Here is a 211,917-nt window from a genome sequence, read left to right as displayed (position 1 = left end):
GCGCAATTAAAAACAGACATTTACGCTAATTGGGATTGGGTGTACGGCAAATCACCCGAGTTTACCGTGAAGAATCGCCAACACTTTGAGATGGGGACCATTGATGCACGGTTTGTCATTGAGCAAGGCAAGATTAGTCAAGCTAAGTTTTACGGTGATTTCTTTGGTACACAAGATGTTGAACAATTAGAACAACAACTTCAAGGTGTGACTTATGATTATGATCATCTTGCTCAAAAATTACAAACGATTGATTTAGACCAGTATTTTACCGGTATTAAAGCAGATGATTTGATCAAGCTAGTGACACCTTAAAAATCTTTCCAAAGGAGTGCAGGACCGTGTATTATTTTTGCATGCCAGCACAAGATATTCGTGAAAATCTGGCAACCGAACAATATTTAATGAACAATAAGGACTTTGATGAACCATTGGTTTTGTTCTATATTCAAAAACCGTGTATTATTGTGGGACGCAATCAAAATACTTTGGAAGAATTAAACTTAGATTACGTGAAAGCACACCAAATTACGGTTACCCGACGGCTTTCGGGTGGTGGCGCCGTGTATGATGACTTAGGTAACGTCTCTTTTAGTTTTGTGATTAATGCGCAAGATGAGCGGTTTGGCGATTTTCAAAAAATGACCCAACCGATTGTGGCAGCTTTACAGCGGATGGGAGCCACGGGGGTAGAAGTTTCCGGGCGCAATGATTTATTAATTGCTGGTAAAAAGTTTTCCGGCAATGCCATGTATACTAAAAATGGCAAAACTTTCTCGCACGGGACGTTGACTTATGATGTGGACTTAGATGTTTTGAGCCAAGCACTCAAGGTGGCGCCTGATAAAATTGCGTCTAAGGGTATTAAGTCAGTCCGCAGTCGCGTGACGAATTTGAAACCTTATTTGGCACCTGAATATCAAAACTTAACCATTGAACAGTTTCGCGATGCTTTATTGTTGAGTCTGTTTGAAGCACGAGACTTAGCAGACATCAAGGATAAAGAGTATCACTTGAACGCTCAAGATCAGGCGGGGATTGCCCAACTAAACCAAGAATTATATTCCAATTGGGATTGGGTTTATGGACAATCGCCACAATTTACCATTCAAAAGCGTCAGCATTTTAATGCGGGGACCATTGATGCGCGGTTATTGATTGACCATGGGAAAATTGCTCAAATTAAGTTTTATGGAGATTTCTTTGGCCAACAAGATGTTAGTGAATTACCAGCATATTTAGTTGGCATTGACTATACGGAATCAGCGTTAACGCAGGCCTTAGATCAGGTTGATGTGGATCAATATTTTACCAATTTTACGGCACAGCAATTAGTTGATTTGTTAAAGCCATGAAAGATTAGAACAAAAGTCGTTGCAATTCCCGCAGCATTCTTTGGGTTCCAGTTTCTAACAATTAAAAAACAGCTAGCAATAGTTTGGACTAAGGCTAGCTGTTTTTTCTGCTTAGAATTTAATTCTTGGAGTCAGTTCGATGCGTTAATTTAAATTTTGTCCACGGTTTGATGAAGTCCAACAAGAATAGTTCTTCCGGTTTTAATTGTCCGACTTTATTTTTACGTGAATCTTGATGAGGCTCTAAAGCAATTTGCAGTTCATTTTTATAAACGCCAAAGTTATCATTGCCGATTAAAACATCGCCACGTTGGAAAACTTGGTCATTATCATGCGGTGGATTGGCCACAGCGTGATAGGTAACGCGCGGCATAGTGGAACGAATGACTAATTGATTAATATCACCGCGCCGAAAATGTTGTGGCTTGAACATGATGTCTGCTTCAACCGGATTAACAGTATCATTTAACTCCAAGTCAAATTCTAATTGATAGCGATCAGTTTGGGCTAAGGCTCGCAACTCACTTTCACTAGCGTAAGCATTGCCGATAATCACGTCGTCAATCATTTGAGAGGCAAATAAGTGCTTGGCTTGCACAGCAATAGGTAATTTTCGATCCATTTCTAAAGTTGGTAAGCCATCGTTGACATTCCACGGCCCTTGGTCGCCCACATGACTCGCTACAAAGGCGGCAGTATGAATCCCAGCTTTTTTGAAGCGCTGATTACACTCCATAAAATAATCATAGGGTAAACCAGTTCCTATTTGCGGATAAAAATTGTGACAGCCATAGATAAAGGGCGTATTGGCTTGAAAACTTAAAATATTATTTAAGTAATCAACATTATTACTAAGGTTCAGTTCAATAATTAAGCCGTAAGGGTGCATGAGTCAAAATAGCCTGTAAAACTAATAATTCCTCTGCCGAAAATTGTGTAAAATCACTAATAAAATAATGTAACTGCTGTTGTTGGGGATCAGCCCGTAAAAACTGGGTTAACAATGTTAATAACTGGTGCTCATCATTATAATTTGTCGTGATCTTTTGCCAGTATTGTTCGTAAATTAAACTTAAATCTAATAGCTTTAAATGCAAATCACCAGTTTGTGAGATATCTTGTGCCATGATCTGTAAGCGTTGCGGCGTAATATGATTTTTGATTAAATTATCTAGTTGTTGTTGTAAATTTTGAATAAAACCAATGTGTTTAACCTCACCGCCGTATAAATGTAATTGTTCAGCTTGTTGTTGCACAATATCAGCTAATAACATCACTTTCGTTGTCTGGGTTAACTGTGGACTTTGATAAATGGGATCGTTGCGTAAAAAATACCACGCCAAGCGAGAAAAAGAAAAAACTTGTAGCCGATTGGTTGCAATAATCTGTTGGGGAGCGGATTTTAATTGCGTTAAAATCTGCACTTCCCGTTCAAACTTCACATGATCTGGCACTAACCAAATAAAATTATCTTGCGGATACTGTTTTAGTTGCTGCTTTAAGTCTTTTAACATTAAAGCGTGCTTGTCTTTTTGCATCGTACCCAAAACTAATTTTAATGACATGAAAACCTCCTGGATAAACTTTTAACGATGAAAAGGTGCGTTTTAAGTCTAAATTGTGTAAAATAAAAGACTATGAGAAAGGTGATTTTATGACGAATTGTGGTCAAGCCCACGGTAAAATAATTTTAATCGGTGAACACGCGGTGGTCTACGGCCAACCAGCCATCACTATTCCGCTCTTGGATATTCCCACCACGGTAACGGTTCAACCCACAACAACTGAAACAACTATTGCTTCTCAATATTATCACGGTTCATTAACCAATGTTTTACCAGAATTACAAGGAATTGCGACCTTAATTAAATTATTAATGCGCGATTTACCCATTACCCAGCACCTGCAAATAACCATTGCTAGTCAGTTGCCCATTGAACGTGGAATGGGCTCCTCCGCCGCCACTGGAGCGGCCATTACTAAGGCACTCTTTAATTATACACATACGCCTTTAGAACAGGCTACATTACTTCATTATACTAATTTTTCTGAGAAAATTATCCATGGTACTCCGAGTGGTGTCGATGCCGTCACCGTCAACTCCAAGCAACCGATCTATTTTATTAAAGATCAATTAATTCAGCCGTTTACCATGAATCTCTGTGCCTACTTAGTTATTATTGACTCTGGAATTACCGGGAACACGGGCCAAGCGGTGCATGACTTACGCGTGTTGAAACAGCAACAACCACAATTGGTCAATCAAAGATTAGCTACATTAGGACAATTGACTAAGCAAGCACAAACCTGTTTACAGCAACAACAAGTCACGCAACTCGGCCACATTTTTACACAAGCCCAAACGATTTTACATGACTTAAAAATCAGTTTGCCTTTTCTCGATCAATTAATTCAAGTTGCTAATCAAGCAGGCGCGCTCGGCACTAAAATCACTGGCGGTGGTCGTGGCGGTTGTTTGATTGCCCTAGCTTCAGATCAAACTAGTGCTCAAACTATCAGCCAGGCTGTCATGAATGCCGGTGCTCACCAAACTTGGATTCAATCACTTCAACAAAGATAGGAATTAATCAATGTCCACAACTACCACAGCTCATACCAATATCGCCCTCATCAAGTATTGGGGCAAAAAAGACCAGCAATTACGCTTACCATATACTGATAGTTTATCGTTAACTTTAGATGGCTATTATACGACGACGACAACTGAATTTATTGATGGTCCTCAAGATCAAATTTGGCTCAATCAAGAAATTGCGCCGGCCAAATTTTTCCAACGCACGCATCAATTCTTAGATTATGTTCGACATTTAAATCACTCCCACCGCGCCATTTGTGTGCAAACTGATAATCATGTGCCCACTGCTGCTGGCTTAGCCTCCTCAGCTTCGGGTTTTGCTGCTTTGGCTGGTTCTCTTAATCACTTATTTCAAATGAATTTAGATAAAACCGCGCTCTCACGCTTAGCCCGTATGGGCTCGGGTTCTGCTACGCGGTCAATCTTCGGGGGCTTTGTCCAATGGCATCATGGCACAGACGATCAAAGTTCTTTTTCTGAACCTATCCAACCACCTAACCAAATTCCTATTCGCATCGTGAGCGTGGTTTTTAATCAACAACCTAAAAAAATTTCCTCAACTCAAGGCATGCAACACGCGGTGCAAACCTCACCTTTTTACAAAGCTTGGCCCCAAATTGTCCAAACAGATCTGAATGCTATGCTTAATGCCATTGCCAACCAAGATTTGGAACAAATTGGCCTGATCTCGCAAAATAATGCTTTAGCAATGCATGCTTTAAATTGGACGGCTCGTCCTGGTTTTTCTTATTTTTCGGCAGATACCATAAGCCTCATCAATTTTTTGGCAAAATTAAGACAGCAAGGTTGCTTGGCCTATGCCACCATTGATGCCGGTCCGAATGTCAAAGTCATTACTTCTAATAATGATGTGGTAACGGTACAACAACAAATTCAAACCAATTTTCCGCAAGCCACTACGACAATTCTCAAACCGGGACCGGGAATTCAATAAAATTATGCTATAATATTTTTTTGGTGTTTTACAACACAGACAGATAGTACAAACAATGAAAGGGTTTGATGAATTGATAACTGTGAAAGCTCCAGGTAAATTATATATTGCGGGGGAGTATGCCGTAGTAGAGCCTGGGTATCCAGCAATTGTGGTGTCTTTGGATCAATTCGTGACGGTCTCCATTAATCGTGCGCACGATCATGGTACAATTAATTCGAAACAATATGAAGAAATGCCCGTCATTTGGCAAAGAGAAGGCAATCAATTAGTTATTGATAATCGTGATAATCCATTTGAATACATTTTATCCTCCATCAAATATACAGAGTTATATGCGTTGGAACAAAATCATTCATTAGAATTATTTGATGTCAATGTGAATAGTCAGTTAGATGCTGACGATGGAAAAAAGTACGGTTTGGGCTCTTCAGCAGCGGTAACTGTAGCAACAGTCAGCGCTTTAGCACAATTTTACCAACTAAACTTATCTAAAGAAGAAATTTTTAAATTAGCAGCTATTTCTCATTTTATGGTTCAAAATAATGGTTCTTTCGGCGACATTGCCGCCAGTGTCTATGGTGGTTGGATTGCTTATCAATCACCGGATCGTCAATGGCTCACCCAGCAACTAAAAACCAACTCCTTAGTTCAAGTCATTCAACAGCCATGGCCGCAACTCAAAATTGAATCATTAACTTGTCCGCCCAATCTCAAATTATTAATCGGTTGGAGTGGTAGTCCTGCTTCAACGCCGGTATTAGTCGATAAAATTGCCGCCGCTCGGGCACACCAAAAGCAAAATTACCAAAAGTTTTTAACTGCTTCCAAGCAGTGTTTAAAAACCATGATTCAAGGTTTTAAAGAAAACAACGCGCAACTGATTTTACAGCAGTTAACAATTAATCGCCGCATTCTACAAAAATTAGCCGACTTTAGTGGTGTGATTATTGAAACAGCTCGCTTAGATAAGCTTTGTGAATTAGCACAACAATTTCATGCAGCTGCTAAAAGTTCGGGCGCCGGTGGTGGTGATTGTGGTATTGCCATGATTCAAGACGATCAACAAACTAAGCAACTGTTAAAAGCTTGGCAGGAAAACGGTATTCAGCCGTTGAACTTTAATGTCTATACCCCTTTTAATTAATCTGGGAGGTCTTTATGCCCAAACAACCTTATGATCTACAACGTAAGAATGAACACATTTTTTTATCCGAAAAATTTTATCAGTCTGCCAATGCTGACTTTCAACAATTCCGGGTCGTTGCCCCAATCATCCCAGATATAACCAGCCAACAAATTGATTCTACTTTTACTTGGCCTTCTACTAAAAAAGTGACAGCAGCACCATTGTATATTAATGCAATGACGGGTGGCGCTCCGCAAGTAACCCAATTAAATCGGCAATTGGCGCAAGTCGCGAACCAATTAAATTTGGCCATGGCTGTCGGTTCGATGAGTAATTATTTACGCTATCCTGATAATGCCGCTGTCCGCCAATCGTACCAAATTGTTCGGCAAACCAATCCCGAAGGTGTCATTTTGGCTAACGTTTCCGCTGCTACTACTTGTCAGGATGCCCAAAAGTGCATTGACTTAATTCAAGCTGATTATTTACAGGTTCACGTTAATGCCGCTCAAGAAGTGGTCATGCCTGAAGGCCAAACTAATTTTTGTTGGAGTCAAAACTTAAAAGACCTTATCACACAAGTGAGTGTGCCTGTTATTATTAAAGAGGTCGGTTGTGGCATGAGTGTGTCTGGCATTCAGCAGTTGCAGCAATTGGGCGTGCAAAACATTGATATTGGTGGTCGTGGAGGCACTAATTTTGTCCAAATTGAAAATGAACGTAATCATCAGACTGATTATCAGTTCTTACAAAATTGGGGGCTGACCACTTTAGAATCTTTATTAGCGATCAATCAAGCTAAATTAACAGATTTGAATTTCTGGGCTTCCGGTGGTGTTCGTAATCCCTTAGATGCTGTCAAATGTTTAATTTTGGGTGCAAAAGCTGTGGGCATAGCAGCCCCCGTTTTGCATAGTTTAAAGCATTCAGGCTTAGAACAGACCATCCATGCTGGACAAGAATTCATTCAACAATTACAACAAATCATGCTATTGTTAGGGTGTCAGAACATCACAGAATTAACCCAGGTGCACTATGTTTTAAGTTCCGAATTAGTCAACTTCTTACAACAAATTTAATACAGAAGATTAACCTCCAAGTCCAAAGTTAAATACCAACTTTGGAAGTTTCATAACAAAAAACGCAGGACAATCAAAAAATTCAAGATTGTCTTGCGTTTTTGTTATGAGCCGAAATTTTGCCCCAGTTTCTTTTATATCTATAAAAAAAACTAAGTTGGCAGCTTTCAGGCTAGTCCGCAGTTAAACCTAAAAACATTATGATAAAAACCTCAGTTAAGGTTCAAGCCCTTCTAACTTCTCTCAAATATCCGATTTGTGATTGATTTTAGACTGTAATTCATCCTGTTCTGCCAAAGCATTATTCCTGACTGATCTATAATCTTGAATCTTGCCTCACCATTGTCCGTGAATAGTCCGTTCCCCAAGTTTCCAGAGCTTCAATCACAAAAGAGAGGGTTTGTCCAAATTCTGAAACTCGATATTCAGTCTTCACCGGGACAACCGGGTAAATTGTTTTATCAATGATCCCATCACTTTCTAGTTCATTTAACTGCTTAATCAACATTCTTTTAGATACATAAGGCAGCTTTCTCTCTAATTCAGAAAAGCGCAAGACACTATTTTTAAATAAGTGATATAAAATCACACATTTCCATTTACCCGATATGAATTGCAAGGTATTTTGTACCGGACATCCTAAGTCGCAATTATAATTCTTTCGCATTTTAAAATTCACCTGTTGTTAATTAAAAATTCTCTGTAAAACACTCAACTCAGCCACTTTAAATTTTTTCACTTTCATTAATCAATAAAATATATTATACATTTTAAGTGAAATGATACTAGAGGTGAATTTAAATTCACCTAATGCTTTTAAATTCACTTCTTCCAATATTTTGAAATTGTATTAGTATCTTCATTACTGAGAGGTAATAAAGATGACTAAAAAAATTCACGCTGTCGGTTTTTATCAACACCTACCAATTTCTGACGCGAACAGTTTCGAAGACTTAACCATTCTAGAACCTACTATTAGAGCTCATGACTTACTAGTTAAGGTGGAGGGCGTTTCTGTTAACCCAGTGGATATTGGTGTTCGCAAATCAGGAAGTACTACTAAATTAACAGTTCCGCAAATCATTGGTTGGGATGCTGTCGGAACAGTTATCAAAACCGGTCCTCAAGTCTCCTTATTTGCTACTGGTGATCGGGTTTGGTATGCCGGCGATTTCACTAGATCTGGTAGTAATTCCCAATACCAAGCAGTTGACGAGCGAATTGTCGGATGGGCCCCAACTAATTTAAAAAACGAAGCCGCCGCCGCAGTTCCTTTAGTAGGCTTAACCGCATACGAAGCTTTATTTGAGAAGTTAAAGATTGACCCTACCATTAAGAGCCACCAAACTATATTAATTATCAATGGTGCTGGCGGTGTGGGATCTATCGCTATCCAACTGGCCAAACTAGCTAATCTTACAGTGATCGCAACCGCAGCTCAAGACAGTGCGATTCAATGGGTTAAACAATTAGGGGCCGATTATGTAGTCGATCATCACCAAAATTTAATTAAGCAAATCCGTCAGTTAAACTTTCAATACGTAGATTATATTTTAAATCTCAACAATCTGGACGCTCATTGGGATGAAATTGCGGAAATCATCAAACCTGACGGTCAAGTAGTCGCAACTACCGAAAATCAGCGTTTAATTGACCTCCAAAAACTGACCAAAAAACGCATCACTTTTTCGTGGGAATGGATGTACAGCAAATCATATTATCAAACTAAAGACATGATTTCCCAACACAAAATTTTAAATACAATCGCGCAATTATATGAAGAAAACAAACTGCAACCAATTAACAAAATTAATTACGCCCCCATCAACGCTGCAAACATGAAAAAAGCGCACGCTGATGTGGAAACGGGACATATGAAGGGCAAAGTTGTCCTAACAGGATGGCAACCTTAACTAGCTGATAAATATCTGCAAAATCTTGCAGTAGCTGGCAATTGATTAAGGATCAGCCAACACTTCAAAAAATCTCCGACATCACGCTGTTAATTAGCAAGTGGCGCAATCATTTCAACACGTGATAATCAATTGCTCTGGAAATTTACAAGCTTTTGTAACCATTACACCCAAACTTCTGCTTTGGAGCAGTACTAAAAAATGTTCGTATCCATAATTGATGTAAACCCCAAAATAAAAAAAACTTTGGAAGTTTCATCATCAATCAAATACGAACATTTTTTGTGTTTCACCTTAGGTTATCATTTCGCTACTAATTGCGATTGACATATTCTTTAAACGATAAACACGGTTAATTTTTGAATTTACCGACTAAGCTTACTGTCTTAAACCCTTCGGATAAAAATTTTTCAATTGTTGCTGAACCAATTTGCCCCATGAAAAAATCTTATGTTCAAAACTAACTGCCACAAATCCTTGATAGTCATAACGTTGTTGCAAAGTTAAAGCCTCACCATGCACAAAATGCTGGAATTGCTCCGCAGTTAACTCAATGACTTGTTGAAATTGCTCCGGTGCTAACGCCAATACTAAGGCATGATTGGGTTCAAAGCGATTTTTCTTAAACGTGCCCAATTTCAAACCATTACGTAAAACGTGCAGTGTTGGTACCGCCTGACCATCAATCACACTACTATATAATTCAGTACCTTGTACCAGCGGTTTAATGTCCAAGGACTGCGTCAATGTTTGCTGGACAAACTGTTGCCAAGTCGTTAAGTCTAAGGAAGTCCGTTTTTTGGTTTTCGAATGTTTTAAAACAGCAGCTGGAGCCGATAAATCGGCAGCTTGGGTTCCATTTTTGTGCAGCGCACAAATAAAATGCCCCTCACCTGCATAATGCTGGGGAAACAAGCGTACAGCCTTGGTTAAATCAGCATGACCATTGCCCCATTCAGGATAGCCATGATCCATCTGCGCGGTAGTTGGTAAATCAATAATTTTCACCGGATAATGCTCAACTAACCAGGCAATGTTTTGCTCATCTTCTTCCGGAGCAAATGTGCAAGTTGAATAAATCAAACGGCCTCCTGGCTTTAACATTGTCACGGCTGAATCTAGAATCTGACGTTGTAATTTGGCACATTGCAAGACATAATCCAAAGACCAATACTTCATGGCTTCTGGGTCTTTACGAAACAAACCTTCCCCTGAACAAGGTGCATCCACTACAATACAGTCGAAATATTGCGGCCAAACCTTGGCCAATTGCGCTGGTGAATTATTGGTCACTATTGCATTAGTAATCCCCCAACGTTCAATATTTGAGGATAAAGTCCTCGCTCTCGCTGAATTTATCTCGTTAGCTACTAGTAAGCCCTTCCCCTGTAAAAAAGCTGCTAATTGCGTACTTTTGCCTCCAGGAGCTGCGCATAAATCTAAAACTCGCTCCCCCGGTTGCGGCTGAGCAAATTGGGCCACATTCATGGCACTCGGATCTTGCGAATAAACCCACCCCGCTAAATGATCAATCGCTTTACCACTAACTTGACCGTAATAACCATTATCCACGCCAAAGACCGGTTGACTTAAGTCCTCATTGACTAAGGCAGTTGAACTTTTAGCAGGATTTAAACGAAAGCCGTGCGTTGCGGGTCGTTGAAAACTAGCTAAGAAAGGCGCCGCTTGAGTGCCCAATAACTGTTGATACTTTGCGACAAATGTTGCCGGTAACTCATTTTTCATGAAGAGCCTCATTTTTATTCTTATGATTAATTAATAATTGAAACGCTGCTAATAAAATGACTGCAATAAATAAAAAGATTAAGTACAGCATAAAGTATTTCCAACTAACAATTTGAATTTTAGCAAAAATAATGATTAACGCGACACCAAAAGTCACCATTTCGGTAATCACAAATTTCAACCAATTGCCAAATTGAAAGTCTAAAAGTAAATCACCATTGAGTAAGGAGCGTTTCAATAACTGTACCGCAGGAATTTGCACAAAAAAGCTTAAAAATAGAACTAACAACGCAATTCCTGACAAAATCAGCAACGTCCACCCCCAACGTAGCCACCAGCTTTGCTTAATATTATTAATTTGATTTGCTGAACGATAAGGATAACTAGCATGCAAGATAGTTTGAACTCTTTTAAGTTTTTGCGGATGATTTAATAATTGTCCATCAATCACAATTTGATAATGTCGAATCTGAGTATGATTATGTTGTTTGGGCGAAGTTGAAATAAAGATATGTTGATTGAGTTTCGAGGTATTGCTCAAGCCAGTATAACCAATCACAGAATAGTAGTTATGGTTTAATTGATAATAAGCTTGATACTGAGGTTTATACGTCTTTTGACCAAGATCACGACCTAAAACCACAAACGGGATTGGCGATTGAAAATCACTTGGTGAAAAAAAGCGACCATTGGTCATGGGTAAAGCTTTGACATTATGTGACATATACACATAACTTAAGTTGGGGTTCTTTTTTTGAATAAAATTAATTTGATAATGTTTCACATTGTTTCGTTCAAACTTTCGTAAAACCGTTGGAATTGATTGGCGTGAACGTGACGGAAAAATTAGTGCATTTTCTCGAATATTCCCCCGATCCATCAGTGTTTGGTAATTGCGTAAATCATTTTTGGAAACCACAACTCCTGCTAACACTAATAAGCATATCATTAAAATATTTAAAACAATTGTTCTTTTCATAATTCACCTGACTACAAATAAATGATCTTTAACTAAATCAAAGGTTGGGTAAAATTGATTAATCTTAGCAATTCTGGCATCGTAATGTAAATGGGCCCCTTGCCAAAAGCGTAAACTATTCGTAGCCCCACGATATTCACCAATGACCCATAATTGTGGACGAGTTGTCCAAGAGCGTAACTCTTTTAAAATTTGCCAATCAATTTCCTCGCGGTCAGGACTCCAAGCAAGTAAAATTACATCAACTTGCGAGCCGTAACGCTGCAAGGCCGTTAGTGCATCAGCTTGCTGAACTGGTAACCACGGCTGATGTCCGGTGCGACTTTGCTTAGACCAAGACAAATCATCAGTCGCAATAACTGATTGTTTTCTTTGTTGTAGTCCCCAACTCAAACTGGCATTGCCTGCCATTAATTCTAAGTACGACTGTTGTGGGAAACATTGTACCCAACAATTTAACATTGCTTGATTGAGTAAGGCCCAAACACCATACTGCTGTTGCAGAAACTGACGAAAATCATCAATAAATCGTGCTAAATTTTCTAAATACTTAACTTTTTGTTGCCATGTCAAACTAGGCATAACTTGAGTATTAAGTAATAATCTTTGCAAATCTTGGGCATCCAAAATCAAAGGTGGTAAACTTTGAAAGGGCAAGGTTTGTTTTTGATAAGCTTGTAGTGTTAATTGCATTTGCTGTAAACGATAGCTAAGTTCTTTATCGGCTTGCAATTGTGCTTGATATCGTTGTAATTGTTGGGGATATGATAGATTTTGCATAGTTGACCTTAAATTATTGTTATTTAAAAAGTTTATCATAATTAAGAAGTCGAGACAAAATTGAATCTTAACAAAGTTTTTAAAGATATCAATTCCATAAAAGTGTATCATATTAATTAATAGAGTTATTAATCATTGGTAAGTGAGGTTTAAGTATGAGTAAAGAAAGCAACTCTAACGAAACTAGTAGCTTAAAGGATTGGGGCATTTGGCTGTTACAAACCCTTTTATTAGCTGCTGTTTTATTTGGCATTATCACGTTATTAAATCGTTTTGTCTTTGATAATGCCCGGGTTTCTGGTACATCAATGCAGCCAACGTTTGAAGACGGTGATCGCTTAATTGCTTATCGTCATAGTCAATTAAAGCGTGGTGAAGTGGTCGTCATTGATGCTCCCGACGAGCCAGGACAGTTCTATATCAAACGAATTATTGCCACACCAGGAGAAAAGGTCGTCGCTAAAAATAATGAAATTTATATTAACGGCAAAAAAATATCCCAGAATTATTTGAAGCCAGGTTTCAAATTAGTTGATGATGGCAGCAATGGTGTTTATGGAACACGCTATGCTGATACGGGTAATTTTTCGATTAGTTCGTTAGCTAAAACATCAAACTATATGCAGATTTATTCTAAAAAACAGTTACAGCAAATGAAAAAGACCAATCGGGTGCCCAAAGATTCGTACTTTGTAATGGGTGATCATCGCAGTGTCTCTAAGGACAGCCGCTATATCGGTTTTATTAAAAAGAATAAAGTGGTCGGCGTTGTTAAATGGCGTTACTGGCCATTAAATCATATGAAAACATTTTAATCGAGGAGAGGATTGATTAGTATGCAGTACAATTTATCGGAATTAATTATCGAATATCAAAAGAAAGCTCACAAAAATGATGCACAATTTGCATTTGAAAGCCATTTTTCGGTAGAAAAAATCCACGCTATCAAGGCTGGTAAAGCGGATTATACTCCAGAAGATGAGCAACGCATTATGCAATACATCAGTGATCATTCTTAATTTGAGATTATCAAAAAGACTGGGATTTTAAGCTAGTTTGAAGTTAACAGTATAATCATTGTCAACTTTAACTAGCTTGATAGTCCCAGTCTTTTTATTTAATTTATTTTCAATTATTTACTTTTTACGCAAAAAATAGGTTAACAAACCGATGATCACCCAAGCTCCTAAAATGACGTATTCATAAGGCCAAACCAAGGAAACCGGTGTTCCTGGAATAATCGTTCCTAAAGTAATCAAAATAGCCGCTACGCCACCTAAAATTGGCCAAAATAGCGATTTGTTATAAAAGCCACCCCGCAAATCTGGATTCTTACGCCGAATTTTCAGTAAATTTAACGTATTAAAACTCCAGGCTAGTGCCGTCAATAATCCGCCCGTATCCAAAAAATACGTCAAGGCCCCTTTACCTAACCAACCAATCGCTAAAACCAAAACTAAAGTCAAGGTTAAGGCCCTATAAGGCGTACCAAACCGCGGATGTACCTTCGCAAAATAACGCGGTAAAATATCCTTTTCTGCTAGCGAAAACAGCAATCGGGGTGCGGCTGAAAACAACGTCAGAAAACTAGTTCCTAACCCTAAAAAAGAAATGAGATACGCTAATGCACTCAAGAGCGGATAACCAGCTTTTTTAAAAGCATCAATCGTTCCCATTGAAAGATGAGCCGTCTTTTGCCACGGATAAATCCAAGCCGAAGATAACAATACTGCAATATAGTATCCTGCCGCCAAGCTAATCGCTCCAATGACAATCCAACCAATTTTTTTGGGCGGTGTTTGAGACTCACCGGCTAAAATTCCAATTGATTCCCAGCCCGTTAAAAAAGTCATTGCGGGTAAAATAAAGCGAAAAACTTCCGGTAATGGGTGTTGTTTCGGATAAAAAGCTGGCCAAAAATTAGTAACTTTACCTTGACTAAAGCCAACGACTACTAAAACTGCCCCCAAAATTAATAGCAAAAAAAAGAGGGTTGCTTGTACATGACTCGTTAATTTGGCCCCCAAATAATTCAAACCATAAACAACCAAAGTTATCCCAATTCCCAAAATCAATTCGCGATAATGGACTGCTACTCCGGCAAAATGGTAACTGGGACCACTCGCCACCTGTGGAAAAATACGTGCAATCAATAAACTAGAGGCTGTTACAAAAAAGCCTAAAATACTTAAGTACGCACCTAACAGTGCCCAACCAGCAAATAAAGCACCTTTCTTACCAAAAGCTTGATAACCATAAATTACCTCACCACCAGCTTCTGGATAAATAGTTGACAGTTCTGCAAACGACAATGAAATTAAAATTGCCAAACCAGCGGCAACAATTAATCCAAAAATCTCGCCGCCAGCGCCATATTGGTGAAAAAATTGGCTGTTGGTATAGATCCAACTACTACCTATTACTCCTCCAGCACCTAATGATAATAAACCGACGGTACTAATTTTCGGTTTCAGTTGTTGGTCCATGAACCTTCCTCATGCTTTCTTATTTGATAATGTTTCACATAAATAAAAAAAGTAGGACAAAGATTAATTAGTAAGGATTTCTGAACAACATTCCAAATTCCCGTCATTACTATCCCTTTGTCCTGCCCTAAAAAGAAATTTTTCGCTTAAATTGACGAAAAATTTTTTTGGTTTCAATCTCTATTCAGCATACCCGTCTGACTTATTTTTGTTCCGATCTTAAAACGCCACCGACACTATAATGATCCGGTTGCATCTCATCTAAAATAATATGAATATGTTCCGCAGGTGCGCCCGTATTTTTACTAATGGCGGCAGTAACATCTTGACATAATTGTTTTAATTGTTCTGGTGTACGACCAGCGACTAACTCAATATGAACTAATGGCATAACTATTCTCCTTGACTATTTAAACGAATAATTTCTAAAATGACGTCTACTGCTTGGCTCATCACTTGTTGTGACACATACTCAAAGCGACCATGCATGTTTTCCGGACCCGCAAAGATATTGGGGGTCGGTAATCCCATAAATGAAATAATAGAGCCATCAGTTCCCCCACGAACGGCGGTTTCATCCGGTTCAATCTGTAAATTATGCATCGCCTGCTCGGCCAAATGTACCACTTCCAGATGGTCTTGCATAACTTCAATCATATTATAATACTGATCGTAGATTTTTGCTTCCACCGTCTGCGCACCGTACTGATCATTTAACTGATCCACAATTGTTTGCAGTAATTGCTTCCGTTGTTCTAATTGGGTGCGATCAAAATCTCGAATAATATAAGATAATTGTGCTTGATCAATCGTTCCTTGAATATCCGTTAATAAAAAGAACCCTGCGCGTCCGGAAGTTTTTTCTGGTACTTGTTCACTAGGTAAAGCAGCTTGCAGTTGTAAGGCAATCAGATTAGCATTAACCATAACATCTTTAGCAACACTTGGATGCACATTTTTACCATGAATCGTAATTTGTGCAGCGGCAGCATTGAAAGTTTCGTATTCCAATTGACCTAACGATCCGCCATCAATTGTATACGCAAAATCAGCGGCAAAGTCTTGAACATCAAAGTGGCGCGCACCCTTACCAGTTTCTTCATCGGGACTAAAACCTAACCGAATCTTCCCATGAGCGATCTCAGGATGCTCCAGCAAATATTCCATTGCCGTCACAATTTCACTGACACCAGCTTTATCATCAGCTCCTAATAAAGTCGTTCCATCTGTCGTAATTAAATCATGCCCTGCATACTGCTTCAAATTAGGAAAAACCTTTGGATCTAATTGATATTGTCCTTGCGCATCCAAGTTCACTACACTGTGTCCATCATAATTAGCCACGACTTGAGGGTTAACGTGCTCTGAATTAAAGTCAGCCGTATCAACATGTGCTAGTAAACCCATCGTGGGCACTTCATAGTCCAAATTACTGGGTAACGTGGCCGTTAAATACGAATTGTCTACGTGATAAACAACTTCACTTAAACCCAAATCTTGTAACTCTTGTTTTAATTTTAACAAAAAATCAGCTTGCCGCTTAGTTGTGGGGATCGTATCGGCCGATTCATCTGAGCGCGTATTTTGTTTGACATATCGTAAAAATCGGGGTATCAAGCTAGTATATTGCATCTTTTAGACCTCTCTTATAAAAATTGAAATGGTTCCGTATTAGTCGTCGAAGCTAAAATTTCTAATTGCCAGCAAGAATACTGTTGATTCCAATGCTGTAACAACTTCTGGGCCATCTGACTAAAAATAACTTCAATATGGTGCCCCGGATCTAAAACGGGTAAATGCGCCGCCAATAAATCGTGTCCGGTATGATAACTAACATCACCAGTAATCAATAAATCCACCGGTGCAGTTAACGCTGCTTGATAAAACGAACTACCACTGCCGCCAATAATGCCAATTGTTTGCACGCTCTGCTGTAAGTCACTGGCAATCGCCCGTAAACCAGTTAACTGCCATTTTTCTTTTAACAATTGCCCTAATTCGGCAATAGATAGTGGTTGTTTTAATTTGCCATAGCGCCCTAAAGCAATATGTTGTTCATCATAATTAAATGGCTGGATGTCCGTTAAACCTAAAGATTCCGCTAACCAATCATTCATTCCACGAGGCGCCCGATCCAAATTAGTATGTGCCGCATAAACTGTAATTTGATTGCTTAACAAATCAGCATACATCCGGTTTTGTGGTAAAGAAGTATCCAAATTAGTCGCTGGATGAAACATTACGGGATGATGCGCAAAGATAAAATCAACTTGTTTTTCTAGCGCTTCTTGAACCACTGCTGGTCGAACGTCTAATGTTGTTAAAACGCGATGCACTGGCTGCTGTAAACTACCAATCTGCAAACCAGTCGGATCATTACCCATCTTTAACGCTAATGGTGCAAATTCTTCAATTTTTTGTACTAATTGCTCTCCTGTAATCATCTCAAGATTTCCTCAATTCGTTGAATTCTTTGCTGTGCCCATACCAATTTCTGTTCTTGGGGCTGTTTTGCATTTTTGAGATTACAATACATCATTTTACTCCGCTTTAATTGCTGTTGCCATTTATTTTTAAAAGTGCCACTTTTTTCCTGTAGTAAAATGGGGCCAAACATCAGTTGCTCTGGCGTTAACTGCGGTTGACTGCCACTAAATTGAGCTTTCATAATCTCATAAGTATGGCGCCCTTCTTGCACGATTGTTTCGGCAGTAATGGCAAATTGATGCTGATCTAGCCATTGACGTACTTGAAATTCATCATTATTAGGTTCTAACACAAGATACTTAATCGTTGCCAACTGCGATTGACCTTGCTCTAAAATCTGCCGAATTAATTGCCCCCCCATGCCGGCAATCACTGCAGTTTGGACTAAATCAGTATCTTTAAGTGCCTGCAAACCATTACCAAAACGCGGCTTAATTTTGGTAGTTAGTGCAGCTTGTTGAATATCTTTTTTGGAAATTGCTAATGGCCCAAGTGCTACTTCAGTAGCAAACGCAGTTTGGACAATTTGTTGCTGTACCAAATAAATCGGTAAATAAGCATGATCAGAACCAATATCGGCCATTGCTGCAGTCACGGGCACCAAATCAGCAATTGCTTGTAAACGACGTGATAACTTCAAAGATGACTCCTCCTACTTTCCTACATTAAAATTAAACTCTCAAATTACTGAGCAGCTAAACATCAGCGCCACTTCCACCCAGAAGATTTTAATAATTGCTCTTTTTATCTCAACTTCTTAAAAGAAAAAGGCCGCTTAAGCGGTCTTTTTTTAATCTTTAATCTAGTCCAAAAAATCTTTTAACTGATTTGATCTTGAGGGATGTCTCAGTTTGCGCAAGGCTTTCGCTTCAATTTGTCGAATCCGCTCACGAGTTACGCCAAACACTTTACCCACTTCTTCCAAAGTTCTCGTGCGGCCATCATCTAACCCAAAGCGTAAACGCAAAACATTTTCCTCGCGATCGGTCAACGTATCTAACACATTTTCCAATTGTTCTTTGAGTAATTCATAAGAAGCATGATCTTCAGGACTCGTTGCTTCGTCATCTTCAATAAAATCACCCAAATGCGAATCATCTTCTTCACCAATGGGCGTTTCTAAGGACACCGGTTCTTGCGCAATTTTGAGAATATCACGCACTTTTTGCGTAGGAATATCCATTTCTGCACCAATTTCCTCCGGTGTTGGTTCCCGTCCTAGATCCTGTAGTAATTGCCGTTGAATCCGAATGAGTTTGTTAATAGTTTCCACCATATGAACCGGAATCCGAATTGTCCGAGCTTGATCTGCAATGGCACGGGTAATTGCCTGGCGAATCCACCAAGTAGCATAAGTCGAAAACTTAAAGCCTTTACGGTAATCGAATTTTTCCACGGCCTTCATTAACCCCATATTACCTTCTTGGATTAAATCTAAGAAGTGCATGCCTCGGCCCACATAACGTTTAGCAATCGAAACAACCAAACGCAAATTAGCTTCTGCCAACTGTTGTTTAGCTTCATTATCACCTTTTTCGATACGTTGAGCTAATTCGACTTCTTCCTGTGCATTTAATAGCGGAACCCGCCCAATTTCTTTGAGGTACATCCGCACTGGATCGTTCATTTTGACCCCTGTTGGCGCCGACATATCACTTAATTCATGATGATTGACTTCTTTTTGACTCTTGAGAGCTAACTGACTAGGATCACCGTGGTCATCCACAATGCTGACCCCTTTATCAGTAAAATGATTAACCAATTCACCGATCGAATCGCCTTTTAAGGCAAAAGGCTTGATTAATTGTTCATTTAATATTTGTTCAGAGATTTTTCCGTCTTTTTTATATTTTTTGATCAAATCATTCGTTGCACGTTCTAATTCTTTGCTTGATTTGATGACACTTTTTTTCTTCTTACTTTCAGCCACGAAAAATCCTCCTCTATTACACTTTACTTCTCAGCCGCTACTTTAAGTTGTTCTAATTCCTGACGCAAAGTAACTAATTGAACCGTTAATTGCAATTCTTGCTGTGCATCGCCAATTTGGGCCGCCTGTTTAATTTGCATTTGGTACTCTGATAATTGCTGCTGTTTATGATCATACATAATATTATTAATATAATCATCAACTTCCTCTGTTGAATAATCAGCAGGACGGGGCAGCATTTCAATCGTACTGACCAAATTCCGCAAATTATCTGGAATCTGATCCATAAATTGTGCGATTAACGGTTGAGAAACCGTCAGACAATATCGTACCCAATAATCAAAAATATCTTGATATTGGACGTGAACAAAACTAAAATCCACATGCTTATCCAGTATACCAATTACTTGTGGAAAATGGAAAACAATATTTAATAAATTTCGTTCGGATTTTTCCGTTTTACTTAAGGTACTAGGAGTTACTTCTTTCACCGCCATGGCGGCATCTTGTTGTTGATTTTGCCCGTAATCAGCAGCGGGTTTTAATAAGTCCTGTGCTCGTTGTTTATCCAACAATTCTTGCTGAATAGCTTGTTTTGAAACACCTAACCTTTGCGCCAATTGTTGCACATATAATTCTTGTTCCACTGGTGAATTATCACCGACAACATAATCTAAGGCCGCGTTTAAATAATCTACTTTAGCACTATCGTTGGTCAAATCATATTGCTGACTTAAATATTCCAACATAAAAGCACTCGGTGTTAACGCTTTTTTGCGCACTAGCGTTTGAAAAGCACTAGCGCCTTGACTTTTAATAAATTCATCTGGATCTTGCTGATTAGGAATGACTACTACGCTAATCTCAAAGTTCGAATCCTTCAATAAATTTAAAGCACGGTGTGCCGCTTTAATTCCCGGTGCATCGCCATCATAACAAATCACCAATTTGTTAGTAATTCGATGTAACATATATAGCTGTTGTTGCGTTAGACTAGTTCCCATCGAAGCAACACCATTTTCGACACCGGCTTGATAAGCACTAATCACATCCATAAAGCCTTCAAACAAGATGGCAGCTCCAAACTGACGGATGGCACTTTTAGCAGCTGCCAGATTAAATAAAGTTTGACTCTTATTAAAAATCGGTGTTTCAGGACTATTTAAATATTTGGCAGTCGGCTGCTGCTCATTTTGTTCATGCCAAACACGTCCGGAAAAAGCAATCGTAGAACCGCTTTGATCAGTAATAGGAAACATAACCCGATCTCGAAAACGATCATATAACTGACCTTGTTGCGATTGTACAAACAAACCTGAATTTTGTAATTGTTCTGGTTTGTGATCTTGCAAAAGTTCTGTCAAAGTATTATCAGCTGTTGGGGCATAACCAATTTGAAAGTGCTCAATCGTCTCGTCTTGCAATTGCCGCTGGTGGAGATAATTCAGCGCCGGCTCACCTAGTTCTGTTTTACATAAAATATAATGATATAGTTCTTGAACTGTCTGATAATCTTTCTTTAAAGTCGTTTGAGGGGAATTAACTTCTTTATTAGCTGTTGAACTATATTGTTCTGGTAAAGTAATACCACTAAACTTTGCCACTTTCACTACAGCTTCTGGAAAAGTCAAACTTTCAATTTCCATCAAAAACTTAAAAACATTGCCACCACGACCACAACTAAAGCAGTGAAAAATTTGCTTCTCTTCTGAAACTGAAAACGAAGGAGTTCGCTCTTCGTGAAACGGACAGAGACCAAATAAATTGCGACCCGATTTCTTTAATTGAACATAGGGTTCAATAACGTCAACAATATTCGTTTTTTGCCGGACTTCTTCAATAAAAGCTTCCGGAATTTTCGTTACCATCTGCTTTCACTCCATTTTAAAAAATCAGCCTTTTTTAGAAAAATAAGTAGTCATATAAAAATATGACTACTTGACCTAATGTTAATTTTATTGTAATTGTTTAACTGGTAAAATGCAAAGTTTTAGTTTTTCAGTAATTTGTCTATATACCAAAAAAGATATATAATTAATATATCTTTTTTGGTATATAGGAGGTTAATTAATGAATTGGTGGATAATTGGTTTAACTTTTGTCGGCATTAATTTAGATTTCTTTGTTATTTTATTACTGTTGCTGCAACGCTTTCGCTTGCTACCCGTCATTAGTGGTTATTGCTTAGGATTAATTGTTTTATTAGGATTAAGTTTTGGCTTAGGTAAAATTTTACAAACTTTTTTGCCCGAATGGTTACTCGGTATTTTAGGAATTTTTCCCATCTACTTAGCTTTTCACGATGATGATGACGTTAACCAAAATAATACCCAAACTCATCCCATAAAGACCACTTTTTTGACCTATCTTAGTGTTTGTTCCGGTTGTAACCTGTCTTTGTTCTTGCCAATTTTGACTAATTTGAATAGCAAACAATTTATAGAAGCTACCTTATTTATTTTACTGCTTTCTATAATATTTACTGTTATGATTAAAATAATTGGTGATTTCAAAACTATCCAAAAATTCATTCATCAATATAGTGAACCCTTAACCAAGATCATCTACGTGGCAGTTGGTTGTTATGTTTTTTGGGATAGTGGACTAATTACGCATTTAATTCAATTATTTTAAAGGTAGTGTTGATTATTAATCCCCTTGATGAACAAGTTTTAACTGAAGTAGCTAAAATTTATAAAATATTAGGTAACCAAACGCGCTTAAAAATTCTTTATTTTTTAAAACAGCAAACACACCCCGTTACGGTCACCAAGATTGTCCAAAATTTGCAGCTCGAACAACCGATTATTTCCAAACAGCTAGGCATTTTATATCGTTATCAATTAGTTCGTAAACAACGCCAGGGGATCAAGATTTTTTATCAAGTCGATGATCCCCACATTGTCGAATTATTAGACGATATGTTTCAACACGTGCAGCACGAAATCAAAGGTCAACCACATCCTTATCACTAGTAAATTAAAATGCCGGATATTTTTTTAATTAGGGCGTTGCTTTTAAATCGATCTGTAGTCGTTTTAAAAGCTTTTTCTGATTAACCACCTGTTTTAAATTTAAGCCTTGACTTAACTTCTTCCAGACTGGATAAGCTACAGGAATTACTTGACTTTTAGGCTTAACAAAAAACACTTGAAAATTGTGATCTTGACTATTATTATTGGTCCAAATAAAATCCACATCAGCATAATCTAATACATAAGTTTGGGCTGAATTTTGTTTTCTTTGATAAAGGGCTAAATCTCGAGCCGCCACAAACGTCTGGTGATAATTCTCAGCAAAAAAGACTCCCGTTAAGCCGGCAATGAGCAAACCACAACTCAGTAAGCCAATTGTGAAATGCGCGGTGTCATTCAGCCAAGGCACAATATTGATAATTACTGCCAACCAACTGAACAATACCCAACTAAAAGCACATCGTGGACCATAAGGTGAAATAACTAGAAAGGGTAATTGACTAATGATTGCTTCCACAATTAACAAAGCTGTCACCGTCAGCAACTGCTGATTATGTAACTGATGATAATTATCAGCACATAGTAAACCAAAAACTATTATCCCAACTAAATATAGCAACACTCGGTGCGGATGTTGCTCAAACATCAATTTATAATAATTAATTAACGTATTAGACTGTTGATGATTAATACTGCGATAAGAATCCCGTCCTAGTAAAATCCGCAGATATGCACCATTGACAAACATTAAAATTGCACCTAAAAAAGTTCCTCCTGCAATCGGGCGGATATAATTATGCATAAAAGCTGTCGTTAGAACTTTGCGCATTAATAAATAAATTAAAAGAACATTACAACAATTGAGTAATGTTATATGTTCTGCTAAGAATTGGCTCAGCAGTGCTCCGAAAAATAATAAAATTTGATTTTTTTTAGCTAAAGTTAAAGGTAAATGTCGTCGATTTAAAATTAAAGTGAGCTCAAACAAGGGAAAAATCATGGACGGAACGTAATTGGCAAAACCAGCCCGCCACCCCCAAATTTGTTGCCACACCGTTGGCGGTAAGAACAAGAGCGCTAAAGAACATAATAACATTATTAAAGTACTATCCACCGCCGGCCACACAACCTGCGTAATAGTTTTCAATAAAATAACCAAACTAACCGCGCATATTCCGTAAAGTAAGAAGCTGATTATCGGCAGATGACTCATCAAAATAATAAATAAATCGCCCAAATAACGACCATCATACGTTAAAAATGTACCACTAGTAAAGTAATGAGTGCCCCAACTACTCCACCAATTAAGATCATCCCCCACTAAGGGGATTAAATAACCTATTATGCCAAAAACAAGAAAATCAATTACTACAATGGTTGTTTGTAATTTAGTTAAGGCTAATTTTTTTTGCATTTCACACACCATTTCAATTTTTTAGATCAGCTGTTTATTATTAAGTCCGAACAGCTTTGGTTTCCAATATTTAACTAGTAAAAAATAATTTAAGTTCATTTAATCTTCATTATTTTATTATATTTTATCAATAAACACCAGCTCTCAAGTTAAAAAAACTTCATATACAGTAATTACTCCCCTTATTCTTTCAAAAATTATAATAAAAAAGATTGGAACTATTAATCAACCATTACTAGTTGCTTTGTTCCAATCTTTTAAAAACTACACTATTTAATTACTAATTGATTCAAGTCACCCAACTGCCAAATTAATTGGGCCAATTGGTGCAGCTGATTTAAACGATTTTGCTGCACAGCTGCATTTTTATCCATAATCAAGTTCTCTTCGAAATATTGACTAATGAGCGGCTGTAATTTTTGTAAAGCTTGATAGCTTGCTTGCGTCGTTAACGATGCAAAGCGCTCCTTCAAGTCATTAACTGCTTGAAATAACTGTTGCTCAGATGGATTTTGGAATAAAGTTGTGTCAATTTCTTGTTCAGCAATTGCTTGCTTAGCCACAATCCGTAATACTCGCGTCAGAGCTTCCATGTTCTCCTTATAATCAGAGTCTGCTTGATGCTGATTTAATACTTGAGCAGTGGCTATCATCTGAGTTGGATCAATTTTTGTCATTGCTGTCACCGCCATGACGACGTCATGTGGCACTTGTGCTTGCGTTAATAATTGCTGAACTCGTTCTACAATAAATTCTTCTAATTCCGCTTGATGCTTCAGATAATCAAACTTAACTGAACCTAACTTTTGGTTATAACACTGAACAATCTGAGGTAATAATTGAGCAAAATCAAGATGCCATTGTTGCTGCTGTAAAATCCGCACAATTCCAATGGCTTGCCGTCTTAAACCATACGGATCATTAGAACCATTAGGAATTAAATCTACCGCAAAAAAGCTGAGTAAACTTTCAATTTTGTCAGCTAAAGATAAGACTTGCCCGACTTTAGATTGCGGCAACTGGCCTTCTGAAGAAGTAGGTTGATAGTGTTCGCGAATCGCTTGCGCAACTGCTGGCCGTTCGCCAAAAATCAGCGCATACTTTTCGCCCATCACTCCCTGCAATTCCGAAAATTCGCCGACCATTTCCGTTACCAAATCAAATTTATAAATGGCACTCGCCCGTAAAACATCTTGGTGTTCCTGCGGGGACAAATTAAATTTTTGCGCTAATAAATCGGCAATAATCTGTGTACGTTGCATTTTTTCAGACATGGAACCAATTTTATCATGAAACGTAACTTGTTGAAGACGCGAAACGTACTCTGACAAAGTATGCTTTTGATCTTCCGCAAAGAAGAAGGCGGCATCTTCCAGCCGTGCGACCAGCACTTTTTCGTTTCCAGCAATCACGTTATCTAAATGTGTTTGGTTCCCATTACGTACCCCAATAAAGTAAGGTGCTAATTGGCCTTGTTCATCGCGCACATAAAAATAACGTTGATTATCTTTCATTGAAGTAATGAGCACTTCTTCTGGTATTTTTAAATACTTGGCGGCAAATTTGCCAGCAAATGCTGTGGGGTACTCAACTAAGTTAGTAACTTCCTCTAACAAGTCTTCATCTAAATCAACGACCCAATGATTCTGCTTCGCCAAAGCTTGAATCTGTTCTTGAATTAAAGCTTTACGCTGGGCTGCATCAACAATGACAAAGTCATCAGCCAGAGCTTGTTGGTAATCACTGGCTTTTTCTAAAGTAATCGTCGTTCCTAAAAAGCGATGGCCCTGAGTTTGATTACCAGCATGAATATTTAATAATTGCATGGGAATAACTTCTTGATCCAACAGCGCAACTAACCAATGGATCGGCCGAATATATTCAAAATCAAATTTATTCCAGCGCATGCGTGTCGGAAAAGTTAATTCGGATAAGGGCTTAATTAAACCAGCCAAAATTTCCGCGGCCGGTTTGCCGAAAATTTGCTTTTTGACGTAAACATAGGGCGTACCTTTTAATTCTTTAAAATAAATATCGTCGGTGCTTAATTGTTGACCGCGAACAAAACCTTGGGCCGCTTTACTCCAATTACCTTGTTCATCTTGTGCAATCTTTTTGGCAGGACCTTTGACCTCAAGTTCTTGATCGGGTTGCTGTTCGGCCACATCATGAATTAAAAGTGCTAAGCGCCGTGGTGTGGAAAATTGTTCAATTGACCCGTGAGCCAGATTGGCCTCCTGTAAATAAGCGGCCACCTTTTGGGCTAATTGCTGCTCTGTACTAGTTACCACATGGGCAGGCATTTCTTCTAAACCTAATTCTAATAAAAAATCTTTAGTCATTAGTTTGCTCCTTTAATAATTTTTGACGTGTGGCTTCATCTAATAATGGAAAACCTAATTTTTGCCGTTCGGCCACAAAAGCTTTGGCGACTCGATGGGCCATCGACCGAATGCGGTGCATAAAGCCAGCCCGTTCAGTGACAGAAACCGCACCGCGTGCATCTAACAAATTAAACGTATGACTACACTTTAGAATATAGTCGTATGCTGGATGTACTAAGCCCAAATCAATTAAACGTTGCGCTTCTTTTTCATAGTCATTGAAGAATTGTAAGAGCATGGTCTGATCACTTTCTTCAAAGGCATATTTGGAATGTTCATATTCCGGTTCTTTAAAGATATCACCATACCGGACGCCATTGCCCCATTCCAAATCGAACACCGAATCAACATCTTGAATATAAGAAGCCAAGCGCTCGACGCCATAAGTAATTTCACTCGTCACTGGATCAGCGCTTAATCCACCCACTTGCTGGAAATAAGTAAACTGGGAAACTTCCATCCCGTCAAGCCAAACTTCCCAACCAACACCAGCACAACCCATTGATGGGTTCTCCCAGTTATCTTCCACAAAACGGATATCATGTTCTAAGGGATCAATCCCTAAGGCCTTTAAACTGTCTAAATAGTATTCTTGAATATTTAACGGTGATGGTTTCATAACCACTTGAAATTGGTGATGTTGATATAGGCGGTTGGGATTATCGCCATAACGACCATCAGCTGGGCGCCGGGATGGCTCAACATAAGCGGCATTCCACGGCTCAGGACCAATAGCCCGCAAAAAAGTATACGGACTCATAGTCCCCGCGCCTTTTTCTGTATCATAAGCTTGCATCAACATACAGCCTTTTTCACTCCAAAATTGCTGTAAGGTTAAAATCATGTTTTGTACATTCAATTTTTTTTCCAATTTTCTACCTCATTTCACAAAAAAAGCCCTATGCAATCTCAAAAAATTGCATAGGGACGAATAACTTCGCGGTTCCACCCTATTTCAGGCCTCACAGCCTGCTCTTCATTATTAATTAAATCAATTCGCCATTTTAATCTACATGTGCTCTCACTAACCACACTCGCTGTACAAACATCTTAATTTTAGCAGTCTTTAGAAGACTGTCAACTCTTCTTTATCCAATTACAACACAAAGCCTTGCTGGCGCACAAATTTCGCCACTTCCGGCCGCCGGATTTCTTTGAAAAAAGCTCGATTTTTTTGTAGCCAATCACTTTGCTGAGCATTTTGCGCGCGCTTTTGATAATAAGCTGCAGTTTGAGCTTGATATGCTGTTAAATCCGCAAACTGTTGGCGCGGATAAGTATCAACGTTCACCTGATTAGCCACTGGTAAGCGCGGTTTGACTTGATTTTTAGTCTGAGGATAACCAATAGTTAGACCAAATAATGGCACGGTCAATGACGGCAAATTTAACCACTCGGCCACTTTGAAAAGATCATTGCGAATCCCACCAATGTAACAAATGCCTAACCCCAACTGTTCAGCAGCGATAACCATACTCTGGGCACTAATAGTTGTATCGACGACACTGACCAACAATGATTCTAAATTAGTTAAACTCGCAATATTTTGCCGATTTTGCTCCAATAAAACTTTTTGCCGATACAAATCCGCAATAAACACATAAAAGACACCACTGTGTACGACGTAAGGTTCACAATTCGCCAATTGTCCCAAATTGCGGCGCAATGTTGCATCATGAATTTCTAAAATAGAAAATGCTTGCACAAAATTAGACGAGGCATTACTTCGTGCCGCCGTAATTAATTTTTGTTTCGTTACTTCATCAAGAGCCCGATCTTGAAAATCGCGCACTGAAGTATGTTGTTGCATAACTTGTAAAAAATCTTCCATTTAAATTGCTCAACCTCTAATTAATTCAAAGTTCTATAATTGCCAGCGAAACATTTGTTCCAAAAATTTTTTACTTTTTGGATAAACGCCCACATTATCTTGATAAATTAAGTCCAAAGTTTTTCGCAACTGAGCCTTAATCGAATCAGAAACTTGTATTTTACCCACTTTTTGTAAATCTAACTGCGCCAAAAAACGCAAATAAGCCACTACTTTGGGGGCTAAATGCAAACGATGTTGATCTCTCGTCCAATGGCGACTACATAAAATACCACCGAAACTTAAAGAATAATCAAAAGTTCCTTGGCGTTCGCCACCAACCACACAACTAGTCAAATTAGGAGCTACACCAAACGGCTTGAGCAGTTGTAGTTCCAAAACATTAGTAATAATTTCTGGATCCAATTGCCGATCAATTAATTTTTGGGCTGCTAAAATTTGTCGGTACCAGGCCAAAGAAACTTTTTGACCACTAAAAGCGCGTAAAATCAAATCATTTTGATAAGTGACATAAGCATTCAGCTCAATGTCCTGCGCCACAGTTTGCAACTGGTGCAAATTTAAAGCATCACTTAAATAAGAAAATCCCGACGTATTAATCGTCCCTTGATACTGACCATACGTAAAAGGCAAAACTAAGCCGCGTTGTTTCGATTGTGCTTTTTTAACCCCACGAGCCAAAAAAGTCACAATGCCAAATTGATCAGTTAACAACCACACCAGTTGATCGTTTTCATGATAATCCTGATTGCGTAAGACCAAACCTTGAAAATTTTGATTACGCTGAACCATCATTACTGCAAATCTTTCAGTGAATAACCAATTCGTGCTAAAAATAGCGGATCTTCGCGCCAATTTTTTTGGACTTTGATCCATAATTTCAAATTGATTTTCTCACCCAGCAAGTCTTCCAATTTTCGACGCGAACGAATCCCAATTTGTTTGAGTAAAGAACCCTTACTACCAATGATAATCTTCTTTTGACTATCGCGTTCCACATAAATAGTAGCATCAATTTGCAATTTATTATTTAAATGTTGATTCATTTGTTCCACCACGACTGCTACTGAATGTGGAACCTCTTGCCGCGTTAATTCTAGAATTTTCTCCCGAATAATTTCTGCAACGACAAAATATTCGGGATGATCGCTAATTTGATCAGCCGGATAATATTGCGGTCCAACAGGCAATTGCTGCCCAATAGCAGTCAATAACTCCGCCACATTATTGCCTTGAGTCGCCGAGACGGGAAACACTTCTTGAAAATGTAATAAGTTACTATATTGTTCAATCAGCGGCAACAAGATGTCTGGATGAACCAAATCAATTTTATTAATTACCAAAAAAACTGGTACTTGGACTGTCTGTAATTTGGCAATAATATTTTGTAAAGTTTTCGTGACAGATTTTTGAGCGCTAACCATTAATAAAATTAAATCGACTTCAGTTAAAGCTGAAAAAGCTGCTTTATCCATATACTGATCCAGATTATTCTTCGGTGTATGGACGCCAGGGGTATCTACAAAAATGATTTGCTGTTGCTCATCTGTATAAATACCTTGAATTTTATTACGTGTGGTTTGTGCTTTGGGAGAAATAATCGAAATTTCACTCCCCAAAATACGATTCATTAAAGTGGACTTCCCGACATTCGGTTCACCAATAATTGCCACAAAACCCGAACGAAAATTATCTACCATGTTCTAAATCTCCTGTTGTAAAAGCTCCTGGCAACAATTGTTCCACACTGACTTGTTGGATTGCTCCTGTTTGATTTGTCAAAAAAACGGGCATTTGCGGATCACAAAATTCACTAATCACTTGCCGACAAGCACCACATGGGGCAATCGGACCGGGAGTATTGCCAGTAATTAATAAAGCTTGAAATTGCCGTTGACCATGCGCAACTGCCTGAAAAATAGCGGTTCTTTCAGCACAATTAGTCAAACCATAAGAAGCATTTTCAATATTACAACCACCAAATAATTGACCATCCTGGGTTAAAAGTGCAGCACCAACTTGAAAATGCGAATACGGTGTATAAGCTTTATCCAACATTTTTGTTGCTAAATCCATTAACTGCTTAGTTTCCATTATTCTGCCAACCCCTTTTTCAATTGAATTACCGCTTCAAACCAAAATCTGCTAAAATTTCCCGCTGCAAACTGAACATTTGCTCAGCTTCCTTTGGTTTAATATGATCCCAACCAGATAGATGCAACAAGCCATGAACGACAGTATAACCTAGTTCTCGCTCAAAAGAATGTCCATATTCTTGTGCTTGTTTAGTGACCACTTCCGGACAAATAAACAAGTCACCAATGTTGCGTGGAATACCAAATTCTGCTGCTAAAGCCTGTGAACTAATGCCATCGTCATCACCATCCTCTAAAGCAAAACTAATGACATCCGTTGGTCGATCTGTTTGTCGATATTTGAGATTAATTTGATGAATTTGCTCGGAAGTACAAAAAGTAATTGAGGCTTCTGTGTTTTCAGGTAAGGCAATTTTTTTTGCCCCTGCCTCAAATAAGCGCTGGACTAAATCTAAATGTTTGTTATCAAGTAAGTGTTGTTCGTCATAAATTTCTAAGTTCATTCTTTACTCCTATTAACTTTAGCATAAGCTTCGATCACTTCCGCTACCACTGGATGACGAACTACGTCGCCGGACTGGAAATCTACAAAACCAATATGTGCTAAGTTACGTAAAATTTGTTGTGCTTGTAACAACCCACTGGGTGAACGCCGAGGCAAATCAATCTGTGTGGGATCGCCATTGACTACCATTTTGGAATCAAAGCCTAAGCGCGTCAAAAACATCTTCATTTGTTCATGCGTCGTATTTTGTGCTTCATCTAACAACACAAAGGCTTCATCTAGTGTCCGACCACGCATGTACGCTAAAGGAGCTACTTCAATGATTTCTCGTTCCAAATAACGATTAGTTTGTTCGGTTCCTAAAATTGAATACAACGCATCATAAATGGGACGTAAATATGGATCCACTTTTTCTTTTAAATCTCCTGGCAAAAAGCCTAAATTTTCGCCGGCTTCCACTGCTGGTCGGGTCAAAATCAATTTTTTAACGCGACCTTTTTTTAACGCTGCTACAGCCATCACCACTGCTAAATAAGTTTTACCAGTTCCCGCGGGCCCAATGCCAAAAGTAATATCATTTTTTTGAATAGTTTTAATATAATTACGTTGTCCGAGGTTACGTACACGAATTGGTTTTCCCTTCGCATCCCGCAATAAAATTTCATTATAAAGATCTTCAAAGTATTCTAAGGTGCCGGCTTGTGCCATTTGTACAGCACTAACTACATCTGCTTGACCAATCTGAATACCCGAGTGTTGCAAACGACTGAGAACTTTGAGAATTTGTAAAGCTAGATTAACGGCATCATTTGCTCCACTTAAGTCGACACGATTACCAAAAGGATGAATTTTCAGTAACAATTTTTCTGCCAAAATAGTCAAATTAGCATCATTACTGCCAAATAGCACCGCATCATCATTACTTTGTAAATAAAACGATTTAGTTATTTCAACTGTCAAATAAAATTTCTCCTGTCCTTCGTTCAGAACTTATTTTATAAAATTAAATTAATCCCAATTATGAACCAATTTCTGAGCACAATTTTATTTCTAAAATTAGTAGCTAGACCTAAAAAATTAAATCTTTAAAATCCCATTTAGATTGGAACTTTTATATTTGTGCTCATAGCCTCTAACTTGGATCTATCTCTTATTTTATTACAAATTGAAGCTAAAGAAAAAGGCTAAAGCAAAATCACTTTAACCTTAGTACGTTATTGCAGTACTTCTTTGACAATTTTATTAACCAATGAACCATCTGCCTGTCCCTTAACTTGGGCCATCACAGCTTTCATTAATTTACCAAAATCAGCTTTTGATTCTGCGCCTATGTCAGTGGCAGTTTGTTGAATCAGTTGACGAACTTCAGCTTCTGATAGTTGTTGCGGCATGTAATTTTGTAAAATAGCCATTTGAGACTTAGTTTCTGCAACTAAATCGTCCCGATGACCTTTTTCAAATTCTGCTAAAGAATCTTTTTGTTGCTTCATTTGCGAAACAACTACTTGATTTTCTTCATCCGCAGTCAAATCATGACCGACTTCGATCTTCTTGTTCATCAAAGCTGATTTAAGCATTCTGATAACTGACAAACCGGTCTTGTCATGACTTTTCATGGCAACTTTCATGTCAGTCATTAATTGATCAGTGAGGGACATTCCCTATCACACCCCGAATTCTTAACGTCTTCTTCTCTTCTTATTACGCTTACGTGCAGCTTCAGATTTCAGCTTACGTTTTACACTAGGTTTCTCGTAAAACTCACGTTTACGGTATTCTTGAAGAGTACCACTCTTAGAAACAGAACGTTTAAACCGACGAAGAGCATCATCAAGAGACTCGTTCTCACGAACAACGGTCTTAGCCATATGATATCCCTCCTTCCGCTTCATTACGTAACCGTTTATTACAACAGTTCTTAACTAGTATAACAAACAATTCGATAAGTTGAAACCATAATTTACCGACTTTGACTAGCTTTTTTAAAATAAAAATGCTAATTTGAAAGAAAAACAGTAGGTGATTATGTTGAAACAAATAGTTTATACGATTTCCGATTCTTCTGGTGAAACCACAACTAATTTTTCTCGCTCCATGTTAGCCCAATTTCCTCAAATTCAAATGACGCAAAAAAGATACTCATTTGTTAATGACGTCCCTAAATTAACCGCAATCTTAAAACGTGCTCAAGCAGAACAAGCGATTGTTTTTTACACACTGAGTAGTCCGCAATTAGATCAGATCGTGAAAGACTTTAAGCATGATCAAAACATGTTGTGTTTTGATATTTTGAACCCTTACTTGTCAACCATTGAAGCTTTTACCGGCAAAACGGCTTCGCACGAAATCGGTGCCGCCCGAAAATTAAGTTCCCAATATTTTAAGCGCATTGAAGCTATTGACTTTGCCGCGGAAAATGATGATGGAAAAAATCCGCACAGCATGTTAGAAGCTGATGTTGTTTTACTCGGTATTTCTCGAACTTCTAAAACACCACTAACTTTTTATTTAGCTAATCAGCAAATCAAAGCGATGAATTTGCCCTTAGTACCGCAGGTTCAATTACCGCCTGAACTGTGGCAAGTTGATCCTCATAAAATCATTGGTTTAACCAATGATGAGGAAGTACTTCAAAAGATTCGTGAACAGCGAATGCTCTCATATGGTTTACCTGCTCAAAATAATTATTCCAGTAGTGATAAAATCAAACAAGAATTAAACTATGCTACACAACTTTATGAAAAGTTAGGTTGCCTAGTTATTAACGTGGCTAACAAATCTATCGAAGAAGTAGCAGCCATTATTGAAGATAATTTACATTTGAACAGCTTTACTACTAATTAAAAAATTAAACAAAGGCAAATAAAAAAGACCTAACTAATCAGATGGTCCCGACGACCAAAATCTTGATGTTAGGTCTTTTATACGTTAATAAATGTGTTCTTGATAAAACCGCCCCATAATCATTTTGGCTTCAGTGATGCTCACAAAAGCATAGGGATCGGATTGATGCATAGCTTGACGAAACAAGGGTAATTCATACTGTGAAATAACCGTAAACAACATCGTCTTTTTAGTATGCCGATAAGCGCCTTCCACATCGTTCACAATCGTAATGCCCCGTCGCATTTCGTCTTGAATTTGGTGAATCACTTGCTGCGCGTGTGATGTCACAATAATGACTTGTAATTTTTGATCACGAGTATATAAAGCATCAATTAAACGACTATTGATAAATATGCTCAAAATTGTGTATAACGCATGAACCCAACCAAAAAGAAAACCAGAGCCAATGACAATAATCAAGTTAAAGGACAAATTAATTGTGCCGACACTTTTACCGACTTTTTTGCGTAACACAATCCCGATAATATCTAAGCCACCAGTCGACAACTCATTTTTGAGCGCGAGCCCCGTGCCAAAGCCATTAAACACTCCCCCAAAAATTGCACAAATAATAGGATCAAATTGTACCTTAACTGGTGGTAATAACCGCATGAGAATCGTAGATAAAGCAACCGCGATGACCGTAAAGATCGTAAAATTGTGTCCGATTTTTTTCCAGGATAAAACTAACAAAGGTAAATTGAACAAAGCGTATAAAAATGCCACTGGTACTGATATTGCTAACCAACGATTTAGTAAAGTGGCAATCAATTGGGCAAAACCAGTAATACCGGAACCATAGATATGACCTGGTGTCCAAAAGATATTCACCGCAATTGAGACACAGACAGCATAAACCACTGCGACTGATAATTTAGTCAAAGTACGATATCGTTTTAAAACTTGTTCTATTTCCTTCATCAATGTGTAAAGTCCTTTATAGATTTACTTGCATTAAATACTTTAACACATTATTTCTAGAAAAAAAGTTTATTTAGAGGTCGTTTTTACTAGATCAATATATTTACCATAACCAGCAGCTTCCATTTGTGCTAAAGGGATAAACTTCAAAGCCGCCGAATTAATACAGTAACGTAACCCCCCATCTTCCTGTGGTCCGTCGGTAAAGACATGTCCCAAATGGGAATTGGCTTGTTTACTGCGAACTTCCACACGCTCCATATGGTGACTAGAATCTCTTCTTTGCGTCAACGGAGCAATTGGTTGACTGAATGCGGGCCAACCACAACCCGATTGATATTTTTTAGCTGAAGAAAATAGTGGTTCTCCACTCACAATATCCACATAAATCCCCGGTTCAAAAAAGTCATCATATTGATTATCAAATGCGCGCTCTGTACCTTGCTCTTGTGTTACTTGATATTGTAAAGGTGTTAATTGTTGTTTTTGTTTTTCATACATAAAAAATTACCTCCTAAGCCATTATTTTAAAGGATTAGGAGGTAATCTTCATTAGATATGCTACTTTTTAATTTCTAAATCTAAATCTGTTAACTGGGTTGTCGCTACGGGTGCTGGTGCTTGCATCATAGGTTCAGACGCTTTCGAATTCTTTGGAAAGGCAATGACATCGCGAATATTATCCCGGTGCGCTAAGAGCATGGCGAAACGATCCAGGCCAATTGCTAGGCCGCCATGTGGTGGAAAACCATAATCTAAGGCATCTAGCAAAAAGCCAAATTGTTCTTGTGCTCGTTCTTTCGTGAAGTCTAACGCTTTAAACATTTTTTCTTGAATATCACGTGTATGAATCCGAATCGAGCCCCCGCCCAACTCATAACCATTCAAGACAATATCGTAACTTTGCGCGTGAGCTTTATGCGGATCTGTCTCCAATAAAGCCACATCTTCTTCGTTAGGCATCGTGAATGGATGATGTGCCGCCGTCCAGCGCTCAATGCCTTCATCATATTCAAACAACGGCCAATCAACGACCCATAGGAAATTAAATTGATCTTCATCATAGAGTTTTAACTCTTTAGCAAAGTGTTTCCGTAAATAACCTAAGGAATCAGCACAGACTTTGCGACTATCTGCAACAAATAAAACTAAATCATTATTAGCTAAAGCTAAACGTGCTTTTAAAGCTGCAGCTTGATCTTGTACAAATTTTGCGACAGGACCCGTTAATTGATCATCATTAACTTTGAGCCAGGCCAAACCTTTGGCACCAAAACGTTTAATATATTCTTGCTGAGCTTCAATTTTTTTACGCGAGTATTGATCAGCAGCATTTTTAACAACAATCGCTTTGACTTGTCCTTGATTAGCTAGTGCACTTTGAAAGACTTTAAAAGTTGAGTCCTTAAATAAATCACTGAGATCTTGTAACTCCATGCCAAACCGGGTGTCAGGTTTATCTGACCCAAACCGATCCATGGCTTCATTCCAAGTCAACCGCGGAAATGGTAACTGAACATCAATCCCCTTGACATCATGCATGACTTGAGCAATTAAGCCCTCAGTCAAATCTTGGATTTGTTGCGCACTCAAGAAACTAGTTTCCATATCAATTTGCGTAAATTCCGGCTGACGATCGCCGCGCAAATCTTCATCCCGAAAACAACGTGCTACTTGATAATACCGATCAAACCCAGCGCCCATTAATAATTGCTTAAACAATTGCGGTGATTGTGGTAAAGCATAAAAGCTACCTGGATAAACTCGTGAGGGTACCAAATAATCACGCGCACCTTCAGGCGTCGACTTGGCCAAATCGGGCGTTTCAATGTTGATAAAGCCGTGCTGGTCAAAGTATTGGTGCACCGTGGCCATAATTTGGGATCGAATGCGTAACCCCGCTTGCATCTCAGGCCGCCGTAAGTCTAAATACCGATATTTTAATTTAGTTTCTTCACTCGCATCAACATCATCTTCAATATTAAACGGTACCGTCTTGGCACGATTCAAAATTTCTAAGGTGCTGACTTTAACTTCGACTTTACCAGTCTTCATCTCAGCATTAATAGCCTCTTGGGAGCGAGCCACAACTGTCCCTTGAACACTAATCACGTATTCCGAATGCAGTTGATCTGCTTGCTTTAAAATTTCTGAGCCATTTTCTTGATTAAATACTAACTGAACAATCCCCTCACGGTCACGTAAATCCACAAAAATTAAATTACCTAAATTTCTTTTCTTTTGAACCCAACCAGCTAAGGTTACTTCTTGATTCAGATATTTTTCATCAATCAAGCCGCAATAATTTGTTCGTTCCATCGTTTTACCCCTTTTTAATTTTAGCCAATAAACCAGCTTGATCATCTAAGTTAACAGCAATTTCTTGACCATCAGCTAATCGTTTTAACTTAGCTTGGCGCGTCTGCAATTCGCTATCACCAATGGTCAAAGTAAATTTCGCCTGCAGGCGGTCCGCTTGCTTAAACTGGCCTTTAACTTTTTTATCCAAATAATCTCGTTCAGCACTGATGCCGGCTTGGCGTAATTGAGCTAATAACTGTGACACAGCTAAAGAATCCGCACTATCAACGCTCACTAAATAAACATCAGGTCCCACCATTTTCGGTAAATGCTGGTTTTCAGCTTCTAATAATAACATTAAGCGCTCAATACCGAGGCCAAAGCCAACTCCTGACACGTCTGGCCCACCTAATTGCTGCACCAAACCATTGTAACGTCCTCCAGCAATCACCGTCATTTCTTGGTTATTAAAGGCGGCACTTTGAACCATGATTTCATAAATTGTATGATTATAATAATCCAAACCGCGCACCATATTGGAATCAATCGTATATGGAACTTTCAACGCATCCAATAGCGCCGTTACTTGTTGAAAATGTTCTTGGGCTGCAGGCGTTAAATAATCTAAAATCGACGGTGCACCTGCGACAATCTCTTGATCATGAGCATCTTTACTGTCCAAAATTCGTAATGGATTCTTCTGCAAACGAACTTGCGAGTCAGCACTCAATTGCTCTGCCAACGGCGTCAAATAAGCTAATAATGCTTGATGATAAGCTTGCCGAGTTTCTTGATCACCTAAAGTATTGAGCGCAACCGTATAATTATTAATTCCTAATTCATCTAAGAAACTGACCGCCATGAGAATTGTTTCAACATCTAGTTGTGGACTATCACTGCCTAATGCTTCTACGCCAATTTGGTGAAACTGACGTTGACGACCGGATTGTGGTCGCTCATAACGAAACATCGGACCTTTATACCAAACTTTATAAGGGCGCACATACTCGGGCGCAAATAACTTATTTTCTACATAAGCACGTACCACACCAGCTGTGCCTTCAGGCCGTAAAGCTAAGTGCCGGCCACCTTTATCTTCAAAATCATACATTTCCTTGGAAACAATATCAGAAGTATCACCAGACGAACGCGCAAATACATCATATTGTTCAAACATTGGGGTTCTGATTTCATGATATTGATAATTTTTAAAAATTTGTTGGGCTGTGGCTTCAATAAATTGCCATTTTTCAGATTCTCCAGGTAATATATCAACTGTACCTTTAGGTTTTTGATACCGCATCTTTAATCCTCCTTCATCTTCAGACAAGATCGCAATAATTCATTGAGCATTGTTCCAAACTGTGATACTGCCAGCACCAAGTATAAAATTCAACTATAATTTTCATAACCGCACTGGACAACAATCTTTTCAAGTCGCAGGTCTTAATTTGCCAATGATGTGACCGCTTCACTAAAAAACACCCTTGCTCAAGAACAAGGGTGTAAATTAATTACACGGTACCACCTTAATTATCGCTACAGTTAACGCCTGCCAGACGAATTAATTTATTCTCGTCACTGTTACTTTAAGTGAATACTCTCACCGTCATATTCTCTCTGTTAATTTAAAGTAATACTACATTACTACTCTCTTACTAAATTACCATCATCAAAGAGAAAGTCAAGTCTGAACCAGCCAGTTTTTCAATTTGGTGATTTATTTTCAAGCAACCTTAATTTTCAAGAGGATTGCTCTCAAAAACCATTAGATCATTCAAACTTTAAGTTCGACTAAGTCGTAAAATTTCCAAACTCCAGTTCAAATATAATGGCTATTTGCTTTTTAATATTATAATATAGTATTAATCAATATTACAGGATGTCAAATTCATGTTTAAACGCGTAAAACAAATTTTTTCAAAAAATAATTATCATTTGATGAGCTTCTTTTTAATTATTGGATTATTATGCTTAGCTAGTTATTCAACTTTAACTTTGGCTCAATCTAATCAAATTACGGTACAGGCTAATTTCTTAAACGTCCGGTTGGGACCTAGTCTGTCTTACGATACAATTACTCAAGTTAAACGTGGCGAACATTTAACAATCCTCAGTGAAAAAAATGATTGGTATCAAGTGCGGATTGATAGTGACAAGATTGGCTGGGTTGCCAGTTGGCTAATTGCTAATAATGACGCTAACACTTCCAGTAATACCTTTGGTGTGATCAAAGCCCCTAATACTAATGTGCAAAAATATCCGCAAAAATCATCACCTGTTTTAGGAACTTTAATGCAGTCCGATAAAGTCAATATTGTTTACTCTCAAAATAATTGGAGTCAAATCCTATTCGACAAGACAGTAGGCTGGATTCCTAATTCTGAACTGATCATTACTGATAAAGTTCCGGAAAAAATTCAACAAGGATCCCAAAATTCCGGAACTTCCAAAACTGCTAACATCCAATCAGTAACTACCTTACAAAACAATACCCAAATTTATCAACAACCTAACCTGAATTCAAAAATTGTCGCACATATCACCGATCAAACGACTCTACCTTATCTTGGTCGTAGTGGTAAATTTTATAAAATTCGGCTCAATTCGGGAGAAGAAGGCTATATTGCTAGTGGATTAGTGTCAATTTCGGACACTCGCCATGCACTACCTACTGCAGCCACCAAATTACCTGAAGCGACAATCGTTTTAGATCCGGGACACGGTGGTAGCGATCCAGGAGCCTTATCGGCTAATCAAAAGCACTATGAAAAAACATATACTTTAAAAATTATGCAAATGTTACAAGCCAAATTAGAACAAACAGGAGCGAATGTTATTTTGACGCGACATTCTGATACTAATATTGCTCTCGCCGACCGGGCCCGAACTGCAAACAAACTCAACGCAGACGTTTTTATTAGTCTACACTTCGATGCCAGTGACAATGGTCATGCTAGTGGTATTACTACTTACTACTATTCTGCCAAAAAAGATCGGCGATTAGCACAGCATATTAACCAAAATCTAAAACACACAGCTTTACCAAATCGCGGACTAAAATTTGGCAATTTTGAAGTTTTACGAGAAAACGAACAACCTGCCATCTTAATCGAAGGCGGTTATATCAATAATAAAAAGGATTACCGAAAAATCAGTAATCCTACTTATCAAAAACAATTAGCCGATGCCATTTATCAAGGACTGGTGCAAAATTTCCAGTGAATTAATAATTGATAGCTACTTTTGAAACATATTAACTAATTAATGCACAAACAGTGGCTGCATATCGTTCAACTGTTGGACACTATATTCGGCTGTGGCACGATCATGAAAACCATCGACATCAAAATAAATACTGGCAATCTCAGCATTATGTCCGGCTAACACATCTAACGAACGATCGCCGATCATCACCGTTTGCTCTTTGGATAGTTGATATTTTTTTATCAAGTAATTCAAAGCTTGGGGATTAGGTTTCCGGGCAAAGGTTAAACTAGATGTAATAACTTCTGTAAATAACTGTGCAATTCCTTGCTGCTGCAACAAATCTCTCACTTGATTATCGCGATGCGTCAATAAAAAGTTTTGACCACCAGCTGCTATAACAGTTCGTAAAATTTCTTGTGCTTGTGGATAAAGCTGAACTTTCAGTTGTGCCTGATGATCCAAATTTTGATAATATTTTTGCATAGTCACAAAATCCAGCTGTAGCCTTTGTGCAGCCATTTGTAATTCCTTCGTGACTGAACCCAGCTTGATTTTTCGGTACAACTGCTGATCTGAGATTGCTACATCGTCATTAAAATGTTGCAACGTTTGCTTGAGACTTTTTAAAATTCCCGGATACGTATCTGCTAAAGTACCATCATAATCCCAAATTGCATATTTAAACATTGATCAATTACCTCTCATAAATGATTGTCATTGGACCATCATTAGTTAATTGCACTTGCATGTCGGCGCCAAACCGTCCTGTTTGCACTACCAAATTGCTACTCCGCAATTGCTGATTGAATTGCTCGTATAAATCTTTGGCCAAAGCTGGTGCCAGTGCTTCTGTAAAACTCGGACGGTTACCCTTTTTAGTATTAGCGTACAGAGTAAATTGTGAAATTGATAAAATGGCTCCTTGTACATCCAAAATAGATAAATTGGTTTTACCTGCCTGATCAGCAAAAATCCGACTATGCAAAATTTTAGGTACTAAATAATTGACTTGCTCAATTGTGTCGTCGTGCCCAAATCCGACCAATAACATTAAACCGGGCCCAATTTGACCAACCACTGCTTGATTAATACTAACTTGTGCTTGTAAAACTCGCTGTGCTACTACCTTCATTCAAATCAATCCTTAATTAATCACTCGTTGCACGTCGTAAACATCCTGAACATTATTGATCTTATTCATAATATCTTTTAAGTGTTCCAAATTTCTAACTTTTACTGACAAAGTGATATGCGCCATCCGATCTTGATCAACATGACCATTGACACCAGACAACAAATCACTCCGTTTATTGACAACTTGCAATACATCAGTCAATAAACCATTGCGATTATAACCAAACACCTCTAATTTGACATTATAATGATGGTCATGAACATTCCCCCAACTTGCCTCAATCAAGCGGTTATTAGTGCTCTCTAAATCAATATTGGGACAAGCTGCGCGGTGAATAGTTACGCCTCGACCTTTAGTAATATAACCCACAATTTGATCGCCTGGAATCGGGGTACAACATTTGCCCATGTGAATCAATAAGTTATCTGCACCTTGAATATTTACTTCTCGATCCTGAGTTTCATTGGCCACAATTTTTTCTTCTGGCGGCACTTCCGTTTCGGGCGGGGTGTCCTGTAAAATCTTTTGTTCTAATTCAGCTTGCTTTTGTTGTTCCAACTTTTTACGATCCGCTTCTGTCAAACGGTTAACAACCCCAATAGCAGAAATTTCACCATAACCCACGGCTGCCAATAATTCTTCAATAGTTTCAAAATTATAACGTTGACAGACATTACTTAACATTTTTTTACTCAAGTAAGTTTTAGGAGCAAAATTGCGGTCCAGTAATTCACGTTCTAGCTTATTGCGACCTTCTTCGATATTATCTTGCCGATCAACACTTTTAAAGTAGCGTTTAATCTTATTCCGCGCTCTTGAAGTATAGACTAGATTTTCCCAATCGCGACTGGGTGCGGCATTACTTTGGGTTAATAATTCTACAATATCGCCGTTACGCAGCTTATAATTAAGCGGAACCATTTTTCCATTCACTTTGACACCCGTCGTATGATTACCAACTTCAGTGTGCACTTGATAAGCAAAATCTAAGGGAATAGAGCCCTTCGGCAATTCTAAGACTTCGCCTTTAGGGGTAAATACATAAACCCGATCACTAAAAATGTCGCCCTTCACACTTTGCATAAAATCTGCATCATTGGTCGTTTCTTCTTGGATCTCCATAATTTCACGAAAGACATCAATCTGATGGTCGTTTTGATCCAAAGTAATGGCGGACTTTTTGCCTTCTTTATAAGCCCAATGGGCAGCCACCCCAAATTCCGCTACTTCATGCATTTGATAGGTACGAATTTGCACTTCTAAAGGTCGCCCTTGGGGACCAATGACGGTCGTGTGTAAAGATTGATACCCGTTAACTTTCGGCACTGCAATATAATCTTTAAAGCGTCCAGGCATCGGCTTCCACTTCGCATGAATATTACCTAAAACACTATAACAATCTCGCACTGAATTAACCATAATGCGAATTGCTAACAAATCATATAATTCTTCAAAACGTTTGTGTTTTTCTTGCATCTTTTTATAGATAGAGTAAATATGCTTTGCCCGACCACTAATGTCATAATGAATGTTTAATTGATCAATATTTGCCTGAACTTCCTGAACTGCTTGTTTAATATAAGCTTCACGCTGTGTGCGTTTGGAATTCATGAGATGAACAATCCGATAATACTGTTGTGGATTAAGGTAACGCAAGGATAAATCTTCCAATTCCCATTTAATTGTACTGATTCCCAAACGATCTGCCAACGGCGCATAAATTTCTAAAGTTTCATTGGCAATCCGCCGCTGCTTATCCGGCCGCAAATAATTTAACGTCCGCATATTATGCAAACGATCCGCTAATTTCACCATGATAACGCGCATATCCTTAGCCGTTGCAAGTAACATTTTGCGATGATTAGCAGCTAATAATTCTTGATGAGATTTGTACTTATATTTGGAAATTTTAGTTACGCCTTCCACAATATTAGCCACATCATCACCAAATAATTCTCGAATATCACCAGAAACAATCTTGGTGTCTTCCACTACATCGTGTAAAAAACCTGCCGAAACAGTATCCGGATCCATTTTTAAATTAGCTAAGATAGCCGCCACTTGAATGGGATGAACAATATAAAGCTCCCCCGAAGCTCGCCTTTGATCTTGATGCACATAAGCCGCCATCTGATAAGCTTTTTTAATATAACTAACATGACGTTCGTTCATATAAGTAGCACATAACGCAAAAACTTCATCAGCCGTATAAACTTTTTCTTTCGACAAAACCGACTGCACCTACCTTTCAGTATAATCTTTCATTAGAGCTTGCTGGAACCACCAGTTCTCTGGTACAGTTCTACAATTCATTACTTAGACATGAGACTAACTGCAGATTGATCATTAATAGTAATTATTTAGAAGTACTCAACAAAAAGGCTAAATACTCCACTAACAAATATAAAATTACCAACAAATATGCATAGATACTCGTCAAATAATGCAATAAAACTAGAAGCAAAAAGAAACCTGGAAAAATTCCAAACGTCCATTTAGGTTGGCGTGTTCTTTTAATCCATCGACCATACAAAACCGCCAAAATTAAATTTAATACTAAAAAGATCAAACCAACTCGCCAAGATTTACCGAGTTTAAAGGTCCCCGCAATTAAAGGGAGGGTAATCGTTAAAACAATTGTTAATAAACAGATTTGACAATAATTCGATTGCCAACATTTTAAAATAAATTTTTTCACGTTAATATTCCTTGTTCAATTCAATTTGGTAAGACAAAGTACTTAAAAAGTACAGCGGTGCCGTTTCTGCCCGCAAAATACGCGGACCTAGGCCACAACTAATATAGTTATTGTGCAACAATTGAGTAATTTCTTCAATATGAAAACCACCCTCGGGGCCAAATAAACAAATAATTGACTGCTGGGCTTGCAAAGTCTGCAAAGTTTGTACCAATTGGGCTGTTTCACCTTGTTTAGCGGCTTCTTCGTAAGCAATCAAGCGATGATCTGCTGGAAAATCTAATAATTCGGTCACATTATTTAAATAGCTAATTTTAGGAATGACCAAACGTTGTGACTGGGCCGCTGCTGCTTGCGCAATTTCTTGTAAGCGGGCCATTTTTTTAATTCTAACCGCCGGTTTCCATTTCATAATCGAATAACGGGCTTCAAAAAAAATCAACTGGTGCACACCTAATTCAGTTGCTTTTTGAGTAATTAATTCCAGCTTGTCTTTTTTCGATAAAGCACAAGCTAAAGTAACTTGCACCGGCAGTTCCGTTATCTGGCGTGCTTGGGGTTTGAGAGTCACTTCAAAACTAGTTGCTAAAATATTACTGATTGTTGCCACAAAAGTCGCCTGGCTCTGATCAACCAACCAAAATTGTTTACCTACGGGATAGTGCAACACCTTAATTAAATGTTGGTAATGTGGATTGCCCAACTCTAAACTTGAGGTGTTGGGGGCAAGCGTTTCTGACCAAAAAACTTGTTGCATTAACTTTGCTCCTTTTGAGCTACCAAACAAGACCAGCCCGAACTAATCAATTCTTGTTGAATAACTAAATATTGCTGTTGTAATAATTTTTTCATAGTTTCTGCTTGTTCCACCAAAAATCCGGACACAATCACTAAGCCTGCAGTATTAAGATGGTCATTGATTTGTGGCATTAAGGCAGTTAGTGGATCCAATAGCATATTCGCCACAACCATGTCGGCTGTCTGTTGAACACCCGTTAATAGTGAATTTTGACAGACTTGAAACTGACTAGTGAGCTGATTGAGTGCAAAATTTTCTTGAGCAACAGTCACAGCTTCTGCCGATAAATCATAACCATAGAGCTGATTAACACCAAGCTTGGCCGCAGCAATAGCTAAAATCCCCGTGCCCGTTCCAACATCAATTAACGATTCCTGTCCATGAATAAACAGTTCCAATGCTTGCAAACAAAGCTTAGTCGTAGGATGTTCACCCGTGCCAAAAGCTTCTTGTGGCCGCAGCAAAATTTCTGTGGTAGCCGGTTGAGCATCTTTTTGCCAAGCGGGAACAATCTTTAAAAAATGACTAACAGTTACTGGTTGATAGTATTTTTGCCAATACTTACCCCAATGCACATCAACATTTTCATGTAGGTGTAATTCATACTGATCTGCAGTAATCCCCCATTGCTTTAACTCTTGTTGTAATTGTTGGCACCACTGTTGATTCAATGTCTTTGCCGGCAAATAAATTGCCAAACCTTGATCATCTGGCAAGGTTTCAATCCCTTGAATTTGTTGTTGAATTAATACTGCACTAATTAAATCTAAATTCTGAGTAGCAGTTGTAATGATTAGTTGATTAAAAACTGGTTGACTCATTTAATTATTTTCCTTTACTTTTTTTGAAGTGGCATACTTTTTAGTCAAATGTTCAAACTGTTGTTGAACAGTGACCAAGCGTTCATCATCTTGACGGACTTGCTTCAAGATTTGCGCAAAGTCTTGTTTTTGTAAATTAACTTTAGTAGTTTTACGACGTTTAAACATGAAATTCTCACCTATTAGCTCTAAAAATCTAAATCATGTTAATATTATAAATGAAATTCAAAAAGGAGACACGACTTTATGTCCAAAAAAAAGCATTTATCGAAAACCTTGGTGGAGAAAATTTTAGACAAGCAAAAAATCACTTACCAACCCGTGGATTTTGCCACCCAGCAAGTTGGTGATGTTCAGCAAATTAAAGATGATCCAACCAAAGAATTACACGTTTATAAAACATTAGTACTCAATGGTTCTCAAAGTGGTCCTTTAGTGGGCGTTATTCCATTAAATCAACATTTAAGCTATAAATTATTAGCCAAAGCCTCCCACAATAAAAAAGTAGCCATGGTTCCCTTAAAAATGCTCAAACAAACTTCTGGATTTGAACACGGCGCTAACAGTCCCGTTGGTATTCGTGAACAGCATAATTATCCTATTTATTTTGACCAACAAGCACTTACTGATCAAAAAATCACTTTTTCAGCTGGTAAAATTGGTCGCTCCGTAACCGTGAATATTCAAGATGTTTTGCCTTTAGTTGACGGACAGATCGCTAACATTGCCGTGGCTAAGCCAGAACAATAATTCTCTTACTTATTGGACAGTAGCTCATGTTGACCAAAGGCGCCAATGAACACATAAAATGGTAGGAACTGAATCAAATAACGACTCATTCCTGATTCAAAAAGCATTAAATAGAGTAAGCCACCGATAATCGTCAAATATAAGCAAACTTGTAAAAAGTGTGGTTGTTGCCGCCGCTGTTGCCATAAAGTAAGGACTGCTCCCACTAGAATCGCAATCCACCAAACCTGTGCCAACACATAATAAATTGACACATAATGGCCTAAAGGATAAAACAAACTGCGTAAGAAGCCACCCAAAGTGGCTGTTTGGGGGCGATTTTGAATCAGAAAACCCCGCGGTGTGGAATTTTCACCCCAGCCAAATGATCCGTCGCGCACAGTATAGTAAAATTTTTTCATTAAAAATAGCGGATAGCGCCAGCCCATTTTTAAAACCCGCTGTTGATACGTTTGCCAGCCTAATTGTGTTTTATTTTTTTCACCTTTAGTAGCTACAATGCGATTGAAATCTGTCACGTTCCAAGCTCCATGTCCCTTAGAACCTAACATCATATAGTACGTAGCTGGGTGCTTTAACTCAGACTTAATCGGATATAGTTGTTGATGCTGATTAATTGTACTGATTGTCACGAAAGTTAAACCAAAACCAACCAAACTAGTAATTAATAAGAAGCAGCTACTTTTTTTCCAAGGTGTTTTAAAAATTACAAGTACTAATATCAATGCCAGCGCAAAAATGATACTGGAAGCTTTCATATACCAACCTAAGGCAAGCATAATCCCCGCCACAGCACTCCACCCGTAACGCTTCATGGAAGTCTGTGTCATTTTAATATTGACCAAACTATAAATTGCTAATGCGGTGGTTAATAACGATAAGGTATCAGTATAAGTAATAATAACCCACGGACTAAATACTAAAGTAATTGTTAATACTACTAATGCAGTGTGCGCTACCTTTTTAGCAGTAATTTTTTTCAAAGTTAGATAAAACAAGACTACTGCTAAATCAATAGCTACGGCATTAAAACAATTAATGAAGGTCCAAGTTAAACTTAAATGTAACAATTGACTCAGCATTAGTAAACCAGCATAACAATAGAACAGTAACAAATTATTTGAACAATAAGATAAGTAGTTATATAGTACATAATTATTTTTATACATAGTGCGCTGAGTTAACGAAATCAATACTTTCTGTGGATCCCAATCATTACTCGTACTTAAAGCCATGATTAAAATAATTTGCCAAATTAGTCCTGCTGCAAATAAACACCAACTAATTATTCTCTGTTGCTGATTTGTCAGCTGTCGCCAGAAATAAATTCCAAGCGCTAATAAGGCCACAGCCCCGATGATTAAACCTCCTAGCCAGAGGCGATGGTTGCTTAAGCGTTGTGGTCCATAAAAGATTGCTGAAACTAACATCCCTAGCATTAATAACCATGTTAGCCACTGCAATAATTTAGCTAATTTTTGTCGCACAAGTGCCATAATCTTCTCCTTTAAGATATTTGAATGTCTGATTTAGCAGCAAGCAACTGTAAAAAAGGATTCAAAACCCCATTGTGAGTTTTGAATCCTTGAGTAATGCCCCTGCCAAGGAACTATATTATACACCTAATTATTGTCTTCCGGATAGTCGGAGTCATTAACTTGGAAAATTATCCTATCTCATTAATGCTGGGACCTTTATAATAAAGCTAGAACTTGAAAAAAGTTCTCTATAACTACTAATCACAGCAAGAAAAACTTTTATGATTCAGTTTAAGAACAAAGGAGGATTTACCATGCATTTACCAATTTATCGTTCCCGCTCTAATAAAGTTTTGACTGGTGTTTTGGGCGGAATAGCAGAATATTTCGACTGGAATGCTAATGTCCTGAGGATTTGTTGGGTTGTACTGACCGTTACACCTTTTCCCGGAGTGATACTGTATTTATTATTGTGGTTATTAATGAAATAACAATTAACACCCTATTCTTAGGCTCTCTGAATTAGTATTTTATAGCCAATTAGAGTCGTTCATCGCAGTTGGAACAAAAGTTGCTTAAAAGTGAGTACTATAAAAGGCCGATGTTCATTTAAATTACGAATTTTTTGTCCCCCCACCTCAATATTTTAAGATAAGAAGGAAAGCTTTGACTCAATTTGCATAATTTTTAGACATTTTCCTTTTGTGTGATCTACTTCTAATTATATGTAACACCAGAATTTAATCTTCATAAAATAATTGTTCAATGGTCATTTCAAAATACTGAGCAATGATTAACATTTCATAATCATGAAAGGGCGCCTTACCGCGTTCTTTTTGCTCATATTGGCGGCGGTTTTTTAAACCAATTAATTGTGCCATTTGCGTGGTAGTTAATCCCCGATTTTGCCGTGCGGTTCTTAAATGAAATTTAGGTTTTAAATAAGCTGCTTTCAAGACTTTCTTATCCAAAGTTTTTTGATCTAATTTCTTCATGATAATTTTACTCCTCTTTGCTAATATCTCATATTGCAATATTTACGTCAAGCTTTTCAGATTTAAATTCAAAAGTTGCTTAATATTTATTGGCTGTGATATATTTATCGCAAGGAGTGATTTTATGCCCAAAAATATCTTAGGACCTATTATTAAACAATTACGTTTAAAACAACATTTAACTCAAAAGGAACTGAGTCAACTAACCGGCTTCAATCAAAATACTATTTCCAATCATGAAAATCAAAAGCGCTCACTACGCGAAGAAGAGATTCTGATCTATGCTAAAGCATTAAATGTAACACCACAAGAATTATTTGATAATTATCGTCAAGCTACAAAAACTCCAGAACTAGTGCGTAAGTATAATTATTTTCCCGAAGGAATTTCTGCTGGTTTACCCCAAGAAGTTGATCCATTTACTGATCAACAAATGCAAACCATTAGTTTACCCAGCCAAATTTTAGGTAAATATTCAGATGTCAGAGATATTATATTTCTCCCAGTTAATGGGGAATCCATGAACCGCGTGCTACCTGATGGCTCCTTAATCGGCTTACAAAAAATCAATCAACTCTCCGAATTACACAATGACGATTTAGTTGTCTTTCAAGTTAATCAGGCAGTAGCCGTTAAACGTTTTTACTATGATGCCCAAAGACGGTTTGTACAATTTATTCCAGATTCTAATAATCCTGATTTTCCAACTTTAACCTATCAGATTGATGACTTTAATGAAACTTGTATTATTGGTAAAGTCATCATTTGTATCACTAATTTTTAGACAAAAAAGCTTCGAACAACCTGCGCAAGCGGTTTTCGAAGCTTCTTTAAATTAAATAACGTGTCGTTCAAAGGGTTGATCACTGATACCTTCACTTAAGATTTGCTTACACCATTCTTTAGCAGAAAATAAGGAATGATCGCGATAATTACCACAACTATAAATATCAGTTCCTTGTACGTCATCCCAAGTAATTGTTTCAGCAATTTCCGTTAAGGATGATTTTAAAGCTTGAGCAACTTCCGTCGTGGAATGTTGACCCCAAACAATTAAATGAAAACCCGTCCGACAGCCAAACGGTGAACAATCAATCACGCCGTCCAAACGATCACGTAACAGTCCTGCTAGTAAATGCTCAATCGTGTGTAAGCCTGCTGTTGGAATTGCATTTTGGTTAGGTTGCACTAAGCGCAAATCATAATTACTAATTAGATCACCCTTAGGTCCGTGCTCTTCACTAATCAACCGCACATAAGGTGCCTTCACTTTCGTATGATCTAAAGTAAAACTTTCAACTTTTGCCATATTAACGCCTCTTTCATTCAGTTCTAAAGTTATTTTACTACTGAAAGGCTTTTTTGGCGAAACGTAACTTGCTTTTAAAATATAACTTGCATATAATTCTTGCAATTAGATAATTAATTTATAAGGAGAGCCAATAATGTTTACAATCTTATTCTTATTAATCTTATTTTTGATTGGTGGTCTCAGTTGGAAATTACTCAAATTTTCTGTCAAATTATTTTTTCTACCATTACTTTTAATTAGCGCAATTATTATTTTGTTTTTCCACTTAATTTGGCTGATCATTCCAATTTTAATAATCTGGGCCATTTTAAATTTAGTCCAACATTAACTTTTGCCAAAAGATTTCCATAAAAGTAAAAATCAACTCATACGTTGACTTTTACTTTATTTTTTTGTCAAGCTACTATTTTGATATAATAGATCTAGTTTTAATTGAAAGGATCAAATTCAGATGAAAAAGTTAATTATTTTAATCAGCACATTATTTATGACAACCCTTGTTTTTAGTGGCTGTGCTTCTAAGACCACTGCTCCTAAAAGTGTCCCCACTACCCTGAGTAACCAAAAATTAACAACCATTTATAACAGCACCAATAATCAGTACGCTAATGTTATTAATAGCTACGCTGACAGTATTCGGGATAATAAACTTGAAACTAAAGCAACTACTCAAACGGCACAACAAGAGTTTCAGCATAGCCAAAGAACATTGCAAAAAAAAGCTTTCAATCAAGCTGCTAAAGACAATCTTTTGCAAATGATTCAAAGCCTTCAAAAAATGAATACTTGTTATCAACAGAATAATTTCACTAAAATTAAAACCTATCAAGCTCAATATCAAGCAGCCGATCATAAGGTGCGCCAAGCACTAAATATCTCTACTGAAAATACTAAGTTAACCAAAGCTCAACAACACTTACAAACAGTTGCTAAATTGCACCAACAGACCAACTAAGTCCAATTAATATTTTGCTGATTTAATCAGCAAAATCAGTTATGCCTTTTGAAGAAGATTGCAAAATTTCAGTTTGATAAGGAATTGAGGGTTGTGCCCCATAACGTTGGACTGTTAAAGCTGAGGCCTGGTTACCAAACAAGACTGCGGCTGATAAATTGGAAAAGTCCGGCTTCAAGACACTGCTGAAGGCGCCAATAAAAGTATCACCAGCTGCTGTAGTATCTACTGCATGAACTTTAAATGCCGGAATTAATTTCGCAGATTGGCCATCATCCAAGAAAGCTCCTTGACTACCTAAAGTAATAATGACAATGGGCACACCCAATTGGTGTAGCTTCTTTGCAGCAGCACGCGCTGAAGTTAAGTCAATCACTGGAATTTGGGTTAAAGTTTGCGCCTCAGTTTCGTTAGGAATGATGACGTCGCACAACTGTAACAATTCCGGAGCTAAGTTATCAATAGCTGGCGCTGGATTTAAAATCGTTTTGACATGATGATCATGAGCCAATTGAAATGCCGTTTGAGTAGCACTTAAAGGTGTTTCTAATTGTGCAATCACAAAATCACTATTTATAATTAATTGTTGATTAGTCTTTACCTCCGCAGTGTCAAAAGAAAAATTGGCGCCGGAATAAATAGTAATACTATTCTCACCATTATCATCGACAGTGACAAAGGCTTGTCCTGTTGATTCGTTGGCAATCGTCTTCACGCCCGCTATATTAATTCCTTCTGTTTGCAACTGTTTTAATAAGGATTCCCCCATCGAATCAGCGCCCACTGCGCCAATAAAAGAAGTTGCACTGCCGGCGCGTTGGGCGGCTACTGCCTGATTGGCTCCTTTACCACCACCGGCACTATAATGCTCTTTGGCATGAATTGTTTCGCCAGGGCGAACCAAATGTGGTACTCGTAAATTAGTGTCCCAATTAATACTACCAACGATCGTTATTTTATTCATTTTCTCATCTCGCCATCACAATTAATTAGATTCTTCTCCCTGTTAAAGTAACACGTACTATTAATCTTTGCAATATAGTAATTAAGTAGCTACTTTCAGTCTTAAACATCAAAGAATATATGATCTTTTTAATATAAATTATTATTTATCAAGAAATGTGATAAAGATATTTTTTAATAATTATGATATAATACTGATATTCTAAAAAAAGAAGGTGAAACTTATGTCATGGATGGATATTGTTCAAAGTGCATTACAAATGAGCTCTGGAATTTTGCAAGATGTTAGTGGTTTCTTTGACATTTTTAGATAAAGTTTATCATAACTAGCAATTTTCTTTTTTAACTGTCATTAATTCAGTTAATGGTGACTAAATAATTTAATCAAATTATTTAGTCACCATTTTTTGATTTAAAATATTTAATTATAGAGATACTACTTAGCTTGAAAATAACTGTCAATTGGTTAATTTTTAATAATTAGAATTTATTATTTTCTTTTTACAAGATTATATTCCATAAAAAACACTTATGCTGGAGTACTAAACTTTATTTACGCGAATACTTAATGCCAGTAGTAGCCTTCCATATCTTCAGTAATAACTAACCGCGCTTTTACAAACTTTCTAATAGAACCTGGTGGAAACTTCCCTGGATTCTGCTTATACATTATACGAATATAAGATTCATTTTTCCCCACAAAAGGAAGCAGTTTTTGCATTCATAATATCATCATTATTCAAGTCAATATCCATCCTTAACATCAACATCGCCGTCTTAAAATTAAACTTGAAACAACAACTGAAGTGCAACACCTAAAACCAAGGCAATAACCGCAGAAGCTGTATATCTATGCATTTTTTCTTCATAAGTTCTGTCTTTACGTTTTCTTTTTTTCATCATAATATGCTAAGCTTCCTACTCTAATTTAAATTTTAGGTGTATAGAAACAAGGACTCATTTGAGTTCTTGTTTCTTTCAAGATTGCTCGTTCCATAACTGGTTTCAATTATTTTGAGCGTACTGGAACAAAAGTCGTAACTTTCGTTTTAGGATTATACATTTTTCCTTATTACAAATACTTTTATACACAATAATGTGCATAAAAACAAGAAGATTATTATTTTTCATGTACAAAAAAGCACTCGGCTGAGTGCTAATCAACATTAATTAACTTCTAACTTCTATTTTAAAGCATCAGTTGCTCATCTTGAAAAATTAATCTTTTGTTGTTTCGCCATCTCGTTTAAATACTCTAAAACTGTAATTGTTCGTCTAACAGTCTTAGTATTCTTTTTCAAATACTTTTCCATATCTACCATTACATAAACTACCTTATCGTTATCATCTAAACGCCAATGATTAGGATCTTGTACTTTAGGATATTTAGACTCTCCTTCTAACATCGTAGCAATAGCATCTTCTGCCCAATATGCCGCATCAGAGAATGTGTCTCCCTGCGTGTTACCATTCCTGGAATATTGGGAGAAGTTACAACAAAGTAATTGCCGTCATCGTTGTGTTCAGTAATAATCACTGGATATACTAATTTTTTCACAAATTGTTAGGATATGCCGAACAAGGCTCATTTAAGCCCTGCTTGCTTTTTACTGTCTTTAACGTATTGGCACCTTCTACATTTACACCATTATATACTTTATGCATATTAATCAATATAAAATTGCATTAAAATAGACAATCTGCCTTAAAGATCTCAAAAGTGTCAAAAAACATCTTTCACAAAACTTGATACAGCAATTTAAATTTAATTTACGTCAGTACTCTATATTCAGAATAGTTAAAATATCTGTATAAGCCGTTATTAGCCAAATAAGCTAACTTGCTATTTTGACGACTATTTTTATCTCATTTAAAGTATTTAATTAGACATTAGCCATAACAGATAGCAAGAGAGCTGAACCGACATGTAGGAATATTTCATTTAATCACTGAGGTTTTAAATTTCGAAAAAGGAATTGTAAATCATGACTCAACCGTTCCTGCCATAATATAGCCTTTCGGTTATAATATATAAAACACGTAAAACAAGGAGATCAAAATGATAATTTCGTTTTTCAATAAACAACAAATAAAAAATTTATCACAAATAATCTGGAAAAATTATGGAATCAAACAATTAAGAAACATATTCATCACAAACTGTATTGCCGACATTATTGTAATAACAATAATATGGTTATGGGCATTCTCAATGGTAAAAATAATAATTATCGCAGCCATAATCATTAACATACTTCAATTTTTTGCTATGAAATATAAATTCCAAAAAAAGTATATATTAAAATACAAAGACAGATACACTTTTTATTTTGTTGTTAATGACAAAGAAACGCAGCTACAATATATTGATATATACTCCAAATCTGATATTTTACAAAATGCTTACAGAAGAAAGAATATTCTATCTCCAAATTCTCCTAATTATCAAATAAACGAAGATCCCTTGTTTAAAAAATTATATGAACAATTAAATATCCAACACATCAGTAACCAAAAGTACACACTTATAGAAACTGAAGATTATTTACTATTTCTATCAGACGATACACAAAACTCTAAAAAACAAACTCTAGTTCACACCATCCATAAAAGCAAAAATAATTTAAACATACTAAATAATTCTAAATTCTCAATCAATATCCTGAAGAAAAAAGCAAACAATTATTTATTCGTAGATCAATCAAGCTAAAGCAGTTACTAACGATCCTACTACTTCTCCTAAGGTTCCAAGTCCTCCTATACCCATCTTAGGATCAATATTATGGAAATCATTGATTTTAACCTTTCCTTCAAACTCAACGGATAAAGTATTTTCATAATATCCAAAGCAATTGAAACGGAATAACTCTTATCGATATTGACAGAAGACTAAATTGTTAAATTATCCTCTTTAATATTGGTAAATGCGGATGCTAAACCTTATTTATTAATCAAAATATCTACCGAACTCTTTGGCAAATCTGTATTAGAACTAATCCAATCACCTAAATCAGCCGAAGAAATGCCATCTTTAGTAATAGCAATTGCACCTGATCCGCCAGCAATTTGTGTCCCTGGGGAAGCAGTTGCTGTTAATTCCAAAACAGACGAGTCATAAATTGTCACTGTATGATCTAAGGTTAAATTGAAAATTGTAAGATTATTGATTAAACTTAAGTAAATCTGATAATTTAGTTTTTGAAATCAAGGCAGATATCTGCAATGCGAATTAAGTAGAATTTTTATTTAAATTATCTTTTACCGCTTTTCGAATACTAACAAATATATTTATGGAAGTGATTTTTCAAATGAAAGAATCAATATTTTACTTACTTGATAAGTACCAAAGTATATTTGGAGAGAGTTTTCCTACATTCAATATTGGAAATGACAAAAATAGAATTATTGAAATAATCAATAATTGCTTGAAAGAAAATAAACCATATAGAGATAATTTACCTGATGATGTATGGATTTGATTTACAAATAATTATTTGTAATGCGCTTTTCTTTGATGCCACGTTATGATAAACGAAATGTTGCCCAATAAATTTAAAATTCATATTTTTTATTCTCGATACTAAAAACAAACTGCAATAATAATTATCTCAGAGGGTAGATTATCCAATTGGTGTTGAACCTTTTAATAAATCATCTTTAACTTGGCCCGACAATCGTTCGACCATGCCTTTAATGACTTCAATATTCTGATTAGTCGTGTCTTCATCTTTACCAACCACTAGCTCTAATTCATCAGCTGTTAAATCAATGTTGGACTCTTTCAAAGTCGAACGCGCGCTATCTAATAAATTGATATGAGCGAGCTTACTTTCAGCTTCATTCTTAGCATCAGTTAGTTTTTTTAACTCAGCGTCCCGCTTTTGGTCCGCAGTCATATTAGCTTCTTTTTTAACCTGTTCTAAAGCGTCTTGCTTAGCTTTCTCAATCTCTGCTACCTGTTCTTCCTTTTCACGGGCCAAACGTGTTTTAACAATCTGATCAACTTCAGAATCAGAATATTTTTTCTCTGGTTCATTCGGTTTTGTGTCGTCTTTTGGTTCATTAGGTTCTGCAAAATACTGCAAATTCATTTTTAAATCTTTATCCATTACTAAAAACTCCTTTCCATTGCTTTTTAAGTGGCTCAATGCTTGATCATTAAATCATTCATCAATGCATATCTAGCTATTTATTTTAAATCAAATTTAGCTTTACGCTTTGTGTTTCCTGATTTACAAAAGTACAAAAAGATTAAACTATCAACATCAGAAAAATCAGTAACTTGGTAAAATTTTGCTATTTTACCATTAAGAAACCAAATTATTAAAACATTAATTTTATCCGTTGTAATTTCTATCATTTTATTTTCTTCGCTGTTTTTACGCATAATAAAAACGCCTTAATTTGCGTTTTAAGACGTTTTAGTTAGATTAATATAATTTTATAGTTATTAAAATTAAATCTACCTATCAGAAATATATTCCTAGATATACTTTTAATTAGATTTATTAGAATCAATAATTTTTTTAGCCTCTTTCAAAAATTTATCCCGTTTTTTCTTTTCAGCATCGCTCAATATTCTAGGCTCTCCTACACGGTGAAAATCGTTGGCATTTCCTTCCAAACTTTTATTAGGATATGATTTTTTATTAGCCATTAAATTTCCTCCATTACTAAAAACATTCGATCCTTTGTTGCATTTAAGTAATTTAAATTAGGTATTACATTTACATAATACTTCTTTTTCATTATCATTATAATCTTTTAAATCTCTTCCGCTAATGGTCACGTGAGCCTTGACCCTTGCGCGCACCATAAATGTTCAATCCTAAGCCACGATATTCGGCAATTGTACCAGGAGAAGCAGAATCAGCAGTCACGGGCTCATTTAATGGGTTAAGTCGTTTAATCTGGTTTACAGCATCACGATTCTTTAAACCCACTTGGTAGATTTCGTTGTAAATAAAAATCAGCCGTCTGGCGGAATCCCAATAAATATTTACATATGCCGTTGGATCGTGTGCAAAATCAAAGCCCAAGCCGTGATAAATCTTATCAAAACTATTGATTTCTTCATCAGTAACCTCACGAGTAGTAATTCAGTAACCTCACGAGTAGTAATATTGTTAAATAATTCCGCACCTGTACCAGTGACTTCACCAAGATATTCATGGTGGCAAGCTTTCTCATTGTCCGTTTTCAAAGGTAATAATACCTGAACCACCACGACCAAGTAATTGATTAATCGACCAAATTTCTTCCATACCTTTAAATTCGGTAACCTCTTCAAAATGCTTAAACTTGGTATAGCCCTGCGATTTAATTTTGCGTGGATCATCATCGCCCTTGAACCTCATTTGCTGGCCAGTTGGACGAAACGTTAACTGCATTGGACTAACCTATGATTGCCAATAGTCATACTTTCAGGAGGTCAATTGCCCACAAATATTACTCAAAAACCGAATCACGCAACGTATTGGCAACTTTCCGAAGCACAATCGCATTGGCATCTTTGTCCCGCATAATGCCAAGTACAATCATAATATTAATAAAAGAGGATTTGGTACTACCACGTCCTCCTTTAAGCCAGTAATTTGAATGTTTACGATTGTGAATATCCCAAAACATACTGTAAAACGCTGGTGAAACATTATCTTTTAAACTTACTTCAACCATCCGTTCCCTCCTTTGATGGAATATTAAAGTTAATATCAATTGCAGCATCATTAGAATCATCCGATTCCAATTGATCAGCTTGATGCTCAGAAATACGTGCCTCGGCTTCAATCTTGCATAATTGTGCTTTAGAAATAGGATCAATTGGATGACGCTTTAAAATTTCTTTGGCAGCCGTAATCCTATCTTTAGCAGAAACTGGTACATTATCAAACACGCCCTTAGCAGTAGTTACAGACTCTGTTTGTTCGCCACGGGCAACTGAACTCAAATACTCTAACACTTCCTTGGCACTCATTATTTTTTGCGATTCAAGTTATTGTAACTTATCTTAAATGTATTTTTGAAGTTCAGGTTTTTTCAAGTTTTCATTACCAATAGAATAAGCTGTCCGTTTGCTGTAACCAGCTTTTAATGCAGCATCTGCCGCATTACCTGATTTAATGTACTCATCACAAAATTTCTATTGTTTAATTGTTAATTTATGTTTCACGTCATCTCACCGCACCTCCTAATTTTTAGTACAAAAATAGCACTCGGTTAAGTGCTTAAAAATAAAATCTATTTTTTAGAACTATGATTTTTCAACCAATTGGCAGTTGCAAGCATAACTTGTTCATCATCCGGTTCATTGGCTACCGTTAAAATGAATAGCTTTCCAGATTCTAAATCAAATTCTAAGTGATAACCATTCATATTCAAAAAAAATGCAGTTGCTATCAAGGCGGTCTTTTTATTACCATCTTGAAAAATATGCTTCTTGGTTATTTTCTGTACAATGAACGCCGCTTTCAGCCAAATAGTCGGATATAATTCCCGACCGAACAAAACCTGTTGTGGCTGTTGTACGATTATATCTAGTCCTTCACTGTACTGAATCCCAAAATCTCCATTGACGGAACGCTCAATTACAGATTGATTAATCGCCACCAGCAGCTCTTTGCTTAAATATTCCATATCATAAATTCTCTAACTCAGTCATTAATTCACCATTATTTTGATAAAAATCATCCATAAATTGATCTAATTCTTTTGGAACAGCTTCTTTCTTTTTAAAAGTGATAGACTTTCCATCTGGTGATACCACTTTTTCAAACATGGTATCTTCAGTTAATCCCAGTAATTCACTATCCTTCTTAGTTATTCTAAACGCAAGCGAATTACCTGATTTGAATGGTTTAACACTACTATTTGTCATCATCAAGCCTCCTCTATTTCGTATATACATTATACTATATAGTCATCACAAAATAAAAAGATAATCTTTATTAAAGTATTCGCTGCCAAATTATTTACACTACCATAATATCCCTTAAATCCAGCTTTTTGCCCATAACATTTTCTCCAGATTACAAAATTTTATATAGCAACTCGCCCCAAGAGGAGGTGCTGAAATGTTATCACAACTTATCTCATTGGTAGTAGCACCTATTCTTGTAAATACAGTTAACACGCTGTTATCTCACTGGTTAGAAGAGAAAGACAAGAAGAATAAGAAATAAAGAGTTATCATCTAATCGCATAACTCATTCGTAATCGCAACGAATGCAAAAAAAAGACCAACCTACTCGCAATAGGTTGGTCTTTGTGCTGAAAAGCTAAACAGCTTATCTCATCTCACGTATTAATTATATCATATTAGTACCACAAAGCCATCCCTACCGCAAATAGGAGTGGCTTTTGTGTTTGTATGCTAAGATTTCCTAACATCTCGTAAAGTCATTATAACACGATTATTTAAAAACTAACAACCTGCCATTCTGGTAAACTTCACAGAATCCAATTAACGCCCGATCACGCCGATTTTGCATCATCCGTACCGAAAAAATCCGTTCGGAAATGACTAAATCTTTCAGCTTTTCAGGCACTAAATAAGTGTAATACAAACTCAAACATTCTTCTCGGTCCAATTTCAAAATAGCCGTGGTCATCTCATCAATATCCATCTGTGCTTCATGATTACGGTCCAATTTAGTGAGCAACGTTATCATCTGCCCATCGTGGTCACCACTGGTAGCTTTCAATAATTGGCGACTTGAGGGTATCAAGTGATAATCTGCTATTCGTGCCCACATTCTAAATTTACTTAAAACATTCCGCGCGTTTGCTCTACTTTGCTTGTTGTACAGTTTACATAATTTTTAATAAATCAATTAAATATGTTATGGTTAAGACTTTTTTAACAGTTATCAATATTAATTTTATAATCATTTGAATATTTTGCTTAATTGACTAAATTTTGCATAAAATTGAAAATAAACTATTTTTTATATATTTAATTTCAATTTTTAGGATATAATTAAATTGTTAAACAATTGTCAATAAGGTAGTCGAAGAGGATAAAAAATAAGTTAATAATGAGACTGTTGGTTTCAGGGATGTTGCTTTTATATCATTCCCAGTATTTGAATGTGTACTCTCAAACATTAACTCAATTTTAGAAGATGTTTCTAAACAAGGCTCTAGTTCCTTGATAGGATCTTATAGAATAATATCTGAACTTTTTATTGAGCTAGTAAATAGGTAGAAGTAATGGTAGAAATATTATTAATAACATTGATGTTATTAATAGATGGATACAACATTTCAAGTAATTACATTTATGTTACTGATTATTGATTTACTTTTTAAATCAAAAGATATTAAATCATCAAAGAATAGTAATAATTAAGAAAAGTAAAAATTTATTTGATGATGGTGCAATGCTTCAAGAAAAATTTAATCAAAAGAAAAACAAATTTATACTTGTAACTCAATATGTCCAATAAACTGATTGACTCTAAAAGCTGAAAAATTAAGGAGGAGATTTTAACAATGGCTAGAAAGGAAATACAAGATAAGGATGGGAATATTTACGTTCAAAAGAAACCGTTTTACAAAAAATGGTGGTTCTGGATTATTATTGTTGTAGTTGCATTTTTATTAATCGCAATGTTTACTGGCGGAAATGATGATTCATCTGATTCATCAAATTCAGATAGTAATAAAACTGCAGAAAGCATCCATCATAAAGCTAAAAGTAATAAATCATCAAATAAGGCTACAAACACTAATAACAGCGAACAAGCTTCTGACAGTAAAGATGACAATCAAAGTAGTACCTCTCAAAAATCAAATAATAGCGTACCCAGAGAGTATCAAAATGCTCTGAAAACTGCTCAAGATTATCAGGAAACTGAAGGTGACATGAGTTATAAGGGATTATATGAACAACTAACAAGTAGTTCTGGTGAAGGATTCACTCCTGAAGCAGCTAATTATGCTATGCAAAATATCAAAATTGACTATAATCAAAATGCTTTAAAGTGTGCCAAAAATTATGAAGACACCGAACATATGAGTACCGCTGAATTACAAGATCAATTAACCAGTGATGCAGGTGAAGGATTTACTCCTGAACAAGCCCAATACGCTATTAATCATTTAGACAATTAGCACAACTGGACGTCCGTCAACACATCAAGCTTTCTAGTCTTTTAGAAAGCTTTTTTGTAACCTGAATTATACAGTACATCTCATTTCATCAAATTGAAAATCGATTTATACAAAACCACTATATCAAATGATACGCCTTGATTGGAGTGATAAAAATCAAACGCTAAAAATAAAATGCGAACAACTTAACTAGTGATTATTCCCAACATAAAGTTAATAGTTTGATTGATCAACAAAATCATGTGACCATGGATAAAGATAGTAATAATAATCAAAACAACATCAAACAGAAAAATCAAATATAAAAGGTTCAACACTATATCCTAGTCATCCTTATTGTTACAATAATTCTTATTGCTGGAGTAAATAGCTTTGAAGAATATGCAGAACAAAGCCATAACAACAATTTGATAATGAAAGCAAAAATTTTAGATACTATTAAGGAAATTGTTGAACTTTACCTTTAACCATTAACATTAACATTGGCTAAATTTCATACAGCCATTCTGAAATACTAATCAGGTAGGTTGTATTCAATTCACCTCCTTTCCGTTTTTCTATTACTTAATCTTTATACTTAATCTTTAAGGGTACATCTCCCCTTTTCAAGGGGTAGTAAATATTCAGTTTTAAAAGGACGACACGCAGTCCGTTTTGGACTTATGTAGTGCTAATTAGATAGCAACTTTTTCTAAAAATCATTGACAAGTGTATACAAATATTCTGCAATCAAAGCATAGTTAAATAAGGCTTGCAAAACTATTATTACGTTGGGGAACGGTAAATAGTTATCCTTTTTTGTATGACTTACTAGCTATCAAATTAGTTTATAAAACACATTTTCTACAAAGCCAACTATTTTTATAGAATATTTGTATAAATATGTTGTACGCTCAAAGGTGGTATATGATGCTTTTTGAAAGAATTAAACAATTAGCTGATCAAAAGAAGTTATCAATTAGACAGTTAGAAGAAAACTTAGGATATGGAAACGGCACAATCAATCGATGGAAAAAAACAAAGCCTGGGATTGACAAGCTAGAAAAAGTAGCGGATTACTTCAACGTCTCAACTGACTACCTTTTAGGTAGAACTGATGACAAATACGCCTTATCTAATGCTGAAAAGATTGATGTGGGTAAAAAAGTTGAAGAACTTTTAAATGGTATGGACACTGATGATTCTATTAATTTCTTTGGAGAACCAATGGATGACGAAGATAAGCTATCCATCAAAGCAGCTTTAGAAGTGGCAGTAGAGATGAATAAAAAACGTGCTAAGCAGCGTAAAGCTGGAGATATTAAATAATAACTAATGTAGATTGTTAAAATAGAAAAACTAAATATAAAGGTGTGAAGACTTTGAACAAAGTCGATGAACTTATTAAAACATTTAAAACTAATAATCCATTTGAATTGATTACTGATTTAGGCTTTCAAGTAAAAGAACAATTTCTTGGTAAAACAACTTTGGGTATGACGATATCCACTGATGGTGAAAAATCCGTGATCATTAATAATGCGATTATAAATAATCAAAAATTATTTGTAGCAGCACATGAATTAGGTCATGCAGTTAATGATGAAATTTATTCCACTACATTTTTAAGAAAACAAAGCTTCGTTTTTCATATTCCTGAGATAGAGGCTAATGCCAACCGTTTTGCTTTTCAATTGCTTATGTATAATATGGAACCTAATGAGTGCATTACCACTTATCGTATTTTGGATTATTTCCATTTACCATACTCAATGGAACGTTTTATTAACCCTAAAAAGATTCATTTTGCTTCATAATTTTTTGTAAACGCTATATGAAATTGTATTAATTGTTGAATTAAAGTATCATTTATAGTTTTTCATCGAGGGGGATGTGATGAATGAAAATAAAAAAGCCTAAGCCGCTAACTTTAATTACCTTAGGCACTGCATTTTTACTATTATTAATATCTGCTATTTGTTGTTTTAGAACATATAACAATATAAAACAGTATTCCATACCCTATTATTATCTTCATGAAGATAAAGTATTACTGAGCGATGCTGAAGATCATCTGAATGACCAGCAAAAAAATGTATTTATTCGCATGAGTGAAAATGTTATTGATGACCAAGAGGGCGAACGAAACTGGGATAACTTTAAAGTTACCACATTATATGTAGAAAAATGTGCCAAACCAGGGCAATTTTTAATAATCACAACAACTAAACCTACTTTCACCAAGTTGTTTAGATTATCTTTTAAAACTCAAGCAACCGTAAAACTTTATGGATCTGATAGTAGACATTATAGTTACCGGACGTTAAATTACAAATCAGACTTTTCAAAATACAAGCATTGATACTTATGAGGGGGAATTATAAGTGCCAAATCATAGATTTAATACAAATCAACAAGATAATAACCGGCAGTATTACCAGAATCCAAAGCAGCAAAACTATCAGCAACCTAACCAATATTCGCAACAACCTAATTATCAACAAACCCAACCTAATTGCCCAAGCCAAACTGCTAATAATTTTTCTCAAGTTACTAACTATAATCAATTAGCTGCAAATAATATAATCTTTGAACAAGATAAAAAGCCGTTTTATTTTAGTTTGATTTGGTCATGGATATTATGGTTTATACCATCTATTCCATTTTTAGTTAAAGCATTAACCACACACAACAATGGATTCAAATATGATAACCCAAGAAAGTGGCTGGTTAAATAAAAAATATATTACAGTAGATTTATATCGTGTAATGAATATTAGTGCTGATGATACTTTAATAAATGGTGGATCCTTAATTTTTCAAATGGGTAATGGTCAAATTATTACATTGCGCTTAATAAAAAATCTAGGAGAAAAATTATCAATTTTAAGAAACATAGTTTTTGGCGCTAGACAACAACAAGGTGTTAATGTTCATGAAATTATGTAGTATTTATACGGGGGATAAAATGAATAATCAATACAATTCATATCAACAGCCACAATATCCTAATCAACAAAATAATGGTTATTATCAACAGAATAACCAGCAGTATCAGAATAACTATCAGCAAGTTCCAATTCAACAAAATTACAACAATTATCAAGGAACAAACGCAGGACAATCTTATTTTGATGGCGGTTTGGCCCAACAAGTTGGATATAGTATTTTAGGATTTCTTATAACAGTATTTACTCTTGGCATTTGTTTTCCCTGGGCATGTACAATGAAATATAATTGGGAAACTAAACATACTGTTGTTAATGGATATCGACTGCATTTTAACGGTACAGCAATGCAACTTTTTGGAAATTGGATAAAATGGTGGTTATTGACTATTTGTACATTGGGTATCTATAGTTTCTGGCTAAAAATAAAACTAAAACAATGGATTACAAAACATACTTATTTTTAAACACACAGAAAAAGCCATATCTCCTAACTTTGGCGGGTCGAAGATATGACTAACGTGAAAAACATACATATGGTATGCGCTTTTCGTGTACCATTTTAACAAATAATTGGAGGTAAATTCAATGTTTGAATACAAAAAGAACCCCGCTATTAAAGAATACGTCACTAAAAATGGCGAAAAAAAGTATTGGTTTCAAATTTATTTAGGTACTGATTCAACTACCGGTAAGAAGAAAAGAACTTCACGGCGTGGTTTTAAGACCCCTGCTTTAGCCAATAAAGAATATTTAAAATTATCAGCTCAGCTGAATAATGATTATTTTCAGTCAAATACTACATCAGATTTAACGTTTGCAGAGGTTTATCAGCAATGGTTTGACAACTCTTACAAAGATACCGTCCAATCTAGCACTCTATATAAAACTAAACAGATCTTTGATTGCCATATTTTACCAGAAATTGGTAACATGAAGATTAATCAAATTACCTCTGAATTTTTACAGCCAATTGTTGACCAGTGGGCAAATAAATACACTAAGCTAAACATTATTAGTCGATATGCCGATCGTGTATTTAAATATGCCTATACAATCAAAATTATTAGCACCGATCCTTTTGACCACATTCTCTTACCTAAGAGAAATAAGCACCAAGCAATTAATCGCAAACCTAAAAATAACTTTTTTTCCACGACTGAACTGGAAAAGTTCACCAAATATTTAATTAACAATACTACAAGCGATAACAGTGGAAATATTGGATTCACACAAGCTGTGTTCTTTATAATCATGGCTTACACAGGAATGCGTAAAGGTGAATTATTAGCCCTAGAATGGTCGGATATTAATTTTGATCAACAGACAATTGATATTAATAAAACCGTGGTTACTGATGAAAATGGTAAGCAGCGGACTCAGCCACCAAAATGGAACTCATTTCGCGTAATTTCCTACAATTCATTAATTGCTAAATATTTGAATGAATATCGTAAATATCAAAGCAACACTACTTTACTATTTCCTAATCAAGTTGGTACTTGGCGTAATCTGGGGAAACCTAATGTTTGGTTACGTTCAATTATTAATCAAGGAACTACCGACTTTCAAAAGATTTATCAAATGACCAAAGAGGATTACTATAAAGAGTTCGTTCACCAAATTACACCCCACGGCTTACGTCATACACATGCTACATGGATATTTGAGAAGAATAATAGAATTACACCTAAGGCTGTACAACAACGCCTAGGTCACAAAAATATCTCTGTCACATTGGATATTTATACGCACGTAACTTCTGATCAAGACAAACTCTTAAGTGACACTTTAGATATTGACTTCTAAGTGTCTTTTTTGACTACCCTTTGATTCTTAAAAGTGCCTATAAGCATTGATATATCAACAACTCCAAAAAAGTTTTTGACTCACTTTTAACTCACTAAACGAGCTATTTTCACTGATTTTTAACTCGTTCTTTAAATTTGACTACACTTTTGACTCACTTTGAATAGCAAAAATAGGCAAATATAGACCAAACAAAAATTCCAAATTGCCGTTAAATCAACAATCTGGAACATATGAACAAGTATAAAAAGTATTCTAAGGAGAGTACAGGATTTGAACCTGCGCGCCGATATCGAATCGGTTCGCCGGATTTCGAGTCCGGTGCATTACCACTCTGCCAACTCTCCATAAAAAGCAGTTAACCTGCTTTAATATTGCATTAAAGTAAACATATCATAGTTTTTAATTTTATCACGACCATGAAGCTCTGTCAATTCGATCAAGAATGCAGTTCCAACCACAATTCCCCCTAATTCTTCAACCAATTTAATGGTTGCAGCTAAGGTTCCACCTGTGGCCATTAAATCATCAACCACTAAAACTCGTTGTCCTGGTTGCACAGCATCTTTTTGCATATACAACGACGCTTGACCGTATTCCAAATCATAAGAAACAGAAACTGTCTCACGAGGAAGTTTTCCCTTTTTACGTGCTGGCGCAAAACCTACCCCTAATTTATAAGCTACTGGGCAACCCACAATGAATCCCCGCGCTTCCGGACCAACAATCATTTCTGTTTGCTGTTTTTTAGCATATGCGGCAATTTCATCAGTTGCCTGCGCATAAACGGCACCATTATGCATTAATGGCGAAATATCACGGAACAAGATTCCTGGTTCAGGAAAATTAGGAACATCTGCTACATACTTCTTAAAATCCATATAACTCTCCTTCGATAGTTCTAACTTTGTAATTTAATAACATATTGCACTAATTGTTGAAAATCTGATTCAATTAAAGTCTGAACAATCTTTAGCTGGGCTTGATTTTGCTGATACAACGGTGATTCGTTCAGTTGTCGTGCCGGTATCGTAGCCGGCAATTTTAACAAGCCACTGTCTATTGTAACAAACTTCAACTCAGAAAACACTTTAATTATTAATTTAATTTGTGAATTATTTAGTTTCAAGTACCGCGCTACTACTGGTAAATCTTGTACTTGTAACTGCTGATGCGTCACTAAATATTTTAAAGCTAAGTGCCATTGCTGTGGCGTAATCATCAATGGTTGCAAGCGATTTTTAAAAATAAAAATCAATTTTGATAATTGTGGCAACTTAACAATTAAATTTTCAAAATCCTGAATATGTTGTGGGCAATCCATTAAAACTGCCGTTTTTAATTGTTGTACTTCTGCCGAAGCTAAATAAGTCAAATAACCGGGCATTTGCTGTACAAAATGCTGGCGATTTTTGTCCTGAAAAAAGAGCAGCGGCGTGGCATTAGTTATTTGGCTTAACGAACTAATCCCGCGCGCATCAATAAATTGCTGTTGTTGTACCACCAGCTGTTCCAATTCATTGGCTAGTTTGACATCGACTACTTTTAATTGCACTGTGGGTTGGCGATGCCAATTGTTAATCATGACCGTGCCATATAAAACTTGAATGGAACTCGCAGCTAATTGCTCCTTATACTGACCCCAATTGAACGCCAAACATTCGAGTTGTTGATCTACCAGAAATTTCAAATGCGTTTGCGTTTTTTTACCCAAAAATTCTACTTGAGCATGCTGAAAATTAATAATCTTGAACATGGGCTGAGAATTGCCCTGACCAAAAGGCGCTAACCGCCGCAGTTGTTTGTAAAAATCTAATGACAAATCCGTCGCTGCTACTGTTAAATCATACGTTTGTTGGGACTTTTGCGTTAAATTTAATTGTAAAGCTTGCGGTAATTGATTTAACCGTTGTTTGAGTTGCTCTAACAAAGCTGCATCTAACGTTAAACCACAAGCCTGCGCATGACCACCAAATTTTTGATATAAATCGGCTTGACTTGCTAGCGCCGTATATAAATCAAACTGCCCATTACTGCGCCCAGAACCAGTGGCCACCTGGTGTTCATCAATATGAAACACTAAGGTGGGACAACCACTTTGTTGTAAAACTTTACCAGCTACAACTCCTAAAATTCCTTGATGCCAATCTTCAGCAGCCAAAACTAAGACGTGTTGTCCCGCCGCCAATTGCTCTTGTGCCTGTTGCCAAGCAGCTGTAAATACTTCCTGTGTTAAATCTTTACGTTGCTGATTAAACTGATCAATTGTTTTCGCCAAACTTTGCGCTTGCTCTTCATCGAAAGTTAACAATAAGTCGACCCCTTTTTGAGCCTGGTCCAGCCGGCCTAACGCATTTAACCGCGGAGCAATTTGAAAAGCGACATCATCTTCATTTAAAGTAGACCAGTTCAAATGGGCCACTTTCGCTAATGCCGCTAAGCCGCTGCGTTCTTGAGTCTGCATTTGTTGTAACCCAAAAGTAACAATAATGCGATTCTCACCTACCAGTTCCATCACATCAGCTATCGTCCCGATTGCTGCCAAGTCTAATAAATCAACGGGTACTTCGTCTAACAAAGCACTCGCGACTTTAAAAGCTACTCCCGCACCCGATAAGTATGGACAAGGATATGCCGCTTGTTGATTGGTAGCTAAGGCTGGATGCACAATCGCTAACGCTGCTGGCAATTGTTTTGGCAGTGTATGATGGTCCGTAATAATGACATCAACTCCGTGCGCGTTCGCATATGCCACCTCTTGCACACCAGTAATGCCATTATCGACAGTAATGATTAATTGGACTCCTTGAGCAATAAACTGTTGGTAACGTTTCAGGTTTGGACCATAACCATCTTGAAAGCGATCCGGAATAAAGTAATCCACTTGACCACCCAAATTAGTAATGGCTTCTGTCAAAATAGTCGTACTAGTAATTCCATCAGCATCATAATCCCCATAAATTAAAATTTGCTCTCCAGCAACAATTGCTTGAGTAATCCTATCTATTGCTGGCTGCATATCATGCAAAAGGTATGGGTCTGCTAACTGTTTCAGATCTGGTTGTAAAAATTGTTGAATTTCTTGACTAGTTTTGATCCCACGTTGATTCAGTAGTTGCACCACAAATAACGGCAACTGCAGTTTTTGAGCCAATTGCTTTAATTGAGCTGTTTGGTTCAAATCGGCTTTTTGCCATTGATATAGTAAACTCAAATTTTTTAACCTCTAATCAAAAATTGCTAAAGTTGCGCGATTAGCCACGCGGGCTTTAACCAAATTGCCTTGAACAATCCACCGATTCGCACCGCCATCGGCACAGGTAATCAAACTAATCATTTTCTGCTTACCTTGGTCATCAATCCGCCAAGTGGCTTTGGGTGAAATAACTTGCTTTAAAGTAATTTTATACGTATAAACGCTGGATAAGTCGGTTATATAAATTAAATCCCCAATTTGCGTATTAGAAATTGGCGAAAATAAGGCGCCCTTTTGGGTCATATAATGACCAGCTAAAGCATAATTACCCTGCCCCATTTTTTCATCAGGTTTCATAGTGCCCGCTCCGGTCGCTAAAGCATTATCGTCAATTCCCTTAACAATCGGCAACTGCAAATTAACGGACGGAATAGCAATTTTGCCAATCATGGGGGCATTTTTTTGTACACTGGCTTTCGCCACTTGTTGCACACTAATAGATTTAACTTTAGAAAAATCAAAGGAAGCTGATTTTAAATTATTCTGATGAACCTGTTTAGCTGTCAAAGATGACAAACTTTGCTGTGATAATTGACGAACCATAAAAGACTTAATTTGCCCATTAAAAATTAATGCTAATGCTACTACCAAAATAATGAATGTTCCGCAATATTTTACAATTTTTTTCATGGCTTACCCCTGGACCTGCCTTTGAAGAATCAAATTAACTTTGCCAAAACAACTGAACTATTTTTGTAAATCATCATCATCCATTTGTAAAACTGCCATAAAGGCTGCTTGGGGAACAGTCACACTCCCCACTTCTTTCATGCGTTTCTTACCCCGCTTTTGTTTATCTAATAGTTTATTTTTCCGGGTTTGATCCCCACCATATAGTGGTCCGGTCACATCTTTACGATAAGCTTTCACAGTAGAACGCGCCACAATCTTATTACCAATCGCCGCTTGAATAGCCACTTCAAATTGCTGCCGGGGAATAATTCCCTTTAACTTTTGGACAATTTGCCGTCCCCGCCGATAAGCAAAATCTTCATGGACGATAAAACTTAACGCATCAACGGGTTGTGAATTCAATAAAATATCCATCTTAACCATTTTCGAAGGTTGATAGCCAATAATTTGATAATCTAAGGAAGCAAAACCACGCGTATTAGACTTTAAAGTATCAAAGAAATCATAGATAATTTCGGCTAATGGTAAACGATAAACTACATTAACGTGGTAATCATCCAAATAATCCATCGTATCAAATTGGCCCCGCTTGCGTTGAGCCAATTCCATCACTGCGCCGACATAATCTTTCGGAACCATAATTTCAGCTTTAACCATCGGCTCTTGAATCTCCTGAATTTCCGAAGGATCCGGCATTTGTGATGGGTTATCAATAATCTTCGTCGTTTGGTCCGTCAAAATTACTTTATAGTTAACGGACGGAGCTGTCATGATCAAGTCCAAGTTAAATTCCCGTTCAAGCCGCTCTTGAATGACATCCATATGCAATAAACCTAAAAAACCGACCCGAAAACCAAACCCTAAGGCTTGGGAAGTTTCAGGTACAAATTCCAGGGAAGCATCATTCAATTGTAATTTCTCTAATGACTCACGTAAATCGCCGTATTTGGCATTATCTACCGGATACATACCAGAATAGACCATTGGGGTAATTTGCCGATAGCCGGCCAAAGCTTGGGCGGTCGGCTGCTCAGCTAAAGTAATCGTATCACCCACTCGCGTATCTTGAACACTTTTAATACTAGCAGTAATATAACCGACATCACCAACACTCAAGAATTCCCGTGGAACAGCTTTGGGAGACATGACACCCACTTCTGTGACTTCAAAAACTTTGCCATTACTCATTAATTTAATGTGATCACCAACTTTGACTTGGCCATCGAAAATCCGCACGCTTAATACCACACCACGATAACTATCGTAAACAGAGTCAAAAATTAAGGCCTTTAACGGAGCCGTCAAATCGCCTGTCGGTGCTGGCACATCTTGCACGATCCGTTCCAATAAATCAGCAATGCCTAAGCCACTTTTGGCACTCGTTAATACAGCATTCTCGGCATCAATGCCAATCATATCTGTAATTTCTAATTTAACACGTTCCGCATCCGCCGATGGTAAATCAATTTTATTAATCACTGGCACAATCTCTAAATCATTATCAACCGCTAAATACGCATTCGCCATTGTTTGTGCTTGCACACCCTGCGCAGCATCCACTACTAATAAGGCACCTTCGCAAGCCGCTAAACTCCGCGATACTTCATAAGAAAAATCGACATGTCCGGGGGTATCGATTAAATGAAACGTGTAAGTATGCCCATCTTTAGCTTGATACTTCAATTCAACTGCGTTTAACTTAATCGTTATCCCCCGTTCACGTTCAATATCCATGTCATCCAAAACTTGATTTTCCATATCTCGTTGTGAGACAGTATCTGTTAATTCTAAGATTCGGTCGGCAATCGTCGATTTACCATGGTCAATATGAGCAACAATGGAAAAATTACGAATATATTTTTGTTTATTTTCTAAATCAGATTGTGGCATATTATTAATCCTCATTCCAAATTCACATTTATAGCTCTCTTGGTTTACTATATCAAAAATTTCCCGCTGACAAAAGACCATTCCCCGGCTAATCTCCAGCTCGTGAACACGATAATTGTAAACTAATTTTTTCTGCGACGCACTGACGTCTTAATTACAAACAAGGACCTAAAGCCATCAACAGCTTTAAGTCCTGCAATTAATTTGCAACTGGTTACTTGAGTAATCAATTTAATTTTTGATAAATTGTCACTAAAAATTGGGACGACAGTCGCACAACTCGCTTGAATGAACTAGTCTGCGCCTCAATTAAACAATTTACTTTTTGAAACACAATAATTAATTTTTTGAGCAAAATCGCTAACCTGATTGACTAATCGTGTAAACAGGTCACTTATTTAAACTTATCTTTCATATTGTCACGCATCCGCTCAAAGAAATTTCGGTCTTGTTCTTTGACCTTAGCACCACCTAATTGTGCAAAAGTCTGTAAGGCTTCTTTTTGTTTTTCATTTAAGTGCTTGGGGGTCACGATCTCTACGCGAACCTGTTGATCACCGACACCACCATGCAAACCGGGTACTCCTTGCCCTTTAAGTTTAAAGACCGTTCCTGACTGTGTGCCAGCTGGAATTCGCAATTCCACTTGTCCACGCACCGTTTTGACTTTAATCTCATCACCTAAAGCGGCTTGTGGGAACGAAATTGTTTCATGCGAGTAAATAGTCGTATCATGCCGTTCAAAATGCTTGCTGGCTTCAACTTCAAACGTGACAAACAAATCACCATAAGGACCTTTATTATCACCAGCAGCCCCCTGACCATCTAAGCGCATCCGCTGCAAATTATCAATTCCTGCAGGAATATCAATTTCGACTGCATGACTTTTGGTAATCTTGCCCCGTCCATGGCAAGTAGGACACTTTTCTTCAATTTCTTGACCAGTTCCACCACAGACGTCACAGACTTGTTGACTCTGCATCATCCCTAATGGAGTCCGCTGGTTAACGGTAATATGTCCGCTTCCCTGACATTTATGACAAGTTTTGGGGCTTGTCCCAGCCTTGGCCCCTGAGCCCTGACAATCTGGACATTGTTCACTGCGATTGTAGCGAATCGTCTTTTTACCACCGAAAATAGCTTCTTCAAAAGAAATTTTCATCCGGTATTCCAAATCTTGGCCCTTCCGTGGAGCAGTAGGATCAGCTTGACGCCGACTGCCGCCACCAAAAAACGAGTCAAAAATATCGCCAAAATCGCCGAAGCCATTCGTATCAAAACCACCGAAGCCTTGACCACCGAAACCTTGGCCGCCAGCTTGCTGATCGGTGGAACCGTATTGATCAAACTGGGCTTTTCTTTGCGGATCTTTCAAGATTTCGTAGGCTTCATTAACTTCTTTAAACTTTTGTTCCGCATCAGGTGCTTTATTCAGGTCGGGATGATACTTTTTAGATAATTTACGGTAAGCCCGCTTAATCTCGTCTTCTGAAGCATTGCGGTCCAGACCTAAAGTTTCATAAGGATCCATATCTGACTTAACCTTTCTTTCAATAACTAAAATTTTCCCAAAATCACAAACTAGCACTTTTAAACACTAAAATAGTCAAATTCTAACGTCCAAACCTGGATTTAGTAATTTGACTTTTTTAGATACAAACTTTGAACTTTTAATCTAGGCCGTTAATTCTAACAAGTAGCTACACCCCAAATAATGGTTCCAAGTTAATTCGCACTCTTATTTGTTTTTATCAGGGTCAACTTCCTTAAAATCGCCATCCACGGTACTATCGCCATCATTCTTAGCATCAGAATTATTAGCGTTCGCATCACCTTGGGCTTGTTGCGCATCTTGAGCTTGTTGATACAACTTCACTGATAAATCTTGAACAATTTTATTCAAATCGTCCTTCTTAGCTTTCATTTCTTCCAAATTATTGTCAGCTTGGGCTTTCTTCAAAGCTTCTTTTGCATCTGTAGCCTTCTTAATTTCATCTTCAGAAACTTTACCTTCTAAGTCTTTCAAAGTCTTATCAGTTGTAAAGATCAATTGATCAACTTCGTTACGCAGATCGGCTTCCTCTTTGCGCTTCTTATCAGACTCTTCATTTTCTTGAGCTTCTTTTTTCATCCGCTCAATTTCTTCATCGGATAAACCAGATGAACTCTTAATTGTAATCTTCTGTGATTTACCAGTGCCTAAATCTTTTGCAGAAACATTAACAATTCCGTTTTTATCAATATCAAACTTAACTTCAATTTGTGGGACGCCTCGCGGAGCAGCAGGAATATCTGTTAACTGGAACCGACCTAAAGTCTTGTTATCAGCGGCCATCGAACGTTCACCTTGTAAAACATGAATGTCTACTGCTGGTTGGTTGTCCGCAGCTGTTGAAAAGACTTGTGACTTGCTGGTTGGAATTGTCGTATTCCGATCAATTAACTTAGTGGAAACACCACCCATTGTTTCAATTCCTAAGGATAGTGGCGTAACATCTAACAAGACCACATCTTTCACATCACCAGTAATCACACCACCTTGAATGGCTGCTCCTAAAGCAACAGCTTCATCAGGGTTAATCGAATGATCGGGTTCTTTACCAGTCCATTGTTTAACTGCTTCTTGTACCGCAGGAATACGCGTTGAACCACCGTTTAAAATAACTTTATCAATATCAGAACTGCTTAAATCGGCATCTTTTAAAGCATTTTGTACCGGAATCTTTGTCCGGTCAACTAAATCAGCTGTTAATTCATTAAATTTAGCGCGAGATAAAGTAGTCTGTAAATGCAACGGGCCAGCAGGGCCAGCAGAAATAAATGGCAAACTGATTTCCGTTTCACTCACACCAGATAAATCTTTTTTCGCTTTTTCAGCAGCATCTTTCAACCGTTGTAAAGCCATCTTATCTTGTGATAAGTCAATTTGATTTTGCGCTTTAAAGTCAGCGACTAACCAATCCATAATAGCATTATCAAAGTCATCGCCACCTAAATGGGTATCACCATTAGTTGACAATACTTGGAAAACGCCATCGCCTAATTCCAAAACGGAAACATCAAAAGTCCCACCACCTAAATCGTAAACTAAGACTTTTTCATCGGCATCACTTTTATCTAAACCATAAGCTAAAGCAGAAGCCGTTGGTTCATTAATAATCCGTTTAACATCTAAACCAGCAATTTTACCAGCATCTTTGGTAGCTTGCCGTTGTGAGTCATTGAAGTAAGCTGGCACGGTAATTACCGCTTCAGTCACTTCTTCACCCAAATATTTTTCTGCAAAGTTTTTAATGTATTGCAAAATCATGGCCGAAATTTCTTGTGGTGTATATTCTTTGCCATCAACATTGACTTTATAGCCAGCTTCACCAATGTGGCGTTTGATAGAAGAAATCGTATTCGGGTTGGTAATTGCTTGCCGCTTAGCCACTTCACCAACTTGTGTTTCACCATCTTTAAAAGCAACTACTGATGGTGTAGTCCGGCCGCCTTCTGGATTAGCAATAATCTTCGGGTCGCCACCTTCTAAAACAGCAACTGCTGAATTAGTTGTTCCTAAATCAATTCCGATAATTTTTGACATTAATTAAACCTTCTCCATTAAATTAATTTATTGTGCCACAACAACCATACTTGGCCGCAAAACGCGATCTTTTAATTGATAACCGGCCTGTAATACTTGTACCACCGTGTCTGCTGGATGCTCATCATCACTTGCTACTGTTTGCACCGCCTGATGAATCGTCGGATCAAATTTTTCGTTCAAAGCTTTAATTTCAGTAATATCATTTTCCGCTAATGCTTGCTTCAAATGTTTTAAAACCATCTGCACACCAGTAATTAGGCCGTCATTAGTTTGATCGGCACTACTTGCTTGTAGTGCACGTTCTAAATTGTCAATTGATGGTAAAATAGCTGTCGCTAACTTTTGTCCATCATACTTAATTAAACTAGCCTGTTCTTGTTGATTATGCTTTTTAATATTTTGAATTTCCGCTTGTAAGCGTAACTCCTGATCTTGACTAGCTTTTAAATCTTTTTCTAATTTTTGATTAGCATTTAATAGTTTGTCTACCACTTCATCAGCAGCTGGCTTGGCTGTGGCTGGTTCATCCTGATCTTTGCTGGATACCACTTTTTCTTGATCATTAGCAGCTGCTTTTTTTGTTGAAGCTTTTTCTGAAGGAAACTCTTCCGGATCTATTTCAGGTTTCGTCATAAACACGCCTCCTAACTTGAATTACCATTTAGTTCTTGAAAATAATCAATTAACCGCTTTGCCAATTCATAACGTAAAGAGGTAATTAAACCAATCACTTGTGAATAAGGCATATTAGTGGGCCCTAAGAGGGCAATTAAGCCATCACCGTGAACGCCCACACTATATTTGGCGGTAATCAAACTATAATTATTCAATATTTGCGGCGCTAATTCAGCACCCAAATGGACCTTAATTCCTTGATTATTAGAATCATCATCACTGAGATTCTGATCCATTCCCAAAAGCTTGGCTAAATTATGGTCACTGTCAAACAATGAATACAAACTCTTTAAACTGTCACTATTACGGGTATCAACGTAGTTAAATAAATTAGATTTACCGTCCACAAAGAAATGATCGGCGGCAACTTTATCTAAGATATCATCAAAAATTGACAAAAAACCATCTGGAGTCTGTAAATATTGTGCCACCAGTTTAGGAAAATCAGTCTTTAATCGCTTGGAAACCTCATTCAAAGTCTGACCTACTAATTGATCATTGATAATGCGTACGACCGCTTCTAAACGATCAGCCGCAATATCCGTTTCTAAGCGATACACTTGATTATAAACAGCTCCATCACTAGTTACCATAATAGCCATGACTTGACTGTTACCCAAGTCTACAATTCGAAAACCAGTTAAAACAGTATTATCACTCTCAGGTCCTAAAGCAATGGCCGTATAACTTGTCAAAGTTGAGAGAATTTTAGCGGATTGCGCAACAATCTCATCAATTTTGGTAAAGCGTTGTTTGGCAAAATCAGAATGAATGATTTCTGAAGTTTGCTCCGAAACATCTATCGGCGTTAACAGGTGATCCAAATAGTACCGATAACCACTATCTGAAGGCACCCGTCCTGATGACAAATGAATCTTTTCAATCAGACCCAAACTCTCTAAATTTGCCATGTCATTGCGAATAGTTGCCGAACTCACATGAATTGGTAACCGATCCATTAAAGCCTTCGAGCCAATAGGTTGCCCCGTTTCAATATATTGTTGAACAATTGCCTTTAAAATTGCAGCTTGACGATCAGTTATCAAACCAAATCACCTCGCTTTTAGCACTCTTGATATATCAGTGCTAACAATGTTAAATATAGCAAGCTATTAGCACTATGTCAAGTTAGTTGCTATTATTTTCTGAAATAATTTTCGGTAGCTTGCTGATCTTGTCGTAATTGCTGCACCAATGCCGGGGCGTCAGCAAATTTAATTTCAGGACGTAAATATTTTAACCACTGAATTTGGACTTCCTGACCATAGAGATCTTGATCAAAGTCTAAGAGATTAGCCTCTACTGTGACCGGATTATTGCCCCTTTTAAAAGTCACATTTCGGCCAACGGAAGTCATCGCTGGGAACCAGTCATCACCAACTTTGACTCGTGTGACGTAAACACCCAAGCTAGGAACTAATTGCTCTGCGCTTAAAGCTAAATTAGCTGTGGGAAAACCCAACTGCCGCCCCATTTGATAACCGTGAACCACTGGACCTTGGTTTTGGTAATTATAACCCAATAATAAATTAGCGTGTTGAATCTGATCCGTCTGTAACGCTGTGCGAATATTAGTAGAAGAAATTTTTTCATGATCGAAATTTAAAGAAGGAATCTCTACAATTTCAAAGCGTTGTTGGACTAACTGGCGTAAATACGTCATGGTCGCAATCTCTTTGGGGCCAAAGGTCCAATCAAAGCCGGCCACTAAAGTTGTAATATGCAAGCGCAACAAAAAATCTTCGACAAATTTTTGAGGTGCTAAATGCGCCAAAATGGGATTAAACTCTACTACATAGACAATATCTACTTGTAATTCTTGAAACAATTCTAGTTTGCGTTGAAATGGCGTCAGATACTGGAACGTTCCCGTCACTTTTTGCGGTTGATAAACTTCAATAGGATGGCGGTCAAACGTCAAAACTGCCGCTGGTTGTTGCCGCGTATGCGCCAGCCGTACTGCCGTTTTAATCACATTTTGATGACCGAGGTGCACGCCATCAAAAAAACCCGCCGCCAAAACTTGCCGTGCCGGAATTTTCAACTGCTGCTGAAAGGGATATTTTAAAATTTGAACTTCCACGATTTACTCACCTATCATTTTTTAAAAGCATAATTTGCGGAACATAGTTCTGATTTTGTAAATGATACAATGCTTTGACTTGATGCTGCCAAGTCAGTAAGACCTGTTCCTCAGTTGAAGGCAACTGAATAGCACCGCCGTTTTGCACCACTTGCCATTGCGCAGCAGTCAATTCATACAGTGGCATTTGGTCTGTAAAAGCTGCATTCAACGGCAAACAAAAATCCATTTGGTCTTGAGCCAACTGCAATTTGATTTGTTCTAAAGTCCATGTCTCCTGTAGTTTAAAACCACCACCATAAGTTCTCGTTAAACGACTCATGTGCGCCGGCAAATGAAGATATTGCCCTAATTGCACGGCCAAAGTCCGAATATAGGTGCCTTTACTGCACCGCACTAAAAATTCACAAGTTTGTTGCTGTTGCACTTCATCAAATTGACTGGCCGCCAATAAATCAAATTGTTTAATCGTTACTTGCCGAATCGGACGCTCCACTTCCTGATGAGCTCGGGCATATTCATACAGCCGTTTACCGTTAACTTTCACCGCCGAATACATTGGCGGTTGTTGCTGGATTAAACCCGTTAAACTTTGCATTCCTAATTTAATTTTCTCATCGGCAATTGGTGCTCGTAATTTTGTCTGCGCAATGACTTCACCACTGGCATCTTCAGTTGTCGTCGCACTACCAAAAGTGATTTGACCTTGATAAACTTTATCCGAATTTAAGAGCCAATTAACTAACTTCGTGGCTTGACCAACACAAACGACCAAGACACCATCGACATCGGGATCCAAGGTACCAGTATGACCAACCTTTTTTTCATGTAATAACTTCCGCAATTGGTACACGCAATCCGCACTAGTCACACCGCGTGGTTTATACAGGGGAATAATACCATTCATTATCATAACCTCATTAATAATTTAATTAACTAATTTAGTATAGCATTGCCTTAACTAGAAAGATTTCCCGCAATACAATTATATGTAACAAAAAAGCCGCTAAGCGACTATTTGTCTGATTCATTTAAATGGCGTAACAATTCATCAATATGCTCACCATACCGAATGGAATCATCTTGTTTAAAGATTAAATCTGGAGTTTTATAAATTGATAAACGGTGTCCTAATTCGCGCCGAATCAAGCCTTTGGCCTTATTCAAACCAGCAGTAGCTTTTTGCGCCGCACTAGCGGTCTCTGCCAAAACACTGAAGTAAATTGTAGCTTGCTGTAAATCGCCAGTTACCTCGACTCCCGTAATAGTTACTTCCTTGACACGCGGATCACGCACCCGTTTTAACAAAATATCATTAACTTCTCGTTGGATTTCTTGTTCAACTCGACCAACACGATATTTCATTACAACACCTCCTACTTGACAGGAACTTCTTGCATGACATAAGTTTCAATCTGATCATCAATCTTAATATCATTATAATTTTCGATCATCAAACCACATTCAAAGCCTTGCTTAACTTCCTTAACATCATCTTTAAAGCGTTTCAAAGAGGCCAGTTTTCCTTCATAAACGACAATTCCGTTACGGATTAAACGAACTCCGCTATCACGTTGAATCAAACCGGTATCCACAATGCACCCAGCAATCGTTCCTAATTTAGAAACTTTATAAGTTTCCCGTACGGTCAAATTACCAGTTACCTTTTCTTCATAAACAGGCTCTAGCATACCCTTCATAGCTGACTCAATTTCATCAATTGCGTTATAAATAACATTATGCAACCGAATATCAACACTTTCACTATCAGCTTGAATTTTAGCTTGCACGGTTGGCCGCACATTAAAACCGATAATAATGGCATTACTTGCCGAAGCTAAAGTAACATCACTTTCATTAATTGCCCCTACGGCAGCATGGATAATATTGACCCGCACACCTTCGACTTCAATTTTTTCCAAACTATTGCGCAAAGCTTCCACAGAGCCTTGGACATCAGCTTTAATCACGACGTCGACTTTCTTCATATCATTTTGTTTCATGGTATCAAACAAGTTATCCAAGGTGACCGCGTTAGTCCGCTTGCGTTCTTCCATTTGTGCTCGTTCAGCACGTTCTTCACCAGCAGCCCGGGCTGTCTTTTCATCTTCAAAGACCACAAACTTATCGGCTGACTGTGGTACGTCATTTAAGCCAGTAATCATCACTGGTTGTGATGGTAAAGCAGACTCAATTTGCCGACCACGATCATCCGTCATCACCCGAACGCGACCAAAGGTATTCCCCACGACAATTGGATCACCCTTGTGTAAGGTTCCTTGTTGCACTAATAAACTAGCAACTGGACCGCGGCCTTTATCTAAGCGGGCTTCAATCACGGTACCCACGGCTTTTTGCTGTGCGTTAGCTTTTAACTCTAACACGTCAGCTTCTAATAAGACCATTTGTAATAACTCATCAATGCCCGTGCCTTGTTTAGCGGAAATATTAGCAAAGATGGTATCACCACCATAGCTTTCAGGAATCAAACCATAATTCATTAATTTTTCCGTCACATGTTGGGGATTAGCATCTGGTTTATCAATCTTATTAATAGCGACAATAATTGGATCATTAGCTGCCTTGGCATGATTAATCGCCTCAATTGTCTGGGGCATTACACCATCATCGGCCGCTACTACTAAAATAACAATATCGGTAATATCAGCACCACGCGCCCGCATGTTAGAGAAGGCTGCGTGTCCTGGGGTATCTAAGAAGGTAATTAAGCGACCATCTAATTGAACTTGATAAGCACCAATATGCTGGGTAATACCGCCAGCTTCACCTGCCGTGACATGACTATGCCGTAAATTATCTAATAAAGTAGTTTTACCATGATCAACGTGACCCATGATCGTAACTACTGGTGGCCGATTAGTCAAATTATCAGTATTATTGACTTCATCTTCAAAGAAGGTATCCAAATCAGTAATATCCTCTTCAACCTTTTCTTGCGCATCAATGCCATAATCGGCGGCCAAAATTTCAATTGTATCTTTATCTAAGGATTGGTTTTGATTAACCATCACACCCAACATAAATAACTTTTTAACAATTTCAGCTGGTTCCCGATGTAAAATTTTACCTAAGTCTTGCGCATTCATGCCGACTGAGTATTCCAAAACCTCTGGTAACGGCCGTTCTTTCCGTTGTGGCATTGGCTTTTTCGGTTGACTAGCTTGTTGCTTGCGTAATTTACGCTTGTTTTTATGCTTGGGCCGATTGCGATAATCAATATGCTCATTTTTGCGACGATTGTTCGTAAACTCATGTTGTCGCTTATTATTATTATCCGAAGTAGTTTTTTCAGCAGTCGGTTGCGTTGTTGGGCGATTAACCGTTGGCTTTTGCGTCGTAGTTGGCTTACGCGTAACTTGTTGATTACTACTATTATTCCGATTACGGTTAGCACTTTGACTGGAATGATTAGTAGTTGGTCTTTGTGAGCGTTGTTGAGTTGCACGCTCATTAGCACGCTTTGCTCTTTGCTCTTTTTGTCGCTGTTCATGATGCCGTGCTTGTTCGATTGATTCCACGGAAGCTTGCGCATTTTGCTTATATTGCGCTAAATGTTTCCGCCCCGCACTAGCCCGATTCATCATGGATGAACGCCGGTCATTATTTAAATTACGATTGCGATTATTAGTGCGCGAATTATTTGGTCGCGCATTCGTGTTATTACGATTTTGATTAGTACGACCTTGATTATTATTAGTCGTCACTGGACCACGACTGTGTTCATTATTTTGATGTGTACGGTGCTCATTACCATTATTATTGTGGTTATTATTAGAATGCTGGTGGTTCTTCTTAGCATCATTAGGTTTAGGCGCATGCCGGATAGCTGTAACTTTAATTTTTGTTTTTCCTTTACTTTTAGCATTAGTCGTATCTTTCGATACTGGTGATTGAGTTTTTGGAGACTGATTAGTTGAACGTACAATCTTAGTTAAATCATTTAATTGTGCATCATCTAAAACTGCCATATGGGACGAGATTTCCATATGATGCTTGCGGGCTATATCCACCAAATCTTTACTTGGAACATGGAGCTCTTTTGCTAATTCATAAACTCGTTTCTTTCCCATAAATTCACGCTCCTTAATTATTTGTTATTAATTCTTGAAATCGTTGAGCAAATCCCCGATCGGTAATGGCAATGGCTTTAGTTGCCTGACCAATTGCCTGACTGAGTTGAATTTGATTAAAGGTCTGATCAAATGGGATTTGCTGTCGCTTGAGGGTTGTTTGAAATGATTTTTGAGCCACAGCCCCAGTATCTGTTGCCAAAAAGACAAAATAGACCTGACCATTTTTCATGGCTTTTAAAACTAATTCTTGGCCAGTAACAATTTTACGGGCTCGTTTCGCCAGACCCAAGAAATTCAAAATACGTTGTTGTGTCAATGTTTTTTACCTAGTTCACCAAACAAATCTAACCGCGCTTTTTGATGATCGACATAATTATATAGCTCTTCATAAAACTCAGCTGTCAACTTCGTTTTTAAAATTTCGTCTAACTTATGATCTTTTTGTGCCTGCTTAACTGCTGCGGGGTCTAACCCCACATAAGCTCCGCGCCCTGGCTTTTTGCCCGTTTCGTCAACGCTAACTTCACCGTCTTTGTTCCGAACAATCCGGACTAACAAACGTTTGGGGGCCATTTCATTAGTTAAGACATCTTTACGCATCGGTACTTTTCTTGTTTTCAAACAACCACCACCTTAATTCATTTAATCAAGATCCTCTTCATCGACTTCATCGCCTGCTTCATCAACAAATTCCACTTCTGATTCAGGCTTAATATCAATCTTAAAACCAGTTAATTTCGCAGCCAAACGTGCATTTTGACCGCGTTTACCAATGGCTAAAGAGAGATGATAGTCGGGGACAATGACAATACAAGACTTGGGATTCGTCTCATCATCAAATTGAACGGCAATCACTTCCGCAGGGTTTAAAGCATTGGCAATAAAATCAGAAGGATTGGGCTCCCATTTAACAACATCAATATTCTCGCCGTTTAATTCATCAACAATTGCTTGTACTCGCTGGCCTCGTGGTCCCACAGTCGTACCGACAGGATCAATATTTTCATCAGTTGACCGTACCGCAATTTTGGTACGATCGCCCGCTTCACGTGCAATCGAAACAATTTCCACGGTTCCATCATAGATTTCCGGAACTTCTTGTTCAAACAAGCGTTTCACTAGGCCGGGGTGCGACCGAGAAACGAAAATTTGTGGTCCCTTAGTAGTATTGTCAACTTTAGAAACATAAACTTTAATCCGATCTTGAGGTTGGTATGATTCATTCGGAATTTGATCTTTTCGTTCCATCACCGCCTCAACGCGTCCAAAGTTAATGTAGACAAAGCGATTATCGCGCCGCTGAATCACACCTTGAATAATTTCATCTTGGTACTGACTATATTCATTATAAATGTTATTCCGTTCTGCTTCACGAACGCGTTGCATCACCACTTGTTTGGCCGTTTGGGCGGCAATACGGCCAAAGTTTTTCGGAGTGACTTCTTCGTTAAGATGATCGCCTAATTCATAGCCACGATTCACCTGTTGAGCATCAGTTAAGCTGATTTCCAAACGTTGATCTGCTACTTGCTCCACCACTTCTTTGACTGTGTAAATATGAAAATCGCCTTTTTTATCGTCAAATATTACTTCGACATTTTGGGCTTGACCATAATTTCTTTTATAAGCTGATTTTAAAGCATCTTCCATTGCATCAATAATTAATTCTTTAGAAATACCTTTTTCTTTTTCTAAGGCATCTAGTGCTCCCACTAATTCTTTACTCATAACGTGATCTCCTTACAGTTAAAACTCAATTGCTAAACGCATTGATGCTATTTGTTGACGTGGGATAGCTATTACTTTGCGTTGCGCTTTAATCTTAACTTCCAACTTTAATTGTTGCTCGTCAAATTCTTTTAAAGTACCTTCAAAAACTTTTTGACCATTGAGCTTTTGATATAAACTAACATGAATGTATTGGTCCAGTGCATTTGTTAAATCTTGCTGCGTCTTAATGGGACGTTCAGCACCAGGTGAAGATACTTCCAAAAAGTAAGCATTAGGAATCAGTTCTGGGTCTTGAGCATCTAATTGTTCGCTTAATTCTTGATTAACCACAGCGCATTCTTCAATATCAATGCCCCCGTCTTTATCAATATACAGCCGTAAATACCAGCTACCTGCTTCTTTGACATACTCTAAATCAACTAAATAAAAACCATGATCAGCTAAAATTGGTTGGACTAAACTTTTAACTTGGTCAATAACAGAATTCAAATCAACACCCCTTTCTATCGTGCTTATTCAGCTAGTTTCATGCAGCCTGCAATAAAAAGAGTGAGCATTCCTGCTCACTCGTCATGTGAAATCAACTTAGTTAAAGTATATAACTACCAGCTGGTTTTTTCAAGTTTTAGACTGGAACTCTTAGAACAACGACAACTGATTCTCATCAGGCATGCCGTCTAAAACGTGGTTCTGGGTTAAATAATCAATAATTGATTGGGAGACATGGCCCCGTTTCGATAAATCTTCTTTCGATAAAAAGGGCTGTTCTTCACGGGCGGCCACAATTTGTTTAGCCACATTTAAGCCTAAACTGGGGACTGCCACAAATGGGGCTAACAATGTATGATCATCCAAAATTTTAAAATTCATCGCATCCGAATGGTCTAAATCAACCATTTTAATCTGAATACCGCGTTCCAAACATTCATTGACAATTTCTAAAACCGTCAACAAGCTCTTATCTTTAGCGCTCGCATCATTGCCCTGCTCATTAATAGACTTCATCTCCGCCTTCACGGCTTGTTTACCACTGGCCATCGCAACCAAGTCAAAGACATCTGCACGGACAGACAAATAAGCGCAGTAATAAATAAGCGGCATATGCACTTTAAAGTAGGCAATTCGTAACGCCATCATAATATATGCTGTCGCATGCGCCTTCGGGAACATATACTTGATTTTCAAACAAGATTCAATATACCAATCAGGAACATTTTTGTTGGCGCGCATCACTTCTTGCCATTCATCCGGGATTCCTTTACCCTTACGAACATGTTCCATAATTTGAAAAGACATGCCCGGCTCTAAGCCCCAATGAATTAAGTCCATCATAATATTATCACGACAACCAATCACATCTTTTAACGTGACGATGCCTTGCTGAATATATTCTTCCGCGTTACCTAACCACACATCCGTACCGTGGGATAACCCTGAAATTTGTAATAATTCAGAAAAAGTGGTCGGATGCGTTTCTTCCAGCATACCCCGGACAAATTTAGTTCCAAATTCCGGTACCCCTAATGTTCCCATTTTGGAATCAATCTGCTCCGGCGTCACGCCTAATGATTCAGTTCCGGAAAATAACGCCATAACCCCAGGATCATCAGTGGGAATTGTCTGCGGGTCAATGCCTGACAAGTCTTGCAACATCCGAATCATCGTGGGATCATCATGGCCCAAAATATCCAGTTTCAAAATATTATCGTGAATGGAATGAAAATCAAAATGCGTCGTTTTCCAAGCAGCACTTTGATCATCAGCTGGATACTGAATGGGCGTGAAATCGTAAATATCCATATAATCTGGTACAACAATAATGCCCGCCGGATGTTGACCGGTGGTTCGCTTAACCCCAGTTGCTCCCGCTGCTAAACGATCCTTTTCCGCACCACGAAATTTTTGATCCGTTAATTCTTCATAGTTGCTCACGTAACCATAAGCTGTCCGGTCAGCCACCGTACCAATCGTTCCCGCCCGAAAAACATGGTCTTCACCAAATAAGACCTTTGTATAATTATGGGCAATTGGTTGGTAATCACCTGAAAAGTTCAAATCAATATCCGGAACTTTGTCACCATTAAAACCTAAAAAGGTTTCAAACGGAATATCATGGCCATCTTTCGCCAACTCTTGACCACATTGTGGACACACTTTATCAGGCAAATCAAAACCAGAGCCCACTTCACCCTTCGTGAAGAACTCACTATATTGACAATGAGGACACCGATAATGGGGCGGTAATGGATTAACTTCGGTAATTCCGGTCATCGTGGCCACTAAACTAGAGCCGACGGAACCTCTTGAACCAACTAAATAACCATCTTTATTACTCTTATAAACTAAGCGCTGTGAAATTAAATAAATGACCGAAAAGCCGTTACCAATAATACTCTTCAACTCCCGGTCCAAGCGTTTTTGCACAATTTCTGGCAACGGATCACCGTACAACTCATGCGCTTTATTGTAAGTTAAATCTTGAATCTCTTGTTCCGCCCCCGGCATCTTAGGCGTATACAACTTATTTTTTACAGGTGTAATTTCACCATCTACCCAATCAGCAACAATCTGTGGATTATCAATGACCACTTGGTGCGCAGTTTGCTCACCCAAGAATTGAAATTCTTGCAACATTTCCGTGGTTGTTTTAAAGTCCGCTAGCGGTAATTTTTGTCGTGCCAGTGGGTTACTCTTTACTGCCTTGACAATAATATCACGATAAATCGCATCTTTCGGATCTAAATAATGTACATCACCACTCGCCACGACTGGCTTATCTAACGTTTGACCCAGCTTCACAATATTACCCAAGATTTCTTCTAACGCACTTTGATCTTGAATCAAACCAGAATCAAGTAAGGGCTGGTAAATCGCATGAGGCATGACTTCTAGATAATCATAAAACTGCGCTTTTTGGTAAGCTTCATCGTAGCCCTTTTGCATCATCGCTGTAAACACTTCACCGGAACTGCAAGCAGAACCGACCACTATTCCAGCGCGATATTCATTCAAAATTCGGCGCGGTACCCGTGGTGTGCGGAAATAATATTCCGTCATCGAACTGGAAATAATCTTAAATAGATTTTTAAGTCCAGCCTGGGTGGTGGCTAATAAAGTTGCATGATACGGCCGCGCTTGTTTGTATGCTTCGCGTCCACCTAAATGATCATTTAATTGCAAAATGTTCGTCGTTTCAAATTGCTCTAACATTTCTTTAAACAAAGCATACAATAAATAACCCGTGGTAGCGGCATCCGAATTAGCTCGATGATGGTGCTCTAACTTAATATCATACCGTTTAGCTAAGCTATCTAACTTATGATTACGATATTCTGAATGTAAAGTCCGCGACATTTCTAGGGTATCAATGATCGGTACCGTAACGGGTTGATAGCCGCAACGCCTGCGCGCTGCATTTAAAAAGCCAATATCAAACGTAACATTATGACCAACTAAGACGGCATCACCAACAAAGTCATTAAACTTATCCATCACTTCTTGTTCAGAATTACTGTTATGCACCATTTCATCAGTAATTGAAGTTAAATTAATTGTCGTTTGTGATAAAGGATGTCCCGGATCAATAAATTCATCAAATTCCGCAACGATTTTGCCAGCTTGCATTTTGACAGCTGCCAATTCAATGATGGAATCATAAACAGCCGACAAACCAGTCGTTTCCACATCAAAGACTACATATTCTGCAGTTGCCAAAGCTTCATCACGTAAGTTGTAGGCAATGGGTTCTCCTTCATCGACTAAATTAATTTCCACTCCATAAATAATTTTGACACCGTATTTTTGACCAGCACTATAAGCATCCGGAAATGATTGGGCTGTCGAGTGATCTGTAATCGCAATTGCTGGTTGCTGCCAGTCCGCTGCCCGTTTCACCAAGTCAGTCGTCGAACTGACCGCATCCATTTGGCTCATATTAGTATGCACATGCAGTTCAATCCGTTTTTCTTCAGCTTGATCCTGCCGCCCAATTTTTTTAATTACATTTAAGTCATAAGCATTAATCGTTAATTCCCGGGAATAGTTATCTTCTTGTACCGAGCCGCGCGCTTTCAGCCAAGTCCCCTTCGTAAAATCAGCGAACACAGCGTCACTATCACCATTTTTGGAAAACTTTTTAATAACAAAGGAAGACGTATAATCAGTGGCTTCTAAAATCAACAATTGCCGTCCTGAACGTAATTGGCGTACTTCGGAACTAAAAATATAACCTTCCACTACGACTGATTGCTGTTCTTCCACAATATCTTTCATTGCTACCACGGGGGTGTCACTAGCAATTTTTTTGCCAATAATGGAACTGGCTTTTCCCGAACTAGTCGGGTTAGCTTGGGCCTTTTTGACATTTGCCACTAATTGTTGTTGCTGCTGTTGTTGCTGTTGTTTTAATTGTTCAATTCGAGCCTGCGTTTGTGATTGATCAACTAAAACTTTAATCCGCATTTTTGGAAAACCCATCTGTTGCAATGTAGTTTCCATCTCTTGCAAATACTTACTTGTTAAATAATCTTTTAAAACTTCATTATTAACTGTTAGTAACAACTCTTGCTCCAGCAACTGAGGCGGGGCTTGTTGTTGTAATTCTCGATAAATGGCCGCATTTAGTTGTTGGCGTTCCACCACTATTGGCCAATAAGCATTGAGCAATTGTTGATCGAACTGTGGATTGCTTGTTTGAATAACTAAGTCCACCAGCTTCACGCCCTCAAAAGCGGTCTGTAAATGTTGGTAAAAAATTTGGTACGTTTTGGCAGGTAAAATTTGTTCAAATTCTAAAACAAAAGTCCATTGCTGAGATTCAGTATGGACTTTAACTTTTTGAATTTGAGCTGATTGAAAAATCGCAGTCTGTCGAATATCTTCCGGTAACTGCATTTGATCCAAGAGATTCTGAAACATTGCTCGTGAATCAGTCATATCATCACCTCAAATTATTTAATTATTGTGTAATAAGATCTTAATGGTCTCTTTAATATCGCCCACGGCAACTTCCACGGATTCTTGTTGCTGCCGCAATTTAACTTCTACGATTTGATCGCTGGCTTTCTTACCAACGGTAATCCGTACGGGCAAACCGATTAAATCAGCTTCCGCAAATTTAACCCCTGGCCGTTCCTTACGATCATCGACTAAAACACTTAAACCACTAGCGGTCAAATCAGTTTCAATCTGCTCAGCGAGTAACATTTGTTCTTCTTTTTTAGCATTCATGACAACTACATGAACCTGATAAGGTGCTAGTTCCCAGGGCCAAATCATCCCCGCATCATCATGATGTTGTTCTACAATGGCAGACAATAAGCGACTAATACCAATGCCATAGCAGCCCATAATGATGGGTTGTTGTTTACCATTTTCATCCAAGAAGTTTGCATTTAAACTTTCAGAGTATTTCGTACCCAACTTGAAGATATGGCCAATTTCAATGCCCCGTGTAAAATGTAAAACTCCCTTATTGTCTGGTGAGAGCTCACCTTCTTTGACAGTCCGAATATCGGCATATTGTTCAACCTGATAATCTCGAGGGGCATTCACGTTTTGATAATGTAATCCTTTTTGATTAGCACCGGTTACAGCATTAGTCAAATCCTGAATGGACAAATCACCAATCACTTGAATTTCCGACGCTAAATTCATGGGACCAATAAAACCGGGCACACTATGAAAAATTTCGGCGACTTGTTGATCTGAAGCGGGAGTTAATTCGTTCACCCCTAATAAGTTCTTTAACTTCGTTTCATTCACCGCAAAATCACCACGGATCAAAGCCAATACCGGCTTCTTATCAGCCAAATAGGCCACACACTTAATAATTTGCGCAGCAGTGACATCAATATCCTGTGCTAAATCGGCCACCGACTTCACTTGCGGATTAACTTTGATTTCTGATAATGGCAACATTTCAGCTTGCGGGTTAGGAGTTAAAACGCTCGTAGCCATTTCTAAGTTGGCAGCATAATCACTCACATCCGAATACACAATCGTATCTTCGCCAATCGGGGCCACAGCGTGAAATTCTTTCGAACCACTACCGCCCATATCACCAGAATCCGCCAAAATTGCCCGAAAATCTAAACCACTACGTTCAAAGATTTTGCGATAAGCTTGTTCAATTTGATCAAAAATTGTATCCAAATCATCTGTATTAGCAGTAAAAGAATAAGCATCCATCATCAAAAATTCACGACCCCGCAATAAACCGTAACGCGGACGATCTTCATCACGAAACTTCGTTTGAATTTGATATAACACTTGCGGCATTTTCTTGTAAGAGTTCAAAACGTTGCTAACTAACGAAGTCATCGTCTCTTCATGCGTAGGCCCTAAAATAAAGTCACGTTGGTGGCGATCCTTAAACTTAAATAAGTTATCACCATAGGTGTCATAACGGCCACTTTGTTGCCATAATTCAGCCGGCAAAACGGCCGGAGCCAACATTTCTACACAGCCAACTTGTTCCAATTCTTCACGAACAATTCGTTCAATGTTCCTTAAAACCCGATAGGCCAAAGGCAAATAAGCATAGACTCCAGCTGATATTTGACGAATAAAACCTGCTCTCAACATCAATTGATGACTAACTGCCTCAGCATCACTAGGGGTTTCCTTTAATGTTGGTATAAATACCCGTGATTGTTTCATAAATTATTTTCTCCCTTACTCCTAAAGATTATTTCACAAAGAAGCGCGTAATATCATTCCAAGTCACTGCGACCATTAAGATCAGTAACAAGCCCACACCAATCAAATTAACCACAACTTCTGTCTTTTGAGAAACGGGCTTACGGCGAATGGCTTCAATAATATTTAACAATAACTTTCCACCGTCTAAAGCCGGAATGGGTAGTAGATTCATAATACCTAAATTAATTGACAGCCAACCAATAAACAGTAACACTTGTTGCCAACCCATGGCTGCTACCTGACTAGTTTCGGAATAGATTGCTACGGGACCACCCAGTTGGTTAATGTTAAAACCACCAGTAACCATTTTCTTGAGCGCATTCACAATTGTTGCCACCGCACCAACGGCTGATTGAACGCCATATTTTAAGGTGGGACCTAGGCGGTGATCACGTGCTTGCATAATCCCGATTTGACCAATAGTTTGCTTACCTTCTTTAACAGCCCGCGGTTTAATAGTCACATGCTTAATGCGCTTTTGCGGCGTTTTAACCGTTAATTGAGTCGTTTGCTTAGGCCTTTGACTAATCGCTTGAACTAATTGAGTCCAATTATGAATGGGTTTGCTAGCAACTTTCACTATTTGATCGCCCGTCTGTAATTGTGCTTGCGCAGCTGGCGAATGGGATTGAATTGTCCCCAACTGAGCTGAATTGCTCGGTGCTCCGCCCAAAATAAACGCACATAAAATGTAGACTATCATGCCAAAAATAATGTTATTAAACGGACCAGCTAAGTTCGTTAAAAACCGGTGCCACAAACTAGCTGAATTAAATTGCACATCCAGTGGTGCAATCTGCATAGCATTATTACTTTGATCAATTAAAACCGCATCATGATCAACTGAAAACCGTTTTAAATGTTCATCATCACCAGCTTCATAACCCTCAATAAACAACTCCCGTTCCAAATCACTTTGGACAACTTGAAAAGGGATTAAAGTAGAATTATTAGTATTTTGTGAATTATCAATTTCCACAACTTGCTCTTGCTCATTGAGTTTCAGACCGACTAAAGTACCGGGTTTCAGCTGTTCGTCATCATCTTCGGCCCCCGCTAGCATCACATACCCGCCCAACGGCAAGAGTCGAATGACGTATAAGGTATGGTTGCGTGTATAAGAAATCAATTTTGGTCCCATCCCAATGGAAAATTGGCGCACCAAAATGCCGGATTTTTTAGCAAAATAATAATGTCCAAATTCGTGAACAAACACAATAAGTCCAAAAACAATGATAAAAGTTAATATTGCAACCAAATAACTTCCTCCTGATTACATGAAGCCCAACGAATGAATTAACGGTAAGACAAATAACATACTATCAAAGCGGTCTAAAATGCCACCATGACCAGGTAAAATTTTGCCCGAATCCTTAACGCCATAATACCGCTTATAAGCTGATTCGACCAAGTCGCCCACTTGCCCAATAATTGATAGAAAAATCGTAATTAAAATTAATAACCAGATATTATGTGGAACATTGTCCATATAATTCCATTGGTTAAAACCTAGCATATAAATCAAGGCAAAAATCACGGCACAGATAACCCCACCGATCGAACCTTCCCAGGTTTTATTAGGACTGATGGCTGGATACAACTTATGTTTACCAATAGCGCGACCAATAAAATAAGCACCACTATCTGTTACCCACACAATAATCATTCCAAATAAGAGCAATGACAAACCACCAGCATCCGAATTACGAATCGCAGCTAGATAGTGAAAACCATTTCCAATATAAAACATGGATAAAATTGTTGTCCCAGCATCTTCAAAATTATAACTATTTTTGGTGAAAACCGTCAAAATTAATAACAAGGCGACAAACACGTATGCCAAATCAAATCGTGAAAAGGCATCAGGTAACCAAGTTAACGCTTTTTCGGGCAAAGATAGTAGTAACACGCCGATGGCCCCAATTAAAAAGTCAGGGGACACAATAATGCGTTTACGCATAATGTAAACTTCAGATAAACCAATCACTGCCAGGACAGAAGCCGCTACATCAATCCAAACTCCACCTGCTACTAAAATTGGAATAAAAATAAGTAAAGCAATTACTGCTGTAATAATTCTTGTTTTCAAAATAAACTCCTAATCTATTGTTTTATGCCGCCATACCGCCGATCTCTTTGTCCAAAACTTAAGACATCACGCCGTAGATTTTGTGCACTATAATCAGGCCAATATTCATCCACGAAAGCCAGTTCCGAATATGCTAATTCCCATAAATAGAAATTAGATAACCGCTGTTCTCCACTGGTGCGAATCAACAGATCAGGTTCTTGCAAATCGGCTAATTGCGCAGTCATCAAATACTGACCAAACATTTTTTCATCTAGTTGATCTAATAACTCAGGATGTCCTTGAGCTTGGCGGCCAAATAATTTAACAGCATTAACAATATCACTTCTAGCGCCATAGTTAAATGCAAAATTCAAAATCATGCCCGTATTATTTTTGGTTTGGTCAATGGCTTTTAAGCAAACTTCGCGCGTTTTGGCAGGTAACTGTTCCACAAAACCTGTGATAAGCACTTTAACATTATTCTTCATCAAATCTGGCATGAATTTTCCAAAAAAATCAATTGGTAAATTCATTAAAAAGCGTACTTCCTTGGAAGGACGTTTCCAATTCTCAGTCGAAAAAGCGTAAACTGTCAAAGCAGAAATGCCCATTTGACTAGCAGCACTCGCTACTACTTGTAAATTATTCATTCCGGCACGATGTCCCGCAATTCTTGGCAAGCCGCGTTTTTGTGCCCAACGCCCATTGCCATCCATAATAATTGCTACATGACGTGGTAGAACTTGATTAACCATTTTGAAAACTCCTAATAAAGTTTAAAGAGACTGGGGTAAATGATCATTATACAGCTAATTAAACTAGGTTAAGATAGTTCAACGAAAAACCACTTAACCTATTGTATACCTCAAAGTCAATCCGGTTACTTTACTGACCAACCTTGGTTTCAGCCACCTAAGATCATTAATACCTTAAATAGTTAACAACTCCAACAAGAAGCGAGAACGCAATAAGTTTTCGTCATTCCAGACGAGGCTTTACTTATTATAATACGCAAAACTCATGCAACTGCTAACCAATTCTTCCAGTCTCTTAATGTTCTAAACGAAGATATCTGATATCTTCCTCTATCGGTTAAAGAACTACTAATTCTTTGGATTTATCATCAGTAATCTGCTCAATTTTTTTGATATTTTGATCAGTTACCTTTTGCACTTGATTTTCTAAATCATGCATTTCGTCATCAGTAATCTCATGATTTTTTTGTTGCTTTTTCAAAGAATCCATGGCTTCACGGCGAATATTGCGAACAGCCACTTTCGCATTTTCGGAAATTTTGCCAACTTCTTTGACTAATTCCTTGCGCCGTTCACCAGTTAATTGTGGAATTACCAAGCGAATCACATTGCCATCATTGGCTGGATTAATGCCAATATCAGAAGCTAACAAAGACTTTTCAATATCTTTTAACGCAGACTTATCAAACGGCGTAATCAAAATCACCCGAGCCTCTGGAATACTGATGGAAGCCACTTGGTTAATTGGCACTTCAGCGCCATAATATTCCACATTAATACCATTTAAAATACTAGCATTCGCCCGACCTGCGCGAATTTGACCGAGTTCGCGTTGCAAGGCATCGGCACTTTTTTGCATATGAGCTTGTGTTTGTTCAATAATTGTTTGGGTCATTAATTTTTGCCTCCTTGAATAGTTGTTCCAATACTTTCGCCTTGAACAACTCGTAAAATATTATCCGGTTCATTTAAGTTAAAGACCACTAACGGAATATCATTATCCATTGATAATGAGCTAGCCGTCGAATCCATCACGCCAAGTTTTTTATTAATCACATCAAGTTGGGTCAATTCATTATATTTAACTGCTGAAGGATCTTTTTGCGGATCAGCGGAATAAACACCATCCACCCCGTTTTTCGCCATTAAAATCACATCAGCACCAATTTCGGCTGCCCGTAAAACTGAAGTCGTATCAGTCGAGAAATAAGGACTACCAGTTCCTGCTGAAAAGATGACCACGCGTTGCTTTTCTAAATGGCGAATGGCTTTGCGCCGGATATACGGCTCAGCAATTTGCCGCATTTCAATGGAAGTTTGAACCCGTGTGGGAACGCCGACTTTTTCTAAGCCATCTTGCAAAGCCAAACCATTCATCACGGTGGCTAACATTCCCATATAATCAGCTTGGGCGCGTTCCATTCCTAATTCAGCACCAGTTTCTCCACGCCAAATATTACCGCCACCACACACAATAGCAATTTGCACTCCGAGTGCATGAACTTTTTTAATTTGTTGAGCAATATTTGCAATTACCGGCGGATTAATGCCAAAACCATTTTGACCTGCTAAAGCTTCACCGCTTAATTTCAATACAATTCGTTGATATTTAACAGTCATCGTTAACTCCTTACAATTTTCTTCTAGGGTTCATTTTACCATAACCAGTAATCAATACTGAATTTTACCTAAAATTAGCCAAAAAAAAAGCGCTGCGCGCTTTTATTTAATCTGACCCATAACTTCATCAACAAAGTTATTCTCTTGCTTTTCAATTCCTTCGCCAACTTCATAACGAACAAATGAAACTAACTTGCCGCCCTTAGAAGCAACAAACTTAGCAACAGTTTGGTCAGGATCTTTGACAAAATCTTGATCAGCTAAACTAATTTCTGACAAGTACTTGTTCAAGCGACCTTCAACGATCTTTGGCACAATCTTTTCTGGTTTGCCTTCATTGATCGTTTCTTCAGTGTAAACTTGGCGTTCATGGTCAATGACATCAGCTGGCACTTGCGAACGATCCAAATATTCTGGATTAATCGCTGCTACGTGCATAGCAACATCATGCGCTGTTGCTTCATCAGCATCAGCAATCACTGTCAAAGCAGCTACTTGACCACCATTGTGCAAATAAGAACCAAAGCTTTCATTATCTTGTTTAGTAACCACTGTAAACCGGCGTAAAGTAATCTTTTCGCCAATCACGGCTGTTAAATTCGTAATGGCATCAGCAATACTGTTACCATCAGCCAACTTAATTTGAGTTGCGGCTGCTAAATCAGCAGGCTTTTGTTCCGCAATTGCACTCGCAATTTGGGAAACTAGGCCGGTAAATTTGTCATTGGAAGCCACAAAATCAGTTTCGGAATTAACTTCAATAATGGCAGCTGTATTGCCTTGAATTTCAATCGCAGCTAAACCTTCGGCAGCAATCCGGTCACTCTTCTTGGCAGCCTTGGCAACACCTTTTTCACGTAATTCGTCAATCGCCTTTTGCATATCGCCATCAGCGGCAACTAAGGCTTTCTTAGCGTCCATCATACCAACACTTGTTCTATCACGTAATTCTTTAACTTGCGCAGCTGTAATTTTAGCCATCTCTAGTCCTCCTAACATTATACACACCAAAAGAAGCTGAATCGCAAAGTTTCATTAACGAAACACTTTCACGGTTATCTTACCAAAGTCTCACAGTTTTCAAACGGTTAAACTTCAGTTACAGCTTCTTAAAATTACTTTATTCAATAAAATTTACTTATTTATCAGAATCTTCGACAACTTCTTCAATGGATTGTTCGCCATCATTGTCTTCACTTGCAGCGGCTTGCGCCATTTGTTCTTCTGGTAAATCAACGTTTTCTTCGCCTTGACGACCTTCAATAATCGCATCAGCCATCTTGGAAGTAATTAAACGAACGGCCCGAATAGCATCATCGTTAGATGGAATAATCACGTCAATGTCATCTGGATCCGTGTTCGTATCAACCATCGCAACAACTGGAATGTTCAACTTTTGAGCTTCCCGAACGGCAATGATTTCTTTATGAGGATCAACCACAAACATTACATCAGGAATCCGTGGCATATCTTCAATACCACCCAAGAATTTTTCTAATTTTTGTTCTTGTTTAACTAATAAAGCAGCTTCTTTTTTAGGTAAACGTTCGAATGTGCCATCTTCAGACATCTTCTTGATTTCTTTCAAACGCTTAATCCGACTTTGGATCGTATCCCAGTTAGTTAAAGTTCCGCCTAACCAACGATGGTTCACATAAAATTGACCAGCACGAGTTGCTTCTTCAGCAATAGAGTCTTGAGCTTGCTTCTTGGTACCAACGAACAAGAAGACACCATCATCAGCAGCAACATCTTTCATAAAGTTGTAAGCATCATCAATCATATGCACAGTCTTTTGCAGATCAATAATGTAGATACCATTTCTTTGTGTAAAGATATACGGCTTCATCTTTGGGTTCCAACGCCGTGTTTGGTGTCCAAAATGAACACCAGCTTCTAATAATTGTTTCATTGATAAAACAGACATAATTCCATAACCTCCATGGTTTTTCCGCCGTCAACTTTAACTGATTTGTCACACCTTCGTGCACCAACAAATCAAAAATCAACGTGAGTATTTGATACAATCACTTATTATACTAAAGAACTAAGTCACACGCAACTAATAAATTGAACGCTAGCCATTACAAAGCAAATCACTGTAAAGAATTCTCTAATGACCACGTAACTGTGGCATTATAATTAGCAGCATGCACGGGATTAGCAGGATTACGTAAATCTAATTGGGGCCCCGCAATTTGTTGTTGACCCATATTCCACCAGCGATCTGAAATATTCGTCACAGCGTTGCCCGAGCTATCAACGGTTGTGTTGTAATGAGCATAACTATCAATCAGTGTTGGCACTTTGGTAATGGCTAAACTACTATGATTAGGAGCTAAATACTGCAAAATATTCGTAAGTGCCGTCGCGGAAGAACCGCCAGAATAATTAAAATCATCTTTCATAGCTAATGATAACTGCCAACTCGGATCTCCGGTATCATCAGTAACCGCCAATTTTTGATCCAAAGCACTAGCTTTCAATGCATAAACTTGTCGAGAAGTCTGGACAATCTTCTTACCAAAATCTAAATCATTAGGAACCTTCATGGTCATCGTCCCCGAACGATATTGCAAATTCATTTGATACGGCTGGAGTAACGGATTATCAGAGGTTACAATGGAAGGAAAAGTTGTGATCGGTGTCGACTGCAAAGTATAACGGTGATACTTAGTCTTAATTACTGGTGGGACATCAGCCGTAGGAATATCTGAGCAAACGGTTCCAACAACCGTTTGCGCTGGTTTAGAATGCCCTGCTTCATTAGTATCCAGAACGGGCGTCCCCGTACTTTGGTCTAAATAATTGATTTGCACCAAACTATTCTCCGCTACCTTCACGGTTGCCGCCGGAGAAACTTGCGGATTTTCTGTCGTAAACTGCGCCCCACTATCAACTGCATAAAACTGGATTTGGTGACCACCAGCTTTCGGGGTAGCTAACGTTTTTAAATCTGTCGGGTCAGTCAACGCTAGTTGCCAAGCAGCCCCAGAAGCTAAATCATCACCCGTTGCAGTTAGAGCCGAACCCACCGGTTGACAATTATTAGTGACCTCAGCAATGTTGGTAATTGGTGTCGTTGGATCAATTGCATAATATAATTGCACATTATTACTATCTGAATCCGCAACGGTTCCAGAAATGTCTAATTCAGGTAGTGGTGTAGTTTGTCGATAATCATGACAATAGTTCATACTTATCGAAGTAGTCGCACCAGCACCCAGTTTAATTGAAGGTCGTTGATTAATTAACTGGCTACGCCAAACTAGAGTTGTCTTAGCAGGACGAGCAGTACCTAAAAAGTTAGTGAGATCATCTCGGTCATAAATTGCCCCATTAGGATGGAAGTCATCACTGCCAGTACCCACTTCTTGCCAACCACCTAAAGTCTGATAAGTCTTACCCGTCGTATCATCAGTGAAGTAAATTCCACTGTATGGTGAAATTAGATTTGATGAATAAACAAAGCTTTGATCTAATTGCGTTTTAAAAATCGTATCTGACCCTAACACTAACTTACGCAGCGAATTATCCCTATCTAAAATAAGTCGCGTTTCATACGCGGTTAAATTTTTAGTTTGAAAGTTACTCAAGTCCAAACTTGTTAATTTTGTACAACCAGCAAACATATCGTTCATGTCTTCAACGACACTAGTATCAAAATTTGCCACATCTAAATCTTTTAAGCCATTGCAACCATCAAACATCCCAGACATTTTGGTCACTTTATCTGTTACAAAGTTCGTCACATCTAAATCTGTTAAATCATAGCAATTCCAAAACATGTTAGACATATTAGTTACTTGATTTGTCACAAAGTGCGTCACGTCTAAATCTTTTAAGCTGCTACAATAAGAAAACATATAAGACATATCAATTACTTGTTTTGTATCAAATTTGGTCACATCTAAATTCTTTAAATCGCTGCAACCAGAAAACATATAAGACATATTAGTTACTTGTTTTGTATCAAAGTTAGTCACATCTAAATCTTTTAAGCTACTACAATAAGAAAACATATAAGACATATTAATCACTTTAGCTGTCACAAAGTTCGAGCTAGTCACATCTAAATCCGTTAAGCCACTACAACCATCAAACATCCCAGACATATCAATTACTTGTTTTGTATCAAATTCGGTCACATCTAAATTCTTTAAACCTCTACAGCCATAAAACATGTGATACATACTATCTACTTTACCCGTTTTAAATTGGGTCACATCTAAATCTTTTAAACCGCTACAGTCAGAAAACATCGAAGACATACTAGTTACTTGATCTGTTACAAGGTGCGTTACATCTAAGTCCGTTAACCCACTACAACCAGAAAACATCGAAGACATATTAGTTACTTGTTTTGTATCAAAGTTAGTCAAATCTAAATCTGTTAAGCTACTACAATTAGCAAACATCGAAGACATACCGCAGTCCGAATCAAAACCGCCATAAACTATATTATTCACTTGACTAGTGTCAAATTTGGTTACATCTAAATTTGTTAAGCTGCTACATCCCTGAAACATCTCAAACATATTATGAACACTCGCTGTATCAAAGCTGGTCACATTCAAACTTGTTAAGCCGCTGCAGCCTTCAAACATTTTTGACATATCTAACACCTTGGCAGTACTAAAATTAGGATCTTGCGTAAAATCTAGCTTAGTCAAACTGCTGCAATAAGCAAACATAGCTCTCATCGTTGTTACCTTAGTAGTGTTCAGCTTAGTTAAATTTAAGTTTTTTAATTGGGAACAGGAATGAAACATGTCAGACATATTTTGTACATTAGACGTATCAAAGGCCGTCAGATCAAGGCTAGTTAAATTTGAACAATAATAAAACATTTTACTCATATCAACAACATGACTTGTATCCCAATCAGTTAGTTTTAAATCAGTTAAACTTTCACAAAACAAAAACATAGAACTCATATCAGTTATGGAAGAGGTGTTAAAGTGGCTTACATCTAAACTGGTAACATCTGTCGCGTATCCAAACATCTGATTCATATTAATAACTGAATCAGTATTAAAACTACTTACATCAATAATCTTAGCACGACACTGGTAAAACATTTGCGACATATCAGTAACCTTATTCGTTACAAAATTGCTCAACTTTAAATCCGTCAACTGATAAGTATCATAAAACATTTTCGACATGTTCTCGACATTAGCAGTATCAAAAGCAGTCACATTTAAACTTGTTAAATTGCTGCATTCCCGAAACATCGCAGACATATTAATTACCTGACTCGTGTTAAAGCCGGTCATATCTAAATCTGTTAAAGAATAGTCATTATAAAACAATAAACTCATATCTGTCGCATTACTGGTATCCAAATTATTCAAGCCGGTAATTGTCTTGCAAGCAGTTAAATTAGCAAATACATAACTACTATCTGTCGGCAATGCTACTCCTGGTTCAATATCCACTTCTTTAATATTATAACAATAAGATACCCAGTTCTCACCTTCATACCTCATATAACCATAATCCACATTAGAATAACGACTGTAAGTTGCTAAGGTCCCTGGATGAACTGTTAAAGTACCATTCGTATCAAGTGTCCACGAACAGGTACCCGCTGTACCATTTACTGGAGCAGTTAAGGTAATAAAATTACCGATGACTGGCTTGACTTTTTTAGATGGTGTATCTGGCTTTGGATCATTTGGCGTTGTCTTTTGCGCTAATGAACTAAAGTTTTGCGGATGAACTAACAGATCATCACTTTTATGTATGACCGCAATCGGCTTCGTCGTCGATTGGACAGAATGAACCGTGTGTCGCGCGCCCCCACCCGCAAATAACAAGGCTATTAGTAACATTAGCAATTTAAATTGTTTATTCATCGTAATCTCCATTGCTTAAACTATCTATGCAGAATTTGCCGTGAGCCCTTCAACCACCCTGAATTACTTCCGATAACAGCGAATAATTAATAGCGTTTTCATTAAAGCTAGCAGCAAGATCTACTTGACATCTTAATCAGTTAATTTCCAATAAATTATAGCATATTAATTAAATGATAATTAGAATGGATTTTTTACTATTAATTTCATGTTTAACTAATTAAAAAGATCGTTTTGCTTTTTTGTTGGTTAATGATGAACTCCTGCCGATTTTTGCGAAATAATGTTTTTTTAAGTAAATTATTTTTTAATTTTTATTAAAAATATTTTACCCAAAATTAAAGCTAGCCGCTGAACTTTTGCTCACTGTTCAACGACTAGCCGTTTTGACTTGTCGATTTGGTTTGAATTAACTGCCATTTTTGTTGGCGTGTTAATTGTTTAATTTGCCATTCGCGCTTGGAAGCTTGGGAGCGATTGCCCACAACTTCTTGATACTTTAACTGAACAGGTCGGCGCGCTTTGGTATACTTCGCCCCTTTCCCCGCATTATGCATTTGAATGCGGTGAGTGACATCATTCGAGATGCCCGTATATAATGTACCATCAGCACATTGAACAATGTAGACACTATATTCATTCATGAACAAACTCCCGTAATTGTTGGGTGTAACTCCCATCTGAATTATACAAAACTAATCCCGGCCAAACTTTCAAACCGTTCGTCCGCCGCGTTTTACGACATTTGATTAACACTAAGTTAGCCAAATCCCCTTGGTGCGGATAAACAAACAGTAATTCTTTCACAGGCAAGTGGTATTGCTGTAAGACTTGCTGCAATTCTAATAACCGATCTGGCCGATAAACAATATACAAACTGCCGTTATCTTTTAAAAGTTGACTGGCAACTTGTGCCAATAACTCTTGCGAAAAGAATAATTCGTGCCGCGCAATATTGTGCGAGCGCGATTTACCTAAAGTTGGCGTATCCTTCTTAGCAAAATACGGCGGATTGCAACTAATAACATCACAACTATCATGTTCCACATAATCTAAAGCGGCAGCAATATCTGTGTTAAATAAGTGTACGTTTTCTTGCAACTGATTTTTTTGAATCGACTGTTGCGCCAACTGCGCCAATGCTGTTTGCAATTCTAATAAATAAGTCGTTACTTGGTATTTCTTAGCTAGACACAAGCCAATAATGCCACTGCCACTACATAAATCCGCAACTACAACATGGGCATTGCGTATAGTAATCCAATTAGCTAATAAAACCGAGTCAATGGAACTGCGGTATAATTGGGTGTCTTGGATTAAATCTAAGTCAAATCCGGGAATTCGTTCGAAGGTTTTTGTCATCACATGTTTCCTTTTGCTATAATAAATTTGAAAATTAATATTTGAGGTAAAATTATGTTTTATAAATTTATGGTTCCAATTGTTCGCTTTATTGTCTGGTTGCTGAATGGTCACGTACGCTATGAAGGCCGGGAAAATTTACCGACCAATGAATCTTACATTATGGTGGCCCCACATCGTACCTGGTGGGAACCGCTCCTGTTTGCCTTAGCTGTTAGCCCTACTCCCTGTGCTTTTATGGCCAAAAAAGAATTATTTAAAAACTCGTTTTTAGCCTTTATTCTCAAGCACGCCAATGCGTTTCCGGTTGACCGCAAGCACCCGGGACCATCAACTATTAAAACACCTGTCAAAGATCTGAACAAGCGCAATCTCAGTTTGATTATGTTTCCCTCTGGCACCCGTTACTCCAGCCAATTAAAAGGCGGTGCGGTCTTAATTGCCAAATTGTCTAAGAAGCCACTAGTGCCAGTTGTCTACCAAGGTCCAGTCAAATTCACGGGCTTTTTAAAACGACAACGTTGTGTTATCAAATTTGGGGAACCTATCACTATCCCACGGACTCTCAAAGTTAACGAAGAAAATACTGAACTCGTTAACCAACAAATGAGTCAAGCGTGGCAACAAATTGATCATTCTATCGATCCTCATTTTCAATACGTGCCCCCAGTTAAAAAGCAATAATTCTTGCAAAAAAATCTGTCAGCCTAATCAACCTGCTGGCAGATTTTTTATTATGACAAACTTTCACTCTCTTGTAATTGATACAACTCATAATAAGAACCGTGTTGTTTTAATAATTGCTCATGATTACCTCGTTCGACAATCCGCCCATGATCCAACACAATAATTTGCGTCGACTCTTTAATCGTTGACAGGCGGTGAGCAATCGCAATACTCGTGCGCCCCGCACGCAAATTCTTTAAGCCAGCTTGAATCTGCTCTTCCGTTTCCGTATCAATATTAGCAGTTGCTTCATCTAAAACTAAAATTGTCGGATCCGTCACTAATGTTCTGGCAAAGGACAATAATTGCCGCTGCCCAGCCGAGAGACTACTGGTCCCCGGCGTCACTTGAGTTTGATACTTTTGGGGCAATTGTTCAATAAATTCATCAGCATGAACTAATTGAGCGGCTTGTTTAATTTGTTGATCCGTAATTGCTTGATCAAATAAGCGAATATTCGAATTAATCGTCCCATAAAATAAATACGAGTCTTGTAAGACTAAGCCTATCTGGCGCCGAATTTGCTTTAGTGGTAAATGCCTCAGATCATAACCATCAATCAAGATTTGCCCCGAACCATATTCATAAAAGCGTAATAAAATATTGATCATCGTACTTTTACCGCTACCTGTTTGGCCTACAATTCCCAAACTCTCACCCGGCTGTAGTTTAAACGATACATCATGCAGAACTTCTGGCCCATTGGGATAAGCAAAACTCACGTGACGAAATTCCACCGCTCCTTGCGTAATAGTGCCACGATGAGGTAATAACTGTTGGGGACCATATTCTTGACTATCTAAGATTTTGAAGGCGCGCTTACCAGCAACTACTCCATCTTGGAAAAAGGATAAATTATCCATAAAATTAGTAATAGGATTGAAAAACTGACTCACATAAGTGGTAAACGCATATACTACACCAGCCTGCAAAATCCCAATATGATCTTTGAAACCTAGAAGCCCTAAAGCTGCAACTAATGCCAGTGTGTAGAGTAAATTGACAATTGGTGACAATAATAAGGAATTAATGCGGATCATGGATTGGCGCGCTTTCAAATATTGACTATTTGTCGTTTCAAATTCTTGTTGCGTCCGCTTTTGTTGGCGAAAATTTTGAATAATTTGAATGCCCTGAATAGTTTCACTGATTCGCGTATTAATTTCACTTAGTTTATTACGCATATACCGATAAGCCGCCAAACTATACTTATTATAAAGTTTAATCGTCAATAACAATAGCGGTACAAACGCTAAGACGACTAATGCGGTTACCCAATCAGTGACCCACATGGCAATAAAGGCCGCAATAATGGAGAAAACTCCGATCATCCCTGATAAAAAGACCTGCATAAAATCCGAAATGGACATTGTATCATTATTAACGCGCGACACAATCGCCCCGGGAACCACCCGATCAAAATAACTCATCCCTAGTTGGTGTAATTTAGCAAACAACGCCCGCCGCAAGTCTTCTAGCATATACTCACTGCCCATATTAAAGGCAAACGTCGTAACTAATTGCCCAATGGAGCGCAGAATTACCCCTAACAGGTAAAGTAAAGCACAACCAATAATGATAGTTTGCGTCAGAGTAGCCCGAGTCAAATAATGATCCATATAATATTGTAAGAATTTGGGCAACAAAATATTCATCGTTGATTGTAATGTCACTGCTAAGGCCGCAATGATAAACGAACAATAATGCTTGCCAGCAAATTTTAATAATCGCCATACAATCTGATGTTGTTCTTTGGCAGATATGACTTGTTTTTGTTTCACTTCAGACATTAATCTTAGCTCCTAATAATTCATTTGCTGCCGTCGCCACATGACTTGATACCAACCCGGTTGGTGTATGAGTTGTTGGTGCGTACCGCGTTGTTGGATTTGCCCCTGTTGTAAAACTAAAATTTCATCAGCGTCCATCACGCTCCGCAGACGCTGGGAAATAATAATTAACGATTGCTGCTGTGTCCGTAACTGTCGTAAATTGTGATTAATTTGCACCTCAGTTTTAGCATCCAGTGCGGAAGTAGCATCATCAAACACCAGAATCCGTGGCTGTCCTATCACCGCCCGAGCAATCGCTAAACGTTGTTGTTGACCACCAGACAGGTTAACACCCTTTTCACCAATTAAAGTTTGATAACCCGCACTTAGTTCTTGGATATCCGCATCAATCGCGCCGGCCAGTGCCGCTTTTTTGACTGCAGTTTGAGGACTGTGATTATTGCCAAAACGAATATTATCTTGCACTGTAGCTGAAAATAAGAAGCTCGTCTGGGGTACATAACCGATATTTTTTAATAAAGTATCTAAACTGTACTGGCGAATATCCACACCGCCCAAAGTAATTTGCCCTTGGTACTGATCAAACCGGCGTAACAAAAGTTTAATCAAAGTACTTTTACCGGAGCCAACCCGCCCCACAATGCCTAACGTCTGTCCAGGTAACAAGTCAAACTTAATTTTTTGTAATGAAGGAACAGACCCGTCGGGATAAGTAAAACTCTGTAAATCAACTTGCAGTTGGCCACCAGTTACTTGAGTCTGGCCTACATTGGAATCAATAATGGCTGATTTTTCGTTTAAGATCGCTTGAATGCGATCAAAACTCGCATTACCGCGTTCCAAAATATTGAACAAGCGCCCAATCGCAAACATCGGCCACACTAACGCATTGATATAACCCACAAAAGTGATTAATTGACCAATTGTAATCACCTGATTAAGGACTAAGTGTGAACCATAAATAATCGTAATCACATACGTCAAGCCCATGATTAAACCTGTTAAGGGATCAAACAAAGCATCAATAAAGTTCACCCGTCGATTAATCTGAATCGTCTGCTCAACCTTTTGGTCAAAATCGGCAATATCTTCGTGTTCTTGACCAAAAGTTTTAATGACTTTAATTCCGGTCATACTTTCCTGTGTTTTATTACTCAATTGTGAAAAAGCTGCTTGCGACTGAGCAAAGTGATAATGTAACTTGCTTCCTAAAACGCGCGCCATCATGGCTAACAACGGTAACGGCAAAACGGCAATTAACGTCAAACGCCAATCAACCAACCAAACCATCGCTACAATCGTTAAACCACCAGTAATGATCGAATCAGCTAAAGTTAAAATCCCTGAACCAGCAACATTTTGTACAGCCGAAATATCATTAGTCGCATGTGCCATCAGATCGCCAATGCGATGCCGCTTAAAAAAAGGGTCATCCATGTTCAAATAATGCCAGAATAAACGACTACGTAATTGGCGCTCTAATTGTGCCGCACCACTCCAAATTTCGCGGCGCCAACCAAACCGAAACAGATATTGCAAAAGCCCCGCACCTGCTACAATGAGTAACAACCAAATGGTTTTGGTCCAAGTCAACTGGTGTTGATTCACCCAATCTGAAAAGCGTCCAATCGCTTGGGGAATAATTAGATTCGTAATGGCTGTTAAAATCAGAAACATAATACCAATTAAATAATGCTTTTTTTGTTCTTTAAAAAACCAATTCAATTTTTTGAATATTGTCACAATAAAACCTCACGTTTGCACTTTATTAATTTATTTTAACTTTAACAAATATTTTTAATATTTCAACACAAAGAAAGCACTCATTCTAACTAGTAATAGTTAAAATCAGCGCTTTAGCTGTAATCATTGCTGTGATTATTTAGCAGAGCATTTGAAGTTTTAAATTAGTTGACTTCATTATGCTTTTTTGGATTGGTTTTTCATCATTTGCATCATTTGGTTTAATTTCTTTTGTGATGGTTTTTGACCCATTTGTGCCATCATTTGCCGCATCATATCTGGTGAAATAGGTGGGTTGTCTTGCAGATACTTCTTCATATAAGCACGTGCTCCGAAAAAGCCACCAACTAATCCGACAATCAACATTACTATTCCCACTAGAACTGTCACTAACATTATTCATCCACCCTTGACTTATCTTTTAAGATTTAACTAGCAATACTACAATAACAATAAATTTTTTAATATTTTGGAGCCGAGATCAAAATAAGTTTTCGTCAATTTAGACGAATATTTTATTCTGATCATGCTCTCTTAACTTCTTTATTAATACTGTAGCCACTTTTTTAATTATAGCATAGTCATTCCCACTAATTGTGGTTAAATTACAATTTAATCTTCACGCCAGCCTTGTTCGCGCTGAATCTGACGCACTTTTTTCGACGTAACTTCTTTACCAGCCTTATCGTATAACTTCGTATGCTCAATCCGATCTCTTAAGCCGGAACGAAAATTAGCCAAATATTCTTGTCTCAAAGCTGCTTGTTCCCGTTTTTCCTCTGGATCTAAACCCTCATTTTTTTGTTTGTGTGCTAAAGTGTTAATCCGTTGAATTAATTCCGTTTGTTTTTTATTCTCATTAATTTCAGCCATCAAATTCTCCTTTCAACCAATGTCAATTTGAAACTACTACAAACTTATGCTAATCTTAGTTTAAACTTACTAGGAGTGGCGTTATGAGTCAACCAATCAGTGCTAAACAACTGGAAATTTTACAATTTATCTATGATCAACAACAAGAACACGGGTATCCGCCCACTGTTCGCGAAATCGGTCAAGCTGTGAACCTATCCTCAACTTCTACCGTTCACGGTCACTTAGAACGCTTGGAGACTCGGGGCTTTTTAGAACGCGACCCCACTAAGCCCCGCGCCTTGATGTTAACGACTGCTGGTTTAGACAAACTAGATATTCCTAACACGCGCATTCCTATTTTAGGAACCGTTACTGCGGGCCAACCAGCGCTGGCAATCCAAGAAGCTGATGCTGAATACTTTCCGTTACCACCTGATCTGGCGAACGAAAATCAACCACTCTTTATGTTAACCATCCACGGCAGTAGCATGCAAGATGCTGGTATTTTAGATGGTGATCAAGTTATTGTTCGTCAACAAAACACCGCGCAAAATGGTGAAATTGTCATTGCCATGAATGATGATAATGAGGCCACTTGCAAGAGATTTTATAAAGAAACCCATCAATTCCGTTTACAACCGGAAAACGAAGATTTTGCTCCTATTTATTTGACTAATGTTACTATTTTAGGCAAGGTAGTCGGTTTATACCGGTCAGATATTTTTTAAGATTAAACTTAAGAAACTAGTACTGAAAAATTATTTTTTCGATACTAGTTTTTTTATGGTTATCAAAAAGCACAATCAAGAGAGATTGTGCTTTGATAGTTAATCTTTAATTTATTAACGACGCTTTTCAGCAATTCTAGCAGCCTTACCACGACGGTTACGTAGGTAATACAACTTAGCACGCCGAACGCGACCTTGGCGAATTACTTCAATTTTAGCAACTCGTGGTGAGTGTAATGGGAATGTCCGTTCAACACCAACACCACTACTCATTTTACGAACAGTATAAGTTGCGCTAATGCCACTACCGCGACGCTTGATTACAACACCTTCAAATAACTGAATCCGTTCCCGAGAACCTTCGACAACTTTAACAGAAACCCGCACAGTATCTCCTGCGCGAAAATCAGGAATATCATCACGTAATTGGGACTTCGTTACAACATCAATTAAGGGACTCTTCATACCCATATAAATCTCTCCTTTATACTAATACTCTTAAACTTAATAACAGTTCAGCGGAATATTGTTGTCGTGTAATCACACAAATTAGATTATAACACAAAATTTTATTTTTGAAACTTTTAATCATCAGCTGCTTTTAATTGTTGCAAAAAAGCCTGATCTTCCGGACTCAATTGTGCTTTGGCTAATAAATCTGGTCGCATTTGATAAGTCTTCTTTAAGGCTTGTTGATGCCGCCAAGTGGCAATCTTTTGATGATTACCACTTAACAAAATGTCAGGAACTTTCATCCCGCGGTACTCTGCTGGCCGTGTATACTGGGGATATTCCAACAATTCATCGGTAAACGAATCACTATATGCCGACTGGCCATTCCCCAAAACTCCTGGTACAAAGCGCGCAGTAGCATCAATCATTAACATGGCTGCCATTTCACCACCAGTAATGACAAAATCACCAATCGAAAATTTATCCGTCGCCAGCTTTTCAATGCGATGGTCAAAGCCTTCATAATGACCGCACAAAAAAACCAAATGCTGTTCTTGGGCCAACTCTTGGGCCGCCGTTTGATCAAACTTGCGCCCCGCGGGATCTAATAAAATGACCCGTTTGGGAGCAGGATCTGCTTGATTAATTTCATCCATGGCCCGATAAAAAGGCTGAGGCTGCAGTAACATTCCGGCACCACCACCATAGGGGGTATCATCAACATGATGGTGTTTATCTTCAGAGTATTGCCGAAAGTCGCAAATATTTATGTCAATTAATCCCTTTTCTTGAGCCTTACCTAAAAGTGACTCATCCAGTGCCGCAAACATTTTAGGAAACAACGTTAAAATATCAATCTTCATCAATTAATCCTTCTGGTAAATTGACTTGCACTTGTTGCGCTGACAAATCAACCGTCACCAACACATCTTTGAGAATGGGTAACAAAATTTCGCCGTATTTCGCACCTTGAATAACCCAGATATCATTCGGACCTAAATTCCAAATATCCACTACTGATCCCAGTAACCCCCGCTTTTGATCATAAACTGTAATGCCCATAATATCTTTATAATAATATTGACCATCGGGTAATGGTTGCAATTGTTGCGCATCAATCCACAATTCATGCGTTTGAACTTTTTGTGCACTCTCAATGTCCTTAATTTCCGCAAATTGAATGAGCCAAAAGTTCTTCTGAATCCGCGCACTAGTCACCTGAACCGATTGATAATGATCAGGTGCAGTTTCAATGAATAAAGTTTGACCAGGTTGGAAGCGTTCGTCCGCAAAGTCCGTTAAAGCTTGCACTTTAACTTCGCCTTTTAAACCGTGGGTATTTATGATTTTACCAACACGTAAATAGTCTGTTTGGGTCATTAATAACTCCTTTACTTCATGACAAGTGCTAAATTGCCGGCACTTTTAAACCTTAATTTGAAAAATGGCTGCAACTTTTAGCTGCAGCCACCCACCATATTAATCAGTAGTAATTGGTACAATATTTAGTTTAACTCGTTTTGAATTCTGATCATTTTCTAAATAAACAATCGTTCTAATTGCTTGTGCTACGCGACCTTGTTTACCAATGACCCGTCCAGCATCTGCTGTACTCAAAGATAATTCATAAACCAAACAATCTGCTTCATCTTCAACGCGAACTTGAACTTGATCCTTATCATTCGCTAGTGGTAAAACAATTGCTTTAATTAAGGTTACAATGTCAGTTTCCATCTTTGTTAAAACTACTTAGCTTTCTTATTAGCTAATTTCAATTCATGATATTGCTTCATAATGCCTTGTTTTTGTAACAAGTTACGTACTGTATCTGAAGGTTGGGCACCTTTTTGTAACCAATCCAAAATCAAATCAGCATCTAATTTTAAATCTTCTTTGTGTAATGGGTTATAATGACCAACTTGTTGAATAAAACGACCATCACGTGGTGCTCTTGAGTCAGCTACCACAATTCGATAGAAAGGACGACGTTTACTTCCCATACGATGCATCCGAATTTTAACTGCCATAATTAAATTCCTCCATAAATTTAGCTTCTTAACTTAACGTTCAATAGTATACTCGTTTTCTATAATAGTGTAAAGCTTTTTTTCTTTACAAGTAGCAACTTTTAAGATTTGAATCGTTTAACTTTTTTTAGACGCTTTTTCTTACGTTTTTTATTATGGCGCACCATGGAACCCATGGCCATTTTGCCCAGCTTGCCTTGTAAACCGCCGCCCATTAGTTGATCCATGCCGGCAAAATTACCCTTGGACATTTTTTGCATCATGGTTTGCATCTGTTTGAATTGCTTAATCATGCGGTTAACTTCAACAATTGGTCGCCCAGAGCCTGCTGCTAAGCGGCGGCGGCGTGATGGATTTAATAATTCGGGATCTTGGCGTTCAGCAGGCGTCATAGAATAAACAATTGCTTTTAAATGATCCATATCTTTCGGGTCAAGATTCACATTTTGTAAAGCCGGATTGTTCGCCATGCCAGGAATCATCTTCATCAATTCATCCATTGGACCCATTTTTTGCACTTGATCCATTTGATCAATAAAATCATTAAAGTCAAACGAATTCTCCTGCATTTTGCGTGTTAACTCAACCGCTTGTTTATCATCGTATTCTTGTTGGGCTTTCTCGATTAACGTCATCATATCGCCCATGCCCAAGATACGATCAGCCATTCGATCCGGATGGAAAACCTCTAGTGCATCTAATTTTTCACCAGAACCAATAAATTTAATGGGCTTACCGGTGACTGAACGAATGGACAAAGCCGCCCCACCACGAGTATCACCGTCTAACTTAGTCAAAATCACACCGGTAATATCAAGCTGTTCATTAAATCCTTCGGCCACATGCGTTGCCGCCTGTCCAGTCATTGAGTCCACAACTAACAATATTTCATTGGGTTGCGCAACTGCCTTAATCTGACTCAATTCATCCATTAATTGGTCATCAATTTCTAAGCGCCCAGCAGTATCAATTAAGACATAATCATTCTTTTGCTCACGAGCTTGTTGGAGACCGTGTTCCACAATTGACACCGGATTTTGGTCTGTACCTTCATCATAAACCGGAACTGTCAATTGTTGACCGATAGTTTTCAACTGTTCAATCGCAGCAGGGCGATAGACATCAGCGGCAATTAACAAGGGGCGGGCATGATTATTTTCTTGTAGATACTTAACCAATTTACCAGCCGAAGTCGTTTTACCAGCACCTTGCAGCCCAACCATCATAATTACTGTCGGAATTTTGGCTGCTTTATTTAAAGCAACCGCTTCGGTACCCATAATTTTAGTTAACTCTTCATTAACAATTTTAATGATTTGTTGTGCAGGAGTTAAGCTCTCCAAGACTTCACTACCGATGGCTCGTTGGCGCACCGTTTGAATAAAAGTCTTTGTGACATCAAAATTAACATCGGCTTCTAACAATGCCAAACGCACTTCACGCATCATTTCTTTGACATCATTTTCAGTTATTTTACCTTTGCCGCGTAATTTGGCAAACGTCTTTTGGAGCCGCTCACTTAATCCTTCAAAAGCCATATTTATCTCCTCTACCAGTTCCTTGTTTTTTTATCAAACATCTAACTGCTGCAATTTATGAAAAATTGTTTTTAAAGCTTGATCCTGTGGATAATCAGTTTGAATAATTTGCTCTAATTGTGCTAATAAGGTTTCCCGTTTTTGAAATTCTTGACACAAGTGTAACTTCTGCTCATATTTTTCTAAAATTTTAACTGTTCGTTTTAAATTATCATAAACAGCCTGTCGACTGACATGATAATTCTGAGCAATTTCCCCTAACGAAAAATCATCACCATAATATAGTTGCATATACTGATCTTGTTTAGCCGTTAGCAATGGTTGGTAAAAACTATACAAGACATTAACATAATTTTTTTGCGCTAAATTATCATTCATCAGCTTCATCCAATAAGCGGCTAAACAAACCTTGTGCGAATTGCTCTGGGTCAAAGTCCCGCAAATCACTCACTTTTTCACCTAAGCCCACTAATTTAACCGGTATCTGTAACTCATCATTAATTGCCAGAACAATGCCACCTTGCGATGAACCATCTAATTTGGTTAAGACCAACCCGCTTACTTGCGTCACCTTTTGAAACTGCTTAGCCTGGCTCAGCGCATTTTGACCTGTGGTTGCATCAACGACTAATAAAACTTCATGTGGTGCATCTGGCAATTCACGCGTAATAATCCGTTTGATTTTTTCTAGTTCTTTCATCAAATTAGCATTATTCTGTAACCGACCGGCAGTATCTACCAGTAGCACATCATAGTTTTCCATTTGTGCTTTTTGCAAAGCTTCATAAACTACCGCGGCAGGATCACTGCCCGCTTTTTTAGCAACGGTAGTAACCCCTGTCGCTTGGCCCCAGGCTTGTAATTGTTCAATCGCCCCGGCGCGAAAAGTGTCACCGGCAGCTAATAATACCTTGTGTCCTTGCTGTTTCAACCGTGCAGCTAACTTACCGATTGTCGTCGTTTTACCAGCACCATTAACTCCCACAAATAAGATAACATTTAATGGGCGCTGAAAGTCCAAATTCAGTTGATAATCATATTTATGATTATCTGCCCGATATAATTCAACCATTTTTTGAATAATAACGCGCGAAACTTCCGCTTTCGATTTAGCATTCTGTAATTTAACTTCTTCGCGTAAGGCATCAGAAATCTTTAACGACATTTCATAACCAACGTCGGATTGAATTAACAAATCTTCTAAATCATCAAAAAAGTCTTCATCAACTGACCGGAAATTGGCCATAAATGCATTAAATTTATCCCGAAAAGTATGCCGAGTTTTTTGCAGACCTTGACTATATTCTTCTTCCTGAGAATCTGTCTCCTCATCAGTTGCGGGCGCTAACTCTGCATTAGAAGACGCTGCGGTTGTTTCTGAAGTAATGGAATCAGCAGTTTCAGAAACAGCAGAAGTAGCAGCAACTTCGGGCTGCTCGCTATCAGACTCTGCAGTATCGTTTTCAATCTGAGCTTTCTTGTCCTCTGGTTCAGCATTTTCCGTTGTTTGATTTTCCACAGTTTGACTTGTTACTTCTGGTGCATCACTAGCGTCAGTTACAGCTGATTGCTCTGCAGCAGCTGGTTTTAGATTGTCAGCAGTTGGCGCCACTTCTTTGGCATCATCTAATGGTTGTTCAGCTTCGGCTTTTTCGGCTTTTTCGGCTTTTTCATCATCTACAGCTTTTTTATTTCTCTTAAATAAATCAAACAATCCCATGAATGTTTTCAACTCCATTCTGTTCTAATTTAACGGTTAATATCGTAGAAACTCCGGATTCTTGCATCGTTACTCCGTATAAGCGATCTACCTTGAGCATTGTTCCTTTACGGTGTGTAATCACGATAAACTGTGTTGCTTGATCATATTGCTGTAAAAAATTAGCAAAGCGCAACACGTTAGCATCATCCAAGGATGCTTCCACTTCGTCCAAAACACAAAACGGCACGGGCTTAACCTGCAAAATAGCAAATAGCAAAGTGATAGCAGTTAATGCTCGTTCACCACCAGACAGCAAACTCATTCGTTGCAACTTTTTTCCCGGCGGTTGTGCAATAATTTCAATACCACTAGATAAATAATCATCTGGCTCAGTTAACACTAGTTTGGCATGTCCACCACCAAACATCCGCGGAAAAATTTGTTCAAAAGCCGCCGCAACTTGCTGAAACATGGCTGCAAAGCGTTGACTGACTTCGTGATCCATCTCACCCATTGTGGTTGTTAACTGCTGACGTGCGGCCCTTAAGTCTGCACGTTGCTGTGTTAAAAATTCGTACCGGTCTTTAACCTGATCGTATTCGGCAATGGCTGCTAAATTAACTGTCCCTAAATCCGTTAATCCTTGTTGTAGGAGTCGCATTTGATCTTGTGCTTGAGTTAAATCAAAATTAGCTGGCACTTTTGCCATGGCTGCCTCAAAACTGAGGTGGTAATCTTGCTCCAAATGTTTCAAACGCTGCTGTAATTGTTGTTTTATTTCAGCTTGTTGCACCGACAACTGACTTTGCTCATCCATTGCCTGCTGTTGCAAGCCAACTAGGCGCTGATTCAAGGGATTTAACTCTTGAGAAGTTTGTTGAAGCTGTTCGCGTTGCTGCTGGCATTGCGTAATTTGTTGTTGTAATTGCTGCACTTTTTGCGTTAACTGCGTAACTTGCTGATGTAAATCTTGCTTGGTCTGAGCAAAATCATCCTGTGTAACTTGTAGTTGCTGCTGTTCTTGTTGCAGTTGCTGAAGTTTTGTTTGTAAGTCTGCTTGCAACTGCTGTTTTTGCTGCAATTCTTTCTGCTGATTCTGCAAATCATTTTTTGTGACAATGATTTGTGTTTTCGTCGTTTGCAATGTTTGCGCTAAAGAACTCTTTTGTTGGTCCAAATTTTGAATTAAAGCTTGCTGGTGTTGACTGTTTTGCTCAATTTGTTGCAACGTTTGCGCTAAGTCCTGTAATTGTTGACGACTAGCAGCTACTTGTTGTTGAAACTGCTGAATTTGCTGTGCTAAAGCTTGTTGTTGTTGCTTAAAGTCCGCTAATTGGCCTTGGTGTTGTTGGAATTGCTGCTGGTGTAATCGGTAATCACTTTCTAATCGTTGTTGTTTAGGCAACAACTGCTGTAACTGTTGTTCTTGTGTCTTTTTTTGATCACTGACCAATTGCACTTCTTGCTGCAAAGTTTGCACTTGCTGTTGTCTTTTATCTAATTGTTTTTGTGAACTTTGAACAGATTGTGCGAGATGTTTGATTTGCTCTTTTTGCCCCAAAATAGCTAAATTGGCGCGGACTTGCCCGCCAGTCATTGATCCGCCTGGATTAATCAAATCACCTTTTAACGTCACTACCCGGTAACGATGTTGCAATAGGTTACTAACTTTCGTTGCTGTATTAAGCTGATCTACAATAATTAAATTACCAAAAAGGTAATCCACGATATTTTGTAAATCAGGATTAATCTGTACCACATCACTCGCTAGCTGCCAATTAGTTAACGCTTGTAAAGCTGACAACTGTTCAGGCCAGATCTTCCGACTTTTCATCACCGTCTGCGGTAAAAAAGTAGCCCGTCCTTGCCGATGTTGCCGTAAATAGTCAATCGCAGCCCTCGCACTAGCTTGATTGGTCGTAACAATCGACTGCAAAGCTGAACTAGCAGCACTTTGAATGGCCACTTGATAAGTTTCTGGAACATTGATTAACTCTGCTACAACTCCAATGACACCACTTAATTGGGCTGCCAAAATTGCCCGTACACCTTGATAAAAACCTTGGTGTTGTTGTTGAATTTTTTGTAGCGATTTTAACTCAGCTTGAACTTGTTGCACCGTTCGTAATTGTTGATAATACTGATTTTGAGCTGCTTGTAATTGCTGCTGCGTTTGCTGGTACTTTAACGTCACTTGCTGAACACTTTGCTGTTGTGTTTTTAACTGTTGGTGCTGTTGTTGAACTTGCGCATTTAATTGCGTTAAGTGTTGTTGTTGGGTTTGACCAGCAGCTTGTTGTTCAGCTACTGTTTTAGTGACAACCTGGAGCTGTTGTTGACTTTTCTGCAATTGTTCTGTTTGAAACTGCAACTGCTTAGTCAATGCTGCTTGCTGTTGCAAGTTCGTAACACGTTGCTGTTGTAAGTCGGTCACAGTTTGTTGAATTTGTTGGGGATCCGTTTTTAAATCGGACTGTTTTTGTTGCAAAGTAGCTTGCAAAGCAGCCAATTTAGTTTGCAGGTTTTGCTCAGCAGTGGTTAAATTGGCGATTTGGGTTTGCGCAAGCTGCTGTTGTTGCTGTAAATCTTCTTGTTGCTGCTGCAATGTTTGATACTGAGCATCACTATTATTCCAGCGCTCGGCGTGGAGGGTAGCTTGGCCTTTAGTTTCCGTCAGTTTTTGACTTAATTGCGTCAATTGCACCTGTTTTTGGTCCAATTTCAAAGCTAATTGTTCTTGAGCTTGATTATTTTCACTAACTTGTTGATTAGTGGTCGTCAAGCGTTGACTAATATCAGCCAAGCGTTGTTTGATAGATCGTCTTTTTTGTAATAATGTGGTTTGCTTTTGATTCAAATCGGCAATCTCAATTGCTAAGACCTGTTGTTCCAGGTGACTAAACTTGGCTTGCTGCTCTTGATAATCACGAGCCAGACTGGCTTGTTCTTTGAGTGGTTCCACCTGTCTTGCTAACTCAGTAACAATGTCATTAACTCGCTGTAAATTGTCATCAGTCTGCTCTAATTGTTGCTGCGCCTGCTTTTTCTTTAGTTTAAAACTAGCGACACCAGCTGCTTCTTCAATAATAAACCGACGATCTTGTGGCTTATTATTAAAAATAGCTTCGACATTACCTTGCGACATGATAGCCATAGAGTGTTTACCCAAGCCGGAACTTAAGAATAAATTCGTAATTTCTTTGAGTCGAACTTTACGGTTATTGATCAAAAAATCACTCTCACCATTGCGAAATAGTCGCCGAGTAACTTGTACTTCATCATGGTCAAATTGCAATTGCCGATCACGATTATCAAACTTGAGCACCACTTCTGCCCGATTTAACGGCGCTCGTGTGGCGCTGCCCGCAAAAATAACATCTTGCATATTATCGCCACGTAAACTTTTGGGTGATTGTTCACCCATTACCCAACGAATAGCTTCGGTGAGATTGCTCTTACCACTACCATTGGGACCGATAATCCCCGTAATGCCTTCATCAAAATGAAGCGTTGTTTTGTCTGCAAAAGACTTAAAACCCATCATTTGTAGTGCCTTTAAGACCAAACAAAACTCCTCCTATTTTTGATGCAATTTCTGTAATTGCCGGTGAGCTGCCTGTTGTTCTGCATCTTTTTTACTGTGACCCACGCCCATTGTTAAGGGTTGTTGATTAACTACCAACTGAACTGTAAAGACCGTCTGATCATCAGAGCCTTCCGTCTTCAAAACTTGATAATCAATTTGCACATCACCGTTTTGTTGCAATTCTTCTTGTAACTCTGTTTTAAAGTCATTATCATCACTAAATTCGCCCGCATCAATATGCCGATAAACCACTGCTTGCAAAAAAGTGACCACTTTGTCATTGCCTTGGTCTAAATACAAAGCTCCCACAAAAGCTTCAAAGACGTCTTCTAGTAACGTATCACGGTTACGTGAACCAGCTTTTTCCTCACCATTACCTAAGCGAATAAACTGTGGCAAGCCTACTTCGCGACAAAAGCGCGAAAAACTGGCTGTACAAACAATATCTGCTCGTAATTTGGTTAGTTGTCCTTCAGGTAATTGTGGAAATTTTTTAAAAATATATTCTGACACATTTAACTCTAAAACCGCATCACCTAAAAATTCTAAGCGTTCATAATCTTTAACCGCTAACTCGCGGTGTTCATTTGCAAACGAAGAATGTGTCAAAGCTGAATGCAATAAATCCATATTGTGAAATTTAATTTGATAATGATCAGCTAATAGCTGTACTAATTGGTGATCATCCATTGTTTTATTTTTAGTCAAAGGTCAAATAACCCCCATTTATTATTGTTGTGAAACAATATAATCAACTGCCGCCCCAACAGTTTGGATTTTAGCAGCTTCCTCATCAGGAATTTCGGCACCAAAATCATCTTCTAATTCCAACTCAAATTCCACCATATCAATGGAATCAGCTTTTAAATCTTCTTGAAAATTAGTTGCATCCGTAATTTTATCGACTGCAACACCAAAGCGTTCGCTTAACATTTGAGCAATTTTTTGAAAAATATCTTCTCTATTCATAATTAACTGATCTCCTAATTATTAGTTTTTTGTTCTTGATTAAAGTAAGCCATTACTTTATCAAGCATTCCCTTATTATACATCATTCTCAATTGCGCTAAGGCATAATAGACCGTACGTGCATCTGAAGACCCGTGTGATTTAACAATTGGGGCTTTAGCACCCATCAAAACTGCACCACCGTATGTGGAAACGTCAAATAAAGATTTAATCGACTTGAGCGCTGGTTTAGCTAACAGTGCTCCCGTTTTCGCCCGCAAACCATTATTGAGTAATGCCGCTTTTAATTCTTTAATGACTAATGAAGCGGTCCCTTCAATCGCTTTTAAGACCGCGTTACCAGTAAAACCATCAGTCACTACTACATCGGCAGCACCAACTAATAAATTATCAGCTTCCACATTACCAACAAAATTAATTCCTGGTAACTCTTTTAATGCTTGATAAGCTTGCTGGTGTAACTTATCACCCTTATCATATTCACTACCATTGTTCAATAAACCAACTCGTGGCTGAGCAGTATTTAAAACTTCACTGGCATAAAACGAGCCCATCACAGCCCATTGTGTCAAATAAGGAACTTTAACCTCCGCATTGGCCCCCGCGTCCAAAAAGACAAAAGCATTGTTTTGACCAATCATGGGCATCGTGGGCATTAAGGCCGGGCGAGAAATATTTTTCAAACGTCCCACAATAAAAATTCCCGCAGCTAACAATGCCCCGGAATTTCCTAACGAAATCATTGCATCGGCTTGACCAGCTTTCACTGCTTGCGCAGCTAGAACCATTGATGAATCCTTTTTTTGCCGAATAGCTTTCATGGGCTCATCCGTGCCTAAAATTTGGGTCGTAGTATGCACAATTTCAATTCTCTTAGAATCTTGTAAATATTGTTTAATTGCCGTTTGATCGCCAAATAGACTAAATTCTAAATCTGCAAATTCATTCCGGGCTCGCTCTACTCCTTGTACGACCACTTCTGGTGCGTGATCGCCACCCATGACATCAACTGCAATTTTCATTCAAATAACCTCACTAATCTAAATTATCATGTATTACTGTTTGTAAATATTGCTTTAATTGGGGAAATTGAGTCAAATTAGGATCCGTTTGCATCAATTTTCGTGCTTCTTGGTAAGCAATATCAAGCATTTTAACATCACTCACTGGATCTGCCAATTCAAACTGTGGCAAACCCGATTGTTGATCACCAAAGAAGTCCCCGCTACCACGTAATTCTAAATCTTTTTGTGCTAACTTAAAACCATCATTGGTTTGTGTCATAATTTTTAAACGTTGAATTGCCGTTTGGTTCGCAGGGTCTCCCACTAAAATACAGTAGGCTGCTTGTTGGCCACGACCAACCCGCCCCCGTAATTGATGTAACTGCGATAAACCAAAGCGTTCAGCATTTAAAATAATCATGACCGTCGCATCTGGCACATCCACGCCAACTTCAATGACCGTTGTAGCGATTAAAATATCCAATTGGTGTTGTTTAAACTGTTCCATTGTCTGCGCTTTATCGGCCGCTGTTAATTGTCCGTGCACTAGTCCAATTCGTGCTTGGGGAAACTGTTGTTGCAATTCTTGATAGAGGGTTTTGGCACTAGTTAAAGTCATCTTATCGGAGTCCTCGACCAGTGCGGTAACGATAAAAATTTGAGCTTGTTGCTGAAGCTGCACCGTCATAAAATGACGGACTTGCTCTAACTTATTGGAGCGCAACCAGTAAGTTTTAACTGCTTGGCGCCCCGCGGGTAATTCATCAATAATTGATAAATCCATTTCACCATAATAAGTAATTGCTAAGGTCCGCGGAATCGGCGTGGCTGTCATTAACAAGACATCGGGATTGCCTCCCTTTTGGCGTAAGGCCTTCCGCTGGCGAACACCAAAACGATGTTGCTCATCAATCACTACTAATCCCAAACGTTGATACTGGACCGCCGTTTGAAAAACTGCTTGCGTTCCAATAATAATGTTCGTATGACCTTGTTGAATATTATTCAAGATCAACTTTTTTTGTGGCGCCTTTAGCGAGCTGGTTAGCAAACTAGTTGTCATTTGAAATTGCTCAAATAACGGCGCCAGTTTTTGATAATGCTGCTGTGCCAAAATTTCGGTGGGGGCCATTAAAACCGTCTGGTAACCCGCCGTTACTGAGGCAAACATCGCCGTGGCCGCAACGGCAGTTTTACCACTGCCTACATCACCTTGTAATAGGCGATTCATCGGTTGGGGCGCTTTTAAATCAGTTAAAATTTCCGTTAAAACTTTTGTTTGTGCTGCTGTTAATTGAAACGAAAAATCACTCACAAATTGCTGCACATATTGTTCGTCATAATGTTGTGCCAAACCTGCTGTCTGCTTTTGCGTAGTTACTTTTAAATCACATAGCCGTAAACTGTACAAAAATAATTCCCGAAATTTAGCACTTCTGCGAGCCAAATGGGCTTGTTGTTTGGACTTTGGAAAATGCATCCCCACAATAATTTGTTGATCAGTTAATAAGTGATAGGTTTGCCGCAGAGCAAGCGGAACAAGATTGGGAACTTGGGGCAAATATTGGTCGACGGCTTGGTGAATCAGCTTAATTAAACTTTTTTGCGAGACTTGCCGATTAGTGGGGTAAATGGCCGCCAGTTGATTAGTTGCTTGATCATCACTGAGAACTTTCATCCCCGTCAAAGATCGTTTAGCCGCATCAAAACGCCCATAAATCAAAACTTCTTGACCAACTGTAAACTGGCGCTTTAACCACGGTTGATTAAAAAAAGTCACTGGGATCGTTTCATTGTCAACCAATAAACGAACAATGACTAAATTTCTTTTACCACCTAAACGTTTAAGTAAAGCGGGACTACCCACAACTCCTTTTAAAACTACTTTTTCCTGATCACTAATTTCAGCAAGTGTCTTAACAATAAGATCGTTATAGCGTTTAGGAAAAAAATAAAGTAGGTCACGTACCGTAGTAATTCCTAAAGTTCCTAATGCAGCTTGAACTTTAGGACCAACACCCTTTAAATAACTAACCGATTGTAATAATTCTTGCATACTGGCTCCTTAGTGCACCAATTATTCACAGCCTCAATGATCTCTTTATTCAACAGCAATCAAATACGGATACACGGGTTGATCGCCCTCATGAATTTCAACTTCTAATTCACTAAAATCATTCGTAATAGCTTCCGCAATTTGTTGGGCACTGTCATTATTTCCTTGTGCGCCCACTAAAATAGTCACTACTTCACTATCTTCATCCACCATTTTAGCCACCATCTGGCGGGCTACTGTAAGTGAATCAGTGCCACTAACGACAATATCGCCATCAACCAGTCCGATCAAATCTGCTTTTTTAATTGTTAAGTCACCAATGACACTATCGCGCACAGCTGTTGTAATCTGACCACTCTTAACTGTAGTTAACACTTCAGTCATGTTAGCTTCGTTGTCTGTTAAATCTGCGGTTGGATCAAAAGCTAACATGGCCGTCATTCCTTGAGCAATTGATTTACTGGCCACAATTGCCGTTGGTAAATTAACTTCTTGGCAAGCTTGTTGGGCAGCCATGACGATATTACCATTATTTGGTAAAACAATAACTTGTTTGGCATTACTATTCTCAATAGCCTGAATAATATCTTGCGTTGAAGGATTCATCGTTTGACCACCGCTAATAACAGTAGTCACGCCTAAACTGCGAAACAGTTTTTGTAGACCATTACCGGAAGCCACAGCAATAACTGCATAATCGACTGGCTCGGTCGCTACCGGAGTTTGTGCAGTGTCATTTTCAATAATGGTTTCGTGTTGAATCCGCATATTGTCGATTTTAACTTTAGCTAACGCGCCAAATTGCCGACCATAGGTAAAGACTTTTTGGGGATGCTGTGTGTGCACATGAACTTTCACCACTTCATCATCGGCAACCACTAATAGTGAATCGCCAATTTCGCCTAATGTATTGCGAAATTGTTCGTAATCAAATTGTTGGTCAGTAGTTGGTTGAACCCCTAATTGAACCATCATTTCGGTACAAAAACCGTTCACAATATCTTCATTATTAAACTGCGTTTGCACTGATTGATGATGGGCTGCATTTAACATTTCATCCATTTCAGTAGCATCAGGTTGGTGAATATTACTATCATTAACTTCGCCACCTAAAGCTTGTAAAAAGCCTTCATAGATAAAGACCAAGCCTTGGCCTCCCGAATCGACTACGCCAACTTCTTTTAATACTGGCAATAAATCCGGCGTTTTAGCCAGCGCCTTTTTAGCTCCTTGTAAGGCTGCAGCCATCACTGTTTCCACATCGCTTGCTGTTGCACTCACCTGTTGGGCCTGTTCACTAGCTCCTCTAGCAACTGTCAAAATCGTGCCTTCGACTGGTTTCATCACGGCTTTATAAGCCGTCTGCACACCATCAGCGAACGCTTGGGCTAAATCTTGGGGCGTTAAAACTGGCTTCGCCTCAATGCTTTTACTAAAACCACGGAAAATTTGGGATGTAATCACTCCCGAATTGCCCCGTGCGCCCATCAACAATCCTTTGGCTAAGACTTGACCTAATTCACCAACGTGCTTCGTATCGGCTTCATTAACTGCTTTATAGCCTGATTTAAATGTTAAGTCCATATTGGTTCCGGTATCGCCATCAGGTACCGGAAAAACATTTAAAGAATTCACAAATTGAGCATTCTGACCTAAACGGTGTGCTCCCATGCGAATCATATCGACAAATTCTTGTGCCGTAATTCTTTCAACAGACAATGAATTTTTCCTCCAATTAATCCTCTTCTAAAATCTTAATTCCTTGCACGTAAACATTAACTTGCGCTGTCGGTGCACCTAACATTGTTTCTAAATTGTATTTAACTTTGCTCTGGACATTACGACAAACTTCAGAAATTTTCACGCCGTAACCAACAATTATATATACATCAACTACGGTTTGATTTTCCTGTTGGCGCACAACTACCCCACGTGTGTAATTTTCGCGATTTAAAATCTCATTGACGCCATCACGTAACTGATTTTTACTAGCCATCCCGACGATACCGTAAATATCAGTCGCAGCACAGCCGACAATCGAAGCAATGACTTCATTAGAGACATCTACTTGTCCATATTTTGTTTGAATAGTTACTGCCAAAGTCTAACACCCCGCTTTATAATCTCTTTTAACAATTAAATTTTATCATAGCAAAGCTATAAAAAACAGCTATCTACAAAACTGTCAAGTATTTTTCCTTGAATTAGAACTTGCTTTCTCAATAGGTAAATGATAACATGTTTAAAGTATTCTGTTATAGAAAGTATATAGGACAAGGAGGTTTGTCCCATGGCTAAAGATATTATTACTGGACGCAAGACCAGTTTTGGCAACAAACGTTCTCATGCTTTGAATTCATCACGACGTGCATGGAAAGCTAATTTGCAAAAAGTCCGGATTTTAGTTGATGGTAAACCCAAACGTGTTTGGGTTTCAACTCGCGCTTTGAAGTCTGGTAAAGTGACTCGTGTCTAATAATTAAAATAAAAAAGCTGTCCAACTTGGGCAGTTTTTTTATTTTAGTTTTATTCGGACAATTCAAATCCGGCACGTGATTACCAGACAGCAACTATTAATTAATCGTGGCACTGGATCACAGCCATCAAACCACTGGTAAAGCCAAATTCCACTACCACCCCCACAAATTCATTACTGGACAACGAAACGGGGCGCGTTAAATTAGTTGGTTTTAAGGGATACTTGGCATCTTTAATCCAAAAATGTTTGACAGGTACTAAATTATAGAAACCTAGATACTTATCTTGTGTCCAATTTTGAATTTGATAAGTTCCGGGAGCAAAATAGGTGATAACATTTTGGTTATCAATCAGCCGTAATTTTTGGGCATCTTGTGGTTGAAAATCTAACGGTAAACAAAGATTAACCAGCTCATGATCGATGCGCCCACCAGTCGCACCGTAAATATCTACTTGACGCGCATGTAAATCTCGCAAAGCGATTTTCACCGCTGCTTGAGAATCCGTAAAATCTTTTTCGGGTTTAGCATATCTTAAATCAGCAACTTGCGCTTCTAGCCAATTTCTTTCCACTCTCGTTAAAGAGTCATAATCACCCACGCCAATTTGGGGAACAATATTATTGGCTAATAACGTAATATTTCCATGATCGGCGCCCACCCAAGGACCAGTAATCTCTGACAAATTCAGTGGTAAATTATAGGAACTGCCTAACATTACATTAACTTTATTCATTTAACTAATGCCTGTCGTAGATTTTGCATTTGTTGCTCAATATTGTGATCAAACACGTATGAGCCGGCTACGAACGTATCGGCTCCTGCTTGCTGACACAATTGAATAGTGTGATCATTAATTCCACCATCCACTTCAAGGGTATAAGTATAATCCGCATTTTGGTGCCGTAATGTCTGTAATTGCTGTAACTTATTAGTCATGGCAGTTAAAAATTTTTGGCCACCAAATCCTGGATTAACAGTCATCACCAAGACATTATCTACTAAAGAAAGTAATGGCGTCACACTTGCCACAGCAGTGCCAGGATTTAACACAATGCCCGCCTTTAAACCTGCTGCTTTGACCTGCTGCACTAAACTATAAATATGAACCGTACTCTCCACGTGAATATTTAACAAACAATTAGGAATTTGGAGTAACTGGTCAAAATAATTACCAGGGTACTGCACCATCAAATGCACATCTAATGGTAAATCAGTCATGGTCCGAATAGCTTGCACCATATCGGGACCAAACGTCAAATGTGGAACAAAGGCACCATCCATTAAATCAATATGAAACATATCTGCTCCAGCCGCAATCGCCTGGTTTAAATCCGTTTGTAAAGCTAACAAATTGGCACTTAAAATCGAAGGTGCAATTACATAATTAGTCATTGGACTACCTCTTTTTTTTAGGAGTTTTTTGATAAACTGGTCGGCGTTGTGCTAACTCTGCTTGAAATTGACAATAATTTTGATACCGACTGTGCAAAATTTCACCTGTCGCCACGGCTTGTTGTACAGCGCAACCAGGTTCTTTTAGATGAAGACAACTGCGATACTTGCAATTACCTTGAAAATGTTGAAAATCAACAAACAATTGGGGAAGTTGCTCTTTAGTCAAGTCTTGAAATTGTAGTGCAGAAAAACCGGGTGTATCGGCAACTAATCCTCCCGCAAATGGATATAAAGTTACTAAGCGGGTTGTATGTTTCCCCCGATTCAAACTATTAGAAATTGCGGCCGTTTTTAATTTTAATTGCGGCAGCATTTGATTCAATAACGTAGATTTTCCCACACCCGTTTGGCCCGTTAAGACCGTTTCACAATTGGTTAACGCGGTATTTAACTGCGGCAAAGTGTCGTGCGTAAAGATTGGATAATGCCAACTTTGATAATAATCAATAATCGGTTGTAAAGCAATTAATTGCTTTTTAGTCGCCAAATCGGTCTTACTGAGATAAATTAAAGGTTTAATTTTTTGTAACTGCAAGTTAACTAAGAAGCGATCTAATAAATTAGTCGAAAAATCTGGCTGAACAACCGACATGACAATCAAAGCTTGATCAATATTGGCAATGAGTGGACGCACGATTTCATTTTTTCGCGGATGAATTTTTAGTAAATACTGTTCTTCAAAATCAACAACATCACCCACAATCGGTTTGATCTTTTGTTGGCGAAAATTGCCGCGAGCACGAGTGGTAACTACTTGACCGGTTGGTAATTGTACTTCATAAAAGCCGCTATTAGATTTAATAATTTTTCCTGTTTGCATATTAATTGCCTGTTACTGTCTGTGAATCAATCGTTTGACCGTCACGTTCAATACTATATTGTCCACTTTGTCCTTTATTCAGTTGTAAATTGATTGTTACGGGAGTATCAGCAGTAATATTCAATGTTTGATAAACATCATTAATATTATGATTGAGATCTTGAACATGAATTTTTACCACATTAGTACCATTATTAGTTTGTGCATTAAACGGCACCGTCACGGTCCGGGAAACATTTTGAACATTATCCGTTGGTGTCGCATCATCATTGGCAGTCGATCGAGCTTGTGGCGGATTATTGACGACATTATTACCACCACTAGACACGCTGATAATTAAATCACTCCCCCGCATCACTCGCGTACCCGCGACGGGACTTTGCGAAATAACTAAGCCCTTGTCCACGCTCTCTGAAGCAACTGTCTTCACCACTAAGTGTAACCCGGACTCATTAGCGTAATCTTGCGCTCCCCGCAAATTATAACCTGTCAAATCTTTCACAGTAACCCCAGTATTTTTAATTCCTAAAGAAATTGTTAAGTGAATGACCCGATTTTGTGCGGTTTTGCGTTTAGTAGCTCTGGGAGTTTGCTTAATGACCTTACCCGCAGGCACTGTCTTGGAATAACGATTTTTCCGCTGAACTTTAAATCCTGCTTGGTGTAATCTTTTTTTAGCCGCATAATAATTCCAGCCTTGCACATTAGGTAAGCTTTTTTTGACGGGACCGGTACTTTGAATTAATTTAACTTTCGTTCCGGTTTTGAGATGGCTACCCTGCGGAGGAATGGAGCTAATGACATTTTGAGTACGAATCGTGTTACTCGTTTTCTTAGTGATCGTCCCAACTTTTAAGCTAGAGTTATTCAGCACTGCCCGTGCTTGATTAAGACTCAAATCACGAACATCCGGCACCGTCACTTCTTTGCGATTATACCAAAAAACAAAACCGATGATAATAATTAGTATTACCAGTAGCACTATTAACCACCGCCGGTGATGCTTTTTTTTAACTACTGGCTTTTTCTGGTCAGACGTTAAATCAGATTGCGGATTAACACTAGGAGCAGTAGTTTGTTCATGAACATTCGATAAAACCTTCGTCTCTTCAGTATTGATCGGTTCAGGAATAAAAGGCTGTTCATTTTTTCGATCAGCATTTAAGCTTGTCTCTAAATCTTGGGCCATTTCACTAACGGTTGCATACCGCTGGCTGGGAACCTTGGCAGTCGCTTTTAAAACTACATTAGCCAACGGCTGGGGAATAGTGGCATCAATTCGACATAAATTCGGCATCGGTTCATTAAAATGTTTAGCCGCTACGGCCATCGAGGTTTCAGCGTCAAACGGCAAGCGCCCTGTTAACATTTCAAATAAAATAATCCCTAACGAATAGATATCGGACTGAACCGTTGCCTGAGCCCCGCGCACTCGTTCGGGAGCCATGTAATGAACCGAACCGATGGTGGCATCCGATTGTGTAATCGACTGCTCGCCTAAAGATAAAGCAATACCAAAGTCGCCCACTTTCGCATGACCTTGCGAAGTAATAAAAACGTTTTGTGGCTTTAAATCGCGATGAATAATTCCGTGTTGATGCGCAACGGCAACTCCTTGCAAAATCTCCGCCATAAAACTTAAAATTTGTGGCTGACTAATAGGAAAGTTTTGCCGCAGATATTTTTTTAGACTTGGGCCCTTGACATACTCCATCACAATATAGGGGAAACTTTCATCACCAATATCTAAAATGTTGACAATATAAGGACTAGATAATTCACTCATGGCTCGTGATTCGCGTTGAAATCGTTGTCGAAATTGTTGATTATCCGTCAAGTCCAAACGTAAACTTTTTAATGCTACGCGGCGATGTAAAAAAGTATCTTCTGCCAGATAAACATTGGACATCCCGCCTTCACCTAAGGTGTCCAAAATTAGATAGCGGTCAGCAATTAAGTCCCCCTTATTAATCATTGGAGTTCACCTCAGCATGACCAGCAGCCATATCAATTACTAAAGCGGTAATGTTATCTAAACCGCCTGCTTGATTAGCACGCTGAATCAATAAGTCACACTTGGCTTGAGGTGATAGATTTTGTTCCAAAATTTGTTGAATTTGTTGATCAGACAACATATTGGTTAAGCCATCACTGCATAACAAAATCTGCGCGTCAGTTGGCAAATCAAAAAAACCAAAGGTTGGTTTGACATCGGTGGAGACACCCAAACTTTGGGTAATAATATTTTTATTAGGTGAATTGCGGGCCTGTTCTGGGGTTATTTCGCCAGCTACCAGCAATTCATTGACCAATGAATGATCAAAACTGACTTGTCGCAGATGTTTTTGCATTAATAAATAACAACGACTATCGCCAACATTAAAAACCGCCAATTGTTGAGGTAAAACAAATGCCCCCACAATCGTCGTGCCCATACCATTTAATTCGACGTGTTCGCTAGCCGTTGTGACCACGCGCTGATTTTCCTGAATCAAAAAACTTTCCGTCCATTGCGCCAGCTGGCGAATATCCCGCATTTGGTTTTTTTCAAATGCCGTCTTAAAATGTCGAATAACCATATTAGAAGCCACGTCACCACCCCGATGACCGCCCATGCCATCAGCCACCAAAGCCAAAACGACACCTTGTTGATTTTGATAAACCTGCACATCATCTTGATTAGTTTTGCGTTGTTGACCAATATCCGTTGTAAATGCAATTTGCATACTTTACTTCACCCTTTTTAAACAAGCAATAAAAAAGCCGTCAGTTTGATAATCGTCTGGATAAATTTTTAACATTTGATTGCTTAAAGCTAACTTCTTTTGTGTGGTAACTGGTACTAATTCAAACTGCGGTTGATCCGCTAAAAACTGCTCAATCACTTGTTGATTTTCCTGATCAAAAATCGTACATGTACTATAAACTAAATAACCATTAACTTTCAATAATGGCGCTACTGCCGTTAAAATATTGCGCTGAATTTGTGCTAAATGTAAAACATCACTTAATTGGCGACCATAGCGAATTTCTGGTTTGCGGCGCATCAATCCAAATCCTGAACACGGTGCATCAACTAAAATCCGGTCAAAACTAGCTGCCGCAAATTCTTGGCCAGCTTTGCGCGCATCCAAGGCTCGGGTTTGAATTAACTGTTGCACCCCTAAGCGTTGCGCATTATTTTGAATTAACCGTAATTTTTTTTGATGAATGTCTAAGGCCACAATCTGTCCTTTTTGCCCTAAGAAGCTCGCCAAATGTGTGGTTTTACCACCGGGAGCGGCGCAGGCATCAAGAATTCGATTATCCGGTGCAACTTTTAAAGCTGGTGCAACTAACATTGAGCTTTCATCTTGAATCGTACAAAAACCTTGTTGAAACCATTTTGTGCCAGCACCAAATCCATGTTCTGCCACTAAAGCATCTTCACTGACGGGACTCGGTTTGACTGACAAACCTTCAGTTTGTAATTGCTGTTGCAATTTTGCTCGCGAAATTTTAGCTGAATTAACCCGCAACGATAGCTTCGGTGGTTGGTTCAAACTGGCTAGCAATGTCCGGGTTTTATCCAACCCAACTTGCTGTTGCAACTGTTCAATAATCCATTGGGGCACACTATATTGAATAGCTAATTGTGCTAATGGCGCTAAATCTGCTAGAGAACGCCAGCCATTGCGTAACAAATTCCGTAATACTGCTGTGACCAATTTGGATAAACCTAAGTTGCCTTGAACCTTAGCCAGTTGCGTTGCCTCAAATAAAATAGCGTGATTAGGAATTCGATCTAAATATTTTAATTGATAAACCGCCACCCGCAAATCATTTTTGACCCACGGAACTAATTTTTTTCCACGTAAATATGGTGCTAATTCATAATCTAACGTGAGTTTATGCTGCAAAACGCCATACACTAACTGACTCAATAAGCGTTGATCAGCATCATTGAACTGTTGTTGCTTTAGTGCTTGATTAATTAGTTGGTTGGAATAACCCGCATTATCAAAGACTTTAGTTAGAATTTGTATCGCTATCGCGCGAACACTGTGCTTAATTGATTGCGTCACCTACTTGAAGATCCTTTCCTTGACCATTTAAATATGAACTAATAGTCATCAATTTCTTACCTGCGGGTTGCACTTGTTCCAAATAAATAATGGAATTATTGCCTGCCGCCAAACCCAGTTGATGCTTATTGCGGACAACAATGGTTCCTGGCGCCGCAGTAGTGGTTTGATCACTTAAAGCTGTTTGGTAAACTTTAACACGTTGCCCGTGGACCAAGAGATAGGCTACTGGGTCAGGATTTAATCCCCGCACTTGGCGATCAATTTCTAATGCTGAATGTTGCAAATCAATTTGTTCTTCAGCTGGCTTTAAATTAGGCGTAATTGTTACTTGAGATTCATCTTGTGGCACACGCGAATTCGTGTGATTAATAACTTGTGGAAGTGTTTTTAATAATAAATCTCGACCAATGACGGCTAATTTAGCGAATAACGAACCCGCTGTATCTTGGTTCGTAATGGGCAACTGTTCTTGGCTAATAATATCACCTGCGTCCATCTTCGCAACCATATACATAATCGTAATTCCGGTTATCTGATCACCATTCATAATCGCCCGCTGAATTGGCGCACCACCACGATTATGTGGTAAGAGTGATCCGTGAACATTAATCGCAGCAATTTTCGCTGCCTGTAATAACTTAGTAGGTAAAAATTGGCCAAAAGCAGCGGTAATAATCAAGTCTGGTTGCAGAGCAATCAATTGATCCAATTCTGCACTGTGACTAAGTTTTTGAGGTTGCACGATCGGTAAATCATGCTGCAAAGCATATTGTTTCACTGGCGAAAATTCCAATTTTTTCTTGCGACCCACCTGGCGGTCTGGTTGCGTCACAACAGCACTAATTTCATAATTTTCTTTTAGCAGACCGGCCAAAATCGTCACTGCAAAGTCGGGGGTTCCCATAAAAATAATTTTTGTCATATTCTACTCCAATTGCTGAGGTTCATGATCAATGGCTACTAAAAAACCTTGGCGATGATCAATTTGAACACTATTCATAATTTGATTTAATTTTTTAAATAAAGCGGCATTTTTACGATATTTAATAACAATCTGATAATAGTAATGGTTATCAATCCGGCCAATTGCTGGCTGTGTAGGTCCTAATAACTGTTCACGCTGCAGCAGTAGCGGTTTTAACTGCTTAGCTATATTATAAGCCATCTTTAAAGCGGCTGCTTGAGATTTATGTGAAATACTAATCTTGATTAAATAAAAATATGGTGGATAACCAGCCTGATGTCGAAAAACCATTTCCCGCTGGTAAAACTGCTCATAATTTTGTTGCGCAGCTAATTGAATGGCATAATGATCCGGATTATAACTCTGAATCAGTACTCGGCCTGCTTTGTGAGCACGACCGGCGCGACCACTAACTTGCGTTAATAATTGAAAAGTCCGTTCACTAGCACGAAAATCACTCGTCGCTAGACCCGTATCCGCATTAATCACTCCTACCAAAGTTACATTAGGAAAATCCAAACCTTTAGCAATCATTTGTGTCCCGAGTAAAATATCACCATGTTGTTCAAATTCACTTAACAAACGCTGATGAGCACCCTTTTTATTAGTTGTATCATTATCCATGCGAATAATTCGGGCCTGCGGCCACAATTCTGCTAATTCTTGTTCCACCTTTTGGGTTCCAGTTCCATCAAATTTTAATTTTTTGCTACCACATTGCGGACAACTTTGATAAATTGGTTCCTGATAACCACAATAATGGCACAATAACCGGTGCTCTTTTAAATGAACTGTCAATGAAATATCACAATTAGGACAATTAGGTACGAAACCACATTGACGACAAAGTAAATAAGCGGCAAACCCGCGCCGATTTAACAGTAAAATGGTTTGTTGATGCTGTAATAAATTAGTTTGCACTGCTTGCAGTAACGGTTTTGATAAGTCTAAATACTTGGACAATTGCTGTGAGTCTCTTAAATCAACAATTTGCACAGGTGGTAACGGTTGATCATGAACTCGCTTAGTTAAGCGTACCAAATTATAAACTTTTTTTTGCCCCCGAGCTCGCGACTCTAAACTGGGAGTTGCACTGCCCAAAACCACGGGACAATGATGATACTCCCCACGCCAGAGCGCCACATCCCGTGCATGATAGCGGGGATTATCTGACTGCTTATAACTAGCTTCATGCTCTTCATCAATAATAATAATGCCAATGTTTGTTAGAGGTGCAAACACTGCTGAACGAGCTCCGACAACTACTTGAGCAGTTCCATCTTGAATTCTTTGCCATTCATCATACCGTTCGCCTTGTGACAAACCACTATGCAAAACTGCGGTTTGCTGCCCAAAACGCTCTTGTACTCGTTGCACCATTTGTGGAGTCAGTGCAATTTCTGGGACTAACATTAATGCGGTTTTACCTTGTTGTAAATAATATTGAATTAGTTGCAGATAAACTTCAGTTTTACCGCTACCAGTAACTCCCTCCAGCAAGGTAGGTTTAATTGGACCTTGAATAATCTGTTCTACAGCTTGTTTTTGTTCAGGGGTTAATTGTTTCGGAGTAGTTCTTTGAACTGCTAAAGTTTGCGGCTGCCGCCGTAAAAGTACCTGATCTTTATCAAACCAACCTTTTTTTAAGGCCGCATTAATCGTTGCATTACTTATTTGGTAATCATGTTGCAGCTGACGATAACTAAAAAATTGCTGCTCACTATCCACAAATAGTTGTAATAATTTGCGCTGTTGGGTTGCTCTCGGTGTTAATTGTTTCAGCAAAGCTGCATAATCAAGCGGGCGCCGTTTTAAAACTAATTGAGTTAAATGATGTGCTTGATTCTTTAAACGATATTGTATTTGAATTAAGCCTTGCTGTTGCCAAAGAATTAATTGTTTTTGGTTGGCTGGTGTTAACTGTGTATTTAAAGCTAATACTGGTTTTTGGTTAAACAAATCTGAGTTAGTCACAATAGGGTCTAACGAAACGGCCAATTTTTGTGTTTTAGAGCGCATAACGTTAGGTAACATTGTCTGTAAACAAGAAATCCGAAAAGCAAACGTATTTTGCGCCAACCATTCGGACAATTGTAATAATTCTGTATTTAAAACTGGTTTTAAATCAAAAACTGCCACAATCTGCTTAACTTTACCCGTAAACGCACTTTCTGCTTGAACTGCCAGAACAAAGCCCTGCACTAATCGTCCTGAACGTCCAAACGGAACACTTACACGCATTCCGGGCAAAACTAACCCTTGCCAAGCAGGTGGTATTAAATAGTCAAATGTATGGTCAGTTTGCTTAGTGGGTACATCGACAATTACTTGAGCATACAAGCACACTTCACTCCCATCAACTATTAAAAAACTCCATCAGAGTTCATCTGAATGGAGTAGCATTACATTCCCTTTTTAAAATCTTCTAAACGTTCATGTTCAGCTTCTTCCAGATAATCAATCCGCTCTGCACTACGTTCACTAAGAATTGATTGCGGATCAACTTTAATTTTATTATCCGCAATTTCTTCCAAAGCTTTACCAACTGAACGTGGAGACTCATAACTACTTAACATCTCCACATCACCATCATCAATTTCATGCGCCCGCTTGGCCGACAAAACAGCCAAAGAATAACGCGAATTAACCTGCTCTAATAATTTATCAATTGAGGGATAAGAAATCATTTTAGTTAGCTCCAATCATTTTTTTATAACTACCAATCACTCGAGGCACTCGTAAGTGCTCACTACGAACAATCTGTTCAATCCGCTGGACAGCTTTGGGAACTTCGTCATTAACTACTGCATAATCATAGTTTGACATCATTTTAATTTCCTGTCTAGCTTTTTCCATTCTCTTATCAATCGTTGTCTGATCTTCAGAACCACGATTGATAATCCGACTCCGTAAACTAGCTAAGTCGGGCGGCGTCAAAAAAATAAATACCCCATCCGGCATCTTTTGGCGAACCTGCATGGCACCATTGACTTCAATTTCCAAAAAAACATCAATTCCAGCATTTAAAGTTTGTTGAACATAACTTAATGGTGTTCCGTAATAATGATCAACGTACTTCGCGTACTCTAGCATACCGCCGTTAGCGATTTCTGCTTCAAACTCCTCATTGGTTCGAAAAAAGTAATCAACGCCTTCCTGTTCACCGGCACGCTTTTCGCGAGTAGTCATCGAAACTGAATACTTAAATTGAATTGCCGAATCTTGTAAAATTGCCTTACGCACAGTCCCTTTACCTACTCCTGACGGACCGGACAGCACAATTAACATACCTTTTCCTGAAGCCATATAAACATCCTTTTACTTTAATAATCACGAATTATTTTACTTAACATAATGCACCATTTTCAGTTCTTTTTCAAGGGGGTGCTAGTTCTCGTTAAATTTTTTGTGCTAAGGTCAATAACTCGGCCGCATGTTGACGCGTAATTGCCGTGACTTTGGTTCCCTCTAACATTTGTGCAATGATTTCAATGCGTTGATTGTACGTTAATGACTCAACCGTCGTGGTTGTTTGATCAGCTTGCACTTGTTTTTGTACCAAATATTGGTGAACACTATTGGCAGCCACCTGCGGTAAATGCGTAATACATAAGACTTGCAACGTTTGTGATAACTGGCGCATTTGATCACCAATCGCTTGCGCCACACGCCCACTAACTCCAGTATCTATTTCATCAAAGACCAATGTTTCTACATGTTGATAGCGCGCTAAAATTGTTTTAAGTGCTAACATAATTCGCGCCAATTCCCCACCGGAAGCAATTTTAGCCAATGGTTTTAGACCTTCTCCAGGATTAGTTTGCAAATAAAATTCAACTAATTGATTCCCCTGAAGCGTAAAATCCTGTGGTGTAAATTGAACTTTAAACAGCGTATTTTCCATATACATGGCCTGTAATTGTTTCATCACTTGTTTAGTTAACTGATGAGCTGCTTGTTGGCGATTTTGATTTAAAACCGCCGCTTGTTGCTGAAGAGTCTGCCGCAATGATTGCAGCTGTGTTTGCAACTTTTGTGGATCAACCAGCTGGGCTTGTAACTGCGTTAACTGTTGTTGTGCGTGTTCACCAAATTGCAAAATATCCGAAATATTAGTTCCATATTTTTGTTCTAAGTTATGAATTAATTGCAAGCGTTCTTCGGTCGCTTGTAATTTTTGTGGATCAAAATCCTGTTCATCTAGCTGTCGAGCTAACTGTTCTTGACTATCTTGTAAATCATAGTAAGCACCGGACAATTCTTGCTCTATTTCGGAAAAATTGGTACTTAAGTCGCTAATAGTTTGCATCTCTTGCACGGCTTGATTCAACTGATCAAGCAAATTACGTTCACCGCCGGCTAATAACTGATAAGTATTATTCAAAGCCGTATTAATTTTCTCAAAATTAGCCAATTGCTGCTCTTGAGCTAATAACTCTTCTTCTTCACCAGGCTGTAGCTGTGCAGCGGTAATTTCTTTAATTTGGAACTGGAGCATATCTATTTGTTGGGCACGTTGTTGTTGATTTTGCTGTAAATCTTGATACTGCTGTTGTAATTGTTGATACTTTTGATAAGTATGTTGGTATTGTTTTAAACTCGTTAGTGTTGCAGAACCACCGAATTGATCTAACAAATGTACATGACTATGGGGATTCAATAGTTGCTGACTTTGATTTTGACCACTAATATCTACTAAATATTGCCCCAATTGTTTTAAGGTAGTTACTGGCACTAACTGATCATTAATACGACAAACATTGCGCCCGTTTTGGTGCAACTCGCGTTTCACAATTAAACTATGCTCACTAAAATCCAAACCAAGGTTTTGACAAAAATTGGCGATAACTGCCTGGTTATCCGGTTCAATTGTAAACATACCTTGAACTAACGCCTTATCAGCACCGTGACGCACATATTCGCTCAAACCACGTTGCCCAATTAATAATCCTAATGCATCAATAATAATGGACTTGCCGGCTCCTGTTTCACCAGTTAATGCCGTCAATCCTTGATGAAAATGAACATCTATCCGCTTAATAATCGCAAAATCTTGAATAATTAACTCTTGCAACATTTGGATCCCTCACTAATGTGACTTCAATTGTTGATATGCTTGCGTTAAAACTTGCTCAATTTGTACTGTTGGTGCAATAGTCCCTGTCGTTTGGCGTAATTGCAAATGAACTAGAAATTCAATATTCCCACCACTACCAGTAATCGGTGAATAATCCAAACCTAAAACATCAAAATTGTGGGCCGTGGCAAAGCTTAAGATATCTTGTAATACTTGGCGATGAACTTGTGGATCACGAACAATTCCGTGCTTGCCAACATTTTCTTTGCCTGCTTCAAATTGTGGTTTAATCAAACAAACGACATCATGATCTGGTAATAGAATTTTGGTCAAGGGTGGCAAAATTAATTTCAATGAGATAAAAGAAACATCCGTCATTGCAAATTCTGGCAATCCTTGGGCAAAATCCTGTGGTTGACTATAACGAAAGTTCACCCGTTCCATAACTTCTACCCGTGGATCAGTCCGTAATTTCCAAGCTAACTGATTGTAGCCAACATCTAACGCATAGACTCGCCGCGCTCCATTTTGTAAAGCTACATCTGTAAAACCACCAGTCGAAGCACCAATATCCAGACACAATAAATCCTTTAAGTCGATCTTAAACACTTTAATGGCTTTCGCCAATTTTAAAGCCCCGCGACCGACATATTGTTGATGTTTTAAGGTCTTTAAATGGAGTTGGGTATCACTCGCAATTTTTTCTCCGGGTTTATCTAAACGCAAATTATCTGCGTTATAAACTTCACCAGCCATAATTGAGCGTTTTGCTTGTTCTCTTGAAGCAGTTAAACCTTGGTTAACGACTAAAACATCCACCCGTTCTTTATTAGCAGCCATTATTGATCCTCCAATTGGAAATAAGCTAAAGAATCAGCTAAACAACTATCTGCTAAAGCAATGGCCGCTAATTCCTGTTGAGCCGTTGTTATAACTTGTTGCAGTTTGGTTTGGGCCTTTTGAACACCCAAAATTGCTGGATAAGTATTTTTACCTACTAATTGATCTTTGCCAACTGCTTTACCTAAAGTAGTTTGATCACCAACTATATCTAGTAAATCATCATAAATTTGAAAAGCCAAGCCAAAATTTTGGGCAAACGCAATCAAATGTTGTTTAACGTCTACTGGTAGCTCTAAGCAAATTGCTCCCATTTCCACACTAGCTTGAATTAAAGCCCCCGTTTTTTGCCGATCCAATTGGGTGATTTGCTCTACGGTCAAGCTATGACCTGTTTGTACTACATCCGTCATTTGCCCAGCAACCATGCCTTGGACACCAGCCGCTTTAGCCAACGTATAAACTAATTGAGCTTGAATAGCTGTGGGTAAACCATTGTCTGTCAGCCAAACAAAAGCATGAGTTAACAAACCATCACCCGCTAAAACCGCGCGTCCCGTTGTAAAACGCTTATGATTAGTTAATTGTCCACGCCGATAGTCATCATTGTCCATTTCTGGTAAATCATCATGGATTAACGAATAGGTATGCACCAACTCTAAAGCGCCCGCAATTTTAAAATAGTTCGTTAACTCAATGTCTTGGTTAATCTGCACCGCTTGTAAGGTTGCCAAAAACAAAAGAGGGCGCAACCGTTTACCACCAGCTTGTAAAGAATATAACATCCCTGCTCGTAATTGCGGTTGTTGTATTTCTTTAGTTAACTGCTGCTCTAAAAATTCATTAAATGGAACTAATAACTGCTTTTGCAAAATTTCAAATTTATTCATCAGTTGTCTTATCCTGCTTTGTTTGTGCATTTAATTGAAAATCAGTCTCTTGACCATCTTCACTCATTACTTTAGTTAATTTTTCCTGCGCTTGTGTTAAAGTTTGCTCCAATTTTTTACTTAAAGCGACACCTGTTTGAAATTGATCCATGGCTTCTTCTAAAGGTACGTCACCACTTTGTAAATGTTCAACAATCTGCTGCAGGCTGGCTAAACTTTCTTCAAAACTTTGCTTTTTTTCCGTCATGTTGACCTTCCTTCACTTCTGTGACAGTGGCTGTCAAGCTACCGTCTTGGAGTTGAATTTGCACTTGTTCTTGAGCTTGAATTTGTTGCACACTAGTCACGACTTGGGTTTGCTTTTGCACCACAGCATAACCGCGAGTTAACGTTTTTAACGGGCTTAAATCCTCTAACAAATTAATCAAGCCCATGACTTGTTGGGATCGTTGCTCCAGATAATTATGATAATTTTGCTTTAAATTACGTTTTAAGTTCGCTACTTGTTGTACTGGGACTACTAATTGGGGTTGTTGATATCGTAAGCTCTGCTGCAACAACTTTAAGCGATGCTGTTGTTCTTTTAATAATTGCAACATTGCGTCTTTTAAAGCTGTGATTAATTGATCCACGCGTTGTAAATACTCTTGATACAAGGTTTGTGGATTTTGAAATAAATAGCTATTTTGATAACGAACTAGTTCTTGGTGTTTACGCACTAAAATTTGCTTAACTGCTTGATACATTTGCACCTTGCTTTGACGCAAATCAGCCAATACTTCACTCAAAACCGGCGTGGCTAATTCAGCGGCGGCGGTCGGCGTTGGTGCTCGTAAATCAGCTACATAATCTGTAATCGTCGTATCTGTCTCATGACCAACTGACGAAATCACCGGAATTTTGGAAGCCACAACCGCCCGCGCGACTACTTCTTCATTAAAAGGCCAGAGATCTTCAATTGAACCACCACCACGGCCCATAATAATCGTATCAAAATTTCCTAGTTGATTAACTTGCTCTAAGCGCTGGACTAAACTCGCCGCGGCACTATCACCTTGAACTTGGGCGGGAAATAAAACTAATTGGGCAATCGGATAACGGCGGTGAACAGTCGTTATAATATCACGAATCACGGCCCCTGAAGGACTCGTAATGACGGCAATTCTTTGTGGAAAAGGAGCAATCTTTTGTTTCGGTAAAGCAAAAATGCCTTCTTTTTGTAATTTTTGCTTTAACTGTTCAAAAGCCTGATACAAGGCACCAACACCATCGGGTTGCATTTGTTCTACATAAATTTGATATTGCCCTGTTGCTTCATAAATGGAAATACGACCGCAAACTAAGACTTTCATGCCTTCTTCAGGAGTAAATTTTAATTTTTGAAAAGCATTCTGAAACATAATGGCAGAAATCTTAGCATGCGCATCTTTGAGTGAAAAATATTGATGGCGCGGACGCAGTCGAAAATTAGAAATTTCGCCGGTTAAATAAACCCGACGATTTAAATAGGGATCCAAATCAAATTTACGTTTTAAATACTGTGTTAGCGCGCTAACTGTCAAATATTCTGGTGTACTCAAACTGCTACCCTCTGTTGTGCTAAAGTAATCACTTGCTCTAACAAACCAGTAATGGTCATGGGCCCTACGCCACCGGGTACTGGCGTCAAATAACCGGCTACTTCTTGCACTGTAGCAAAGTCAACATCGCCGACTAATTTACCAGCGGCATTATGATCCATCCCTACATCAATGACTACCGCTCCGGGTTTAACAAAATCAGCCGTAATATACTCCGCCTGGCCAATGGCCACGATTAAAATATCCGCAGTTTTGGTCAATACTTGTAAATTTTGTGTATGGGAATGCGCCATCGTAACGGTAGCATTTTCGCGCAATAACAAACCAGCCATTGGTTTACCAACAATATTACTGCGTCCTACTACCACAGCATGTTGGCCCGCAATGGGGATCTGATAATCATGTAACAACCGCAAAATGCCGCGCGGTGTTGCGGGAAAATTGCCCGCCTCTCCGGACCACAAACGTCCAATATTTAATAAGCCAAAACCATCAACATCTTTTTGTACCGCAATGGTATTCATTACCAAATCAGCATCTATTTGTGCGGGCAAAGGCATTTGTACTAAAATGCCATCAATGTCTGCGGCTTGGTTTAGGCGTTTAATTAAAGCTAACACTTCACTTTGACTAACATCAGCCGGCAAATGATATAGCTGATAATTAATGCCGATTTTTTCAGCTCGTCGTTTTTTATTACGAACATAAATTTTGCTCGCTGAATTATCTCCTACTAAAACAACAGCTAACCCTGGGATAACATTGTGTTGCTTCAAATCCTGAACTTGCTGGGCAAACTGTTGATCAGCTTGTTGGGCAGCTTGTTTACCATCCATTATGACAACCATTGCTGTTCCTCCTTTAAGTCTTTAAATCTGTTGGTTTTAAATTCTGAGTATTAAAAGCTTGCTTGTTTAAGCAGCTTTAACATAATTTCAAAAAAGGTGCTGTTTTACCAGCACCTTACTTTGGTTCAGTCGGTGACTGATCCAGGAAATGAGAGAGCACCCCATTAATAAATTTTTTTGATTGTGGTTCACTGAACTGCTCTGTCAATTCTAGTGTTTCATTCATTGCTACTTTTACAGGAACTGCCGGACTATACAAAATTTCGAATAATCCTAAACGCATCAAGTTCACGTCACTACGACTGATCCGCTTTAAAGACCAGCCCTTTTTGAGATGTTGACTTAACTGTTCGTCTAGTTCACTAATATGTTCAACAACACCACGTACTAAAAAATCTAAATAAGCCGGCGCTTCTGTTATATTCTGTAAACTCAAAACTTCCTGTAAAGCCGCATCAATATCTTGATCGGGTAAAGAATCTATCAAAAACAAAGTTTGAAAAGCAATTTCCCGTACATTATGTCTATTTAAAGTCACTTCCACGCCACTTTCTGGATTAAATTTTAGCTAATTTTTCTGAACTATCATTCTTCTTAGCCATTAAACCAACCACATGCACATTTACTTGGGCCATTGTTAGATCCGTCATAAATTGTAATTGTTGACTAAGAGATTTCTGTAAATCATTGGCTACTTTAGGAACTGATACACCATATTCTAAATAGACATAAACATCGGCAATTAACTGCTGCGTTTGTTCATCATAAGAAACCCGGACACCTTGCGCACGATTTTGCCGACCTAACAACGAATTGATATTATTCGCTAACGTACCGCGCATTTCATAAACACCGGCAACTTGTGTAGCTGCAATACCCAACAAAACTTCCAAGACATCTGTTGCCACATGAATTTGTCCTAATTCATTGGCTTGTGTTGGTGCTATTTGTAAATATTTACCATCAGTCATCCCAAAGCCTCCTTAATCCAAATTACAATTATTTATTGGCCCGTGAACTGTAACTACCATCAACTGTATTGATAGTCAAAACATCGCCTTCATTAACGAAAAATGGCACTTGCACAACCAAACCAGTTTCCATCGTAGCTGGCTTACTACCACCAGAAGCAGTGTCACCTTTAATGCCCGGCTCCGTAGCGGCCACTTTCAGGTCCACAACGTTTGGAATATCAATTCCTAATGTCTCACCATCATGCATAATGACATTAACTTCCATATTTTCCACTAAATAATTTAAAGCATCACCCATATTTTCCCGGGGTAGTGATAATTGTTCATAGGTATTAGTGTCCATAAAGACATAATTATCACCGTCGGCATAGAGATACTGCATCTTTTTATTGTCAATTTGAGCTTGTTCAACTTTTTCAGTGGAACGGAAAGTCTTTTCTTGAACGGCCCCGGAACGCAAATTTTTTAATTTGGAACGAACAAAAGCACTACCTTTACCAGGCTTGACATGCTGAAATTCAACAATCCGCCATAATTCACCATTAACTTGAATTGTTAAACCATTTTTAAATTCATTAACTGAAATCATCATAAACTCCTGTGTTATAAAATTGTGCATAAAACAAAAAAACATTTTTGAAAATTTTTATAATTATTTTCAGTAGTCTTTACTATACTAATTTATTATATCATAAACCCAATTAAAACTTGATAGTTTAAAAAAAGCCGCTCACGCGGCTTCTTTAATTTAATCTTCAGTAATCACTGAAACTTGCTTCTTATCACGACCAAGACGTTCAAACTTAACCACGCCTGGCTTTAAAGCAAATAATGTATCATCGCTACCGCGACCAACATTAGCACCAGGATGAATCTTGGTTCCACGTTGCCGATAAATAATAGTTCCAGCATTAATTCTTTGGCCATCAGCACTCTTAGCACCTAAACGCCGACCAGCAGAATCACGACCATTGGCAGTTGAACCGCCCCCCTTATGGTGAGCGAAGAACTGTAAATTCATTTCTAACATAATTGTTACCTCCCAACTGTTTCTTGTTTTAAATCAACCCGGATAAAATCTCCGTAATTGTCAACTAACGAGTGTAATATCTGATAACAATTAGCCATTAAAGTTTGTGTTTGAACCAATTGATCATGCGCAGTAATTTGAGAATAATCAACCTGACATTCTAAATAACCACCACTTTGTGCTTCACTATTAACCTGTGGCTTAACTTGAGCCACAGTTTGAAGCGAATTAATCGTTCCCAGTCCAATCACTGAGACGGCTGCACAAACAATATCTTGACCATAAGGGCCAGAATCGGCATGACCTTCAATCACAAACTTTGTTAATTGCTTAGCTGAATTACAAACAAAAGTTGCTTGAATCATCTTTAAGCTTCAATCTTTTTAATTACAACTTTAGTATAAGGTTGACGATGACCCTTTTTAGTATGGGAATGTTTCTTAGGCTTATACTTGTAAGTAATAACTTTCTTTTCCCGGCCTTGCTTTTCAACAGTACCAGTAACCTTAGCACCTTCAATTGTAGGAGTTCCAATAGTAATCGAACGACTACCAATCAAAAGAACTTGATCAAAAGTTACTTCTTGACCTTCTTGGACATCAAGCTTTTCTACAAAGATGGCTTTGTTTTCTTCAACCTTGTATTGCTTGCCGCCAGTTTTAATAATTGCGTACATTTGTACACCTCCATTCTTAGACTCGCCACACTAGGCGCTGTTAAGCTTTAACCTAGTCATGTGCGGTTGCAGCTGTGGTAGCACAATTACAACTGTTTAATTGTACAAAAAAAATATTGGTTCGTCAACTAAATTTAATTAATCTAAAAATTCATAGTGTACTAAACTGCGTAGGTCATAATCTCGACCTTGGACATCCGTAAAGTTGCCATCTTTATCACGCAATTGCTGCTTCAAATGATCAATTGCTGCCTGATCATCAGCATATACCGGCACATTAAGTATCCGACCATTAGAAAAAGTTAACTGCGCCGTAATTTGGGGACGCGTAACAGATTTAGATTTTTTAAGCATTGCTTTCATTGTTTTTTTCTTCATAATCATAATCACCAAGCAATTAAAATTTATTTATTTTTAATCTTACCACATTTAACGTGTGGGAACAAAAATTGCCCCGAATTGTGTAACCACCTTTTTCTTTTGGTGATAGCTTCATGTCTAAAAACTGTTTAACAGATTATTACCATTGATCATGATTCCATAAACGACCATCGATCTCTGATTGTAGTTGCTGCAATCTCCGATCTTGCTCTTTGATTAAAGTAGTTAAGCCGCGCCAAAAAGCTCGTTTTTCATATTGTGGCTCCTGCTGAATTAATTGCTCTAATTGCGCAACGGCCCATTGATTATTATCATTCAAGATTATCTGTTTCACCTGCTTTAATTAATTTTAAGGTATCGTTACTGGTTTCTAGTTGTAACAAATTTTGACTCAATTGTTCCTGTAGTAAATCAATCAGCGGATTAGTTGCAGTTGCGTTCAATTGGGTTAGTTGTTGTAAATACCATTGACTACGCTTAATTAAAGAATCTGGTTGGTCTTGGCTTAAATAACGCTGATAATCCATCAATAATTGCTGTTGTTCGGCTTCATTTAAGTAAGCAAATTGATAAATTGGAAACACTGACAGCCAAATCATTTGCGCTTGGCGCGCCAAGGCTTGTAGGGGCGTTAGTAATTGATCTAAGCTAAAGCCTACGCGCCCTCCAGCTTGAAACGCTGTTTGTGGTAAACCCGTTGAGACCACTACTCCTAATTGTTTACCGATTAGTTTTTGTTCAATAAATTTCGTCGTCAAGTAGTGATCCTGCCATTGTTTCAATTGCGCCGGCATTGTGTACCAATAGAGTGGAAACTGAAAAATAATTCGGTCAGCTTGTTGTAGTAACTGCTGTTCTTGCACACTGGAAGTTGATTGTGTTGCACTTACTTCATGCCAAGTTGCCTGAGCGATAGCAGCTCCTTGTTTTAAAAATTGTTGCGTTGCGGAATTGTCAAGCTGGGGATGAGCAACAATAATTAACGTCTTCAAAAATTCGGCCCCCTTAATTAAAAAGAAACTGTGACCTCCAAACAGTTAGACCGTTTTGCCACAGTTCATAATCTCAGTATTAGTATAAAGCACTAATCCTGTTTATGCTTATCAATTTTTTCATTGATTTTTTTAGAAACGTCGTCTTTCGCATCTTCCAGCTGATCTTTAGCTTTACCCAAAGCTTGTTCGGCCTTACCTTTGAGTTCTTTGGAATCATCGCCGACGACTTTACCAACACTTTCATTGATTTTACCTTTAGCTTGATTCATTTTACCATCATTACTCATCTTCATGCCCCCTATTATATCTAAACTTATTGTAAAAGGTGAGTAATCTTTTCGTAAAGTAAAGTGCTTGCCAAGCTGCTTTTAAAACTTAAATGTTGTCTGAACCAACTGCTGTAAATATCGCTGCCGGCGTTCTAGAGTCGAATTAGAGATTCTCCCAAAGTTTTGCCAATGACCATGTTTAACGCCAACTTGTTTCAAAGTTTTTTTAACAAAAACCTTTTGAATATCATCGCCACAAAACCATTTCAAATAAAAAGTCGGTGATGTGGAAGTCGTTAAAACATACGCTTGCCGTAAATTTTTGAGTTCCCCATGAATGCCATACTTGGTCACGGTATGTGATAAACCAGGGCCTTCTTTCATGACCTTGTCAATAAAACCTTTTAACATTCCGGGCAGTGTGTTCCACCAAACTGGCGTAATAAAGATTAATCCTTGCGCTGCTTGTAATAAGTGTAAATATTTTTGCGTTAACGGATCATGACTGGCACCAGTATGATATAAACGTAACTCTTCTTGATCATAATATGGTTGAAATTGATCTTGGTACAAATCAATCACTTCAAAAGGCTGGTGATGTTGCTGCAGATTAGTTTGAACAGCTTCTAATTCCGCATGATTGAAACTATTGGGATAGGGATGACAATAAATAACGATTACGGGGGCCATTAATTTTCTCCTTGCATAAATGCACATAAAGTCTGGCGAATCAACGTTAAATCTAAACTAACTACCTGCTTTTGTACTAACAAAGCGTAGCCTTGAATAAATGACCACGTCTGCACAAATAAAGCATCATCAGAAATATCTGAATTAACATTGATTTGATGAATTAACTGTCTAGTCAAATTTAATAACGCGAATTGACCGTTAGTTTGCTGTAACGCTGCTTTACCTATCTCACTAAAAAATAAGGCATTAACTAACTGGGGGTGCTGGACAAAATATTCTACAAAAAACTTTCCTAATTGAACTAACTTTTCTTGGGCATCAAGCTCTGCCAACGAGCCAATTTGTTGCTCAAATTGTTGTGTAATCTGTTGTGACAGTCTCTGCATTGCCAAAGTCAATAATTCAGTTTTATTTTTAAAATGTTTGTAAAAAGCTCCTGTCGTTAAACCTAGTTTTTGTGACAATTTACGTAAAGATAATGACTCCAAGTTATCTTCTTGAAGTAATTGCACCGCACAATCTAACAATTGTGCTTTCGTTTGATTATCTTTCATATCAAGCCTCCTAGAAAAAAGATAACACTGTTATCTTCAAACTACAAGCCTTTTTTAAATTCAATCTGCAATTTTAATCACAGCTCGTGGAGCATTAGGTGCTTGCCAAGCTTGCGCCAGTTCCGGCAATGAATATTGCTTGATTGGGACCGTCCATTGCTTCTGAGACGCTAAAGTAAAAACTTTTTGAATGGAAGTAAAAAGTTCTTTTGGGGCCAAAGAACCAATTCCCGAACCTATGAGTTGAATATTGAAGGAGCGTAAAAGCGGCGCTGGCAAGCTAATTTGTTGACCCGCAGTGGAACCAATTTCTACATATCTAATTGCTTGGGATGATTTGCTGTGAGATAAGATTGTTAACAGTAGCTCAGCACTGGCTCCCCACAAATAATCCAAGACAATCGTTGCTTGGGCAATGATTGCTTGCAATGCCAATTGACATTGATCAAATTGTTGAGCATCCGTTAAATCATAATCTCCAAAGGAAAAGTACTCATCAGCACCAACTTGGGCTAGTTTCTCTGCATTACGTCCTAAAGCAATAACTCTTACTGCCCCTAAAGCATACGCCATTTGTACCGCTAACGCTCCAGCAGTACCGGTTGCTCCATTAATAAGGACCACATCACCTGTTTGAATTTGGGCACGATAGACTAACGCTGCATAGGAACTCATACCCGGATTAGCAATTGCTGCCGCCATGATCGGATTTAATTTAGCAGGCACCGGAATCAGCGAGTGTTTTGAAACCACTGTTTTTTCTGCCAAGGAACCATATGGCCAGCGTGGTTTAGCAAAATAAACACTTTGCCCATTAGCTAAACGTCCGACGCCTTCAGTACCAGCAATCCGCGGAAACTGGGCACTACTAGAATAATGTTGGCCCATCGACTGAGCTTTACTAACTGTACTTAAAGCACTCGCTTGCGGCATAACAATCACTTCTTGCTGAGAATTAACCGTTGGTTCAGCAACTGCTTGCAGTACCGGAACCATTCCTGGTTGTTGAACTATCGCTGCTTGCATAATTAATGTCCTCCTTTTAGGTGCATTTTGCACACAAAAAGAATAGCATACTTACGTGCATTTTGCACGTTAATTTAGTATAATTGATATTATGAATAATCAACAAATCCAAACTTTTTACGAACAATTAATTGAACTAGCTTATTTTTTTAATCAACCCCAAAATGACCAAGCTTTGATTAAAGCGGCGCACGTGCAACTTGATTATAAATTATTTCCTTTGTTTGCTACCATTGCCCGCCAACAGCCGACCAATGTCCAAAACTTAGCACATTTTTTGGGAGCTTCTCATTCCACCATCAGCCGTCAACTTGACCGCTTAGAACGTGCCGAGTTGATTACAACACAGATTAATACGCACGATTCACGCAAACGTGAGGTTCAACTAAGCCAGCTCGGTCAAACTTTAAATCACAGTTTGACGCAAACACGTTTACGAATGATCAAGCAAATACTCAACTCTGTTCCCTCAAGCAAGCAGTTACAAATTTTAGATGACATAACTTTACTCAATCAGGCCTTTGAAAATATTGATTTGAACAATCAAAAGTAACAACAATTCTATTAAAAATGGGCCTATGCCTAGGCCCATTTTGAGGTTATTCACTTTTTGTAATCAACAGCCAGTCAAGTTAATTTAATGATTGGTTAAATTTGGCTATAGCGCATTAACTCCACCTCATGGTCCCATAACCAAATCTTAGTCTGGGGAGCACACAGCATCGCAACTTCTTGTGTTCGCGGAATCGTCAAACTAGAGTGCGTCAAAATAAAGTCATCCAAATATCCTGGATGGCAAACCATCACTTCATAGCCATCATTATGCTGCGTTAGTGCCGCTGTTTGTAAGGTTTTCCAAGGATTATAATTTGGTTGCATGCTTTTCATTTCTAGATATAATTTTTGATGATTTAATAGCGTCGGACTGTCGTCAAAATGATATTCTAAAAAGCGTAATTGATGTCGTTGCGCTACAATTTTTAACGCTTTAACAAAGTTGTCACTAACCACAGCATGACCTTCAAAATAATCCGGTTTACGCCCTACTAATTCGACAAAACGGGCATACTGCGCTTCAATTTCGATAACGGCTTGATCTAAATCAACAAAATCTTTTACGGAATTGCGATAAACTTTGGATGGCTTAAATTCACCAGTAGCAGTGGTCAAACTAGGCACTTGAGCGGCGCTAACAACGGGACGGCCAGTACAAATTACTACGTGTAAGCCCAAGTCTAACGGTTTATGCGTCAGCTTCAGCAATGATTGGACTGCAGCTTTAGAAGTGGGCATATTAACCATAATACCAATGTTATTGATTATGCCATCGCGCACAGTTTTCAAAATTCCGAGATTAACGGCTTCGCTGTAACCCAAATCATCCGCTCTTACAATAATTTTAGTTTTCATCGCTTATTCCTCCACTGGTTTTAATTCTGAAATTTTAGTGTCTGAATTATCTTTCCTCTGGAAACCGATGAAGTAAGTTGCAACAGCTGCCACCACGATTGCAATCACCCCACTCAAAATTCCATTAATCAAATTAGTGGGATCATTATGAACATAAGCCGTCAAAGACATAAAATTAGCCACAGGCACCAAAACATAACCTTTAATATGACAAATGGCAGCATATAGTCCCCCACAAAAACCGCCAATCATCATCCCTAAGAAGCTACGTTTATAGCGCACCGCAATTCCGTACAAAGCGGGTTCTGTTACGCCACCAATAAAACTAGCAACAAAATAGCTCCAAGCTAAAGCTTTTTGATCCTTATTTTTCAAGCGTAGCGCTGCGCCAATACACATACCTGCTACTGACATACTAGCGGCTAAAGATCCTAATAACGTAAAGTTATCAAAACCATTTTGGGCAATGACCATCATCATTGCCCAAATTAAGACTAAGTGCATTCCCGTCATTACTAATAACTCCCAAACAGCACCAATAATGGCAATCGCTAAAATGCTCCAAATACCACCTAATTTACCAAAACCAATGATTGTGTCACAAATATACTTGCCAATGAAGCCACCAGCTGGGCCAACAATACATAAAGTAATAGGTAACATGATAATGATCGTTAATGTGGGGACAAAAATCGTACTTAACGAAGCGGGAATAAATTTTTTCAAGAAACGTTCCACATAAGACATCAACCATACTGACAAAATTATCGGTATGATCGTCGCACTATAGTTGACCAATGGCATATGCAAGCCAAAAACAGAAAAATGTTTACCGGTAGTGACCATTTTAATTAATGTTGGATGTAACATAATCGCACCTAAGAACATGGATACTAACGGTTGCGTATGAAATTGTTTGGAGGCTGTATAACCAATTAAAATTGGGAAAAAATAAAAGCCAGCGTCACCAACAAACGTGAACAAACGATAAGTATCACTATTAACACTTAAAACATTTAACATACTCGGACCTAAAACGGCCGCAAACATTTTAAACATGGAAGCCGCAACTAATACTGGAATCAAGGGTGTTAAACATCCAGCTAATTTGTTCATGATAATTGTGCCAATACTTTTCCAAGTTAACTTAGACTGCGTTTTTTCAGTATCGAGGTTTTCTGTAATGGGCGGTGTCGTCTGTAAATGAGCGATTTGGCACAATTGGTCGTACACTAAGTCCACCGTTTGCCCAATAATTACTTGATATTGGCCCGCTGAACGCCGGACGCCAATGACCCCAGCAATTTGGTTCACAGCTTGGTCATCTGGCAAACTGTTGTCTTTTAAAATAAAACGTAAGCGTGTCATACAATGTGTTACTGACTCAACATTAGTACTACCGCCCACTGCTTGTAAGACTTTCTGGGCAATAATACGGTTGGTTTGTTCTTTACTCTTCACCATCAAATTACTCCTTTGCTTGAGTATTATCCACCATTCGCTGAATATAGAGCATTAAATAAAACTTTTCTGATTGATTGCTAACCGTCTGATAAGCTTGATCAATCACATTACTAATTTCACAGGCGCATTGATAAATTTCAGGAAATTGCTTTTGAAAAGCTTGATATAATCCTTCGGTTTGACTACTAGCAATTTGTTGTGCTTGCTGCAACCTACGTAAATAATAATTCAGATGCACCACAAATCGATTATAAGTAAAGCTTTGGTGATTAATCTTTATATTAAAGTGTCGCTCCACAATATCTAATGCCTGTTCAATCACTTTTTGTTCTTGCTGAATCGTGCCATCACTAACGACTTCTTGACTATTTAAAAAGTGTGTAGCAATCGCCGTGATTTCTGCTGGTGGTAGTTTGACATGCAATTGTTGTTCAATCAATTGAAGTGCGTATTGACCTACTGCCGTTTCTTGCGGATAGAATTGTGCAATATCATAGGAATACAACAAAGATGCGTTTTGCTGCTTTTGTGATCGAATAATGGCAAAGTTAATATGATCAGCTAAACTGAACACAATATTCGGATTTAGCGGACGGGTAATTAAACTACGGGCTTGTTGCACAATCTGTAAACTAACAGCCACTACATCTTCTGGCAATTCTGTTAACAACTGTAAATATTGTGAATTTAATTTGTAAAAAGTCATCGTTACTCGGCTTAAATCTGTGATTTCATACGGCATGGTTGGAAAACCGATTCCTTTGCCAAAGGCAATTAATTCGTGGTCATCATTATCACGACATAATGCAACATTATTATTAATTTTTTTAATTGCTAGCATACTTTACCCTCAAAATTATTCTGTTCGCAACAAGATTTGACCACGTTTGACCAAAGAATGCGCTAATTTTCCCAAATGTAACTGCTGATCATAACCCTTAGTAAAAATTAAGATTGTAGTCATGTCTAAATGATGCTGTGCCATTAATTGGGGATCAAAGCGAATCAAGGGGAAGCCCTGCGTAACATAATCATTGACTTGAACTAAGGCTTTAAACCCTTCTCCATTTAACGTCACCGTGTTTAAACCAATATGGATTAAAATTTCCAACTTAAATTTTGCGACCTTAATTCCTATTGCATGTTTCGACGGCGGCAAAGCAACAATTTGACCATTGACAGGAGCCACGATGGTATCAGCCCTTACTGCCGGTTGAATTGCCAAACCTTCACCCATCATTTTATGAGCAAAAACTTCATCGTCCACTTCTGATAATGGGATAACTTTGCCCGCAATGGGTGCGGCAATTTCTAAAATTGAGGCTTGTTGAACTTTCCAAAATGGCAAAAAGACACATCCTTTCCTTGAAACTAAAAAACGCTTTTTGAGGCATTACCTTTCCATCAAAATAGAAAAGGTAATGCCTCAAAAAGCGAGTAACAATCCTTATAATTAACTCTTTTAGTATAGCATATCAAAAAAACGTTTGCAAAACAGATTTAGCTATGACAATTTAACGCCCAGCCACACTTCAATTCTTACTTATTTTCTGGTTGTAAAGACCCATAGTAATAAGAGGCAGTTGCTCCACCATCAATCAAAAATGTGGAACCCGTGATAAATTGACCAGCAGGACTCATTAATAATTCTGCCACATTGGCTACTTCATCGGCCGTTCCTGGGCGACCAGCAGGACTTTTCTCAAACATATTCTTATAGAAATCACCACGTTGCCCATTAAACTCATCAATTGCTAAAGGTGTGACAATAATCCCCGGGGCAATATCATTAATCCGTGCTCCTTTTTTACCCCATTCAACGGCCTGGGCCATTACGCGCTTTTCATTACACCGTTTGGCCAATTGGTAAGCTTTTAAGGAATCTTCAATTTGATCAGGTTGCAAAAAGTCTAGATCTAACAATTCTTCAGTCGCGGTCATGGCTAATTGGCGATCCTGTTGTGGCGTTAAGGCTGGCATTCGGTGGCCCGATTGACTAGAAATTACTACGCCGACACCATTGGGTGCAATCACTTTGCCCGCCTCTTCTAACAAAACAGCCGTGCCGTATAAATCAACATTGAGAATCGTTTCAATGGATGCTTGACTTGGTGAAACCCCCGCCGCATTCACAACCATCGTAATCTCGCCATTAGCTTGTGCTTGTGTTAATAAATTTTGAATGGATGTCCGACTAGCTAAATCCATCTCCACTGGTGTTACATCAAAACCCGCATCAGTCATTGTCTTCGCAATTGCCTGAGCATTCGCCGAATTTTTGTCACCTAAAAAAATCTTTTTGCCAAAACCTACGCGCCGTGCAATGGCCATTCCAATTTGGCCAGCACCCGTGACTACCATTACTTCTGTCATTATCAACATCCTCCTCAAGAGCATCTAAAATTAGCGTCAATCCATAAGATCTTTGCATTATTACGATTGACTATCATTAAGATACAACTTGGAGTTGACTCCAAGACAAGCAATAATTTTATTTTTTAATAATTTCAGACAAACGTTCATTTTCTAAGCGGTGCAATTGATCCTCCGCTGGTAAAACATGATCACTAAAATGTTGAATTTTAAAGTCCAAGTGATCAATTGCCACCTGAAGAGCTTGCTTTTTATTCTCCATAATTTGCCGTTGTTCTTTTAATAGTTGATATTGTTCTTGCGTTGTATCCTCAGCCGATTGGTATAAATTAATATATTTTTGTAAACTATCTAGTGACATTCCTGCTTGTCGCATCTTTTTGATAAATGCTAAACGACTCAAAACGGCCGCATCGAATTGACGAATGCCTGTACTGGAACGACGGACTTCGGGTAATAAGCCCAGCTTTTCATAATAACGAATCGTGTCAGCTGAGAGTCCGGTTTGTGTTGCTGCGTCTTTGATACTAATCATCACTGCCCACTCCTTTATTCATTTATTTTTAAAACTATCTTAACTAGTTAGACTAATTCAAGCAATGACACTTACCAAATGCGACCATTTACATTGAAAACTCAAAAAACGTTTGTATAAATTTTGCCAATTTACCAAACGTTTTCCTTTATTTTAATTTACATGCCGCTGTTGCCGAAAAGTTTCAAAATCATCGGTAATAGCATGTTGTTTTAACGCTGCATAAAAATCAATTTTATCTTGAACAACTTGTAAATGCTCTTGTTCTTGTTGGATTTTGGCTTCCAGCTCACGCTTTTTAGTTTGCAATAACTCTTGGCGTTTGCCAATCGTGGCATCACCTTGAGCCCGCCAAGTCACGTATTGCTTCATTTCAAACAAACTAAAACCCGCGCCTTTGAGATGTTGCAGAAATTGATACCACAAAACATCTTGGTCCGTATACAAGCGCTGACCATGAACTTTTTGCACAGTCAGCAAACCTTCCTTTTCATAAAAGCGCAAGGTATAAGGCGTGGTTTGGACAACTTTCGCAAATTCACCAATCCGATAAGTTTTCGTCATTTAATTGACTCCTATTTGTAAACCGGTGTCGCACCATCAGTTCCTGCTTGGGCAATTCCCAAACTATCATTGACAAACAGCGTGGGATCATCAATCATTCGTTCAATTAAATCGGCGATACTGGCTCGTGAAATGGTCGTTCCCTTAAAAGGTTCATGACGATGAGTTAATTCATAATCAACTACCGGCGCATTCGACATGTAACCTGCCCGAATAATCGTATAGTCTAACTGACCATTCTCTTCAATTAGCTTGGCTGCATCTCTGGTATCTTCCATGACCGCATGACCACAAGATTCTTCAACCCAGGTGCCAAAAGGATCTGGTACCTCATGATACAAGCCTAAACCAGTCACATGAATTAACCGCCGTACTTGTTGTTCATTCATCGCTTGAACAATATTTTGGACCATCGGCGTAAAGACGCCACCCAAATTAGCGTAAACTAAATCGCTACCAGCTACCGCTTTGAAAACATCGTTATAATTACGGGCGTCGCCTTCAATAATTTGAACATTATTGGCCGCTGCAAATTCTTGTGGTAAACGCTGCACATTACGAGCAAATAATTTTAAATTAACTTGATCATGGTTGAAATAATGCTGCTCAACCAACCGTGCAATTTGTCCATTAGCGCCAATTACAGTAATATTTTGTGACATTATTTAGCTTCCTTCGTATCCAAAGCATCATAAATTTCATCAGACACTGGTTCTAACCACTCAGGAGTACCAGCTGTAATTGCCAGATGTTCAAACCAACTATCGGCAGTAGCACCGTGCCAATGCTTCACGCCGTCGTGCGTTACAACCACATCACCAGGGGTTAGATGTTGCGCTGGTTTGCCTTCTTCTTGGTACCAACCTTCGCCACCAGTAACTAATAAAATTTGGAAGCCATCATGATGAATATGCCAATTATTACGGCAACCTGGTTCAAAAGTTACGTTGCCAACACCAACGTTCACGTCAGGATCTGAGACTAAATTCTTTAAATAACTTTGTCCGACAAAATATTGGGCAAAGGCATCATTTTTGTCACCACTACCAAAAATTACTCCATTTTTAACATCTTCATTTTTAGCCATTATTATTCTCCCTGTTCTTCATAGAATTTTTTAGCAATATTAAATGCTGACCATGCTTTCGGCCAACCAACATAAAAAGCAATATGCGTGATAATTTCACTGATTTCATCTTTAGTTAAGCCATTTTGTTTTCCCATCTTTAAATGAGCTGGTAATTGTTCAAAATTACCGGCAGTAATGATGGCAACAATGGTGGCTAAACTACGATCACGTGGTGATAATTCTTTTTCACGTGACCAAACTTCTCCAAATAAAACGTCATCATTTAATTCTGCAAATTTGGGCGCAAAATCACCTAAGTTCTCACGTCCGGCTGTTTGTTTCTTCATAGTAAAGCACCTCCGACTTAGAATAAGTTAACTTTACAACTTAGAGCTAACTCTAAGTCAAGCAAAAATTATTTTTCAACTAATTAGAAGTAAAATTAAAGAAAGACAAAGCACATATCCTAGTACGCCTGATGATAATCATCAAAGTTTTTAACTTTATAGATAATGACAAAATATCCATTTGGCTTGATTTGCCAGGCTACACTATTACTTAATTGTTCATGATATAATTTTTAATGGCAACTCGCCCCGAAAGGGAGTGATTGTATGTTCAAAGAATTACTAACATTGATCATTGCACCAATTATTGTCGGTGCAGTGAATCAAATGATTGCCGACTGGTTGCACGGCAAACATAATGATAAAAAATGAGTTGTCATGGACAACCACACAAAAAAAAAGTCATTCCTACCAGCATAGGAATGGCTTTTGTGTTTGTATGCAAAGAATTACTAACATCTTGCAAGACAAGTATAACATAACTATCTCAAAGTGACACTATAATTAAAAAATGTGTCGCAATGAAACAATATCTATTTTTTCATAAAGCTTTTTAATTACTAACAAAAACAACTTTTGGCATTGCGATATTTAAATACCAGAAAAAACTTTTTAGTTGTAATTGCTCAAAAAATATGAATAAAAAGTCTAATGTTCACCATAGTGAAACAATGTTTAATTAAAAATAAATACTTTCATTATAATATAATATTTAAGTTGCAGTCCCGACGCAGCAACATGAGGGGGGAAAACTAGTGCTAATAAAACTTTTTTACAAATTGTTTCAGCAGTTATTTCTGGTTGTTTAGTAACCATGTTTAAAAAATAGTTAGATAATCACAAATAATTTTTGAAACAAAAAAAGACGATCTTAAACTTCCACCAAAGTTTTGAGCGCCTTCTTTTGTTGTTACATAAACCTAATGCTAACATCTTTTACTACATATTCATATGTAGCACAATCGTTCCCAAAATCCCACAATTTAATTATGTTTAGCTCTCACATTGGGAACTTTTTTATTTACTTACCACTGCCAGCTGTATACAAAGCTGGTAGATATTAATTAGCCAATACTTGATAACACCAGCTAGCATTGATTTTGACTTATAAATCTCACCGTTAGTCACAGTCCGTACATAATTGCCCTTTTTATCAATTAAAGGTGCCCTGCTTGATAAATAAGAATGCACAGTTCCACCAAAATGTTCACCAAATTTCGACTGTAATTGTGAATGAATCCAACAGCAAAACACTTACAAAATAGCATTTATGTGCTATCAGATTGTGAATTGCAGCATATTAAGGTACAAAAAATGTCGCAGGTGGGATTCGAACCCACGACCTACGGTTTAGAAGACCGTTGCTCTATCCAGCTGAGCCACTGCGACAAACAATTAATATTATATTGAACATTAAGTACCTTTGTCAATATTATTTTTTAAAAGTTACTTATTCTAAACCTAATAAGTTCCAGGTTGCAAAGTAATACAGGACGAGTAAAAAATTCATGTACAAATCAAAATTGGATAAAAATGCTAATAATACGCGTGGTGCTAGTTAAAAATTAGTTGAAATAAAAATCCTGACTAGGCTACACTTCGGTTATCCCTAGCCAAAGAAAGTGAATCCTATGTCAGACCTATTTAAGGGTAACCGAGAATCTTCTAGCTTGCAATCTTTAATTCAAGATTGGATTAATATCTTAACACCATCTTATTGACACACCCACTAAAAAGGAAATGAATGAGCACTATAGTTTCATAAATAGTTTATTCATAATAATAGAAAAGAAACGTCATCTATAAAATTCCACGATTCTTAACATTCGAGAATCTCTCAAGATAGATTGTGTTGAAAAAAGCTGAATTACTAATAATTACTTTTTGACAATCATTGGAGTTTGGCAAAGCTTCATCTAGTTATTCACGTTGTGCTTCAATGAACAATGGATCGTTCTTCAACTTTGCCAGTGTTCTGCGACTACGATTCACTTGTTTGGCAATCTCTTCATCTGTCAAAGTATCTTCAAATAGCAACTTAACCGTCTTTTTCCGGTCACTGTTCAAGCTATGAAAATCCTTATTTTGTGAATTTTTGTGTACTGTCACGTCATCTCACCACACCCTCTAATTTTGGATATAAAAAAGCACTCCTACTGAGTGCTTAGAAATAAAATCTATTTTTTAGAACTATGATTTTTCAACCAATTGGCAGTTGCAAGCATAACTTGTTCATCATCCGGTTCATTGGTTACCGTTAAAATGAATAGCTTCCCAGATTCTAAGTCAAATTCTAAATGATAACCATTCATATCCAAAAAAAATGCAGTTGCTATCAAGGTGGTCCTTTTATTACCATCTTGAAAAATATGCTTCTTGATTATTTTCTGTACAATGAACGCCGCTTTCAGCCAAATAGTCGGACATAATTCCCGACCGAACAAAATCTGTTGTGGCTGTTGAACGATTATATCTAGTCCTTCACTGTACTGAATCCCAAAATCTCTGTTGATGGAACGCTCGATGACAGCTTGATTAACCTCCACCAGCAGCTCTTTGCTTAAATATTCCATATCATAAATTCTCTAACTCAGTCATTAATTCACCATTCTTTTGATAAAAATCATCAATAAATTGATCTAATTCTTTTGGAACAGCTTCTTTCTTTTTAAAAGTGATAGACTTTCCATCTGGTGATACCACTTTTTCAAACATGGTATCTTCAGTTAATCCCAGTAACTCACTATCCTTCTTAGTTATTCTAAACGCAAGCGAATTACCTGATTTGAATGGTTTAACACTACTATTTGTCATCATCAAGCCTCCTCGATTTAGTATATACACTATACTATATAGTCATCACAAAATAAAAGAGATAATCTTTATTAAAGTATTCGATGCCAAATTATTTACACTACCATAATGTCCCTGAAATCTGGCTTTTCGTCCATAATATTTCCCCCAGATTACGAAATTTTTTATGATATAATTTTAGACGGCAACTCGCCCCGAGAGGGGGTGCCGTTTTTGTTTTATATTATCTTCACGTCAGTTATTGCTCCATTGTTTGTGAGCATATTTGGTCAAATGATTATTGATTGGTTACGCAAAAATCATAAAAAGTAAATTCGAGTTGTCTTGTAACCACACAAAAAAAAGCCATTCCTATCGCAATTAGGAATGGCTTTTGTGTCGTTTTGTTTAAATCATCTTCACGTTTCGATGTAATTGTAGCATACCTTTAGTATATATTCAAAAGATCAAACTACTCGAGATAGATTGGTATTTGTGTAAACGAAGTAGAAAAATTAACTAGTACCACGCGTTATACATAGTAAAAAGCCTCCAATTATGGAATTGTCTACAAATTAAATTGTTAGGATATCAAGAATAATTGTGTTACTATAAATGCGAAATTGGTTGAGCATTTTACTCAAAGCAATACAAAAAGACATCTAGTTGACCACGGTAAGTTACTAGATGCCTTTTTACTTGCGCTAAAATTAGCGTTTATTAATCCGCCACATGTATATGGAAATGATAATACCAGATATTACTGATATTAAAAATTGGTTGAACATAATTACTCACCTCCGAGTGTTGCATATTATGGAGGTTGCAACCAAAGTATTATATCTAATGCTAGTAATTCTCTCCAAGCGTCTAAAAGCAAATATTAATTAAATATTGTAAGCTAAGAGATCTTGATGACGCTTAAAAGTCTGACATAGGATTAACTTTCTTAGACTAAAGATAGTAAAGTTTAGCTTAATCAGGCTTTTTATTTTAAACATTTTTTAAATAGTACCACACGTAAAATGATATAATGTATCTAGTATTAATAGTTACCTTAGGGGGACAATAATTATGAAAAACTTATTTCAGAAACTTCCATTGGATGACGAAAACTTTAAACGTAAACTAGTTACTACCATAGCCGCTGTCAATTTAATTGCCTCAGCCCTCAATTTGATCCATAGTCTAAAAATTTTAAAACAATCTGAATAGATCTGCTGTGACATTAATATCCAATAAAAGCCATTCCTTGCCCTGAAGGAGTGGCTTTTACTATACATACATTTTAGATACTAACTTTAAAGATTGGCAGAAGTATCAAATAATGAATGATCTACAATCAACTTTTCAGGTACTAAGATAAAATGAATAATCATCTCACCGCTACTTAGGCGATACAATGAAAGACCAAAGTAATCATTTGCAGTATTATTGTCACTCCAATCACCAGTACTTAACAACAGACTATCATTAATTTCATCATCGGCAATGTTTTTGATTGCTCGATCAATGTCTTGTTTCAAATCCGGCATACTAATTTGTTTAGGCGTATCAGCAAAACTTTCCACTTCTTCATAATACTGCCCGCTGTTATCCAAGCCATACTTTGGAGCTAATTGCATGAAGGTAGAATTGAAAGAACCATGATTATTAGAGTTCAACCCTTGATTTTCTTGTAAGTTTTGTTGAGCAATCGCATTGGCATAACTCATCGCTGAGCGATTCAAAAGTAAGGATTGACTGCCAACCGACTTGCGCAATTTATTTAAGGCTGCGACCGCGTATTGATTCAATTCTAATAATTGATCCTGTGGTAAGTTGTTCACATCGTACTTTTGAACGTGAGCTTGACCGGGAATATGAAAGAGATCAGAATCTTGGATATAATTCTCAGGTACTGAGATAAAATGCGTTATACGTTCGCCACTAGGTAATTGATTATAAGCCATCCCAAAATAGGTATTCTTTTGCGCTTGACTAGCAAATCCACCAGAACTCAGTAAATTATCACGATGCCCCCAGTTAGAAGCCGCATCATCATAAATCATATCGTGAATAGCCGCGGCAATATCTTGCTTGAAGCCAGCCATTGTCGTTGGATTTTGATAAGGTGATGTTTCGGCATTTTCATAAAATTGTCCACCATCATTTAAGCCATACTTGGCAGCCATCTTAGTAATAGCGCTGATATCATGTGCTTCTGTTGTAGGACCAACGTGCTGAATATGCTCAAATATCGACCAATTATCCGCTTGATATTGCTTGGCCACATCACTAGCAAAACTCATCGCAGAATTATTTAAGATCCAAGGTTTTACACCCGCTTTTTGACGGTAACCATTAATTACATCCAGTGCATACTGATTCAATTCGAGCAATTGGGCCTGAGTCAAATTATTAGGATCTAACGTTTGACTGTCATTATTGTTAGGACTCGTATTACTGCTATTTATTGGATTATCATTGCCCGTCGAAGTTGTCGGATTAGCATTATTCGTGGAATTACTACTTGTTGAACCACCACTAGCACTACCAGTAGCCGTATTGACGTTAGTATCATTGTTACTTGGCTGATTATTAGCAACGCCCAAGTTATTAGTTACTGTTTGCCCTGACTGGTTAGGAGCAGTAAAGTTAGCTACCCCATCATTAGAACTCAACCACTCCTTACCATCAATTTGATAGTAAGTGACATTACCAACGGTTTTGACTTTACCAACGCGCCAATCCGAAAAATCTAGCACTACACGTGCCTCAATTAATTTTTGTTGATTATCATATAATGGTGCATAGCCGCTCTTAGGGGCAATGGCGCGCACCACATGGTAATTATAATGCTGTGGTGTAAAATTATTCGAACTCTCTGAACTGGGAAGCCACATGTTTTGAGCCACTTCATACATTGATTGGCCACTAACCGTTTGAATATCTAAGATCCGCCAAGCCGTATTAGCAGCCAACGACTGCTTAATTGGCTGACCACCAATATTATATAATTGCGCTGAATTTTTTACTGTTGCTACTGGATAATAATAGTTAGCGGCTTGCAATTTTGAAGTCTGATACTGACTCCCAATACCCAGTGCTAAGAAAGTTGCTATACATAATGAAGTTTTTAGTTTCATTTCAAGTTCTCGCCTTTCTAAAAAATATAATTGAAAGAATTGCATACTAAAAACGCCAAGAACCAGTGTCTTGACATTTTAGTGTTAAGTTATTTTCCAATATGGTTTAATAATTATTTTTCTATATCTACTATAGAGTCAGGAACTAAAGTATCAGGCGCAATCTGATAAAAAACTTTTTCGCCATTTCTACTTATATATTTGGCAGTATATTTCCATTCGCTATCTCCATTGAGAGTGACAGTCTGTTTTAGAACGTCGCCTTCTAAATTACCGGCTACTGGAGAACCTCCTACTAAAAGCTTTAATATTCCATGTTCCTTAATTGGTTTCAAACCGAATTGAGAATCTGTACCTAATTCTACCCATGAATTAGGTGCAACTTTTACATACTCAGTATTATATGAGCTGTCCTTGCCATTCTTATATGGATGGTTATATGTTAACGCATGTTGATCGAAAATCCATTGAGAATTTTTTGCCAAAGTTCCATTAGTAGGTTGTAATGTATGATTTACAATTTTATAGATTGGTTCTTCCTTGCCAAGGATAATGATTCCTCTAGTCTTTGTAATATTATTTGGAATTTTTGAAGTATCCATATTAGAATTAGAATAATAATAAACATCTTCTGGTTCTTGTTCGACTTGTAAACCTGAAGAATTAGTAAAAGTAACATTTTGTACTGATGGAGTAAATCCTGTAACTGATGGAACTTTTATAGTTTTAGTTTCTCCTTGATTAACTGTTATCGTTCCTTGGGGAATAGCAAAACAATGTGCAAAATTGGGTGTTTCATTGTCATAAACTCCCGATACAAAATTTATAGTATTCCTAGTATCAATTTTTTGATTATCGACCAATTCATTCGAAGCTTTAGGATAAGCCCGATCAAAATCAGGATAAGCTGAGTTAATATTGTTAAAAGAAACTGAATTATTAGGCGTAGATCTACCTCCTGCTGCTGCTACTAATCTATCAGCATGAATCGTGTTTAAATTAACTGAAGTCCCAACTGTGCCAACCCCGACGCCGGCTAATGCTAGCGCTGTCATTGACGTTAACAATAATTTCTTACTTTTTCTCATGAAACTGATCTCCTTTTAAATATTATCGCTTTCATTTATTAAAACCAATTACTATTTAAATTTGATAGTCTATTCGAGATGTTGTTATGTATTTGTCACATCTTTCAGGCCATAGATTAAAAATTTTATCTTAATCCTTTTTGCTAGTAATTGTTTTCACTAACCTTTAAATCACCTTTATAATTAAACGCCGAACTAAAAATTTGTTCTTTAGGTACTTGGCTAAGATCTTCTAACTGCTGCATTTTTGCGGCCGGAGGAATACGAAAGTCCCGCTCCCAAGCACTGATCGTTTTTTGCGAAACATGCAATTGTTCGGCTAAATAACTTTGAGTCCAACCACGCTCCCTTCGAATATCTTTTAATTTATTCATTTCTCATCACCACCTTAAAACTACACTGAGTAGTTACAAGAACAATCTTATGCTACAAAAAGTAGCTTGTCAATGTATAATACTACGTTCTGTGCGTTTAATTTTACTACTTATTGTAGTAATTTCTTAATACGAGGTTAATTATTATGTTTGGTGAAAGATTAAGAACTTTACGCAAAGAAAAGAACTATACACAAGAAGAATTGGGCTCCCAGCTAGATGTTTCTGGCAAAACGATTGGTACTTGGGAACGTGAAACGCGCGAACCGTCGATCAAAAAAATCAATCAAATTGCTGGCTTCTTTAATGTTTCTACTGATTACTTACTGGGAAAATCCAACCTCAAACAAATCGTACCTTGTAAACAAGATATTGATATTACTGACGATAATGTCGTGATGACTTATGAGGGTAAAGTCATTCCCCAAGAAGATTTAGACGTCATGTTTCGCTTTTTAAAAGGTGGACAAAATGAGTAACAATCAATAACCTTACTTACATATTGTTGATTTTCTTAATCTAAAATCATTATACTAACGCATTTTGTTATTGTAAATACTTTTTTCAATATTTGCGTTAGTATAATAACAATAACCGTTACTTTTGATATATTACAATCAATAAGGAGTATACATTTTGGCAACTATTGGTGAAAATATCAGAAAGTATCGCAAACAAAAGAATTTAACCCAAGGTCAATTGGGAAGTTTAGTAGTACAATCAGCCCAAGTAATTTCTAACTATGAGCGTGACTATACCACACCTGATTTAAATACATTACAACTAATTTCTAGGGTTTTAGGTGTTTCTATAGACACTCTCACACTTTCATCTAAGAAAGATACAAGCATTCAATCAGTAGATTTAGCAGACAATAATCTAACATTTACTTATAAGGGAAAAACCATAAGTTCAGAAGATATGAGAGTTTTACGAAGATTCTTGCAAGGAATTACATCTAAACAATAATCATTAATAATCTAAAGGCGATGGTTTTCTCTGCATGATCAAATCTTTGACTATTTATTGAACATTGCGACTATGAATCAAATCGTAGTGCATTCTTTTTCATTAGCTCCCCAAACGGCACCCTGCTCTTATCCCGCAACAAAGCGAATTGCCTTAAACGCTAATTGGCCAAACCAACGTGAAATTCCCTTTCAACTAGCTCATGAAATGGGACATATTTTTTGTCATCACAATAATTATGCTGCACTCTACCATTCTTGCTATAAAAAGGTCATGGAATTAGAGGCAGACACTACTGCTGTCAGATTAATCCTTCCAATTTATGATCAGCTACTGACTGCTGACCAACTGAATGCCACCGCCTTTATTGCTTATTTTGGCATTCCTGAATATTTAAAAAGTATGATTCAATAAGAATTCAAAATTTATCTACATAAAAAAGCGGACTAACTTGATAGCAGTCCGCTTTTTTATTGTTCAATTGTATCTATTATTTTACTTATTTTTAACTTGTAGCACGGCTTGACCAGCAGTGACTTGATTAAAAGATAGTTCACTTAACTCTTGCACCGCAGCCATATTGGTAATTACGGTCATCACTGTAGCTTCTTTATTAGCCGCTTTGATTTGCGCTAAGTCCATTGTTCCTAATTCTTGTCCTGCTTGCACTTGTTGCCCGGCTTTAACCGTGAATTCGAAGGGTTGACCACCTAATTCTACGGTATCAATGCCTAAATGGACCAAAATTTCTAGTCCCGTTTCGGATTTTAAAGTAAATGCATGTTTAGTTTCCGTCAAACTAACTAAAGTTCCTGTCGTCGGTGCCACAATCTGTGCTTGCGTCGGTTCTAAAGCAAAGCCATCACCTAATAATTTTTGTGAAAAGACATCATCATGGACATCACTTAAAGCTAATAATTCACCAGCCACTGGTGCGACCAGTTGACTAACTGCGCCTACTTGAGGTTGCAGCGCCAAAGCTTGTTCTACTGCTGTGGGTGCACTTGATTGCTCTTTGGATTCTGCAGTGTCTGCCTCAGTAACTAAACTACCATCAACATTGGTGGAGGCCATCGCTGTCTTAGGAACACCAAAGAAATAAGTCATCACAAAACCACCGAGATATGCTGCCAATAATCCGAGAATATATTGTAACCATTTGCCATGAGCAATTAACGGAATCAAGGCCACACCAGAAGGACCAATCGAAGTCGCGCCGACGTGAAACGCCCCGATCACTGCGCCACCAATTCCGCCACCGATACAGGCAGTAATAAACGGTCGCCCTAATGGTAATGACACACCATAAATCAGCGGTTCGCCCACACCAAGAATTCCCACAGGCAAAGCACCTTTAATCATTCCTGTTAACTGTTTGTTTTTTCGGCATTTGATCCATAATGCAATGGCACTACCGACTTGCCCGGCACCGGCCATGGCTAAAATCGGCAATAGTGGCGTGGAACCGGTATTTTTAATCATTTCCAAATGAATCGGCGTCAAAATTTGGTGTAGACCTAACATCACCATTGGTAAGAAGACGGCGCCTAATACAAAACCAGCAAAAGCACCGCCGACTTTCAAGATCCAATTAATGCCCCCGACAAGCGATGCTGATAACCAGCCGGCTGCGGGCATAATTAAAAAGATCGTGAAACAGCCCATCACCAATAAGGTTAAAAACGGCGTAAAGATAATATCTACGGCATCCGGAATCCATTTATGCAACCATTTTTCTAAATAAGCCATCACCCAAACAGCAAATAACACACCAAGCACCCCGCCGGAACCGGCTACTAAGGCTTTACCGGTAAAAATATTCGGTAAGGAAATCGGTGCGACAACTCCTGGTAAATAAATTAGACCACCTAAGATCCCACCTAAACCGGGAGTGGCACCAAATTCTTGCGCTGCATTAATGCCAATATAAATATTTAGATAAGTAAATAAACCACTATTAATTACTTTTAGAACTGTAATAAACGGCGTCCATTGCTGATTCAAAGTGCCTGCAACTTGCAGATTACCTAGAATTCCCGCAATGCCCGAGATTAACCCCGCACCAACAAAGGCTGGAATCAGTGGAATGAAAATGGCACTAATATGTTTTAGGGCTTTACGCCACCAAGTCTGCTTTTGTTGCGCCTTATGCTCAGCATGTACCTGCGCAGCCTTAGCTTCAACTGCACTTTTACCATCAAACTTAGCCGCTGTCTGCGGAAAAGGATCTCCTAATTTGACCCCTACTTGATCAACCATAGCTTGCGCCACTTTATTAACAGTACCGGGACCAACAATTACTTGCAGAGTGTCTTCTTGAACAACTCCCAACACTCCTGGAACTTTCTTTAGTCCTTCTAAATCTACTTGAGCTTCATCACGAATTGTTAAACGGACTCTTGTCATACAATGAATTAATTTAACAACATTATTTGGACCGCCAACGTGGTCATAAATACCTTGACCAATTGCTTGATAGTTATCTTTCGCCATGGGTTTCTCCTCCTAAAGTTTAGTTCACAGTTGCAGCTAGCAACTGTAGTTTTTGGTTTGCGCCAATGTATGGCAACAAGTCTAATTGCGCTGGTATCAAATGGGCAATCACATTCACCGCTGGATTTTCGGGCAAGTCACATTTTGTTATTTGTAATTCGCCAGCATACCGCTGATACCGCTCATTATCACAGGTCAATGTTCCGCGCGGACGCTGAGCGACTTGTTGTACAGCACAACTAAGTAATTGCCGTTGTCGACTTTCTTGCAGACGAACTACCTGTTGAGCAACATCTGGACGATTATGCCAGGATGTTTTTTGCAAAACAGGTGGTAAATCGGCAAAATATAATTCAACGACTTGCTCTTTTAAATACGCCACAAACATTGCCTGACTCAAAGCACTCAACGAGTTATCACCAATATAAACATGATCAGTCGCTAATTGCCGTATTTGTAAAAAGCTGGCTAACGGTAATTGTTCACGCTGTGCTTCCAACGTTGGTAAATGTTGATACAAAGGGCCACGCAAACTACCGTCTCCGGCAATAAAGCCCATTGTCTTTAAACCTAAGTTCTGTAAGAATTGGTTCTGATGCTGATACCATGCAATACCCAAGCCGGTTTCGGGACGCGGATAATAATTATGCCACGCCTCAATATTCGCCAAATCAGCATTATTTGCACACAAGGCCTGATAATCGGCCTCATTAAAGGTACTAGCATTCACAGCCACAGTGAAATAATGACTCAGCCAAGCGACTTGGCGCCAAGTTAATCCCGCGTCAACACGAATTCCCGTTAAACCCAGTTTTTGTAAACTGTGCGGATCTGCTAGCGACCAACCTAAGCGTTTTAATGCAAAATCAGATAAGTCTACCATTAAAGCCAGATTATTTTGCTGACACCAACTAGCTAATTGTTGTAAGCGCTGGGCCAAAACGGCAGCATCATCCTCCGGTAAATTTAATGAAGTAAATACACCTTGAAAACCAATTTGAGCCATCGTTTGCAGATAATGTTGCACTCGGGCATCCAATGGCTGGGACAAATAAACTGAAAAACCTAACATTTGGAATGTTCTCCTTCATTATAATTCAAAATACTATAAAATTATTACAAAATTATAAAATAATCTAAAAACTTTTTGTTCTGGCTATTTGTATTTGACTTAGTTAACGATTTCAGTTAAATTATAACTGAATGAAATATAATTTCAATCTGATGAAATAATATTTGATATCCATTTTCATTATTTATGTGAAAGGGCAAAAATTTTAATTGAAACCAACTGAACAACGTAATCAAAAAACAACTAATATTGACCAACTTTCAACCTATGAAATCTTACAGTTAATTAACCAAGAAGACCAAACGGTTCCCAGCATCATCGGTCAACCGGAAACTCTCCAACAAATAGTCCAAGTAGTCACTGCTATCAAAACAAGCCTTACCCAAGGCGGGCACGTCTTTTATGCGGGGGCCGGTACTAGCGGACGCTTAGGCGTTTTAGATGCAGCCGAAACTGTCCCGACTTATGGAGTAGCACCGACTGTTTTTCAGGCGATGATCGCTGGCGGACAAAAAGCTATGTTAACAGCGGTTGAAGGTGCCGAAGACAATCCCGAACTGGGGCGACAAGATTTAATTGAGCGAAACTTTGGACCGAAAGACTTTTATTTAGGAATCGCTGCTTCAGGTCGCACGCCATATGTCATTGGCGGATTGGATTATGCCCGGCAAATCGGTGCTCAAACTGGATCTCTATCCTGTAATCCCGATGCAGTCATTAGTCAACATGCCGACTTTCCCATTGAAGTGGTCACCGGACCAGAAGTCATCACCGGCTCCACCAGAATGAAAGCGGGCACTGCCCAAAAATTGGTTTTAAATATGATTTCAACCACGGCCATGATTGAAGCGGGCAAAGTTTATGGCAACTTAATGGTTGACGTCCAACCAACCAATGAAAAGTTAGTCGATCGCGCTCAAAGAATTATCTGCGAAGCTACTGACTGCGACCAAGAAACCGCCATCCAGACCTTTGAACAGGCGCACCATCGCCCTAAAGTGGCTATTGTCATGATCTTAACTGGCTTAGATGAAATGGCTGCCTTAAAAGCGCTCAAAGCTAACGAGGGGCGGATTGCCAAAACAGTGCAAGCAATTTTAAATTAGGGGGAACATTATGAGTGTCCAAAGAAATATTGATGGAATTTATTCTAAACTGTCTAAATCTGAACGCCGATTAGCTGATTATTTAAAACAATTTCCCCAAGAAGTCATCACGATGAATGTGCACGACTTTGCGCAAGTCGCACAGACTAGTCCCGCTACTGTCAGCCGCTTTGCTCGAAATCTAAGCTTCGACAATTATAATCAGTTAAAATTACAATTAGCCTATGATCTCTCACAAGATGTTGATGCTGACCAAATTATTCAGGCTGATATTCAAGAAAACGAAAGTATTCTTTCCATTAAAAATAAACTCTTACACGATACACAGCGTTCTTTGAAAGAAACCGTTGAGCAGATTCGCAGTAAAGTAGTCTTAAACTTAGTTGAAGAATTAAGTAAAACTCAAAAAATTATGGTTTTTGGTGTCGGCGCTTCTAATTTAGTGGCTCAAGATATTGCTCAGAAATGGGCACGCCTTGGCATCGCCACCAGTTATAACGATGATATTAACCAATTTTTACCACTGGTCGTTAACTCTAACGAGCAAAATAGTTTACTCTGGCTAGTTTCCAATTCAGGCGAATCACCAGAAGCCATTGCCATGGCGCAGTATGCCCGCAAATCGCACATTCCTGTCGTCACGATGACGGCTTTTGGCAAAAACACTTTGACTAAATATGCCGATATTGGGCTGCAAACTTCGCATCCGATTGAAAGTAGTATGCGGATTGCTGCCACCGATTCACTGCAAACTCAGCTGTTTTTGGTCAATATCATTTATTACGCTTATGTCAGTCAAAATTATACCCCAGCTAAATTAAGTGTGGAGCGTTCACGGACAGCTATTGATACATATAAGGCTGCCGTCAAATATACTTTAAAAAGATAAATTCTGCTTGACTAATTGACTAAAAAAGCAACTTTCAAACTTGAAAGTTGCCTTTTTTATTAGCTGACTTTAATTAATCAACAATCACTAATGATTTAATAGCTTGGCGTTGATCCATTGCCTGATAAGCTGCATCAATTTGATCCAAATCAAACCGCTTGGTAAACACTTTTCCTGGATGAATATCCCCATCTAAGACTGCTTTTAATAAGAATTGTTTATCATAAGTGGTTACGGATGCCGGACCACCAGCCACATTAACATTACTAAAGAAATAATCAGAAAATTGTAAATCACCGTCATGTGGTACCCCAACGCGGCCGACAGTTGCCCCGGGACGCGCAACTTGCATGGCTGTCGTCATGGATAATTTAGTCCCCACACATTCTAAAACAGCATCAGCTCCCGTTTGGTGGGTTAATTCCAGCACTTTCGCCACAGCTTGCTCACCACGTTCAGCCACAATATCCGTGGCGCCAAATTCTAGAGCTAATTTTTGCCGATCTTCATGTCGACTCATAGCAATAATCTGCTTAGCACCCCGCATTTTGGCCGCAATCACACCGCATAAACCGACCGCACCATCACCAACAACCACAGCGCTATCACCCGGTTTAACCCGCGCACTCTTGGCAGCATGATAACCGGTCGCCATGACATCAGCCAACGCTAACAAGGAATTCAACATTCCATCACTGTAATCTTCATATTTACCTGGAACTTTAATCAAATTCCATTCACTGTGCTGACTTAAAATATATTGCCCCTGCATTCCGTTTCTTAATTGCCCGTGATTAACTTGACAACTAGCATCATAACCTGCTAAACAAGCCGCGCAATGGCCACAACCATGCGTAAACGGCACAATAACAAAATCACCAGGTTTAACAGTCGTAATAGCATTACCCGTAGCTTCCACCACGCCTAAAGCTTCATGACCAGTATTATCAGAATTGGCTGGCCGAGGATCTAAACCGCGATATTTCCACAAGTCCGAACCGCAAACACAAGCTCGTTTAACTTTGATTAAAACATCATCATCCGCTTGAACTTGAGGTGTGGGTACCTCTTGCACTTCCACGTGTCCTGGTTTCACAAAAATTGTTGTTTTCATAAACGCCATTCTCCTTTAATTATAATTAATGATAGTTTAAACCTTAGAGCTGGCTCCAAGTCAACTATTATTCTGCTTTGGACTTCATTTTAAAGGCAAAAAATGCCCGCAACACTTTTGCGGACATTTTCGAGATTTAATATTAAATTTAAAAGCGTTTCAGGTATTGATCACGTTCCCATTGCGAAACTGTTTGGCGATAAGCGCCCCATTCTAACTCACGGGAATCAATAAAGCTCTTATATAAATGATCACCCATTGATTGCTTAACCACTGGGTCTTTTTTCAATGCCTTCACTGCATTATGCAAAGTTGATGGCAAATCAAAAATTTGATTATCCTGCCGCTCGGCTTCCGTCATTTTGTAGATATTACGGTTCACTGGCGGAACTGGTGTCGTTTGCTTTTGAATACCTGATAAACCACTATACAAAATAGCAGCAATCGCTAAATACGGATTAGCTGTTGGATCAACACTCCGCATTTCTAAGCGAGTTCCATTACCACGAGCCATTGGTACCCGGATTAATGGTGAACGATTCTTTCCAGACCAAGCAATATAAACTGGGGCCTCAAAACCAGGAACCAAGCGTTTGTAGGAATTAACTGTTGGATTATTAATCGCTGTTAGTGCTTGGGCATGTTGCAACAAGCCACCTAAGAAATACATTGCAGTTTGTGACAATTGATTTTGCGTACTTGGATCGTAAAAGGCATTACCATCTTGATTAAACAAAGACATATTAATATGCATACCGGAACCATTAATGCCTTCAAGTGGTTTTGGCATGAAGGTGGCATGTAAGCCATGTTTCCTGGCAACGGTACGCACAACTAATTTAAAAGTTTGAATGTTATCTGCTGCTTCAATAGCATCAGCATATTTAAAATCAATTTCGTGTTGACCAGGAGCAACTTCATGGTGACTAGCCTCAACTTCAAAGCCCATCTTTTCTAATTCCAGCACAATTTCGCGCCGACAATTTTCACCTAAATCTACCGGTTCAAAATCAAAATAGCCGCCGTTATCATTTAAGTTCAACGTCGGTTGGCCCTGATCATCTAATTTGAATAAGAAGAACTCTGGTTCTGGTCCAATATTAAAACTCGTGAAGCCCATATCATGCATTTTTTGGACAATGCGGCGTAAGTTATTGCGTGGATCACCAGCAAACTCTTCGCCATCAGCCGTATGAACATCACAAATTAAGCGTGCTACTTTACCATGTTCTGATCCCCAAGGGAAAACTAACCAAGTGTCCAAATCAGGATATAGTAACATATCACTCTCTTCAATGCGCACAAAGCCATCAATTGAAGAACCATCTAAAGTGGCCTTATTATCTAAAATCATATCCAATTGATCAACTGGCATTTCCACATTTTTTAAAATACCGTTAATATCTGTAAACATTAATCGTAAAAATTCGACATGTTCTTCTTTTGCCATTTGGCGAATATCTTGAGCAGTATACTTCTTTGACACCATAAAACCAATCGTCTCCTTAATTAAAATGAATTATTCGAGTCTTGGTTATTCAAGCGACCCACTTGTAACATTTCCTGTGACAAGATTTTGCGGACAGCTGAATCACTCATTGTCTCAGTAGCAGATAAGCAATAATTTTCCGGTTCCTTTTTAGTTAGGACACGAACCACCTCGTGCATATTCATCCCCGAAGACAAATAATCTTTGACTTCTAGCAAGCGATCAACATCATTAAGCGAATACTGTCTTTGATTTCCCGCACTTCGCTGTGGTTTAACCAATTGAAAATCTTCATAGTATCGTAACTGTCGTGGTGTTAATCCTGTTAACTTAGTGACTGTGCCTACCGTTAATACTGCTAAGTTGCGCCGAATACTTTTCTCACTCATGCTTTACAACCTCGAACATATAGCTACCTTATCAATTAAAAAAAGCCTTGTCAACATTTCATGTTAGCAAAGCTTACATCTATTAAAAATATTACAAAATTTCGGCACAAGCATGCGCAATGGCAATCTTCGCATGCGCATAAGTCAAACCACCTTGTAAATAAATCGCATACGGTGGCCGTAGAGGGCCATCAGCTGATAGTTCAATCGTTGATCCTTGCACAAAAGTTCCTGCGGCCATCACAATTTGGTCTTCATAGCCATCCATGGCACTCGGTACTGGATCAACAAAGGAATCAATCGGTGAATATTTTTGAATCGCTTTCGCAAATTGGACCATTTTCTCAGGGCTACCTAAGATAATCGTTTGAATCAAATCCGTGCGCGGTTCATCAAAGCGCGGGGTCACTTGAAAACCTAATTCTTCTAGCAAGGCCGCCGCAAAAATCGCCCCTTTAATCGCATTACCAGTTGCTTGTGGTGCTAAGAAAAAGCCTTCAATCATCCAACGTAAATTACTCCCCGTGGCGCCCTCATGACGCCCAATACCCGGAGCAGTTAAGCGAATGGCACTGCGTTCAATTAAATCTTCACGTCCCGCTAAATAACCACCTGTCGTTGCTAAGCCCGCACCAGCATTTTTAAATAAAGAGCCTGCCATTAAATCGGCACCGACTTGCGTAGGTTCAATTTCTTCCGAAAATTCACCATAACAATTATCCACAAAAACAATTACTTCTGGAAGTCGTTGTTTGACAAAGGCAATCATTTCCTTAATTTCCGCAACTAAAAAACTTGGCCGCGGATCGTAACCCCGTGAGCGTTGAATCGCAACCACATCTGGTTGAAATGTTGTTAACTTTTGCGCCAACTTTTGATAATCAACTTTTCCCTCTGCAGTTAAGGCCACATAATCAAATTGCACACCGTACTCTTTTAAACTGCCAACGCCACTGCCCGTTAAGCCCACTACTTCTTGCAACGTATCATAGGGCTTACCCGTGATATACAATAACTTTTGTCCTGGCTTTAAGCAGCCAAAGAGCCCCACTGCTAACGTATGCGTACCCGAAACAAATTGGGGACGCACCAAAGCTGCTGGCGCCTGAAAAACTTGCGCATAAACAGCATCCAAGACTTCGCGCCCTTCATCATTATTGCCGTACCCCGTGGAACCGAATAAATGACTCTCAGCAACTTGTTGGTCTTGAAAAGCCTGCAAAACTTTGGCTTGGTTATTTTCCATGCGTTGATCAATGACTTGTAAATATGGTTGAATTTTTTGATCAACTTGTTGTATTGCGCTTTGAACTTTTTGTGGTAATTCTTCTGTCCAATTCATTCTCATTCCTCCAAAAAATGTTGTATTACTTGTTGTACCACCGATACTTGTTGTGGATTTTGCAACAAATCGTACCACTGTAGCGTTAATTGATGTCGAAAATAGGTTAATTGGCGTTTGGCAAAGCGCCGTGAATTACGCTTAATTAACTCAATCGCCGTTGGTCGGGAAATTTCACCTTGAAAATAAGCAAACCATTCTTTATAACCGATAGCGGCCTGCGCCTGTGGCACCTGTTCTTTTTGTTGATACAACCAGTCAGCTTCTTGTTCTAAACCTTGCTCAACCATCAAATCAACCCGATGATTAATTCGTTGATACAAAACCGGACGGGCCGTCGTCAAGCCAATAATTAAAAAGCGTTGTGGCACAGCTGCTTGCTGTTGCTGACTAAACTGATGCCCAGTTAAATCATAAACCTCCAAAGCGCGGATGACTCTGCGAGTATTAGCCGGAGCAATTTGTTTGGCAGCCAGTCGATCTCGTTGTGCCAACAAGTCCCACAAATATGTAGCTCCAAAACGTGCTAGTAGTTGCTCATAATGCTGTCTAATCTTCAAAGACTGCTCCCGACTCGCTGCTCCTCCTAATTGTAAGTTTTGCGTCAAGGCTTTAATATAAAAACCAGTTCCGCCTACCACCACTGGAACATGCTGCCGTTGAGTTATTTCAGTAATTAACTGTTGAGCAGCTTGTTGAAACTCGTAAACCGTATAGCTTTGTTGCACGTCACGAATATTCAATAAATGATGCGGAATTCCCTGCTGTTGCTCTGGTAAAATTTTAGCGGTGCCGATATCCAAATGCCGATAAATTTGCATCGAATCACCGGAAATAATCTCACCTTGAACTTGGTGGGCTAACTGTAAACTCAGATCGGTTTTCCCCACCGCAGTAGGACCGACGATGACGATTGCTTTTTGAACCATTATTACTCCTTGGTTTCCAAAATTAATCAGGAATTTTAGTTGAAATTGCAACAGAGTTTGTTAATAATTAAGAGTAGATAAAAGGAGGTCAAGCTGATGAAAAGAAAAGGTATCGTTCCAGGTATTATAATTGGTTCCTTAGCCACTGCAGGAGCCGTGGTGGGTTCAGCATTAACTTATCATCATAAAGTTATCCAACCGATCGATCAAGCAGAAGATCGAATTGATGAAAACCGGCGTAAAGCCAACCGCAAAGCACATTCTGCCCATATTAGTTAAAAAGGAACTATTATAAAGAAAAATGTTCGTAGCAATACGAGCATTTTTTTGTACCAGCTTTATTTTTTTATCCTAGACAAAAGCTAATCTGAACCTCCTGGCTTAAGTATCTACCTAAAACTATTACAACTTCGTAGTCTTTTTGGTTTTGCCATTCCATTCATTAAAACCATGTTTCAACCATTTAACATTGCTGAAACCTTGTTTCTTAAGTTTAATAGCCGCCCGAATGCTTAACGTGTTTCCTTGTTCATAAAGATAAACTGGTAAATCGGGACGTAATTCTGAAATTAACATTTTTAACTGTGTATAAGGTAAATTGCGCGCTCCCAAGATATGTCCTGAATCAAAATATTTTTTTTCACGCAAATCAATCAGCTGTGCTTTACGCATAGTGGCTTCAAACTCTTCTTCTTCCAAGGCACCACCTAATTGTCGGGCGCGCAACCAATAATACAACCATGAGATTCCATAATATAGAGCAATAACAACAATAACTAACAGTAATGAATTTAAAAACGACACATCTACACCTCACACAATAATTATGATTAAACACTAATAATGTTGTTACAAGCACACATTAACTAAACTAATGTGGTTGCACAACTAACGATGCCGCACCAATAACCCCAGCTTCATTGCCTAAAGTAGCTAACCGTAATGAAGTAGTCCTTTTAACAGCCGGAAAAACAAACCGTTCATAAGCAGCTTGCACTTGTTCTAATAAATAATTACCGGCATTAGAAACACCACCGCCAATAATAATATACTTGGGATTTAACGTCATTGCAACATTGGCCAAAGCTAATCCCAGTTGTTCACACACTTGGTGGACAACCATTTGTGCCAAAGGGTCTGCTTTCTGGGCTAAATCAAAAACATCTTTAGAAGAAATCATTTGCCCATCATCAATTAGAGCTTTTAACTGCGCAGGACCCGCATACTCTTGTGATAACTTTTGCGCCGTGCGCACAATTCCCGTGGCGGAAGCCACAGTTTCCAAGCAACCTTTTTTACCACAAGTACATAAAAAGCCGTTCGGATCAATTGTTAGGTGACCAATTTCACCAGCGGCGCCACCAACACCATGCACGATTTGGTTATTAACGATCATGCCGCCGCCAACACCAGTTCCTAAAGTAACAAACGCCACGTCAGCTGCATTATCACCTGCTCCTTGCCACCGTTCGCCTAAAGCTGCTACATTAGCATCATTTTCAACAACGACTTTTAAGTCCGTTTCCCGTTCCAGCTGTTCCTTTAACGGCATGGGACGGTCCCAATTTAAGTTAAACGCACTATCAACTTGACCAGTCTCATAATTGACACTACCCGGCGTGCCAATGCCAATTCCTAAAAATTGGTCAGCAGACATTTGATATAACTGCAAATGCTCATTAATGGAAGCACTAATACTCGGAATAATATTATTACCATCATTCAAAATATCGGTCTGAATACTCCAACGTTGTTGAATCTCACCTTGTGGCGTTAAGATAGCAAACTTGATAGTCGTACCACCTAAATCCACGCCAATTACCTTTTGATCAATCATATTAGCCTTTCCCTTCTTCAATTCGATGTTCCCGATGTAAAACTGCTTTACAAGTAATGAAAGTTGGTTGATCAATTACTTGTTCATGGTATAAGCGATCCAATTCAATTGCCATTAACTCAATATCCCAAATCCGTTTACCAACATAGACATAGATGCCAAAACGTTTTAACACTTGTTGCACATCGTACAGTGTTTGAATATTCGTTTCCTTCATCCGCGTTGCACTCCTAAATAGCTCAAACCAAGGGCCAAAATAACTAACAATCCACCACAAAATAATCTTTTACTGAGTGCTAAACCACTGGTCTGATGAGGCACGGGGATCAATCCAGCTAATAAAATACCACTAATCACGCCGCCGATATGACCCCAGAGATCAATTTGCCCCATGAACAGATCCGTAATTAAATTCAAAACAATTAAAATGATAAATTGTTTGGACCACGATTTCACAGCCGGATTATTGGCAAAAATAAAGCCCAAGGCTGCAAAAATCCCAAACAAACCAAATAGACTCGTACTAGCGCCTGCAGCTAGAGCATTAGCATTGCCAAAGGCCCAGCCAAATAAATTGCCACCAATTCCACTCACTAAGTACATTATTAAAAAACGTCCTGAACCATAGAGGCGTTCTAACTGAACCCCTACAAAATAGAGTGTTAACGAATTAATAATTAAATGTGACCAGCCGATATGGACAAAAATGGGTGTTAGCAAACGCCACCATTGGCCTTGGGCAATGAGACCGTTAAACCGTGCTCCCGCACTGATCAGAGTTTGCGTATTAAAGCTTCCACCATTGAATGTTTCCCATAAAAAAACACCAATCTGCACAGTCAGTAGACCATAAGTTGCCCATGTAAGCTGCCGCCAATTTGGTTTCAAGATAGTTACCTCATTTATTATTTCCAGACTATCAATAGTTTAGCATAGAATGAGCACAATAATTTAATTATTCTAATTAGATAGCGATTACAATTCTCAAAAAGAAAAAACAACAGGTTAAACCTGCTGTTGTTTTACTTAGTTTCCCGATGTAAAGTTGTTTTACGTTCACGAGGGCAATATTTCTTTAATTCCAAGCGATCAGGATTGTTCCGCTTATTCTTGCTAGTTAAATAATTGCGTTCGTGACATTCAGTACATTCAAGTGTAATATTTACGCGCATAATTCATGAACTCCTTTTGTCTACATTTGCTAAACGACTCTCTCATGATACCACTTAGTTACTAATTTGACCAGGGTTTTACTGGGAATCTTTCGCGTTCGTCCCGAAATAACTCGTCACCATACTGCGCACTAAATCTAAGTTATAGTCGCCTTTTTCACTACTCAAATTAGGGAAAACAACGGCAAAGGCAATTTGTGGATTATTAGATGGCGCATAGCCAACCATACTTAACGTAATAGTTTGTGGCGGATTAGGATTATTCGGATGCTCGGCATCATAATAAAAGGACTGTGCGGTTCCCGTTTTAGCAGAAATCGACGGTGTTACATTCCCTAATGGCTTCGCTGTCGTCCAACCACCGGAGCCATGAACAACATTATAGAAACCAGTTTGCACAACATTTAATTGACTGCTGGTAAAACCAACACGATTTAACGCTTGTGGTTGCGTTGTGTGCACGACCGCACCTTTAGAGCCATCCCGATTGGTTTTTTGGATCGAACCGACCACATAAGGACGCATCCGATAACCGCCATTAGCAATCGTGGAAACGTATTGGGCCATCTGCATTAACGTATAAGCATCGTAGTTACCGTATGATTCATCTAAAGCTGAACCAACTTTCACTAAACCGCCCGATTTACTTGGACCTTCAATCCCACTAGCTTCGCCAGGCAAATCAATTCCGGTTTTCACACCTAGGCCAAATTGGTTAAAGTTAGCTCGCATTTTTTGAAAAATATCTTGATCAATATGAATGTAACTATTGGGCACATACTTGGCATGACCTTCACGCATCGTTAAGCGCATCATATAAATGTTCGAAGACACTTCGAGCGCTTGTTCAGCGCCAAGGGCACCAAAGGTTCCTACTGGATACACGGATTTTTTAACTGGTGTACTTGGTAAATAAATGGGATCGTCTGATAAAACATTATTATCAGGCGTAATCGCATTACTCATCAAGCCGCCCAAAACCGTCGCACCCTTGACTGCTGACCCCATAACAAAAGTCCGATTAATCACACCCAACGAATCGTCCGACAATTTGTCCGTTTTAGGATTATAGTGTACTCCTGACATGGCCAAAATAGCCCCCGTTTTGGGATTCATTGCCACCGCATAAGCCCCATCGGAATACTGTGCAACACCATTTGCTTGGGCGGACGCAAAGGTACTACGTAAAGCAGCATCGACCTTCTTTTGATAATCAGCATCAATTGTCAAATTAAGATTATCGCCCTTGGCTCCCGCATACTTTTGGACCGAATCCGTTAATTTATTATTTGGACTCACCGCAATCTGCGTTTGTGACTTACTACCCTTTAAGATGGGTTCATATTCTTGCTCTAAATAACTAGTTCCCACACGATCATTACGGGAATAGCCCTGGGCCAATAATTCATTAACCTGGCTATCCGGCAAACCTTGTTTTTCAGTGGAAACTTGTCCAATGATACTCGTCATCGAATCGCCCATTGGATAGGAACGTTGCGAATCAATACCGACTTGCACTCCGGGTAATTCAATTTGGTGCTCACTAACTTCTGCCACTTCTTTAGGTGTCGCATTATAACTCTTAATATACACCGTTGAATATTGATAGGCCGAACTCATTCGTTGAAAGATGCTGGCTGCTTGTTGTTGAGCCCAAGTTAAATTAAGATGCATTTTTTTGACATAATTCACAGCCTTATTATATTGCTGGCTTTGACTTTGTTCTTGAACTTTTTCATCACTTAGTCCCTTATTAACTACTTTTAAGACGCGATTATAGTTTTTCGTATTAGCCAAATAATAATCAGCTTTGTCTCGTGACGTCAACTTGGCATCATCAATAGTGATAAATTTTTGCAAACGATTAGCAATTTGTAACATATCAGCAGTCTTAACCGAAGAACTTCTTGTATAAGTAATCGCACTGCTGGCTTGATTATCAACAATCAAGCGTCCCTTAGAATCATAGATCAAGCCCCGTGGGACGTCACCGTTAATAATGGTCTTATCCGAACGGTCAACTTCCGCTTGAAATTTATTGCCATTTAATAATTGTAGATAAGCTAATTGCCCGATTAATAAAGCAAATAAGGCAAAGACAATCAATAACAGCACATTCAACCGAAAAGGCAAAATTGATTGTGTTGATTTTGATCGATTTAATCGTTGAAAAAGTTTCAAAATAATAGTTCTCCTCAATTTGACGTTACTGAATTATTATATCAAAAAAAGCAGCTTACCTGACAACAATTTATCAGTAAACTACTTTTTAATCCGCAGCCACAAAAGTATAAACTGGACTATCGGTTTGTGGGTCATAATCAATTTGCAAGTCTAAATCTTTAAAAAACCAAACATCATTATCCGTGAAGAAATATGTGATCTCTTGATTTGTTAAAGAGTAATATTCATCATGTGGTTTTTCTTTAATAAAAGCTAGCGAAAAACCCTGATGCACATTGGTCTTACCGTAAACTTTGCCATAAAAATGTAACCCATCACCTGGGTTTAAATCCAAGTTATCTTGATACCATTGATGTGCCTGGGGCGTTATCATAAATTTCATCTTCATCACCATTATTATGATAACCTATGCTCCTCTTTAACGCTAGCAATTAGTTTTCGACAGCTGTAATTTTCACAGTGAAAGAGCCACCTGGTGTTTCAATAACCACATCATCGCCAACTTTTTTGCCTAATAAAGACTTGGCAATTGGTGAGTCATTACTAATCTTACCCTGCATTGGGTCAGATTCAGCGGCACCAACAATTTGATAGGTTTCCGGATCATCATCATCTTCTTGAAAAGTCACCGTTTTGCCGACCGAAACTTCATTCGCATCAACTTGACTAACATCTACTACATCGGCGTACTGCAACATGGTATTAATTTCCGAGATACGTGATTCCACAACACTTTGTTCATCTTTAGCAGAAGAATACTCTGAGTTTTCAGATAAGTCCCCAAAACCACGAGCAATTTTAATACGTTCAATAATTTCCGGACGCTTTTTTAATTTTAAATCTTCCAGTTCTTGTTCTAATTTCTTTTTACCTTCAGCTGTCATTGGATATCTTTGTTCAGCCACAACTAACACCTCATTTAAGATTGATTAGACAACAAAGTTCACTGCTGTTGTCGTTTTTGATGCAAAAGATACTTAATCTTGGAAGTTAATAAATCAATTGCCACTTCATTGGCGCCACCTTCAGGAATAATCACATTAGCAAAACGCTTGGTGGGTTCGATAAATTGTTGATACATTGGACGCACGTGATCCAAGTACTGGGTAAACACCGTATCTAAAGTATAGCCCCGTTCTTCAACATCCCGTTTAATCCGCCGAATTAAGCGAATATCATCATCAGTATCAACAAAAACCTTAATGTCCATCAGATCACGTAAATCTTTTTCATATAAAGTCAAGATTCCTTCTAGAACAATGACATCGGCAGGTTCTTGGTGCCGCGTGCGATTCGTTCGATTACTATCGACAAAATCATAAATTGGCACCTCAATACTTTGAAAAGCCCGCAATTTCTTTAAATCAGCAACTAATAAGTCCGTATCAAATGATAACGGATGATCAAAATTTTGTTGTTTACGCTGTTCATAAGGTAAGTCTAGTTGTTTATAATAAGAATCCATTTGTAATAAAGCAATTGATTCTTGTGGTAATTCTGTGATTAAGCGTTGGGCAATAGTGGTTTTACCACTTCCAGAGCCTCCACTAACTCCAATAATTAACGGCTTGTTACCTGCAGTCATTTATTTCTCCTTATCAAAAGGGACTGACTTTGCGTCAGTCCACTAAATTATTGACCAATTTTTGAATTGGTATCCAAATGTTGCGAGTAATTTGTTGAATAGTAAACTTTACCAGTCTTCAAATTAGCTACAAAATAGAGATACCCTTTATCACGATCAGCAGGATTCAAAACTGCTTGGATCGAGCCTAAACTAGGTGAGTTAAATGGACCAGGCCCAAAACCTTTATTCTTGTAAAGGTTATAAGGCGATTTTACACTCGTATCTTTATTTGTCAAACTGTGTTTATGCTTGTTTAAAGCGTACATAACGGAAATATCCGATTGTAGTGGCATATTTGCATCTAAACGATTAAAGAACACGCCCGAAATCTTGCGGCGATCAATATTTGTTACCCCTTCGCGTTCTGTTAGAGAAGCTAAAGTTAACAGTTGTTGCACGGTCAGATTTTTAGCCTTAATTTGCTCATAATAAGGTGCAAGTTCTTGATTAGTTTTACCAACCATTTCGCTCACTAGTCGTTTCAAAGATGTCCCGGAATAATAAGGATAAGTTGCTGGGAACAAATAGCCTTCTAAGTGATAACGAACATGCTTAGACTGTAACGAAGAAGCCAACAATTTCGGATACTTTTGCTCTAATTGCTTCATAAAGGCTTGATCTTTCATTAAATTCAGAAAATCAGCCTTTGAGTACGGCGTCTTTTTCGCAATCACACTACCAATCTGATCAATGGTCACCCCTTCGCGCACTAGCACCGTATTACCGGGTTGACCAACTTGATCTAAACTGCCACCCTTTTGCAAACGAGCAACAATTTGAGTCAACGTCATTGACGGTTTAAACGTATAGTAACCGGCTTGAAAGTCGGTATAATTATGGGATTTAACATAATAATTAAAAATTGTCGCGCTACGAATAATATGTTTATTCTGCAACTTTGAAGCAATTTCTTTATTAGAAGATCCAATCGGAATTTTCACTTCTACAGCCTGATGATCCTTGTGGTTATAAGGCTGCAGTGATTCTTGCACATAATTATAGCCTAAAACACCAAACGTTAAAATCAGAATTGCCAAAATACCAACAATCCAATAAACAATATGGTTAACTACTCTTTGTTCAGACTCGCGCACTTGCTTTTTGTGACGAATAGATTCCTGATCATCACGATACTGACTACGATTTTTATCTGACTTAGTCAAGAATGGTTCCTCCAACATTTAATCTCAACTGTTAATTATACACAACTTTTTCTTAAATGCTGGATTTTTTAACGAATTTGTGCGTTAAACAAATCAATTAAAGCTTGTTGCACATTAGCAAAATCCTGATTAACTTCATCGTCTGTTAATGTAGCTTGCGGATTTTGGAAAGTCAAATTATAAGCCAATGACTTATGACCCGCAGCAATGCCTTTGCCTGCATAAACATCAAATAGTTTAATATCAGCCAAATATTTACCAGCCGCTTTTTGAATGGCTAATTCTAACGCTTCATTAGTAATAACTTCTGGAACAATTACCGCAATATCACGACTAATTGCGGGATACTTACCAGCTGGAACATAAATTTCGGAAGCTTTAGGATAGGCCATGACTTTTTCCAAATCAATTTGGAAAACTACCGTTGGCGCCAAGCGTAATTTTTTGGCTAAAGTTGGATGCAGCGTACCGATAAATCCAACCGGCTGTTGATCCATTAAAATAACTGCCGTTTGTCCAGGATGCAATTGCTTAATCGCACTCGTGGCTTGGTAAACAATCGTGGCTTTTCTTTGGAAACTTTGTAATAAGCGTTCCACATCACCTTTAATGTCATAAAAATTAACATCGCGGGCCGTTTGATCCCAACTATCCTGGATGACTTGCCCACTATAAGCCCCGGCAATCATTTCGACTTCCTTAGGCCGCACTACGTTTGCGTCATTCTTCAAGAACACACGTCCTTGCTCAAACAAGGCTACATTCGTTTGCTTACGCGCAGCATTATAAGCTAAATCATCTAACAAACCGCTAACTAAGTTGGCCCGTAAATACTCATGATCTTGGGTCATTGGCCAATCAACTTTGGTTAACACTGCGGGCTTCAAGCAGAAGGCTGCCGCTTTTTCTTGAGTGGTCAAAGAATAACTGATGGCTTCATCATAACCCAATGACCGCAAAGTTTGCCGACTTTGGCGAATGAATTTTTGTCTAGGGGTATAGCCACCAATCGTTTGGGTAACTGCTGGTAAAGTGCTCGGAATTTTATCGAAACCATAAATTCGAGCCACTTCTTCAATTAAATCTGAATCAATAAAAATATCCCACCGACGTAATGGTACCGTGACAATTAACTCTGAATCTTTAACCTCTACCTCAAAGCCTAACCGTTCAAAAATCGCAATAATTTCCGCTTGTGAAATTTCCGTCCCCAAAGCATGATTAATCCGATCCGTGGTTATTTTGACTACCGTTGGCTTCAAAACTGATTGACTACCAACTACTTGGTCTTTTAATACTGTTCCGTCAGCTAATTGTTGCACTAATTGCGCTGCCATATCTAATGCTTCAGCAATGGCGGATAGATCCACCCCTTTTTCAAAGCGAGCCGAAGCATCCGTTCGTAAATTATGACGCTGCGCAGTTTTGCGGATTTTCGTAGGGTTAAACACGGCTGATTCTAAAACTACTGTGTGGGTTTGCTCAGTCACCGAAGTAGCCAAACCACCCATAACTCCAGCTAAACCAACGGCTTGTTCGTCATTAGAAATCACAATATCTTGATCCGTTAAATCATATTGTTTTTCATTTAACGCTGTAAAAGATTCTCCCGCAGCCGCTAGGCGCACGGTTAATTTTTTGGAGCCCAATTTGTCGTAATCGTAAGCATGTAATGGTTGACCATAATCTAACATAATGTAATTAGTAATATCGACAATATTATTAATTGGTTTGATACCGTTATTCCACAAATGAACTTGCAACCAGAGCGGGCTTGGTTTAATGTGAATATCCTTAATCACCCGTGTCCGATAAGTCGGGGCCAATTGTTCATCAGTCACGTCAATACTTAATTGTTGTTCTGCTGAAGCTGCATCCTCACTAACACTGGGCTGTTCAAAATGGGGCTGTTCATCATACATTGAAGCCACTTCCCAAGCGGCACCATGCATTCCAAGTGTATCCGCCCGATTAGGCGTAATATCAAAATCTAAAACAGTGTCATCCAAGCCTAAATAAGAATAAACCGGTTGACCTAAGGGAATATTTTCGGTTTCTGGAAAAACATAAATTCCATTTTTAAAAGCATCAGGAACGACGGAATCATCGAAGCCAATTTCTTGCAAGGCACACAGCATACCATTGGAGGCCACACCACGGAATTTACCTTTTTTAATTTTTTCGTTGTTAGCAATTCTGGCACCAGGTAAAGCCACAATAACCGTTTCACCCACAGCCACATTCGGCGCACCACAGACAATCTGGGCCAATTCTTCGGCACCCACATCCACTTGACAAATATTTAAGTGGTCCGCATCGGGGTGCTTGGTGACCGTCTTAATTTGACCAGTGACTAAATTCTTTAACCCAGCGCCTGATTTAATTATTTCATCAACTTCAATGCCGGTAACCGTCTCCCGATCAGCTAATTGTTCTGGTGTTTCTGGTAGATCAACATATTCTGCTAACCAATTAGTAGAAATCTTCATTAATTTATTCCCCCTGAAATTGTTCTAAAACCCGAACATCATCTTGATAAAAATCGCGGATATCATTAATGCCGTATTTTAACATGGCAAACCGATCTGGCCCTAGACCAAAGGCAAAGCCACCATAAATAGTCGAGTCAACGCCAGCATTTTCTAAAACATTCGGATGCACCATGCCCGCACCTAACACTTCTACCCAGCCGGTGTATTTGCAAACTTTGCAGCCTTCACCACCGCAGGCAAAGCAGGAAACGTCAACTTCCACTGATGGTTCCGTAAATGGAAAATAACTCGGACGTAAGCGAATTTCGCGTTCTTTACCAAAAATATGACGCGCTGTTAATTCCAAAGTACCCTTCAAATCCGCCATCGTAATATGCTTATCAATGACTAAACCTTCAATTTGATTGAATTGGTGTGAATGTGTGGCATCGTCAGTATCGCGACGATAAACTTTACCCGGACTAATCATCTTCAAAGGACCTTTCGAAAAATCATGTTTTTCCAAAGTCCGCGCTTGCACAGGTGAAGTCTGCGTCCGCATCAAAATTTCATCCGTAATATAGAAAGTATCTTGCATATCACGCGCAGGATGATCTTTGGGAAGGTTCATCATTTCAAAATTGTAGTGATCTTCTTCGACTTCGGGACCATTGACCACTTCATAACCTAAACCAATAAACAAGGCTTCAATATCATCCATTACCTGATAAATCACATGCTTGGTTCCAATGTGACGTTGGTGTCCAGGTAAAGTGACATCAATTTTTTCATTGGCTAATTTGGCTGCAGTCGCTTGACTTTCTAATTGTTCCTTGGCTTGATCCAAAGCTGTTTGTAAATCATCGCGGACACTGTTGGCTAAAGCACCAACCTTAGGGCGTTGTTCCGCGCTTAAATCCTTCATTCCCCGTAAAGCTTGGTTCAACGGACCTTTTTTACCCAAAAAATGAATTCTAATTTCATTTAAATGTTCGATTTTTTGTGCATCATGAATCTGTTGTAGACCTTTTTGCCGCAAATCGTTTAATAAATCTTTTAAATCCATCACTACCTGCTCCTCTAAATAAATAATTTCAACAATAAAAAAAGCCCCATCCCTAAAAGGGACGAAGCTTCGCGGTACCACCCTGCTTGAGTTCAGTCCAGCTTGATAGCTGCACCTAAACTCCACTTATCTGTCATATAACGCTGACTAATGACGTTTAGACTCCAGAGTGAATTCACATCATCTGGCTTCAATTGTTCTCACTTACCCAATTGTCCCTGTGAATCCAGACCTTGATGCTACTACTTTCTTTCATCGTCGTTAAAACCAGTTTAAAACTTTCATGCATAAATTTCAATTAAATTTTAATTCGATTGCTTCAAATGTAATTTTTGGCGCCACAATGCCAACTTGGGCAAGCAAGCTTCCTGCACGGCACACTGATCATCAACTAAGTTAACAATTAAGCTTTCGAGATATTTCGGTGGCGTGGACGTCGCACCAAACATATGCTTGACAATAATGTCAGCTTCAATTGGTCTTAAATCGGTTAATTGTTGCGCATTATTTAGCGCAACATGTGCGTGAATATCGGCGTGCGCCCGAAAACTCAATTGCTTGCGATCCCAAGTGTAATAAAACAAGTCATGCAACAAACCGCCACGTGCCAAAGCGCGGGTATCTAAATGCAACTTCTTGCCAATTAAATAACTGCGATAAGAAACGCTAATTGAATGATCCAAACGATTAGAATAATGATGTTGTGGAATTTGACTTAACTTTTGCACCTCGGGTTTAGCTAATAAATCAGAAACTTGAGCTAAATAAGCTGCATCAGTCTGCCAATTTAATTCTCGAGCCAAAAAGTATCCTCCTTAAAGACTGAGTCTATACATAATAATACCAGCTGCTACTGCCACGTTCAATGATTCTGCGGATCCTAAAATGGGAATATATAAATTTGTATCCGTTAAAGCTGCTAATTCAGGCGCCAAGCCGTGCGCCTCATTGCCCATAATTAAAGCAAAATCTTTTGGCTTGGCTACAGTTTGATACTCTTGGGCCTGATCATTCACCAAAGTTCCGTATACTGGAATTTGTTGTGCTTTGAACTCACTGACTGCTGACTGTAGATCCAATGACTGAACGGGTAAATGAAATTGACTACCTTGCATAGCACGTTGCACTTTTGGTGCATAAAAGTCGACCGAATCTTCGCTGAGTAAGACGCCACTGAACCCAGCAGCATCAGCTGTGCGAATCATGGTTCCCACGTTACCCGGGTCCTGAATTTGTGATAATAATAACCACTTTCCATGGCTTAAGTCAATAGTTTCCGGTTGCGGTATTGGTAATTCCGCAACAATGCCTTGGGGTGACACGGTGTCGGTAATCGCCTGCGCAATTTCCGGAGTGATTTCCACTACTTGGTCCATGTGATCACGCACTAAATGTTTGGGATCACGATTGAGATAATCCGTCGTTGCATAAATAGCATTTAGCTTAACTTGATGGGCCAACGCCTCAAAAATCAAGTGCTCGCCTTCTAACAAGTAACGTTGTTGCTTTTTACGTCCCCGGTGACTTTGTAATTTCTTCAAATCTTTAATTTTACTATTTTGCCCTGAACTAATATACTCCATAGCTAACCTCTCTAAATCTAATCTTCTTACTTATCATATCATTTTTTGGACATTTTCTTGGCAAAATTAATAGAATGCTTTTGGCTTCAACTATATTTTCCGCTATACTAGAGAAGTATCATTTAGAACAAGGACGAAGGAGGTTTTGATTTTGACTCAAAAACATGTTGCAGCAGATATTTATGGTCATGTACAAGGTGTGGGCTTTCGTTATGCAACCTACTCCGTCGCACAAACTTACCAAATTACTGGCATTGTCAAAAATTGTGACGATGGTAGCGTCCATCTAGAAGCTCAAGGCGACACTTTAGACTTGGAACATTTTATGAAAGTGATGCAGCAAAGTCCGAGTAAATTTGCTAAGATTGATCATATTAATTGGCAAGAAAAACCTCTCGCTAATTATTCTAAATTTTCAATGATGTAACGAGATGGAGAAATTTATGAAAAAGACAACTAAACGTTTACTTTTATGGGGTGGTTGTTTAAGTCTATTACTCTTAGTCACCGCCTGCTCTCGCAGTGGTATCAATGCAAATCTTAAGCCGCCAACTCATGGTCCTTACGGCTGGATCTACCAATATATTGGCGTACCTTTCCAAAACTTAATGCTCTACGTTTCTAAAACTATTGGTGGCAAAAGTGGCTATGCCTGGGGCATTATCCTCATTTCCTTTGTGGTGCGGTTAGTTTTATTACCATTAAGTTTGATGCAACAAAAGAAATCAATCGTGCAACAGGAAAAAATGAAGGGCATTCAACCCCAACTGCAATTAATTCAACAACAGCAAAAAAAGGCAACTACGCAAGAAGAACAAACGCAAATCAGTCAATTAATGATGCAAGTCTATTCCAAAAACGACATCAAATTAACTGGGGGCCTGGGTTGCTTACCTTTGTTGTTACAATTTCCAATTTTTATTGCCATCTATCAAGCCGTGCAATACTCACCGGAAATTTCGAAAGCTAACTTTTTAGGAGCACCATTATCAAAACCTAGCATTCTGATCTCAGTCGTGGCGACAATTTTTTACGTGGTTCAAAGCTGGATGACTTTAAAGAGTGTGCCACCAGAACAAAAGAAGCAAATGCAAACTATGATGTGGCTCAGTCCAGCCATGACTTTCTTCATTAGTATTGCATCCTCAGCTGCTTTAGGTCTGTACTTCTTAATTGGCGGGATCATCGTCGTCTTACAGCAATTGATTAGCGATTATATCATCACGCCAAAGGTGCGTAAGCAAGTCGACCAAGAATTAAAAGACAAGCCGATTGTGCAAGTAGTTACCGAAAAAACTTTTGCCCAACAAGCAGCACCAACAAAGGACAATGCAAAACAATTTGGTCAAACTAAGCAACAACATCAAAAAAATCGCCAACGTAATGCTGGTAAGCAACAGCATCATAAGTAAATTTTTGCAATAGTACCTTACTAAAAATGCTCCCATCGTTAGATTTAACATCTAATGGTGAGGAGCATTTTTTAACTGATTATTTGATACACTTAAGTGATCATTTCAAGCTATACTCAAATCTTAAGCGACTTTACTCGCCGCATTTTTATTGTAATGAATTGACTAACGACCATTTTGCTGTAGCATGATAATTTGCTTCATAGACAGGTGTTTGCAATTGTCGTAAGTCTAACTTGGGACCCGCAATTTGGCGATGACTAGCATTCCACCAACCTGTTGAAATATCAGTAACTGCCTTACCAGAACCATCAACAAGCGTATGATGCTTGTCATACTGATCAATTAGCGCCGGCGTTTGCGAAATGGCAGTTGGCGTACTACTATCAGCAGGTAAATATTGGAAAATGTCTGTTAATGGCGTTGTCGTTTGATCACTAGTGAAATCTGCAATCGCTAAACTGAGTTGCCAACTCGGTACTCCCGTGGTGTCCGTTACTTTTAATACTGTTCGTGTGGCATCATACGGCAAATCGTAAGCTTGCTTGGCCGTTTGTACAATCTTGGTGCCGAAGTCTAGCGTATCCGGCACGCTCAAGCTCATCGTACCTGAATTATATTTCAAATCTAATTGATACGGCACTAGTGGTAACAAGGGATCCGAAGTAATAGCTGGGAAAACTTGTGGTATTTCTAAAGCGTTAGTTAAAGTATAACGATAATGCTTTGTCTTAATCGCAGTTGGAAAATTAGCTTGATCTGTCGGATCTACCGGCTTGCCGACCACACCGACAATCGTCTGAGCAGCTTTGTGTCCATCTTCATCTTTATTAAAAACTGGCTGGTTAGTAGCACTATCAAGATAATTGATCTGTACTAAACTATTTTCAGCAACATTAACTGTTGCTACTGTTGAAGCCTGCGGATTTTCACTAGTAAACTGGCCCCCACTATCAACTGCATAGATCTTAATTTGATGACCGCCAGCCTTGGGAGTGGCTAAAGTCTTTAAATCAGTCTGATCAATAATATCTGCTGTCCAAGATTGCGCCAATGACGGATCTTGAATAGTCAAAGGTGTAAGCTGTAATTTTTGATAGTTTTCAATCTCAGCTAAATTCGGATTAGTATCCACTGGATCAATAGCATAATACAACTGTACTTGAGAGCTATCATTATCAATCACGATGCCGCTTAGTTGTATAGCGGGCAAACTCTTATCTTGATAATCATGGCAATATTCTAGGCCCATATTTGTAGTGCCCAATGTCCCAAACCTTACTTGCGGTGTTTGATTCTTTAACTGATGCTGCCAGACTAAAGTTTGCGTAGGATTTCCCTTACTGGCGTCCGAATCTTGATCTTGACTCGGACGATTAACATTACGTAAAAAATCATCATCCAACGAATCTCGGGTCGGATAAATGGTCCCAGTTGGGTGATGGTCCGTTCCTGCACCCACGGCTTGCCAAGCGCCGGTCTTTTGCCCAGCCTGACCTAAAACTTTATATTGATAAGTGCCATCTTGAAAAGTCAAACCTAATTGTGGCATGTCTACATAATCATTATACCAATCGTACTTACTACTAGAGCTATAATGATAGGCATTAGGAAAGAGCACCTTAGAACTTACTTTAATTTTCCACAAATTATGATCACCTTGCGTAAAATATAAAATAGATTCTTTGTACTGAACTTTAGTGGTATCGAATTTACTTAAATCTAAACTCATTAAATTGCTACAACCAGAGAACATACTTTCCATATCAACAACCTTACTGGTGTTAAAGTTGCTGACGTCTAAATGGGTCAAACTGCTACAGTTATAGAACATATAAAACATTCTAATAACTTGACTAGTGTCAAAATTACTTAAATCTAAATTTGGTAAACTGCTACAGCCACTAAACATAGAAGACATATCAGTAACTTGACTAGTGTCAAAATTACTTAAATCTAAATTTGGTAAACTACTACAATCACTGAACATATTAGACATATCAGTGACTTTGCTGGTGTTAATGCCACTCAAATTTAAGTTCGATAAATTTCTACAAGTAGTGAACATGTAAGACATATCAGTTACTTGACCAGTATCAAAATTACTTAAATTTAAACTTGATAAATTGATACAACTAGCAAACATGTACGTCATATTAGCAACTTGACTAGTATCAAAATTACTTAAATTTAAACTTGATAAACTGCTACAATCACTGAACATAGAAGATACATTAATAACATTGCTAGTATCAAATTTACTTAAATCTAAACTTGGTAAACTGCTACAGCCGCTAAACATAGAAGACATATCCTTAACATTGCTAGTGTTAATGCCACTTAAATCTAAACTTGGTAATTTACTACAATAAGAGAACATCGAAGACATATCAGTGACTTTGCTGGTGTTAATGCCACTCAAATTTAAGTTCGATAAATTTCTACAAGTAGTGAACATGTAAGACATATCAGTGACTTGACCAGTATCAAAATTACTTAAATTTAAACTTGATAAATTGATACAACTAGCAAACATGTACGTCATATTAGCAACTTGACTAGTATCAAAATTACTTAAATTTAAACTTGATAAACTGCTACAATCAAAAAACATGTAAGACATATCAGTGACTTGACCAGTATCAAAATTACTTAAATTTAAACTTGATAAATTTTCACAATCAAAAAACATGTAAGACATATCAATGACCTTGCCAGTGTTGAAATTACTTAAATTTAAACTTGATAAACTGCTACAATCAAAAAACATGTAAGACATATCAGTGACTTGACCAGTATCAAAATTACTTAAATTTAAACTTGATAAATTTTCACAATCAAAAAACATGTAAGACATATCAATGACCTTGCCAGTGTTGAAATTACTTAAATTTAAACTTGATAAACTGTCACAATAAGAGAACATGTAAGACATATCAGTGACTTGACCAGTATCAAAATTACTTAAATCTAAACTTAGTAACTTGCGACAACTAGCAAACATGTACGTCATATTAGCAACTTGACTAGTATCAAAATTACTTAAATCTAAACTTTGTACACCGCAATTGTTGAACATATCAGCCATATTAGTTACTTGACTAGTATCTAAATTTTCTAAGCCATCTATTTCAGTACAATATCTTAAGCTAGCAAAAACGTAGCGACAGTTAGTTGGAAGTTGAACTCCTGGTTGCAGAACTACTTTTTTGACATTGCTTAGATGTTTCAACCAATTTTCACCATAATTGTAACTATATGAATCTTCATCTTTATAATAACTGTAAACACCTAAAGTACCCGGACCCACTGTTAGTGTACCATCAACATCAAGGGTCCACGGACAACTCCCCGCTACCCCACTGACTGGCGCTGTTAAAGTTGTAAAGTTACTAATGGTCGGTTGCTTTTTTAAGAGATTATTACCCTGCTTTGCTGGGTTCTGAGTTAGCAAATCCAAACTCTTCGGATTGGTCAAGAGGTCATTATTTTGATTAAGCATTTGACTAAAATCGTTACGCGACTGCATAGTAGTGGCTTGAGCTATCTGACTTAATCCTAACCACAAACTAAAAAGTTCCATTACCAAGATCACAGCTTGCGAATATTTAACCTTCATCACCAAAAGACCCTTCTTTAGTACTCCACGCCCAAATCAACAAGCGCTTACATTACACTTTAAACCGCCGTTTTAATTGCTAAATATTCTAGAACATTTGTATGATTATTATAGTGCTTTAATTAATTATTAATCAAGAAGCAGTTAGTTTTGATTTATCCATTTAATTAAAACAAAAGAAGAATAATTGGTTTGATATTTTATGCTTATTAACATTGTTTTTTGTGCAAAGATAATATTTTTTAAAATTAAATCAATTTAATAAAAATTAACATCTTATTTTTTACAACCAGTTAATGTCGCTTTTGAATTTTGAAATCAACACAAAAAAGCCTTGCAAACAACCAACGTCATTTACAAGGCTTTCAGTCTTCTAAAACTACTTTAATTTTTTCGATTCAACCAGCGGCAAATTAATTCGGAAAATGGTACCTGAACCCACCGCACTTTCGGCCGTAATAGTTCCTTTATACATTTCCACAATCTTTTTGGCAATTGACAGGCCCAAACCATTACCTCCACTTTCACGTGAACGAGCTTTATCAACACGGTAAAAGCGATTAAAAATGCGTTGTAAATCTGTTTGGGTAATGCCCACGCCAAAATCTTGTACCGCAATATTTAACATGCCATCTTCGGTCGAAGCCGACAAGTTAATCTCTTTACGATCTTTAGAATATTTGACGGCATTATCTAATAAAATGACCAAGATTTGCATCAAATGGTTGCGGTAGATTTGTACCATGGTATGATCTGGCACCGTATCATCAAAATCAATTTCAAAGTCAGGGTGTAACATCACAAAATCGCCATAAGCTTGCTTAATCGTTTCATTAGCTTCTGTGACTTCATTGGTGTAATTGACTTCAATTTGTTCTGCCCGCGTTAAATCCAACATTTCTTGAATCAATTTTTTCATCCGCGAAATTTCACTCACAGATGCTTCAATGGATTCATCAAGCACTTTGGGGTCATCTTTGCCCCAGCGTTGAAGCATCTTGAGATGGCCTTCAATGACCGCCACGGGCGTCCGTAATTCGTGTGAAACATCTTCCACAAACTCTTTTTGCTGATTGGTATACTCTTGCAGGCGGTCTAACATATGGTTAAAGCGGTCGACCAAGTCCGTAATTTCATCATTAGACGACTGCTTGGGAATCCGCGATTGCGAATCAGGATCTTCGTTAATCTCATCAATCGTACGATTAACTTGGTTAATGCGCCGCACTAACGGTTGCGTTAAAACATAGCCCAAAAAGACACTTAACAATAATGCAAAAATAATGACCACAATCATCCAGCGATTAAGTTCGCGAAAAGCACGGTGATAACCGCGCAGACCGTCGTTAATTTTGACGTAGCCAATCACTTTATGATTACGACTTGAGTGAATCGGCACCGTCGTTTCTAAAAAGCTCAATTTTCTGGGAACTTTTTTGACCGTAATCTTCGTGGTGCCAGTAAAGTTGGGATCAATTGCCCCATCTTTAAACAAAACCATCCCGTGCAAATCATATAACACAATGGCTAAATCACCACGCGCCAATTGCTTGGATAAACTGTCATGGTAAAATTTTTCTGGATTTTCAGCCACTAAATTACCATTGGCATCCCGTTCCACCGTTTTTTGATTTAAGCGCGGTGCTAAACGATTTTGCACTTGTTGCTTATTCAAAGGACCTTGGTAAACATTAAAGCGACTATCCACTGCGGAAATAGTATCCCGCACATTATTTTCTTCACTACGTAATAAAGCTTGATTGACTGAAGTATAGATTAAAGTTGAAAAAAGACCAAACACTAAAAAAATAGCTAAACTCAAAAAACACGTCCACTTAAATTGAATAGTAATTCGTAAATTAGCTAATTTTTGCTTCATGGGCGAACAACGTAACCAGTACCACGAACCGTCTGGATATAACTTTCTTTATCAGGTACATCAATTTTATTACGTAGATAACGCACATAAACATCAACAATATTGGTCTCACTTTGCGTGGATTCACTGCCCCAAACACTCTTCAATAATTGTTCCCGACTTAAAACTTTCCCCATGTTATTCAATAAAGTTAAGAATAAGTCGTATTCGCGCCGGGTTAATTCAATGACTTGACCGTTGCGACTCAAAGTATGTGCTTCTTTATCCATAATTAAGTCACGGTATTCAATCTTGGTTGAATGTGGCGCCATCTTCTGGTCTTCGATATCAATTCGCCGCAACAATGCCCGTAAACGTGCCAATAATTCTTCAATCGCAAACGGTTTGACGATATAATCATCAGCACCATGATCTAAACCAGATACGCGATCAATAATCGAATCCCGTGCCGTCATCATAATAATGGGGGTACTCTTTTCTTGACGAATACGGCGGCAAACTTCTAGACCATTTAAAGTTGGTAACATTAAGTCTAACAAAATAGCGTCCCAATCTTCACCTAAAGCGGCGTCTAAACCTTTGCGCCCGTCTAGTTCCACACGGGTATCATAACCTTCGTGTTGTAACTCTAATTCTACAAAGCGGGCTAAATTTTTTTCATCTTCAATGATTAATATTTTTGACATTTATAAGACTCCAGTTCTTAATTAGATTAATTTTTTCTAAATCTCGCTATCATTAGTGTATCACGTTTATTTAACCTTTGGCTAATAATACAGAAACTTAAAATCTATGATTAACATTTTAACGATACCACTAATTTTAAAACACTCTGAGTACCTGCTCCCCCCAATTCCAACAAACCTCATTTTTTCTAATAAGCATGATTAATTTTATTGCTTTCAAGTATTAACTATTGGGAACAGGACTATTATAATAATACATTTATGCAATCTGCGCTATTTTAATGCTCAAAAAGAAGCTAAACAGTAGGAAAACTCGGCAATAAAATTACCGAGTTTTCTAACTTATCTCTATATTAATTACATTTTAATACTACAGATTATTGCTCTTCATACCATGGATAATGGAAGATACCAGCACGGTCAACGCGTTGATAAGTATGAGCACCAAAGTAATCTCTTTGTGCTTGAATCAAACTAGCTGGTAAAACAGCTGCGCGATAAGAATCATAATAAGCAATGGCCGCAGATAAAGCTGGAACAGGAATTCCCGCTTGTACGGCCCAAGCTACGACTTGACGCGCAGAATCTTGATATTTAGCACAAATATCTTTAAAGTAATCGTCTAACAATAAGTTATCTAAATCAGGTTGGTTCTGATAAGCCGCCGTTATCTTTTGCAAAAATTGCGCTCTAATAATGCAACCTTCACGCCAAATATTAGCAATCTTACCGTATTGCAAATTCCAATCATAATGATCAGAAGCTGCTTTTAACTGCGCAAAGCCTTGCGCGTAACTCATGATCTTGCTAAAGTACAAAGCTTCCCGAATTTTTTCAGTAAAGTCATCTGGAACTTTCATTTCTAACTTGGACGCTGGTAGCTGTTCACTGGCTTTAACCCGTTCATCCTTAAAGGTTGAGATATAACGGCCATAAACAGCTTCAGTAATCAATGATTGCGGCACACCTAATTCAAGAGCACTTTGTGAACTCCATTTACCCGTACCTTTATTACCTGCAGCATCTAAAATTACATCAATAATCGGTTGATCACTACCTAAATCATCTTTACGCGTCAAAATATCAGCAGTAATCTCAATCAAGTAACTGGAAAGTTCGCCTTCGTTCCATTGACTAAAAATTTCTGCTAATTGTTCTGGTGTTAATTGACCTAAATTACGCATCAAGTTATAACTTTCAGCAATCAACTCCATATCACCATATTCAATACCGTTATGCACCATTTTGACGTAATGTCCCGCACCATTTGGCCCAATATAGGTAACACATGGCTGACCATCATCGGTTTTAGCCGCAATTTGTTCCAAAACTGGCGCTACCAAATCGTAAGCTTCTTTTTGGCCACCAGGCATTAAAGAAGGGCCCTTCAAAGCACCTAATTCACCACCAGAAGTGCCCATGCCAATAAAGTTAATGCCAGACTTATCAAGTCGCTTATTACGTGCCATAGTGTCTTCAAAGAATGTATTACCACCATCAATTAAGACATCACCTTGATCAAGTAATGGTATTAATTCATCAATCACAGCATCCGTCGCCTTACCAGCCTTCACCATCATCACAATCCGGCGCGGTTTTTCCAGAGAATTGACGAAATCTTCAATCGTAAAGCTAGGAACTAAACTTTTGTCCGGATGATCTTCAATTACTTGCTTGGTTTTCGCCGTGGTCCGATTATAAATAGCAACCGTATATCCCCGACTTTCAATATTTAAAGCTAAATTCTTACCCATGACAGCCATACCAATGACACCAATGGTTGGTTTATTCATCTTCATGTGCCTCCTGTTGATCATTTGTCTAACAATACCCTATCACAACTCGCAACGATTGATAATCCTTAATTATTTAATCTTGCTTATCATCAGCAAAAAAATCTTTTAACTTGGATAATTCTTCACTAGCTTCTAGATTGGGTGTGGCTTTTTTTTCATAATCATCTTCTGAAATAACCGTCCACTCATTGCCCTGTGGCATAGCCCCGGTCGCTTGTTCTTGGGGCGTTAAAACCTGAGTTGGAATATTCAATAATAGATTATCTTCAATCGCTTGTTGTAAGTCTAAAGTTTGGTCCGTCAATGAAATAATTAAATCGTATTGCTCTTTTTGTTCTGGGGTAATTTGATCATCTGTTAAATTCGTATATGTTTCATGAAAAGTAAAATCAATTGGTAAAACAACCGGCTCTAAACTCCGTGTTGACGGATAAGTCATAGAACCTGTCAGGTGAAGATCTCCGAAAATAAATTGCCCATCTAAACTAATCGCGCCTTGAACCTGAATTGGGCTCACTTCCATGATTTGTGGGTCACGTTGCTTTAGATCGGCACTAACATCCAGCGTTTGTTTTAAAATTAATGGTTCTTGGCGATACTTTTCTAATTCTCGAGTTTTAAAAACTAACATTATAATCACCTACTTTCGTAATGGTTGTCGTCCAAAGTTTTGCTCCGGTAAATCAAATAACGTTAACAAACGATCTATTTGCACAGCATCAGCCATAATTCCCGGCTTGTTACCCAATTTTTGCGTAACTTTCGTAATTAACGGCCAACTCACTTGCTTGCGTAAATAATGCAAATGTTGTTGACCACTGACATTAAAGCCCAAAACCTGCAAATACGGTTGCGCCAACATTTGCTGCATTTGACTAGTAGAAATATTCAATAATACATACAGGCATAGCCGGCGCAAGCGCGCAAACGTATACCTTTTACTCTTAATACGATACAAAAAATCCGAAAAATTCGTACTGGTAACTACTGCTTGTTTGAGCTTATACTGCAAGCCCTCATTCATCTGGTAAATTTGCCCTAATTCTTCCAAACTACTCGTCAACAACCGATATTTTAAATACGGAAAAAGCTGCTGCCAACTGAGAAATGGTGGCTTTAACAAGTCAGTCACAAAGTCTGGAATTGCTAATTGATAAGACTGGTCTTGCAATATTGCTTGGCGAATGGCACTAGCACTAGAAAACTTTCCCGACAAATCACTTTGATCATGTTGCCCCAAGCCTTGCCTCGGCAGAGCAACCAGTTGCACCGCATAATTTAACTCAAACGCCGCCTGGGCGTAAGCAACACCTAGTAGCTCATTGGGATTAGTTAATGTTAAACCCAACTGTGATTGTAAGACTTGATTAAATTGTGTGGCATAGGTCTGACGATAATCTGTAAATGTTTCTTTAGATGGATTTATTTGGGCAATTTTTTGACCTAATGTTTGATAATCTAATTGTGCATTCTCTGTGCTAAAAACCAGGTGCGAAACTGCTAATTGTTGACACAGTTTCAGAGCTTCTCGGGCAAAAATATCTGCTGGTTGAACGGCACCATAAAACGGCAACTCAACCACCAAATCTACTCCCGCTGCCAACGCCATTTGCGCCCGCTGCCATTTATCAACCAGCGCAATCGCACCACGTTGAACAAAATTACCTGACATAATCACTATTAACACATCAGGCTGTAATTGCTGGCGAATTTGTTGCAGCTGCCATAAATGACCATTATGAAACGGATTATACTCAGCGATTACTCCACAAACGCGCATTATTTTTTCAGTAAGGGAGCAACTTCAACAACTGGTGCTTGTGACCATAGCTTTTCCAATTGATAAAATTCACGCGTTTCTTGAGTAAAGACGTGCACAATGACATCACCTAAATCCAACAAAATCCACGGTGAATTTTTTGAGCCCTCAATTTGTTTAATCGTTAAACCGTGATTTTCTTCGGCTTCAACCACCGCATCCACAATAGCATCAACTTGGCGCTGACTATTAGCATCCACGATGACAAAATAATCCGCAACCAAACTAACTTGCTGCATGTTTAAAACAGTAATCGCATGCCCGTGTTTGGAATCTGCTGCTTGAACTGCAATTTGCATTATTTGTTGACTATTCAATCGTAAACCTCACTTTTTGGCTGCTACAACCCATTGATTATAGCTATCAATTGTTTTCGGATAAATTTGCTGTTTCTGACTCAATAACAGTTGCAAGGTATGTTCAATCTGATAACTAACCCCGGCATCTAAATCTTGATCGGTAATTCGCCGAGCTTCTTCGACTCCCGGAAAATCCCGCCCTGCTTCTGTATAATCAGCCATAAAAACAATCTTATCTAAAGTCGTCATTTTCACGGCTGCCGTAGTATGATTACGCACCGCGTTTAGAATTTCTTCATCATAAATGCCCAGTTCTTTTTGAATAAAATAAGCACCTACAACGCCATGCCAAATCGCGTTCCCATAATTTAACAAATCAGGATCCAAATTTTCTTGTTTAATCACTTGAATAAATTCATCGGCACTACGTTCTTTGGCATAATCGTGAACTAGACCTGCCACTTTAGCTTTGGTTACATCACTGTGATTTAACTGGGCCAGCTCTACACTGCGTTGACTCGTGCGCACACAATGTTCAAAACGATAAGGTGACAATTTAGCTTGAACTTGCTGTTTTAAAGCAACAAAATCATAATCAGTTTGAACGATCATTACTATAAAGCCCCTTTTCTTCAATATATTGACGTACTAAATCAGGAACAAAATACCGAATTGAGCCTTGGGTCTGCACTGTTTGGCGAATCCACGTGGAACTAACGTCAATTTCGGGCATATTAATCCAAATCAGCGGATATGGTGAACTTTTTTCATAACCTTTGCGACAAACACCGACAAATTGCACCATTTTCGTTAATTCATCAATTTTATGCCATTTCGGTAAATATTCGACCATATCGCCGCCAATAATAAAATAATATTCATTTTCTGGGTGCATTAATTTTAATTGACGCATCGTATCATAGGTATAACTAATACCACCCCGTTTTGCTTCAATCAAACACAAATCAAAATTTTGATGATCAATGATGGCTCGTCGCACCATCTCAACACGATGTTCAATCGAAATAGCGGTTTTCACATCAACATGTGGTGGTTTAGCATCTGGAATAAACAAAATCTTATCTAAACCCAATTGAGCAAAAACTTGATCCGCAATCATCAGATGCCCAACATGTGGTGGATTGAAAGTTCCACCTAAAATACCAATGCGCTTTTTTTTCGTTGTGGAAGCCATTTGAGTTTGTGGCTTGGTAACTACTTGCTTAGTAGTTAAGGTCTGCGCCATTTTGATCACCTATCCTTTGATTTTTGCCACCTCAAGACTTAATTGTTGGTGTTCTTTTTGTGTAGCAGGTCGATAAAAAACCGCAGTATGACCGATTTGTTGCACTAAAATAATTTGACTATCCGCTTGGGTAATTGTGGCAACGACTTCGGTCCGATTAACCGGTGCCATTTGTAACCAATTAATTTTAATTAATTCTTGTAATTCTATTTGGTCTTGCAGTTGTTTCAGAAAATTAGCACTGAGACCATTCTTGCCGATTTGAAGACTAGGTGTCAAGGATTGCGCTTGACCTTTCAAAAATTTTAATTGCTTTTTATTTAACATAATTTACTCCACTTAATTAATCAAAGCGGGCCGCACATTAACTTTAATCCCAGCTGGCAAATAAGCTTTAACGACCACATGAGCTGGGACACAAACCCAGCCCAAGCCAGAAAACACAATATCACTTTTTTCGGTAGTTTGAATTGTGTGAGCTACTAATTGTTCAATTGGCTCCTTCGTTTGGGGATGCGCCAACAAGTCGCTTCGGTGAGCTTGATAAAATTCATCTGCATGGCTTAACTTAGTGCGGTGAACATACAATTGATTATTCACAAAAGCCGCAAAGGAACCCGCAGCACCTTCTAAAAAATCTAACCGGCCTAACCCCGCTAAAAACAAGGTTTGCTGGGGCTTTAATTGAAAAACTTTCGGATGTAATTCACTTTGTGGTGCTAGATATTTGAGATCTTTGGCCGTTAACAAATTAGCAATTTGACCGGGATGGATAATTCCTGGTGTATCAATCAAATCACCACCACCAGCTAACGGAATTCGAATTTCATTTAAAGTAGTTCCCGGATAACTAGAGGTCGTAATTAAATTTTTCAGTTCACTGTTAGCTTGTAAAATGGCATTAATCAGTGTTGATTTGCCGACATTAGTAGAACCGACGACATAGACATCTTGACCATGACGCAATTGATCAATTTGGTGCATCAATTGGTCAACATGCGTTAATTTTTGGGCACTAACCAGTTGCGTACCAACGGGATGCAAGCCCATTTGTTTGACCTGTTGTTGCAGCCAATTAACTAATTTATTTTGATTATAGGAATTAGGAATTAAGTCCAGCTTATTGCCAACAATTAACACAGGATTATTTTTAATATACGATTTTAGGTTGCTGACAATGCTTCCCGAGAAATTAAAAATATCCATCACGTAAACAACTAGCGCCGCTTTTTGACCAATGCGTTTTAACAGTTTTTGAAAGGAACGATTATCTAACGGAACTTCCGCTACTTCATTATAGTGTCGCAAACGAAAACAACGTTGACAATAAAGTTCTTGGTCATCCAAAGCTGATTCGGCCTTTTTCAGGGCACTACTAGGAACAAAACCGGCTAACTGGGCATTAGTACTCTGTAATTGTGCCCCACAACCTACACAAGATAATACTTCATCAGTCACGTAAATGCCGCCTCCAATCTAGTTGTGGATACAGAAAATGATTAATCTTTAAAATGGGACGTTCAATCATCCGATTAATCCGGGTTTTTTTAGAATCCGTCGCCACTAACGGTTTGACTAAGATTGTTTGCACTCCGGCCAAATTACCTGCCAAAACATCAGTCATTAACTGGTCACCAACCATTACTACTTCTTGTTTACGATAAGAGTTAGATTTGAGATATTTGCGTAAAGCAAACGGTAATGGTTTCAAGGCTCGTGCAACTATTTTAATTGGTAATCCCGCCACGGCCCGACTAACCCGCTCTTCATTATTATTCGACACAATAACTAATTGAATCCCATGAGCGGTCAACGCCTTTAACCAATTGGCTAACTGCGCATTTTGGCGATCCTTTTGATTCCAAGGAATCAAAGTATTATCTAAATCCGATAAAATCACTTTAATCCCTGCCGCCATAAATTCTTCAGGGGGGATTTGTGTGATTTGTTCAATCATCATGTTTGGCTTGAAGATTCCCAGAGTGTTCACTTCCTCTATATTATCCGTAAAAAAGTTGAGATTTAACGTAGATATCAATTATCTATCATAATAAACTCTACATAACACTCAACTTTTAGTAACTTTTTATTTTTAAACTCATTCGATGAAAAACACGTAACTAGCTAAGCTAGTTACGTGTTTATTTTAACGCATCTTTAGCTAAATCAACTAACTTCTTAAAAGCACGTTGGTCATTAACTGCTAAATCTGCTAACATCTTCCGATTGATATCAACTTGAGCTAACTTCAAACCATGCATTAATTTGCTATAACTCAGATCATACATCCGAGCACCAGCATTAATCCGGGCAATCCACAATTTGCGGTAATCACGCTTAACTTGCTTACGATCCCGAAAAGCATAATGATAAGAATTAAATAACTGTGTTGATGCTGCTTTAAATTGAATATGTTTAGAACCGCGGTAACCCTTGGCTAACTTAAGAACTTTCTTCCGACGTTTGCGAGTTACTGTTCCACCTTTAACACGTGGCATAAAGATTCCTCCTAAAAATTATTAAATAAAATAATGTTATTTGTAAGTAGTCAACATTTGTTTGATACGTTTCATATCACTGGAGCTGACCATTGCTGATTTAGCTAATTGACGACGTTGTTTCTTAGTCTTACCGTGGAAACGGTGACTAGTATAACCATGATCACGCTTCAAACCACCATTAGCAGTAAATTTAAAACGTTTTGCTGATGCACGATGTGTTTTTTGCTTAGGCATAATAAAATCCTCCTGCGTTGTTATTTTTTCTTATTGTCATTAATTGGAGCAAGCATTAAGAACATACTACGACCATCCATCTTTGGCCGCGTAATTACGGTTGCAACATCTTTCGTTGCATCTGCCATACGTTCCAAAACATCCCGACCGATTTCTTTGTGAGTGATAGCACGACCACGGAAGCGAATCGAGATTTTAACTTTTGAACCCTTTTCGAGAAATTTACGAGCATTCTTGAGTTTGGTATCAAAATCATTTTGCTCAATAGTTGGACTCAAGCGAATCTCTTTGATGCTAACAGTCTTCTGTTTTTTACGAGATTCGCGGTCCTTTTTTTGTAACTCAAACCGATATTTTCCATAATCCATAATTCTAGCTACTGGAGGTTTGGCATTAGGCGAAACCAATACCAAATCCAAGTCTGCTTGTTCGGCCAAGCGTAATGCTTCCTGCTTAGTCTTAACACCTAATTGTTCTCCATTAACTGAAATTACACGCAATTCACGTGAACGAATGCGATCATTCACGATCATATTGTTTTTGCTATTATTAGCTATGGGTATCCACCTCCGAAAAATTATCACTCACAAAAAATGCGGGTGCCGAAGCACCCGCAATCAATTATCGATTATTATTATCTAACCCAGTGGCTTTAAGCTTGGGTGAGAAGCGGGAGCTTCTGCTTGTTTCAACACTTAAACAGTATAGTTTTCATTTAAGCAGAAGTCAAGAATTATTTTTTAACTGCTTGTTGAATCCAAAAAATCATCTTTTCCATTGTTTGTTCTTCTTGCCGAGCATCAATGCCATTAGGATCTTGCAATTTGTAATTTTGAATAAAAGTAACTAACAATTGACCAACGATTAAACGGATTAAATCAGTAGCAGTCACTTCTGAACTGACCTGCTGATCCGTTTTTAACAATTGTGTTAAGATCTCTAACGCTTTGTTTAACTTAGGCTGCACTATGTCTAACACCTGCGTGCGAAAGTTCTGATTGACTAAAATTTGATCCAACACAATCAAAATAATTTGCCAGTTATTAGCCATAAACTGATAACGATCACGCATAATATACGCTATCAAATCTCTAACATTAGTGGCCTGCTGTTGAATTTGTTGTAAAAACTGATCACTGATCTTGGGAACCATTTGTTGCATCAACGGCGTAATAATTGCCTGCAACAAGTCAGATTTATTTTTAAAATGTTTAAACATCGTTGCATCACTTAGACCGGCTTCTCGTGCAATAGCCGCAGTCGTGGTTGCTTGATAACCTTTTTGCGCAAATAGCTTAACTGCTGCTTGAAAGATTTTCTTTTTACCAGCCGGAATCTTTTCATCAGCTAACCAAGAATCAACAATTTTTTGAGTCATATGACTTTAAACCTTTCTGTAACGTTTTAATCCTATTATATTACCAACAGTTAGTGCTAAAAGAAAGACAACGAGAACTAAAAGATCACCACTAATCTGATTCAAAGTAAATCCTTTCATAATCACATTCGTCAAAGCTTCAGAAGCATACTTTAATGGTAAAATATCAGACAACCATTGCGCCCATTTAGCCATGGAAGTTAATGGTACAATTCCGGAAAAGAAAATTTGGGGAATGACGATTACTGGAATGAACTGCATCATTTGAAATTCGGATTTGGCAAAAGTGGACATAAAAATTCCGGATGACAAAGCCACTAAAGCCAAAAGTAGAGTGATTAATAAAACTAACCATAAAGAACCAACGACTTGCACTTTCAAAATACCTACCGTAAACAAAACAATTAAAATAGTTTGCAAAATAGCGATTAGTCCATAACTCAACATATAACCCCAAACGATTTCAGAACGCTTTACTGGAGTGGCTAACAAGCGATTCAACGTTCCTGAGGTCCGTTCACTTAACAACGCCATTCCTGAAATCAAGAAAACAAAGAAAAAGACAAAGGCCGCCATCAGAATCGGCATTAATTTGTCAAAAAATGTCGAATCTTTCGTACCGTAGTTATAAGCATTATGAATTTTTAGTTTTTTAGATTGACCTAGCACTGTTGGTTGTTGCAATGTGGACGGCAAAACTTTTTGAAGAGTTTGAAATGATGATTTTAATTGATTTATATTTTTTTGATTCAAGGCCACTTGTAAAGCTGATTTAGCTAATTTGGTTTTGCCCGCATCAACATTCGCGTAAGTGACCACCAACTTATTTTTACGTTGAACAATGATATTATCCACCTGTTCTTTTTTCAAAGCAGCCTTAGCTGATTGAGGGGACTGATAAGTTTTAACATGAACATGCTGGACCTGATTTAAATTATGTTTTAAACTTTGCGAAACTTCTACGGTGCCAATTGTAACATTAGTTGTGGTATTAACATTAAAAATATAATTCATTAAAGCTAAGACAATTAACGGCGCAATAAACATGAGCGCCAAAGTCTTCTTATCACGAAATAATTCCTTTAATACACGTTTGGTAATAGCCCATGTTCTCATTTCAAGTCACCTTCTGCTTTCAAAAAGACTTCTTCTACTGTTTGAACATTGTATTGTTTTTCTAAATTCCTGGGATGATCATTAGCAATAATTTGCCCATCGGATAATAAAGCTACCCGATCCGTCAATTCCGCCTCATCCATGACGTGAGTGGTAATTAAAATGGTCCGGCCACTATCGCGCAAGCGCATCAATTCTTGCCAAATTTGCTGGCGCAATGCTGGATCAATCCCCACTGTCGGTTCATCTAAAACTAATAATGGCGGATTACCTAATAAAGAAATCGCTAAAGATAACCGCCGCTTCATTCCGCCCGAATAACCACTAACTCGTTTTTTGAGGTCTGATGTCAAATCAACTACCGCCGCCGCATGTTGAATTTGTTCATCAATTTGTTGTTTCGCAATGCCTTTCATCTGTGCAAAAAATTGTAGATTCTCATAAGCGGTTAAAGAATCATATAACGCATCCGTCTGAGCCATGTAACCAATATCTTTTAGTAAAACGCGATTGGGCATAACAGTATCAAATACCGTGGCTTGGCCGGCATCGGCTTTTTCCATACCTAAAGTAATCTTAATGATCGTGGATTTACCAGCACCAGAGGGGCCGATCAAGCCCACTATTTCACCAGCTTGTACTTGAAAACTCACATCATCCAAAACTGTTTGTGGGCCAAACTTTTTTTGAATATCAATTAATTGAATAACTTCTTGAGTCATGGCAACCTCCATAATTTTAGTAAGTTAGTAATTACTTACTTACAAAATTTATTGTAGCATTGTCACTGGAATTTACAAGTTAACTCACTAAAAAAGGCTGAAACAACGATGATTGTTCCAACCTCTCTTTTAATTGCTACTATTAATTTGACTTTATTCGGACCATACTTGACTAGCCACGTGATTCATCAAATCAATTTTGGCCCATTGCTGTTCTCCAGTTAAATCATTGCCTTCTTTAGTTGAAGCAAAGCCACATTGTGGTGACAACGCCAAATTATTTAATGGCACAAAATGGGCCGCGGTTTGAATTTGCGCAATAAGTTCTGCCGCTGTTTCCATTTGCCCAGTTTTTGTCGTAATTAATCCCAAAACAAAAACGGCTTGCGGTTGTTCTTGATGAATTTGCGCTAAGGGAGCAAAATCCCCATCAGCTTGCTGATCATCATATTCTAAGAAAAAGGCATCATAGGGTAATTGTGTCAAAATATCAACAATATCTTGATAAGTTCCCCCACCTAACGGTGCTGAATGAAAATTACCGCGACAAATATGAGTTGTTACGATTAAATCGGCTGGTAAACTGGCTAGTAAATCTTGCAGCAGTTGCACGATTTCTTGTGTTAATTTTTGTGCTGCTTCTGGTTGCTCTTGTAACCCAGCAAACGGCAATGTAATTCCCAATAACCACGGGTCATCTAATTGTAAATACCGTAAACCTAAATCATAGAAGTGTTGAATTGTGCGTTGATACGTAATCAAAATATCGTGCAAATATTCTGCGCGCGTCGCATAAAATTGTTCTACATTATTAATTACTGCAAAATTACCCCTAAATAAGAGTGGCGTTGGTGCTGGAATGGTCACCTTATCTTGTTCATCATCGTGTAAGAGGCTATTTAAATACAAATAATCCGCAAAAAAAGGATGTTGCGCATTGTACTGAATTCTACCAGCCAATTGTAAACCATCATCAACTAACTGTTGCCCACTAAAGTTCAATTGAAAACCTTGTGGCACGACTGCAATTCCGGTTAACCCTGCCAAAAAATCCAAGAAAAAATTTTCACGGTTAAATTCACCATCATTCAGCACCGCCAAATGATGCTGGCGTTGCTTGGTTACTAACTGTTTGACTGCTTGTTGTTGCAGTGCTTGAAATTTTTCTGGTGTTAAACTGTGATCTTTTGCTTGTTGGTAAGCCGCTTTTAAAGTTGCTGGTCGTAAAAAGCTCCCCACGACATCAGCATGATAAGGATACTTATTGATTTTCATAATTGCTTCAGACCTCTTTTGCTTAATTTAATTCTAGTCTACACCCGTTGCATTAAAATTCTAGAAATGTTGTTGACAAATATGAGTTTTATTTTATATTAAGACTATTAATGTAACTTTGAAGGGAAACAATTAAGTATGCAAATTGAACCAGTTAATTTTCGTGACATCGGCGGTATTGCAACGGCAACCGGTCATTTAAAAAAGAATACTTTTTTTCGTAGTGGCCAATTAATTAATTTAACACCAGCAACAAGTGCTTTTTTGGCCAATACTTGTCAAATCAAAACAATTTACGATTTTCGCAGTACTAAAGAAACAGAACAAATGCCGGATACTCCAATTAAAGCTATTACTTGGAAACATTTGGACATCTTGGCTGACGCCACGGCCAATTACGCTTCTATGAATAAGATGGTAGAAAACTCTGGTGATACCCACCAACATATGCTCGAAACTTACGAGCAATTGGTTACCAGTCATTCTGCTCAAGTTGGTTATCACGCTTTTATGATGGATTTAATTGAACAGCCACAACCAATTATTTTTCATTGTTTTGCTGGCAAAGATCGCACTGGTTTTGCAGCTGCTTTAATTTTAAAAGCGGCTGGTGCTAGTGACGAAGCCATTATGGATGACTATTTAAAAACCAACGAATTACGAAAAGAAGCCAACCAAGAAATTGTGGAGCAGCATCGCGATGAAATTACTGATTACCAAGTACAACAATTATTGATTGCTCTGCAAGTGGCACCAGAATATTTACAACATGCCCAAACGGTTTTGATTGCCAAATATGGTAATTTTGATAACTATCTTCAAGCAGGTTTGAATTTACCTGCGGATTATATCGCTCAATTTCGAAAACTATATGTAGAATCCTAAAATATTTCAAAAGACACTGAGCTCACAATTAAGCAATTAAAAAAGCCAACTTTTAACCAAAAGTTGGCTTTTTTAATCACTAAAATATTATAGAACAAACTTTTCAAAGGCTTGCGCAATGCCATCTTGATCATTAGATTGGGTAACATAAGTAGCGTGTTGTTTGGCTAAGTCCGAACCATTCCCCATCGCCACTGCTGTTTGCGCAAAATCGAACATCGGTATATCATTCTGTTCATCACCCATTGCCATTACTTCTTGCGGAGTAAAACCTAATTTTTGACTCAAAGTCTTTAAAGCAATCCCTTTATTAACATCAGCGTGCATTATTTCTAAAAAGTTAGCTGCAGCCCGTACTACATAATTATCCTGACCAAAAGTTTGCTTAACTTCAGCTTCCTGGCGATCTAATTCAGATTTGTCACCCACAAACACTGCTTTAATCATCGTAGTATCATCCGAAACCGCTTGCGGTTGACGAATTAAAATTCCCGCCTGATTTTCCCAAGCTTGAATGACAGTTACCCAATTTACATCTTGGTTACTAGTGTAAATCTGACTGTCAGCATCCAGGACATTATAGGCCAAGTGATGTTCTTGGGAATAAGTATCGACCAGTTGATAAGTAGCTTTCGTCAAACCTTTTTGACTAAGTTTTTCACCAGTTACCGATTCAATTACCGCACCATTAAATGTAATAACATATTGATCTGGTTGTTGAATCTTTAATTGGTTTAAAAATCCTTGCACACCAGCTAAGGGGCGGCCCGAGCATAAGACAACTTTCACGCCGTTATTAACTGCTTGACCAATCACTTGAATCGTTGACGCCAATAATTCACCTTTACTATTTAATAACGTATCATCAACATCAATTGCGACTAATTTAATCATTGCTTTCTCCTTGAATTGTATTTTGCATCTGCTTTTGTGCTTGCCAATAATCGCTGCGCTGCTGGCGCCAATACTGATAGTCTTGCGCATTGATCGTTCGCAGCACGCGAGCAGGGTTACCAACTGCGACACTATTTTCCGGAATATCTTTCGTAACTACTGAACCCGCACCAATCACGGAATTCTTGCCAATAGTTACTCCAGGTAAAACACTAACACTCCCACCCAACCAAACATTGTCTTGAATAACGATTGGTTGACCAAACTCCAGTCCTTCTTTACGTACTGTCGGATCCACCGGATGCCCTGCAGTGTACAAGCTGGTATTTGGTCCGATTAGCACATCATTACCAATTGTAATCGAATTAACATCTAAAAAAGTACAATTTTGATTAGCATAAAAATTATCACCAATGAAGACATGGCGCCCATAATCAACATAAACTGGCGGATTAACATACAGATTCTGTCCGGCTTTGCCAAACAACTGATGTTCTAAGGCCACAATTTGTTCAGTTTGATTTAAAGGAACTTGATTAATTTTTTGAGCAATCAATTTACCCGCCATGGATTGATGTTCTGGTAAAATTTGATCAGAACGATAAAGTTTACCTTGCTGTAATTGTTCATAATCAAAATCAGATTGCATTTTTACACCTCCTGTGGCTAATTATGGCATAGATTGAGGCATTATGAAAACGTCATTATAGTAGTATTAATACTTTCTTAATCTTTTTTTCTTAAAAAACCGTTTTGCGTTTTATTATATAATATAATGATATTAATCATAAATAGTAAGGAGGATTATGATGACAACTTATCAAGAACAAGATCCCCAGTTATGGCAGCTCATTGCTCAAGAACAAGATCGTCAAGAACACAATATTGAACTGATCGCTTCGGAAAATATTGTTTCAAAAGGAGTTTTAGCCGCACAAGGATCCGTTTTAACTAACAAATACGCCGAAGGTTATCCAGGCAAACGCTACTATGGTGGCAATGAATACATTGACCAAATTGAACAATTGGCCATTGACCGCGTGAAAAAGCTTTATCACGCTGATTACGCTAATGTCCAACCACATTCCGGTTCCCAGGCTAATGAAGCTGCTTATCGTGCCCTAATTAAACCTGGTGATCGCGTACTAGGCATGGACTTAGATGCGGGCGGTCACTTAACTCATGGTTCGAAAGTTAATTTTTCTGGTAAAACTTATGACTTCTATAGTTATGGTGTCGATGACAACGGCTTTTTAGATTATGATCAAGTCCTAAAAGTTGCACAAGAAGTTCAGCCCAAATTAATTGTTGCTGGCGCTTCCGCCTATAGTCGCGTAATTGATTTTCAAAAATTCCGCGATATTGCCGATCAAGTCGGCGCCTTATTAATGGTCGATATGGCTCACATTGCTGGCTTAGTAGCGGTGGGGTTACATCCTAGCCCGGTTGGCGTAGCCGACATTGTAACTTCAACTACACATAAAACGTTACGTGGTCCACGAGGCGGCTTTATTTTAGCCAAGGAACAATATGCCAAAAAAGTTAAAAGCGCAGTTTTCCCAGGAACCCAGGGTGGTCCTTTAGAACATGTCATTGCTGCTAAAGCAGTAGCCTTTGGTGAAGCCAGTCAACCGAGTTTTAAAACTTACCAGCAACAAATTCTCAATAATGCCCAAGCTATGGCAGCTGTCTTTAATGCTGATGAACAAGTCAAAGTCTTAACCGGCGGTACCGATAATCACCTAATGACCTTAGATTTAAGTCAAACCAAGTTAAACGGTGCCCAAGTTCAAGATTTATTGGATCAAGTACGCATTACTACTAATAAAGAAGCAATTCCTAATGATCCGCTGCCACCTTCTAAAACATCGGGTCTACGTTTAGGGACACCAGCGATTACTAGTCGCGGTTTTGATGAACAAGATAGCCAATTAACCGCCAAATTAATCTTGCAGGTCATTCACAACGCTGATGATTCCGCGCAATTAGACCAAGTTAAACAACAAGTGCAAGCATTGACTGCCAAGCATCCAATTCAACGTTAATTTTAAAATAAAAAAACTACTTAGTTTAGTAAGGAGGAATTGCTCCTCATTGAACGATTACTAAGTAGTTTTTTATTTTTATCATAAATTCAAATCGGTTTGGTAATTTAACGGCGACAAAGCGGTAGACCGCGTCACTAATTCGGCAATCAATTGTCGATACTGTTGCGCCGCATACTGCGCATTTTCTTGTGAACACTTGGTTAAATAATTTGCTAACATGGACTGATCACTAAACTCCTGCGCTGTACGGTCACTCTGGTGCAAAGCATAATTCAAGTGGGCTGTAATCTTTGTTTGATAATCTTTTAAAAGTGAACCAAATTCATGATAGTGACTATCAACCAAGACACCTGCCAATTTATAAAGCCAATAAGCAGACACACTATCATACTTCAGATCGCCTACTTGATAAAAATCGGGTGTTTCATTCATTCCTAAATAAAATGGCACATAAACACTTTGAGCACTAACCCCCATAGCCAACCACTGAACACAAGCAATGGCTGGACGCCAATTGGGACGAATTTGCAGTAAATGGGATTCTTGAGTTTTCGCCAAACTAATTGGACGGAATGGATGTTCCTGCTGATTTAAAATGTCATACGGTGTTTTTTCATAGTGCGAAGAGAGATACATTTTTGCGTCATCAATACTCAATTTATGTTGCGGCTGATGTAAGAAGGACAATTTTTCACTCGTAGGCTGTTCATCAGTAACTCCGGAAAATTGTTGCTGTCCCCACCAAACACGGGGTGTATTATAATGTTCATCAAAAGCGGTCTGTGTTCCAAAAATTTGTCGAAAATTAAATCCAGATGTTGCAGGATTCAACTGATGCTCAATCACAAACTCTTTGAGATCATCTTTAAACATAAAATTATAATTATCTTCAAAATCAATTTCTTGAATGGCAACTTGATTGGCGACAACAGCATAACTATCATCAGGAATTCGTTGGGCGGCCCATTGATGACCACAAACAATTTCCATATACCAAGCTTCTTGTTGGTCAGCAAATAAAATGCCATTGGATTCACAAGTGCCATATTTTTCCACAATACTGCCTAGACGTTCCACTCCTGCTCGGGCGGTTTTGACGTACGGCAAGACACAAGTTATCATCGCTTCTTCACCAATACCATCAGTCACCAAGGGATCGGCTCCTAAAGCGGTTGCATTGGTATAAGTACTTTCGGTGGCGCTCATAGCGACCCCAAATTCATTAAAACCATCCTC

227 protein-coding genes, 2 tRNA genes, 2 pseudogenes and 3 other annotated features (1 of these 234 cut by a window edge) are annotated in these 211,917 nt (G+C 38.3%); of the genes and pseudogenes, 42 read left to right on the top strand and 189 right to left on the bottom strand.

Annotated elements, in window-relative coordinates; translation table 11 throughout:
• Together AC3B6D_RS04200 and lplA are read left to right on the top strand one after the other, a co-directional pair.
• A partial coding sequence (locus AC3B6D_RS04200; protein ID WP_489774990.1) for a lipoate protein ligase C-terminal domain-containing protein occupies nucleotides 1–315 on the top strand: 315 nt, incomplete at its 5' end.
• Nucleotides 316–341: 26 nt separating this feature from the next.
• Nucleotides 342–1,355: a lipoate--protein ligase gene (gene lplA, locus AC3B6D_RS04195; RefSeq protein ID WP_489774678.1), complete on the top strand. Its 1,014-nt coding sequence runs from the start codon at nucleotides 342–344 to the stop codon at nucleotides 1,353–1,355.
• A gap of 118 nt (nucleotides 1,356–1,473) precedes the next feature.
• Here the strand turns inward: lplA and AC3B6D_RS04190 are convergent.
• Together AC3B6D_RS04190 and AC3B6D_RS04185 are read right to left on the bottom strand one after the other, a co-directional pair.
• Nucleotides 1,474–2,241 (bottom strand): annotated as a pseudogene (locus AC3B6D_RS04190) (MupG family TIM beta-alpha barrel fold protein); the annotation flags it as partial.
• Nucleotides 2,219–2,869 carry a hypothetical protein gene (locus AC3B6D_RS04185; RefSeq protein WP_489775001.1) on the bottom strand — a complete coding sequence of 217 codons (651 nt, stop codon included), beginning with the start codon at nucleotides 2,867–2,869 and terminating at the stop codon, nucleotides 2,219–2,221. The pseudogene AC3B6D_RS04190 and the gene AC3B6D_RS04185, both read right to left, overlap by 23 nt.
• Before the next feature lie 140 nt (nucleotides 2,870–3,009).
• On the opposite strand from AC3B6D_RS04185, the gene mvk reads away from it, so the two are divergent.
• The 4 genes from mvk to fni all read left to right on the top strand — a co-directional run bounded on the left by mvk (nucleotide 3,010) and on the right by fni (nucleotide 7,114).
• Nucleotides 3,010–3,936 (top strand): mevalonate kinase, encoded by a 927-nt coding sequence (mvk, locus tag AC3B6D_RS04180; protein ID WP_489774989.1) that lies wholly within the window; start codon nucleotides 3,010–3,012, stop codon nucleotides 3,934–3,936.
• A 10-nt stretch (nucleotides 3,937–3,946) separates the two neighbouring features.
• The gene (gene mvaD / locus AC3B6D_RS04175) at nucleotides 3,947–4,906 is read left to right on the top strand and encodes a diphosphomevalonate decarboxylase (RefSeq protein WP_489774988.1); all 960 of its coding nucleotides are present in this window, start codon (nucleotides 3,947–3,949) and stop codon (nucleotides 4,904–4,906) included.
• A 73-nt stretch (nucleotides 4,907–4,979) separates the two neighbouring features.
• A complete protein-coding gene (locus AC3B6D_RS04170; protein ID WP_489775000.1) occupies nucleotides 4,980–6,053 on the top strand; it encodes a phosphomevalonate kinase in 1,074 nt (357 codons plus the stop codon).
• A gap of 14 nt (nucleotides 6,054–6,067) precedes the next feature.
• Nucleotides 6,068–7,114, top strand: a complete 1,047-nt coding sequence (gene fni / locus AC3B6D_RS04165; protein ID WP_489774987.1) for a type 2 isopentenyl-diphosphate Delta-isomerase — start codon at nucleotides 6,068–6,070, stop codon at nucleotides 7,112–7,114.
• Nucleotides 7,115–7,430: 316 nt separating this feature from the next.
• Here fni and AC3B6D_RS04160 read toward each other — a convergent pair whose 3' ends face one another.
• Nucleotides 7,431–7,781, bottom strand: a complete 351-nt coding sequence (locus AC3B6D_RS04160; RefSeq protein ID WP_489757646.1) for a winged helix-turn-helix transcriptional regulator — start codon at nucleotides 7,779–7,781, stop codon at nucleotides 7,431–7,433.
• 214 nt (nucleotides 7,782–7,995) lie between these two features.
• Here AC3B6D_RS04160 and AC3B6D_RS04155 point away from each other — a divergent pair, with 214 nt between their 5' ends.
• Entirely contained in the window at nucleotides 7,996–9,027 is a 1,032-nt protein-coding gene (locus AC3B6D_RS04155) for a zinc-binding alcohol dehydrogenase family protein (RefSeq protein ID WP_489774986.1), read from the top strand.
• A gap of 378 nt (nucleotides 9,028–9,405) precedes the next feature.
• Here AC3B6D_RS04155 and AC3B6D_RS04150 read toward each other — a convergent pair whose 3' ends face one another.
• Genes AC3B6D_RS04150 through AC3B6D_RS04140 form a run of 3 tightly spaced genes read right to left on the bottom strand, consistent with a single transcriptional unit; the run spans nucleotide 9,406 to nucleotide 12,532 of the window.
• Complete coding sequence (locus tag AC3B6D_RS04150) at nucleotides 9,406–10,773, bottom strand: RsmB/NOP family class I SAM-dependent RNA methyltransferase (protein WP_489774985.1); 1,368 nt, start codon at nucleotides 10,771–10,773, stop codon at nucleotides 9,406–9,408.
• Entirely contained in the window at nucleotides 10,763–11,752 is a 990-nt protein-coding gene (locus tag AC3B6D_RS04145; protein WP_489774984.1) for a hypothetical protein, read from the bottom strand. Before AC3B6D_RS04145 ends, AC3B6D_RS04150 begins: the two co-directional genes overlap by 11 nt.
• 3 nt (nucleotides 11,753–11,755) lie before the next feature.
• Nucleotides 11,756–12,532: a hypothetical protein gene (locus tag AC3B6D_RS04140; protein ID WP_489757642.1), complete on the bottom strand. Its 777-nt coding sequence runs from the start codon at nucleotides 12,530–12,532 to the stop codon at nucleotides 11,756–11,758.
• A 155-nt stretch (nucleotides 12,533–12,687) separates the two neighbouring features.
• Here AC3B6D_RS04140 and lepB point away from each other — a divergent pair, with 155 nt between their 5' ends.
• Nucleotides 12,688–13,347, top strand: coding sequence for a signal peptidase I (lepB, locus tag AC3B6D_RS04135; protein ID WP_489757641.1), 660 nt, complete (start codon nucleotides 12,688–12,690; stop codon nucleotides 13,345–13,347).
• A 21-nt stretch (nucleotides 13,348–13,368) separates the two neighbouring features.
• The gene (locus AC3B6D_RS04130) at nucleotides 13,369–13,551 is read left to right on the top strand and encodes an LBP_cg2779 family protein (RefSeq protein WP_489757640.1); all 183 of its coding nucleotides are present in this window, start codon (nucleotides 13,369–13,371) and stop codon (nucleotides 13,549–13,551) included.
• Between the two features lie 117 nt (nucleotides 13,552–13,668).
• Here AC3B6D_RS04130 and AC3B6D_RS04125 read toward each other — a convergent pair whose 3' ends face one another.
• The 7 genes from AC3B6D_RS04125 to dnaG all read right to left on the bottom strand — a co-directional run bounded on the left by AC3B6D_RS04125 (nucleotide 13,669) and on the right by dnaG (nucleotide 21,303).
• Nucleotides 13,669–15,018: an APC family permease gene (locus tag AC3B6D_RS04125; protein ID WP_489774983.1), complete on the bottom strand. Its 1,350-nt coding sequence runs from the start codon at nucleotides 15,016–15,018 to the stop codon at nucleotides 13,669–13,671.
• Nucleotides 15,019–15,220: 202 nt separating this feature from the next.
• Nucleotides 15,221–15,409 (bottom strand): 2-hydroxymuconate tautomerase, encoded by a 189-nt coding sequence (gene thmT, locus AC3B6D_RS04120; RefSeq protein ID WP_489757638.1) that lies wholly within the window; start codon nucleotides 15,407–15,409, stop codon nucleotides 15,221–15,223.
• A 2-nt stretch (nucleotides 15,410–15,411) separates the two neighbouring features.
• Entirely contained in the window at nucleotides 15,412–16,650 is a 1,239-nt protein-coding gene (gene pepT, locus AC3B6D_RS04115; RefSeq protein WP_489774982.1) for a peptidase T, read from the bottom strand.
• A 14-nt stretch (nucleotides 16,651–16,664) separates the two neighbouring features.
• Nucleotides 16,665–17,462: a Nif3-like dinuclear metal center hexameric protein gene (locus AC3B6D_RS04110; RefSeq protein WP_489774981.1), complete on the bottom strand. Its 798-nt coding sequence runs from the start codon at nucleotides 17,460–17,462 to the stop codon at nucleotides 16,665–16,667.
• Nucleotides 17,459–18,145: a tRNA (adenine(22)-N(1))-methyltransferase gene (locus AC3B6D_RS04105; protein ID WP_489774980.1), complete on the bottom strand. Its 687-nt coding sequence runs from the start codon at nucleotides 18,143–18,145 to the stop codon at nucleotides 17,459–17,461. The genes AC3B6D_RS04110 and AC3B6D_RS04105 overlap by 4 nt, the downstream gene beginning before the upstream one ends.
• Before the next feature lie 162 nt (nucleotides 18,146–18,307).
• Entirely contained in the window at nucleotides 18,308–19,435 is a 1,128-nt protein-coding gene (gene rpoD, locus AC3B6D_RS04100; protein WP_489757634.1) for an RNA polymerase sigma factor RpoD, read from the bottom strand.
• A 23-nt stretch (nucleotides 19,436–19,458) separates the two neighbouring features.
• On the bottom strand, nucleotides 19,459–21,303 hold the full coding sequence (gene dnaG, locus AC3B6D_RS04095) for a DNA primase (RefSeq protein ID WP_489774979.1): 1,845 nt from the start codon (nucleotides 21,301–21,303) through the stop codon (nucleotides 19,459–19,461).
• A 202-nt stretch (nucleotides 21,304–21,505) separates the two neighbouring features.
• Here dnaG and AC3B6D_RS04090 point away from each other — a divergent pair, with 202 nt between their 5' ends.
• Together AC3B6D_RS04090 and AC3B6D_RS04085 are read left to right on the top strand one after the other, a co-directional pair.
• On the top strand, nucleotides 21,506–22,069 hold the full coding sequence (locus AC3B6D_RS04090; RefSeq protein WP_489774978.1) for a cadmium resistance transporter: 564 nt from the start codon (nucleotides 21,506–21,508) through the stop codon (nucleotides 22,067–22,069).
• Nucleotides 22,070–22,077: 8 nt separating this feature from the next.
• Nucleotides 22,078–22,410: an ArsR/SmtB family transcription factor gene (locus tag AC3B6D_RS04085; RefSeq protein WP_489774977.1), complete on the top strand. Its 333-nt coding sequence runs from the start codon at nucleotides 22,078–22,080 to the stop codon at nucleotides 22,408–22,410.
• Nucleotides 22,411–22,438: 28 nt separating this feature from the next.
• Here AC3B6D_RS04085 and AC3B6D_RS04080 read toward each other — a convergent pair whose 3' ends face one another.
• The 11 genes from AC3B6D_RS04080 to rpsU form a co-directional block, all read right to left on the bottom strand.
• Nucleotides 22,439–23,824, bottom strand: a complete 1,386-nt coding sequence (locus tag AC3B6D_RS04080) for a hypothetical protein (RefSeq protein ID WP_489774976.1) — start codon at nucleotides 23,822–23,824, stop codon at nucleotides 22,439–22,441.
• Nucleotides 23,825–24,093: 269 nt separating this feature from the next.
• Entirely contained in the window at nucleotides 24,094–26,166 is a 2,073-nt protein-coding gene (gene glyS / locus AC3B6D_RS04075) for a glycine--tRNA ligase subunit beta (RefSeq protein ID WP_489757629.1), read from the bottom strand.
• On the bottom strand, nucleotides 26,159–27,052 hold the full coding sequence (glyQ, locus tag AC3B6D_RS04070; protein ID WP_489757716.1) for a glycine--tRNA ligase subunit alpha: 894 nt from the start codon (nucleotides 27,050–27,052) through the stop codon (nucleotides 26,159–26,161). Before glyQ ends, glyS begins: the two co-directional genes overlap by 8 nt.
• 252 nt (nucleotides 27,053–27,304) lie before the next feature.
• On the bottom strand, nucleotides 27,305–28,039 hold the full coding sequence (locus AC3B6D_RS04065; protein WP_489757628.1) for an NADPH-dependent oxidoreductase: 735 nt from the start codon (nucleotides 28,037–28,039) through the stop codon (nucleotides 27,305–27,307).
• 33 nt (nucleotides 28,040–28,072) lie between these two features.
• The gene (recO, locus tag AC3B6D_RS04060) at nucleotides 28,073–28,834 is read right to left on the bottom strand and encodes a DNA repair protein RecO (protein ID WP_489757627.1); all 762 of its coding nucleotides are present in this window, start codon (nucleotides 28,832–28,834) and stop codon (nucleotides 28,073–28,075) included.
• On the bottom strand, nucleotides 28,834–29,739 hold the full coding sequence (era, locus tag AC3B6D_RS04055; protein ID WP_489757626.1) for a GTPase Era: 906 nt from the start codon (nucleotides 29,737–29,739) through the stop codon (nucleotides 28,834–28,836). The genes recO and era overlap by 1 nt, the downstream gene beginning before the upstream one ends.
• A complete protein-coding gene (locus AC3B6D_RS04050) occupies nucleotides 29,729–30,133 on the bottom strand; it encodes a cytidine deaminase (protein WP_489757625.1) in 405 nt (134 codons plus the stop codon). Before AC3B6D_RS04050 ends, era begins: the two co-directional genes overlap by 11 nt.
• A gap of 28 nt (nucleotides 30,134–30,161) precedes the next feature.
• Entirely contained in the window at nucleotides 30,162–30,638 is a 477-nt protein-coding gene (gene ybeY / locus AC3B6D_RS04045; RefSeq protein WP_489757624.1) for an rRNA maturation RNase YbeY, read from the bottom strand.
• Nucleotides 30,635–31,600 carry a PhoH family protein gene (locus AC3B6D_RS04040; RefSeq protein ID WP_489757623.1) on the bottom strand — a complete coding sequence of 322 codons (966 nt, stop codon included), beginning with the start codon at nucleotides 31,598–31,600 and terminating at the stop codon, nucleotides 30,635–30,637. The genes ybeY and AC3B6D_RS04040 overlap by 4 nt, the downstream gene beginning before the upstream one ends.
• Before the next feature lie 254 nt (nucleotides 31,601–31,854).
• Nucleotides 31,855–32,298, bottom strand: coding sequence for a GatB/YqeY domain-containing protein (locus tag AC3B6D_RS04035; RefSeq protein WP_489757622.1), 444 nt, complete (start codon nucleotides 32,296–32,298; stop codon nucleotides 31,855–31,857).
• A gap of 21 nt (nucleotides 32,299–32,319) precedes the next feature.
• Nucleotides 32,320–32,508 carry a 30S ribosomal protein S21 gene (gene rpsU, locus AC3B6D_RS04030; RefSeq protein WP_249512765.1) on the bottom strand — a complete coding sequence of 63 codons (189 nt, stop codon included), beginning with the start codon at nucleotides 32,506–32,508 and terminating at the stop codon, nucleotides 32,320–32,322.
• Between the two features lie 157 nt (nucleotides 32,509–32,665).
• On the opposite strand from rpsU, the gene AC3B6D_RS04025 reads away from it, so the two are divergent.
• Complete coding sequence (locus AC3B6D_RS04025; protein ID WP_489757621.1) at nucleotides 32,666–33,484, top strand: pyruvate, water dikinase regulatory protein; 819 nt, start codon at nucleotides 32,666–32,668, stop codon at nucleotides 33,482–33,484.
• Nucleotides 33,485–33,568: 84 nt separating this feature from the next.
• Here the strand turns inward: AC3B6D_RS04025 and AC3B6D_RS04020 are convergent, their stop codons facing one another.
• The 4 genes from AC3B6D_RS04020 to hisS all read right to left on the bottom strand — a co-directional run bounded on the left by AC3B6D_RS04020 (nucleotide 33,569) and on the right by hisS (nucleotide 38,051).
• Entirely contained in the window at nucleotides 33,569–34,447 is an 879-nt protein-coding gene (locus tag AC3B6D_RS04020; protein ID WP_489757620.1) for a YitT family protein, read from the bottom strand.
• Between the two features lie 69 nt (nucleotides 34,448–34,516).
• Nucleotides 34,517–34,948 carry a peptide-methionine (R)-S-oxide reductase MsrB gene (gene msrB, locus AC3B6D_RS04015; protein WP_489757619.1) on the bottom strand — a complete coding sequence of 144 codons (432 nt, stop codon included), beginning with the start codon at nucleotides 34,946–34,948 and terminating at the stop codon, nucleotides 34,517–34,519.
• A 60-nt stretch (nucleotides 34,949–35,008) separates the two neighbouring features.
• Nucleotides 35,009–36,766, bottom strand: coding sequence for an aspartate--tRNA ligase (gene aspS, locus AC3B6D_RS04010; RefSeq protein WP_489774975.1), 1,758 nt, complete (start codon nucleotides 36,764–36,766; stop codon nucleotides 35,009–35,011).
• 4 nt (nucleotides 36,767–36,770) lie between these two features.
• On the bottom strand, nucleotides 36,771–38,051 hold the full coding sequence (gene hisS / locus AC3B6D_RS04005) for a histidine--tRNA ligase (protein WP_489774974.1): 1,281 nt from the start codon (nucleotides 38,049–38,051) through the stop codon (nucleotides 36,771–36,773).
• A gap of 590 nt (nucleotides 38,052–38,641) precedes the next feature.
• On the opposite strand from hisS, the gene AC3B6D_RS04000 reads away from it, so the two are divergent.
• Entirely contained in the window at nucleotides 38,642–39,973 is a 1,332-nt protein-coding gene (locus tag AC3B6D_RS04000; RefSeq protein ID WP_489774973.1) for an N-acetylmuramoyl-L-alanine amidase family protein, read from the top strand.
• 39 nt (nucleotides 39,974–40,012) lie between these two features.
• On the opposite strand, the gene AC3B6D_RS03995 is transcribed toward AC3B6D_RS04000, so the two are convergent.
• The 7 genes from AC3B6D_RS03995 to AC3B6D_RS03965 all read right to left on the bottom strand — a co-directional run bounded on the left by AC3B6D_RS03995 (nucleotide 40,013) and on the right by AC3B6D_RS03965 (nucleotide 45,579).
• A complete protein-coding gene (locus AC3B6D_RS03995; protein ID WP_489774972.1) occupies nucleotides 40,013–40,645 on the bottom strand; it encodes an HAD-IA family hydrolase in 633 nt (210 codons plus the stop codon).
• 7 nt (nucleotides 40,646–40,652) lie between these two features.
• Nucleotides 40,653–41,090 carry a D-aminoacyl-tRNA deacylase gene (dtd, locus tag AC3B6D_RS03990; RefSeq protein WP_489757614.1) on the bottom strand — a complete coding sequence of 146 codons (438 nt, stop codon included), beginning with the start codon at nucleotides 41,088–41,090 and terminating at the stop codon, nucleotides 40,653–40,655.
• 12 nt (nucleotides 41,091–41,102) lie between these two features.
• Entirely contained in the window at nucleotides 41,103–43,322 is a 2,220-nt protein-coding gene (locus tag AC3B6D_RS03985; RefSeq protein ID WP_489757613.1) for a RelA/SpoT family protein, read from the bottom strand.
• Nucleotides 43,323–43,449: 127 nt separating this feature from the next.
• Nucleotides 43,450–43,791 (bottom strand): hypothetical protein, encoded by a 342-nt coding sequence (locus AC3B6D_RS03980; protein ID WP_489757612.1) that lies wholly within the window; start codon nucleotides 43,789–43,791, stop codon nucleotides 43,450–43,452.
• A gap of 1 nt (nucleotide 43,792) precedes the next feature.
• Entirely contained in the window at nucleotides 43,793–44,548 is a 756-nt protein-coding gene (locus AC3B6D_RS03975; RefSeq protein ID WP_489757611.1) for an RsmE family RNA methyltransferase, read from the bottom strand.
• Nucleotides 44,548–45,411 (bottom strand): 50S ribosomal protein L11 methyltransferase, encoded by an 864-nt coding sequence (prmA, locus tag AC3B6D_RS03970; protein ID WP_489774971.1) that lies wholly within the window; start codon nucleotides 45,409–45,411, stop codon nucleotides 44,548–44,550. The genes AC3B6D_RS03975 and prmA overlap by 1 nt, the downstream gene beginning before the upstream one ends.
• A complete protein-coding gene (locus tag AC3B6D_RS03965; RefSeq protein WP_489774970.1) occupies nucleotides 45,412–45,579 on the bottom strand; it encodes a hypothetical protein in 168 nt (55 codons plus the stop codon).
• Between the two features lie 78 nt (nucleotides 45,580–45,657).
• Between AC3B6D_RS03965 and AC3B6D_RS03960 the strand changes: the two genes are divergently transcribed.
• Nucleotides 45,658–46,161: a YbaK/EbsC family protein gene (locus AC3B6D_RS03960; protein WP_489774969.1), complete on the top strand. Its 504-nt coding sequence runs from the start codon at nucleotides 45,658–45,660 to the stop codon at nucleotides 46,159–46,161.
• Nucleotides 46,162–46,166: 5 nt separating this feature from the next.
• Here the strand turns inward: AC3B6D_RS03960 and AC3B6D_RS03955 are convergent, their stop codons facing one another.
• On the bottom strand, nucleotides 46,167–47,657 hold the full coding sequence (locus AC3B6D_RS03955) for a glycosyltransferase family 39 protein (RefSeq protein WP_489774968.1): 1,491 nt from the start codon (nucleotides 47,655–47,657) through the stop codon (nucleotides 46,167–46,169).
• 296 nt (nucleotides 47,658–47,953) lie between these two features.
• On the opposite strand from AC3B6D_RS03955, the gene AC3B6D_RS03950 reads away from it, so the two are divergent.
• Complete coding sequence (locus tag AC3B6D_RS03950; RefSeq protein ID WP_489757606.1) at nucleotides 47,954–48,130, top strand: PspC domain-containing protein; 177 nt, start codon at nucleotides 47,954–47,956, stop codon at nucleotides 48,128–48,130.
• Between the two features lie 249 nt (nucleotides 48,131–48,379).
• On the opposite strand, the gene AC3B6D_RS03945 is transcribed toward AC3B6D_RS03950, so the two are convergent.
• A complete protein-coding gene (locus tag AC3B6D_RS03945) occupies nucleotides 48,380–48,634 on the bottom strand; it encodes a helix-turn-helix transcriptional regulator (protein WP_489757605.1) in 255 nt (84 codons plus the stop codon).
• Between the two features lie 124 nt (nucleotides 48,635–48,758).
• On the opposite strand from AC3B6D_RS03945, the gene AC3B6D_RS03940 reads away from it, so the two are divergent.
• The gene (locus AC3B6D_RS03940; protein ID WP_489774967.1) at nucleotides 48,759–49,418 is read left to right on the top strand and encodes a LexA family protein; all 660 of its coding nucleotides are present in this window, start codon (nucleotides 48,759–48,761) and stop codon (nucleotides 49,416–49,418) included.
• Nucleotides 49,419–49,469: 51 nt separating this feature from the next.
• Here the strand turns inward: AC3B6D_RS03940 and AC3B6D_RS03935 are convergent, their stop codons facing one another.
• Nucleotides 49,470–49,943 carry an S-ribosylhomocysteine lyase gene (locus tag AC3B6D_RS03935; RefSeq protein WP_489757603.1) on the bottom strand — a complete coding sequence of 158 codons (474 nt, stop codon included), beginning with the start codon at nucleotides 49,941–49,943 and terminating at the stop codon, nucleotides 49,470–49,472.
• A 136-nt stretch (nucleotides 49,944–50,079) separates the two neighbouring features.
• On the opposite strand from AC3B6D_RS03935, the gene AC3B6D_RS03930 reads away from it, so the two are divergent.
• Nucleotides 50,080–50,274 carry a hypothetical protein gene (locus tag AC3B6D_RS03930; protein ID WP_489757602.1) on the top strand — a complete coding sequence of 65 codons (195 nt, stop codon included), beginning with the start codon at nucleotides 50,080–50,082 and terminating at the stop codon, nucleotides 50,272–50,274.
• 123 nt (nucleotides 50,275–50,397) lie between these two features.
• The gene (locus AC3B6D_RS03925) at nucleotides 50,398–50,901 is read left to right on the top strand and encodes a hypothetical protein (RefSeq protein ID WP_489774966.1); all 504 of its coding nucleotides are present in this window, start codon (nucleotides 50,398–50,400) and stop codon (nucleotides 50,899–50,901) included.
• A 22-nt stretch (nucleotides 50,902–50,923) separates the two neighbouring features.
• Here the strand turns inward: AC3B6D_RS03925 and rbsK are convergent, their stop codons facing one another.
• Together rbsK and AC3B6D_RS03915 are read right to left on the bottom strand one after the other, a co-directional pair.
• Nucleotides 50,924–51,865: a ribokinase gene (rbsK, locus tag AC3B6D_RS03920; protein WP_489774965.1), complete on the bottom strand. Its 942-nt coding sequence runs from the start codon at nucleotides 51,863–51,865 to the stop codon at nucleotides 50,924–50,926.
• 1,204 nt (nucleotides 51,866–53,069) lie between these two features.
• On the bottom strand, nucleotides 53,070–53,270 hold the full coding sequence (locus AC3B6D_RS03915; RefSeq protein WP_489774964.1) for a hypothetical protein: 201 nt from the start codon (nucleotides 53,268–53,270) through the stop codon (nucleotides 53,070–53,072).
• 653 nt (nucleotides 53,271–53,923) lie between these two features.
• Between AC3B6D_RS03915 and AC3B6D_RS03910 the strand changes: the two genes are divergently transcribed.
• The gene (locus tag AC3B6D_RS03910; RefSeq protein ID WP_489774963.1) at nucleotides 53,924–54,574 is read left to right on the top strand and encodes a hypothetical protein; all 651 of its coding nucleotides are present in this window, start codon (nucleotides 53,924–53,926) and stop codon (nucleotides 54,572–54,574) included.
• A 230-nt stretch (nucleotides 54,575–54,804) separates the two neighbouring features.
• Here AC3B6D_RS03910 and AC3B6D_RS03905 read toward each other — a convergent pair whose 3' ends face one another.
• The 12 genes from AC3B6D_RS03905 to AC3B6D_RS03850 all read right to left on the bottom strand — a co-directional run bounded on the left by AC3B6D_RS03905 (nucleotide 54,805) and on the right by AC3B6D_RS03850 (nucleotide 59,588).
• Nucleotides 54,805–54,966: a hypothetical protein gene (locus AC3B6D_RS03905; protein WP_489774962.1), complete on the bottom strand. Its 162-nt coding sequence runs from the start codon at nucleotides 54,964–54,966 to the stop codon at nucleotides 54,805–54,807.
• 518 nt (nucleotides 54,967–55,484) lie between these two features.
• Nucleotides 55,485–55,973, bottom strand: a complete 489-nt coding sequence (locus AC3B6D_RS03900; RefSeq protein WP_489774961.1) for a DUF4355 domain-containing protein — start codon at nucleotides 55,971–55,973, stop codon at nucleotides 55,485–55,487.
• 80 nt (nucleotides 55,974–56,053) lie between these two features.
• Nucleotides 56,054–56,251: a hypothetical protein gene (locus AC3B6D_RS03895; RefSeq protein WP_489774960.1), complete on the bottom strand. Its 198-nt coding sequence runs from the start codon at nucleotides 56,249–56,251 to the stop codon at nucleotides 56,054–56,056.
• A gap of 108 nt (nucleotides 56,252–56,359) precedes the next feature.
• Nucleotides 56,360–56,521 (bottom strand): hypothetical protein, encoded by a 162-nt coding sequence (locus AC3B6D_RS03890; RefSeq protein WP_489774959.1) that lies wholly within the window; start codon nucleotides 56,519–56,521, stop codon nucleotides 56,360–56,362.
• 121 nt (nucleotides 56,522–56,642) lie between these two features.
• Complete coding sequence (locus tag AC3B6D_RS03885) at nucleotides 56,643–56,903, bottom strand: terminase large subunit (RefSeq protein WP_489774957.1); 261 nt, start codon at nucleotides 56,901–56,903, stop codon at nucleotides 56,643–56,645.
• 147 nt (nucleotides 56,904–57,050) lie between these two features.
• Nucleotides 57,051–57,254: a phage terminase large subunit gene (locus tag AC3B6D_RS03880; RefSeq protein WP_489774956.1), complete on the bottom strand. Its 204-nt coding sequence runs from the start codon at nucleotides 57,252–57,254 to the stop codon at nucleotides 57,051–57,053.
• Nucleotides 57,255–57,312: 58 nt separating this feature from the next.
• Nucleotides 57,313–57,540: a phage terminase large subunit gene (locus tag AC3B6D_RS03875; protein WP_489774955.1), complete on the bottom strand. Its 228-nt coding sequence runs from the start codon at nucleotides 57,538–57,540 to the stop codon at nucleotides 57,313–57,315.
• On the bottom strand, nucleotides 57,533–57,823 hold the full coding sequence (locus AC3B6D_RS03870) for a hypothetical protein (protein WP_489774954.1): 291 nt from the start codon (nucleotides 57,821–57,823) through the stop codon (nucleotides 57,533–57,535). Before AC3B6D_RS03870 ends, AC3B6D_RS03875 begins: the two co-directional genes overlap by 8 nt.
• A gap of 48 nt (nucleotides 57,824–57,871) precedes the next feature.
• Nucleotides 57,872–57,985, bottom strand: a complete 114-nt coding sequence (locus tag AC3B6D_RS03865; protein WP_489774999.1) for a terminase small subunit — start codon at nucleotides 57,983–57,985, stop codon at nucleotides 57,872–57,874.
• A gap of 116 nt (nucleotides 57,986–58,101) precedes the next feature.
• Nucleotides 58,102–58,497, bottom strand: coding sequence for a type II toxin-antitoxin system death-on-curing family toxin (locus tag AC3B6D_RS03860; RefSeq protein ID WP_489774953.1), 396 nt, complete (start codon nucleotides 58,495–58,497; stop codon nucleotides 58,102–58,104).
• Nucleotide 58,498: 1 nt separating this feature from the next.
• The gene (locus AC3B6D_RS03855) at nucleotides 58,499–58,738 is read right to left on the bottom strand and encodes an AbrB family transcriptional regulator (RefSeq protein ID WP_489774952.1); all 240 of its coding nucleotides are present in this window, start codon (nucleotides 58,736–58,738) and stop codon (nucleotides 58,499–58,501) included.
• A 535-nt stretch (nucleotides 58,739–59,273) separates the two neighbouring features.
• On the bottom strand, nucleotides 59,274–59,588 hold the full coding sequence (locus AC3B6D_RS03850; protein WP_489774951.1) for a hypothetical protein: 315 nt from the start codon (nucleotides 59,586–59,588) through the stop codon (nucleotides 59,274–59,276).
• 766 nt (nucleotides 59,589–60,354) lie between these two features.
• Here AC3B6D_RS03850 and AC3B6D_RS03845 point away from each other — a divergent pair.
• The 8 genes from AC3B6D_RS03845 (at nucleotide 60,355) to AC3B6D_RS03810 (ending at nucleotide 65,711) form a co-directional block, all read left to right on the top strand.
• A complete protein-coding gene (locus AC3B6D_RS03845) occupies nucleotides 60,355–60,975 on the top strand; it encodes an Ltp family lipoprotein (protein ID WP_489774950.1) in 621 nt (206 codons plus the stop codon).
• 909 nt (nucleotides 60,976–61,884) lie between these two features.
• The gene (locus tag AC3B6D_RS03840; RefSeq protein ID WP_489774949.1) at nucleotides 61,885–62,283 is read left to right on the top strand and encodes a helix-turn-helix domain-containing protein; all 399 of its coding nucleotides are present in this window, start codon (nucleotides 61,885–61,887) and stop codon (nucleotides 62,281–62,283) included.
• 53 nt (nucleotides 62,284–62,336) lie between these two features.
• On the top strand, nucleotides 62,337–62,771 hold the full coding sequence (locus AC3B6D_RS03835) for an ImmA/IrrE family metallo-endopeptidase (RefSeq protein ID WP_489774948.1): 435 nt from the start codon (nucleotides 62,337–62,339) through the stop codon (nucleotides 62,769–62,771).
• An 83-nt stretch (nucleotides 62,772–62,854) separates the two neighbouring features.
• Nucleotides 62,855–63,316, top strand: a complete 462-nt coding sequence (locus AC3B6D_RS03830) for a hypothetical protein (protein WP_489774947.1) — start codon at nucleotides 62,855–62,857, stop codon at nucleotides 63,314–63,316.
• 22 nt (nucleotides 63,317–63,338) lie between these two features.
• A complete protein-coding gene (locus tag AC3B6D_RS03825; protein ID WP_489774946.1) occupies nucleotides 63,339–63,692 on the top strand; it encodes a hypothetical protein in 354 nt (117 codons plus the stop codon).
• A complete protein-coding gene (locus tag AC3B6D_RS03820; protein ID WP_489774945.1) occupies nucleotides 63,661–63,903 on the top strand; it encodes a hypothetical protein in 243 nt (80 codons plus the stop codon). Before AC3B6D_RS03825 ends, AC3B6D_RS03820 begins: the two co-directional genes overlap by 32 nt.
• A 130-nt stretch (nucleotides 63,904–64,033) precedes the next feature.
• Complete coding sequence (locus AC3B6D_RS03815; protein WP_489774998.1) at nucleotides 64,034–64,369, top strand: DUF898 family protein; 336 nt, start codon at nucleotides 64,034–64,036, stop codon at nucleotides 64,367–64,369.
• Between the two features lie 121 nt (nucleotides 64,370–64,490).
• On the top strand, nucleotides 64,491–65,711 hold the full coding sequence (locus AC3B6D_RS03810) for a site-specific integrase (protein WP_489774944.1): 1,221 nt from the start codon (nucleotides 64,491–64,493) through the stop codon (nucleotides 65,709–65,711).
• Nucleotides 65,712–65,969: 258 nt separating this feature from the next.
• Here AC3B6D_RS03810 and AC3B6D_RS03805 read toward each other — a convergent pair.
• The 29 genes and pseudogenes from AC3B6D_RS03805 to AC3B6D_RS03665 form a co-directional block, all read right to left on the bottom strand.
• Nucleotides 65,970–66,058: transfer RNA gene (locus AC3B6D_RS03805), tRNA-Ser, on the bottom strand.
• 21 nt (nucleotides 66,059–66,079) lie between these two features.
• Nucleotides 66,080–66,592, bottom strand: coding sequence for an adenine phosphoribosyltransferase (locus AC3B6D_RS03800; RefSeq protein WP_489757563.1), 513 nt, complete (start codon nucleotides 66,590–66,592; stop codon nucleotides 66,080–66,082).
• A 20-nt stretch (nucleotides 66,593–66,612) separates the two neighbouring features.
• A complete protein-coding gene (gene recJ, locus AC3B6D_RS03795) occupies nucleotides 66,613–68,925 on the bottom strand; it encodes a single-stranded-DNA-specific exonuclease RecJ (RefSeq protein WP_489774943.1) in 2,313 nt (770 codons plus the stop codon).
• Between the two features lie 12 nt (nucleotides 68,926–68,937).
• A complete protein-coding gene (locus AC3B6D_RS03790; RefSeq protein ID WP_489757561.1) occupies nucleotides 68,938–69,597 on the bottom strand; it encodes a class A sortase in 660 nt (219 codons plus the stop codon).
• 57 nt (nucleotides 69,598–69,654) lie between these two features.
• Nucleotides 69,655–71,490, bottom strand: coding sequence for a translation elongation factor 4 (gene lepA, locus AC3B6D_RS03785; protein ID WP_489757560.1), 1,836 nt, complete (start codon nucleotides 71,488–71,490; stop codon nucleotides 69,655–69,657).
• 394 nt (nucleotides 71,491–71,884) lie between these two features.
• On the bottom strand, nucleotides 71,885–73,021 hold the full coding sequence (gene dnaJ / locus AC3B6D_RS03780; RefSeq protein ID WP_489774942.1) for a molecular chaperone DnaJ: 1,137 nt from the start codon (nucleotides 73,019–73,021) through the stop codon (nucleotides 71,885–71,887).
• Between the two features lie 207 nt (nucleotides 73,022–73,228).
• Nucleotides 73,229–75,076: a molecular chaperone DnaK gene (dnaK, locus tag AC3B6D_RS03775; RefSeq protein ID WP_489757558.1), complete on the bottom strand. Its 1,848-nt coding sequence runs from the start codon at nucleotides 75,074–75,076 to the stop codon at nucleotides 73,229–73,231.
• A gap of 27 nt (nucleotides 75,077–75,103) precedes the next feature.
• Entirely contained in the window at nucleotides 75,104–75,712 is a 609-nt protein-coding gene (gene grpE, locus AC3B6D_RS03770; RefSeq protein WP_489774941.1) for a nucleotide exchange factor GrpE, read from the bottom strand.
• A gap of 11 nt (nucleotides 75,713–75,723) precedes the next feature.
• Entirely contained in the window at nucleotides 75,724–76,800 is a 1,077-nt protein-coding gene (hrcA, locus tag AC3B6D_RS03765; RefSeq protein ID WP_489757556.1) for a heat-inducible transcriptional repressor HrcA, read from the bottom strand.
• A 92-nt stretch (nucleotides 76,801–76,892) separates the two neighbouring features.
• Nucleotides 76,893–77,837: a riboflavin biosynthesis protein RibF gene (gene ribF, locus AC3B6D_RS03760; RefSeq protein ID WP_489757555.1), complete on the bottom strand. Its 945-nt coding sequence runs from the start codon at nucleotides 77,835–77,837 to the stop codon at nucleotides 76,893–76,895.
• 7 nt (nucleotides 77,838–77,844) lie between these two features.
• Complete coding sequence (gene truB, locus AC3B6D_RS03755; RefSeq protein WP_489774940.1) at nucleotides 77,845–78,744, bottom strand: tRNA pseudouridine(55) synthase TruB; 900 nt, start codon at nucleotides 78,742–78,744, stop codon at nucleotides 77,845–77,847.
• 107 nt (nucleotides 78,745–78,851) lie between these two features.
• Complete coding sequence (gene rbfA, locus AC3B6D_RS03750; RefSeq protein WP_489757553.1) at nucleotides 78,852–79,202, bottom strand: 30S ribosome-binding factor RbfA; 351 nt, start codon at nucleotides 79,200–79,202, stop codon at nucleotides 78,852–78,854.
• A gap of 11 nt (nucleotides 79,203–79,213) precedes the next feature.
• Nucleotides 79,214–81,928 (bottom strand): translation initiation factor IF-2, encoded by a 2,715-nt coding sequence (gene infB / locus AC3B6D_RS03745; RefSeq protein ID WP_489774939.1) that lies wholly within the window; start codon nucleotides 81,926–81,928, stop codon nucleotides 79,214–79,216.
• Nucleotides 81,929–81,941: 13 nt separating this feature from the next.
• A complete protein-coding gene (locus AC3B6D_RS03740) occupies nucleotides 81,942–82,247 on the bottom strand; it encodes a L7Ae/L30e/S12e/Gadd45 family ribosomal protein (RefSeq protein WP_489757551.1) in 306 nt (101 codons plus the stop codon).
• Entirely contained in the window at nucleotides 82,244–82,552 is a 309-nt protein-coding gene (gene rnpM, locus AC3B6D_RS03735; RefSeq protein WP_489757550.1) for an RNase P modulator RnpM, read from the bottom strand. The genes AC3B6D_RS03740 and rnpM overlap by 4 nt, the downstream gene beginning before the upstream one ends.
• A gap of 24 nt (nucleotides 82,553–82,576) precedes the next feature.
• A pseudogene (gene nusA, locus AC3B6D_RS03730) lies at nucleotides 82,577–83,659 on the bottom strand (transcription termination factor NusA); the annotation flags it as partial.
• Nucleotides 83,660–83,677: 18 nt separating this feature from the next.
• Nucleotides 83,678–84,151 (bottom strand): ribosome maturation factor RimP, encoded by a 474-nt coding sequence (gene rimP, locus AC3B6D_RS03725; RefSeq protein WP_489757549.1) that lies wholly within the window; start codon nucleotides 84,149–84,151, stop codon nucleotides 83,678–83,680.
• A gap of 150 nt (nucleotides 84,152–84,301) precedes the next feature.
• The gene (locus AC3B6D_RS03720; protein WP_489774938.1) at nucleotides 84,302–88,597 is read right to left on the bottom strand and encodes a PolC-type DNA polymerase III; all 4,296 of its coding nucleotides are present in this window, start codon (nucleotides 88,595–88,597) and stop codon (nucleotides 84,302–84,304) included.
• 18 nt (nucleotides 88,598–88,615) lie between these two features.
• Nucleotides 88,616–90,322, bottom strand: a complete 1,707-nt coding sequence (locus AC3B6D_RS03715) for a proline--tRNA ligase (RefSeq protein ID WP_489757547.1) — start codon at nucleotides 90,320–90,322, stop codon at nucleotides 88,616–88,618.
• A gap of 28 nt (nucleotides 90,323–90,350) precedes the next feature.
• Entirely contained in the window at nucleotides 90,351–91,622 is a 1,272-nt protein-coding gene (gene rseP / locus AC3B6D_RS03710) for an RIP metalloprotease RseP (RefSeq protein WP_489774937.1), read from the bottom strand.
• Nucleotides 91,623–91,637: 15 nt separating this feature from the next.
• Nucleotides 91,638–92,453, bottom strand: coding sequence for a phosphatidate cytidylyltransferase (locus tag AC3B6D_RS03705; RefSeq protein WP_489757545.1), 816 nt, complete (start codon nucleotides 92,451–92,453; stop codon nucleotides 91,638–91,640).
• Between the two features lie 14 nt (nucleotides 92,454–92,467).
• Nucleotides 92,468–93,190: an undecaprenyl pyrophosphate synthase gene (gene uppS / locus AC3B6D_RS03700; protein WP_489774936.1), complete on the bottom strand. Its 723-nt coding sequence runs from the start codon at nucleotides 93,188–93,190 to the stop codon at nucleotides 92,468–92,470.
• Between the two features lie 337 nt (nucleotides 93,191–93,527).
• Nucleotides 93,528–94,085 carry a ribosome recycling factor gene (gene frr, locus AC3B6D_RS03695; protein WP_489757543.1) on the bottom strand — a complete coding sequence of 186 codons (558 nt, stop codon included), beginning with the start codon at nucleotides 94,083–94,085 and terminating at the stop codon, nucleotides 93,528–93,530.
• Complete coding sequence (gene pyrH / locus AC3B6D_RS03690; protein ID WP_489757542.1) at nucleotides 94,085–94,810, bottom strand: UMP kinase; 726 nt, start codon at nucleotides 94,808–94,810, stop codon at nucleotides 94,085–94,087. The genes frr and pyrH overlap by 1 nt, the downstream gene beginning before the upstream one ends.
• A gap of 102 nt (nucleotides 94,811–94,912) precedes the next feature.
• Nucleotides 94,913–95,791 carry a translation elongation factor Ts gene (tsf, locus tag AC3B6D_RS03685; protein ID WP_489774935.1) on the bottom strand — a complete coding sequence of 293 codons (879 nt, stop codon included), beginning with the start codon at nucleotides 95,789–95,791 and terminating at the stop codon, nucleotides 94,913–94,915.
• Nucleotides 95,792–95,948: 157 nt separating this feature from the next.
• The gene (rpsB, locus tag AC3B6D_RS03680; protein WP_489757540.1) at nucleotides 95,949–96,737 is read right to left on the bottom strand and encodes a 30S ribosomal protein S2; all 789 of its coding nucleotides are present in this window, start codon (nucleotides 96,735–96,737) and stop codon (nucleotides 95,949–95,951) included.
• Nucleotides 96,738–96,906: 169 nt separating this feature from the next.
• Nucleotides 96,907–100,671, bottom strand: coding sequence for a BspA family leucine-rich repeat surface protein (locus AC3B6D_RS03675; RefSeq protein WP_489774934.1), 3,765 nt, complete (start codon nucleotides 100,669–100,671; stop codon nucleotides 96,907–96,909).
• 377 nt (nucleotides 100,672–101,048) lie between these two features.
• The gene (locus tag AC3B6D_RS03670) at nucleotides 101,049–101,315 is read right to left on the bottom strand and encodes a GIY-YIG nuclease family protein (RefSeq protein ID WP_489774933.1); all 267 of its coding nucleotides are present in this window, start codon (nucleotides 101,313–101,315) and stop codon (nucleotides 101,049–101,051) included.
• Entirely contained in the window at nucleotides 101,308–102,033 is a 726-nt protein-coding gene (locus AC3B6D_RS03665; RefSeq protein WP_489769008.1) for a tRNA1(Val) (adenine(37)-N6)-methyltransferase, read from the bottom strand. Before AC3B6D_RS03665 ends, AC3B6D_RS03670 begins: the two co-directional genes overlap by 8 nt.
• 54 nt (nucleotides 102,034–102,087) lie before the next feature.
• Here AC3B6D_RS03665 and AC3B6D_RS03660 point away from each other — a divergent pair, with 54 nt between their 5' ends.
• The gene (locus AC3B6D_RS03660) at nucleotides 102,088–102,717 is read left to right on the top strand and encodes a lysophospholipid acyltransferase family protein (protein WP_489774932.1); all 630 of its coding nucleotides are present in this window, start codon (nucleotides 102,088–102,090) and stop codon (nucleotides 102,715–102,717) included.
• Nucleotides 102,718–102,767: 50 nt separating this feature from the next.
• Here AC3B6D_RS03660 and AC3B6D_RS03655 read toward each other — a convergent pair whose 3' ends face one another.
• The 4 genes from AC3B6D_RS03655 to AC3B6D_RS03640 all read right to left on the bottom strand — a co-directional run bounded on the left by AC3B6D_RS03655 (nucleotide 102,768) and on the right by AC3B6D_RS03640 (nucleotide 107,168).
• A complete protein-coding gene (locus AC3B6D_RS03655) occupies nucleotides 102,768–104,549 on the bottom strand; it encodes an ABC transporter ATP-binding protein (protein ID WP_489774931.1) in 1,782 nt (593 codons plus the stop codon).
• Nucleotides 104,550–104,561: 12 nt separating this feature from the next.
• Nucleotides 104,562–106,295 carry an ABC transporter ATP-binding protein gene (locus AC3B6D_RS03650; RefSeq protein ID WP_489774930.1) on the bottom strand — a complete coding sequence of 578 codons (1,734 nt, stop codon included), beginning with the start codon at nucleotides 106,293–106,295 and terminating at the stop codon, nucleotides 104,562–104,564.
• Between the two features lie 177 nt (nucleotides 106,296–106,472).
• Complete coding sequence (locus AC3B6D_RS03645) at nucleotides 106,473–106,691, bottom strand: YneF family protein (protein WP_489757533.1); 219 nt, start codon at nucleotides 106,689–106,691, stop codon at nucleotides 106,473–106,475.
• A 216-nt stretch (nucleotides 106,692–106,907) separates the two neighbouring features.
• Nucleotides 106,908–107,168, bottom strand: a complete 261-nt coding sequence (locus AC3B6D_RS03640; RefSeq protein WP_489757532.1) for a DUF896 domain-containing protein — start codon at nucleotides 107,166–107,168, stop codon at nucleotides 106,908–106,910.
• 83 nt (nucleotides 107,169–107,251) lie between these two features.
• On the opposite strand from AC3B6D_RS03640, the gene lexA reads away from it, so the two are divergent.
• Nucleotides 107,252–107,878: a transcriptional repressor LexA gene (gene lexA, locus AC3B6D_RS03635; protein WP_489774929.1), complete on the top strand. Its 627-nt coding sequence runs from the start codon at nucleotides 107,252–107,254 to the stop codon at nucleotides 107,876–107,878.
• A 114-nt stretch (nucleotides 107,879–107,992) separates the two neighbouring features.
• Here lexA and rplS read toward each other — a convergent pair whose 3' ends face one another.
• The 15 genes from rplS to AC3B6D_RS03560 form a co-directional block, all read right to left on the bottom strand.
• Nucleotides 107,993–108,343 (bottom strand): 50S ribosomal protein L19, encoded by a 351-nt coding sequence (gene rplS / locus AC3B6D_RS03630; protein ID WP_489757714.1) that lies wholly within the window; start codon nucleotides 108,341–108,343, stop codon nucleotides 107,993–107,995.
• Between the two features lie 119 nt (nucleotides 108,344–108,462).
• A complete protein-coding gene (gene trmD / locus AC3B6D_RS03625; RefSeq protein ID WP_489774928.1) occupies nucleotides 108,463–109,194 on the bottom strand; it encodes a tRNA (guanosine(37)-N1)-methyltransferase TrmD in 732 nt (243 codons plus the stop codon).
• Nucleotides 109,184–109,711 (bottom strand): ribosome maturation factor RimM, encoded by a 528-nt coding sequence (gene rimM, locus AC3B6D_RS03620; RefSeq protein WP_489774927.1) that lies wholly within the window; start codon nucleotides 109,709–109,711, stop codon nucleotides 109,184–109,186. The genes trmD and rimM overlap by 11 nt, the downstream gene beginning before the upstream one ends.
• Before the next feature lie 99 nt (nucleotides 109,712–109,810).
• The gene (locus AC3B6D_RS03615) at nucleotides 109,811–110,065 is read right to left on the bottom strand and encodes a KH domain-containing protein (RefSeq protein ID WP_489757528.1); all 255 of its coding nucleotides are present in this window, start codon (nucleotides 110,063–110,065) and stop codon (nucleotides 109,811–109,813) included.
• Nucleotides 110,066–110,076: 11 nt separating this feature from the next.
• Nucleotides 110,077–110,358: a 30S ribosomal protein S16 gene (gene rpsP, locus AC3B6D_RS03610; protein ID WP_489757527.1), complete on the bottom strand. Its 282-nt coding sequence runs from the start codon at nucleotides 110,356–110,358 to the stop codon at nucleotides 110,077–110,079.
• 101 nt (nucleotides 110,359–110,459) lie between these two features.
• Nucleotides 110,460–111,896: a signal recognition particle protein gene (ffh, locus tag AC3B6D_RS03605; protein ID WP_489757526.1), complete on the bottom strand. Its 1,437-nt coding sequence runs from the start codon at nucleotides 111,894–111,896 to the stop codon at nucleotides 110,460–110,462.
• Nucleotides 111,897–111,929: 33 nt separating this feature from the next.
• Entirely contained in the window at nucleotides 111,930–112,274 is a 345-nt protein-coding gene (locus tag AC3B6D_RS03600) for a putative DNA-binding protein (protein ID WP_489757525.1), read from the bottom strand.
• Nucleotides 112,267–113,616 (bottom strand): signal recognition particle-docking protein FtsY, encoded by a 1,350-nt coding sequence (ftsY, locus tag AC3B6D_RS03595; protein WP_489774926.1) that lies wholly within the window; start codon nucleotides 113,614–113,616, stop codon nucleotides 112,267–112,269. The genes AC3B6D_RS03600 and ftsY overlap by 8 nt, the downstream gene beginning before the upstream one ends.
• Complete coding sequence (smc, locus tag AC3B6D_RS03590) at nucleotides 113,603–117,163, bottom strand: chromosome segregation protein SMC (RefSeq protein ID WP_489774925.1); 3,561 nt, start codon at nucleotides 117,161–117,163, stop codon at nucleotides 113,603–113,605. The genes ftsY and smc overlap by 14 nt, the downstream gene beginning before the upstream one ends.
• A gap of 12 nt (nucleotides 117,164–117,175) precedes the next feature.
• Nucleotides 117,176–117,874 carry a ribonuclease III gene (gene rnc / locus AC3B6D_RS03585; protein WP_489757713.1) on the bottom strand — a complete coding sequence of 233 codons (699 nt, stop codon included), beginning with the start codon at nucleotides 117,872–117,874 and terminating at the stop codon, nucleotides 117,176–117,178.
• Between the two features lie 39 nt (nucleotides 117,875–117,913).
• On the bottom strand, nucleotides 117,914–118,153 hold the full coding sequence (gene acpP / locus AC3B6D_RS03580) for an acyl carrier protein (protein ID WP_489757522.1): 240 nt from the start codon (nucleotides 118,151–118,153) through the stop codon (nucleotides 117,914–117,916).
• A gap of 14 nt (nucleotides 118,154–118,167) precedes the next feature.
• The gene (gene plsX / locus AC3B6D_RS03575) at nucleotides 118,168–119,175 is read right to left on the bottom strand and encodes a phosphate acyltransferase PlsX (protein ID WP_489769016.1); all 1,008 of its coding nucleotides are present in this window, start codon (nucleotides 119,173–119,175) and stop codon (nucleotides 118,168–118,170) included.
• A 13-nt stretch (nucleotides 119,176–119,188) separates the two neighbouring features.
• Nucleotides 119,189–121,213 (bottom strand): ATP-dependent DNA helicase RecG, encoded by a 2,025-nt coding sequence (gene recG / locus AC3B6D_RS03570; protein ID WP_489774924.1) that lies wholly within the window; start codon nucleotides 121,211–121,213, stop codon nucleotides 119,189–119,191.
• Nucleotides 121,214–121,258: 45 nt separating this feature from the next.
• On the bottom strand, nucleotides 121,259–122,932 hold the full coding sequence (locus AC3B6D_RS03565; RefSeq protein WP_489774923.1) for a DAK2 domain-containing protein: 1,674 nt from the start codon (nucleotides 122,930–122,932) through the stop codon (nucleotides 121,259–121,261).
• Nucleotides 122,933–122,948: 16 nt separating this feature from the next.
• The gene (locus AC3B6D_RS03560) at nucleotides 122,949–123,314 is read right to left on the bottom strand and encodes an Asp23/Gls24 family envelope stress response protein (protein WP_489757518.1); all 366 of its coding nucleotides are present in this window, start codon (nucleotides 123,312–123,314) and stop codon (nucleotides 122,949–122,951) included.
• 189 nt (nucleotides 123,315–123,503) lie between these two features.
• On the opposite strand from AC3B6D_RS03560, the gene rpmB reads away from it, so the two are divergent.
• Nucleotides 123,504–123,689 (top strand): 50S ribosomal protein L28, encoded by a 186-nt coding sequence (rpmB, locus tag AC3B6D_RS03555; protein WP_489757517.1) that lies wholly within the window; start codon nucleotides 123,504–123,506, stop codon nucleotides 123,687–123,689.
• A gap of 101 nt (nucleotides 123,690–123,790) precedes the next feature.
• On the opposite strand, the gene AC3B6D_RS03550 is transcribed toward rpmB, so the two are convergent.
• The 29 genes from AC3B6D_RS03550 to AC3B6D_RS03410 all read right to left on the bottom strand — a co-directional run bounded on the left by AC3B6D_RS03550 (nucleotide 123,791) and on the right by AC3B6D_RS03410 (nucleotide 146,832).
• Nucleotides 123,791–124,426: a thiamine diphosphokinase gene (locus AC3B6D_RS03550; protein ID WP_489774922.1), complete on the bottom strand. Its 636-nt coding sequence runs from the start codon at nucleotides 124,424–124,426 to the stop codon at nucleotides 123,791–123,793.
• A complete protein-coding gene (rpe, locus tag AC3B6D_RS03545) occupies nucleotides 124,423–125,085 on the bottom strand; it encodes a ribulose-phosphate 3-epimerase (protein ID WP_489774921.1) in 663 nt (220 codons plus the stop codon). Before rpe ends, AC3B6D_RS03550 begins: the two co-directional genes overlap by 4 nt.
• 4 nt (nucleotides 125,086–125,089) lie before the next feature.
• Nucleotides 125,090–125,968, bottom strand: a complete 879-nt coding sequence (gene rsgA, locus AC3B6D_RS03540; RefSeq protein ID WP_489757514.1) for a ribosome small subunit-dependent GTPase A — start codon at nucleotides 125,966–125,968, stop codon at nucleotides 125,090–125,092.
• 1 nt (nucleotide 125,969) lies between these two features.
• The gene (pknB, locus tag AC3B6D_RS03535; RefSeq protein WP_489774920.1) at nucleotides 125,970–127,943 is read right to left on the bottom strand and encodes a Stk1 family PASTA domain-containing Ser/Thr kinase; all 1,974 of its coding nucleotides are present in this window, start codon (nucleotides 127,941–127,943) and stop codon (nucleotides 125,970–125,972) included.
• On the bottom strand, nucleotides 127,936–128,694 hold the full coding sequence (locus AC3B6D_RS03530) for a Stp1/IreP family PP2C-type Ser/Thr phosphatase (RefSeq protein WP_489774919.1): 759 nt from the start codon (nucleotides 128,692–128,694) through the stop codon (nucleotides 127,936–127,938). The genes pknB and AC3B6D_RS03530 overlap by 8 nt, the downstream gene beginning before the upstream one ends.
• 3 nt (nucleotides 128,695–128,697) lie before the next feature.
• A complete protein-coding gene (rsmB, locus tag AC3B6D_RS03525; RefSeq protein WP_489774918.1) occupies nucleotides 128,698–130,032 on the bottom strand; it encodes a 16S rRNA (cytosine(967)-C(5))-methyltransferase RsmB in 1,335 nt (444 codons plus the stop codon).
• Nucleotides 130,016–130,957 carry a methionyl-tRNA formyltransferase gene (gene fmt / locus AC3B6D_RS03520; protein ID WP_489774917.1) on the bottom strand — a complete coding sequence of 314 codons (942 nt, stop codon included), beginning with the start codon at nucleotides 130,955–130,957 and terminating at the stop codon, nucleotides 130,016–130,018. The genes rsmB and fmt overlap by 17 nt, the downstream gene beginning before the upstream one ends.
• A gap of 3 nt (nucleotides 130,958–130,960) precedes the next feature.
• A complete protein-coding gene (priA, locus tag AC3B6D_RS03515; protein ID WP_489774916.1) occupies nucleotides 130,961–133,345 on the bottom strand; it encodes a primosomal protein N' in 2,385 nt (794 codons plus the stop codon).
• A gap of 56 nt (nucleotides 133,346–133,401) precedes the next feature.
• Nucleotides 133,402–133,686, bottom strand: coding sequence for a DNA-directed RNA polymerase subunit omega (rpoZ, locus tag AC3B6D_RS03510; protein WP_489757508.1), 285 nt, complete (start codon nucleotides 133,684–133,686; stop codon nucleotides 133,402–133,404).
• 1 nt (nucleotide 133,687) lies between these two features.
• Nucleotides 133,688–134,305, bottom strand: a complete 618-nt coding sequence (gene gmk, locus AC3B6D_RS03505; protein ID WP_489774915.1) for a guanylate kinase — start codon at nucleotides 134,303–134,305, stop codon at nucleotides 133,688–133,690.
• A 91-nt stretch (nucleotides 134,306–134,396) separates the two neighbouring features.
• Nucleotides 134,397–136,076: a DNA repair protein RecN gene (gene recN / locus AC3B6D_RS03500; RefSeq protein ID WP_489774914.1), complete on the bottom strand. Its 1,680-nt coding sequence runs from the start codon at nucleotides 136,074–136,076 to the stop codon at nucleotides 134,397–134,399.
• A 12-nt stretch (nucleotides 136,077–136,088) separates the two neighbouring features.
• Nucleotides 136,089–136,916, bottom strand: coding sequence for a TlyA family RNA methyltransferase (locus AC3B6D_RS03495; RefSeq protein ID WP_489774913.1), 828 nt, complete (start codon nucleotides 136,914–136,916; stop codon nucleotides 136,089–136,091).
• Nucleotides 136,916–137,806 (bottom strand): polyprenyl synthetase family protein, encoded by an 891-nt coding sequence (locus AC3B6D_RS03490; RefSeq protein WP_489774912.1) that lies wholly within the window; start codon nucleotides 137,804–137,806, stop codon nucleotides 136,916–136,918. Before AC3B6D_RS03490 ends, AC3B6D_RS03495 begins: the two co-directional genes overlap by 1 nt.
• Complete coding sequence (locus tag AC3B6D_RS03485; RefSeq protein ID WP_489757503.1) at nucleotides 137,799–138,053, bottom strand: exodeoxyribonuclease VII small subunit; 255 nt, start codon at nucleotides 138,051–138,053, stop codon at nucleotides 137,799–137,801. Before AC3B6D_RS03485 ends, AC3B6D_RS03490 begins: the two co-directional genes overlap by 8 nt.
• Nucleotides 138,028–139,386, bottom strand: a complete 1,359-nt coding sequence (gene xseA / locus AC3B6D_RS03480; protein WP_489769029.1) for an exodeoxyribonuclease VII large subunit — start codon at nucleotides 139,384–139,386, stop codon at nucleotides 138,028–138,030. Before xseA ends, AC3B6D_RS03485 begins: the two co-directional genes overlap by 26 nt.
• Entirely contained in the window at nucleotides 139,383–140,234 is an 852-nt protein-coding gene (locus tag AC3B6D_RS03475; protein ID WP_489757501.1) for a bifunctional 5,10-methylenetetrahydrofolate dehydrogenase/5,10-methenyltetrahydrofolate cyclohydrolase, read from the bottom strand. Before AC3B6D_RS03475 ends, xseA begins: the two co-directional genes overlap by 4 nt.
• Nucleotides 140,235–140,349: 115 nt before the next feature.
• A complete protein-coding gene (gene nusB / locus AC3B6D_RS03470) occupies nucleotides 140,350–140,772 on the bottom strand; it encodes a transcription antitermination factor NusB (protein ID WP_489774911.1) in 423 nt (140 codons plus the stop codon).
• 19 nt (nucleotides 140,773–140,791) lie between these two features.
• Nucleotides 140,792–141,205 (bottom strand): Asp23/Gls24 family envelope stress response protein, encoded by a 414-nt coding sequence (locus AC3B6D_RS03465; RefSeq protein ID WP_489757499.1) that lies wholly within the window; start codon nucleotides 141,203–141,205, stop codon nucleotides 140,792–140,794.
• Between the two features lie 28 nt (nucleotides 141,206–141,233).
• Entirely contained in the window at nucleotides 141,234–141,797 is a 564-nt protein-coding gene (gene efp, locus AC3B6D_RS03460) for an elongation factor P (protein ID WP_489757498.1), read from the bottom strand.
• A gap of 159 nt (nucleotides 141,798–141,956) precedes the next feature.
• Entirely contained in the window at nucleotides 141,957–142,238 is a 282-nt protein-coding gene (gene rpmA, locus AC3B6D_RS03455; protein WP_489755942.1) for a 50S ribosomal protein L27, read from the bottom strand.
• A 5-nt stretch (nucleotides 142,239–142,243) separates the two neighbouring features.
• On the bottom strand, nucleotides 142,244–142,603 hold the full coding sequence (locus tag AC3B6D_RS03450) for a ribosomal-processing cysteine protease Prp (protein WP_489757497.1): 360 nt from the start codon (nucleotides 142,601–142,603) through the stop codon (nucleotides 142,244–142,246).
• Nucleotides 142,604–142,605: 2 nt separating this feature from the next.
• Entirely contained in the window at nucleotides 142,606–142,914 is a 309-nt protein-coding gene (gene rplU / locus AC3B6D_RS03445; RefSeq protein ID WP_489757496.1) for a 50S ribosomal protein L21, read from the bottom strand.
• An 8-nt stretch (nucleotides 142,915–142,922) separates the two neighbouring features.
• Nucleotides 142,923–142,992 (bottom strand) — a sequence feature (ribosomal protein L21 leader region).
• Nucleotides 142,993–143,052: 60 nt separating this feature from the next.
• The gene (locus tag AC3B6D_RS03440; RefSeq protein ID WP_489757495.1) at nucleotides 143,053–143,292 is read right to left on the bottom strand and encodes a hypothetical protein; all 240 of its coding nucleotides are present in this window, start codon (nucleotides 143,290–143,292) and stop codon (nucleotides 143,053–143,055) included.
• 142 nt (nucleotides 143,293–143,434) lie between these two features.
• The gene (locus AC3B6D_RS03435; protein WP_489757494.1) at nucleotides 143,435–143,614 is read right to left on the bottom strand and encodes a hypothetical protein; all 180 of its coding nucleotides are present in this window, start codon (nucleotides 143,612–143,614) and stop codon (nucleotides 143,435–143,437) included.
• Nucleotides 143,607–144,287, bottom strand: a complete 681-nt coding sequence (locus AC3B6D_RS03430) for an NAD(P)H-dependent oxidoreductase (protein ID WP_489757493.1) — start codon at nucleotides 144,285–144,287, stop codon at nucleotides 143,607–143,609. The genes AC3B6D_RS03435 and AC3B6D_RS03430 overlap by 8 nt, the downstream gene beginning before the upstream one ends.
• Nucleotides 144,288–144,379: 92 nt before the next feature.
• Entirely contained in the window at nucleotides 144,380–144,577 is a 198-nt protein-coding gene (locus tag AC3B6D_RS03425; RefSeq protein WP_489757492.1) for a CsbD family protein, read from the bottom strand.
• A gap of 81 nt (nucleotides 144,578–144,658) precedes the next feature.
• A complete protein-coding gene (locus AC3B6D_RS03420) occupies nucleotides 144,659–145,249 on the bottom strand; it encodes an NAD(P)H-dependent oxidoreductase (protein ID WP_489757491.1) in 591 nt (196 codons plus the stop codon).
• Entirely contained in the window at nucleotides 145,249–145,806 is a 558-nt protein-coding gene (locus tag AC3B6D_RS03415) for a TetR/AcrR family transcriptional regulator (RefSeq protein WP_489757490.1), read from the bottom strand. The genes AC3B6D_RS03420 and AC3B6D_RS03415 overlap by 1 nt, the downstream gene beginning before the upstream one ends.
• A 60-nt stretch (nucleotides 145,807–145,866) precedes the next feature.
• Nucleotides 145,867–146,832: a quinone oxidoreductase family protein gene (locus tag AC3B6D_RS03410; RefSeq protein WP_489757489.1), complete on the bottom strand. Its 966-nt coding sequence runs from the start codon at nucleotides 146,830–146,832 to the stop codon at nucleotides 145,867–145,869.
• Nucleotides 146,833–146,923: 91 nt separating this feature from the next.
• Between AC3B6D_RS03410 and AC3B6D_RS03405 the strand changes: the two genes are divergently transcribed.
• Entirely contained in the window at nucleotides 146,924–147,385 is a 462-nt protein-coding gene (locus AC3B6D_RS03405; RefSeq protein WP_489757488.1) for a MarR family winged helix-turn-helix transcriptional regulator, read from the top strand.
• A 95-nt stretch (nucleotides 147,386–147,480) separates the two neighbouring features.
• On the opposite strand, the gene AC3B6D_RS03400 is transcribed toward AC3B6D_RS03405, so the two are convergent.
• The 10 genes from AC3B6D_RS03400 to AC3B6D_RS03355 form a co-directional block, all read right to left on the bottom strand.
• The gene (locus AC3B6D_RS03400; protein WP_489757487.1) at nucleotides 147,481–148,242 is read right to left on the bottom strand and encodes a ChbG/HpnK family deacetylase; all 762 of its coding nucleotides are present in this window, start codon (nucleotides 148,240–148,242) and stop codon (nucleotides 147,481–147,483) included.
• Between the two features lie 3 nt (nucleotides 148,243–148,245).
• Nucleotides 148,246–149,706 (bottom strand): PTS transporter subunit EIIC, encoded by a 1,461-nt coding sequence (locus AC3B6D_RS03395; protein ID WP_489774910.1) that lies wholly within the window; start codon nucleotides 149,704–149,706, stop codon nucleotides 148,246–148,248.
• A 4-nt stretch (nucleotides 149,707–149,710) separates the two neighbouring features.
• Nucleotides 149,711–150,547 carry a PRD domain-containing protein gene (locus AC3B6D_RS03390; protein WP_489774909.1) on the bottom strand — a complete coding sequence of 279 codons (837 nt, stop codon included), beginning with the start codon at nucleotides 150,545–150,547 and terminating at the stop codon, nucleotides 149,711–149,713.
• Nucleotides 150,548–150,562: 15 nt separating this feature from the next.
• Nucleotides 150,563–151,054: a PTS sugar transporter subunit IIA gene (locus tag AC3B6D_RS03385; RefSeq protein ID WP_489774908.1), complete on the bottom strand. Its 492-nt coding sequence runs from the start codon at nucleotides 151,052–151,054 to the stop codon at nucleotides 150,563–150,565.
• 191 nt (nucleotides 151,055–151,245) lie between these two features.
• Nucleotides 151,246–152,088, bottom strand: a complete 843-nt coding sequence (locus tag AC3B6D_RS03380; protein ID WP_489774907.1) for an SDR family oxidoreductase — start codon at nucleotides 152,086–152,088, stop codon at nucleotides 151,246–151,248.
• Nucleotides 152,089–152,197: 109 nt separating this feature from the next.
• Nucleotides 152,198–152,614 (bottom strand): MerR family transcriptional regulator, encoded by a 417-nt coding sequence (locus AC3B6D_RS03375; protein WP_489769040.1) that lies wholly within the window; start codon nucleotides 152,612–152,614, stop codon nucleotides 152,198–152,200.
• Between the two features lie 153 nt (nucleotides 152,615–152,767).
• A complete protein-coding gene (locus AC3B6D_RS03370) occupies nucleotides 152,768–153,178 on the bottom strand; it encodes a MerR family transcriptional regulator (protein ID WP_489757481.1) in 411 nt (136 codons plus the stop codon).
• A gap of 11 nt (nucleotides 153,179–153,189) precedes the next feature.
• Nucleotides 153,190–153,840 carry an NAD(P)H-binding protein gene (locus AC3B6D_RS03365; protein ID WP_489774906.1) on the bottom strand — a complete coding sequence of 217 codons (651 nt, stop codon included), beginning with the start codon at nucleotides 153,838–153,840 and terminating at the stop codon, nucleotides 153,190–153,192.
• Complete coding sequence (locus tag AC3B6D_RS03360; protein WP_489757479.1) at nucleotides 153,840–154,265, bottom strand: cupin domain-containing protein; 426 nt, start codon at nucleotides 154,263–154,265, stop codon at nucleotides 153,840–153,842. The genes AC3B6D_RS03365 and AC3B6D_RS03360 overlap by 1 nt, the downstream gene beginning before the upstream one ends.
• A gap of 2 nt (nucleotides 154,266–154,267) precedes the next feature.
• Entirely contained in the window at nucleotides 154,268–154,594 is a 327-nt protein-coding gene (locus tag AC3B6D_RS03355) for a carboxymuconolactone decarboxylase family protein (RefSeq protein WP_489757478.1), read from the bottom strand.
• 267 nt (nucleotides 154,595–154,861) lie between these two features.
• Here AC3B6D_RS03355 and AC3B6D_RS03350 point away from each other — a divergent pair, with 267 nt between their 5' ends.
• The gene (locus AC3B6D_RS03350) at nucleotides 154,862–154,966 is read left to right on the top strand and encodes a type I toxin-antitoxin system Fst family toxin (protein ID WP_489757477.1); all 105 of its coding nucleotides are present in this window, start codon (nucleotides 154,862–154,864) and stop codon (nucleotides 154,964–154,966) included.
• 943 nt (nucleotides 154,967–155,909) lie between these two features.
• On the opposite strand, the gene AC3B6D_RS03345 is transcribed toward AC3B6D_RS03350, so the two are convergent.
• The 7 genes from AC3B6D_RS03345 to AC3B6D_RS03315 form a co-directional block, all read right to left on the bottom strand.
• Nucleotides 155,910–155,983, bottom strand: a tRNA-Arg gene (locus tag AC3B6D_RS03345).
• A 531-nt stretch (nucleotides 155,984–156,514) separates the two neighbouring features.
• The gene (locus AC3B6D_RS03340) at nucleotides 156,515–156,703 is read right to left on the bottom strand and encodes a hypothetical protein (RefSeq protein ID WP_489774905.1); all 189 of its coding nucleotides are present in this window, start codon (nucleotides 156,701–156,703) and stop codon (nucleotides 156,515–156,517) included.
• A 68-nt stretch (nucleotides 156,704–156,771) separates the two neighbouring features.
• Nucleotides 156,772–157,167 (bottom strand): type II toxin-antitoxin system death-on-curing family toxin, encoded by a 396-nt coding sequence (locus AC3B6D_RS03335; protein WP_489757475.1) that lies wholly within the window; start codon nucleotides 157,165–157,167, stop codon nucleotides 156,772–156,774.
• Nucleotide 157,168: 1 nt separating this feature from the next.
• Nucleotides 157,169–157,408 carry an AbrB/MazE/SpoVT family DNA-binding domain-containing protein gene (locus AC3B6D_RS03330; protein ID WP_489757474.1) on the bottom strand — a complete coding sequence of 80 codons (240 nt, stop codon included), beginning with the start codon at nucleotides 157,406–157,408 and terminating at the stop codon, nucleotides 157,169–157,171.
• A gap of 1,280 nt (nucleotides 157,409–158,688) precedes the next feature.
• Entirely contained in the window at nucleotides 158,689–160,515 is a 1,827-nt protein-coding gene (locus tag AC3B6D_RS03325) for an SEC10/PgrA surface exclusion domain-containing protein (protein ID WP_489774904.1), read from the bottom strand.
• 113 nt (nucleotides 160,516–160,628) lie between these two features.
• On the bottom strand, nucleotides 160,629–161,603 hold the full coding sequence (locus AC3B6D_RS03320; protein ID WP_489757471.1) for a hypothetical protein: 975 nt from the start codon (nucleotides 161,601–161,603) through the stop codon (nucleotides 160,629–160,631).
• A gap of 143 nt (nucleotides 161,604–161,746) precedes the next feature.
• A complete protein-coding gene (locus AC3B6D_RS03315; protein ID WP_489757470.1) occupies nucleotides 161,747–161,977 on the bottom strand; it encodes a helix-turn-helix transcriptional regulator in 231 nt (76 codons plus the stop codon).
• Between the two features lie 146 nt (nucleotides 161,978–162,123).
• Between AC3B6D_RS03315 and AC3B6D_RS03310 the strand changes: the two genes are divergently transcribed.
• The 3 genes from AC3B6D_RS03310 to AC3B6D_RS03300 all read left to right on the top strand — a co-directional run bounded on the left by AC3B6D_RS03310 (nucleotide 162,124) and on the right by AC3B6D_RS03300 (nucleotide 163,360).
• Complete coding sequence (locus tag AC3B6D_RS03310; RefSeq protein ID WP_489774903.1) at nucleotides 162,124–162,456, top strand: helix-turn-helix domain-containing protein; 333 nt, start codon at nucleotides 162,124–162,126, stop codon at nucleotides 162,454–162,456.
• 157 nt (nucleotides 162,457–162,613) lie between these two features.
• Nucleotides 162,614–162,946, top strand: a complete 333-nt coding sequence (locus AC3B6D_RS03305) for a helix-turn-helix domain-containing protein (RefSeq protein WP_489757468.1) — start codon at nucleotides 162,614–162,616, stop codon at nucleotides 162,944–162,946.
• Nucleotides 162,947–163,018: 72 nt separating this feature from the next.
• On the top strand, nucleotides 163,019–163,360 hold the full coding sequence (locus AC3B6D_RS03300) for an ImmA/IrrE family metallo-endopeptidase (protein WP_489774902.1): 342 nt from the start codon (nucleotides 163,019–163,021) through the stop codon (nucleotides 163,358–163,360).
• An 81-nt stretch (nucleotides 163,361–163,441) separates the two neighbouring features.
• Here AC3B6D_RS03300 and AC3B6D_RS03295 read toward each other — a convergent pair whose 3' ends face one another.
• The gene (locus AC3B6D_RS03295) at nucleotides 163,442–165,439 is read right to left on the bottom strand and encodes a glucose PTS transporter subunit IIA (RefSeq protein ID WP_489774901.1); all 1,998 of its coding nucleotides are present in this window, start codon (nucleotides 165,437–165,439) and stop codon (nucleotides 163,442–163,444) included.
• Between the two features lie 19 nt (nucleotides 165,440–165,458).
• A complete protein-coding gene (locus AC3B6D_RS03290) occupies nucleotides 165,459–166,511 on the bottom strand; it encodes a MupG family TIM beta-alpha barrel fold protein (RefSeq protein WP_489774900.1) in 1,053 nt (350 codons plus the stop codon).
• A 209-nt stretch (nucleotides 166,512–166,720) separates the two neighbouring features.
• Between AC3B6D_RS03290 and murQ the strand changes: the two genes are divergently transcribed.
• Together murQ and AC3B6D_RS03280 are read left to right on the top strand one after the other, a co-directional pair.
• Complete coding sequence (gene murQ, locus AC3B6D_RS03285; protein WP_489774899.1) at nucleotides 166,721–167,617, top strand: N-acetylmuramic acid 6-phosphate etherase; 897 nt, start codon at nucleotides 166,721–166,723, stop codon at nucleotides 167,615–167,617.
• A 10-nt stretch (nucleotides 167,618–167,627) separates the two neighbouring features.
• Nucleotides 167,628–168,506 (top strand): MurR/RpiR family transcriptional regulator, encoded by an 879-nt coding sequence (locus AC3B6D_RS03280; RefSeq protein ID WP_489757463.1) that lies wholly within the window; start codon nucleotides 167,628–167,630, stop codon nucleotides 168,504–168,506.
• Between the two features lie 73 nt (nucleotides 168,507–168,579).
• Here the strand turns inward: AC3B6D_RS03280 and AC3B6D_RS03275 are convergent, their stop codons facing one another.
• The 5 genes from AC3B6D_RS03275 to miaA form a co-directional block, all read right to left on the bottom strand.
• Nucleotides 168,580–169,620, bottom strand: coding sequence for a zinc-dependent alcohol dehydrogenase family protein (locus AC3B6D_RS03275; RefSeq protein ID WP_489757462.1), 1,041 nt, complete (start codon nucleotides 169,618–169,620; stop codon nucleotides 168,580–168,582).
• Between the two features lie 148 nt (nucleotides 169,621–169,768).
• Nucleotides 169,769–171,109, bottom strand: coding sequence for a glutamine synthetase family protein (locus AC3B6D_RS03270; protein WP_489757461.1), 1,341 nt, complete (start codon nucleotides 171,107–171,109; stop codon nucleotides 169,769–169,771).
• Nucleotides 171,110–171,129: 20 nt separating this feature from the next.
• Nucleotides 171,130–171,498 carry a MerR family transcriptional regulator gene (locus AC3B6D_RS03265; protein ID WP_489757460.1) on the bottom strand — a complete coding sequence of 123 codons (369 nt, stop codon included), beginning with the start codon at nucleotides 171,496–171,498 and terminating at the stop codon, nucleotides 171,130–171,132.
• A 91-nt stretch (nucleotides 171,499–171,589) separates the two neighbouring features.
• A complete protein-coding gene (locus AC3B6D_RS03260) occupies nucleotides 171,590–172,840 on the bottom strand; it encodes a methionine gamma-lyase family protein (RefSeq protein WP_489774898.1) in 1,251 nt (416 codons plus the stop codon).
• 2 nt (nucleotides 172,841–172,842) lie between these two features.
• Nucleotides 172,843–173,769 (bottom strand): tRNA (adenosine(37)-N6)-dimethylallyltransferase MiaA, encoded by a 927-nt coding sequence (miaA, locus tag AC3B6D_RS03255; RefSeq protein WP_489774897.1) that lies wholly within the window; start codon nucleotides 173,767–173,769, stop codon nucleotides 172,843–172,845.
• A gap of 96 nt (nucleotides 173,770–173,865) precedes the next feature.
• Between miaA and AC3B6D_RS03250 the strand changes: the two genes are divergently transcribed.
• Entirely contained in the window at nucleotides 173,866–174,048 is a 183-nt protein-coding gene (locus AC3B6D_RS03250) for a DUF3042 family protein (RefSeq protein ID WP_489757457.1), read from the top strand.
• A gap of 123 nt (nucleotides 174,049–174,171) precedes the next feature.
• Here the strand turns inward: AC3B6D_RS03250 and AC3B6D_RS03245 are convergent, their stop codons facing one another.
• The 14 genes from AC3B6D_RS03245 to AC3B6D_RS03180 form a co-directional block, all read right to left on the bottom strand.
• Complete coding sequence (locus AC3B6D_RS03245) at nucleotides 174,172–174,573, bottom strand: rhodanese-like domain-containing protein (protein ID WP_489757456.1); 402 nt, start codon at nucleotides 174,571–174,573, stop codon at nucleotides 174,172–174,174.
• A 67-nt stretch (nucleotides 174,574–174,640) separates the two neighbouring features.
• Nucleotides 174,641–175,603: an ROK family glucokinase gene (locus tag AC3B6D_RS03240; RefSeq protein ID WP_489774997.1), complete on the bottom strand. Its 963-nt coding sequence runs from the start codon at nucleotides 175,601–175,603 to the stop codon at nucleotides 174,641–174,643.
• Between the two features lie 4 nt (nucleotides 175,604–175,607).
• The gene (locus AC3B6D_RS03235) at nucleotides 175,608–175,808 is read right to left on the bottom strand and encodes a YqgQ family protein (protein WP_489769839.1); all 201 of its coding nucleotides are present in this window, start codon (nucleotides 175,806–175,808) and stop codon (nucleotides 175,608–175,610) included.
• A gap of 11 nt (nucleotides 175,809–175,819) precedes the next feature.
• Nucleotides 175,820–176,494 carry a rhomboid family intramembrane serine protease gene (locus tag AC3B6D_RS03230; protein ID WP_489774896.1) on the bottom strand — a complete coding sequence of 225 codons (675 nt, stop codon included), beginning with the start codon at nucleotides 176,492–176,494 and terminating at the stop codon, nucleotides 175,820–175,822.
• A gap of 134 nt (nucleotides 176,495–176,628) precedes the next feature.
• Nucleotides 176,629–176,778 carry a 50S ribosomal protein L33 gene (gene rpmG / locus AC3B6D_RS03225; RefSeq protein WP_249514839.1) on the bottom strand — a complete coding sequence of 50 codons (150 nt, stop codon included), beginning with the start codon at nucleotides 176,776–176,778 and terminating at the stop codon, nucleotides 176,629–176,631.
• Nucleotides 176,779–176,856: 78 nt separating this feature from the next.
• Nucleotides 176,857–178,959, bottom strand: a complete 2,103-nt coding sequence (locus tag AC3B6D_RS03220) for a peptidoglycan D,D-transpeptidase FtsI family protein (RefSeq protein ID WP_489774895.1) — start codon at nucleotides 178,957–178,959, stop codon at nucleotides 176,857–176,859.
• 88 nt (nucleotides 178,960–179,047) lie between these two features.
• Nucleotides 179,048–179,344, bottom strand: a complete 297-nt coding sequence (locus AC3B6D_RS03215; RefSeq protein WP_489774894.1) for a HesB/YadR/YfhF family protein — start codon at nucleotides 179,342–179,344, stop codon at nucleotides 179,048–179,050.
• Between the two features lie 49 nt (nucleotides 179,345–179,393).
• Nucleotides 179,394–179,867 carry a transcription elongation factor GreA gene (gene greA / locus AC3B6D_RS03210; RefSeq protein ID WP_489774893.1) on the bottom strand — a complete coding sequence of 158 codons (474 nt, stop codon included), beginning with the start codon at nucleotides 179,865–179,867 and terminating at the stop codon, nucleotides 179,394–179,396.
• A gap of 38 nt (nucleotides 179,868–179,905) precedes the next feature.
• Nucleotides 179,906–180,547, bottom strand: a complete 642-nt coding sequence (gene udk, locus AC3B6D_RS03205; protein ID WP_489757451.1) for a uridine kinase — start codon at nucleotides 180,545–180,547, stop codon at nucleotides 179,906–179,908.
• Between the two features lie 47 nt (nucleotides 180,548–180,594).
• Entirely contained in the window at nucleotides 180,595–181,752 is a 1,158-nt protein-coding gene (mltG, locus tag AC3B6D_RS03200) for an endolytic transglycosylase MltG (RefSeq protein WP_489757450.1), read from the bottom strand.
• Between the two features lie 68 nt (nucleotides 181,753–181,820).
• Complete coding sequence (pheT, locus tag AC3B6D_RS03195) at nucleotides 181,821–184,241, bottom strand: phenylalanine--tRNA ligase subunit beta (RefSeq protein ID WP_489757449.1); 2,421 nt, start codon at nucleotides 184,239–184,241, stop codon at nucleotides 181,821–181,823.
• 4 nt (nucleotides 184,242–184,245) lie between these two features.
• The gene (gene pheS, locus AC3B6D_RS03190; RefSeq protein ID WP_489757448.1) at nucleotides 184,246–185,289 is read right to left on the bottom strand and encodes a phenylalanine--tRNA ligase subunit alpha; all 1,044 of its coding nucleotides are present in this window, start codon (nucleotides 185,287–185,289) and stop codon (nucleotides 184,246–184,248) included.
• Between the two features lie 54 nt (nucleotides 185,290–185,343).
• Nucleotides 185,344–185,554 (bottom strand) — a binding site (T-box leader).
• A 40-nt stretch (nucleotides 185,555–185,594) separates the two neighbouring features.
• A complete protein-coding gene (locus AC3B6D_RS03185; RefSeq protein ID WP_489757447.1) occupies nucleotides 185,595–186,092 on the bottom strand; it encodes an HD domain-containing protein in 498 nt (165 codons plus the stop codon).
• Nucleotides 186,093–186,104: 12 nt separating this feature from the next.
• Nucleotides 186,105–186,872 carry a TrmH family RNA methyltransferase gene (locus AC3B6D_RS03180; RefSeq protein WP_489757446.1) on the bottom strand — a complete coding sequence of 256 codons (768 nt, stop codon included), beginning with the start codon at nucleotides 186,870–186,872 and terminating at the stop codon, nucleotides 186,105–186,107.
• A 151-nt stretch (nucleotides 186,873–187,023) separates the two neighbouring features.
• On the opposite strand from AC3B6D_RS03180, the gene AC3B6D_RS03175 reads away from it, so the two are divergent.
• Both AC3B6D_RS03175 and yidC read left to right on the top strand, forming a co-directional pair.
• Entirely contained in the window at nucleotides 187,024–187,299 is a 276-nt protein-coding gene (locus AC3B6D_RS03175) for an acylphosphatase (protein ID WP_489757445.1), read from the top strand.
• 16 nt (nucleotides 187,300–187,315) lie between these two features.
• Complete coding sequence (yidC, locus tag AC3B6D_RS03170) at nucleotides 187,316–188,284, top strand: membrane protein insertase YidC (RefSeq protein WP_489757444.1); 969 nt, start codon at nucleotides 187,316–187,318, stop codon at nucleotides 188,282–188,284.
• Between the two features lie 148 nt (nucleotides 188,285–188,432).
• Here yidC and AC3B6D_RS03165 read toward each other — a convergent pair whose 3' ends face one another.
• The 19 genes from AC3B6D_RS03165 to AC3B6D_RS03075 form a co-directional block, all read right to left on the bottom strand.
• Complete coding sequence (locus tag AC3B6D_RS03165; protein WP_489774892.1) at nucleotides 188,433–191,903, bottom strand: BspA family leucine-rich repeat surface protein; 3,471 nt, start codon at nucleotides 191,901–191,903, stop codon at nucleotides 188,433–188,435.
• Nucleotides 191,904–192,282: 379 nt separating this feature from the next.
• On the bottom strand, nucleotides 192,283–193,782 hold the full coding sequence (locus AC3B6D_RS03160) for a HAMP domain-containing sensor histidine kinase (protein WP_489757442.1): 1,500 nt from the start codon (nucleotides 193,780–193,782) through the stop codon (nucleotides 192,283–192,285).
• Nucleotides 193,779–194,468 (bottom strand): response regulator transcription factor, encoded by a 690-nt coding sequence (locus AC3B6D_RS03155; RefSeq protein WP_489757441.1) that lies wholly within the window; start codon nucleotides 194,466–194,468, stop codon nucleotides 193,779–193,781. Before AC3B6D_RS03155 ends, AC3B6D_RS03160 begins: the two co-directional genes overlap by 4 nt.
• A gap of 377 nt (nucleotides 194,469–194,845) precedes the next feature.
• Nucleotides 194,846–196,261, bottom strand: a complete 1,416-nt coding sequence (gene gndA, locus AC3B6D_RS03150) for an NADP-dependent phosphogluconate dehydrogenase (RefSeq protein ID WP_489757440.1) — start codon at nucleotides 196,259–196,261, stop codon at nucleotides 194,846–194,848.
• A 76-nt stretch (nucleotides 196,262–196,337) separates the two neighbouring features.
• The gene (locus AC3B6D_RS03145) at nucleotides 196,338–196,895 is read right to left on the bottom strand and encodes a DUF177 domain-containing protein (RefSeq protein ID WP_489757439.1); all 558 of its coding nucleotides are present in this window, start codon (nucleotides 196,893–196,895) and stop codon (nucleotides 196,338–196,340) included.
• Nucleotides 196,896–196,904: 9 nt separating this feature from the next.
• Nucleotides 196,905–198,044 carry a nucleotidyltransferase gene (locus AC3B6D_RS03140; protein ID WP_489774891.1) on the bottom strand — a complete coding sequence of 380 codons (1,140 nt, stop codon included), beginning with the start codon at nucleotides 198,042–198,044 and terminating at the stop codon, nucleotides 196,905–196,907.
• Nucleotides 198,044–198,400, bottom strand: coding sequence for a ribosome silencing factor (gene rsfS / locus AC3B6D_RS03135; RefSeq protein ID WP_489757437.1), 357 nt, complete (start codon nucleotides 198,398–198,400; stop codon nucleotides 198,044–198,046). Before rsfS ends, AC3B6D_RS03140 begins: the two co-directional genes overlap by 1 nt.
• Nucleotides 198,401–198,409: 9 nt before the next feature.
• Nucleotides 198,410–198,994 carry a bis(5'-nucleosyl)-tetraphosphatase (symmetrical) YqeK gene (yqeK, locus tag AC3B6D_RS03130; RefSeq protein WP_489774890.1) on the bottom strand — a complete coding sequence of 195 codons (585 nt, stop codon included), beginning with the start codon at nucleotides 198,992–198,994 and terminating at the stop codon, nucleotides 198,410–198,412.
• Nucleotides 198,978–199,628 (bottom strand): nicotinate-nucleotide adenylyltransferase, encoded by a 651-nt coding sequence (locus tag AC3B6D_RS03125; protein ID WP_489774889.1) that lies wholly within the window; start codon nucleotides 199,626–199,628, stop codon nucleotides 198,978–198,980. Before AC3B6D_RS03125 ends, yqeK begins: the two co-directional genes overlap by 17 nt.
• Before the next feature lie 9 nt (nucleotides 199,629–199,637).
• Entirely contained in the window at nucleotides 199,638–199,955 is a 318-nt protein-coding gene (locus AC3B6D_RS03120; RefSeq protein ID WP_489774888.1) for a YhbY family RNA-binding protein, read from the bottom strand.
• A 12-nt stretch (nucleotides 199,956–199,967) separates the two neighbouring features.
• The gene (yqeH, locus tag AC3B6D_RS03115; RefSeq protein ID WP_489757433.1) at nucleotides 199,968–201,086 is read right to left on the bottom strand and encodes a ribosome biogenesis GTPase YqeH; all 1,119 of its coding nucleotides are present in this window, start codon (nucleotides 201,084–201,086) and stop codon (nucleotides 199,968–199,970) included.
• A complete protein-coding gene (locus tag AC3B6D_RS03110; protein ID WP_489757432.1) occupies nucleotides 201,079–201,618 on the bottom strand; it encodes a YqeG family HAD IIIA-type phosphatase in 540 nt (179 codons plus the stop codon). The genes yqeH and AC3B6D_RS03110 overlap by 8 nt, the downstream gene beginning before the upstream one ends.
• 151 nt (nucleotides 201,619–201,769) lie before the next feature.
• Nucleotides 201,770–202,126, bottom strand: a complete 357-nt coding sequence (gene rplT / locus AC3B6D_RS03105) for a 50S ribosomal protein L20 (protein WP_489757431.1) — start codon at nucleotides 202,124–202,126, stop codon at nucleotides 201,770–201,772.
• A 36-nt stretch (nucleotides 202,127–202,162) separates the two neighbouring features.
• Entirely contained in the window at nucleotides 202,163–202,363 is a 201-nt protein-coding gene (rpmI, locus tag AC3B6D_RS03100; RefSeq protein WP_489757430.1) for a 50S ribosomal protein L35, read from the bottom strand.
• 20 nt (nucleotides 202,364–202,383) lie between these two features.
• The gene (gene infC, locus AC3B6D_RS03095) at nucleotides 202,384–202,896 is read right to left on the bottom strand and encodes a translation initiation factor IF-3 (protein ID WP_489757429.1); all 513 of its coding nucleotides are present in this window, start codon (nucleotides 202,894–202,896) and stop codon (nucleotides 202,384–202,386) included.
• A gap of 48 nt (nucleotides 202,897–202,944) precedes the next feature.
• Nucleotides 202,945–203,054 (bottom strand) — a sequence feature (ribosomal protein L20 leader region).
• Between the two features lie 42 nt (nucleotides 203,055–203,096).
• A complete protein-coding gene (locus AC3B6D_RS03090; RefSeq protein WP_489774887.1) occupies nucleotides 203,097–203,741 on the bottom strand; it encodes a TetR/AcrR family transcriptional regulator in 645 nt (214 codons plus the stop codon).
• Nucleotides 203,742–203,747: 6 nt separating this feature from the next.
• Nucleotides 203,748–204,857 carry an ABC transporter permease gene (locus AC3B6D_RS03085; RefSeq protein WP_489774886.1) on the bottom strand — a complete coding sequence of 370 codons (1,110 nt, stop codon included), beginning with the start codon at nucleotides 204,855–204,857 and terminating at the stop codon, nucleotides 203,748–203,750.
• Nucleotides 204,854–205,579 (bottom strand): ABC transporter ATP-binding protein, encoded by a 726-nt coding sequence (locus AC3B6D_RS03080; protein WP_489774885.1) that lies wholly within the window; start codon nucleotides 205,577–205,579, stop codon nucleotides 204,854–204,856. The genes AC3B6D_RS03085 and AC3B6D_RS03080 overlap by 4 nt, the downstream gene beginning before the upstream one ends.
• A gap of 153 nt (nucleotides 205,580–205,732) precedes the next feature.
• Nucleotides 205,733–206,854 carry a uroporphyrinogen decarboxylase/cobalamine-independent methonine synthase family protein gene (locus tag AC3B6D_RS03075; protein ID WP_489774884.1) on the bottom strand — a complete coding sequence of 374 codons (1,122 nt, stop codon included), beginning with the start codon at nucleotides 206,852–206,854 and terminating at the stop codon, nucleotides 205,733–205,735.
• Nucleotides 206,855–206,992: 138 nt separating this feature from the next.
• On the opposite strand from AC3B6D_RS03075, the gene AC3B6D_RS03070 reads away from it, so the two are divergent.
• Nucleotides 206,993–207,739, top strand: coding sequence for a tyrosine-protein phosphatase (locus AC3B6D_RS03070; RefSeq protein ID WP_489774883.1), 747 nt, complete (start codon nucleotides 206,993–206,995; stop codon nucleotides 207,737–207,739).
• Between the two features lie 87 nt (nucleotides 207,740–207,826).
• Here AC3B6D_RS03070 and AC3B6D_RS03065 read toward each other — a convergent pair whose 3' ends face one another.
• Both AC3B6D_RS03065 and AC3B6D_RS03060 read right to left on the bottom strand, forming a co-directional pair.
• The gene (locus AC3B6D_RS03065) at nucleotides 207,827–208,633 is read right to left on the bottom strand and encodes a Cof-type HAD-IIB family hydrolase (RefSeq protein ID WP_489757423.1); all 807 of its coding nucleotides are present in this window, start codon (nucleotides 208,631–208,633) and stop codon (nucleotides 207,827–207,829) included.
• Nucleotides 208,626–209,282: a sugar O-acetyltransferase gene (locus tag AC3B6D_RS03060; protein WP_489757422.1), complete on the bottom strand. Its 657-nt coding sequence runs from the start codon at nucleotides 209,280–209,282 to the stop codon at nucleotides 208,626–208,628. Before AC3B6D_RS03060 ends, AC3B6D_RS03065 begins: the two co-directional genes overlap by 8 nt.
• A 160-nt stretch (nucleotides 209,283–209,442) precedes the next feature.
• Between AC3B6D_RS03060 and glyA the strand changes: the two genes are divergently transcribed.
• Nucleotides 209,443–210,678 carry a serine hydroxymethyltransferase gene (gene glyA / locus AC3B6D_RS03055; RefSeq protein ID WP_489774882.1) on the top strand — a complete coding sequence of 412 codons (1,236 nt, stop codon included), beginning with the start codon at nucleotides 209,443–209,445 and terminating at the stop codon, nucleotides 210,676–210,678.
• A gap of 81 nt (nucleotides 210,679–210,759) precedes the next feature.
• Here glyA and AC3B6D_RS03050 read toward each other — a convergent pair whose 3' ends face one another.
• Nucleotides 210,760–211,917, bottom strand: partial view of a C69 family dipeptidase gene (locus AC3B6D_RS03050; RefSeq protein WP_489774881.1) — the 3' portion only. 261 nt of this gene lie beyond the right edge of the window; the window shows 1,158 of its 1,419 coding nt (coding positions 262–1,419); the start codon falls outside the window, past its right edge; its stop codon occupies nucleotides 210,760–210,762.

This window comes from Bombilactobacillus sp. ESL1097 (assembly GCF_058107205.1).
The sequence above is the reverse complement of the archived record's forward strand: the minus strand, read 5'-3'. Positions and strand labels throughout refer to the sequence as shown.

Coding starts and splice junctions, on each gene's coding strand:
- AC3B6D_RS04185 (WP_489775001.1), bottom strand. CDS start 2,869: ATGTTAAAAGACTTAAAGCAGCAACTAAAACAGTATCCGCAAGATAAT.
- mvk (WP_489774989.1), top strand. CDS start 3,010: ATGACGAATTGTGGTCAAGCCCACGGTAAAATAATTTTAATCGGTGAA.
- mvaD (WP_489774988.1), top strand. CDS start 3,947: ATGTCCACAACTACCACAGCTCATACCAATATCGCCCTCATCAAGTAT.
- fni (WP_489774987.1), top strand. CDS start 6,068: ATGCCCAAACAACCTTATGATCTACAACGTAAGAATGAACACATTTTT.
- AC3B6D_RS04160 (WP_489757646.1), bottom strand. CDS start 7,781: ATGCGAAAGAATTATAATTGCGACTTAGGATGTCCGGTACAAAATACC.
- AC3B6D_RS04155 (WP_489774986.1), top strand. CDS start 7,996: ATGACTAAAAAAATTCACGCTGTCGGTTTTTATCAACACCTACCAATT.
- AC3B6D_RS04150 (WP_489774985.1), bottom strand. CDS start 10,773: ATGAAAAATGAGTTACCGGCAACATTTGTCGCAAAGTATCAACAGTTA.
- AC3B6D_RS04145 (WP_489774984.1), bottom strand. CDS start 11,752: ATGAAAAGAACAATTGTTTTAAATATTTTAATGATATGCTTATTAGTG.
- AC3B6D_RS04140 (WP_489757642.1), bottom strand. CDS start 12,532: ATGCAAAATCTATCATATCCCCAACAATTACAACGATATCAAGCACAA.
- lepB (WP_489757641.1), top strand. CDS start 12,688: ATGAGTAAAGAAAGCAACTCTAACGAAACTAGTAGCTTAAAGGATTGG.
- AC3B6D_RS04130 (WP_489757640.1), top strand. CDS start 13,369: ATGCAGTACAATTTATCGGAATTAATTATCGAATATCAAAAGAAAGCT.
- AC3B6D_RS04125 (WP_489774983.1), bottom strand. CDS start 15,018: ATGGACCAACAACTGAAACCGAAAATTAGTACCGTCGGTTTATTATCA.
- thmT (WP_489757638.1), bottom strand. CDS start 15,409: ATGCCATTAGTTCATATTGAGTTAGTCGCTGGTCGTACACCAGAACAA.
- pepT (WP_489774982.1), bottom strand. CDS start 16,650: ATGCAATATACTAGCTTGATACCCCGATTTTTACGATATGTCAAACAA.
- AC3B6D_RS04110 (WP_489774981.1), bottom strand. CDS start 17,462: ATGATTACAGGAGAGCAATTAGTACAAAAAATTGAAGAATTTGCACCA.
- dnaG (WP_489774979.1), bottom strand. CDS start 21,303: ATGGTAACGAAAATTCCGGAAGCTTTTATTGAAGAAGTCCGGCAAAAA.
- AC3B6D_RS04090 (WP_489774978.1), top strand. CDS start 21,506: ATGAATTGGTGGATAATTGGTTTAACTTTTGTCGGCATTAATTTAGAT.
- AC3B6D_RS04080 (WP_489774976.1), bottom strand. CDS start 23,824: ATGCAAAAAAAATTAGCCTTAACTAAATTACAAACAACCATTGTAGTA.
- glyS (WP_489757629.1), bottom strand. CDS start 26,166: ATGACTAAAGATTTTTTATTAGAATTAGGTTTAGAAGAAATGCCTGCC.
- glyQ (WP_489757716.1), bottom strand. CDS start 27,052: ATGATTTTAACCTTACAGCAATTTTGGAGTGAAAAAGGCTGTATGTTG.
- AC3B6D_RS04065 (WP_489757628.1), bottom strand. CDS start 28,039: ATGGAAGATTTTTTACAAGTTATGCAACAACATACTTCAGTGCGCGAT.
- recO (WP_489757627.1), bottom strand. CDS start 28,834: ATGATGGTTCAGCGTAATCAAAATTTTCAAGGTTTGGTCTTACGCAAT.
- era (WP_489757626.1), bottom strand. CDS start 29,739: ATGGTAGATAATTTTCGTTCGGGTTTTGTGGCAATTATTGGTGAACCG.
- AC3B6D_RS04050 (WP_489757625.1), bottom strand. CDS start 30,133: ATGGAAACTAAGCAGTTAATGGATTTAGCAACAAAAATGTTGGATAAA.
- ybeY (WP_489757624.1), bottom strand. CDS start 30,638: ATGAACTTAGAAATTTATGACGAACAACACTTACTTGATAACAAACAT.
- AC3B6D_RS04035 (WP_489757622.1), bottom strand. CDS start 32,298: ATGTCCCTCACTGATCAATTAATGACTGACATGAAAGTTGCCATGAAA.
- rpsU (WP_249512765.1), bottom strand. CDS start 32,508: ATGGCTAAGACCGTTGTTCGTGAGAACGAGTCTCTTGATGATGCTCTT.
- AC3B6D_RS04025 (WP_489757621.1), top strand. CDS start 32,666: ATGTTGAAACAAATAGTTTATACGATTTCCGATTCTTCTGGTGAAACC.
- AC3B6D_RS04020 (WP_489757620.1), bottom strand. CDS start 34,447: ATGAAGGAAATAGAACAAGTTTTAAAACGATATCGTACTTTGACTAAA.
- msrB (WP_489757619.1), bottom strand. CDS start 34,948: ATGTATGAAAAACAAAAACAACAATTAACACCTTTACAATATCAAGTA.
- aspS (WP_489774975.1), bottom strand. CDS start 36,766: ATGGAACGAACAAATTATTGCGGCTTGATTGATGAAAAATATCTGAAT.
- hisS (WP_489774974.1), bottom strand. CDS start 38,051: ATGCGGTATCAAAAACCTAAAGGTACAGTTGATATATTACCTGGAGAA.
- AC3B6D_RS04000 (WP_489774973.1), top strand. CDS start 38,642: ATGTTTAAACGCGTAAAACAAATTTTTTCAAAAAATAATTATCATTTG.
- AC3B6D_RS03995 (WP_489774972.1), bottom strand. CDS start 40,645: ATGTTTAAATATGCAATTTGGGATTATGATGGTACTTTAGCAGATACG.
- dtd (WP_489757614.1), bottom strand. CDS start 41,090: ATGAAGGTAGTAGCACAGCGAGTTTTACAAGCACAAGTTAGTATTAAT.
- AC3B6D_RS03975 (WP_489757611.1), bottom strand. CDS start 44,548: ATGCAACAAGTTTTTTGGTCAGAAACGCTTGCCCCCAACACCTCAAGT.
- prmA (WP_489774971.1), bottom strand. CDS start 45,411: ATGAGTCAACCAGTTTTTAATCAACTAATCATTACAACTGCTACTCAG.
- AC3B6D_RS03965 (WP_489774970.1), bottom strand. CDS start 45,579: ATGTTTAAACGTCGTAAAACTACTAAAGTTAATTTACAAAAACAAGAC.
- AC3B6D_RS03960 (WP_489774969.1), top strand. CDS start 45,658: ATGTCCAAAAAAAAGCATTTATCGAAAACCTTGGTGGAGAAAATTTTA.
- AC3B6D_RS03955 (WP_489774968.1), bottom strand. CDS start 47,657: ATGGCACTTGTGCGACAAAAATTAGCTAAATTATTGCAGTGGCTAACA.
- AC3B6D_RS03950 (WP_489757606.1), top strand. CDS start 47,954: ATGCATTTACCAATTTATCGTTCCCGCTCTAATAAAGTTTTGACTGGT.
- AC3B6D_RS03945 (WP_489757605.1), bottom strand. CDS start 48,634: ATGAAGAAATTAGATCAAAAAACTTTGGATAAGAAAGTCTTGAAAGCA.
- AC3B6D_RS03940 (WP_489774967.1), top strand. CDS start 48,759: ATGCCCAAAAATATCTTAGGACCTATTATTAAACAATTACGTTTAAAA.
- AC3B6D_RS03935 (WP_489757603.1), bottom strand. CDS start 49,943: ATGGCAAAAGTTGAAAGTTTTACTTTAGATCATACGAAAGTGAAGGCA.
- AC3B6D_RS03930 (WP_489757602.1), top strand. CDS start 50,080: ATGTTTACAATCTTATTCTTATTAATCTTATTTTTGATTGGTGGTCTC.
- AC3B6D_RS03925 (WP_489774966.1), top strand. CDS start 50,398: ATGAAAAAGTTAATTATTTTAATCAGCACATTATTTATGACAACCCTT.
- rbsK (WP_489774965.1), bottom strand. CDS start 51,865: ATGAATAAAATAACGATCGTTGGTAGTATTAATTGGGACACTAATTTA.
- AC3B6D_RS03915 (WP_489774964.1), bottom strand. CDS start 53,270: ATGTTAGAAGGAGAGTCTAAATATCCTAAAGTACAAGATCCTAATCAT.
- AC3B6D_RS03910 (WP_489774963.1), top strand. CDS start 53,924: ATGATAATTTCGTTTTTCAATAAACAACAAATAAAAAATTTATCACAA.
- AC3B6D_RS03900 (WP_489774961.1), bottom strand. CDS start 55,973: ATGGATAAAGATTTAAAAATGAATTTGCAGTATTTTGCAGAACCTAAT.
- AC3B6D_RS03895 (WP_489774960.1), bottom strand. CDS start 56,251: ATGCGTAAAAACAGCGAAGAAAATAAAATGATAGAAATTACAACGGAT.
- AC3B6D_RS03890 (WP_489774959.1), bottom strand. CDS start 56,521: ATGGCTAATAAAAAATCATATCCTAATAAAAGTTTGGAAGGAAATGCC.
- AC3B6D_RS03880 (WP_489774956.1), bottom strand. CDS start 57,254: ATGCAGTTAACGTTTCGTCCAACTGGCCAGCAAATGAGGTTCAAGGGC.
- AC3B6D_RS03875 (WP_489774955.1), bottom strand. CDS start 57,540: ATGGTTGAAGTAAGTTTAAAAGATAATGTTTCACCAGCGTTTTACAGT.
- AC3B6D_RS03860 (WP_489774953.1), bottom strand. CDS start 58,497: ATGGAATATTTAAGCAAAGAGCTGCTGGTGGCGATTAATCAATCTGTA.
- AC3B6D_RS03855 (WP_489774952.1), bottom strand. CDS start 58,738: ATGACAAATAGTAGTGTTAAACCATTCAAATCAGGTAATTCGCTTGCG.
- AC3B6D_RS03845 (WP_489774950.1), top strand. CDS start 60,355: ATGGCTAGAAAGGAAATACAAGATAAGGATGGGAATATTTACGTTCAA.
- AC3B6D_RS03840 (WP_489774949.1), top strand. CDS start 61,885: ATGCTTTTTGAAAGAATTAAACAATTAGCTGATCAAAAGAAGTTATCA.
- AC3B6D_RS03830 (WP_489774947.1), top strand. CDS start 62,855: ATGAAAATAAAAAAGCCTAAGCCGCTAACTTTAATTACCTTAGGCACT.
- AC3B6D_RS03820 (WP_489774945.1), top strand. CDS start 63,661: ATGATAACCCAAGAAAGTGGCTGGTTAAATAAAAAATATATTACAGTA.
- AC3B6D_RS03810 (WP_489774944.1), top strand. CDS start 64,491: ATGTTTGAATACAAAAAGAACCCCGCTATTAAAGAATACGTCACTAAA.
- AC3B6D_RS03800 (WP_489757563.1), bottom strand. CDS start 66,592: ATGGATTTTAAGAAGTATGTAGCAGATGTTCCTAATTTTCCTGAACCA.
- AC3B6D_RS03790 (WP_489757561.1), bottom strand. CDS start 69,597: ATGAAAAAAATTGTAAAATATTGCGGAACATTCATTATTTTGGTAGTA.
- lepA (WP_489757560.1), bottom strand. CDS start 71,490: ATGCCACAATCTGATTTAGAAAATAAACAAAAATATATTCGTAATTTT.
- dnaJ (WP_489774942.1), bottom strand. CDS start 73,021: ATGGATCCTTATGAAACTTTAGGTCTGGACCGCAATGCTTCAGAAGAC.
- dnaK (WP_489757558.1), bottom strand. CDS start 75,076: ATGTCAAAAATTATCGGAATTGATTTAGGAACAACTAATTCAGCAGTT.
- grpE (WP_489774941.1), bottom strand. CDS start 75,712: ATGACGAAACCTGAAATAGATCCGGAAGAGTTTCCTTCAGAAAAAGCT.
- truB (WP_489774940.1), bottom strand. CDS start 78,744: ATGAATGGTATTATTCCCCTGTATAAACCACGCGGTGTGACTAGTGCG.
- rbfA (WP_489757553.1), bottom strand. CDS start 79,202: ATGAAATATCGTGTTGGTCGAGTTGAACAAGAAATCCAACGAGAAGTT.
- infB (WP_489774939.1), bottom strand. CDS start 81,928: ATGGGAAAGAAACGAGTTTATGAATTAGCAAAAGAGCTCCATGTTCCA.
- AC3B6D_RS03720 (WP_489774938.1), bottom strand. CDS start 88,597: ATGACTGATTCACGAGCAATGTTTCAGAATCTCTTGGATCAAATGCAG.
- AC3B6D_RS03715 (WP_489757547.1), bottom strand. CDS start 90,322: ATGAAACAATCACGGGTATTTATACCAACATTAAAGGAAACCCCTAGT.
- uppS (WP_489774936.1), bottom strand. CDS start 93,190: ATGGTTAATCAAGTTCTACCACGTCATGTAGCAATTATTATGGATGGC.
- frr (WP_489757543.1), bottom strand. CDS start 94,085: ATGACCCAAACAATTATTGAACAAACACAAGCTCATATGCAAAAAAGT.
- pyrH (WP_489757542.1), bottom strand. CDS start 94,810: ATGACTGTTAAATATCAACGAATTGTATTGAAATTAAGCGGTGAAGCT.
- tsf (WP_489774935.1), bottom strand. CDS start 95,791: ATGGCTAAAATTACAGCTGCGCAAGTTAAAGAATTACGTGATAGAACA.
- rpsB (WP_489757540.1), bottom strand. CDS start 96,737: ATGTCTGTTTTATCAATGAAACAATTATTAGAAGCTGGTGTTCATTTT.
- AC3B6D_RS03675 (WP_489774934.1), bottom strand. CDS start 100,671: ATGAATAAACAATTTAAATTGCTAATGTTACTAATAGCCTTGTTATTT.
- AC3B6D_RS03670 (WP_489774933.1), bottom strand. CDS start 101,315: ATGAATGAATATAGTGTCTACATTGTTCAATGTGCTGATGGTACATTA.
- AC3B6D_RS03665 (WP_489769008.1), bottom strand. CDS start 102,033: ATGACAAAAACCTTCGAACGAATTCCCGGATTTGACTTAGATTTAATC.
- AC3B6D_RS03660 (WP_489774932.1), top strand. CDS start 102,088: ATGTTTTATAAATTTATGGTTCCAATTGTTCGCTTTATTGTCTGGTTG.
- AC3B6D_RS03655 (WP_489774931.1), bottom strand. CDS start 104,549: ATGTCTGAAGTGAAACAAAAACAAGTCATATCTGCCAAAGAACAACAT.
- AC3B6D_RS03645 (WP_489757533.1), bottom strand. CDS start 106,691: ATGTTAGTGACAGTTCTAGTGGGAATAGTAATGTTGATTGTCGGATTA.
- AC3B6D_RS03640 (WP_489757532.1), bottom strand. CDS start 107,168: ATGGCTGAAATTAATGAGAATAAAAAACAAACGGAATTAATTCAACGG.
- lexA (WP_489774929.1), top strand. CDS start 107,252: ATGAGTCAACCAATCAGTGCTAAACAACTGGAAATTTTACAATTTATC.
- rplS (WP_489757714.1), bottom strand. CDS start 108,343: ATGAAGAGTCCCTTAATTGATGTTGTAACGAAGTCCCAATTACGTGAT.
- trmD (WP_489774928.1), bottom strand. CDS start 109,194: ATGAAGATTGATATTTTAACGTTGTTTCCTAAAATGTTTGCGGCACTG.
- rimM (WP_489774927.1), bottom strand. CDS start 109,711: ATGACCCAAACAGACTATTTACGTGTTGGTAAAATCATAAATACCCAC.
- AC3B6D_RS03615 (WP_489757528.1), bottom strand. CDS start 110,065: ATGGAAACTGACATTGTAACCTTAATTAAAGCAATTGTTTTACCACTA.
- rpsP (WP_489757527.1), bottom strand. CDS start 110,358: ATGGCAGTTAAAATTCGGATGCATCGTATGGGAAGTAAACGTCGTCCT.
- ffh (WP_489757526.1), bottom strand. CDS start 111,896: ATGGCTTTTGAAGGATTAAGTGAGCGGCTCCAAAAGACGTTTGCCAAA.
- AC3B6D_RS03600 (WP_489757525.1), bottom strand. CDS start 112,274: ATGAATGATAATTTAGCGCAAAAAAATTATGTTAATGTCTTGTATAGT.
- ftsY (WP_489774926.1), bottom strand. CDS start 113,616: ATGGGATTGTTTGATTTATTTAAGAGAAATAAAAAAGCTGTAGATGAT.
- rnc (WP_489757713.1), bottom strand. CDS start 117,874: ATGGATGATCACCAATTAGTACAGCTATTAGCTGATCATTATCAAATT.
- acpP (WP_489757522.1), bottom strand. CDS start 118,153: ATGAATAGAGAAGATATTTTTCAAAAAATTGCTCAAATGTTAAGCGAA.
- plsX (WP_489769016.1), bottom strand. CDS start 119,175: ATGAAAATTGCAGTTGATGTCATGGGTGGCGATCACGCACCAGAAGTG.
- recG (WP_489774924.1), bottom strand. CDS start 121,213: ATGCAAGAATTATTACAATCGGTTAGTTATTTAAAGGGTGTTGGTCCT.
- rpmB (WP_489757517.1), top strand. CDS start 123,504: ATGGCTAAAGATATTATTACTGGACGCAAGACCAGTTTTGGCAACAAA.
- AC3B6D_RS03550 (WP_489774922.1), bottom strand. CDS start 124,426: ATGAATAAAGTTAATGTAATGTTAGGCAGTTCCTATAATTTACCACTG.
- rpe (WP_489774921.1), bottom strand. CDS start 125,085: ATGACTAATTATGTAATTGCACCTTCGATTTTAAGTGCCAATTTGTTA.
- rsgA (WP_489757514.1), bottom strand. CDS start 125,968: ATGCAAACAGGAAAAATTATTAAATCTAATAGCGGCTTTTATGAAGTA.
- pknB (WP_489774920.1), bottom strand. CDS start 127,943: ATGATTAATAAGGGGGACTTAATTGCTGACCGCTATCTAATTTTGGAC.
- AC3B6D_RS03530 (WP_489774919.1), bottom strand. CDS start 128,694: ATGCAAATTGCATTTACAACGGATATTGGTCAACAACGCAAAACTAAT.
- fmt (WP_489774917.1), bottom strand. CDS start 130,957: ATGACAAAAATTATTTTTATGGGAACCCCCGACTTTGCAGTGACGATT.
- rpoZ (WP_489757508.1), bottom strand. CDS start 133,686: ATGATTTCTTATCCCTCAATTGATAAATTATTAGAGCAGGTTAATTCG.
- gmk (WP_489774915.1), bottom strand. CDS start 134,305: ATGGCTTCAGGAAAAGGTATGTTAATTGTGCTGTCCGGTCCGTCAGGA.
- recN (WP_489774914.1), bottom strand. CDS start 136,076: ATGTTGCAAGAGTTAATTATTCAAGATTTTGCGATTATTAAGCGGATA.
- AC3B6D_RS03495 (WP_489774913.1), bottom strand. CDS start 136,916: ATGGCTGCTAATAAAGAACGGGTGGATGTTTTAGTCGTTAACCAAGGT.
- AC3B6D_RS03490 (WP_489774912.1), bottom strand. CDS start 137,806: ATGAATAAATTTGAAATTTTGCAAAAGCAGTTATTAGTTCCATTTAAT.
- AC3B6D_RS03485 (WP_489757503.1), bottom strand. CDS start 138,053: ATGACGGAAAAAAAGCAAAGTTTTGAAGAAAGTTTAGCCAGCCTGCAG.
- AC3B6D_RS03475 (WP_489757501.1), bottom strand. CDS start 140,234: ATGGTTGTCATAATGGATGGTAAACAAGCTGCCCAACAAGCTGATCAA.
- AC3B6D_RS03465 (WP_489757499.1), bottom strand. CDS start 141,205: ATGACTGATGGTAAATATTTACAAATAGCACCAACACAAGCCAATGAA.
- efp (WP_489757498.1), bottom strand. CDS start 141,797: ATGATTTCAGTTAATGAATTTAAAAATGGTTTAACAATTCAAGTTAAT.
- rpmA (WP_489755942.1), bottom strand. CDS start 142,238: ATGTTAGAAATGAATTTACAGTTCTTCGCTCACCATAAGGGGGGCGGT.
- AC3B6D_RS03450 (WP_489757497.1), bottom strand. CDS start 142,603: ATGATTCAAGCAACTTTTGTTTGTAATTCAGCTAAGCAATTAACAAAG.
- rplU (WP_489757496.1), bottom strand. CDS start 142,914: ATGTACGCAATTATTAAAACTGGCGGCAAGCAATACAAGGTTGAAGAA.
- AC3B6D_RS03440 (WP_489757495.1), bottom strand. CDS start 143,292: ATGAAGAAAAAAACAATGAAAGCAATGCTTAAAAAATCTAAATCTGTT.
- AC3B6D_RS03425 (WP_489757492.1), bottom strand. CDS start 144,577: ATGAGTAATGATGGTAAAATGAATCAAGCTAAAGGTAAAATCAATGAA.
- AC3B6D_RS03420 (WP_489757491.1), bottom strand. CDS start 145,249: ATGGCCCCCGTAATCGTTATTTATTGTCATCCCTATCCCAATAGTTTC.
- AC3B6D_RS03415 (WP_489757490.1), bottom strand. CDS start 145,806: ATGAAAGATAATCAAACGAAAGCACAATTGTTAGATTGTGCGGTGCAA.
- AC3B6D_RS03410 (WP_489757489.1), bottom strand. CDS start 146,832: ATGCAAGCAGCGATAGTTCAACAACCAGGAATGGTTCCGGTACTGCAA.
- AC3B6D_RS03405 (WP_489757488.1), top strand. CDS start 146,924: ATGAATAATCAACAAATCCAAACTTTTTACGAACAATTAATTGAACTA.
- AC3B6D_RS03400 (WP_489757487.1), bottom strand. CDS start 148,242: ATGAAAACTAAAATTATTGTAAGAGCGGATGATTTGGGTTACAGCGAA.
- AC3B6D_RS03395 (WP_489774910.1), bottom strand. CDS start 149,706: ATGGTGAAGAGTAAAGAACAAACCAACCGTATTATTGCCCAGAAAGTC.
- AC3B6D_RS03390 (WP_489774909.1), bottom strand. CDS start 150,547: ATGCTAGCAATTAAAAAAATTAATAATAATGTTGCATTATGTCGTGAT.
- AC3B6D_RS03380 (WP_489774907.1), bottom strand. CDS start 152,088: ATGTTGATAATGACAGAAGTAATGGTAGTCACGGGTGCTGGCCAAATT.
- AC3B6D_RS03375 (WP_489769040.1), bottom strand. CDS start 152,614: ATGATTAGTATCAAAGACGCAGCAACACAAACCGGACTCTCAGCTGAC.
- AC3B6D_RS03370 (WP_489757481.1), bottom strand. CDS start 153,178: ATGACGAAAACTTATCGGATTGGTGAATTTGCGAAAGTTGTCCAAACC.
- AC3B6D_RS03365 (WP_489774906.1), bottom strand. CDS start 153,840: ATGTCACAAAATATTACTGTAATTGGCGCTAATGGACAAATTGCACGG.
- AC3B6D_RS03360 (WP_489757479.1), bottom strand. CDS start 154,265: ATGGCTAAAAATGAAGATGTTAAAAATGGAGTAATTTTTGGTAGTGGT.
- AC3B6D_RS03355 (WP_489757478.1), bottom strand. CDS start 154,594: ATGAAGAAACAAACAGCCGGACGTGAGAACTTAGGTGATTTTGCGCCC.
- AC3B6D_RS03350 (WP_489757477.1), top strand. CDS start 154,862: ATGTTCAAAGAATTACTAACATTGATCATTGCACCAATTATTGTCGGT.
- AC3B6D_RS03335 (WP_489757475.1), bottom strand. CDS start 157,167: ATGGAATATTTAAGCAAAGAGCTGCTGGTGGAGGTTAATCAAGCTGTC.
- AC3B6D_RS03330 (WP_489757474.1), bottom strand. CDS start 157,408: ATGACAAATAGTAGTGTTAAACCATTCAAATCAGGTAATTCGCTTGCG.
- AC3B6D_RS03325 (WP_489774904.1), bottom strand. CDS start 160,515: ATGAAACTAAAAACTTCATTATGTATAGCAACTTTCTTAGCACTGGGT.
- AC3B6D_RS03320 (WP_489757471.1), bottom strand. CDS start 161,603: ATGAGAAAAAGTAAGAAATTATTGTTAACGTCAATGACAGCGCTAGCA.
- AC3B6D_RS03315 (WP_489757470.1), bottom strand. CDS start 161,977: ATGAATAAATTAAAAGATATTCGAAGGGAGCGTGGTTGGACTCAAAGT.
- AC3B6D_RS03310 (WP_489774903.1), top strand. CDS start 162,124: ATGTTTGGTGAAAGATTAAGAACTTTACGCAAAGAAAAGAACTATACA.
- AC3B6D_RS03300 (WP_489774902.1), top strand. CDS start 163,019: ATGAATCAAATCGTAGTGCATTCTTTTTCATTAGCTCCCCAAACGGCA.
- AC3B6D_RS03295 (WP_489774901.1), bottom strand. CDS start 165,439: ATGGCGAAAGATAACTATCAAGCAATTGGTCAAGGTATTTATGACCAC.
- AC3B6D_RS03290 (WP_489774900.1), bottom strand. CDS start 166,511: ATGTTAGGTTTTTCAGTTTATTTGTCCCAGCCATTGGATGCCCGAGTG.
- AC3B6D_RS03280 (WP_489757463.1), top strand. CDS start 167,628: ATGAGTGTCCAAAGAAATATTGATGGAATTTATTCTAAACTGTCTAAA.
- AC3B6D_RS03275 (WP_489757462.1), bottom strand. CDS start 169,620: ATGAAAACAACAATTTTTGTGAAACCAGGACACGTGGAAGTGCAAGAG.
- AC3B6D_RS03270 (WP_489757461.1), bottom strand. CDS start 171,109: ATGGTGTCAAAGAAGTATACTGCTCAAGATATTCGCCAAATGGCAAAA.
- AC3B6D_RS03265 (WP_489757460.1), bottom strand. CDS start 171,498: ATGAGTGAGAAAAGTATTCGGCGCAACTTAGCAGTATTAACGGTAGGC.
- AC3B6D_RS03260 (WP_489774898.1), bottom strand. CDS start 172,840: ATGAATTGGACAGAAGAATTACCACAAAAAGTTCAAAGCGCAATACAA.
- miaA (WP_489774897.1), bottom strand. CDS start 173,769: ATGGTTCAAAAAGCAATCGTCATCGTCGGTCCTACTGCGGTGGGGAAA.
- AC3B6D_RS03250 (WP_489757457.1), top strand. CDS start 173,866: ATGAAAAGAAAAGGTATCGTTCCAGGTATTATAATTGGTTCCTTAGCC.
- rpmG (WP_249514839.1), bottom strand. CDS start 176,778: ATGCGCGTAAATATTACACTTGAATGTACTGAATGTCACGAACGCAAT.
- AC3B6D_RS03215 (WP_489774894.1), bottom strand. CDS start 179,344: ATGAAATTTATGATAACGCCCCAGGCACATCAATGGTATCAAGATAAC.
- udk (WP_489757451.1), bottom strand. CDS start 180,547: ATGACTGCAGGTAACAAGCCGTTAATTATTGGAGTTAGTGGAGGCTCT.
- pheT (WP_489757449.1), bottom strand. CDS start 184,241: ATGAAGATTTCTACTAATTGGTTAGCAGAATATGTTGATCTACCAGAA.
- pheS (WP_489757448.1), bottom strand. CDS start 185,289: ATGGATTTAAAAGATTTATTAAACGATTTGCGGCAAAAAGGTCTACAA.
- AC3B6D_RS03180 (WP_489757446.1), bottom strand. CDS start 186,872: ATGGAGTATATTAGTTCAGGGCAAAATAGTAAAATTAAAGATTTGAAG.
- yidC (WP_489757444.1), top strand. CDS start 187,316: ATGAAAAAGACAACTAAACGTTTACTTTTATGGGGTGGTTGTTTAAGT.
- AC3B6D_RS03165 (WP_489774892.1), bottom strand. CDS start 191,903: ATGAAGGTTAAATATTCGCAAGCTGTGATCTTGGTAATGGAACTTTTT.
- AC3B6D_RS03160 (WP_489757442.1), bottom strand. CDS start 193,782: ATGAAGCAAAAATTAGCTAATTTACGAATTACTATTCAATTTAAGTGG.
- AC3B6D_RS03155 (WP_489757441.1), bottom strand. CDS start 194,468: ATGTCAAAAATATTAATCATTGAAGATGAAAAAAATTTAGCCCGCTTT.
- gndA (WP_489757440.1), bottom strand. CDS start 196,261: ATGAATAAACCAACCATTGGTGTCATTGGTATGGCTGTCATGGGTAAG.
- AC3B6D_RS03145 (WP_489757439.1), bottom strand. CDS start 196,895: ATGTTAGTTTTTAAAACTCGAGAATTAGAAAAGTATCGCCAAGAACCA.
- AC3B6D_RS03140 (WP_489774891.1), bottom strand. CDS start 198,044: ATGCGCGTTTGTGGAGTAATCGCTGAGTATAATCCGTTTCATAATGGT.
- yqeK (WP_489774890.1), bottom strand. CDS start 198,994: ATGATCGTTCAAACTGATTATGATTTTGTTGCTTTAAAACAGCAAGTT.
- AC3B6D_RS03125 (WP_489774889.1), bottom strand. CDS start 199,628: ATGGCGCAGACCTTAACTACTAAGCAAGTAGTTACCAAGCCACAAACT.
- AC3B6D_RS03120 (WP_489774888.1), bottom strand. CDS start 199,955: ATGTTAAATAAAAAGCAATTAAAATTTTTGAAAGGTCAAGCGCAATCC.
- rplT (WP_489757431.1), bottom strand. CDS start 202,126: ATGCCACGTGTTAAAGGTGGAACAGTAACTCGCAAACGTCGGAAGAAA.
- rpmI (WP_489757430.1), bottom strand. CDS start 202,363: ATGCCTAAGCAAAAAACACATCGTGCATCAGCAAAACGTTTTAAATTT.
- infC (WP_489757429.1), bottom strand. CDS start 202,896: ATGATCGTGAATGATCGCATTCGTTCACGTGAATTGCGTGTAATTTCA.
- AC3B6D_RS03090 (WP_489774887.1), bottom strand. CDS start 203,741: ATGACTCAAAAAATTGTTGATTCTTGGTTAGCTGATGAAAAGATTCCG.
- AC3B6D_RS03085 (WP_489774886.1), bottom strand. CDS start 204,857: ATGAGAACATGGGCTATTACCAAACGTGTATTAAAGGAATTATTTCGT.
- AC3B6D_RS03080 (WP_489774885.1), bottom strand. CDS start 205,579: ATGACTCAAGAAGTTATTCAATTAATTGATATTCAAAAAAAGTTTGGC.
- AC3B6D_RS03075 (WP_489774884.1), bottom strand. CDS start 206,854: ATGAAAATCAATAAGTATCCTTATCATGCTGATGTCGTGGGGAGCTTT.
- AC3B6D_RS03070 (WP_489774883.1), top strand. CDS start 206,993: ATGCAAATTGAACCAGTTAATTTTCGTGACATCGGCGGTATTGCAACG.
- AC3B6D_RS03065 (WP_489757423.1), bottom strand. CDS start 208,633: ATGATTAAATTAGTCGCAATTGATGTTGATGATACGTTATTAAATAGT.
- AC3B6D_RS03060 (WP_489757422.1), bottom strand. CDS start 209,282: ATGCAATCTGATTTTGATTATGAACAATTACAGCAAGGTAAACTTTAT.
- glyA (WP_489774882.1), top strand. CDS start 209,443: ATGACAACTTATCAAGAACAAGATCCCCAGTTATGGCAGCTCATTGCT.